Below are 190,995 nucleotides of genomic sequence, written 5' to 3' on the forward strand. Positions count from 1 at the left end.
TCTCCTACAGCCGCGCGGTGAAAATGAACAAATCGCCGGCCTTTATCCTCAACGTGCTCGGCTGGCAGCCGGACAATATCGACGCGCAGCTGAAAAAGATCGACGAGCACAGCCTGCAACTGAGCTGGACGGCTGACGTCAGCCCGGCGGTAGCGCTGAACATTCTCTCTACGCCGATCGCCTCGATCGTCGACAGCAAGGCGGTACAGCCGAACGCCAAAGACGGCGACTACGGCAATGCCTGGCTGAAGATGCACTCCGCCGGTAGCGGGCCGTTTAAAATGCGCGTCTACCAGCCGCATCAGGCGATCGTGCTGGACGCCAATTCAACCTCGCCGGGCAGCAAGCCGCTGCTGCACAGCATCATCATTAAAAGCGTGCCGGACCCGGCCACCCGCCGCCTGCTGATCCAGCAAGGCGACGCCGATGTGGCGCGTGAGCTTGGCCCGGACCAGACCCTGGCGTTAAAAAATCAGCCGGGCGTGAAGGTGTTGGAAATCCCGTCCGCCGAGCAGAACTATTTAGTGTTCAATACCGGCAACGCCGCCAATCCGCTGCTGAAAAACCCGGCCTTCTGGGAGGCAGCGCGTTATCTGATCGATTATCAGGGCATCACCAGGGATCTGCTGAAGGGCCAATATTTTGTGCATCAGAGCTTCCTGCCGATCGGGCTGCCGGGCGCGCTGGAAGACAACCCGTTCGGCTTCGATCCGGCCAAAGCCAGGGCGATCCTGGCCAAGGCCGGCATCACCAACGCAGCCCTGACGCTGGACGTGGAGAACAAGCCGCCGTTTATCACCATCGCCCAGGCGTTGCAGGCCAGTTTTGCCCAAGGCGGCGTGAAGCTGGACCTGTTGCCGGCCGCCGGCAGCCAGGTGTATTCGCGGGTGCGCGCCAAACAGCACCAGGCAGCGATCCGTTTGTGGATCCCGGACTACTTCGACGCTCACTCCAACGCCAGCGCCTTCGCCTATAACGACGGCAAGGCCAGCACGGTAGCGGGCCTCAATGGCTGGCAGATCCCGCAGCTCAGCAAGCAGACGCTGGCGGCGGTGGCCGAAGCCGATCCGGCCAAACGCACTGCGCTGTACACCGCCATGCAGCAGGAGCTGCAACGCAGTTCGCCGTATGTGTTTATCGATCAGGCCAAAACCGAAGTGGTGCTGCGCGATAACGTCAAAGGCTACCAACAGGGTCTGAACGCCGACATGGTCTACTACGATCGCGTCAGCAAATAACCGGCGGGCGGCCATCGCCGGCCAATCGATTGCGAAGCGGCAAAAATCGGCGTTTTAGCGCTTGCAGTGGCGAAAAGCGCGAGTATAATGCGCGACAATTTGCCAGGAGAAAGCATGAAAAACGCCGTGTGTTTTGTTAGCCGCAACCGACAAAACCAACCGCCAATCGGCGGCCAGCTGCCGTTGTTTCTCCTGTTGCTAAACCGATCGTTTCAGGCCCCTCGTTGAGGGGCTTTTTTTTGCCTTAAAAAGCCCCGCGCCACGGGCACGAGTCGAGGAGAGTGAAAAATGGCCAACCCGCTGTATCACAAACATATCATCTCTATTAACGATCTCAGCCGCGAGGATCTGGAGCTGGTGCTGCGCACCGCCGCCAGCCTGAAAGCCACCCCGCAGCCCGAGTTGCTCAAGCACAAGGTGATCGCCAGCTGCTTCTTCGAAGCCTCGACCCGTACCCGCCTGTCGTTTGAAACCTCGATGCACCGCCTCGGTGCCTCGGTGGTCGGCTTTGCCGACGGCAGCAATACGTCGCTGGGCAAGAAAGGCGAAACGCTGGCCGACACCATCTCGGTCATCGGCACCTACGTAGACGCCATCGTGATGCGTCACCCGCAGGAAGGCGCCGCGCGGCTGGCGACGGAGTTTTCCGGCGGCATCCCGGTGCTCAACGCCGGCGACGGTGCCAACCAGCACCCGACCCAAACGCTGCTCGACCTGTTCACCATCCAGGAAACCCAGGGCCGCCTGAACAACATCAATATCGCCATGGTCGGCGACCTGAAATACGGCCGCACCGTACACTCGCTGGCGCAGGCGCTGGCCAAGTTCGAAGGCAACCGCTTCTACTTTATCGCCCCGGATGCGCTGGCGATGCCGGCTTACATCCTGAAAATGCTCGAAGAGAAAGGCATCGAGTACAGCCTGCACAGCAGCATTGAAGAAGTGGTGCCGGAGCTGGATATTCTCTACATGACCCGGGTGCAGAAAGAGCGTCTGGATCCTTCGGAATACGCCAACGTGAAGGCGCAGTTCGTACTGCGCGCGGCGGATCTGGCCGGCGCGCGCGTCAATCTCAAAGTGCTGCACCCGCTGCCGCGCATTGACGAGATCACCACCGACGTGGACACCACGCCGTACGCCTACTACTTCCAGCAGGCCGGTAACGGCATCTTCGCGCGCCAGGCGCTGTTGGCGCTGGTATTAAACGCAGATTTGGCTCTTTAAGGGGGAACCGCCATGACTCAGGATAACAAACTGCAGGTTGAAGCGATCAAGTGCGGTACGGTGATTGACCATATCCCGGCGCAGGTGGGTTTTAAACTGCTGACGCTGTTCAAATTGACCGCCACCGACCAGCGTATCACCATCGGCCTGAACCTGCCCTCCAACGAGCTGGGCCGCAAAGACCTGATCAAAATCGAGAACACCTTCCTGACCGAGCAGCAGGCCAACCAGCTGGCGATGTACGCGCCGAAAGCCACGGTGAACCGCATCGACAACTACGAAGTGGTGCGCAAGCTGACCCTCAGCCTGCCGGACCATATCGACGGCGTGCTGACCTGCCCGAACGGCAACTGCATCAGCCGCAGCGAGCCGGTGGCGTCCAGCTTTGGCGTGAAATCCCGCGACGGCGAAGTGCATTTGAAGTGCCGCTACTGCGAGAAAGAGTTCGACCATCAGGTGGTGCTGCAGGCGGATTGAAATATGCCCATTTGCCGGGAACGACGCTGTTAATCCGCGCGTCACTCCCTATAATGGAATGCCGTAGGGGCGAATTTATTCGCCCCTACGGCGAGCATACGCAGCCGACCACGCTGCGGTTTGAAAGACAAATGGTATGCCCAAAATAATTGGAGTTGCGTCACGGCGGCAAGGGAACTCATCCCGATGAGCTTACTGTAGTAAGTGATTCGGGTGGGTGAGCGCAGCCAACACAGAGGCAGCTTCAAGTATGACGGGTATATATCAGGAGAAAAAATGTCACGTAATATCAGCACTGAACTCGCCCCGGCAGCCATTGGTCCTTACGTGCAGGGCGTTGATCTGGGCAGCATGATCATCACTTCCGGCCAGATCCCGGTGGATCCGAAAACCGGCGAAGTGGCCGACGACGTTTCCGCACAGGCACGCCAGTCGCTGGAAAACGTTAAGGCGATCGTTGAAGCCGCCGGCCTGAAAGTCGCCGACATCGTGAAAACCACGGTCTTCGTGAAAGATCTGAACGATTTCGCCACCGTAAACGCCGCTTACGAAAGCTTCTTCACCGAGCACAACGCGCCGTTCCCGGCCCGTTCCTGCGTCGAAGTGGCCCGTCTGCCGAAAGACGTGAAAATCGAGATCGAAGCCATCGCCGTTCGTCGTTAATTCCACGACCCCGCGCCCAACGGTCAGCCATCGGCTGGCCGTTTTTATTTGCCCTGCCTGAAGCAACGATCCGTTAGGGTGCGCTATCAAGGATCATAGTGCCCCCAACGCCCCCCATTTTCGCCCCATTTTAAGGCAACGCCCGCCGCTCCTGCACCCAAATCGCGCTTTCCCCTGCCTTTTTCCTGCTTTTTACGCCGGTTTTCGCCCCTTTCACATTTTGGCACATTTTATGCTCGATCCTGTTACAGCCTGCAATGTCAACGAGGTGACGATGCTAAATATCGACCTGTCCGCTTCACCGTTTTTTGATGAGATGCTTCTGGCTGAGGGTAAACACCGGGGCCACTACGAAGCTTACTGGCATTGGCTGCAACAGGCCGACCAAAAGGCCATTCAACGCAAAAGAGAAGAGGCTGCACTGCTGTTTCACCGGGTGGGCATTACCTTTAATGTTTACGGTGAGGATGACGGCGCCGAACGGCTGATCCCGTTCGACAGCGTGCCGCGCATCATCCCCGCAAGCGAATGGGCGATGCTCGATCGCGGCATTCGCCAGCGCGTACAGGCGCTCAACGCCTTTCTGCACGATATCTATCATCAACAACATATTCTGAAAGCCGGGATCATTCCGGCGGAACAGGTGCTGGCTAACGATCAGTATCAGCCCTGCATGCAGGGGGTCGATCTGCACCGTAATATTTACGCGCATATCGTCGGCGTGGACATGGTACGCAACGGCGACGGCCAGTATTACGTGCTGGAGGACAATCTTCGCACCCCGTCCGGCGTGTCCTACATGCTGGAAAACCGCAAGATGATGATGCGCCTGTACCCGGAGCTGTTCGCCCAGCAGCGCATCGCCCCGGTGGAGCGCTACCCGTCGCACCTGCTGCAAACCCTGCGCGAAAGCTCGCCGATTAACGATCCTACCGTGGTGGTGCTGACGCCGGGCCGTTTCAACAGCGCCTATTTCGAACACAGCTTCCTGGCGCAGCAGATGGGCGTGGAGCTGGTTGAAAGCGCCGACCTGTTCGTCAAGGACGGCGCGGTGTTTATGCGCACCACCGCCGGGCCGTGCAAGGTGGATGTGATCTACCGCCGGGTGGACGATGCCTTCCTCGATCCGCTGGCGTTCCGCCCGGACTCGATGCTCGGCGTGCCGGGGCTGCTTTCCGTCTACCGCGCCGGCAACGTGGTGCTGGCGAACGCCATAGGTACCGGCGTGGCCGACGACAAGTCGATCTACCCTTACGTGCCGGACATGGTGCGCTTCTACCTGCAGGAAGAGCCGATCCTCAACAACGTGCCCACCTGGCAATGCCGCCACAAGAATGAACTGTCGTACGTGCTGGCGAACCTGGAGCAGATGGTGGTGAAAGAGGTTCACGGCGCCGGCGGTTACGGCATGCTGATTGGGCCGGCGGCGACCAAAGACGAAATCGCCCACTTCCGCACCCTGCTGCTGGCCAAACCGCACAACTACATTGCGCAGAACACGCTGGCGCTGTCGACCTGCCCGACCTTCGTCAACGACGGCCTGGCGCCGCGTCATATCGATCTGCGGCCGTTTGCCCTGAGCGGTGCGGAAATTCGCCTGGTGCCCGGCGGCCTGACGCGCGTAGCGCTGGCGCAAGGCTCACTGGTGGTCAACTCGTCACAGGGCGGGGGAACCAAGGATACCTGGGTGTTGGAGGATGACGCATGCTGAGCCGAACTGCCAGTGAACTCTATTGGATGGCCCGCTATCTGGAGCGGGCGGAAAGCATCGCCCGGGTGCTCGACGTGACCAACAAACTGTCGATGATGCCGATCCGCGACAGCGAGGATCATGATCTGCAGGTGCCGCTCAACCTGACCGGCACCGGGCAACTGTACGCCGCCGCCTATCCCGATCTGACGATGGCCAATCTGGTGAGCTTTTTTGCGCTCGACAGCCGTAACCACAGCAGCATCTACAGTTGTCTGCAAATGGGTTGGAACAACGCCCATGCGGTGCGCGGCAGCCTGTCTTCCGAGGTCTGGGAATGCATTAACGCCACCTGGATCGAAATGAAGCTGATCCGCCGCCAGGGCATAGGTTCGGTGGGCGCCGACGGCTTCTTCGACTGGGTCAAGGAACGCTCGCACCTGTTCCGCGGCGCGATGTTCGGCACCCTGCTGCGCAGCGATGCGATGTGCTTTATCCGCCTCGGCACTCTGCTGGAGCGGGCCGACGGCACCGCGCGCCTGCTCGGAGTCAAAAACGAGTTGCTGGATAACGACAACGATCCGGTGCGCGAGTATTACCGTATGGACACGCTGCTGCGGGCGGTCAGCGCACGCGAAGCTTATCACAGCATTTACAAGCAACAGCTCAGCCGGGAGACCATTGCCGAACTGATGATCCTGCGTAACGAAATCCCGCGATCCCTGCTGGCCTGCGTCGGCGACATGGTGCAACAGCTGGAGCAGATTGGCGGCAACAGTGCCAATGAGCCGCGCCGGCTGGCGCACACGCTGCACGCCGCACTGCGTTTCAGCAGCATGAAGGATCTGAACAAGGTGGGGCTGAATGACTGGCTGGGCTTATTCCTCGGGCAGATCAACGGCATCGCGGAAAGCATCCATCACACTTACCTGGAGGCGCAATGAAACTGAACATTGAGCACAATACCCATTATACCTACGCCCGGCAGGTGCAGCGCAGCACCCAGTATCTGCGTTTGACGCCGCAGGATTCGCAGCACCAGCGCATCATCTCCTGGCAGTTAACACTGCCGGAAGACGCGGTGTGTACCACCGACGCCTTCGGCAATGTGCTGCACGTGCTGACGCTGGATCACCCGCATCAGGCGATCACCATTCAGGCCCACGGCGTGGTGGAGATTGAAGACGGCGTAGAAGACCCGGCGATGGGGCATCTCTCGCCGCTGGTGTTCCTGCGCCACAGCCCGCTGACCCAGCCCGACAGCGCCATCCAGGCCTTCGCGCTGCGCTATTACCAACCCGAAGCGCTGCTTGCCGGGCTGGAAAAACTGATGGGCGATCTGTTGCTGAAAATGCCTTATACGCCGGGCGCCACCGAGGTTACCGACAGCGCCGCCCAGGCGTTCGCTTCCGGCAACGGCGTCTGCCAGGATCATACTCACGTCTTTCTGGCCTGCTGCCGTAGCCTGAACATTCCGGCACGCTACGTCAGCGGCTACCTTTACAGCGAAGATTCCGCCCACGTAGCCACCCACGCCTGGGCGGAAGCCTGGGTGGACGAGCGCTGGCACAGCTTCGACGTCACCAACAACACCCGCCTGCCGAATCAGCACCTTAAGCTGGCGGTGGGGATCGATTATCTGGATGCCTGCCCGGTGCGCGGTATCAGGCTCGGCGGCGGCAGCGAGGATATGCAGACGGTGGCGGCGGTGCAGATGATGCCGGCCGGCCAGGCGCAAGGGCAATAACATCCCCTTGCCGAACGCAGCGGTTTGCGGCACGCTGGTTTTTTCCGGCGTGCCGTCATCGAGCACGGTGTTATTTCGCGTTTGAAGGATTTTGGTATGACCTATTGTGTGGCCATGCGCTTGTCATCCGGATTGGTGTTTGCTTCCGATTCCCGCACCAATGCCGGGGTGGATCATATTTCCACCTTCCGCAAGCTGCACGTGTTCCAGCAGGACGGTGAGCGCACGCTGGTGCTGCAAAGCGCCGGCAACCTGGCGACCACCCAGAGCATCATCAGCCTGCTGCTGCGCCGCAGCAAGGATGCCGATCGTCCCAACCTGCTCAACGTGCCCAACCTGTATGAAGCCGCCACGCTGGTGGGCGAAACGGTGCGCGAAGTGATCCAGCGCGACAGCGAAGCCCAGCAGAGCGGCAGCACCACCGATTTCAGTTGCAGCCTGCTGCTCGGCGGCCAGATTGACGGTGAAGAGATGCGGCTGTTCCATATCTACCCGCAGGGCAACTTTATCGAAGCCACCCGGGATACGCCCTATTTCCAGATTGGCGAAAGCAAATACGGCAAGCCGATTATCGATCGGGTGCTGAATTACGATACCCCGCTGGAGCAGGCGATGCAGTGCGCGCTGATTTCTCTCGACTCCACGCTGCGCAGCAACCTGTCGGTCGGCCTGCCGCTCGACGTGATGATCTACCCGCGCGACAGCTTCAGCAGCCAACAACAGTACCGCATTACCGAAGATCACCCGCACTTCAGCGCCATTCGCAAAGGCTGGGGCGAAGGGCTGGTCAGCATTTTCAAACAGCTGCCGCCGTTGCAACTGTAAGTTGTTTTCGGGCTCAGCATGCTGAGCCCGAAATCCCCCCCTATTCAATCGCGCAGCAGTGCAGAGAGGGCTTGAGAGATTACTGCCAGCCGTAGCGGCGCACGAACCAGCCTTTCACGCACTGGGTCAGCACCATATAACCGGCCAGGATCAGCACCAGCCACGGGAAGTAACCAAGCGGCAACGCCTGCAATTGCAGGAAACCTGCCAACGGCGAGAAGGTCAGGCCGATGCCGGTGGCGATCACCGCCAGCGTCATGATGCACAGCGGCCATGAAGGGCGGCTCTGGATAAACGGAATTTTGCGCGTGCGGATCATATGCACAATCAACGTTTGCGACAGCAGCCCTTCCACGAACCAGCCTGACTGGAACAGCGTCTGCATTTCCGGCGTATTGGCCTTGAATACCCACCACATCAGGCAGAAGGTCAGTACGTCAAAGATCGAGCTTATCGGCCCGAAGAACACCATAAACCGCCCCAGATCGCTGGAGTTCCAGCGCTGCGGTTGGGTAATTTGATCGTCGTCGACGTTGTCGAACGGAATGGCGATCTGAGAAATGTCGTACATCAGGTTCTGGATCAGCAGATGCAGCGGCAACATCGGCAGGAACGGCAAGAAAGCGCTGGCAATCAGCACGCTGAACACGTTACCGAAATTGGAGCTGGCGGTCATCTTGATGTACTTCAGCATGTTGGCAAAGGTGCGACGCCCCTCGATCACGCCCTGCTCCAGCACCATCAGGCTTTTTTCCAGCAGGATGATGTCCGCCGCTTCCTTGGCGATATCCACCGCCGAATCGACGGAAATGCCGATATCCGCCGCACGCAGCGCCGGGGCGTCGTTGATGCCGTCGCCCATAAAGCCGACCACGTGCCCCTGCTGACGCAACAGCTTGACGATGCGCTCCTTGTGCATCGGCGTCAGTTTGGCGAACACCGTGGTGCGCGCGGCCGCCTGCGCCAGTTGTTCATCCGTCATCTGTTCGATTTCACTGCCGCGCAGCACGTGATCTGCCGCCAGCCCGACGTCTTTGCAGACCTTGGCTGCCACCAGCTCGTTATCGCCGGTGAGGATCTTCACCGTCACGCCGCTTTTCTTCAGCGCCGCCAGCGCCGGTGCGGTGCTCTTTTTCGGCGGATCGAGGAAGGCCACGTAGCCTTCGAGGATCAGATCGGATTCATCGGCCACGCCGTATTCATGCGCCTGCGCCGGCAGGATCTTGCTGGCCACCGCCACCACCCGCAGCCCCTGCTGGTTAAGATCGTCGGTAATGCGCCGAATGCGCGCCAGCAATGCATCGCTGAGTGGGATCACTTCATTGTCCTGACGCACGTGGCTGCAAATCGCCAGCATTTCCTCCAACGCGCCCTTGCAGATCAGCTCGTGATAGTGCACGTCGTTGGCGACTACCACCGACATGCGGCGGCGTTCAAAATCAAACGGGATCTCATCCACCTTGCGGTAATGCTGCAGCGCATCCGGCTGCCGGTTCTGCTCCGCGCAGCTCAGCACCGCCACGTCGAGCAGGTTTTTCAGCCCGGTCTGGTAGAAGCTGTTCAGCCAGGCGTAACGCAGCACCCGGTCGCTGTTGGCACCGAACACATCGGTGTGGCGTTCCAGCACGATTTTATCCTGGGTCAGGGTGCCGGTTTTGTCGGTGCACAGAATGTCCATGGCGCCAAAGTTCTGGATCGCGTCCAGGCGTTTGACGATCACTTTCTGTTGCGACAGCTTCACCGCCCCTCTGGCCAGGGTGGTGGTCACGATCATCGGCAGCATTTCCGGCGTCAGCCCCACCGCCACCGACAGCGCGAACAGCGCCGCTTCCCACCAGTCGCCCTTGGTGTAGCCGTTGATCAGCAGCACGATCGGCGTCATCACCAGCATAAAGCGGATCAGCAACCAGCTGACCTTGCTGATGCCGCTCTGGAAGGCGTTCGGTTGTTCATCCTGGCTGGTGACGCGCTGCGCCAACTGGCCGAAGTAGGTGTCGCCGCCGGTGCCGATCACCATCGCCAGCGCGGTGCCGCTCACCACGTTAGTGCCCATAAAACACAGGTTCCGGCACTCCAGCGGATCCTCCTCCACCCCGTGCGGTTCGGCGATCTTCTCCACCGGCAGAGATTCGCCGGTCAGCGCCGCCTGGCTGATAAACAGATCCTTGGCCGACAGTACGCGCAGATCCGCCGGGATCATATCCCCCGCCGCCAGCTTGATGACGTCGCCCGGCACCAACTGGGCAATCGGCAACTCAAGGTGTTCGCTTTTACCGGTGATGGCGTCGCTGCGGATAACCGTGGCGGTATTGCTGACCATCGCTTTCAGCGCATCCGCCGCCTTGTTGGAACGCGCTTCCTGAATGAAATGCAGCAGCGTGGAGATCAGCACCATCAGGCCGATCACCAGTGCGCCGGTCAGGTCTTCGGTGGCGTAGGAGATAAGCCCGAGCACCGTCAGCAGCAGGTTGAACGGGTTGCGATAACAGTGCCACAAATGGTGCCACCAGGACTCCGCCTGCTGGTTATCAATCACATTGGCGCCAAAGCGCTGGCGCAGCTGTTCCGCCTCATGGGCGGTAATGCCTTCCGGGTGGCTGTGGAAACGCTCGTAAAGCTGGGTCACATCGGCGGCGGCGCATTCCAGCCGCTGTTGGGTCAGGCCGGCGGGCAGTTCATGCCCCGCGCCGCTGACGCCTTCCAGCAGGGGATCGCGCCGAATCAGCCGGCGCGGCAAATTGCGGCTGAGCAGGCCCAGCAGCTGACGGGGGATGTTTTTAAGTTTCATTATTCGCACCTCGTCACCCGCAGCCTCATGGCGGCGGGTAAACGCACAATTGCACCCGGGCGAAGCTTTCGGACACGCCAAAAGCCTCTGCCGGGGCAGATTCTTGTATTTTTAAAAGCAGCAGGAGCGAACGACAGAGCGCGCGCGACCGGTTACCGTTGACTTCACCGGTAAAACAGCCGCGCCAAGCGGAGAGGTTTTACCGGAACACCGAATGGGTGTCTGTTGGGGTCGGATCGGGATCCATACGGGTAATAACCTCCGGTAAATAAAAAGATCGAACGACAAGAGCGGCCGTTCAGCGCAGTACGAAGATCCCCGCATTGCGCCAAGATCCATACTGGAAAATAAGCTATGCTGACGGGCATTCATCGCAGGCGGCCAGATTACGCCTTTTAACCTAAACGATAAGTAAACCATGCAAAACCGGCTGACCATCAAGGACATCGCCCGCCTGAGCGGCGTGGGGAAATCCACCGTATCGCGCGTATTGAACAACGAAGGCAGCGTGAGCCCGCAAACCCGTGAACGGGTAGAAGCGGTGATCCGTCAGCAGGGGTTTACGCCGTCCAAATCGGCGCGCGCCATGCGCGGGCAGAGCGACAAAGTGGTGGGAATTATCGTTTCCCGCCTCGATTCGCCGTCGGAAAACCAGGCGGTGCGCACCATGCTGCCGCTGCTGTATCAGCAGGGTTACGACCCGATCGTGATGGAAAGCCAGTTTGAAACCCGCCTGGTAGAAGAGCATCTGCACGTGCTGCAACAGCGCAACGTCGACGGGGTGATCCTGTTCGGTTTCACCGGCCTGACGGCGGCCATGCTCAGCCCCTGGCAGGAAAAAATGGTGGTGCTGGCGCGCGAATACGATGGGTTTTCATCGGTTTGCTACGACGACGATGGCGCAGTCCGGCTGCTGATGGAACGCCTGCAACAGCAGGGCCACCGGCATATCAGCTATCTGGGGGTGCAACTTGCCGATGCCACTACCGGCCTGCGCCGCCATCAGGCCTATCTCGACGCCTGCCGCCAGCAGCGGATCACCCCGAGCGTCGCCTTGGGCGAACTGAGTTACCAGAGCGGTTTTCAACTGGCCGCCGAAGTGATTGGCCCGCAGACCACCGCGCTGGTGTGCGCCTCCGACACCATCGCCCTCGGCGCCATCAAATACCTGCAACAGCAGCATATCGCCCCGCTGCAAGTCTGCGGCATCGGCAATACGCCGCTGCTTAATTTCCTGTTCCCCGAGACGTTTTCGGTCGAGCTGGGCTACGGCAGCGCCGGGTTGCAGGCCGCCCAACAGCTGCTGGGCCAGCTCAGCGGCGAACAGGGCATCCGCCAAATCATCGTGCCCAGCAAACTCGCCTGACGGCGGGGTTTGCCCCCATGAATCCCCCTACCCGCCATCCCCGGTTCTTGCCCACATCAGGTGGGCATAAGTTCTTCGCCATTTTGTACCCGCCACCACACAACAACGGATAGCCTTTCCTGATTGACCTCTGTCGCCCATAGCAACAATATACTGGTCAAACATACAGTTATTTATTGTATGTTCCAGCGGTTTGGCAGCACACGGAACGTGAACACCGATAGCCATTAGCCAGAATGGGCGGAAGGATACCGGATGCTGTTAGCCATCAAATAACAGAGTGTCAAAAAGGAAGATTCATCATGGCTGAAGAAAAGAAAAATGCTCAGGTGCTTAACGGCATTAATGAAGACATCACTGAACTGAAATCACTGTCCACATTGCGCAAACGCGTTGTCAGTGACGGTGAGATTGTCTCCAAATCACCAAACGGTTTTCGTCTGGCAAACGGCAATGCCGGCGTAATCTTGCGTAATGATGGCAAAGATTTTTACGCCCTGAGCACACCGGACGGGCAGGCGCAGGACGGGCAGTGGAATACGCTGCGCCCCTTCTCCTTCAACCTCTCTACCGGCCGCGTGTCGCTGCGTAACGGCGTGGATGTCTCGGGCGGCGCGCTGGTGTCGCATAACGCAGGCATTGGCGCGGTCACCACCGGCCCCGCTTCTCTTATCAGCGGGCAAACGTACGGCGCGCCGCCTGTACATACCGATTTTACCAGCGGCAACGTCACCACCACGATGATGGTGGGGTCACGGGTTACCCCGGGTAAAGAAGATTGCGGCCTGATTTCATATCGCGACAGACAGGGTAACTGGAACGAACTCCAGGTAAGAGCCAACGCGGAGCTTTCGGCAGGGCAACTGGTCAAGCGCAATGTGGAAGGCTGGATTGTGGCTGAAGGCAACAAGAACGTTAATAACAATGCCGACCGAACGACCTACGGATTGCGCCTCCAGGGACAAGGCAACCTGTTTGCCGAGCTTTGTCATTATGAACGTATTGGGAATCACCATCTAATGGCACTTCGCGTTGCCAATGGCGGAGGCGACGGTTGGTATGAGTTCCGGGATAAAGGCAATGCCTATACCAACGGTGCCTGGCACAGCAGCTCAGATGCCCGCATGAAAACGGAAATCGTGAAAATTGATGGCGCACTGGAGAAGCTGGGGAAAATCAGTGGCTATACCTACCTGAAACAAGGCGTTCCGGAGGCTGGCGTAATAGCCCAGGAAGTGGAGAACGTATTACCTCAATCCGTCACCACCACCGAACTGAAATTAAATGACGGCAGCGTTCTGAAAGATGCCCGTGGAATTAATATCAATGGCGTAGTGGCACTTTTGATCGAAGCGTTAAAGGAAGAACGTGAGGCCCGGCTTGAGTTGGAAGCTCGGTTGGCAACGCTGGAAAAAACAGGCTCCGGTGAACACTAAATTCCCAGAAATACAAGAACCACTTATAAAATTAATAAGGAAATTATCATGGCCACTATAGCATACTATAAAAATGGATCGCCTTATGATGCTAATGGGAGCGTTATTATCACCATTTTTGGTAACTCTACTCCACCGAAAAATACAATTCCGGATTCCCCTCCATCAAATGGTGGTTTGTTTGTATCTATGTTACCTCCGAACGTAGCCCCTGTTTATTTGAAGGATCGTTTAAAGGTAGAGTACATCTCTGACAAGTCACCTAAATTTACCCCTTACGGTCAATTATCTCAGTTACAAAAAATGTTTGACGACCAAATTAGCTCTGCCAGAGATCGTGTTGTTGAGCCCGTAAGTCAGATTATTGATCGTGTAAATTCTTTTTTTCGCGAAGTGGTTAATACTCAAACTAATACCGATGATAGGGTATCAAGTACTGAAAAAATTCTTCGCGATGCCGTTAAAGGCTTACAAGACGCCAATAATGAAGTTCAAGCGGCCGAAAGTAATGTTGTTCAGAAATATAATGCGGCAGAGAAAGCCTTGAAAGATGCAATTCCAAAATTGGGTCTTACTAATGTCTCACCTGTTGATTACGATATTATTTTAACAAGAATCCTGGAGCCAGTATCCCGTAGATATTGGGAGGAATACTCTGTAAAGCCTCGAGTAGAAGAATTCAATGCTAAACAGCGTTTGCTCGCAGCATTAGATAACATAGCGCTGGTTATTACAGATGTCCTATCAAAATCACAGTCACTGACTGTAGCTATTAATCAAGTAAAAAATGAAAGAGAAGCAAAAGCCAACGCAGAAGCCAAGGCAAGAGCCGAAGCGGAGGCTAAAGTAAGAGCCGAAGCGGAAGCTAAAGTAAGAGCCGAAGCGGAAGCTAAAGTAAGAGCCGAAGCGGAAGCTAAAGTAAGAGCCGAAGCGGAAGCTAAAGTAAGAGCCGAAGCGGAAGCTAGAGCGAAAACAGCGGAGTTAATGACCAAAGCTGGAGTAAAACCTACTCCGGTTTACACACCGGAAATGGTTAAATCGGCTCAAGCGTCCCTTGCAGCTGTCGGAGCGATGGTGCTAAATCGTGCCCCAGGGATGTTACAGCTATCAACTGCCGCCGAAGGCGTTCTCACCACTACCAGTGAGTTAGCGGGCTCAATAGCCGGGGCTGTGTGGCGAGGAGCTATTGCGTTAGCTGAGGCCGCAACCGTCAGCACCGCAGGGGCAACTGTTAGCGCTTTAGTCATGGGCTTCTGGCCCACAGAAGCAGGGAAAGGCAGCGACAAGCTTTATGGACGCGACATTGTCATGTTTGGCTTTCAGGCTAATCTAATTGCTGCCGGCAAAGTCAGCATTTCGCCGGAAATGCACTCTGTCGACTTACCGGTCCGTGGCTCTTTAGTTATGGAGAATGGTCAGCAACAGGTCAGACTGGTTAAAACGAGTATAGGTGGCGTACCCGCGAGCGTGCCTGTTCTAAAGGCGGTACGTGATGAGAAAACCGGGCTGGATAGGATTACGCTTCCGTCGGTGGGTGGTGCTCCATCGCGAACCATCCTGATTAACCCAGCTCCGGTCGGGCCGACAGCACCTCCCCATACCGGAAACAGTTCGCCTGCCCCCGTCACGCCAGTGCATACTGGCACGACAGTAAAACAGGCTGATAGTATAGTTACCACCAGCTTCCCGGCGGATGACCTTAAAGAGCTGCAGGACTTCATCTACTGGCAACCGGATGCCACGGGCAGTGGCGTCGAGCCGATTTATGTAATGCAGAGTGATCCTCTTGATTCGGGACGATTTACCCGCAAACAGTTGGACAAGAAATTTAAGCACGCCAGTGATTTTGGTATTGCCGATACGAAAAAAAATAGAGTAACGTTGACTCAATATCGTGATGCAGTTGAAGCACACTTGAAGGATAGAGACACTGTGGAAAAAGGAACTTATCGGCGGGAAAAGGGATCTAAGGTGTTCTTTAATACTAAAACAAACAATGTCGTCGTTCTCGATAAGGATGGCGAGTTTGTTTCTGGATGGAATTTAATTCCTGGTTCACCACAATATAACGGATATATTAACACAGGAGTTTTATAATGAGTCTAAAGTTAATTGACTTGGCCCAAAGACTAATATCATCACAATTAACTGCTGATGATTTCGAGTCACAATTTTTTAAATTATGGAGAGAAGAAGGGAAGGCAGGACTGTTAGCCAAAGATAGCAAAGATGTTGGTGAGTGTGCATCTGAGATTTTTATCCTTGCTGACTGCTATACTTCCAATCCAGATCGAAGAGAAAGTGAATTGGACGCTGATGGGTTAAAGAAAGAAGTCAAAGCCACCTTGGAAAAATTCAACCTGCTTTGATCTTTCGTCATTTCTGAAAAACGTTATTTAAACAATGCCCAATAAACTCTCGTTTATTGGGCTTTTTCATTAATAGCGTATTTATCTATGCCACTCAAGGTCGCCCTTCGTAGCCACCCCAATAGGTGGCAACGGCGGAATCCAGCAGGATCTTCCGTTGTTTTTGCGGGTTATCTGCCGAATGTTTGCGGTTGATAAATATCCACTTCTGCCCACTTCACTCAGGAGTTCAGGGCTACGGAAAAAGGGACATACCTACTTATTAAGCATTCAAAGATATTTTTTAACCCTAAAAAATAATGTTATTGTAGACAGTAATGACAACAACCTCGTATCAGGATGGAGTTTGAAAAAGATAGTCAGCAATACCAAAACTACGTTGGAAAAGGAGTTTTAAGATGAGTAGCAGACTTATTTATTTCGCAAAACAATTTGTTGAATCGAAGATCGATGCTGATAAATTTGCAGACCCGTATATTTTAATGAGAAATGAGGAAAGGGATTTCAATAAATTAAAAATCGAAGGGAAAGATGTAGATGAAGCCTCATCCAGCATATTCTGCCTGGCAGATTGTTATAACCATGAACCCGATCGTTATGATTATGAACTGGATGAAGCTGGGTTACGGAAGAAAGTGAAATCTATTCTAGAGAAATTCAACCTGCTTTAATTCCTCGCAATTTTTGAAAAATTTAATTTAAAGAAACGCCCGGTAAACGCATATTTGTTGGGCGTTTTCGCTGGTGGTGTCTGTCTGGTACGTATTATTTATCACCGAGGTGAGTACAGGAAACAGTTCGCCTGCCCCCGTCACGCCAGTGCATACTGGCACGACAGTAAAACAGGCTGATAGTATAGTTACCACCAGCTTCCCGGCGGATGACCTTAAAGAGCTGCAGGACTTCATCTACTGGCAACCGGATGCCACGGGCAGTGGCGTCGAGCCGATTTATGTAATGCAGAGTGATCCTCTTGATTCGGGACGATTTACCCGCAAACAACTGGATAAAAAATTCAAACATGCCATTGATTTTGGCATCAGTGACACAAAGAAAAATCGTGAAACGCTGACAAAATTCCGTGATGAGGTCAATGCGCATTTGGCAGATAAAGAGACCGTTGAGAGGGGAACATACCGACGGGAAAAAGGGTCTAAAGTTTACTTCAATCCCAAGAGCATGAGGGTTGTTATCCTCAAAGCCAACGGCGATTTCCTCTCAGGATGGAAAATAAATCCCGATGCGGATAATGGCAGAATCTATTTAGAAACAGGTGATTTATGAACAAGATGGCGGTAATAGAATTAGCAAGAAATTTTTTGAATTCAAAAGTTAATGCGCTTCAATTTTCTGAAGATATATGCATTGAAAGAAATAATTTGTACGGTATTAAAGATCAAGACAAGAACGTTTTGAATTGTGGTGAAGAATTATTTATGGCAGCTGAAATTTATAATCCAGATTCAGACCGTGTTGATTATGAACTGGATGAAGCTGGGTTAAAGAAGGAAGTGAAAGCGATTCTGGAGAAATTCAATCTGCTTTAATTCCCCGCCCTTCTGATCAGTTGAATTTTAAGCAACGCCCAACAAATTCTCGTTTGTTGGGCGTTTTCATTAATAGCCTCTCACTATGCTATCCACTTATCTATGCCCTTCAAGGCCGCCCTTCGTAACCATCCCAGTAGGTGGCAACGGCAGAATCCAACAGGATCTGCCGTTGTTTTTGCGGGTTATCCGTCGAGTATTTGCGATTGATAAATATCCCTTTTTGCCCTACGTCACTGAGGAATTCAGGGCTGCGGAACTCAGCCTCCCTCTGCTGTGCCTGCTGGCGCGTCATGCCATTAGCCCGATCGGTTTTCCCTATCTGATAGAACTGGTCAAAAAACGGAATGGACGATTTTATCGAGTCCGAAATCTGCGTACGGGTATTGGGATCAAAGTGCGCCTGGGCCAGTTGGTGAATGGCATGCCGGGCGTGACGTTCAGGGCTGGTTTGCTGGCTGGCGCAAGCGCTCAGGAACAGCGCGGTACACAAGATAAGGGTACGGGGGGCTATCAGGGTCATTATTCTTCCTTGAAAAATCTATTGCGATGCCGCCGCCGGCATCACGTTGCAAAAGTCTTGAGTATCGATGTCTTCAATCGACCTTTTTCCCGATAAGGGAAAGCTAACTCTTTGTTATTCCGGTTCAGGATAATACAACCAAACGGAGTCTGCAGGATGTTTTGGCTGCTTCACAAGCTCCCTCCCCCACACTCGTGAGGACTACCCTCTTCCTGAACGCATAATGCGGTCATTTTTTTATCGTTTTGTGATCGTCGCCCCAAACCGGGAACGTTCCCATTCCATAAAAAAAGGGGAATGACTAAGCTTTGATCATTACTCAGCCAACACCTCTGCGCCTTACCCAAAAAAGGTACTTTATAATGAGCAAAGTTAAGCAACAGGATATCGACCGCCTGATTGTACTGGTGGGCGGACGCGATAATATCGCCACCGTCAGCCATTGCATTACCCGGTTACGTTTCGTCCTTAACGACCCCGCCAAAGCCAACCCAAAAGAAATAGAAACCTTGCCGATGGTCAAAGGCTGCTTCACCAACGCCGGTCAGTTCCAGGTGGTGATTGGCCCGGAGGTCGGCGATTACTATCAGGCGTTGATCGCCACCACCGGCGTCAACGAAGCCGACAAGGAGCAGGCCAAGGTAGCGGCGCGCCAGAACATGACCTGGAGCGAGCGGGCTATCTCCCACTTCGCCGAAATCTTCTTCCCGCTGCTGCCGGCGCTGATCAGCGGCGGTCTGATCCTCGGCTTCCGCAACGTGATCGGCGACATCCCGATGTCCGGCGGCCAGACGCTGGCGCAAATGCACCCGGCGTGGAAAACCATCTACGATTTCCTGTGGCTGCTCGGTGAAGCAATCTTCATGTTCCTGCCGGTGGCCATCTGCTGGTCGACGGTGAAAAAAATGGGCGGCACGCCGGTGCTCGGCATCGTGCTGGGCATCACGCTGGTCTCCCCGCAGTTGATGAACTCTTACCAACTCGGGCAGCAAGTGCCGGAAGTGTGGAACTTCGGCTGGTTCGCCATTCAGAAAGTCGGCTATCAGGCGCAGGTGATCCCTTCCATGCTGGCCGGTATGGCGCTGGGCTGGATTGAAACCCGCCTGAAAAAGATCGTGCCCGATTACCTGTATCTGGTGGTGGTGCCGGTCGTTTCACTGCTGCTGGCGGTATTCCTGGCGCACGCGCTGATCGGGCCGTTTGGCCGCATGATCGGCGACGGCGTGGCCTGGGCGGTGAAAGCCGTCATGACCGGCAGCTTCGCCCCGATTGGCGCCGCGCTGTTCGGCTTCCTGTATGCGCCGCTGGTGATTACCGGTGTACATCAGACCACGCTGGCTATCGACATGCAGATGATCCAGAGCATGGGCGGCACCCCGGTTTGGCCGCTGATTGCGCTGTCCAACATTGCGCAGGCTTCTGCGGTATTGGGCATTATCATCGTCAGCCGCAAGGCCAACGAGCGTGAAATTTCGGTACCGGCGGCGATTTCCGCTTACCTCGGCGTCACCGAACCGGCGATGTACGGGATCAACCTGAAGTACCGCTTCCCGATGCTGTGCGCGATGATCGGCTCCGCCTTCGCCGGCCTAATCTGCGGCCTGGACGGCGTGATGGCCAATGGCATCGGCGTCGGCGGTTTGCCGGGTATTCTGTCCATCAAACCGCAGTTCTGGCTGGTTTACTCGGCGGCGATTGTGGTGGCCGTGGTGATCCCAATGCTGCTGACCATCATGGTCTATAAGCGCAAAGCTGCCCGCGGCGAACTGCCGGTCTGATTGAAATGTAGGGGCCCGGTACACCGGGCCCGTTGTCACGATTCAAAGGTATAATTATGAGCAATCCAATCCCCTGGTGGCAGAACGGTGTCATCTACCAAATCTATCCGAAGAGTTTTCAGGACAGCACCGGTAACGGCTACGGCGATCTGGCCGGTGTGACCCAGCGGCTGGACTATCTGCAGGAGCTGGGCGTCGACGCCATCTGGCTGACGCCGGTGTATGTCTCCCCGCAGGTGGACAACGGTTATGACGTGGCAGATTACTGCGCCATCGACCCGGCCTACGGCACCATGGAGGATTTCGACAGTCTGATCGCCGCCGCCCACCAGCGCAGCATCCGTATCGTGATGGATATGGTGTTCAACCATACCTCGACCGAACACCCGTGGTTCCAGGCTTCGCAAGATCCTGACAGCCCGTTCCGCCAGTTCTATGTCTGGCGCGACGGCGAAGGCGATGCGTTGCCGAACAACTGGCGTTCCAAGTTCGGCGGCAATGCCTGGCAGTGGCACGCCGACAGCGGCCAGTATTACCTGCACCTGTTCGCCACCGAACAGGCGGACCTCAACTGGGAACACCCGCCGGTGCGTGAAGAGCTGAAAAAAGTGTGTCAGTTCTGGGCGGACAAGGGCGTCGACGGCCTGCGTCTCGACGTGATCAACCTGGTCTCCAAGCAGCAGGATTTCCCGTCCGATCCCCTGGGCGACGGCCGCCGTTTCTACACCGACGGCCCGCGCATTCACGAATTCCTGCAAGAGATGAGCCGCGACGTGTTCCAGCCGCGCGGCCTGATGACCGTCGGCGAAATGTCTTCCACCACGCTGGAACATTGCCAACAGTATGCGGCGCGCAGCGGCGAAGAGCTGTCGATGACCTTCAACTTCCACCATCTGAAAGTGGACTACGCCGGCGGCGAAAAATGGACGCTGGCGGCGCCGGACTACGTCGAACTGAAGCAGATTTTCCGCCACTGGCAACAGGGGATGCATAACCGCGCCTGGAACGCACTGTTCTGGTGTAACCACGATCAGCCACGCATCGTCTCGCGCTTCGGCGATGAGGGCGAACTGCGGGTGCCGGCCGCCAAGATGCTGGCCATGGTGCTGCACGGCATGCAGGGCACGCCGTATATTTATCAGGGCGAAGAGATTGGCATGACCAACCCGGGCTTTAGCGACATCGGGCAGTATCGCGATGTGGAAAGCCTGAACATGTATGCCGAACTGAGCGCCCAGTGCAAGAGCGACGCCGAGCTGCTGGCGATCCTGGCCAGTAAATCGCGCGATAACGGCCGCACGCCGATGCAGTGGAGCGCCGCGCCGAACGCCGGTTTCACCTGCGGCACGCCGTGGATCGGTTGCGCGGAAAACTACCCGCAAATCAATGCCGAAGCGGCGCTGGCCGATCTGGATTCGGTGTTTTACGCCTACCGCCAGTTGATCACCCTGCGCAAGCAGTATCCGCTGCTGACCCACGGCGACTACCAGGATCTGGCGCCTGCGCACCCGGCGCTGTGGTGCTACCAGCGTAGCTGGAACGGGCAGCGTTTGCTGGTGGCAGCCAACCTGAGCCGCGAACCGCTGGCCTGGGAAGCCGAAGGCGTGGAGCCCTCTAACCAGTGGCGCCCGCTGATGGGCAACTACGCCGATGCGGCGGACCAACCGCAGGCGATGACCCTGCGGCCGTTCGAAGCGGTATGGTGGCTGTTGGAGGACTAAATAACTGCGTTTAATACCGCTACACCCTAAGCTTGAGGTGGGTGGACGTCATGGCAGGTTAGCCGACCGTTGAGCGCAGGGATGTGCGATACGAGCCCCCAGGGACGGGTTCACGGCGTGTCGGCGCTCTGCATGACCCTACCTGTAGCCCTATTCGGCGCAGCTATTTAGCAGCCACTCTGCGGGCACAGTGCGGCAACCCGCTGCGCCCTACAATTTTTGCAGCAACTTCACCACCCCGGCAGCCTCTTGCGCCAGGCGTTCATCGCTCATATCAAACACCCCCTGCACCAAATGCGGCGACAGATAATCCATGCCGGTCAGGTTGGCCATGGCATTGAATGGCCGCAGCAGATCCGCCACCGGATAGCGGTTGTAGCCTTCCGGCGTATAAGCCTGCGGATTGCCACCGGTGGTCACCACCAGTTGCAGCGGTTTGCCGTGCAGTTTGGTGCCTTCGCTGCCGTAGGCGAAACCGTAGGTTAATACCGCATCCTGCCATTCGCTGAGGATCGCCGGCGAGCTATACCAGTAAAACGGGAACAGCATCACCACCGCGTCGTGGCTTTGCAGCAGTTCCTGTTCGCGGGCCACGTCGATACGGTAATCCGGATAAGTGCGCATCAGTTCATGCACGGTAACCTTGGGCTGCGTGTTCAGCGCTTCGATCAGCGCCTTGTTGACGCGTGAATCATCGGGAAAGCGGTGAGCGGTTAACGCTAAAATACGTGACATACGAGATCCTCGGTTGAAAATTGATATCGCATTTTTCCATTTCCTTCGCCCAGGGTGTAGGCTGTTCTTTGTCACTTCAATTTCAACTGAAAGTATCAACCACTATGTCGCTGCCCTTTGACGTGCATCGCCTGCTGCCGGCTTTTCTCAGCGCCGCCCAGGCGCAAAACTTTTCCGCCGCCGCCCGTCAGTTAGGCGTTACCCCGGCGGCGGTCAGCAAAAATATCCGCGTACTGGAAGAAAAGCTGGCGCTGCGTCTGTTCCAGCGCAACACCCACAACGTGGTGCTGACAGACGAAGGCAAAGCGCTGCTGGCGCAGGTGGCACCGCTGTGGCAGGCGCTGTCCGCCACGCTGGAAAACGCCGGCGGCACGCAGCAAGATCCCTCAGGCACCGTGCGCGTCAGCATGATCCCCGGCTTCGGCCGCCAGATGCTGATGCCGTTGATCCCGCAGTTCCTTGAGCGTTATCCGCAGATCGATCTCGATCTTTCGCTGGATGCGCGAGTCGTCAATCTGGTGGGCGAAGGCTTTGACGTGGGTATCGGCAGCCGGGTCGATCCCGACAGCCGGCTGGTGGCGCGACCGCTGTATCAGATGCAGATGGTGTTGGCGGCGTCACCCGGTTATCTGGCGCAGCACGGCACGCCGCAGGATCCGGACGATCTGTTGCGGCATAACTGCCTGCTGCACCGCAATCCGGCCAACGGCCGCAGCGTAAAATGGCCGCTGCGCCGGCACGGCGAAACCAAACCCCTGGAGTTGCACGGCCGCCTGGTCGCCAGCCGGCCGGAGATGCTGCTGGACGCCGCGTTGGCCGGGCTGGGTATCGTCTGCCTGGCGCGCTGGTACACAGAGCCCCATTTTGCGCAGGGTACTCTGCAACCGGTACTGCCGGATTGCTGGCCGCAACCGACGCAGCTGTGGCTGTACTACGCCTCTGCGGATCTGCCGCCACGGGTGCGCGCCTGGGTCGACTTCCTGCTGGCGCATTTTCGCGATCGCCCGTGAGCAGATTGACGTCTGTACAGCTTGCGCACGCTCTTCCGCTTTCCTTGTCCTACATCAAAAGAACCCCGCCAATATCTATATATAGTGTTTAAAGAAAACAAATCAACTATATATGGTAGTTATCCACAAAGTCATCCACACGCTGCCGTAGCCCTTGTGCGCTGCGGCGTTGCCCTGTGGATAACCTATCCTTCGGGGAACAAGGAGTCGCAACGTGAAACCAATAGTGATTAAACGGGACGGTTGTCAGGTCTCTTTTGACGAGGCACGTATTGGGCAGGCTATCGAACGGGCCGCACTGGCCGTCGGGATTGTCGATGCCGATTACTGCGCAACCGTGGCCCGGGTGGTCGCTCAACGGATGGCGCAACAGCCGCGCGTGGATATCCATGACATTCAGCAGGCGGTGGAAAATCAGCTGATGGCCGGCGAATACAAGCAGCTGGCGCGCGCCTATATCGAATACCGCCACGATCGCGACGTGGCGCGCGAATTGCGCGGGCGGCTGAACCAGGAGATCCGCGGCCTGGTCGAGCAAAGCAATATGGCGTTGCTGAACGAGAACGCCAATAAAGACAGCAAGGTAATCCCCACCCAGCGCGATCTGCTGGCCGGGATCGTCGCCAAACACTACGCCAAGCAGCACATTCTGCCGCGTGACGTGGTGCTGGCGCATGAACGCGGCGAGATCCACTACCACGACCTCGACTATTCGCCGTTCTTCCCGATGTTCAACTGCATGTTGATCGATCTGAAAGGCATGCTGACCAACGGCTTCAAGATGGGCAATGCCGAGATCGAACCGCCGAAATCGATCTCCACCGCCACCGCCGTGACCGCCCAAATTATCGCGCAGGTGGCCAGCCATATTTATGGCGGCACCACCATTAACCGCATCGACGAGATCCTCGCTCCCTTCGTCAGCGAAAGCTTCGAAAAACACCGCCAGGTGGCCGGGCAGTGGCAGATCCCGGACGCACAGGGCTATGCGATGGCGCGCACCGAGAAAGAGTGTTACGACGCCTTCCAGTCGCTGGAATACGAGGTCAACACCCTGCACACCGCCAACGGCCAAACGCCGTTCGTCACCTTCGGCTTCGGCCTGGGCACCTGCTGGGAATCGCGGCTGATCCAGCGTTCAATCCTGAAAAACCGTATCGCCGGGCTGGGCAAGAACCGCAAGACGGCGGTATTTCCCAAACTGGTGTTCGCCATCCGCGACGGCCTGAACCACCAGTACGGCGACCCGAACTACGACATCAAACAGCTGGCGCTGGAATGCGCCAGCAAGCGCATGTACCCGGACATTCTCAATTACGATCAGGTGGTTAAAGTCACAGGTTCCTTTAAAACGCCCATGGGCTGCCGCAGTTTCCTCGGCACCTACGAGGAAGATGGCGAACTGGTGCACGACGGCCGCAATAATATCGGCGTGATCAGCCTGAACCTGCCGCGTATCGCGCTGGAAGCGGTCGGCGACGAGGCGCATTTCTGGCGTCTGCTGGACCGGCGGCTGCTGCTGGCGAAAAAGGCGCTGATGACGCGTATCGCCCGGCTGGAAGGCATCAAGGCGCGAGTCGCCCCGATCCTGTATATGGAAGGTGCCTGCGGCGTACGGCTGAAGGCGGACGACAATATCGCCGATATTTTCAAAAATGGCCGCGCGTCGATTTCGTTGGGCTATATCGGCCTGCATGAAACCATCAACGCGCTGTTCGGCAACGAGCAACACGTTTACGACAATGCCGCGCTGCGCGCCAAAGCGGTCGCTATCGTCGAACGCCTGCGCGACGCCACCGACAGCTGGAAAGCAGAGACCGGCTACGGTTTTAGCCTCTACAGCACGCCCAGCGAGAACCTGTGCGACCGTTTCTGCCGGCTGGATACCGCCGATTTCGGCGTGGTGCCGGGCGTTACCGACAAGGGCTATTACACCAACAGTTTCCATCTCGACGTGGAAAAAAAGGTCAACCCGTACGACAAACTGGACTTTGAGGCGCCTTATCCACCCTTGGCCAACGGCGGTTTCATCTGTTACGGCGAATACCCCAACCTGCAACACAATTTGAAAGCGCTGGAAGACGTGTGGGATTACAGCTACAGCCGCGTGCCTTATTACGGCACCAACACACCGATCGATGAGTGCTACGAGTGCGGCTTTACCGGCGAATTCGCCTGTACCAGCAAGGGCTTTACCTGCCCGAAATGCGGCAACCACGAGCCGTCCAAGGTGTCGGTCACCCGCCGGGTGTGCGGCTACCTCGGCAGCCCAGATGCCAGGCCGTTCAACGCCGGCAAGCAGGAAGAGGTAAAACGCCGGGTGAAACACCTCGGCAATGGGCAGCTCGGCTGAAAAATGCCGTTAAACCTATGCATAAGCCTGTTCATCAGGCGTTATTGTCGCCGCCAGTTTGTCTTCGGCCAGCGCGTAAAAACCGGAGCGTACACGCAGTACGTGAGGATTTGCAGCACTGCCCGGAGGCAAAATGGCCAGTAAAATAGCCTGATGGGCAGGCCTCAGATGAATTATCACCAGTACTACCCTATCGATGTGGTCAACGGCCCCGGCACCCGCTGCACGCTGTTTGTCGCCGGCTGCGTGCACCAATGCGTCGGCTGTTACAACAAAAGTACCTGGCGACTGAATTCCGGCCAGCCTTTTACTCAGGAAATGGAAGACCGGCTGATTGCCGATCTCAACGACGCACGCATTCCGCGCCAGGGGCTGTCGCTGTCCGGTGGCGATCCGCTGCACCCGGCCAACGTCCCGTCGATTTTGCAACTGGTGAAACGGGTACGCGCCGAGTGCCCCGGCAAGGATATCTGGCTATGGACCGGCTACCGGCTGGCGGAGCTGGACGCGCAGCAGATGCAGGTGGTGGACAGGATTAACGTATTGATTGACGGCAAGTTTGTGCAGGATCTGAAAGACCCGGCGCTGATCTGGCGCGGCAGCGCTAACCAGGTGGTGCATAAGCTGCGTTGACCCAACAAAACACGGCTCAACCTGTATTAGCCCAGACTCGACCTGACACAGCTACAACATAGAGCCAATCTGACGGCAAGCTCTGTGCCAGAGCGGGCATAGACAAGGGCAATGGTGCCTTAAAATGTAGTTGCTGACTCTCTCTATCTTCTTCATAGTCAACTTCATAGAAATAACAATTTTAAGTTTATGCAAACTGTACGAGGTATTTATGAGTAAAGTTGTTATTTTTTATTTGGATAAGACTCTCTTGTCTGGAGATTCTACCAAAGCCTGGATGTTGATGAGGTTTAAGTCCGGGAAGTTAAGGTTCTTGTGTGCGGCCATCTTGGCACCCATAGCTCTGGTTTTTCTGAAGTCCAAGAAATTCAAATTCATTGGTGCATACATGCTATTATTTGTCGCATCTTTCAGGATGGATGAAAGAGAAATGATAGACAGTTTCTCTTCGTTTTCGTCTAAAATTAGAGATGGGGAAATAAATGGTGTCAGGTGGTTTTATGATGGATTTGAGGAGATTTTAAAACATTTAAACGAAGGCCGTCGAGTTATAATTGCCACTGCTGCACCTGAGTTGCTAGCATATAAAATTCTAGATGCTGTAAATCTTGACATTGAAGTCATAGGAACTCCGTTATCCAAATATTTATTTGGTGGTTGGATTGGAAGCACCCACTGCAGGAATGAAGAGAAAGTGAAAACAATAAAGAGCATAGGTGTGTCAACAAAATAGCATGCATCCTATACTGATGATTTTATTGATGATTACCCTATCCTTTTGAATAGCGAAAATCCTTATTTGATTAACTCTACATGCGAAAAAAAATACGTTTTGAAAAATCTTAAGCGACTTAGTTGGTCATAAAGTGTTTATAATTGGGTGTAAGTGATATTCTAAATATCTCGTTAATCGCGAGATTCTTCCTACATGTAAGTTGAACTATTTCAAAGTAGATTTCCACTCTTAGCGAAATGAGAGCTCCGTGCTTGTCTGTTTTGTATCGGATGCGGTTATTCTGAAAATCAGAAGCTGTACGACTATTCAACTTCAAATATTTCATATTCACGAGCGATAGTGCTGGTTTCATTTCCCCACACTGAAGCTTTGGTTCTATTTTGATGAGCATCGAAGGTAGCCTGATCTTTGAATAGCTCTTCAACTTTCCAGATCAGAGGATCCGTTGTTTCAGTGACTTCAAAAGAAATACACCCAAACTCCTCTTTTGTAAGTCTCTTATGCTCTGGAAGATATTGGCGGACAAGATCTGCCTCATAGACGCTTGTGCATACTAAACGACCGGTCAATTTAATCATTCGAATCTCTTTCTTAAGTTGAGGTTTTATCTGTTTTCCTGTCGATAAAATTTATACCAAACAGCTAAAAGTAAAGTAAATAGGAATATTCGCTCCTCGCTCAAAGCCCGACTGCCAGATAAGATTGTGCTCTACTCGTAGAAACTGTCAGTTCAGGTCTGAGCGAGCACAGCTCAACCTTATCAACGATAACGAGCCCGGATTTTCGCTTTGAATATAGCCATTCTTTTTTCTACATCGGAATGGCTTATATAAACCGCTTGACCGGTTCTTAAACGTTCAAAGGCGGCATCCACTCTCTCGCGCAACTCTTCCTCTTGGGGCATAAACTTCGCGTCCATTTCAGGTTTATTCCTCTGTTCCATTTTCATCTCCTCCTTTGAGATAGCATCGGGCCACCAATAACCAGCAATAGACTACATCAACCCCATTCCCACCAGACCCGTCGCGATCCCGCACAACACCACCAGCAATGCGGTCAGACACAGCGCTTTGGCGGAGAAGACTTTGTTCAGCATCAGCAATGAAGGCAGGCTGACCGCCGGCAGGGTCATCAGCAGCGCCAGCGCCGGGCCGGTGCCCATGCCCGCCAGCATCATGGTCTGCACAATCGGGATTTCCGCTGCGGTGGGGATCACGAACAGGCAACCGGCGATCGCCAGGGCGATAATCCACAGCAGGCTATTGTCTATCGCCCCATCGGCATGCGGGAACAGCCACACGCGCGCCGCACCCAGCGCCAGCACCGCCACAATGTAAACGGGAATGGTCGCCCAAAACAGCGCCCACAGCGCTTTCAACCAGCGACCGAGGAACGGCCGCTCCTCGGTTTTCACCAGCGGCACCGCCGGCGCTTGCAACGCGGCCGGCTGCGGATCCCTGGCGGTGACCCGTTGCACCAGCCAGGCGACGCCCAGCACCATAATCACACCGGCCACCAGCCGGATAGCGGCAAACGGCCAGCCGAGCACAAAACCCATAAAAATCAACGTTGCCGGATTCAGCACCGGGTTACTCAACCAGAACGCCATCGCCGCGCCGCTGGAGACCGACTGGCGCCGCAACCCGGCGGCCACCGGTGCAGCACAACAGGTACACATCATGCCCGGCAGTGCGATCGCCGCGCCCAGCAGGGTGCCGGAGAAACGCGGGTGGCCCAGGGTGCGCACCAGCCAGTCGCGTGGGATCAGCACTTGCACCAACGAGCCCAGCAACACGCCGAGCACCGCCGCCTTCCACACCGCAGTGAAATACACCAGCGCATAGTGCCAGGCCGCCTGCCATGGGCTGCTGTCGGCATTGGCCAGAATCGATTTGCCGATGGAGTGCGTGTCCGCCGCCAGAAAAGCCTTGCCGTAATAAGGCTGCCATTTGACGTAGTAGAGGCCGATAGCCACCACCAGCAGGAACAGAATCGGTTTCCACAGCGGCCAGGCGCGAGCGGTATTTTCAGGAGCGGTCAAAGGTTGCGGCATAGGGTTGGCTCAGGTCAGTGCATCAATAGCGCTAGCTTAGCGCGCCGTCGGCCCCTGCGCATCATCGGCCTGTCCAAAATAGTTCATCTGTTCGCCACCGACGCGTAACGCGATTGTCATCTGGCGGCGGCAACATAATGCCAACTTGAAAGCCACAGGACATACCCGTCGCCTTTCAAGCCGTAGCGTTGTTAGCTGCACTCACTCACCCCGGTTACTTGACTTTAGTAAGCGCCTGGCGATGAGCGGGCTGGCCGCCTGGCTACAATTTGAAAGTCATAGGGTAAGCACCAGTACTGTAAGAAATCCTGATAAATCATAAAGTTTAATAGGTATCCGGCACGCCGAGGTTTTTATTATGATGAACTTATCTAGACATCCGACCAGCTTCCCCACCCGTTACCAGCAGATCGCCGCGCAGCTGGAGCAAGAGTTGCGCACCCAATACCGCTGTGGCGACTATCTGCCTTCCGAGCAACAGTTGGCGGACCGCTATCAGGTCAATCGTCATACCCTACGCCGCGCAGTGGATCAGTTGGTGGATCGCGGTTGGCTGCAGCGCCGGCCCGGCATCGGCATATTGGTGCTGATGCGCCCGTATGACTATCCGCTGCATGCCAATACCCGCTTCAGCCAGAACCTGCTCGAGCAGGGAAGTCACCCCACCAGTGAGCGCTTACTCGCTGTATTACGCCCGTGCAATGGGCATATCGCCAGCGCACTGTCGCGTGAAGAAGGCGAAACGGTGATCCACCTGCGCACCCTGCGCCGGGTCAATGGCGTGCCGATGAGCCTGATCGACCATTATCTGCCCGATCTGGACTGGTGGCCGGCCCTGCAACAGTTCCACAACGGCTCGCTGCACGAATTTATCGAACAGCATATTCACCAGCCGCTGACCCGCAGCCAGACGCGTATCAGCGCCCGCCGGGCGCAGGCCAAAGAGAGCCGGCTGCTGGAGATCGCCACCCACGCGCCGCTGCTGTGCGTGCGCACCCTGAACGTCTGCACCGGCAGCGCCAACGTGGCGGAATACTCCGTCAGCCTGGCGCGCGCCGACATGATTGAACTGACGATGGAGCACTAAATGCAAGCCTTACAGCCGAGACAACGCTGGATGTCGGTACTGGCGCACAGCCAGCCGGCCCAGTTGCGCAGCCACTGGCAGGCGCTGAACCTCAGCCCGCGCTACCAAAGCATTCGCGCGCCGGAGATTGGCCTGGCGCAGCTGCAAGGGCGCATGGGCGCCACCGGCCGCCGCTTTGTGCTGGGCGACATGACCGTCACCCGTGCGGTAGTGCAGCTGGAAAACGGCGGTTATGGCTACAGCTATATCGCCGGGCGCGACAAGGCCCACGCCGAACTCTGCGCGCTGGCGGACGCCCTGCTGCAACAGCCTGATCAGGCCGAATTGCTGCAACAGCAGCTGATTGAACCGCTGGCCGCGCTGCTGCACGAACAACGCCAGTTGCGCGCCCGCTCGGTCGCCTCCAGCCGGGTCGACTTCTTTACGCTGGTGCGGGGGGATTAACCGATGAGCCTGTTAACCGGATTTGAACAGCCGATAGAACAATCACAGCACGCTTTCCGCTTAATCCTCAAGGCGTTAAGCGAACCCGGCCATACCGTCACGCTGCAAGGCGGCCCGGCCTGGGGCGCATTGAACGCCGCCAGTACCGCCGCGTTGCTGACGCTGGCGGATCAAGAAACCCCGATCCAGCTGTGTGAAGCCTTTAAAAGTGAGCAAGTGCTAACAAACATACGTTTCCACAGCGGTGCGCCATTGGCGGCACAGCCTGAAGAAGTCTGTTTTGCCCTGTTCGATACGCAGTTGCAGGCCGCCGATTTACTGGCGCTGCCGCACGGCAGTGAAATCTCGCCGGAATTCGGCGCCACGGTCATCGTGCAGCTCAATGGGCTGGAACAAGGCACCCCGCTGCGCCTGACCGGCCCTGGCATTGAGCGCCAACGCAAGGTTTCACCGCCGTTGCCGCCGGCACTGCTGGATTTTCTCGTTAACCGCCCGCTGCGCTTCCCGCTGGGGCTGGATATTTTGCTGACCTGCGGCGATCGCCTGCTGGCGCTGCCGCGGACCACCCGCGTGGAGGTGTACTGATGTACGTAGCCGTTAAAGGGGGCGAAAAAGCCATTGAGGCCGCCCATCAGTTACAGGAACAGCTGCGGCGCGGCGACGAGAGCGTGCCGGCGCTCGGCATCCGGCAGATTGAACAGCAACTGGGGCTGGCGGTGGATCGGGTGATGACCGAAGGCGGTATTTACGATCCCGAACTGGCCGCGCTGGCCATCAAGCAGGCGAGCGGAGATCTGGTCGAGGCGATTTTCCTGCTGCGCGCCTACCGCACCACCTTGCCGCGCCTGGCGGTCAGCGAACCGCTGGCAACCGAAAACATGCGGCTGGAACGCCGTATCTCGGCGGTTTACAAGGACTTGCCCGGCGGGCAGGTGCTGGGCCCAACCTACGATTACACCCACCGGCTGCTGGATTTTGCCCTGCTGGCGGAAGGTGAAACACCGCACGCGCCGCAGGCCGACGAACCGCTGCCGGAAAATTGCGCCCACGTGTTTGATTTGCTTAGCCAACAACAATTGGCGCTGGCGGAACGGGACGACGGCAGCGTGCCGGACGACATCACCCGCAACCCGCCGGTTTACCCTTGTTCACGCTCGGCGCGGCTGCAACAGCTGGTGCGCGGTGACGAAGGTTTCCTGCTGGCGCTGAGCTACTCCACCCAGCGCGGCTATGGCCGCACCCACCCGTTCGCCGGCGAGATCCGGACAGGCTACGTTTCGCTGGAGATCGTGCCTGAAGAGCTGGGTTTCGCGGTAGATATCGGCGAAATCCTGCTGACCGAATGTGAAATGGTCAACGGCTTTGTCGACCCGGAAGACCGGCCGCCGCACTTCACCCGCGGTTATGGCCTGGTGTTTGGCCGCGCCGAGCGCAAAGCGATGAGCATGGCGCTGGTGGACCGCGCACTGCAAAGCCCCGAGTACCAGGAAGGCGTCGCCAGCCCGGCGCAGGATGAAGAGTTCGTGCTGGCCCATGCCGACAACGTCGAAGCCGCCGGTTTCGTTTCCCACCTCAAACTGCCGCACTACGTTGACTTCCAGGCCGAGCTGGAGCTGCTCAAGCGCCTGCGGCGGGAGTTCAGCGAGCGTCAGGAGGCCCGCAATGAGTGAAGTATTGACCGGCTATAACCTTGGCTATCTCGACGAGCAAACCAAACGCATGATCCGTCGCGCCATCCTCAAGGCCGTGGCGATCCCCGGCTATCAGGTGCCGTTCGGCGGCCGCGAGATGCCGATGCCTTACGGCTGGGGCACCGGCGGCATTCAGCTGACCGCCAGCGTGATTGGCCGCGCCGACGTGCTGAAGGTGATCGACCAGGGCGCCGACGACACCACCAACGCGGTGTCTATTCGCCGCTTCTTCCAGCGCGTTGCCGGGGTAGCCACCACCGAACGCACGCCGGAAGCCACGCTGATCCAGACCCGGCACCGCATTCCGGAAACCGCGCTGCACGAAGACCAGATCCTGATTTATCAGGTGCCGATCCCGGAACCGCTGCGCTTTATCGAACCGCGCGAAACCGAGACCCGCAAAATGCACGCGCTGGAAGAGTACGGCGTGATGCAGGTGAAGTTGTACGAGGACATTGCGCGCTACGGTCATATCGCCACCACCTACGCCTATCCGGTGAAGGTCAACGACCGTTATGTGATGGACCCTTCGCCGATCCCGAAATTCGATAACCCGAAAATGCACATGATGCCGGCGCTGCAACTGTTTGGCGCCGGGCGCGAGAAGCGCATCTACGCCCTGCCGCCGTTCACCAAGGTGGAAAGCCTGGACTTCGACGACCATCCGTTCAGCGTGCAAAAGTGGGATGAACCCTGCGCGCTGTGCGGCTCGCGCCACAGCTATCTGGATGAGGTGGTGCTCGACGACCAGGGTAACCGCATGTTCGTCTGCTCTGACACCGACTACTGCCGGCAGCAGCTGGCACAACCTTCGCAAGAGGCGCAGCACTGATGATTTCCCAACCCCTGAGCACCACGCCGCTGTTGTCGGTGGCCAACCTCACCCATTTGTACGCGCCGGGCAAAGGTTTTAGCGACGTCTCTTTCGATATCTACCCCGGCGAAGTGCTGGGCATCGTCGGCGAGTCCGGTTCCGGTAAAACCACGCTGCTGAAATCCATCTCCGCACGGCTGGCGCCGCAGCACGGGCAGATCCTCTATCGCCCGCAGGCCGGGCAACAGCACGACCTGTACGCGATGGCAGAGAGCGATCGCCGCCGCCTGTTGCGCACCGACTGGGGCGTGGTGCATCAGCATCCGCTCGACGGGCTGCGGCCCAAGGTGTCCGCCGGCGGCAATATCGGCGAACGGCTGATGGCCATCGGCCAGCGTCACTACGGCGATATCCGCCGCCAGGCTGCCCAGTGGCTGGAAGACGTCGAGATCCCGGTGTCGCGCCTTGACGATCTGCCGACCACCTTCTCCGGCGGCATGCAGCAGCGGCTGCAAATCGCCCGCAATCTGGTGACTCACCCGAAACTGGTGTTTATGGACGAGCCGACCGGCGGGCTGGACGTCTCGGTGCAGGCGCGGTTGCTCGATCTGCTGCGCAATCTGGTGGTGGAAATGCAGCTGGCGGCGGTGATCGTCACCCACGATCTGGGCGTGGCGCGCCTGCTGGCGCACCGGCTGCTGGTGATGAAAGAGGGCCAGGTGGTGGAAAGCGGCCTGACCGACCGGGTGCTGGACGATCCGCATCATCCTTATACCCAGTTGCTGGTTTCTTCGGTGCTGTCGTAACGCAAGGGGATAATTAATAATGACGATTCAAATCCGGGTTGAACACCTGAGCAAAACCTTCGTGCTCCACCAGCAGCACGGCACGCGCCTGCCGGTGTTGCACGACGCCAACATGACGGTCAGCAGCGGCGAATGCGTGGTGCTGCACGGCCACTCCGGCAGCGGTAAATCCACCCTGCTGCGCTCGCTGTACGCCAACTACCTGCCCGACAGCGGCCATATCTGGGTCAATCATCAGGGCGAATGGCTGGATATGGTGCAGGCCGAAGCGCGCCAGATCCTGGCGGTCCGTCGCCACACCCTCGGCTGGGTCAGCCAGTTTCTGCGGGTGATCCCACGCATCAGCGCGCTGGACGTGGTGATGCAACCGCTGTTGGAACAGGGCGTCGACCGCGCCGAATGCCGCGAACGCGCCGAGACGCTGCTCAACCAGCTCAACGTGCCGCAGCGCCTGTGGCAGTTGGCGCCCTCGACGTTCTCCGGCGGGGAGCAGCAGCGGGTGAATATTGCACGCGGGTTTATTGTCGACTACCCGATTTTGCTGCTGGACGAACCGACCGCCTCGCTCGACAGCCGCAACAGCGCGGCGGTGGTCGGCCTGATAGAACAGGCCAAACGGCGCGGGGCGGCGATCGTCGGCATTTTCCATGACGAAGGCGTTCGCCAACAGGTCGCCGACCGGTTATACGACATGCAAGCGCCCCAGGCGCTGGAGATCTTCTGATGATCATCAATAACGTGAAACTGGTGCTGGCAGACCAGATTGTCGAAGGTTCGCTGGAGATTAACGACGGCGTGATCCGCAGCTTCGCCGATACGCCGAGCCAGTTGCCGCAGGCGCTGAACGGTGAAGGCGGCTGGCTGCTGCCGGGGCTGATTGAGCTGCACACCGACAATCTGGACAAGTTTTTCACCCCGCGGCCGAACGTCGACTGGCCGGCGCATTCGGCGATGAGCAGCCATGATGCGCTGATGGTCGCCAACGGCATCACCACGGTGCTGGACGCGGTGGCGATCGGCGACGTGCGCGACGGCGGCCACCGGCTGGAGAACCTGCAAAAAATGATCGACGCGGTGATCCACAGCCAGCGCGCCGGGGTCAACCGCGCCGAGCACCGGCTGCACCTGCGCTGCGAGCTGCCGAACGAGAGCACCCTGCCGCTGTTCGAGCAGTTGATGGACAAACCGGGGGTATCGCTGGTGTCGCTGATGGACCATTCGCCGGGCCAGCGCCAGTTCGCCTCGCGTGAAAAATACCGTGAGTATTATCAAGGCAAATATCATCTCAATGACCAACAGATGAGCGAGTACGAAGAGCAGCAGATCGGGCTTTCCGCCCGCTGGGCCACGCCGAACCGCGAGGCGATCGCCGCCCACTGCCGGGCGCGTAAAATCTCCCTCGCCAGCCACGACGACGCTACCGCCGAACACGTGGCCGAGTCCTGCGCGCTGGGCAGCGCGATTGCCGAGTTCCCGACCACCGAGGATGCCGCCCGCGCCTCGCACCGGCAGGGGTTGCAGGTCCTGATGGGCGCACCGAACATCGTGCGCGGCGGATCCCATTCCGGCAACGTGGCGGCGCACCATCTGGCGGCACTGGGGGTGTTGGATATTCTGTCTTCCGACTATTACCCCGCCAGCCTGCTGGATGCGGCATTCCGTATCGCGGCCGACGAACGTAACGGTTACGACCTGCCGCAGGCGGTGCGGATGATCACCGGTAACCCGGCGAAGGCGCTGGATCTGCACGATCGCGGCACCATCGCCGAGGGGCTGCGGGCGGATCTGGTGTTGGCGCGGCCGCACGGCGAGCACATCTACGTGCAGAACGTGTGGCGCCAGGGCAAGCAGGTGTTCTGATGGCACAGCTTATCTATTTGATGGGGCCGTCCGGTTCGGGCAAAGACAGCCTGCTTGCGCAGCTTAGGGCCGATGCCGACAGCGCGCCGCTGGTGGCGCACCGTTATATCACCCGGCCGGCGGATGCCGGCTGCGAAAACCATATTGCGCTCAGCGAACCCGAGTTTCTGCGCCGCCGTGCCAAGGGCTTGTTCGCTCTCGACTGGCAGGCGCACCAGCAGCATTACGCGTTTGGGATCGAAGTGGATCTTTGGCTGTTGCAAGGGATCGACGTGGTAGTCAACGGCTCACGCGCCCATCTGCCGCAGGCGCAACAACGCTACGGTGCGCAGCTGTTACCGGTCTGCCTGCAGGTCAGCGGCGAGGTGCTGCGCCAACGCCTGCAAAACCGCGGGCGTGAAGACGCCGCGCAAATCGAACAACGGCTGGCGCGGGCGGCGGAATACCAGCAAAAACTGCCCGCCGGTTGCCGCCTGCTGGCTAACGATGGCGACCTGCAAGACACCCTGACGGCGCTGCTGGCGCTGTTACCGGCTTCATCCAAACACCCCCAGGACGCCACGCAATGAACGATTTTGCCCAGCCGAGAATCGGCGACAACGTGATCCTTAACCGCACCCGGCTCGGCCAGTACGTGCATCTGGCCGACGATGCGATCCTCGAAGAAGTGGAAATGGGCGACTATTCCTATACCGCCGGGCACAACCAGATTTTTTACGCCACCCTCGGTAAGTTCGTGTCGATCGCCTCTTACGCGCGCATCAATCCCGGCAACCACCCGACCTACCAGCGCATCGCCCAGCACCACTTCACCTACCGCGCTTCCGAGTACGGTCTGGGGGAAGATGATGAGGCCTTCTTCGACTGGCGGCGCGAGCACCACGTCACCGTCGGCCACGATGTGTGGATCGGCCATAACGCCATCCTGATGCCCGGCGTGAGCATCGGCAACGGCGCGGTGATCGGCAGCGCGGCGGTAGTGACCAAAAACGTCGAGCCTTATGCGATCGTCGCCGGGGTAGCAGCTAAAAAGATCGGCATGCGCTTTGACGATGCCTTGATAGAACGCATCGAACGCAGCCAGTGGTGGCACTGGGATCATCAGACATTGCAGGAACGATTGGCGGATTTCAGTGATATCAACGCCTTTGCGGAGAAGTATCTTTAAGCGGGAGGATATATGCAATTGACGTTTCTCGGCACCGGCGGTGCCCAGCAGATCCCGGTTTTCGGTTGCGATTGCCTGGTCTGCCAGCGGGCGCGGCGCGAACCGGCATTCCGGCGGCGGCCATGCAGCGCGATGCTCAAATTTCAGGGGGAAACGACCTTGCTGGATGCGGGATTGCCGTCGCTGGAACGGCGTTTTTCGGCGGGGGAAATTCAACGTTTTTTACTGACACATTACCACATGGATCACGTTCAGGGGCTATTTCCTTTGCGCTGGGGGTGCGGAAATTTCATTCCGGTGTACGGCCCGGCGGATGATCAAGGCTGCGACGATCTGTTCAAACACCCCGGTATTCTGGCGTTTCAACCGCCGTTAACCCCTTTCGAAAGGGTTGAACTGGGTGGGCTGCATATCACCCCGCTACCGTTGCAACATTCCAAACCGACGTTGGGTTATTTGGTCCAGGCAGAAGGCTACGCGCTGGCCTATCTGACCGATACCGTCGGCCTGCCGCCTGACACCGAGGCTTTCCTGCGCAAAATAACGCTGGATCTGCTGGTGCTCGATTGCAGCCTGCCGCCACAACCCCAGGTGCCGCGCAATCATAACGATCTGACCCGCGCGCAGGAGACACAACAACGTTTGCAGCCCGGCCGCACGCTGCTGACGCATATCAGCCATCATCTCGATTTATGGCTGATGGACAACGAACTGCCAACGGGAATGGAACTGGCTTTCGATAATCTCAGTGTACATTGCCATAGCGATGCAGTTGGTCGGACTCCAGCACCCTAACGCCGCTGCCGGGACTGAAAGCCTGTTCCAGCAGGGTTTGCGCCACGTCTTTGGCGGCAACCGAGCGCCACTTGCCCGGTAACAGTTTGAATAGCGGTGCGGTGAGCCGCTCCATCAAGCGCGGCGATGGGCGATTGCCCAACAGCATCGATGGACGCACCAGCGTCAGGCGTGGCCAGTTCTGCTCACGCAGCGCCTGCTCCATTTCGCCTTTGGTACGGTTATAGAGGAATGACGAACGCGGGTTAGCCCCCACGGCGCTGACGACCAGACAATGCTGTGCCCCCAGCCGCCGCCCGGTCAGCGCGCTTTCGACGACTAACTGATAATCGACATAGCGGAAATTGGCATCGCTGCCGGCCACCTTCCGGGTAGTGCCCAGGCAGCAGAAAATAATATCGACGGGTTGCTGCAAGCCGCTCAGCAACTCGAACAGATCCTCGCCCACCGGGTTATCTGTCTTTTCGTTTGCGGGCAGCGGTTGACGCGTCGGTGCCACAATCGCCGTCACCTGCGGATCGCCCTGCAACAGTTGCAACAGCTCGTTGCCCACCAGCCCGGTGGCCCCTACGATTAATATCCGTGCCATATACTCTCCCACCGTTTGATTACTCTGAAAAAGTATAGTTTGTTGTGCTCAGGCCCGCGTCCAATGCAGTTTTTTACCAAATCCCAGGGTATTGTCGGTCATCTTCACTTCCTGCAAATTCAGCTGCCACACCGGCGCTTTCATCACTTTGGCTATCGGGAACCGCTTGCAGTAACGGGCACGCGCCTGCGCCTCTTCATCGCCACTCAGCATCACCGCCTCGGCGCGGTACTGCACGCCGCGGATCAGCGCGATAGTCTTTGGCTTCGGCGCAATGGTGCCTACTACACTGGCATTTTGCAGCATCAGCTCGCCGTGGCGGGTATGGGTTTCGGTCATCAACCACAGCGCCATCTGCTCGGCGTCAAACACGTAAAAACAATTGGCGCACCACATGTCCATGCCGTTGCCGGCGCACAGCGTCAGCACATGCTGCTTGCCAAGGAAATGGCGGATGTGTTCCAGATCGTCTGGCTGGTGCATTGAGATCTCTCTGTCGACGGGTTCAGCGGATAATAAGTGATATGGTAATGTAATCTGCCCGCCACAACATAACCCGACTTATAAATGACTGATAATTTCTGGCACCTCTACATGCTGCGTTTGCCGAACGGCATGCTGTATACCGGCATCACCACCGACGTAGTACGGCGGCTGGCGCAGCATCAGGCGGGCAAAGGCGCCAAGGCGTTACGGGGAAAGGGGGAACTGACGCTGGCGTTTCACTGCCGGGTGGGCGATCGTTCGACGGCGCTGAGGCTGGAATATCGGGTAAAGCAGCTGAGCAAAATACAAAAAGAGCGGCTGGTGAGTCACCCGCCGCCCTCATTGGATTATTTACTGCCGAGCGCTGAGGTTAAAACCGGTTAAACGGCTCGGAGTATTCAACCGCACCGCTCGCGTCGCTCAGGGCGTCTTCCGCCAGCGGATAGACCTGGAACGCAGTTTCGGCGCCCGGCCAGCGGCAACGCAGGCCATAGGCGGCGGCCGGTTTAAAGCCGAAACGGCCGTAGTAAGCCGGATCGCCCAACACCACCACGGCGGCGTAACTGAACTCGTTCAGGGAATCCAGCCCTTCGTAAATCAGCTTTTCGCCCAACCCCTGGCGACGCAGGCTTTCATCCACCGCCAGCGGTGCCAGACCGACCCACTGCCGGTCTTCTCCGGCGACATCGACCGGGCTGAACGCGGCATACCCCACCACGCCGCCTTCGTCGTCGGTGGCGACAATGCCCAGGGTCAGCAGGCCATCTTCGCGCAGCTGTTGCACCAGATCGGCCTCGTCATCGCGCCCGAAGGCGCGGCGCAGCAAGGCATCGATCCCCGCCGCGTCTACCGGAATTTCTACGCGGATCAGCATGCTACCGGCACACGGGAAGTCTGCGCCGTGCCCTCCTGCAATCCTGCTTCCACAAATTCGGCCAGTTGCAGTAGGCCAATGCGCAACGGCGCAGGCATGGCTTCCAGCTCAATGGCGTCCATCAGATTTTTTACATACAGGCCCAATTCGGTGTCCCCTTCAATCTGCAGCCGACGCTGAAAGAACAGCGTATCGGGATCTTGCTTGCGCGCAGCGATCAAAATCAGATCGTTGGCGTCGCCGCTGAAGCTGACATCAGCTTCGGCGTGGTGGCTGACAACCAGTTTGTCGTTTTCTACCGTCATAAACCAGTGTAGCGCCAGATCGCGAACTTCGATCTTCAACCAGTGCGATTCGAGAAAAGCCAAATCGCCATCCGCCAACGCCTGGCGGAATTGCCAGCCCAGCACCTGTTCCAGAAGTTGCCGCTGCAAAGCAAACGGCGTGAATTTTAGCGGTACGCGCAGCAGCGACGGCCCTTGGCGCACAATGCGTGCTCGTAGTTGTTCCAACACTGTCGTTCACTCCTTTCAACACAGACTAGCGCTATTTTGCCACATCGGCGCGCACCTGAAGCGGTCTATATCAACAAATAGTGCATTTCGCCGCCAGCTTTATCAATACGCCAGAAGCTGCCCCAAATCAAAACCTGTTCGCCCCGCTTTCACTAAAATTGCTTCCCCGATGGGCGCTTGCCGGTTGAATACCACCGCCGACAGCCCTTGTTAACCAGGATAAATCTATGGAGCTGCTTTGTCCCGCCGGTAACCTTCCGGCCCTGAAAGCCGCAGTGGATAACGGCGCAGACGCCGTATACATCGGCCTGAAAGACGATACCAACGCGCGCCACTTTGCCGGCCTCAACTTCACCGAGAAAAAGCTGCAGGAAGCGGTCGAGTACGTGCACCGGCACCGCCGCAAACTGCATATCGCCATCAACACCTTCGCCCACCCGGACGGCTATGGCCGCTGGCAACGGGCGGTGGACATGGCGGCGCAATTGGGTGCGGACGTGTTGATCCTGGCCGATTTGGCGATGCTGGAATACGCTGCCGAGCGTTACCCGCAGTTGGAACGCCATGTCTCTGTGCAGGCTTCCGCCACCAACGAAGAGGCGATCCGTTTCTATCAGCGCCATTTCGACGTCAGCCGGGTCGTGCTGCCGCGTGTGCTGTCGATGCATCAGGTCAAACAACTGGCGCGCACCAGCCCGGTGCCGCTGGAGGTGTTCGCGTTCGGCAGCCTGTGCATCATGGCCGAAGGGCGCTGTTATCTCTCTTCCTATCTGACCGGCGAATCGCCGAATACCGTCGGTGCCTGCTCCCCGGCGCGCTTCGTTCGCTGGCAGCAAACCGCACAAGGCATGGAATCGCGCCTGAACGACGTGCTGATCGACCGTTATCGGGACGATGAAAACGCCAGTTATCCGACGCTGTGCAAAGGGCGTTATCGGGTGGACGACGTGCGCTATCACGCGCTGGAAGAGCCCACCAGCCTGAACACGCTGGAGCTGTTGCCGGAATTGCTGGCCGCCAATATCGCCTCGGTGAAGATTGAAGGACGCCAGCGCAGCCCGGCGTATGTCAGCCAGGTAGCGCGCATCTGGCGCCAGGCGATAGACCGCTGCCAGGCCGACCCGGCCACCTACCGGGCCGAAGCAAGCTGGATGGAGGCTCTCGGCGCGATGTCCGAAGGCACGCAGACCACGCTCGGCGCCTATCACCGCAAATGGCAGTAGCAGGAGAGACCATGAAATACGCATTAGGCTCAGTGCTGTACTACTGGCCGAAAACCGAGATTGAGGAGTTCTACCGGCAGGCGGTGAACAGCAGCGCGGAGATTATTTACCTCGGCGAAAGCGTCTGCACCAAGCGGCGCGAGATGAAGGTGGGCGACTGGCTGACGCTGGCGCAGGAGATTGCCCGCAGCGGCAAGCAGGTGGTGATTTCCACTCTGGCGTTGCTGCAAGCGCCGTCTGAGCTGAACGAACTGAAACGCTATGTGGAGAACGGCGAGTTTCTGATTGAAGCCAACGATCTGGGTACGGTGAACATGGCGGCGGAACGCGGCCTGCCGTTCGTCGCCGGGCATGCGTTGAACTGCTACAACGCCTACACCCTGCGCCTGCTGCACCGCCAGGGCATGGTCCGCTGGTGCATGCCGGTCGAGCTTTCGCGCGACTGGCTGGCCAATTTGCTGACGCAATGCGACGAGTTGGGTTTCCGCCATCAGTTCGAGGTGGAAGTCTTGAGTTACGGCCACCTGCCGCTGGCCTATTCGGCGCGCTGCTTCACCGCTCGCTCGGAGAACCGTGGCAAAGACGAATGCGAAACCTGCTGCATCCACTACCCACAGGGGCGGATGATGCGTTCGCAGGAAGAACAGCAGGTGTTTGTGCTCAACGGCATCCAGACGATGAGCGGCTATTGCTATAACCTCGGCAATGAATTGCAAAGCATGCAGGGGCTGGTGGATATCGTGCGCCTTTCGCCGCAGAGCGCAGAAACGCTGGCGCTGATCGACAGCTTCCGCGCCAACGAACAAGGGGCGCAACCGCTGGTTTTGGCCGATAAAGCCGACTGCAACGGCTACTGGCGCCGGGTTGCGGGGTTGGAGCTGGTGCAGTAGCGGGATAAACCAAAGGGATGCCGGTAACTTTTCCGCTGCCGGCATCTTATTTGTTCTCGTTAAACCGCATTACTTTCCGTTGAACCAATGATAAAAACTCAGGCACATCAGGCCAAAGCTTCTGACACCCAACCCCATAAAAACAGCAATAGCCGCATTCGCTAAATGTTCTTTTGGGGAACCCGCGATTAATACCGGGTGATAAAGCAATTGCATGATTGTCATCAGCCCGATAAAGGTAGAAAAATACTTGGCGAACTTACCTGGTCCCATAGTCAGTACCTATTTTAAAACTTGAAAAGCAATATAAATGAACGATTACCAGCGGCACTGACCATTTACGCTATTAGCATTTCTATTACCACCCAATGCGCCTTTATTATCACTATTATTCTTTGACTGACTATTTCTATCACAACCAACAACCCCAGTTAAGGCGCCAGCGAAAGCCATACCAAGCATCCCTGGCGGGCCGCCAGGCATACCCGTAAATGCCCCAATAATCATGTAGGCACCTGTTTTGTTTGCGCAGATGTCAGGCGCGCCGCGGCTGGTTCTGTCGCGGTCACCGCCGTTATTTCCATCCCCGCAACCGCCAATCAACTTCATCTCGTCTAACGTCAATTCCCTTATCGTTGACATAGTAATATTCCCTTTAATAGAGTGTTTTATTTATTCGACTAATACGACCGTAGATCAACTAGTCATAAAAACCATCAGCCGGCCAATAAAACAATATCTACCGGTAAATAAGAAAAAAATCAATAATAATAAAAAACAAAAACATCCAGAAAAAATAATAATAACGTGTTTATTTTAATTATTTATTTAAAAATAACGACTAATAAAAAATAAAGGCGCCATATGCGGCACCTCGCTCAATCAGGACTCCTGTCGCTTACGGAACAGGCTGCACAGAAAACCCACGTCAACGCCCAACAGGATAATAACACTGCCCCACACTTCGTTAAGTAACGGCCCAGCGATCTCCGTGGTGGCCAAGTGGAGAGAAATACTATCGGTTTCTTTGAGCCTAGGGTCTATCTCCGCTAGCGCGGGGAACACTTCAAGCCACCGCCTGAACTCGCTCTGCTTCACGGTTTATCCCCGCTGGCGCGGGGAACACTTAACTCCCGGCACGAAAATGGGGCTTGGATTCGGTTTATCCCCGCTGACGCGGGGAACGCATGGAACCATGCGCCTGATCGTTGTCCTTATCCGGTTTATCCCCGCTGGCGCGGGGAACACAGCCTCATTAGTAAACAACCTGGATACGTCAGCGGTTTATCCCCGCTGGCGCGGGGAACACTTGAGAGCACCGCTTAACTCAAAAATAATCCCCGGTTTATCCCCGCTGGCGCGGGGAACACTCATCAGTAGCGCAAACGTTGCTAAATACTGGCGGTTTATCCCCGCTGGCGCGGGGAACACGGGCTGTAAAGGCGTGGAGATACAGACCGTTTCGGTTTATCCCCGCTGACGCGGGGAACACGCCATGCATACCTACACACTGGTCCGCAAAATCGGTTTATCCCCGCTGGCGCGGGGAACACCCAACGAGAGCCAAGAGAGATCTGGATAACTACGGTTTATCCCCGCTGGCGCGGGGAACACTGTTGATAACGATGCAGTAACTGATTCTACCCCGGTTTATCCCCGCTGGCGCGGGGAACACGCACTGATTCAGACGGTGGGTGGAACCTCATTCGGTTTATCCCCGCTGGCGCGGGGAACACGTAAAAGCGCCATCGAGCATGTAGTAATAGGACGGTTTATCCCCGCTGGCGCGGGGAACACCACGGCGATGCCGCCTACGCGATTTTCCTGGCCGGTTTATCCCCGCTGGCGCGGGGAACACTCCTTCCACACGTCGCGATAATCAAAGCCGGGCGGTTTATCCCCGCTGGCGCGGGGAACACTGTACATTGACCAAAAAGCCTATGGCATTTTACGGTTTATCCCCGCTGGCGCGGGGAACACACGATGGATCAGTTGTGAGCGGCAGACACATCCGGTTTATCCCCGCTGGCGCGGGGAACACTGTGCTGAACGATGTGCGCGGCCGGTATGAAACGGTTTATCCCCGCTGGCGCGGGGAACACGTCACCAGAAAAAGCAGCTCAATTTTTGCACGCGGTTTATCCCCGCTGGCGCGGGGAACACATCGCCAACAATGTTCCCGTTACTGATATGCGCGGTTTATCCCCGCTGGCGCGGGGAACACTGTTTTCCCCAATTGGCATTTCCCATGCTGCACGGTTTATCCCCGCTGGCGCGGGGAACACTAATTCAATGTGTAGATCCGCTCTCCAACTGTCGGTTTATCCCCGCTGGCGCGGGGAACACTTTGGTGCCGGCGCGACCGGCGGCAACGTTAACGGTTTATCCCCGCTGGCGCGGGGAACACGTGATGGAGGCGATGACCCGTATGCTGGATTACGGTTTATCCCCGCTGGCGCGGGGAACACATCATCACCCCAGGCGCGATTGCCTTTCGTACCGGTTTATCCCCGCTGGCGCGGGGAACACTCGGTGGTGCCGTCCCAGTGGTTCGCCGCTATCGGTTTATCCCCGCTGGCGCGGGGAACACATGTATCGAAAATCGACAACTGCACCGGAACACGGTTTATCCCCGCTGGCGCGGGGAACACAAATAAGCACAAACTCCGCTAAGATAAATATTCGGTTTATCCCCGCTGGCGCGGGGAACACTTCCAAGGCTATGTGTCCGATTTTCCTTTCGACGGTTTATCCCCGCTGGCGCGGGGAACACTACTACGTTAACGCCCGGGATAACGACCATCACGGTTTATCCCCGCTAGCGCGGGGAACACAGTACCCCATCAGCTGTAAATTCGTTATGTGCCGGTTTATCCCCGCTGGCGCGGGGAACACGGTAACAGGTGAGACTGTTGCCGGTAGCCCATCGGTTTATCCCCGCTGGCGCGGGGAACACTCCGTTTGCGACTATTTCGCCGCCCTGCAGTGCGGTTTATCCCCGCTGGCGCGGGGAACACTCTGCATGGCTCTCTTCTGAGTTATAACGGTCCGGTTTATCCCCGCTGGCGCGGGGAACACAATGCGGGTAACGACCCGCATGATTGATTTCACGGTTTATCCCCGCTGGCGCGGGGAACACATTCGTGCCATCCAGCCCACCGGCAAACTCCCCGGTTTATCCCCGCTGGCGCGGGGAACACTCCGTATTTCGGGCAGACCAACTATATTCGCTCGGTTTATCCCCGCTGGCGCGGGGAACACACAATAAGCGTGTGGCCAACTCGTTGGCTCCACGGTTTATCCCCGCTGGCGCGGGGAACACAGTTAATGGGAAATTAGCTGGTTTCCAGAACTCGGTTTATCCCCGCTGGCGCGGGGAACACCGACGGCGCGTCCTTGGCCAACAACAAATCACCGGTTTATCCCCGCTGGCGCGGGGAACACTGCTGCTGTCACAGGACTCGTGACCGCATCGTCGGTTTATCCCCGCTGGCGCGGGGAACACTGGCTACTGCCGCCGGTCATGAGGTGAAACGCCGGTTTATCCCCGCTGGCGCGGGGAACACCCGGTATGGCCGTCGCCAACGTTTTGATCCCACGGTTTATCCCCGCTGGCGCGGGGAACACGTTGATGTAATCCGCGATAGCTACCCGGATTTCGGTTTATCCCCGCTGGCGCGGGGAACACCCTTGGAAAAAAAAGGAAAGAACATGCGCGCTCGGTTTATCCCCGCTGGCGCGGGGAACACGAAGCGATCGGTAGTGCCCGGCGTAACGATATCGGTTTATCCCCGCTGGCGCGGGGAACACGCGTTTTCAGTGCCGGCTACCGGGTCCAACTCCGGTTTATCCCCGCTGGCGCGGGGAACACTCTAAAACTAACTAACTGTTATAATAGAAGTTTTTATACCCCTAGAATTCCACCAAATTTTCCGTGTTTTTAAAGATCTATAACCTACTGATTTTACAAGGGTAAGAAAGAGACCAACCTTAGTCCATCAAGATCCACCGGCTCACGCCGGTTTTCTCCCCAGGTTTGGAAATCAAAACCTGACTCATTATTCGTCGCCCAGGCCATAACAACGTTCCCTTCGTCTGCCAGTACCGTGATCTGTTGCCAAATCATCTCTCGGACTTTGCGCGAGCTATCACCGACATAAACCCCAGCTCGAATCTCCAGCAACCAGACTGCCAGCCTACCGCGCAGCCTTGGGGGAACCTGTTCCGTCACCACCACAAGCATTCCCATTAGTTACGGCTCCTGTGACCAACGTCGCCGGGACCAACAGGCTCCGGAATTGCTGGCGGCTGTGCATCATCAAAAGGCTTGGGCACCGCGATTTCCCCAGCTGCTAAAACTTCCTCGATCAAGGGGATCAATCGGGCCAACGTTTTTTGACTACGGAAAATATCCCGGCAGGCTATACGCACCGTTTTATCCGGCGATAACGGCGTACTCGCGGCAATTTCGAAGGCTTTTGGAACCACACCCTCAAACTTGATAATGTCCGCAATATCATAAACAAAAGATAAAGGCTTCCCTGTGTGCACAAAACCGATCGCAGGCGCATAACCCGCCGCTAATACTGCTGCTTCTGTAATGCCATATAGGCAAGACGTCGCGGCACTAATGCACTGGTTTACCACGTCACCTTTTGCCCAATCCTTAGGATCATAGCGCCGTCCATGCCACGTTATGCCGTAGCGCTGAGCCAACAAAGAATAAGTCTGCCTCACTCTCGCGCCTTCAATACCACGCAACTGTTCTACGGAACGCCTGCTCGGCGCAGGCTCCCCGAAGCGCAACTCAAACATTTTACGAACCACTTTCAGACGCAGGTCTTCATCCAAAGCCAACTTGGCCTGATAAAGCAAACGATCCGAACGCGCGCCACCCGGCTGGCCGCTGGCGTACAGCCGCACCCCTGCCTCGCCGACCCAAACCAACAATGTGCCCGCCGTTGCGGCCAACCTCACCGCCGCATGTGACACTCGGGTTCCCGGTTCCAACATAATGCAAGCCACCGATCCCAACGGAATATGTGTCCGTATTCCCGTTTTATCCACCAAGACGAACGCACCATCAATTACGTCAATCTGGCCATATTGCAGGAATACCATTGAGGTTCGATCTTTCAAGGGAATAGGGTTAAGGGGAATAAAGCTCATCGATTACCCCCTTTTGATCATCAATAACCCGCAACCCAATGCTCTGCTTTTGCCAAGACCCGAATGTAAAGCCTGTAAAAAAAGCTTCGGTTCAGTAACCGTCAGATAGCCGGCGTAATCTACGGTACTGAAAGTAATCGGCTTTTCCCCATCGCGACGTGACAGCCGTTGCGTCTGGAAAGAGACGACATGAGTGAAGTTTTCCGCCAACGGCACTAACCGGAAACCATGGCGATCTCCCTGCCCCTGCAACCAATGCTGAGCCGCCTGTTCTTGCAATGTTCGCCACTCGTCGGGAGGTATTCCCTGCCGCTTCGCGTGAAATTTTGCGTCCATCATTACATCGCTGCGTTTGTTATTTCGGGTAACAACCGGGTTCGCTCGCAGGCTAAAGAACAAGCGCATCCCTTTCACCAACTGCGGTTCAAACGGCTTAGTCTGGATCTGGAACAAATTGTGTTGCTGTTGCGGCCGATCCTCCGACAGAAGATAAAATAGACCTTGAGAAACCGAAGGTTCCTGACGGAATAGATAGCGCCTTTCCTGCTCGTCGGGAAACAGTTGCCATAACCATTGGTGGCTGGCGTAAGCCCGTTGTTCACTGAGCCATTTGTCCAACATAACCGGCGGCAACCTGGCCAAATCCAGGGTGATACGAGAAAGAAACATTACGCATCCCTCCGATACTTGCCGCTATGTTGCCAGCGCGTACCAAATTGCCAACGCTGCCGGCTAATCGGCCGATCGTTGCGCTGCCGTGACTCCATCAACTCCACGCCTTCGGCCATTCCCTCCCAATAGCAAAGCACCACCGGTCGCGCAGGCAAATACAGCAAGGCCAGATCCTGTTCCAACTGCTTTTCCCCCGCGCGAAAAACGTCCGCCAAATGCCCTTCCAAAATCCTGGGCGCCAGAGGTAATGCCAATGGGCACGCTTTGCGCCCCAGATACAGGGGAAATACAGGTTTTCTCAGCGCCTGGGCCAAGGTTTCCAGATCTTCCGGAGCGTCAGATTCAGCGCTAACGGCGACCAGATAATAGGCATCGCAACGGTATTCACGCGAGGACAGCATCGTGCCCACCTCTTGCGGCGCCTGCGTCAGTTCCTCCCGCCGTGTGAAGTAACGGCGTTTTTTATTCTCTCTCGGGACCTGAGTGGTGTGGTAATCGCGTAACCATTGCTCACGAGATGACAGTGGCAAGACAGCAAAGCGATAATGTTGATTAAATTGATTCAGGTATTCTTCGCGCTCCCGGGAAATGCCTAATGCTGCGGCTAATAGCCCCAACAAAGCCGAGCGTGTCGGGATCGCATCCGTATGACGCACCTCCCCCACAGCAGCCGTGCCCCAGGAAACCAAAGGCGCATAAAGTTGAAATAGCAGATAGCGGGACATGAGGCCTCCTTATTATTTGGCGACAAAGTCCAGCAAACCTGCCAACGTTCCCTCGCCATTTTCCACATTCAGCTGATAAAGTTCGGAATGCATGTCATACGCACGCGCAAACTTTTGGTACTGCTGTTGCAGATTTGTCATGGCTTGCATAAGTTGATCTTCTCCGCGAACCGGATTGAAGAAAGCGACCGAGAGAGAACGCGGCTGACATTCGCCTTTCTCCGCAAGTACATAAGAAGCGTAAGCGCGTGAAGCAAAGCTATTTTGTTTCCCCGTTGGCGAAACCGTGATTGCCGTCTCCGTTAATGCCCGCAAGGTGCGTTCAAGCAAGGCTTCATCGCCATTCAAGTTTTGCAGCAACAGGTCACGACTGATGCAGATATAGCTATACAGCAGGGCCGAAGCGAAGCCCTGTTCTCCCATATGGGCAGAACCGGCATCTTCATCTTTGCGATTGAGATCGTCGACCGCAGTGAAAAAGTCCTCTTCTACCGCCACTGCACTAACCCCCAGAGCATGAGCAACCTGACAGGCGGCCTCAACGTTAAACTCCGGGTTAGATGCCAACATGCGGCCAAACAGGGCGATATCTACACCTTGTGCCTGCTCACCTAACAGCTGCTTGATGTTCAGTTCATCTTCTTTGGGTTCGCGCTGCGTCGCGATTAATTCATTCACCAGTTGATTGATTCTGCCCCGCTCTTCCGGGCTGATATGTACCAACTGCTCTATATCCAGATTCTGAATAGGCGTCGCATTTTTATCTTTCTTAATCGCGCCAAGTTTGCCGGCGATATTGCCGGCGATCGACAATGCAGCATCCTCCGCCACACCTCCGCTCAGCAATTGTTGATAAATTTCACGGCCCAAGCGCCGTGTACGTGCGCCAATATGCCCGTTCAATAATGCAGAGAAAGTTTCTGAAGTGCGCCAGGCGCGTTTTAAGCTTTGTGAAGATACCCGCAGGCGTTCGACGCCGCCCATGATGGCGGTCTTAGGGCGCCCGGTATCATCACGGTTCAAGTTTGACGGCGCATATGCGGTTAATAAATGCAGTTGAATAAACGTAGTCATGACTAATTCCTTATTAATAATTTATTTTCCAGACGCCATCAGGTATTCACTGGCCCAACGCACACTGTTCCGACGGAATGGATTGGTTTCGACGCTACGGTGTTCCTCACGCGCCAACCATTCACGCATCCATAGAAAAATCCCATCTGCCAGTGAGACCACATTTACCCCTTCTTCACCGCGCAACTTCACGGCTTTAATCAGTTGGCTATGCAGTTCTTCCGGTTGTCTTACTTGCTGTAAACGTTCAAAACGCAGCCGCGACAAACAGGGACGACTTTTTAACTCCTTACCCAATTGAGCCGCGAAGCTGTCTTGCCCATTCGCCCGGCGGGCATGCGCCGCAACACTGGCAAACAATGCCAATGCCAGCATATCGCCAGGCTGGAAGGTCATGGTTTTTTCCAACCGCTGGCACAACGCGCGAAACCCCTCACAGGTTAGCGCCTCATAAGGACCTTTCGTCCGCCGCAACTCCGCCCGCCATAAACGACCGTTAAAAGACTTGCTGTGATCCCGCTGTTGCAAGTCATCAAACCAGCGCTTTAACACCGTTTGCGCATCACTTTGCGTAAAAACCAATTCATTGCTGGTATTACTGTTCAGCACTCTGAACCTCCTTGCGTTCTGTCATCAACGTTTGCAATTCTTTCAGTACTTTCTGCTTGGTATAATTTTTATCCAACAGGCGCCGTGCGGTCAGAATGCGCAGTAATACCTGATGATCATCCGGGTTGTTCAACGCCAGACGATCGAAAGTCACAAACAGATATTGATGCAGGGCAAGTTCCCATTGGCCCAGTGCAGTGCGAGCCGTCATTGATTCGTCGGACAGTTCCTGCATCAGGCAGGCCAGCAGCGTGCGGAAATCGGCTTCGGTCTCCTGCCAATAGGCGATATCCAGTGCGCTAAAGTCGCCTTTTGCTTCCTTCGGCGTCGCAAACCAGGCTTCTTTCAGCGCCAATTTCAGCAATGACAGGCTGCCTGTCGCCAGGGCAATAACCCGTTCGATGATGTCGGTGAACTGCGGCCGCGCCGTTTTGTCGATGATCAGGCTCGGTAAACGGTGTTCATACCAACACCGCGCTTTGGCGTTATCCATGTCGAAACCGAAACACCAAAGATAGAGCGGTTCTGCTGGATTTAGCCGACGATAGCTTTGCTCTCGCACCACTTCTGCCGGCAAGGCGCGATTGAACTTATCCTCCCCCCCCAAGGCCAAGCCCAGCCAATCCTTATAGGCCAGGCCGCCCGGCTGCCCCTTGAGCGATAGCAGCGGCGAACCCGCTTTAACCGCTTGGCGATATGGCGACAGCGGATGCAGCCAACCTTCATACTGCACGCCATAGTTTTTATTGCGTATTTGCGTTAACAAGGCGGGATGATGTTCGCCGCAGAGATCACAGCAACCGGCTTCAGTCTGAGCAAAATCAATCTCGATACGCCGCGGCATCCCCCAGTAAGCTTGTAAAGGATGAGCATTTTCTGGCGTAACACTATTGCCCGCCTTCTCGCTAGTGCGCGTAGGTACCAACCAAGGGAAAATCAGCGGAAGTTCAGCCAATGATGGTGGCTGTTCCAGCGGTAACACATTCAGCCAAAGTTTTTTCCACAACGGCAGATCGTTGTTTTTCGGCATCATCAACGTCGTCATCGGCCCACCGCCGCGCATACTGGTGCGAAAGCCAGCCCCCGCCGCCGGTGAATTGGTCTGTACGGCGAATAACGCCATAGCGGTGCAATGCGGACAAAAGCGCCGGTAGCTGTCGCGCTTAACGAAATGGTCTTTATTCAGCTTCAGCGTGTTACCGCCGGGCGAATCGACCAATAAGCCGGAAATGGAGCTGTTTTCGCTTTCCAGCGCAGAGAAATCTTGCAGAAAAGCAGGTTTTTGCGGACCAAACTGCATTGCGTCGGCAATGCTCAGCAGAGCCTGCTCCCAGGTGGGGCGATCTATCCCCCCTTGCCAAATCTCGTCCCAATCATCCTCATCCTCAGGGGCATAAGCCGTTTGCAACAGGCCTATCAGAAACTGGTAGGCTGCCCCCTGAAAATCGGGTCTCGGATAGGCCAGTTCGATAATGTCGTCGTCAGACAATTGCTGCGGAGAAATCTTTTTACTCTGGCCCGTGCGGGTAATAACCGGTAGCCAGGGTTCGGTAAGTAGTGAAAAAGACTCCATTTTCTCTCCTTGGTTATGATGCATTTCCTAACAACCCCAGCGATTGATGGTAATAATCGCAGCCCGGCTCCAACAGCAGCACCACACCGCCAGGCCGATGTTGCCGCTGCCGAAACTCTTCCAGCTCTTGTGCCGAAAGTTGGGGCAGGTCTGAACAATTCTTCCGCCACCAGTTTTCCCTCACTTGTACCCGGCTTTTTTCCCATGGGAATTCGTCTCCCCCGGCATAAGGTTCAATACCTTCCTCTGTGCGGTAGGCTAGGTAAATATCCAGGGTTTCTTCGCCGAGCCGGGTGGTTAGCTCCGCTGCGGGACTCCACAATGTGCTGCTGGCGCGGCGATCGTATCCCTTGTCGCGAGACAATACGTTTTGCCCTGCGGCCATTCGTTCGCCAAGCCTGGCGCCATAAACTTTATCTTCTACCGCCGACAATGCCGGCGGGGCTTCGATGCGGCCTTCATAGACACTTTCCACCAGAGTTCTGGCCTGTTCGGGCATAGTGATGCCTTTCAATTCGCGCAATATCGCCTGCGTACGCCACAGGCAGGCATGATCAGGGTACACATAGCCGGTATTGCGCAGTGCCTCCCCGAGCCAATCCGGCTGGGCATTCGGCTGCCATTCGGGCGCAAAGATTGATAATACCGGCGAAGAGCGCGCATCTTGCGCCATATCGCCGGTATTGCCGTTTTCGTCACGAATATGCCGTTGCAAACGCCCGGCTCGTTGAATTAATAGATCGATGGGCGCCAGATCGCTGATCATCATATCCAGGTCGATATCCAGGCTCTGCTCAATTACCTGAGTGGCAATCAACACTTTTCCTCGTCGAGCCTGTGGATCGGCATGTTTACCAAACCAATCCAACGTCTTTTGCTCCACACGCAAGCGATCGACAAAGGCAAAACGGCTGTGGAACAGTAATAAGTCTTCTGAGGAAACCTTGCCGCGCTGCTGCAATTGGCGGTAAACCAGCATGGCGTCATCAACGCTATTGCGAATCCAACAAATGCAGCGTTGTTCAGCGACGGCCTGCTCAATCATAGTGAGGGCGTCTTCAAGATGCGTTAGCCAACCCACGCTGACGCTGCGTTGCACTTCTGCACGCGTCGCCAGCTGTTTTTCTATTAAACTCTGACCATGCAGATGGGATACCCATGGATAACCGGCGTCCTGCACAGGCATAGGTACAGGCCATTCCGCGCCGCGAGCAAAAGCGGTCAGCAATTTGCAACGCAATGAATAAGGCAAAGTAGCACTTAAGATAATTGCGCTGCCTCCTTGCGCAGCATGGAAATACAAAAGCCCTTCCAACAAGCGCACCATATAACTGTCATAAGCGTGTACTTCATCCAGAATGAGCACCTTATGATTAATGCCTAGCAACCGCAGCGACTGATGGCGATATGGCATGGCCGCCATTAATAATTGGTCCAAGGTGCCGACGCCGACTTCGGCCAATAACGCTTTCTTACGCGAGTCTGCAAACCAACTATTGCATTCGCTGCTGGCGCTGGATTCAGACATGTCATAACGTGGCTGCCCTGCGTTATCCCCTTGCCATACCGACTGGCTGAACGCCTTGGACATTTTACTGGCACCGTGCGCCAGCACTAAAGAGGGGCGAGAAGAAGGCTGAAATAAAGCGTGGTAAGCATCCGCCAGACGCTGATACATAGCGTTCGCCGTCGCCATGGTGGGTAAACCCACATACAAACCGTCCGCTTTTCCCTGTGCCATCAGACGGTTAACGAGAATCAACGCCGCTTCCGTTTTCCCTGCGCCAGTCACATCTTCCAGAATAAACAATTGCCCGCCATCGGCGCCTATATCCACATCGTCAGCATAGCGCTGCAACGGGGTTAACGTTTTGATAAACGGGAAAATGCTTTGATATTCATGCCGAGTATTAACTGCCGATATCGGAGGTAAGGAGGCAATGGCGCCTTGCGCCTGTCGCTGTGCTTGTTCCCAATAAGTAGCCAATGGTATTGGCGACGCTACAAAAGGAAAATACTGCTGGTTAGAGCCTAACCAATCGGCTAATACCGCCAGCCCGGCCAGCAGCCAGCTTTGTTTTTTTAAGTTGTGGCGCCAGGCTTTATCGGCAAATTGCGGTGGGAAGCACGTTTCAGGAAATATTTTCTGAATGGCAAGCAGATACGCTTCTGCCGCTAACATATCTTCACGTGTAAAAGCTAACGCGCCGCTGGCAGTATCTGGCGGCTCGCCATGATGCCCAGTGACTACCTGCAGCCAAATGTCTACACTTTTTGTCCACTGCCTCTTATTTTCATTGCCCGGCAGCAGGGAGATATCCTCTTCCAGCCAACGAGGCAATATATAATTATTCAATAACCAGTAGCCTAGAGAGTCATGACGTAGGGGATAAATTCTCCCCGCATCAGGCACCAATGCCGGGTTATTGTGCGGATAAAGTCTTTGAAAACCGCGCGCAAACTTACCGATATCATGCATCACTAAAAAAAATGCAAACCAGTAAGCGCCTTCAGCACGAGAGAATCCCAGCTTTGCCAAAATATCTGAGGCGTGGAAACGGTTATCGATAACCAGTTGGTATCCACATGCCGCCACATCCAGGCAATGGTAGGCTAATAAGTGATAATCATCGCCTTCTGAAAGGTCTGTTTTTTTCGCCTTTCCCCAATAGCGCATATAATTAACAGGAATGTCGCTTCCCATAAAAAATCTCTGTTAGATAAAATAACGATATATTGTATGTTGTAACATTCGGCACAAGTTAATGGTAACTATAAGTTATTATAAAATACAAAAAATCACTTAATCTCAAACCAAACCGGAAAAGCTTCACAGAGTCAATTAAAATTCCATATAACTGTAATCAGGAAATTCATGGGAAACACTAGAAAATAAAATAATTAACAATGCAACTAACCTACCATGTCTAACAGGTTTTAAATCACATCCAATCAGCAGATCGATATCAGTTCCACTCTTTCTGAAAGATACCCACCTCCAGATATACATGGTTTCGTAAGTAGTAAGTTCATTAGTGACATCTGCCCGTTGGGAATTACGGAGTACCGATTTATCCCCGCTGACGCGGGGAACACGTCGTCGGCAAGGGTGATTTCCAACATATCCGCGGTTTATCCCCGCTGACGCGGGGAACACAGCGTAAACGCGGTTGTCCTGTTCTGCCAGTTCGGTTTATCCCCGCTGACGCGGGGAACACAGCGTAAACGCGGTTGTCCTGTTCTGCCAGTTCGGTTTATCCCCGCTGACGCGGGGAACACCTAGCTTCGGACGCACCGACTTCCTAACCATTCGGTTTATCCCCGCTGACGCGGGGAACACCTCGGCCATTCACAGCGTTAGTAATGTAGTTGCGGTTTATCCCCGCTGACGCGGGGAACACGATGGCGTGGATTCTTATGCCGTGCGTATTAATGGTTTATCCCCGCTGACGCGGGGAACACTTCGATTACCGGCGTTATCTCGACCAGCAGGGCGGTTTATCCCCGCTGACGCGGGGAACACCTGTATGCTACTGCCCCATATTTGGAAACCGACGGTTTATCCCCGCTGACGCGGGGAACACTCCTTCCCCCACACCCCATCCCGATCACCCCCCGGTTTATCCCCGCTGACGCGGGGAACACAATGTCACCGGACTGGTATTGTTTCTGCAGGTCGGTTTATCCCCGCTGACGCGGGGAACACACTAAAACTATCTAACTGAATTAATTGTATTTTTTAAGACTATAAAATTCCACCAACAATTAGGCCATTTTGAAAAAACCTAACCACTTGATATTTAATAAATAAAAAACCACGTATGTGCAAAAATACAAATTCACCGAAAACTCTACTATCGCGACGATACTACAACCGCCCCACGCTATGCACTCCGCTTGCGAAACAGGCTGCGCAACGCCACGCTGTTGCGTATAAAACCTACGCCTACGCCCAGCAAGGTGTAAATAATCCCCAGAACCAGCAGCATCACCACATCGCCCCACACTTCGTTAAGCGACAAGCCCATCTGGTTAACCCCGGCGATCGCCTTGGTGGCCCAGGTGGAGGGGATGCAATAGGAAATGGTCCGCACCCAGCCCGGCATCGCCTGCAGCGGCCAGATGGTGCCGGAGAGGTAGAATATCGGCGTGGTGATAAACGCCAGCGTCAGGTAGATCATCTCGACGCTGCGCAGGCATTCGGTGACCAGCTTGCCTAGCCCCAGCACCGCCAGCAGGAACGGGAAGGTCAGCAACAGAATTTCCGGGATGCCCGCCGTCTGGCGGTAACCCAGCACCCACGGCCACAGCACAAACAGCACGATCGACAAGAATAACCAGATCGGCAGCAATGCCGTCAGCCCGCCCAGATGCGCCGCCAACGGTGCTTTACCGCCCGGCGTACTCTTCATGGCGATGCTGACGCGTATGCAGGCGATCAACAACGAGTGCTGCAACAGCATGACCAGCAGGCCGGGGAAGATGATTGCCGCAAAGCTGATGCCGGGGTTGAACACGTCCAGCGTCTGCCCGACGATCGGCGTCAGGATCACCTGCGCCTGGCGTTCGCTGAAACCGCTGCGCAGTAGCAGTCCGGTGTTGTACTGCCCCAACAGCTGTTGGTAAGCCGCCACGACATCCTGCTGGATCTGGCCGTTGGCCAGGCGATTGGTCGCGTCGCCGTACACCGGCACCACGATATTCTGCCCGCTCAGGATCTTCTTCTCCAGATCCACCGGCATGATGATCACCGCAAACAACTTGCGCCAACCAAGGTCACGCTGGGCCTGCTCCTGGCTGTCGTAGGTCTGGATCGCGATTTTCGAGGTGGCGTCCAGTTGGCGGATCAACTGGCGGCTGGCGGTGCTGTGATCCTGATCGACCACGCCCACCGGCAGATCCCACACCGTGCGGTTGGCATACACCATACTCATGATACACAGCGACAGGATCAGCATCAGCCACATCGGCCGTTCCAGCATGCCAAGCAGCACCCGGACAAAGGTTTGCCAATAGATCTTCATCCCGCTCCCCCTTCCTTCAGCAACCGCTGCAGCAGCCGATTACGCACCAGCAGCGCGGTAACCAGCGGATAGACCGCCAGCAGCGCACAGACGCTGAAGATGGCACTGGCCGGCACCTGGCGCAGGAACACGTCGAACATGGCGTACAGCGCGTGGGTCAGCGGCTCGATATTGGAGATAATACGCGCCGGCAGCGGCATCGACAGCTCCGGCACCGCCATGCCCGAGAAGGTCAACGCGATACTCACCAGAATGCCGATCAGGCTGTAGGCGGTGATAGTGCTGCCGGTAAAGGTAAACAGCAGCAGGCCGACGCTCTGCGCCGCCATCACGTAGAAAAAGCCGATCATCAGCATAAACAAGGGATTGCCGCTGACGCGGGCGTCAAAAATACCCACCAGCGCCGCGATCTCCACCATCAGCAGGCTGGTGAAACACAGGGTGTAAGGCGCCAGTTTTCCAAGCAGCGCCAGGCTGAACGGCCTGGCCTTCAACAGCGACTTGCTGCGCGCCAGCACGTAGATCATGCAGGTCACCACAAACAGCTGCAACAGGTGGATGGTGGCCGCGAACTGCTGATAGTAAATATAGCTGCCGCTGGCGTTGAACAAACTGCCGTACGACAGCGTGACGTCCGCCAACGGCGGCAACGTTTTACCCATCTCGCCGGCGATGATGCTGCGGGTGCCGGCGTTGATTTCGGTCATCAGGCCGCTGAAATCCTGAGTGGAATACAGCCCGGCGCCGTAAAACAGCGCGTTGTAATACATCACCACGCTCGGCTGTTTGCCCGCCAGCGCGTTGGCTTCGAAATCCGGCGGCACGTACAGCAGCGCATAATCCTGCGCGCTGCGCAGGCGGTGCAGCGATTCATCCAGCCCGCCATCGTAGGCTTCTACGTGGGCGTGGGAGCCGGCATCCAGCCTGCGGATCAGCGATTTGGACAACGAGCTGTGATCGCTGTCCACCACCGAGACCGGCAGATCGAGCAAGGTGCCTTCCGAAAAGTTGCTGCTGATCAGGCCAAACAGCATCAGCGGGAAGATCCAACTCAGCCAGTGCACCACCGGGCTGCGAAAGGCGATGCGACATTCGTTGTCAAACGCGTGGCTGAAGCAACGCCAACCGGCCTTTACTCTTTCCATAGCCATAGGCTGCTCATCCCCGGACGCAAACCGTCCACCGGCTGTGACGGATACAGGCGCACTTCAAAGGTTTTCAGATCAAAGTCGCCGGTGGCGCGGGTGGCACGTTTGGTGGCGTAATCGCCCAGCGGCGCGATGTAACGTACTTCGGCCTCAATCATTTTGTTCTGCAGCGCCGGCACCCGCATTTGGATCTTATCGCCTTTGCGCACATGGGCCAGAATGTCCTCGCGCAGGTTAAACACGAAGTAGGCGTCCGGTACGCGGATCAGCGTCACCAGCGGGCTACCGGCATTCAGCAGTTCACCCACTTCCGCCGGGATCGGCCCCACTTCGCCGTCCACCGGCGCTAAAACCCGCAGATCGTCGGTCTGGGCTTTCACTTCCAGCAGATTCTCTTCCGCCGCCCGCAGCGCCGCAGCGTATTGCTGCCGCAGTTCGATCCGGTCGCCGTTGACGCCTTCGTCCAGATTGGCCTTGGCGGCCTGTACCTGTTGGAAAGCGGTATCGCGCGAACGGCGCGAGCTGTCCAGTTCGGACTTCGAGATATAGCCTTTGCCGGCGACGCTCAGGTTGCGATTGTAATCATTCTGCGCATTGCGGTATTCCGCCTCGGCCTGCGCCAGGCTGGCGCGCAGATTGCGGATGCTCTCTTCACGCGTGCCATGCAGCGACTGATCAAGCTGCGCTTTGGCCTCATCGCGCGTCGCCTGCGCGGAACGCAGCTGCGCCATCAGTTCCGGGCTGTCGAGCTGGATCATCGCCTGCCCGCCCTTTACGTCGTCGCCGCGCTCCACCAGGCGCTCGATCATCCGCCCCTTGGCTTTGGAGGCCACAATAACTTCCGGTGCATCCACCTCGCCCTGCAACAGCAGATCCTGATTATGCGCGCGGAACAATATCGCCAGAGCGATCGCCACCACCATCAACAACAGGGTAAACAGCGTCTTTTTTTTCATTATTCAGGCTCCCTGAACGGTAAGCGGCAGGTGGGGATCATCACGTCCATATTTTAATACACTCTAAAAAGACCATTTTTCTAATAAGGATATCACAAGCACATATATCCTCTTTTATAACCCTAAATTGGATTATGCTTTTAACGCTAAAGCACATTCGACTTTGTAGTTTGCAGACTCCTGCAATCGCCCTTTAAGCGATCACTCCTCTGATGGACGATGTCATGACTGAAAAAACCGCAGTACCGCTTTCGGTACTGGATTTATCCCCCATTCCGCAAGGGGCCAAACCGCGCGATGCGTTTCACGCCTCTTTAGATTTAGCACAGCATGCCGAAAAGTGGGGCTATCAGCGCTATTGGTTGGCGGAACATCACAATATGACCGGGATCGGCAGTGCGGCCACCTCGGTGCTGTTGGGCTTTCTGGCCGCCGGCACCCAGAGTATTCGCCTCGGCTCCGGCGGCGTAATGCTGCCCAACCATGCACCGCTGGTGATTGCCGAACAGTTCGGTACCCTGGAATCGCTGTATCCGGGGCGTATCGATCTGGGCCTTGGCCGTGCGCCCGGTACCGATCAGCGCACCATGATGGCGCTGCGCCGCCACCTGTCCGGCGAAGTGGATAACTTCCCGCGTGACGTGCAGGAGCTGCAGCATTATTTCTGCGATGCACAACCGGGCCAACCGGTGCAGGCCGTGCCGGGCCAGGGTTTGCATGTGCCGATCTGGCTGCTGGGTTCGAGCCTGTACAGCGCCCAGCTGGCGGCGCAGCTCGGCCTGCCGTTCGCCTTCGCCTCCCACTTTGCACCGGAAATGCTGTTCCAGGCACTGAAGCTGTATCGTGATAACTTCAAACCTTCCGAACAATGTGCACAGCCGCATGCCATGGTGTGCGTCAACGTGGTGGCCGCCGACAGCGACGAAGACGCCCGCCGGCTGTTTACCTCAATGCAGCAGCAATTCATTAACCTGCGCCGCGGTTCGCCGGGCCCGCTGCCGCCGCCGGTGGACAATATCCACGCACTGTGGAGCGCCGGGGAGCAATACGGTGTCGATCAGGCGTTGCGCATGTCGATAGTCGGTAATGAAAGTACCGTTCGCCACGGGTTGCAGGCGCTGCAGCGTGAAACCGGCGCGGATGAAATCATGATCAATGGCCAGATCTTCGATCATCAGGCGCGGCTGCATTCGTTTGAGATTGTCGCCGGAGTGAAAGGTGATGTGGTGAAAGGCTAAATGAAGGGTGGGGGAAAGGGCTTCCCCCACGTTTAACCGGGCCGTCAGGCCTGTCTTGCCGCGTCCCGTGTCTGCCGGCGGCGATCGGCCCGCAGAAACAGCAGCGTGCGGCTCAGCAATACCAGCATCAGGCAAAATTCGGCGGCCACCGCCACCAGCACCGCATTCAGGTAATTACCGGGCGCCAAATGCAGCATCTGTACCAGCAGCGTGCCCAGCAGGATCGGCCCCAGCCCCAACGCCGTCTGTTGTACCGTAGCCAGCATGGCACTGCCGGAGCCGGCGTGCTCTGTCGGCACGTCAGACAGGCCGATACGGAAGAAACTGCTGACGATAAACGCCTGCCCGAAGCCAATCAACACCGTCGCCGGGATCAAATTCCACACCCCCGGATGCGGCCAAACCAGTTTCAGCGTCAACATCAGCGCCAGCAGACCCACCATCTGGATCAGGCAGCCAAACATCAGCGTCCGCACCTTGCCGAAGTGTTCCACCACCGTGCTGCTCAGCAGCGACGAAATGAAATAGGCCGCCCCCAGCGCGATAAACGCATTGCCTGACTGGAATGAGCTCAGCCCCGCGCCGGACTGCAGCGTCAGCGCCATCACAAACATAAAACCGCTCCAGCAGGAGAAGAACAGGATGGCGATCACCAGCCCGAAGCGCACGCTCGCCAAGCGCAGCAGCGCGGGTGGCAACAACGGGAAATTACGCCGTTGCTCCTGCCGCCGTTCGACCCGCCACAATAGCCACAACAGCGGCATGCTGGCCGCCAACAGCACCAGACAAGGCCACGGCCAGTGCCATACCGGCCCCAATGCCAGCGGGAACAGCAGGCAGGCGATGGTCAATCCAAGCAACAACGTGCCCGGGAGATCGACAGTCACCCGCTTCTCCCCGCGGGTATTCGGTACCCAGCGATGGGCGCAGGCCAGCACCAACAGGCATACCGGAATATTAATCAGGAATACGCTGCGCCAGCCGCTGCCGGCAATATCCAGGGTGATCAACAGCCCGCCCAGCACTTGGCCGACGATAAACGCCAGCCCACCGATAGCGCCGTACATTCCCAATGCCTTGGTATGTTCGCGGCCCCGCAAGCACACGTGTATGGTGGCCAGGATTTGCGGCACGATAAACGCCGCGCCAACCCCCTGCAGCACCCGAGCCACCAGTAACAACCAGACGGAGTTCGCCAACCCGCACATCAATGAAGCCACGGCAAATATTCGCACGCCCCACAGGAACAGGTTGCGCCGCCCCAGGTTATCCCCCAGGCGGCCGCCCATCGCCAGGCAGACGGCGAACGCCACGCCATAGACCGCCACGATCAGTTCCAGCTGTGCCGGGCTGGCCCCCAGCGACTGTGCTATCGCATCCAGCCCGACATTGACGATGGAAAAATCGATCATCGGCAGCAACTGCCCCGCCAACAAAATAATCAACCCCGCGCGGCCCAGCCTGGCCGCAGTTGATGGTGCGCTCATTGTTCTCATCCATTGTGTTAACCCAGGAATGTGATTAGCATCACCTTTAAAGTAAACGGGTACCAGTTCTTGATTATCATGGTATAAAAACTACCGGTCTCGTTGCAGGAGGAAATTATTCATGCCCGTAACTACCCGCATTACCGCTACCGTTCACGCCGATAACCGCAAGCTGCTGGGCGCTTTTCTGCGCACGCGCCGCGAGAGTCTGGACCCCAACCGGCTGGGGCTTGCGCGCATGCGTCAACGGCGCACACCCGGCTTGCGCCGTGAAGAAGTCGCGCAGTTGGCCGACGTCGGCATCACCTGGTACACCTGGCTGGAACAGGGGCGGCCGATTCAAGCCTCACCAAAAACGCTGACCGCTATCGCCAATGCGCTGCAATGCAACGAAGCGGAAACTCATCACCTGTTCAGGCTGGCGGGGCAAAGCTTGCCGGCGGCCACGCAAAGCGGCGGCTGCGAGCAGTTATCGGTGTACGGGCAAAAAATTCTTGATCAGCTCGACCCGCTGCCGGCGATCATTTCCAACGCACGCTTCGATATTCTGGGGTTCAACCGGGCCTATTGCCTGCTGATGGGCGTCGAACTGGCCGAACTGCCGCCGGAAGATCGCAACTGCATCTATTTGGCGTTCACCCACGAACACTGGCGTGCCAGCCAGCTGGACTGGGATGAGGTCATGCCGAAAATGGTGGCGCTGTTCCGCGCTCAGATGGCAGAGCACTTGGGCGAACCGATCTGGGAGGCGCAACTGGCGCGCTATATGGCGGTTTCCGAGGATTTCCGCACTATCTGGGAACGGCATGAAGTGCGCAGCATCGACAACAACGTCAAACGCTTTCGTCACCCTTTGGTGGGAGTGATGAGTCTGCGGCAAAATAACTGGTGGTCGGCGCCGCGCAACGGCGACCGGATGCTGGTGTACGTGCCGGCAGATGAGCAGAGTGAACGCCGCCTGCATCAGTTGACCGGCGGCGCGGAGTAACCTTGGGCGGCACAAGCCGCCCTGGCGTTAGCGTTGGATAAGATAGCGGATGGTCGGGCCGTCCTGCTGGATATCCAGCACCTTGTAGCCGTGGTTACGCGCGTCGAGCGGGATGTTATTGATCGACTGCGGGCAATCGCTGATCACCTCCAGAATTTCCCCCGGTTTCAGCTGCGGCATCGCTTCCAGCGTCGCCACCGCCGGGTAGGGACAAGGCTCGCCGAGCATGTCCAGCCGGTAATCCGGCACTATCGCCGCCTGTTTCATGACACTCTCCTTAAATTAACCACCTGCGCGTCCGGCCTGGCACGGAAAAAGCGTTTCTCCCACCACAGCATGGCGACAAACGCCAGCGCCAGCAGCAGGTAAGTGACCAGCAGGCCACCGGTCGGCCCGAAGGTATCCAGCAGGTTGACCTTGTCGTAATCGGTGGCCAGCGCCGGGGCCAAATCGTCCCAGTAGTAAGCCAGCAGCGTGGCACCGATGATATTGCCCAGCCCGACCCACCAATAATGCACCTGCCCTTCTACCGCACGGTACATCCAGCCGGTCTCGCAGCCGCCGGCCAGTACGATGCCGAAACCGAACAACAGCCCGCCAATCACCGCATTGGGGCCGGCCCACATGATTTTAGGTGCGACGCCGAGCTGCACGTAACTGAAAATACCGATGGCGCTGACCGCCATGCCGATAATGATCGCTTTCGCCATGTGGGTGCGGCCGGTGATCCACAAATCGCGGAACGCCGAGGTGAAGCAGATCTGCGCGCGTTCAATCAGCAGGCCAAAGCCGATGCCAAACAGCATGGCGATACCCAGCTTCGGTGCATCAAACAGCGTCCATAGCGACCAGGCAAGCGACAGGCAGAAAATCACCATGCCCAGCCGGAAACGGCGGCGCGCCTGGTCTGGTTTTTGCGTCAGCGGCGCGGCAGCCTGCACTTTTTGCAATTTCACCGGGATACGGAACAGCGGCAGCAGGGTAAATTTGGCGCCAAAGTAAGAGCCGGCTGCGGTCGCCAGCGCGAAGAACCAGGCGTGCAGCGAGAACTGCGGAATGCCGGTAAAAAACGCCGCCAGGTTACACCCCATTGCCAGCCGTGCGCCAAAGCCGGCGATAATGCCGCCCAGCAGTGCCTGCACAATGCGAATGCGATGCTGCGGCCGGCGTAGCTTGATGTTGTTGGCCCACAGCGCGGCGGCGATGCAGCCGGCGAACATACCGATGATCATCCGGCCATCGATGCGTTGCAGCGGCGTACCCTCAAGGCCGATAACCTTAAAGTAACCCCATTGCTCAGGATGCAGGCCGAACGCCTGCAACAGGTGGCCGCCCCAGCGGGTAAATTCGCCGGTTACCGCCCAGAAAGTGCCGGTCATGCCGAAGTAGTAAGTCGAGAGTATCCCGGCGGCAATCACCGCCGGCAGTGGCGCCCAAAAGCGCACCAGGTATTGAGATTTAAATTGCTGCCAACTCATGGCATCTCCTGTGCGTAGTATCCATAAGAAAAAACCTTATAAAGGATACGCCATTTAACCGCGCTTAACGGCAAATTTCAGGCATAAAAAAACCAGCCCGAAGGCTGGTTTTTCAGTGTGATTAACCGCGAACGGCTAAATCAGACGTTATGCATCACCGAAACGGCGACGTGGTGCAGCCGGAGCGGCATCATCACGGCGCGGTGCGCGCTGGCCGTCACGGTTGAAGTTACCGCCACGACGTTCGCCACCGGCGTTGGCGTTACCGCCTTCGCGACGCTCATTGAAAGAACGACGTGGAGCACCGGCGCCGGCACCTTCACGACGTTCGCCGTTGAACGGACGAGCACCGCCACGACGCTCGCCACCGGCACCAGGAGCCCCGCCTTCGCGACGCTCACGACGTTCATGCGGCTGTGCATCGCCCAGCAATTGCATGTTCATCGGCTTGTTCAGGATGCGGGTACGAGTGAAGTGAGACAAGATCTCGCCCGGCATGCCTTTTGGCAGTTCGATGGTGGAGTGGCCGGCAAACAGCTTGATGTTACCGATATAACGGCTGCTGATGTCGCCTTCGTTGGCGATCGCGCCAACGATATGACGAACTTCCACACCGTCATCACGGCCCACTTCAATGCGGTACAGCTGCATTTCGCCAACGTCACGACGTTCGCGACGCGGACGCTCAGCGCCACCGTCACGGCTGTCTGGACGCGCTTCACGACGACGGTCGTTGCCACGATCGGAGCCACGCTCGTCACGGTCGTTGAACTCACGACGTTGACGCGGCTTGAACACCGGATCCGGTGGCAGAATCAGAGGACGTTCGCCCTGCGCCATTTTCAGCAGTGCTGCGGCCAGGGTTTCCATTTCCAGCTCTTCTTCCGGCTGCAGTTTAGCCAGCAGTGCGCGGTACATGTCCAGATCGCTGCTTTCCAGCTGTTGCTGTACTTTAGCGGCAAACTTGGCCAGACGACGCTCACCCAGCAGCTCTGCATTTGGCAGTTCAACTTCTGGAATGGTCAGCTTCATGGTGCGTTCGATGTTGCGCAGCAGGCGGCGTTCGCGGTTTTCCACGAACAGCAGCGCGCGGCCGGCGCGACCAGCACGACCGGTACGGCCGATACGGTGAACGTAAGACTCGGAATCCATAGGGATGTCGTAGTTCACAACCAGGCTGATACGTTCAACGTCCAGACCACGAGCGGCAACGTCGGTCGCGATCAGGATATCCAGACGACCGTCTTTCAGACGCTCCAGGGTCTGCTCACGCAGTGCCTGGTTCATGTCACCGTTCAATGCGGCGCTGCTGTAACCGCTGCGCTCCAGCGCTTCAGCCACTTCCAGGGTCGCGTTTTTGGTACGTACGAAGATGATCGCCGCATCAAAGTCTTCAGCTTCCAGGAAACGCACCAGCGCTTCGTTCTTGCGCATGCCTTGCGCAGTCCAGTAGCTCTGGCTGATGTCCGGACGGGTAGTGATGCTGGACTGAATGCGCACTTCCTGCGGATCTTTCATGAAGCGACGGGTAATGCGACGGATCGCTTCCGGCATGGTTGCAGAGAACAACGCGGTCTGATGTTCAGCCGGGATCTCCGCCATGATGGTTTCTACGTCTTCGATAAAGCCCATGCGCAGCATTTCGTCGGCTTCATCCAGCACCAGACCGCTCAGGTTAGAGAGGTTCAGCGTGCCGCGTTTCAGGTGGTCCAGCAGGCGGCCTGGGGTACCCACTACGATTTGTGGGCCCTGACGCAAGGCGCGCAGCTGTACGTCGTAACGTTGGCCGCCGTACAGGGCAACAACGTTAACGCCAGTCATATGTTTAGAGAAATCAGTCATCGCTTCAGCAACCTGAACCGCCAGTTCGCGGGTCGGTGCCAGCACCAGAATCTGTGGTGCCTTCAGGGAAGCGTCAAGGTTGTGCAGCAGTGGCAGCGAGAACGCTGCAGTTTTACCGCTACCGGTCTGTGCCATGCCCAGCACATCACGGCCGTTCAACAGGTGAGGAATACACTCAGCCTGGATCGGTGACGGTTTTTCGTAGCCCAGATCGGTCAGGGCAGAAATGATAGGAGCGGACAGCCCCAGGTCAGCAAAAGAGGTTTCAAGCTCAGTAGTCATGTACACGTGCCTCATTAATAATGGCAGCCAGTCTACATAACTCGTCGAGAAAATTTTCAGTCATTTTCATTGAAAAGTGTGAACCGGCTCAAATTAGATTATAAAACGAACAAAAAAGCCCTCGCCCGCTAAGGCGATAACTTTGGCAAAAAACCAATGTATATCAGGCTGATAGTTGTTCGTCAGCTATTGCTGGTCCGATTCCGATAGGTCGTCTTGTTCTTGGCCCAACAGCGCCAATTCCAACAATGCATAGCGGTGCTCAACGAAATTATGAACGTTGTTAGCAACCGTCAGTTTGAACAGCGCCGAAGCGGTGTCCTTGTCCCCCAGACTCAGGTAGTGTTTACCCAAATAGAAGTCAGTTTCACTGAGATGCTCAGCGAGCGAAGTGTTATCCGTTGCCTCTGCCTTGAGCCTTTCCATCAGCGTTTTTTCACTGATGTTGCCCAGGTAGAATTCGACAATATTCCATCCCCATTGCCCTCGGTTCGCTTTGTCATAACGCTGCTGGAGCGCTACGTCAGCCTTCTTGGGATCGATTTCTCTTTCCACAAGATACAGCCACAACGAACGGAAGGGATCGTTTGGGTCGTCTTGATAAAACGCCTGCAGATCATCCTGCGCCAACGGGAAGCGGCCGCCATAATACAGTGCGATGCCCCGGTTTAAACGCGCGTAATTGTAAGTTGGATCAAGCTCTAGTACAGAATCAAACGCTTCATAGGCAGCATCAAAATTGCCTGCCTGCGTTAAGTAAATGCCCAGGTAGTTGAAAACTTCTGGCATATCAGGACGTATCGCCAGCGCTTGCGAGAAATCATTGCGCGCCAGTGCACGTAGCCCGAGGCTATCATACAGCACACCGCGCTCATATAAAAGCTGCGCACGCTCATCGTCCGTCAGTGCCCGGCTGGCAAGTATTTGTTCCATGCGCGCCAGGATCACTTCCTGCTGCAGAGTTGGCTGCAACGGGATCGCCAAAACTTCGTCTTTACGCCAATCATGGTTGCTGCATCCTGCCAGCATGAGTGCTGTCGCAACGTAACACCAGCGCAAGAAAGGCTTCATTTCCCACTCCCGAAGACAAACATTGGATGAACGTCCTGTCATCCGTTTGCTAATACGCAGGCATCCTACCCGCGCGATACGAACAGCTCCCAACCCCATGGCAGGGAGCTGTAAATCTATCTATACAGTTATTCTGCTTCAGGCGCAGGTGCAGACGAGTCTGCTTCTGGCGCTGTAGCTTCTTTGATGCTCAGACGCACACGGCCCTGACGGTCAACTTCCAGTACCTTAACCGGTACTTCCTGACCCATCTGCAGATAGTCGGTCACTTTCTCAACGCGCTTGTCAGCGATTTGAGAGATGTGCACCAGACCTTCTTTACCGCCGCCGATCGCCACGAATGCGCCGAAATCAACGATACGGGTAACTTTACCCTGGTAAATACGGCCCACTTCGATCTCTGCGGTGATCTCTTCGATGCGGCGGATAGCGAACTTGGCTTTCTCACCGTCGGTAGCAGCAATTTTAACCGTACCATCATCTTCGATTTCGATGGTAGTGCCGGTCTCTTCAGTCAGCGCACGGATGACTGAGCCGCCTTTACCGATCACGTCTTTGATCTTGTCCGGGTTGATTCGGATTGTGTGGATACGTGGTGCGAACTGAGAGATATCGCCACGCGGAGTGCTGATAGCCTGTTCCATTACGCCCAGGATGTGCAGACGCGCGCCCTTGGCCTGGTTCAGTGCCACCTGCATGATTTCGCGGGTGATGCCTTCAATTTTAATGTCCATCTGCAGCGCGGTAATACCGTCACGGCTACCGGCTACTTTGAAGTCCATGTCGCCCAGGTGATCTTCGTCACCCAGAATGTCGGACAGAACGACAAAGTTATCTTGTTCTTTAACCAGGCCCATTGCGATACCCGCAACAGCTGCCTTGATTGGCACGCCTGCGTCCATCAGCGCCAAAGAGGCACCACAGACAGAAGCCATTGAAGAAGAACCGTTGGATTCGGTGATTTCAGAAACCACACGCACCGTGTACGGGAAATCTTCCGGTTTAGGCATCATAGCCAATACACCGCGTTTCGCCAGGCGACCGTGACCAATTTCACGACGTTTAGGCGAACCCACCATACCGGTCTCACCTACGGAGTACGGAGGGAAGTTATAGTGGAACAGGAAGCTGTCGGTCTTCTCGCCCATCAGCTCGTCCAGATTCTGCGCGTCACGGGCGGTGCCCAGCGTTGCGGTAACCAGAGCCTGAGTCTCGCCACGGGTGAAGAGTGCGGAACCGTGGGTACGCGGCAGCACGCCGGTGCGCACGTCCAGGCCACGGATCATGTCTTTTTCGCGGCCGTCGATACGCGGCTCGCCACGCAGCACGCGGCTACGTACAACGTTTTTCTCAACGCTGCCCAGGATGTCCTGAATTTCAGACGCGTCCAGGGTTTCGTCCTGCGCCAGCAGGGCTTCAACTACGCTGCTCTTGATCGCATCTACCTGAGCGTAACGCTCTTGTTTCTCGGTGATGTGATAAGCGTCGCCCAGACGGCTTTCCGCCAGTTCCGCAACGCGCGCGTGCAGCGCTTCGTTGATGGCAGGCGCCTGCCAGTCCCACTTGGGCTTGCCGGCTTCGGCAACCAGGGAGTTGATGTTTTCGATAACAATCTGCTGTTGCTCATGGCCAAAGACCACCGCGCCCAGCATCTGATCTTCGCTCAGAACGTCAGCTTCGGATTCAACCATCAGCACTGCGCCAGCGGTACCGGCAACCACCAAGTCCAGGCTGCTTTCTTTCAGCTCGTCGGTAGTTGGGTTCAGCACGTACTGATTGTTGATGTAACCCACGCGTGCAGAGCCGATTGGGCCGTTGAACGGAATACCGGACAGGCTCAGGGCAGCAGAGGCGCCGATCATCGCAACGATGTCCGGGTTTACCTGCGGGTTAACGGAAACTACGGTCGCGATCACCTGAACTTCATTCAGGAAGCTGTCCGGGAACAGTGGACGGATCGGACGGTCAATCAGGCGCGAGGTCAGGGTTTCGCCTTCGCTCGGACGGCCTTCACGACGGAAGAAGCTGCCCGGGATACGACCAGCAGCGTAAGTACGCTCCTGATAGTTAACGGTCAGCGGGAAGAAGCTTTGGCCTGGCTTGGCTTTTTTCTGGCCAACTACGGTAACGAATACTGCGGTGTCATCCATGCTCACCATAACGGCGGCGGTGGCCTGACGAGCCATCATACCGGTCTCGATGGTGACGGTATGCTGGCCATACTGGAATTTGCGAATGATCGGTGTCAGCAAAATTATATCCTTGATTAACGGCGCGCAATCGTATTGACGACTCGACACGCCAGTGACTCGATTTGCCTTCTCACTACATCCTCGCGACTAATGACAATCCTTATCTCAAGCCTGAGACAAAGCCTCTCATTAGCCGCGCGAACCTCTGTAACGGAAGAACCTGTTTGGAAACATCAGTAATACATTAACCTGATTTGCTTATGCTTCCTAGAAGAAAGGGGCCAAAATAGGCCCCTTTCCGCTGAAACTTGCTAGATTAGCGACGCAGACCCAGACGCTCGATCAGGCTGGTGTAACGTGCTACATCTTTACGCTTCAGGTAATCCAGCAGCTTACGACGCTGAGAAACCATACGCAGCAGACCACGACGGCTGTGGTGATCTTTTTTGTGCTCTGAGAAGTGGCCTTGCAGATGGTTGATCTGCGCAGTCAACAGGGCAACCTGAACTTCGGTAGAACCGCTGTCGTTAGTACCACGACCAAAATCAGCTACGATTTGAGCTTTAGCTTCAACACTTAGAGACATTGTCATACTCCAGATTATAGATAATAAATACAGGCGCCGATCTCTAATTCAGCAACCCAATGCATAAGCTGCGCCATTCTACTCTTAGCGCAGAGCGATCGCAAGGCAGTGCGTTTTCCAGCCTCAGTCGAAATGTTCGACTACCAGGCGGCGCGGCGCTACGCGACCGTCATCGGCAATGTCACCGACGCCGATAAATTTACGCTCTTCACCTTCGGTCATTCGCACCATGCCCGAGGCCGGCGCGCCGGCAACTTGTACCGGTTGCCCCTGCTTGACGTAACCCGCAACCACCGGCAGCAAATTCACTTCCGGGTAGTTTTCTACCGGGCTGTCCATCGGCATCAGCAACGGATCGAGCAACTCGCCAGGCGCGATATCCTGTGCCTGGGCCTGCTCCAGCAGCGAATTCAACTGTTCAAGCGTGACCATGCGTTCGATTGGATAAGTCGCTACCTGCAGGCGACGCAGATAGATCACGTGCGCGCCGCAGCCCAGCAATTCGCCGAGATCATCGGTGATGGTGCGGATGTAGGTGCCTTTCGAACAATGGATTTCCAACTCCAGCTCATCCCCTTCCCAGCGAATGAACTGCAGTTCATATACCTTGATGCTGCGCGCTTCACGCGGTACTTCGATACCCTGGCGTGCATACTCATAGAGTTTCTTGCCCTGGTACTTCAGCGCCGAGTACATCGACGGCACCTGCTTGATATCGCCACGGAAACTGTCCAGTGCCGCATCAAGTTGCGCCTGGGTGAAATTCACTGGACGCTCTTGCACAATCTGGCCGTCCGCATCCGAGGTGTCGGTACGCTGACCCAGCCTGGCAATGACACGATAGCGTTTATCGGAATCGAGCAGGAATTGCGAGAACTTGGTCGCCTCGCCCAGGCAGATCGGCAGCATGCCGGTCGCCAGCGGATCGAGCGCGCCGGTGTGGCCCGCGCGATTGGCGTTATAAAGGCGTTTCACTTTTTGCAAAGCGTCGTTGGACGACAGACCCTGCGGTTTGTCCAGCAACAGTACGCCGTGAATATCACGGCCGCGGCGACGAGGGCGACTCATTAAGCCTCCTCGTCATCGCCTGATGCGGAACGGCGTTCGGCGTCGTTTTTCACCACGTTAGTCACCAGGTTGGACATGCGCATGCCTTCTACCAGTGAGTTGTCGTATGCGAAGGTCAGTTCAGGCACCACGCGCAAGCGCATGGCTTTACCCAGCAGCGTACGGATGTAGCCGGAAGCGTCTTCCAGCGCTTTAATGCCTTTAGACACCAGATCCGGATCGGCGTTTTCAGTCAGCACGTTCAGGAAGGTGACGTAAACCTTGGCGTACGCCAAGTCGCGAGAAACTTCTACACCAGAAACGGTAGCCATGCCGATACGCGGATCTTTGACTTCACGCTGCAGAATGATAGCAATCTCTTTTTGCATCTCTTGTGCCACGCGCTGACCGCGGCTGAATTCTTTTGCCATTATGGATTCTCCAGACAAATCGGGGGGCACAAGGCCCCCCGGAACAGACTTAAGCAGATGTGCAAGCGTTAAGCGATGGTGCGTTGAATCTCAATGATTTCGAACACTTCGATCATGTCGCCGACGCGCACGTCGTTGTAGTTCTTAACGCCGATACCACATTCCATGCCGTTACGGACTTCGTTAACGTCATCTTTAAAGCGGCGCAGGGATTCCAGCTCGCCTTCATAGATAACCACGTTGTCGCGCAGAACGCGGATTGGGTTGTGACGCTTGATTGTCCCTTCGGTAACCATACAACCTGCGATGGCACCGAATTTCGGTGATTTGAACACGTCGCGCACTGCGGCCAGACCGATAATCTGCTGCTTGTACTCAGGCGCCAGCATACCGCTCATCGCCTGCTTCACTTCGTCGATCAGGTTATAGATCACGGAGTAGTAACGCAGATCCAGGCTTTCTGCATCGATCACGCGGCGCGCAGAAGCGTCGGCACGGACGTTGAAGCCCAGGATGATGGCATTGGAAGCCGCTGCCAACGTAGCGTCGGTTTCGGTGATGCCCCCTACGCCGGAGCCAACAATCTTCACTTTCACTTCGTCGGTAGAGAGTTTCAGCAGTGATTCGCAAATCGCTTCACAGGAACCCTGTACGTCGGACTTCAGTACGATGTTCAGCTCGGAAACTTCACCGTCGGTCATGTTGGCGAACATGTTTTCCAGTTTAGATTTCTGCTGACGTGCCAGCTTGACTTCGCGGAACTTGCCTTGACGGTACAGCGCAACTTCACGCGCTTTCTTCTCGTCACGCACCACGGTCGCTTCATCACCGGCGGCAGGAACGCTGGACAGGCCCAGGATCTCAACCGGAATAGAAGGACCAGCAGAGGTCACTTCGCGACCCAGCTCGTCACGCATCGCACGTACGCGGCCGTATTCGAAGCCACACAGAACGATATCGCCTTTGTTCAGCGTACCTTCCTGTACCAGCACGGTAGCAACCGGACCACGACCTTTATCCAGGAAGGATTCGATAACCACGCCGCTGGCCATGCCGCTGCGTACGGCTTTCAGTTCGAGAACTTCAGCCTGCAGCAGGATAGCGTTCAGCAGTTCGTCGATACCGGTACCGGCTTTCGCAGATACGTGAACGAACTGTGCTTCGCCGCCCCACTCTTCCGGCATAACGCCGTACTGGGACAGTTCCTGCTTAACGCGGTCCGGATCGGCTTCCGGCTTGTCAATTTTGTTCACTGCAACGACCAACGGCACCTTCGCTGCTTTCGCATGCTGGATAGCTTCGATGGTTTGCGGCATCACGCCGTCGTCGGCAGCAACAACCAGAACAACGATGTCGGTCGCCTGAGCACCGCGGGCACGCATTGAGGTAAAGGCTGCGTGGCCTGGGGTATCCAGGAAGGTGATCATGCCGTTGTCGGTTTCTACGTGGTAAGCACCGATATGCTGGGTAATACCACCGGCCTCGCCTGCTGCCACCTTGGTGGAGCGGATGTAGTCCAGCAGAGAAGTTTTACCGTGGTCAACGTGGCCCATGATGGTCACGACAGGTGCGCGTGACTCAGCAGCAGCACCGGTATCACGGTCGCTCATCAGCGCTTCTTCCAGCTCGTTCTCACGACGCAGGATAACTTTGTGGCCCATCTCTTCGGCAACCAGTTGCGCGGTTTCCTGGTCGATGACCTGGTTAATGGTGGCCATTGCGCCCAGTTTCATCATCGCTTTGATGACCTGAGAACCTTTAACCGCCATTTTGTTAGCCAATTCGGCTACGGTGATGGTTTCGCCGATCACAACGTCACGGTTAACCACCTGAGCCGGCTTGTTGAAGCCCTGCTGAAGGGTGCTTGGCTTACGCTTGCCTTTACCGCCACGGGTAACGGCGCGCGCTTCTTCACGGTCTGCTTTAGACTCGGAAAGCTTGTTGCCTTTCTTCTGCTTGGTCGCTTTGCCGCCACGAGTGCGGGCGCGGCGCTCGCCTTCAACTTTGGCGTCGTTTTCGTCTTCGGCTGCACGGGCGTGCTGAGAGGTGGTCACGTGGTAATCGGCTGTTTCAACTGCAGCGCTTGCCGCTTCAGCTTCAGCCCACTTCTCGCCGTTCTCTTCGGCCATGCGGCGCGCTTCTTCCGCTACGCGTTTGGCGTCTTCTTCAACCTTGCGGCGCACTTCCTCTTCCGCTTTACGTTTCAGTTCTGCGGCTTCGGCTTCACGGCGTGCTTTTTCTGCCTGAGCTGGCTTGGTCATTTCGTCGGTATGTTGATTGGTCACTTTTTCTTTTTCCGCTGAATTACGCTTAGCAATCTCCGCGGCCTCACGTTTGGCTTGGTCTTCGGCTGCGCGCTTTGCTTCTGCTTCGCGTTTCGCCAGCTCTTCCGCTGCGCGCTGTGCCTGCTCTTCCGCTTCACGCTGTGCCTGCTCTGCCGCTTCAGCCTGTTGGGCTTCTGGCGTATCGCGATTTACATAAGTGCGTTTCTTGCGGACTTCGATTTGCACCGATTTACTTTTACCGCCGGTGCTCGGAATATTCAAGGTGCTTCGCGTTTTGCGCTGCAACGTGAGCTTACCCGGCGCACTACCGTGTTCACGGTTAAGGTGCGCCAGTAAGGCTTCTTTCTCGTGCTGGGTTACAGAGTCTGTCTCAGACTTGTTAATCCCTGCATCAGCAAACTGCTGTACCAGGCGATCAACTGGAGTCTGAATCTCTGCTGCCAGCGATTTTACGGTTACATCTGTCGTCATGCTGTTCCTTCCTGCTACAGTTTATTACGCGTTGTCGCCAAACCAACAGATATTACGTGCGGCCATAATCAGCTCGCCGGCTTGCTCATCGCTAAGCCCTTCAATATCAGCCAGATCGTCAACACCCTGCTCGGCAAGATCTTCCAGCGTACAAACCCCACGCGCGGCCAGTTTAAAGGCCATGCTGCGCTCAAGACCCGGAAGGTTGAGCAAATCGTCAGCAGGTTTTTGGTCACCCAGGCTCTCTTCTTGGGCCAGGGCAAGCGTGGTCAATGCAGCTTTGGCGCGATCGCGCAACGCTTCAACCATATCTTCATCCAGACCGTCAATTTCCAGCAGCTCTTTGATTGGCACATAAGCCAACTCTTCCAGAGTAGAGAAGCCTTCTTCGACCAGTACGGTGGCGAAATCTTCGTCGATATCAAGATACTTGGTGAAGGTATCAATGGCGGCATGAGCTTCGGCCTGGTGCTTGGCCTGCAGATCGTCCGCCGTCATCACGTTCAGTTCCCAACGGTCATCGTCACGATGCTGTTTTAACAATTGGGAAGCCAAACGCACGTTTTGGCCATTACGGCCGATCGCCTGTGCCAGATTGCTGGCTTCAACGGCGATATCCATGGTGCAATTATCTTCATCAACCACGATAGAGGCAACGTCTGCCGGTGCCATGGCGTTGATGACGAACTGCGCAGGGTTATCATCCCACAGGATGATATCGATACGTTCGCCGCCGAGTTCACTCGAAACGGCCTGAACGCGCGCACCGCGCATACCTACGCAAGCGCCGACCGGGTCGATGCGCTTGTCGTTGGTTTTCACAGCAATTTTTGCACGGGAGCCAGGATCACGGGCTGCCGCTTTAATCTCAATCACTTCTTCGCCGATTTCTGGCACTTCGATGCGGAACAGTTCTTTCAGCATCTCGGCGCTGGAGCGGCTGACGAACAGCTGTGCGCCACGAGCTTCAGGACGGACGGCGTACAATATGCCGCGAATGCGGTCGCCCGGACGGAAGTTTTCGCGCGGCAGCATGTCTTCACGGCCAATAACCGCCTCGGCGTTGCTGCCCAGGTCCAGCGCAATGCTGTCACGGTTAACTTTCTTCACCACACCGGTGACGATTTCACCTTCGTGCTGGCGGAAAGCGTCAACGACCATGGCGCGTTCGGCTTCACGTACTTTCTGTACGATAACCTGTTTCGCGGTTTGGGTGGTGATACGGTCAAAGGTTACAGATTCGATCTGATCTTCAATGTACCCGCCCAACTCGATGCCTGGCTCTTCGTACTGAGCGGCTTCCAGCGTGATTTCACGCGTTGGCTGAGTCACTTCATCTACAGCGACCCAACGACGGAAGGTATCGAAATCGCCGGTTTTGCGGTCAATGCTGACGCGAACCTCAATTTCCTGCTCGTATTTTTTCTTGGTTGCGGTGGCTAATGCAGTTTCCAACGCTTCGAAAATCTTCTCACGCGGAAGGGATTTTTCGTTGGAAACAGCTTCAACAACAGCCAGAATCTCTTTATTCATCCTAGTTGCCTCATCCAAACTTTAAAAGTGGGGTACCAGGTTCGCTTTCTGGATGTTGCTCAGCGCGAACACTTCATCTTTCCCTTCCACAGTAACCGTGATCATCTCGCCATCGACAGACTTAATAATGCCCTGCCATTTGCGACGGTTCTGTACGGCCATACGCAGGACCAGGCTGACTTCTTCACCGAGGAAACGAGTATAGTGCTCAGCGGTGAACATCGGGCGATCAAGGCCAGGAGAGGAGACTTCCAAGTTGTAAGCGACTGTGATTGGCTCTTCGACGTCCAATACAGCGCTGACCTGGTGGCTGACATCAGCACAATCGTCAACATTGATGCCATTTTCACTATCAATATAGATACGGAGCGTCGATTGGCGCGCACGAATAAATTCGATGCCTACAAGCTCAAAGCCCAACGCTTCTACCGGTGCCGAAAGCATCTCTGTTAATTTTTGCTCTAATGTGGACAAGCCCACCCCCAAGACATAAAAAAAGGGCCTATAGCCCAGTGATTCTGTTGCCAAATAACAAAAAACCCCGAAAATTCGGGGCTTTATGCAACTGGACCCTGTTTGCCGCAAAGCGGCTTCGGTGCAACTTTCTAACAAGTGCCATTTTCAAATGTTGTTCGAGAAAAGCGGATTTCAATCGAAAAGTGTATTTGAAAATAAACACTTAAAGGAAAGTGGTTGCGGGGGCCGGATTTGAACCGACGACCTTCGGGTTATGAGCCCGACGAGCTACCAGGCTGCTCCACCCCGCGTCCGAAAACGTGGCAAATACTACGCCGATAATCGCAAAATTGCAAGTTATCTCTGGGATTTGGTACCGAGGATGGGACTCGAACCCACAAGCCCGTTAGGGCACTACCACCTCAAGGTAGCGTGTCTACCAATTCCACCACCTCGGTACTGATTCTTGCTGCTAACGGCTGTTATTTTATTGAGGTAACAACAACCGTTTTCAAACTCTGTTACTGCTTGCCGCTTACTGTGGGATATCGCTGCTCGGCTTGGTTGGTGCTGCCGGCGCGGTAGTCTGCTCAGATTTCACTGGCTGACCGAGGTTTTCCCACTCGCTGCCTTTCTTGCTCTGGTTGGTGCTCAGGTTGCCCAGGATCAAACTGATGACGAAGAACAGCGCCGCCAGAACAGCCGTCATGCGGGTCATGAAGTTACCGGAACCACTCGAACCGAACAATGTGCCAGACGCACCTGCTCCGAATGAGGCTCCCATATCAGCGCCTTTACCTTGCTGCAGCATAATCAGAGCAACCAGCCCGATTGAGATCAGCAGGAAAATTACCAGAAGAGCTTCGTACATAGTTGTACCCGTATCCTTGCGGCTTCACCGCGTGCCAAATGCTTCACACCCCAAAGGCTTCTTTTCTATTAAGAAGTCGCAGGCATTGTATCAAACTGCCCACTGAAGCGGGTGTGAATACTAACCAAAGCCGCTAACCCACGCAAGGGCAATTTGCAGCCGCCGGCGCGTTTGCGGAAAAAAGCACCAACAAAATTCGCAGGCTGTGTTTTCCGGGGGCAGCAAACCGCCCCCGGCTTGTCAGCGATCCGTTAACCGGCAGACTTCACTGCATCGGCAATACGGTGCGCCAACGCGGTAACCTGCTGTTCATCCTCACCTTCCACCATCACGCGGATCAAAGGTTCGGTACCTGATTTACGCAAAAGAACGCGGCCACGGCCAGCCAACTCGATTTCAACCTGCTCGGCGACTTTACGCACCTCTTCAGACTCCAACGGGTTGTGCTCGCCGACAAAACGTACGTTAACCAGGATCTGCGGCAGCAGTTTCATGCCGCTGCACAGGTCGTGCAAACTCATGCTGTTACGGACTATCGCAGTCAACACCTGCAGGCCGGCAATGATGCCATCGCCCGTCGTGGTTTTGTCCAGCAGGATCACGTGGCCGGAGTTTTCCGCACCAATGCGCCAGCCCAGCTCCTGCAGCTTCTCCAGAACGTAACGGTCACCCACTTTCGCACGGGCAAACGGGATACCAAGCTGCTTGAGCGCCAGCTCCAGGCCCATATTGCTCATCAACGTACCGACGGCGCCACCGCGCAACTGGCCCTGACGCAGCCCCTCACGGGCGATGATATACAGAATCTGGTCGCCATCTACCTTGTTGCCAAGGTGATCAACCATCATCACGCGGTCGCCGTCTCCGTCAAACGCCAGGCCGACATGCGCTTTTTCCAGCAGTACGCGTTCTTGCAGTTGGCGAACATCGGTCGCACCGCATTTCTCATTGATATTCATGCCGTCCGGCTCAACGCCGATAGCAATCACCGTAGCGCCCAACTCACGCAACACGCTCGGTGCTATGTGGTAGGTCGCGCCGTTGGCGCAGTCCACCACAATTTTCAGGCCCTTCAGGCTCAGTTCGCTCGGGAAGGTACCTTTGCAGAATTCGATGTAACGACCGGCGGCATCGATAATCCGGCTGGCCTTGCCCAATTCGGCAGATTCCACGCAGGTCAGCGGTTTTTCCATTTCGGCTTCAATGGCTTCTTCGACATGATCCGGCAGCTTCGCCCCGTCAATGGAGAAGAACTTAATGCCGTTGTCGTAGAACGGGTTATGTGATGCAGAGATCACGATCCCGGCTTCGGCACGGAAGGTGCGCGTCAGATAAGCCACCGCCGGCGTCGGCATTGGGCCGGTGAACGAGGCGGATAGCCCCGCAGCGGCCAGACCTGCCTCCAGTGCCGATTCCAGCATGTAGCCTGAAATGCGGGTATCTTTGCCGATAATGATTTTGCGGGAACCGTGACGTGCCAGCACCTTACCCGCCGCCCAGCCAAGTTTCAGCACGAAATCCGGGGTAATAGGGCTATCGCCGACTTTGCCACGAATGCCGTCGGTACCAAAATATTTGCGCTCACTCATGTCTCTGTCATCCCTTAGCTGAAAGTGTTGCCTCGACGACACGCATCGCCTCGACGGTTTCTTTAACGTCATGCACTCTGACAATCTGTGCGCCCTGCATAGCGGCGATTACCGCACAGGCCACGCTGCCGATAACCCGCTGTTCCGGGGGTACATTCAGCAGTTGTCCAATCATCGACTTACGCGACATCCCTACCAATAGCGGCAGACCAAAGTGATGAAACTCTGACAATCTGGCCAGCAGTTGATAATTGTGAGCCAAATTCTTACCGAAACCGAATCCTGGGTCGAGCAGCAATTTCTGATTTGTAATGCCGGCGGCATTGCAGCGTTCAATATGCCGTTGGAAAAATGTGTTCACATCAGCAATAAGATCGTCATAGTGCGGGGCCTGCTGCATGGTACGCGGTTGCCCCTGCATATGCATCAGGCACACCGGTAGCCCGCTTTCGGCCGCCGCAGCCAATGCGCCGGGCTCCTGCAGCGAGCGAATGTCGTTTATCAGATGCGCCCCTGCCTGCGCCGATTCGCGGATCACGCCCGCTTTAGAGGTATCCACAGAGATAAAAACTTCAAAACGCTGGGCAATCGCTTCGACTACCGGCACTACGCGTGCAATCTCTTCCTCTTCACTGACCTCCGCGGCTCCCGGCCTGGTCGACTCGCCCCCCACATCAATCATGGTCGCACCGGCCGAAATCAGCGCATGCGCATGCAACAGCGCCTGATTCAGAGTGTTGTGACGGCCGCCGTCAGAGAAAGAATCCGGGGTTACGTTGAGGATCCCCATCACTCGCGGGTGGGAAAGATCGAGAGTCATGTCTCGCACGGTTAACTGCATCGCTAATTCACCTTACTGTTGCCTGGGTCACTGCCCGCCGGGCAATAAAAAACCCCGGCATGCCGGGGTTCGATGTTATTACACAGCCAAAGTTACTTGTCTAGCTGTTCAGACATGGTATTGCCCGGGTTTGGCGTGCGTGGCTCATCTACCGGCGTCGGGGCTTTTGGAGTGCCGCCGTTGTCGGAATTGCTGCCCTTGTTCACATCGTCCCAACCCGCTGGCGGACGCACATCTTTACGGTTCATCAGATCGTCGATCTGTGGCGCATCGATGGTTTCATACTTCATCAAGGCATCCTTCATTGAATGCAGGATGTCCATGTTTTCCATCAACAATGCACGTGCACGGATGTAGTTGCGTTCGATCAGGGATTTCACTTCCTGGTCGATGATGCGAGCTGTTTCATCCGACATGTGTTTCGCTTTGGCCACTGAACGGCCCAGGAACACTTCGCCCTCTTCTTCCGCATACAGCAGCGGCCCCAGCTTCTCGGAGAAGCCCCATTGGGTCACCATGTTGCGGGCAATCGAGGTCGCCACTTTAATGTCGTTCGACGCGCCGGTAGAGACTTTCTCTGGCCCGTAAATGATCTCTTCAGCCAGACGACCGCCGTACAGAGTAGAGATTTGGCTCTCCAGCTTCTGACGGCTGGCGCTGATAGCATCGCCTTCCGGCAGGAAGAAGGTGACGCCCAACGCACGGCCACGCGGAATAATAGTGACCTTGTGCACCGGATCGTGCTCAGGAACCAGACGGCCGATAATGGCGTGGCCTGCTTCGTGATACGCGGTCGACTCTTTCTGCGCTTCGGTCATCACCATGGAGCGACGTTCCGCACCCATCATGATCTTGTCTTTGGCTTTTTCGAACTCAACCATCGACACTACGCGTTTGTTGCCGCGAGCGGCAAACAGCGCCGCTTCGTTGACCAGGTTGGCCAGGTCCGCACCGGAGAAGCCCGGGGTACCACGTGCAAGCACAGAGGCATCAACATCTGGGGCCAACGGCACGCGACGTGAATGCACCTTCAGGATTTGTTCACGGCCACGCACGTCCGGCAGACCCACCACGACCTGACGGTCGAAACGGCCTGGACGCAGCAACGCCGGGTCAAGCACGTCCGGACGGTTGGTCGCAGCGATGACGATAATGCCTTCATTGCCTTCAAAACCGTCCATCTCAACCAGCATTTGGTTCAGCGTTTGCTCACGTTCATCATGACCGCCACCCAGACCGGCGCCACGCTGGCGACCGACGGCGTCGATTTCATCGATGAAGATGATGCACGGTGCCGCTTTCTTGGCCTGCTCGAACATGTCGCGCACACGGGAAGCACCCACACCCACAAACATTTCCACGAAGTCGGAGCCGGAAATGGTGAAGAACGGCACTTTTGCCTCACCCGCGATGGCTTTCGCCAACAGCGTTTTACCGGTCCCCGGCGGGCCAACCATCAGCACGCCTTTCGGGATCTTGCCGCCTAATTTCTGGAAACGGCTCGGCTCGCGCAGGTATTCCACCAGTTCGCTCACTTCCTCTTTTGCTTCATCGCAACCGGCAACGTCAGCAAAAGTGGTTTTGATCTGGTCTTCCGTCAGCATACGGGCCTTGCTCTTGCCGAAGGACATCGCGCCCTTGCCGCCGCCGCCCTGCATCTGCCGCATGAAGAAGATCCAGACCCCGATCAGCAACAGCATCGGGAACCATGAAATAAAGATAGAAGCCAGCAAACTCGGCTCTTCAGGCGGTTCACCAACAACTTTCACATTTTTCGTCAACAACGTATCCAGCAACTTAGGATCGTTGACAGGGATGTAGGTCGTGTATTTGTTACTGTCTTTCTTGGTAACGTTAATTTCACGTCCGTTGATTCGCGCTTCGCGAACCTGGTCCTGGGTCAGTTCGGACATGAAGGTAGAGTAATCCACCCTACGGCCATTCGACTCGCTGGGCCCAAAGCTCTGGAATACAGACATCAACACTACCGCGATGACTAACCAGAGTATTAGGTTTTTCGCCATGTCACTCAAGGGATTAACCTCATATTACAACTGTGTTAACAAACAGCGTTAGGGTACTACAGCTTGCGCCCTGTCGCTACAATGTACACTTCGCGCGAACGTGCGCGGGAAGCGTCTGGCTTACGAATCTTAACCTTCGTAAACAGGGAGCGAATTTCCCGTAGGTACTCGTCAAAGCCATCTCCCTGGAACACCTTCACCAGGAAACTTCCGCCTGGTGCGAGGACATCACGACACATTCCCAGTGCTAATTCCACCAGATACATCGATCTCGGAATATCGACGGCCGGAGTGCCACTCATATTCGGGGCCATGTCAGACATAACCACCTGAACCTTACTTTCACCTACACGTTCCAACAGAGCTTTAAGGACCAGTTCATCACGAAAATCGCCCTGAAGGAAATCGACGCCAACGATAGGATCCATTGGCAAAATATCACAGGCGATGATGCGACCGTTACCGCCGATCTGCGTCACTACATATTGCGACCAACCGCCCGGCGCTGCGCCTAAATCCACTACGGTCATGCCGGGTTTAAACAGCTTGTCACTCTGCTGTATTTCATCAAGTTTAAACCAGGCGCGCGAACGCAGCCCTTTTTTCTGCGCCTGTTGCACATATTTATCGCTAAAGTGTTCTTGTAACCAGCGACTGGAGCTAGCAGAACGCTTTTTATTAGCCATCTCGTTTTCCAACTATCATAAAAGAGTCTTATGTCAGGTTCGCTGCTCACGTAGACTCACACCGGTGAAGACCGATTTGGTGATATACATGAGATGGCGGTAGAATGTACCGTTTTCAATCCCAACTTAAGCAAAAAAGACAATGAATCTGAATAATAAACAAAAACAGCACCTGAAAGGCTTGGCGCATCCGTTAAAACCGGTTGTCATGCTGGGTAATAACGGTCTCACCGAAGGGGTGCTGGCTGAAATTGAACAGGCTCTGGAGCATCATGAGCTGATCAAGGTAAAAATCGCTGCTGAAGATCGCGAAACCAAAACCCTGATCGCCGACGCTATCGTACGTGAAACGGGTGCCTGCAACGTGCAAGTCATCGGCAGTACGCTTATTCTTTACCGCCCTTCGAAAGAGCGCAAGATCAGTCTACCGCGTTAATAAGCATTGAGTTAACGAAAAGGTGCCATGCACCAGACTCAGATAAAAGGCCGCGTGCGGCCTTTTTCCTTTCTTTACAAAACCCTGGCGAATTTCTGAACGATCGGGCGTATATCAGAGATATTCAACCTTCAGGATTTCGTAATCTACATCGCCGCCCGGGGTTTTAATGACGACCACATCATCCTGCTCTTTACCGATCAAGCCGCGTGCCATGGGCGAATTTACCGAAATCAGATTTTTCTTGAAGTCGGCCTCATCGTCACCCACGATTCGGTAAGTCACTTCTTCTTCGCTATCCAGGTTCATCACCGAAACGGTGGAGCCAAAAATCACGCGGCCATTGTTTGGCATCTTGGTGATGTCGATTATCTGCGCGTTCGACAGTTTGGCTTCAATTTCCTGAATGCGTCCTTCGCAAAAACCCTGCTGTTCACGGGCAGCATGGTACTCTGCGTTTTCTTTCAAATCGCCGTGTTCACGGGCGTCAGCAATGTCCGCAATGATTTTCGGACGACGCACGCCCTTCAGATATTCAAGCTCTTCGCGCAGTTTTTCAGCGCCAAACAAGGTCATCGGAATCTGTTTCATATAGTGAATACCTCTAAATCTTTCCTGTTCAAATAGCCGTCATCCTGACGTCTTCGAATGAAAAAACGGTGGGTGTATATCCCCCCGCCTCCAGGCGACAAACAAAAGAAGCCTGACTCGGAACATTCGCCCAAGTCAGGATCGATTTTGCATTTTGATACGCATTTTAGCGTAGAGTTCCTTGAGGGTCATCGTTTACTTTCTCCCTGAATGCACCGTAGTATGACGGCACGTTATCCAGCTGTTATCCCGAGATTATGCGTTTTTCACGAATTGTCAGTGCATTGGCTTGCGCATTTGTTCTGAATGCAAATGCGGCCCCGGTGGAAGATTACACACAATATTTGCCTGATGGGGCCAACCTTGCCCTGGTAGTTCAGAAGATCGGCGCCGATGCGCCGACCATCGATTATCATTCACAGCAAATGGCGTTACCGGCCAGTACCCAAAAGGTGCTGACGGCGCTGGCTGCCTTGTTGCAGCTAGGCCCCGATTATCGTTTCACCACCACGCTGGAAAGCCAGGGCGATATCAGCGACGGCGTACTGCGGGGCAATCTGATCGCCCGCTTCAGCGGCGACCCGACCTTTAAACGCCAGAGCCTGCGCAATATGGTGGCGATCCTGAAAAAACAGGGCGTGCGCCAGATTACCGGCGACGTGCTGGTCGACACGTCGGTATTCGCCAGCCACGACAAAGCCCCTGGCTGGCCGTGGAACGATCTGACGCAGTGCTTCAGCGCACCGCCGGCAGCGGCGATTGTCGATCGCAACTGCTTCTCGGTATCGCTGTACAGTGCGCCAAACCCGGGCGACATGGCCTTTATACGCGTGGCCTCTTATTACCCGGTCAATATGTTCAGCCAGGTGCGAACGCTGGCGAGAGGCTCTGCGGACGCCCAATACTGTGAGCTGGACGTGGTGCCGGGCGAATTGAACCGCTTTACCCTGACTGGCTGTCTGACCCAACGCAGCGATCCGCTGCCGCTGGCCTTCGCCATTCAGGATGGCGCCAGCTATGCCGGCGCTATCTTGAAAGATGAACTGACGCAAGCCGGCATCCAGATAGATGGCCACCTGAAACGCCAGACTCAGCCTGGCCTGGCCGGCACGGTGATTGCGCAAACGCAATCGGCGCCGCTGCACGAGCTGCTGAAGATCATGCTGAAGAAATCGGACAACATGATCGCCGATACCGTGTTTCGCACCATCGGCCATGAACGTTTCGGCGTTCCGGGCACCTGGCGCGCCGGCGCAGATGCCGTACGTCAGGTACTGCGTCAGAAGGCCGGGGTTGATCTGGGCAACAGCATAGTGGTGGACGGCTCTGGCCTCTCCCGCCATAACCTGCTGGCCCCGGCGACCATGATGCAGGCGTTGCAGTACATTGCGCAGCATGACAGCGAACTGAACTTTATTTCGATGCTGCCGCTGTCCGGCTACGACGGCACCCTGCGCTACCGTGGCGGGCTGCACGAAGCCGGCGTCGACGGCAAGGTTTCCGCCAAAACCGGCGCACTGCAGGGCGTGTATAACCTGGCGGGCTTTATCACCACCGCCAGCGGCCAACGTTTTGCGTTCGTACAATACCTGTCGGGTTATGCCGTACCACCGGAAGATCAGAAACAGCGTCGCGCTCCGCTGGTGCGTTTCGAAAGCCGCTTGTACCGGGATATTTATCAAAATAACTGAGGGTCGGGATGAAACTGCTGATTGTTGAAGACGATGAGCTGTTGCAGCAAGGGCTGGCGCTGGCATTGGCCAGCGAAGGCTATGCCTGCGACTGCGCCACCACGGCGGCGCAAGCCAATGCGCTGCTCATTACCAGCCAGTACAGCATGATCATCCTCGATCTCGGTCTACCCGACCAGGACGGTGCCAGCCTGCTGCGGCAGTGGCGCCGCCAGCAGGTCGATTTGCCGGTGCTGATCCTCACTGCCCGCGATGCACTTGAAGACCGTGTCGACGGGCTGGACGCCGGCGCTGACGATTATCTGGTGAAACCCTTCGCGCTGGTTGAGCTGCAGGCGCGGGTGCGCGCCCTAATCCGCCGTTATCAGGGGCACAGCGACAACCTGATGCAGTTGGACGATCTCCAGCTCAATCTCTCCAGCCAGCAGGTATACGTTCACCAACAGCCGGTTGAAGTCACGCCAAAAGAATTCGCCATCCTGTCTCGCCTGATGATGCGCGCCGGGCAAACGGTCAATCGTGAACTGCTGCAGCAGGATCTTTACACCTGGCAGGACGATTTAGGCTCCAACACGCTGGAAGTGCATATCCATAACCTGCGCCGCAAGTTGGGCAAGGATCGCATCCGCACCGTCCGCGGTATCGGTTACCGCCTGGAATCCACATCATGATCAGCATGCGCCGTCGTCTGTTATTGATGCTGGCGCTGATCCTCCTGGTCACCCAGCTTATCAGCGCCTTTTGGTTGTGGCATGAAAGCCAGGAGCAAATCAGTTTCCTGGTGGATGAAACGCTGTCGGCCAAGATTCGCACCGAACGTGTCGACACCGAGATCGCCGAAGCGATAGCCTCGCTGCTCGCCCCTTCGCTGATCATGATGATTGTCACGCTGCTCGCCTCTTTCTGGGCCATTAGCTGGATTATCCGCCCGCTCAATCAACTGCAACAACGGCTGGAGAAACGTTCCGCCGATAACCTGACCCCACTCCCCCTTAACAGTGACAGCCTGGAAATGAAAGCGGTCACCACCGCACTCAATCAGCTTTTCTCACGCCTGGACAACACCATCCAGCAGGAGCGGCTGTTCACCGCCGACGCTGCACATGAGCTGCGCACGCCGTTAGCGGGGATCCGTCTGCATCTGGAACTCATGGAAAAACAGGGTATTGAGCAAAGCAAGCCGCTGATTACCCGCATCGACCAGTTGATGCACACCGTCGAACAACTGCTGATGCTGTCGCGCACCGGGCAGGACTTTGCCAGCGGACACTATCAACGTTTTGATTGGGTGAACGATGTGATTCAGCCACTGCGGGAGGAGCTTGACGAACTGGCCGCTCAACGCGATCAAAAGCTGCAATGGCAACTCCCTGCGGAGGCAAAAATTCATGGCGACCCGGTACTGCTGCGTCTGTTGTTGCGTAACCTGGTGGAAAATGCGCACCGCTACAGCCCCGAAGGCAGCCTCATTCAGGTCAGGCTTGCACCGCAGGAGCACGGACACCTGCTGCAGGTGATCGATGAAGGGCCTGGCGTGAAGGAGAAGATGGCAGGCGAGCTCACCCAGGCGTTCCGGCGTATGGATCAACGTTATGGCGGCAGCGGGCTGGGGCTGAATATCGTGGCCCGTATCGTGCAGCTGCATCAGGGCCGCCTGACGCTGGGGAATCGCCAGGATGCCAGCGGGCTGAATGCCCAATGCTGGCTGCCTGAAAACGTGCTGAACAAATAACGCCGATAAAAAAAGGGCCCAGCGTTGTGTGAACTGAGCCCTTCTCTTTGCAAGATTATTTCTGGTAAATGATTTCGACGCCTTCGTCGTCATCTTCGTCCCAGTCGTCATCCCAATCGTCATCCGCTTCGGCTTCCACTTCCGCGATCTGTTCACGGTGGTAATCGTCCCACATGAACTCGACTTTCTCAGGTGCGCTTTCTTCGATCGCCATGGCTTTCGGTTGGGTGTTGATAAAGTTCATCACGTCCCAGCACAGCGCATTGACACCTTCGCGGTTAGCGGCGGAGATCATGTAATACTTGCCTTCCCAGCCCATGCCCTCTGCGATTGCCTTGGCACGTTCGGCCGCTTCTTCCGCACCTACCAAGTCAACTTTGTTGAACACCAGCCAGCGTGGCTTCTGCGCCAGATTTTCGCTGTATTGGTTCAGCTCGTTGATGATGATGTTGGCATTTTCTATCGGATTGGATTCGTCGATCGGGGCGATATCCACCAGGTGCAACAGCACGCGGCAACGCTCCAGATGCTTCAGGAAACGGATACCCAGGCCAGCGCCGTCGGATGCACCTTCAATCAGCCCCGGAATATCGGCCACCACAAAGCTCTGCTCGTGATCCATTCGCACCACGCCCAGGCTAGGCACCAGGGTGGTAAACGGATAGTCGGCAACCTTTGGTTTGGCTGCGGATACCGCGCGGATGAAGGTCGACTTGCCGGCATTCGGCAGGCCAAGCATGCCGACATCGGCCAGCAGCAGCAACTCCAGCAAGATGTCACGGGCCTCACCGGCAGTACCCAACGTCTTCTGACGCGGTGCGCGGTTAACCGAAGATTTGAAACGGGTGTTGCCCAGACCGTGCCAACCGCCCTTAGCGACCATCAGTTGTTGGCCGTGGCGAGTCATGTCACCGAGGATCTCGCCGGTGCCCTGATCCTGCACGCGAGTACCGACCGGTACCTTGACGATAATGTCTTTGCCACGTTTACCGGTACAGTCACGGCTTTGGCCGTTCTGGCCGCGTTCGGCGCGGAAAGATTTCTCAAAGCGGTAGTCAATCAAGGTATTGAGGTTTTCGTCCGCCAGCAGATAGACGTCTCCGCCATCGCCGCCATCGCCGCCATCCGGCCCACCGTTCGGGATATACTTTTCGCGGCGGAAACTGACACAACCATTACCACCGTCACCTGCAACGACCAAAATCGCTGCTTCATCTACAAACTTCATTTACCGTCTCCGTAAATCATTCACCGGGCTGCTTTAAAGGAGCAACCAGGTTGGTTTCTGCCCGTCGCGGCCACCACCGGTGACCAATTGCGGAAAACATGGCGCCCGCTACCACCACGAAAGCACCGATATACCCGACGACATTCAATGCCGGGGCGGCGAATATCTGTGGCCAGGCCAGCGCCAATAAATCTGAAAACAGCAGGGTAAACAGCGGTGTCAGCGTGACTAACGCACTCACCTGCGCTGCCTGCCAGCGCGCCATGGCTTCCGCCAGTGCACCATAGCCAATCAACGTGTTAGCGCCACAAAACAGCAGACAAGCCAATTGCCAGCCACTGAGTTGGGAAATCATCTCTGGCCGGGCCAGAGGGAACAGCGCCACTGCACATAAAGTGTACAACATTACCAGGATCTGCGGTGAAGCCAATCGGCGCAACAACACTTTCTGCGCAACGCCATAAGTCACCCAAACCGCCGCCGCACAGACGCCCAGCAGCACCCCAAGGGTGTAATCCGTCAGGCGGGTGAAGATCTCAATCAGGCTGACATTGAAAAACAGCATTAGCCCACAGATCAACATCAGTGCGCCAATCACCTGAGTGATGCGCATGCGTTCTTTTAAAATCAGCACGCTGGCAAACATCATACCGACCGGCGACAGTTGGCCGATCACCTGCGATGCCGTAGGGCTGAGGTACTGCAACGAAGAGCTGAAGAAGATAAAGTTCCCCAGCAGGCCCGCAGTGGCAATTGCCAAAATTAACAGCCAGCGCGGCTGACGGAACATTTTCACCGGAGGCAGTCTGCCGCGTATCGCCAGAATGCTCCCCAGGCCGAGTGCAGCAAGGGTAAATCGATACCAAACGATGGTAAACGGATCCATCACGACCAGCACTTCTTTCATCGCAATCGGCAACGCCCCCCAGCAAATCGCCGTGGTCACCGCCAGAGAAATGCCAATTCCGACCTGCTGTTTCGTTTCCATCTTACCTTTGCCAGCGCTGATGGGCCGATACATAAGCAGCCCATAAATGTAAAAAGCCCCGCAACGAATTGCGGGGCTTACATCTATTTAGTAAGGCTCGAAAAATTATTCAGCTTCGATGCTGATGAATTTACGATTGCTCGGGCCTTTAACTTCGAACTTGACTTTACCGTCTTTCAAAGCAAACAGAGTGTGGTCTTTGCCGCAACCCACGTTGGTACCAGCGTGGAATTTGGTGCCGCGCTGACGAACGATGATGCTGCCTGCCAGTACTGCTTCGCCGCCAAAGCGTTTTACGCCCAGACGTTTAGCTTCTGAATCGCGACCGTTACGAGTCGAGCCGCCAGCCTTTTTGTGTGCCATTAATCCGCTCTCCTAACTTAAGCGCTGATGCCGGTGATTTTAACGTCAGTGAACCACTGACGGTGGCCCTGCTGCTTACGGTGGTGCTTACGACGACGAAACTTAACAATCTTAATTTTCTCGCCACGACCGTGAGCAACTACTTCAGCTTTGATCTTACCGCCATCGACGAAAGGAACGCCGATTTTGATATCTTCGCCATTAGCAATCATCAGAATCTGGTCAAACTCAACCGCTTCACCAGTTGCGATGTCCAGCTTTTCCAAGCGAACGGTCTGACCTTCGCTTACTCGGTGTTGTTTACCACCACTTTGGAAAACCGCGTACATATAAAACTCCGCTTTCCGCGTGCCCAACTATTTAGTACAGAGCGCGCTATAAATATTCACAATAGGGCGCGAATTCTACGCAATAATCCCGCGTATGACAAGAGCAGAATAAGACCGGAAGCAGAAAAAAGAAGAAAAAAAGCACAGTTTCTTTCATGGCGTTTATCTGAGCCGTTTTTCAAGTACAATCAGGGGGACAGTTACCGCCATGTACCGATGTGAGCAGCGATCTCAACGCGGTGAAGAGAAACACAGCTGAAAAAAATACAATGAACCTAGAGCAAATTACCGAGTTAACCGCGCAAGATATGGCGGCCGTGAACGCAACAATTCTCGAACAGCTGAATTCAGATGTCACACTCATCAATCAGCTTGGCTATTACATTATCAGCGGTGGCGGTAAGCGCATCCGTCCGATGATCGCCGTTCTGGCGGCGCGGGCGTTGCATTATCGGGGTGACAAGCACATTACCGTCGCTGCGCTGATCGAATTCATTCATACCGCTACCCTGTTGCATGATGACGTGGTGGATGAGTCCGACATGCGCCGCGGCAAGGCCACCGCCAACGCCGCGTTCGGCAATGCCGCCAGCGTGCTGGTGGGTGACTTCATTTATACCCGCGCTTTCCAGATGATGACCAGCCTGGAGTCACTCCGCGTGCTGGCGCTGATGTCCGAAGCCGTCAACGTCATTGCCGAAGGTGAAGTGCTGCAGTTAATGAACGTGAACGATCCGGACATCACCGAAGAAAGCTATATGCGGGTGATCTACAGCAAAACCGCTCGTCTTTTTGAAGCGGCGGCGCAATCGTCAGCGATCCTTTCCGAGGCCAGCGAAGCAGAAGAAAAAGCGCTGCAGGATTATGGCCGCTATCTCGGCACCGCATTCCAGCTGATCGACGATCTGCTCGATTACAGCGCCGACGGCAGCACACTGGGTAAAAATACCGGTGACGATCTGAACGAAGGGAAGCCCACGCTGCCCTTGCTGCACGCCATGCGTAACGGCAACAGCGCGCAAACGGCCATGATCCGCGAAGCCATTGAGCAAGGCAGCGGCCGTCATCTGTTAGAGCCGGTTTTACAGGCCATGCAACAGTGCGGCTCACTTGAATATACCCGCCAGCGCGCCGAAGAAGAGGCCGATAAGGCGATTGCCGCGCTGCAGGTTCTGCCGGAATCCCCTCATCGCTCCGCGCTGGAAGGATTAGCGCACCTTGCGGTTCAGCGAGATTTTTGAGAAACAAAAAACCCTTGCCAGTTTCTACAGACCTGCGGCCGCAGGTCTGTTTATTTCCCCTCAGAGATACGCGCCAGCAGGCTGCCTATGCCTTCACGCATCAGGAACGCCAACACCTTCTCGCGCTCGGTTTCCGTCAGGTGATAGTAATATTCAATCCACACCGCCAGAGGATCCTTGCGTTCACTGTCATAAATTGCCGGATCTTCTTTTAGTATCAGCAAATTGCGCGTACCTGAAGGTAAGCTGTCAATATGATATTCCAGCGCCTTTCCCTGTACACCTTTACGCCTGCGACTGATCCAGCCATCGCGACGCGCCATCAAATTTATTCCCTGTGGTGAAGCGGGTAATCCAGCAATGCCTGTAAGTTCCTTGGCGGCAAACCACTCTTTTTTCATAGCCATGATCTCTGAGGAAAATGTGCAAAGACGTTTTTTAGAAATTAATGAGATAATTTTTTAGAAATTTAGTGGTATTCTAATTTCCGTATAAGCGTTTCATGTTGTTCAAACGATTAATCTTGACCTGTTAGTTATACCACTAACAGAACTTTCGCTAATCAAAAAAGGGAATGCAAACATGAATTCTAGGAACAAGGACTGGCATCCGGCGGATATCATTGCGGCTTTACGTAAGAAGGGAACGACGCTGGCGGCGGTATCGCGCAAGGCGGGACTTAGCTCATCCACACTGGCAAACGCGCTATCTCGGCCCTGGCCAAAAGGGGAATGGCTGATTGCCGAAGCCCTGGATGTCCATCCTGCAGAGATCTGGCCAAGCCGCTATTTCGATCCGCAAACCAACGACCTGCTAAATCGCAAAGCCCGTATCAGGTCATGATTCGGGCATAAAAAAAACCGCCGGTGCGATGTCCGGCGGCTTGTGCATACTCATGCGTTCTGGGTTGATCAGTTATTGATAAACTTTTCACCCAGCTCGATATCTTTATGCAGAACATCCAGCATATCTTCCAACGCTTTCTGCTCGAACGCGCTCAGAGTACCGATGTCCTTACGTTCTTCTACGCCGTTTTTGCCCAGCACCAGCGGTTGTGCGAAGAAGCGAGCATATTTGCCGTCACCTTCCACGTAAGCACATTCCACCACGCCTTTTTCACCTTGCAGCGCACGGACCAGAGACAGGCCGAAACGCGCCGCCGCCTGACCCATTGACAGAGTTGCGGACCCGCCACCGGCTTTGGCTTCAACCACTTCAGTACCCGCATTTTGGATACGCTTGGTCAGATCCGCCACTTCCTGCTCGGTAAAGCTCACACCAGGGATCTGTGACAACAGTGGCAGAATGGTCACACCAGAGTGCCCGCCGATAACCGGCACGTTCAACTCTTCCGGCTGTTTGCCTTTCAGCTCAGCCACGAAGGTGTTGGAACGGATGATATCCAGCGAGGTTACGCCGAACAGTTTGTTTTTGTCATAAACACCGGCTTTCTTCAGCACTTCAGCGGCAATTGCCACGGTGGTATTTACCGGGTTGGTGATAATGCCGATGCAGGCTTTCGGGCAGGTTGTTGCCACTTGCTGGATCAGATTACGCACGATACCTGCGTTGACATTGAACAGATCTGAACGATCCATGCCAGGTTTACGCGCAACGCCGGCCGAAATCAGCACTACGTCTGCGCCGTGCAAAGCTGGGGTAGCGTCTTCGCCGCTGAAGCCTTTGATTTTAACTGCGGTAGGGATGTGGCTTAAGTCGACGGCAACGCCTGGGGTAACGGGGGCAATGTCGTAGAGAGAGAGTTCAGAACCTGAAGGAAGCTGGGTTTTGAGTAGAAGGGCGAGGGCCTGGCCGATACCGCCAGCAGCACCGAGAACTGCAACTTTCATCCTATACTCCTTTATTATCTTAAATATATAAAGCGCCGTGAATACGTTAGTTACGGACCTTAAATTATTACACCTTTAAAAACAATCTCTTAACAGTCTGTTTGAGAGCTGGCGCAATAAAACTGCCGATGCCGCGCTCATTTTAGATTAAATGGCTTACACATTAAGGGCATAGCGCACATTAATCAAAAATAGTGCGAGGTTATTCACAAGCAAGTTAACCGGCGGTTACATTACACCCTTACATAACATCAGAACAACATCATTTTAATAACATTTTCTTTACCGCCGTGGGCCGCTTTTTCGGTCACTGAAAGGACATATTCATGGGGTACGGATTTTGTTAAAATGCCGCCCTTTCCTCATTGTCCGGGCATTATTGTTTTCTTCTGGCGTCCTTTTATTGCATAAAAATTCATTTATATGCATAATAATCACTTCTATTGTCAACATTCCACGGTGCAAAATGCGTAATCCCGCAAAGCAGGAAGATCTGATCAAAGCGTTTAAGGCGTTATTGAAAGAAGAAAAATTCAGTTCTCAAGGCGAGATCGTTTTGGCGCTGCAAGAAGAAGGCTTCGAAAACATCAACCAATCCAAAGTATCGCGCATGCTGACCAAGTTCGGCGCGGTGCGTACCCGCAATGCCAAAATGGAAATGGTGTATTGCCTTCCGGCCGAACTCGGCGTACCGACCACCACCAGCCCGCTGAAGAATCTGGTGCTGGATGTCGATCACAACGATGCCGTAGTGGTGATTCATACCAGCCCCGGTGCAGCGCAACTGATTGCCCGCCTGCTGGATTCACTGGGAAAATCCGAGGGCATTCTCGGCACCATCGCCGGTGACGACACCATTTTTGTTACCCCAGCCAGCAGCTTTACCGCTCGCCAGTTGTACGAAGCCATCCTGTCGCTATTCGAACAAGAGTTATGATGCACAACGCTAACAAAATGCGGCTGACGGTCGCGTTTTGTTAGCGCTTCTTTAACTAACTCAGCCCTACCTTTTCCTCTCACCCAGCCACGTTTAAAACCCGATTTCCGCCTTGCTACGACACATTCCAATGACATTTATACTTAACCAGTGATAGCTACTGCATTCTTCCGCACGTTTGGTCAAAAACACTTACCTGATTGAAATTACATAAATTTAACATCGAAAGATCGTTTTATGAGCGATTTTTATTCCATAAGGTTATTAAAGATAAGAGCCACCATAATAAAGTTTCACAAGAAACTGTTAGCTAACTATTAATTTTTAGAGTTACTAGATGTATACTCATTTCCGTGACGTAAATCACAGTTCATTGGAACTGATAAAAGAATACGATAAGGTGAGATCATGAAAATTAAAGCTACCGTTGCAACACTAAGCCTCCTGTCTGTGCTTTCCTTTGGCGCATTTGCAGCACAATCCGTTGATGCAGATCAGGCGGCAAAACTGCAGTCCGCAGGCACCATTACCGTCAGCGGCGTAGCCGGTGCCCCTTCAGACATCCGTCAGGCGCTGTCTGAAAAAGCCGATGCCCGTGGCGCGACCGCTTACCGTGTGATCGAAGCGCGCAATGAAGGCAACTACCACGCCACGGCTGAAATTTATAAATAAGACCCCGGCATTACCCGGCAACGGGCAAGACATCTCTGGAAACCAGCATTGCCGATAACAGCTTTCAAGAATAATAAACGCTGTAAAGCCCTTCCTGGCTGTTATCGCTACAGGACACACGACCATGAACATGAAAGCTACCCTCGCGGCAATTAGCCTGATGTCAGCCCTTTCGTTCGGCGCTTCAGCCGCTACCCTGATCACCAATGACCAGGCCGCTGATCTTCAGTCTGTCGGCACCATTACCGCCAGTGGCGTCACAGGTGCACCTTCGGATATTCGTCAGGCGCTGTCCGACAAAGCCGATAAACAAGGCGCTAAAGCGTACCGAGTGATCGAAGCCTACGAAAACGGCAACTGGCACGCGACTGCCGAAATCTACAAATAACCATTCAGAGAACGCGATTGCCGAACTGATTACCCTCGTCACTGCCACTGCCGAGTTCTGTCGTAAACGCGAATTCTCTGAAGATTATCGTCGTCCTATCCGACGAACCCCGTTGCCCTCGCTCGCGAGGGCTTTTTTATGGGCGAAAAAAAGGGCCGCTAACGGCCCTTTATCGAATTGTTCCTGTCGATCAGTAGATTACTTTCGGTTCTGGCTTATTGGCCAATGCCTCCAGCAGCCGATCGTGGATCCCACCAAATCCGCCGTTACTCATCACCAGGATATGGTCACCCGGCTGAGCGGTTTTCACTATCATATCCACCAAGGTGCCGAGATCGGCACTCCAGTGGGCCGGCTGCACGCAAGCCTCTGCCACTTCCGCCACCTGCCAGGGGATATGGTGTGGCTGGAACAGGAAGACCTCATCGGCGCGGCCAAGCGATGGCGCCAAGTCGTTCTTGCTGATGCCCATTTTCATGGTGTTGGAACGCGGCTCAAGCACTGCCAGAATGCGGGCGGTCCCCCCCACTTTGCCGCGCAGAGCGGCCAGGGTCGCCAGGATCGCCGTTGGGTGATGCGCAAAATCGTCGTACACCGTGACGCCGTTGGCTTCGCCGCGCAGCTCCAGGCGGCGGCGGGCATTGATGAAATCGCCCAGCGCGGTGCAGGCGTCTGCAGGCTGCACGCCAACGTGACGCGTTGCGGCAATGGCCATCAGGCCATTATGCATGTTGTGCTCGCCCACCAGCGCCCATTTCACCTCGCCAACCTTGTCGCCGTTGAGGAACACTTCATAGTGGCTGGCGTCCGGGGTCAGCTTGTGCGCCCGCCATGCCCCCTCTTCCCCAACCAGTTCCTGCTCGCTCCAGCACCCCATCGCCATCACCTGTTTCAGGTGGTTGTCGTTGTCAGGCAAAATGATCTTGCCCTTGCCCGGCACCAGGCGCACCAGATGATGGAACTGCTTCTGGATCGCTTTCAGATCGTCAAAGATATCGGCATGATCAAACTCCAGATTGTTCATGATCAGCGTACGCGGGCTGTAGTGAACAAACTTGGAGCGCTTGTCGAAGAATGCACAGTCGTATTCATCGGCTTCGATCACAAAGAACGGGCTGCCGCCCAAGCGCGCGGAAACGTCGAAGTTCCCCGGTACGCCGCCGATGACAAAGCCGGGCTGATAACCGCAGGCTTCCAGGATCCAGGTCGCCATGCCGGCCGTAGTGGTTTTACCGTGGGTCCCGGCAACCGCCAGCACCCAGCGATCGCGCAGTACATAGTCATGCAGCCACTGCGGGCCGGAAACGTAAGGGATGCCTTGCTCCAGCACCGCTTCCACGCACGGGTTACCGCGCGTCATGGCGTTGCCGATGATCACCAGATCCGGTGCGGGATCCAACTGAGCAGGATCGTAGCCCTGGATCAGATCGATCCCCTCTTTCTCCAACAGCGTGCTCATCGGCGGATAGACATTAGCGTCAGAGCCGGTCACCTCATGTCCCAACGAACGAGCCAGTACCGCCAGCCCCCCCATAAAGGTGCCACAGATCCCAAGAATGTGAATGCGCATAGTTTTCTCAATTGAGTACGTCGAATGTTGCCTTATTCTACCGCTCAGAATCGTCCAGAAGAAATGGATTTGCCTATGAATAGCGTTCATCTTTGGGCTACACTGCTCGCGAATACGTTGGCGGTTTGTTAACAGACCGCTACCCATCCGTAGATTCAGGGATTGTGTCATGAAAACGTTAGGCGAATTTATCGTCGAGAAACAGCACGACTTCTCTCACGCCACCGGCGAGCTGACAGCGTTACTTTCTGCAATTAAACTGGGCGCCAAAATCATCCACCGCGACATCAACAAAGCGGGTCTGGTTGATATCCTCGGTACCAGCGGCATTTCCAACGTACAGGGTGAAGTCCAGATGAAACTGGACCTGTTCGCCAACGAAAAGCTGAAAGCTGCGTTGAAAGCGCGCGGTGAAGTTGCGGGCATCGCTTCTGAAGAAGAAGATGAAATCGTGATTTTCGATGGCGAGCGGGCTGAAAATGGCAAGTACGTGGTGTTGATGGATCCGTTGGACGGTTCGTCCAACATTGATGTCAACGTCTCGGTCGGTACTATTTTCTCTATCTATCGTCGCATCACCCCGGTCGGCACTCCCGTGACCGAAGAAGATTTCCTGCAACCGGGCAGCGCCCAGGTTGCAGCCGGCTACGTAGTTTATGGTTCCTCGACCATGCTGGTGTACACCACCGGTTATGGCGTGCATGCCTTTACTTACGATCCGTCTCTGGGCGTGTTCTGCCTCTCCCACGAGAAAGTGCGTTACCCGGCCACCGGCAACATGTATTCCATCAACGAAGGCAACTACATCAAGTTCCCTCGCGGCGTGAAGAAATACATCAAGTATTGCCAGGAGCAGGACGAAGCAACGCAACGCCCTTACACCTCACGCTACATTGGTTCACTGGTTGCCGATTTTCACCGCAACCTGCTGAAAGGCGGCATCTACATTTACCCAAGCACCGCCAGCCACCCGCAAGGCAAGCTGCGTCTGCTGTATGAATGCAACCCGATGGCGTTTCTGGCGGAACAGGCAGGCGGTAAAGCCAGCGACGGTAAAAACCGTATTCTGGACATTACCCCGGTGAAACTGCACCAGCGTGCCCCCTTCTTCGTCGGTACCAAATCCATGGTTGAAGACGCCGAGCGCTTTATCGCCGAAAACCCGGACGAATAAAGCCTCTCTACAGGAGGCGGCATGCCGCCTCCTGTCACCCATCATAATTTGAACGCCGCCATGCTCTGTGCCAGCAGCTGAGCCTGCTCCTCCAGCGAACGCGTCGCCGCCGCAGACTCCTCGACCAACGCAGCATTTTGTTGCGCGACCTGATCCATCTGGGCCACCGCCAGGTTCACCTGCTCAATACCGCTGCTTTGTTCCCGGGTAGCCGCCGAAATTTCCCGCATCAGCGCCGTCACGCGGCCCACTTCACCGGTAATGCCGTTCATGGTTTTCGCCGCAGATTCCGCCATCTGCTCACCTTCCTGCACCCGATTCTGCGACGCCTCGATCAACCCTTTGATCTCTTTCGCCGACTGCGCACTGCGCTGTGCCAGGCTGCGCACCTCACCGGCCACCACGGCGAAACCGCGTCCTTGTTCACCGGCTCGGGCCGCTTCGACCGCCGCATTCAACGCCAGAATATTGGTCTGAAAGGCAATGCCGTCCATCACGCTGATGATATCGGCGATGCGCCGTGAACTGTCGGTAATCGCCTGCATCTTGTCCATCACCTGGCTGACCACCTCACTGCCTTGGTTGGCGATATCGGATACGCTCAGCGCCAGCTGGTTGGCCTGCTCGCAATTCTCGGCGTTCATTTTCACCGTCGAGGTCAGTTGTTCCATGCTGGCTGCGGTTTCTTCCAGCGAGGCGGCAGACTCTTCGGTGCGCTGCGCCAGATGCAGGTTACCGGCCGCCAGCTCGCGTGAGCCGGTATCAATCTGGCTGCTGGCATCGCGCACCTTGCTGACCGAGCCGACCAGCGCCTGTTGCATCCGTTGCATGGCGCGGATCAAACGGCCCATCTCGGTATCCCCTTCGCCGGTAATTCGGTGCGTCAGGTCGCCGCCGGCGATATATTCCAGTTGGGCGATAGACTCATCGAGAGGGCGCAGGATAATCACCCGCAGCGCAAACCAGGCCAGTATCGCCAACAGCACGCTGAGCAAGCCGGCAACCAGGATCAGGGTGATTTTGGTGCTGGCGTTATTTTCCGCCTCATCCACCCGCTGCTGCCCCACCTTCATGGCAAAGCTGCGGAAATCGCTGAGGTCTTTTTCGAAGGCGATACTCAGGGCCGAAATCCGGGTTTCCTGAATGTCGTAATAATCATCGACCTTGCCGGCCTTGATGGCGTCGGCCATTGGCCTGACGCCCTGTTCGAGATAGGCCCGGTAGCTGTTCTGCAAGTGGGTAGAGAGTTCACGGCCACGTTCGGTGACGGTACCGACGCTGACAAAGCGCGCCATTTCGTGCTTCGACTGCTCGAGGTAATCATAGATACGGCCTACCGTGGCATCGGAAACCTCAATCTGGCCGATTTCTCGCTGGCGCACCGCCAGCGAAGCGGCGGTTCTGGCACGCAACGTCAGGTTGGAACTGCTGGCCAGCGATCCCAGTTCCTCCCCCAGGATCTGGTTCAAAGTGTGTAGCGAGCGCGACCCTTCATTAATCGCGTTGACGCCGATCGTGCTGACCATAATCAGCAACAGCGTCGTCAGGCTAAGCAGGGCAATCAGCCCGGCCTTCACCGTAATTTTTTTTAGCATGAGTTCTTCCCGGCTTCAGAAATAGTGAGATCAAACGTAGGGGGAGGTAAAACGCGGAGCCAGGTTTCGCCGGCTCATTATTATTTGATGAAGTTATCGGCAACGGCGGGAAAAACTTGACCTCGTTGGAGGATTAATCTGGAAATGCGGCGGATGACTCCCTGGTGGGGAGTCGGTGATGAAAAGGGCAGGAAATCGCAAAAGAGTCCGCTATAATAGCCGCCACTCCATTTCTGGTTTGATTAAAGGAAACCGACATGAGCTTGAATCTGGTCCCAGCTGGCAAAGACCTGCCGGAAGACATCTACGTTGTTATCGAAATCCCGGCTAACGCCGATCCGATCAAATATGAAATCGACAAGGACACCGGAGCGCTGTTCGTTGACCGTTTCATGTCTACCGCGATGTTCTATCCGTGCAACTACGGTTACATCAACCACACCCTGTCTCTGGACGGTGACCCGGTTGACGTGCTGGTGCCGACCCCGTATCCGCTGCAGCCGGGTTCTGTGATCCGTTGCCGTCCGGTGGGCGTACTGAAGATGTCCGACGAAGCCGGTGAAGATGCGAAACTGGTTGCCGTTCCGCACAGCAAGCTGACCAAAGAGTACGATCACATCAAAGATGTGAACGACCTGCCAGAACTGCTGCGTGCCCAGATCGCTCACTTCTTCGAGCATTACAAAGATCTGGAAAAAGGCAAATGGGTGAAAGTGGAAGGCTGGGCAGACGCTGCCGCTGCCAAAGCTGAAATCGTTGCTTCTTTCGAACGCGCTGCCAAGAAGTAATTCTTGCCGCCGTCCGATGAAAAAACACCGCTCACTGAGCGGTGTTTTTTTTATTACTTTTCGTCGAGACGCTTCAACCAGTCGCCGCTGTTAATCCGCGGGTAACCGTCCACACTGTGTTTATACAGGTAGATCCACGCACTCCCATAAGGCGTCTGAATCAGCTCGCGCTTATAGTCCTTGGTGTTGCTTTTCAGTTCGTCCAGCTCTGCCAGAATCGATGAGTTAATACGGTACACCTCACAATGTACCGTGCCCTCTCCAGGGATCGCCGCCGGGTAATGGCCCAGATTATAAATCTGATAGCCTTCGAGCTCATGCTCGCCTAACCATTGGGCGTTGGTCATCCAATGGCTGTTTCCCTGTTTGCGTCGTAAACTGCCGTAGACAATTATTCGCATCGCTAAAACTCAAACTGATAGAGCAAATCTAATGCCTGGTCGATACCAGACACCGCTTCAAGATACAACTTAGGCATCAGGCGGTAACGCAACGTCAGCGTGGCCAGCGAGTCGAAAATGCCCACCCCATATTTTACTTGTAAGCCAGGGAGAACATAGCCGCTCACGACAACCTGGGAGCTGTCGCCAACCCCCTGAGTGTCCAGGGCCAAATTACTTACGCCAAACGCCTCGCCGATTTTACCCACAAGTTGACCACTTTGTGCAACCCCCATCCCAATTAACATTGAGGTCATTGCGTTGCCGTCGGCGCCGGAACTGCCCAAACCTTGCCCACGCAGCAGATAAGACAAGGCTTCCTGCTGCGATTTAGTCGGATCCGAGAACACTTCCAGCTTAGGTGCATCCGCCAGCCCGGTGACGCGAACCCCGGCGGTGACGCCGTCTTCGGTCGAGTCCGGATTACGGATCGCCTCAAGGTTAAGCAACGGCTGATCCGGCGGCCCAGAGAAGAGCAACTGGCCCTTGCGGACAATCAGATCCTGACCATAAGCATGGAAGCGACCGGAAGGGATGTCAATCTGGCCGTTCAGGCCCAGACCGTTCTTGTCCTGCACCACTTTCAAGTCGCCCTTCAGCCTGGCCTTCAGACCAAAGGCATCCAGACGTACGTCGTTGCCGACGTGGATCATCAGGTTACTGTTGATTGGGATCCCGGCGGTTTTCGGCTGTATGGGTTTCAGCTGATTATCCAGCATCACTTCGTCGGAAGAAACGCCCACCGCGCTTTCCGGCAGTTCCTGCACCGTTATGCGCGCCCAGGGGATATTGACTGAGCCGTTGAGCGAGAACAGCTGCGGTGTCGCTTCAAAGACCAGATCGGGCGAAACGTCGATGCGGATCATCGGCGGTACCGTCACCCGCAGCTTGTCGCCCTTGGCGGCGATACGGGCGCGCCAGGCGTTGATATCGCGCCAGTCGGCGTCACCGGACAGGTTCAACTGCCCGCGGGTCGTGCCGATCAGCCCCTCCAGCGTCGAGGTCATGCCATCGAAGTTGACCACCAACCGGCCGTCAGTCATGTCAAACGGCATCCAGTGGCCATCAATATCCACTTTATCCAGCGCTAACCGGCCATAAACCAGAGGTTTTTGCGCGCTGCCGCCCAGACGCAGGTTGGCGTTCAACATGCCCGCCGCTTTTTCCCCCTGCATCAGCGCCGGGTTAATCATCGCCAGCGAGATATTGGTGATATTGACATTACCGCTGATAGTGCGGCGCACCTGCGGGTCGGTGACCTGAATGTTGCCGTTAAACTGGCCATTATTGTTCAGCTTGATCAACCAGTCCGCCTGAGCGCGGCCGTTGGTCAGCCCGGCGTTGAGATTCAGCGTATCGAAGGCAATCGGCAGCGCATTACCCTGCACCTGCTGCACCACTTTCACCCCGTTGCCCACCAGCGAGACTTTCGCATCAGGCAACGCGCCCCCCGGTTTCCAGCTAACATCAGCCCGGCCGGAGAACACGCCGCTCAGGGCCGTTTCCGGCCCCAGGAAAGGTTTCACCATCGCCAGATCAAAACGGTTAAGCACTACGCTGGCCTGGCCGCTCTGGCCGGCCTCAATGGTTTTCGGCACGCACAGTTCGGCGTTCGGGTTCTGCCAGCAGTGCGGCCCGATACTGATTTTCTGTGCGGTATTCAGGTAGTCCAGCGCAATGGCACGCGTTAACCGCCATTCGCCCACTGGGGTATCGAAACGGGTATTGTTCAGGTTGCCGCGCCAGCGCTGCTGCTGGCGATCGAAACTGCCCTGCAGCGCCAGTTGGCCGGATACCGGCTTGCCGTCAATTTTCAGTTGCAGCTGATGCTGTTTTTCGCTGCCTTTGGCATCCAGCGTCAGCAGGTTGATTTCCAGAGCATCCTGCTTCAGTTGTTCAACCCGTACCGCCAGTTGGCCCTGAATCTGATCGCTGGAGCGCACGTCGCCGTCAATTTTAACCCGGTTAATGCGCAGCGCCTGCCACTGCAGGCCGGAAGCGGTCAAATCGGCCAGCAACTGAGGTGCCTGCAGGTTGCCGCGCAGTTTAAGCAGACCTTTCGCCGTTCCCCCCAACCCCGGCAGCGCGCCGTCCAGGCGCGGCGCGTCGATGTTCGCATCCAGATTCCAACTTTTCTCGTCCAGTTGGCCTTTGACGTTCAGTTGGTTACGCCCCAGCGTCAGATCGATACCGGGGATTTTCCACTGCCCGGCAGCGTTGCCGCTGAGCGAGCCGCGCGCAGTGACCTTATTTTGCTTCACGTTGCCGTCGAGCTGCAGCACCGGCACCTGCAATTGCCAACTGCCGCCGTGCAGGCTGCCACGAGTGGTGATCTTGCCGGCAAGCGTAGCCGGCCATTCCGGCCACTGTTTAGCGGTGTTAATACCGCTTAACATCAGCTGTGAATTCCAGCTGATGGCCTTGCTCCAGTCCACCAGCGCGGTCAAATCGGCGTTGCCCTGCAAGGCGGCCAGCCGCAGGCGATCCAGTTTGAACTGTTCGACGTTGCCTTTGCCATCCAGCGTCAGCACCGCCGGCGGCAGATCCTGGCCTTTGATGTTGGCGCGTGTCGACAGCGCATAATCGGTCGCCTTACCGTTGAAGCGCAGGCGGAAATCATTGACCTGGTATTGCGCCTCGCCGCTCAGTGGCCATTTCAGCTGTTTGCTTTGCAACGTCAGTGCCAACGGTAAACCGACCTCAGCCAGTTGAGTTTGCATATCCAACTGCGCGCCGACCGGCCCGGACAAATTGAGCGCCACTTTCAGCTCTTCACGCAGCCCGCCGCCAACGTTCAGCTTGACCTTCTCGCCCTTCAACGGCTCAATATTCAGCGTGCTGTTCGCCACCATCTCCACCGGCCAGTTGCCGGTCAGCGTCGCCTGCCCCTGGGCAGACAGCGTGCCCTGCGGCGATTTCACATCAAAATTGTCCAGTTGGATATGCTGGTCTTTGGTGCTGGCCTGCAGCAGCAGGCTGGTGATCAATACCTCGGTGTCGCCCGTCAGCCGCAGCTGTTCACCGCTGATTTCCTTGACGGTGATATCCAGCGGCAGGCGAATGTCCGGCAGGTCCGGCAGCAGCGGTTTGGCGAACAGTTCTTTCAAGGTTTCGCCCAGTGGCTTCTCTTCCGGCCGAGGCGCAGGCTTGGCAGCCTCATCGACTTTTTCCCCGACCTTTTTCGCCACCTCGACGACCGGTTGCACGGCCTCCGGCAATGGGTTTTGCGGCGTTTTCGGCAGGGCTATCAGCAGCGAGCTGATTTTGGTTGGCGACAAGGTCAGTGCGCGCTCCTGCCACTGTGCGCCGGTGCGGAACTCGCCCAGTGAAATCGCCGTGTCGTCGACGCTGACTTTGACGTTGTTCAGCGCCAGCATGCGCAGGGTGATCGGGTATGGCGTGCTCAGATTCGTGGTCGGCTCGCTGGTCTCTTCCACCGGCGCCGACGGCGTCATCTCTTTGGTTTTCACCACTACGTCCACGTCCTGAGCGGTCAGGGCGTTAACGCACAGCGAACTGCGTTTAAAACAGGATAAATCCAGCGACAGGTGGAACTGCCCGGCATTCACCGTCACGCCAGGCATCTGGTATTTCACGCCCTTTAGCGTCAAATCGCGCCAACCGCCACTGACACCGGCAATCTCCAGCCCCGGAACCCAACGCGCAGCCCCGTTGATAACCATATGCAGGCCGCTTGTGGTGCCGAGCAGATAAGCCAATCCGCCAATCAGCAGCAACAGAACGATCAGGGATCCCAGACAAATCTTTTTAATCAGGCTCATAATTCAGGCCCCAAACCGATATAGAACTGCACCCCGTGGGTCTCTTTATCCCCAACCGGAGCGGCGATATCCAGCTTCACCGGGCCGACCGGCGACTGCCAGCGCACGCCGAAGCCGGCGCCGGTTTTGACGTTGCTTTGCTTGATATCGTTCACCGCTTCGCCGGAATCCACAAACACTGCACCCCACCATTTTCCGGTCACGTTGTATTGGTATTCCAGCGAGCCGGTCAGCATTTTGGAGGCACCGGTCAGCTTGCCGTCATCGTCACGGGGTGAAATGCCTTTGTATTTGTAGCCGCGAATGCTGCGATCGCCACCGGCGAAGAAACGCAGATCCGGCGGCACTTTTTCAAAGTTATTGGTTTCGATCCAGCCAACCTGTCCGCGCGCAACAAAGCGGTGTTTGTCGGCCAGGGTACGTATCCAGACGTTCTGCGCCTGTATCAGCGCAAAGTCGACGCCGGAACCCCAGGTGGTGTCGGAGACGTCGAGCGAATAACGCTGGCTGTCGCCCCAGGTCGGCATCAGACCGCCGCGCGAGCGGGTACGGTTAACGCTGACGCCGGGATACAGCAGCATGGTGGTGTCGGTGACCGTACCCTGGGTAAAGTGGTCCAGACGCCAGGTCAGGTTCAATGCCCGTTGCCAGCCGCTGGAGAGATCCCAATTGCGAGAAACCACCGCTTTTGACGTAACGGACTTGGTATCGTTGAGATCGACGTTCTTGAAGCCCCCCTGCAACAGGTAATACTGCTCCAATGGGTTCTTCAACAGCGGGATTTTATAGGTCAGATCAAGCTGCTGTTCCGGTGCGGAAATACTGGCGCTGGTTTCCAGGCTATGGCCGCGATCGTTGAGCCACGGTTTTTTCCAGGTGCCTTTTACCCTAGGGCCGACGTCGGTGGAATAACCGACCCCGGTTTCGATGGTATTGCGGGTGCGCGGCGTAACCAGCGCATCTAACGGCAAAATCTTGTTCTCTTTGGCGTCTTGGAAATCAGGGGACACCACCACCGAGTTAAACCAGTTGGTGGCGGACAAACGACGGTTCAATTCGGCCAACTCTTCCGAACTGTAATAATCCCCCTGATGAAAGGGCACCAGATTTTGCAGATAGTCTTCGCGGATTTGCGAACCTTCGAACTTCACCTTGCCGAAGCGGTAGCGCTGCCCGCTGTTGAAGTCGATGTCCCAATAAGCCTTATGCAGTTCCTCCGCCACGCCCAGTTGGCTCTTGGTCATATCGGCATCGAAATAACCTTTGCGCAGCGCCATACCGGTCAAAGAACCTTTGAAGCCATCGTATTTGCCGTGATTAAGGATCTCGCCTATCGTCGGCCGGCCCTTTTTGACCAGTTCCAGATAGTCTTCGTCGGTTTTCGCGCCGCCTTCCAGTTGAATATTGGCACCGGCAATGCGCACCGGCTCGCCCGGATCCACTTTGGCATGCAGCACGGGACGCGCCAGCCCTGGGCGGTCATCCAGCGTAAAATCGATGGTGGGCTGATAATAACCCAGCGCGCGCAGCCCCTCGCGGACGGCGTCATCCACACGTGCGCGGAACCGCCCATCGGTGCCGACTTCTTCCGGCGTGATGGAAGACAAGCGCACACGCACGTTTTTTTCAAGTTCCCCGCTAAGTCCTTCAACCTGCAGCCGCACATTCGCAGAAAACGCCGCAGGCGTCGCGAGCAGCGCACAAAAAAAGCACAGGGCACGGTATCGTGGCACGCGTTCTCCTTAATTTATTTTACTTTCCTGTTATAACATCGCTCTCTGGTGCCAGGGCAGACTCCGCGCTATCAGGACGGCAGCCCTCTTCAGCGTTATTCCAGACGCCGCGTGTTACCGTTTTACTGTCGCCGTAAACAGGCGCATTCTTCGCTTTTGGCGCTCAAAATACTGCGTTAAGCTGACACTTAATCTCAATATGCAGCTTATTGTGGGCAAAGTTTCGGTTAGATACAACCGAACCGCTGCGTCTTGGGCCAATTCTTACTGTGACAACAGGAGTCAACCGTGGTGCCATTTTTTGATAAAACCCAAACCGTCGACAAGGCGAACGCACTGCCTGGCCGCACGACGCCGATGCCGGTTGCGACGCTCAATGTGGTCACCGATCATTCGATGACCCACGTCCCGGACGGCATGGAGGTAGCGATCTTCGCCATGGGCTGTTTCTGGGGTGTTGAGCGCCTGTTCTGGCAACAACCGGGCGTCTACAGCACCGCAGCTGGCTACAGCGGCGGCTACACGCCAAACCCGACCTACCGCGAAGTGTGCAGCGGCCAGACCGGCCACACCGAAGTGGTGCGCGTAGTGTTTGACCCGAAAATCGTCAGCTATAAGCAACTGCTGCAGGTGTTCTGGGAAAACCACGATCCGGCGCAGGGCATGCGCCAGGGCGGTGACGTCGGTACCCAGTACCGTTCGGCGATTTACACGCTGACGCCGGAACAGCAGAGCGAAGCCGAAAGTAGCAGGCAACGTTTCCAACAGGCGATGGATGAAGCCGGTGACAAACGCACCATCACCACAGAAGTGACGCCTGCACTGCCGTTCTACTATGCCGAAGACGACCATCAGCAATATCTGTATAAAAATCCTGAAGGCTATTGCGGCCTGGGCGGGATCGGCGTTTGTCTGCCGCCGCAGGGCTAAGCTACTATTTTTTAACCGCTGGCGGCCCCTGTGGGGCTACTGCTATACTGTGCGGGGTCGCATTTGCGGCCCTGCTTTTTGATAAAGCTCTGGCGGGCGCGATATGCGACCCCCGACAATTCTTTTTTTACAATGTACTACCCTTCCTCAAGAGCGCCGTCATCTCGTCGGCACGTATGGATAGATTATGTTAAACAGTATTTTACTGATTCTTTTTCTGATCGCCGTGAGTGCGTTTTTCTCACTGTCGGAAATATCTCTGGCCGCATCACGCAAGATTAAACTGAAAATGATGGCTGACGAAGGTAACGTCAATGCCGCCAAAGTGCTCAAACTGCAGGAAACGCCAGGCCTGTATTTTACCGTAGTGCAAATTGGTCTGAACGCCGTGGCCATTCTCGGCGGTATCGTTGGCGATGCAGCCTTTTCTCCCACTTTCAAACTGCTGTTCGACCGCTTTTTGTCACCTGAACTGGCGGAGCAGGTTAGCTTCATCTGTTCGTTCGTATTGGTAACCAGCCTGTTTATTCTGTTCGCGGATTTGACCCCGAAGCGCATCGGTATGATTGCACCAGAGACGTTCGCCGTCCGGATCATCAACCCGATGCGTTTCTCAATCATGCTGTTCCGGCCGCTGGTATGGTTCTTCAACGGCATGGCAAACCTGATCTTCCGCCTGTTCAAGCTGCCGATGGTGCGTAAAGACGACATCACCTCCGACGACATTTATGCGGTGGTGGAAGCCGGCGCCCTGGCGGGCGTGCTGCGTAAACAGGAACATGAGCTGATCGAAAACGTATTCGAGCTGGAATCACGCACCGTGCCCTCTTCGATGACCTCGCGTGAAAGCGTGGTTTACTTCGATCTGCGCGAGAGCGAAGAAAGCATCATCGAGAAGGTGTCTACCCACCCGCACTCCAAGTTCCTGGTGTGCGACGGCAATATCGATCAGGTGGTCGGCTACGTCGACTCCAAAGATCTGCTGAACCGCGTGCTGGGCAACCAGAGCCTGGTGCTGAGCAGCGGCGTACAGATCCGTGCGGCGCTGATCGTGCCGGACACTCTGACGTTGTCCGAAGCGCTGGAAAGCTTTAAAACCGCCGGCGAGGACTTTGCCGTTATTCTTAATGAGTATGCGTTGGTGGTAGGCATCATTACGCTGAATGACGTAATGACCACGCTGATGGGCGATCTGGTGGGCCAGGGCCAGGAAGAGCAGATCGTGGCGCGTGACGAAAGCTCATGGCTGATTGAGGGCGGCACGCCGATCGAAGATGTAATGCGTGTTCTGCACATTGATGAGTTCCCGCAGGCGGGTAACTACGAAACCATTGGCGGCTTTATGATGTACATGCTGCGCAAGATCCCGAAACGCACCGACTTCGTTAAGTACGCCGGCTATAAATTTGAAGTCGTGGACATCGACAGCTACAAGATTGATCAGTTGCTGGTGACCCGATTGAGCGACAAACCTGCGGCGGTACCGCCAAAAGCGCCGGGGGACAACTCCCCGGCCTGACACCTGCCGGCAAAACGTCAGCGGCCCCATCGGGGCCGCGATTATTGGAGCTTTTGCAGGTACACAAAATTTACCCTATGCATTTCAAATTGCAGATAACAACGCTGCGGCTTGAAATAAGGCGGGTATAGCGCATTAACCCATCTCTGATTGCAGCAACAACACCTGCCGGTTCACCTCTGACATCACACTGAAGTGGCGCCTGTCACGAATTTTCGGTATCAGGATTTTCCCTTCGTCGAACTCGAACGCGCCTACATCTTTGATATACAGCCGGCCACGAAACAGGGTCTTTACGTACTTCGCCACTTTCAATGGGTTATAACGCTGGAAGATTCTCATTCTTTTGCTCTCCTCCGTTTGGTCCATGCGCTCAGCGAGCCGCCAAGGTGGCAGCCTCTAAAGTAAGAACGCAACTTGATTGCCATGTAGTAGACCTAGTAAAGACCATATCGTTCACTTCCGCCTGGTCATCTTCACTGGATTTACACTTTTTGACAGAATTGTATATGATAATATATAACTTTTTCAGTATATCCATTCAAAATAAAGGTATTAACGCTGAGAAGGAAAAACTGCGATCCGGCTAACAGGACAGACCTCCGATCACCACCTATGCTTTAGGCTGTTGGGTGCTGTCGGCACCGTCCCCTTCCAAGGAGAAGGCATGAAAAAAAGTAGCATGCTCATTGTATCCCTGCTGTTTGCTCCCCTTTTGGCCTCCGCACACAATTTCCAGCTCCAGCAGCGCGTCGCGCCAGTCGGCGTCAGCGATAAAGGAGAGTTAAATTACGCTAATGATAAGTTTAGCTATAAAAACTGGAATAGCGCGCAGCTCAATGGGAAAGTGCGAGTGATCCAGCATATTGCCGGCCGCAGCTCCGCCAAGGAAATGAACGGCCCACTGATAGAAGCGATTAAAAAAGCCAAGCTACCGCACGAACGTTACCAAACGACGACAATCGTAAATACCGACGATGCCCTGCTCGGTACCGCGATGTTTGTTCGCAACAGTATTGAGGACAGCAAGAAAGAGTTTCCGTGGTCGCAATTTGTCGTCGACAGCAACGGTAACGTTCGCAAAGCCTGGGATCTGCAGCCGAAAGGCTCGGCCATTGTGGTGCTGGATAAACAGGGCAAGATCCAATTCGCCAAAGATGGCGCTTTGACGCCCGAAGAGGTGCAGCAGGTCATGACCCAACTGCACCAGCTCCTGAACTGATTCAGAACAGCGAAACCCGGAAACCGGGGTTGAGGAAGGATTCACGCGGCGTATAAAGCAACGGCTGCCCCCGCCAGTCGTGGATCTGCGCCCCGGCAGCCACCGCGACGGCATGGCCGGCGGCGGTATCCCAGATATTGGTCGGCCCGAAACGCGGATAGAGCTGCGCCTTACCTTCCGCCACCAGACAGAACTTCAGCGATGATCCGACAGAAATAGTCTGATGCTCACCCAGTTGGCTCAGGTAATCCTTCAATTCTTCATCGCTGTGGGAGCGGCTCACCACCACCAGCGGCGGATGGGCATTGCTGACGCCAATCGCCTGGCGCTGCCCCTTCTCTTCTTTCCAGGCTTTACCGCGCTCGGCCAGATACAACACGTCGATCGCCGGGGCATAAACCACGCCCATTACCGCCTGGCCGTCTTCAATCAGCGCGATATTCACCGTAAACTCGCCGTTGCGATTGAGGAATTCCTTGGTTCCATCCAACGGATCGACCAGCCAATAACGCGTCCAGTTCTGACGCACCTCCCAGGCCGGCGGATCTTCCTCCGACAGCAGCGGCACGTCCGGCGTTAACGCCGCCAGCCCGCGTTTGATAATATGATGCGCCGCCAGATCGGCCGCCGTCACCGGTGAATCATCTTTTTTCTGCGCCACATCAAGCGGTTGTTCACCATCATATACCGCCATGATTGCCGCTCCCGCTTCGCGGGACAGTTGGCAAATTTGCTCTAACATCATTCACCTCAGATATGCAGTTCCGTGGGTAATTTCCCCTTCCTCATTGCTAGCAGCCTAGTTTTTTTTGCATGGAATATCCATCACAACGATTTAACCATCGGTATTTACTCAAGTCTTTGCCGTCACAACTGTGACATTTCCTGCCTAACCTCGGCCAATTTTCTGCCACACTTCACAGTTTGGTGAGACAACCAATGTTAATTACATGTCCCTCTGCGATAAAACTCGAAAAATGGAATGGAGAAAACCAAAAATGATGAAGCGTCCGCTGACGTTGTCCGCCCTGGCTATGCTGGTTTGCGCCTCGACGCAGGCGGCAACGGTCGATCTGCGCGTACTGGAAACCACCGACCTGCACAGCAACATGATGGACTTCGATTACTACAAGGATAAACCGACTGATAAATTCGGTCTGGTGCGTACCGCAAGCCTGATCCAACAGGCTCGCCAGCAGGCCACCAATGCGGTGCTGGTGGACAACGGCGATATTATTCAGGGCAGCCCGCTGGGCGACTATATGGCAGCCAAGGGGCTAAAACCCGGCGACGTACACCCGGTATACAAAGCGATGAATACGCTGAATTACGTGGTCGGCAATATCGGCAACCATGAATTCAATTACGGCCTGGACTACCTGAAAAACGCCATTGCCGGCGCCAAATTCCCGTATATCAACGCCAACGTGATCGACGCTAAAACTAAAAAACCGCTATTCACGCCTTATATTATCGTCGATACGCCGGTAAAAGACCGTGACGGCAAGGAACATACTTTACGCATCGGCTATATCGGCTTCGTCCCCCCGCAAATTCTGGTGTGGGATAAGGCCAATCTGCAGGGCAAGGTGACGGTTAACGATATTACCGAAACCGCCAAAGGCTACGTGCCTGAAATGCGCAAACAGGGCGCCGACCTGGTGGTGGCAATCCCGCACTCCGGCCTTTCCAGCGAACCCTATAAGGCCATGGCGGAGAACTCGGTGTACTACCTCAGCCAAGTGCCGGGCATTGACGCCATCATGTTCGGCCATGCCCACGCGGTATTCCCGAGCAAGGACTTCGCCGCTATCAAAGGCGCAGATATTGAAAAAGGCCTGCTGAATGGCGTACCGGCGGTCATGCCGGGCCAATGGGGCGATCACCTCGGCGTGGTGGATCTGCAACTGAGCAACGACTCCGGCAGTTGGAAAGTGGCCTCCGCCAAAGCGGAGGCGCGGCCGATCTACGACAAAGAGCACAAGAAATCGCTGGCGGCGGAAGACGCGGCGCTGGTGAAGGTGCTGGCAGAGGATCATAAAGGCACGCGAGACTTCGTCAGCCAGCCGGTCGGCAAGTCTGACGACAACATGTACAGCTACCTGGCGCTGGTGCAGGACGATCCGACAGTGCAGATCGTCAACAATGCGCAGAAGGCCTATGTTGAGCACTACATTCAAGGCGATCCGGATCTGGCGGACCTGCCGGTGCTGTCAGCCGCAGCGCCGTTCAAGGTCGGCGGGCGCAAAAACGACCCGGCCAGCTTCGTTGAAGTGGAAAAAGGCCAGCTGACCTTCCGCAACGCTTCCGATCTCTATCTCTACCCCAATACGCTGGTAGTGGTGAAAGCCAGTGGTAAAGAGGTGAAGGAATGGCTGGAATGCTCGGCCGGGCAGTTCAATCAGATCGACGTCGCCAGCAGCAAGCCGCAAGGCCTGATTAACTGGGATGGCTTCCGCACTTATAACTTCGATGTCATTGACGGTGTGAATTATCAGATCGACGTCAGCCAGCCGGCGCGCTACGACGGCGAATGCCAGTTGATCAACGACAAGGCAGAACGCATCAAGCACCTGACGTTCAAGGGTAAGCCGATCGATCCGAACGCCACTTTCCTGGTTGCCACCAATAACTACCGCGCTTACGGCGGCAAGTTTGCCGGCACCGGCGATAAACACATCGCCTTCGCGTCGCCGGACGAGAACCGTTCGGTACTGGCGGCGTATATCGGTGCCGAGACTAAAAAACACGGTGCGGTACGGCCGCAGGTGGATAATAACTGGCGCCTGGCGGCATTCCGCAGTACACAGCCGCTGGATATCCGCTTCGAAACCTCACCCAGTGAGAAAGCCACCGCGTTTATCAACACGCATGCGCAGTACCCGATGAAGGCTGAGGGCACGGACAGCATTGGTTTTGCGGTTTATCAGATCGATTTGAGCAGTAAATAAGTGTCAGGCCGGGGGGAAATGACGCCTCCCGGCCGCCTACCTCTTTTTCTCTCTGGCGCGCCCTTTAAATTGCATTTAAAATACATGTTATAAGATTCCTTCATTTTTTAAAGAGGCACTACCATGGATTACCGCAACCAGTCCCTCGGCGCTCTCGCTATCGCCATTCCCCGGGCATCCCGCCTGTTCCGTTTGAACGATCTGGACTATTGCTGCGGCGGCAAGCAAACGTTGCAGCGCGCGGCCGAACGCAGAGGGCTGGATATCGACCGGCTGGAAACCGAGCTGGCCACCCTCGCCGCCAAACCGGAACAAAGCCGCGACTGGCGTACTGCGCCGCTCGGCGAAGTCATTGACTATATTCTGCCGCGCTTCCATCAAAGACACCGTGAGCAGTTGGCCGAACTGGTGCTGATGGCGGAAAAGGTTGAGCGGGTACACTCAGACAAACCCGCCTGTCCGCGCGGCCTGGCTAAACAGCTGAACCTGATCCGGCTGGATCTGGAAAACCATATGATGAAAGAAGAGCAGATCCTGTTCCCGATGATCAAACAAGGTATGGGGCGCCAGGCCGCCGGGCCGATCTCGGTGATGGAGCATGAACATGACGAAGCGGGAGAACAGCTGGAGGTGGTGAAATTCCTTACCAATAACATGACGCCGCCGGAAGGGGCATGCAATACCTGGCAGGCGCTGTATGGCGGCATCGACGAATTCATCGACGACCTGATGGAGCATATCAATCTGGAGAACAACCTGCTGTTCCCACGCGCACTGAGCGCTGCATAAAACAAGGGCGCCATTAAGGCGCCCAGGGAAACCTGTTATTGAATTACAGAATTTCCAGCAGCTCGACGTCAAACACCAGCGCACTGAATGGCGGGATGGATGCGCCGGCACCGCGCTCGCCATAGGCCAGATCGTGCGGGATATACAGCTGCCATTTGGAGCCGACCGGCATCAGGGTCAGCGCTTCGATCCAGCCTGGGATCACACCGCTAACCGGGAATTCTGCCGGCTGGCCGCGCTCTACGGAGCTGTCGAACACGTCGCCGTTAATCAGACGACCGGTGTAATGCACGCGCACGCGATCCTGACGGGACGGGATTGGGCCATTGCCCTGCTCCAGCACGGAGAACTGCAGACCGGATTCGGTCAACGTCACTTCGTCACGCTTGGCATTTTCTTCCAGGAATTGCTGACCTTCAACGGCCATTGCCTGCTGGCGCTCACGACGCACGGCATCCGCACGCTCGTGAATTTCACGCAGTGCACGATGTACCACGTCTACCGGAACCGCCGGGGCATTCCCTTCCAGCGCGTCACGCAAACCTGCCAGCAAAGCTTCCGGTTGTAAACCTTCCAGACCGGACTCTTGCAACTGCTGGCCGACCTGTAAACCAATCCCGTAACTTGCTTGCGCTTCAACGCTGTCAAAAGAAGGGGTTGTCATGGGGTTTTCCTTTAGTCTGTAAAAAGTCGAAAGCGCAGCATAACAGCGCCGGAAAGCCGGGTAAAATCTTGTGTGGAGAATGATGACTTTTGTCGTAGAAAAAGAAACAATAACCTCCTGTTAACGCCCGCTCCCGCGATCCCAGGCATATCGCCTGCCGCGACAACCATTGAATTGCTGCTGCCTTTCACTTCAAACAGTTAGCGGACTATACTGAAAGCAGGAAATCGGACCGGCGGTACACCATGTGTACTGTGGCATTTTTACGCAGTTGAAGAGAGGTCACCATGGGCAGAATCTCGCCCAGGAGAAGGAACACCACCCGTATCTACCAGCCGTTGCTGCGCACCTGGCTGAACTTCAGCCAGCGCCTGAAACCTGGCTCCGCGCCAGAGGCGGCAGAAGATCCGGATTCAGAGCAACCGCCGGTAAACGGCAAAGGACAGGGAATCAAAGCGTTACTGCTGAAGATTTGGCACCTGCCGGACAGTTTCGGCTGGATGGAACCCTTGCCCTATTTTCATCGTCGTTGGACTCTTATCTTCGGCGCGATCCTGCTGTTGGCGCTGTTATGGCCCTATTCGTCAGACAAACAGCCATTCCCGGTCACCCAGCAAGGCAACGGCATACCGCTGCAGGCCGATCAGCAAGATAACGGCCAGCAGCAACAAGCTGCCGAACCGGAACCGGCTGGCAATTGGCAACGCTACCAGATCCAGCCAGGCCAAACACTGGCGCAGCTATTTCGTGACAACAGCCTGCCGGTGAACGAAGTCTTTGCCATGGCTCAGGTGGAAGGTAACGACAAACCGCTCAGTAATATGAAGGTGGGTCAGGAAGTGCGTATCGAACGTGATGCCAACGGTGTGATTACCGCGCTGTCGGTCACTACCGCAGACAATACCCAAGCCCTGTTCCGCCGTCAGGCCGACGGTGGTTATCGCCGCGAGCGCTAATCCGCCAATTGAGCCAACAGGAAGTCACGCAGCACCACGCCCTGGTTGTGCTGTGTGTCTTTACTGCCGTACAGCAAGGTCAGGGCCTGCCCTTGCCGCAATAACGCCACCAGCGGCTGCCAGGCTTCGTTTTCCGCCAGTTGCCGGCGGTAGCGGCGGTCAAACTCTTCCCACTGATCGACGTGTTGATGAAACCACTGCCGCAGTGCGTTATCCGGCGCAATCTGTTTCAGCCACTGCACGCCCTGTAACCGTTCCTTGCTTATCCCCCGCGGCCACAGCCGATCAATCAAATAGCAGTTCTCCGGAGCCGGGCCGGTAAAGTCATAGACGCGCTGTAAGTTAATGTCTGCCATTCGCTGACTCTTCTCACCAAGGGTAATCGCAGGGTAGCGCGTTTTACCGGGCGCAGAAAAGCAAAACGCCAGCACGAGGCTGGCGTTTTAACTTGGCTGGCAGGAGCGATTAAGCTTCTGCAACCACAACTACATTCAGCTTAGCGAACACGTCGCTGTGTACCTGGAACTCAACTTCATGTTCACCAGTGGTACGCAGAACGCCGTTCGGCAGACGAACTTCGCTCTTGGCAACTTCAACGCCTGCCGCAGTAACTGCGTCAGCGATGTCGCGGGTGCCGATAGAGCCGAACAGTTTGCCTTCGTCGCCTGATTTAGACGCGATGGTTACTGAACCCAGTTCGTTGATCTTGGTTGCGCGAGCTTCAGCAGCAGCCAGAACGTCAGCCAGTTTGGCTTCCAGCTCTGCACGACGTGCTTCGAAGAACTCTACGTTTTTCTTGGTAGCAGGAACAGCTTTGCCCTGTGGTACCAAGAAGTTACGGGCGTAGCCCGCTTTAACGTTAACCTGATCACCCAGGCTGCCCAGGTTTGCTACTTTATCAAGCAGAATAACTTGCATTACCTTATCCTCTTAAAGTCGTTAATAGACAGCGGCCGATTACTGATGACGATCAGTGTATGGCAGCAGGGACAGGTAGCGAGCACGCTTGATGCAGCGAGCCAGCTGACGCTGGTATTTTGCACGAGTACCGGTGATACGGCTCGGGACAATTTTACCACTTTCGGTAATGTAGTTTTTCAACGTTGCGATATCTTTGTAATCAATCTCAACAACGCCTTCCGCGGTGAAACGGCAGAACTTGCGACGACGGAAATAACGTGCCATTAGGCTAGTCTCCAGAATCTATCAATTCAATCTGCTCGGCATGCAGAACCAGTTTGTTCAGCCCGTTGCGCCCTTGATGGCAGCTTACGAAGCCTTGCACGGTTATCTGACTGCCGACCGTTAATCTTTGAGTTAGTGCTTGTGACTGTTGTCCGCTGACAACCACGGGCATTCGGCACCATGCTTGCCTGCTGAATCCGGCTTCCATTTGCTGCGAACGGTGCTCTAGCACAAATTGGCAGTGGGGGATCCCGGAAGGACTCACCTTTCGAACCGGCGCCTTGCACACAGTGCCCGACAAAACCAGACGATTAGACGTCACAGCAGCAATTACTCTTCAGAATCCCCAGCATCTGCATCATCTGCGGTTTCGTTAGCGAAGTCTTCGCGGCGATCGCCACGACGTTCGTCTTTCGCTTTAACCATCGGAGATGCTTCAGTTACCGCGTGCTTAACGCGCATAACCATGCTGCGGATAACGGCGTCGTTGAAGCGGAAGTTTGTTTCCAGCTCATCGATCGCTTCCTGCGGAGCTTCAACGTTCAGCAGAACGTAGTGAGCTTTGTGCAGTTTGTTGATCGGGTAAGCCAGTTGACGGCGGCCCCAGTCTTCCAGACGGTGAATCTGACCGGCAGCGTTAGTGATGGTAGCACTGTAACGCTCGATCATGCCCGGAACCTGTTCGCTTTGGTCAGGGTGGACCATAAAAACGATTTCGTAATGACGCATCGAATTGCTCCTTACGGATTATTCAGCCTCCTGTCAGGGTCAACCGTGGCCCATGGAAGCAAGGAACGTGTATGTGTGTACGGCTGAAAAAATGACGCGTAATCATACTTGCGGAGGTTGAAAAACTCAAGGACAGCGTGGGGTTTATTATCGGTAATGCGAGGCCAATTCAAAAATAGCACGATTTGCTCTCTGCAGAACCTATGTATGCAGATCCATCAGTTCCAAAAATCTTTCAATAAAATCATCATCGATGCGCAAATTTTATTCATTTTTTTTGAAGGAGGCTATCAAAACCACGCACTTTTTAATCCCGCAGGAAGGTCTAAAATTGTACTTATCCGCCGCAGACAGCGCGACGAAAAAGTTTTGAAGTCATTCAATGCATATAAATAACTTTTTGCTGCACTGGCACCTGCTGTCAGGCCGTTGAGGCAAACGGTTAAGAGAGGCAAATATGAAACGCATTACCATCGCTACTGCCATTGCTTTACTGTTTTCCGCCAACGTCATGGCCGCCACCGAAATCACTTCGCATGAGGCCGACCAGCGCCAGAGCGTCGGTTTCGTGACACTAAACCAGAACGTGGTATCGCCGGATGACGCCACCAGCCAGGTGAGCAAAATAGCCGACCAGCGGGGTGCCACCGCCTACCGCATCATTGCCCTGCATGAGCCGGACAGCAACAGCACCATTCACGTCAGCGCCGAGCTGTATCGCTAAGCGAAAATGCAGCACCAGGGAACGAAGCCGCGCCAACAAGCGGCAAATGAGAACAGGCGATGCTCTCGCTGAACGCCAATACCTGGCCCCCTATTATTCAGGGGGCTTTTTTTACAGCTCGCGGCGGAAAAAGTCTGCGGTCGCGGACAATGCCAACGGCGTAATGCGGTGCTTGACGCCCGGTTCGGTAATAAACGTCAGTTGGCGATCCCAGCCGCTCTGGCGCAGTTCGGTAGCCAACCGCAGGCTTTCCGCCGCCGGCACCACATCGTCCGCATCACCGTGCCACAGCAGCAGCGGACGATCGGCCACCTTTTCCAACTGATGCTCCAGACCGTAATCCGCCAGCACGACGATGCGCGCCTCAAAACCGGCGACCGTCAACAGATTGCCCTGTTCATCCAGCGGCGGAAACAGCGTCTGGGCCAACGAGGTGTAATAACCGCTCCCCATCAGGCTGGCGGCCGCTTTAATCCACGGATAGCGCGCAAAGCTGCCCAAAGCTGTCATGCCGCCCATTGAGGCGCCGGCCACGCCGATCCGCCCGTCGGCAATCAGGCCACGCTTTACAAACTGCGTTTTGAGTGCCGGTAGCTCGTCAATGTTGCGTTTGAGGATCTCCCAAAAGCTGGCCAAGCGCCGCTGTTCATCACCGTCAAAGCGCTCGCCGTGCAGATCGGCATCCGGCAGCACCACGCGAAAACCCGCCCTGGCCAACGCATAGGCAAAGTAGGCGTACACTTCTTTCGACGAGGTGTAACCATGGTAGAAAAACACTGTCGGCAGCGGCTGATGGTACTGCCCCGCCGGCACAGCATGGATCACCGCAACATCGCCCACCCGTTCGTCATGTATTTCAATCATCCGTTTTTCCCTCTGCGTACCTGTTGCCTTCATAATGGCAAACTTGAGCTAAAAGCATTAGCTCAATCTGTTCCACTTTATATTGGGTTACACTGAAGCCATGATAGCGGTTTCCCCGAGGTATCCATGAAACTTTCCCGCCTGCTGTTCCCCCTGACGCTGGCTGCATCGCTTTCCGCCTGCGGCATCATGACCACGACACCCAAAGCCCCGCCGCCGCCAACCGATCGGGCACAGGAGATCACCCGGGCGCAAACTTCTGAGTTGGTAAAGATAGGCACCACCAGCGCCCTGGTTTACGGCAGCCCGATGGATGTGGAAGCGGAGATTAACAGGAAGGCCAACGCCAGCGGCGCACGCTATTACATGATCATCATGAACAGCGAAACCGTCGTTCCCGGCCAATGGTATTCGCAGGCGATCCTGTATCGGTAAGCTGCGGCGTTTTAACCATATTTACAATGGCTTTGCACAGACTGAAGTTGGATATTGCACACTGGCGGTCAACCTGCCGCAACCAGCGGTCGTTCGACGAAGGGGAACGCCATGAAACGCTCCGCCGCACTCACCGCCCTCCTGCTCTCCGTGGGGCTGCTCAACGTCAGCGCCAAATCTGCCGAACTGGCGCCCGCCGACCGCGTTACGCCACTCAGTGAAATTGCGCAGATCACCCTGGATAATCTTTCCGGCTCGCCTCAGGACGTCGAACAGGTCATAGCCCGCAAGGCTGATGAGCATGGAGCAAGCTATTACCGCATTTTGCGGATGGAGGAACAGGCGCACCAGCCCGGCTGGCGTGCCTCGGCGATTCTTTATCTTTAATAACTCATGCAGGCCGCATTTAACACGCCGCCGCTGATCGAAACGCCCCCCAGGAAAATACCGGCGGCCAGGTGATTGGACTCAATCTTGTCGCTGATGCGCGGCATGTAGATTTTAACCGCCGCGAACAGCAACAGTTGCACCACCAACGCCACCACGCCCCACAGCAAGTAGTCCAGCAGGCTGATCGAGTTGATCGCCGCGCTGGCCAGCGGGATCACATACCCCAGGCAGGCACCGACGAACCCGAAGGCGGCAGACTGGTTGTCGGCCTTGATCAATGCCCATTCGTCATGCGGCGTAATGCGGGTATAAATAAACAAGAACACCAGTACCATGGCAAAGCCACTAAAGAAGTAAGAGGCGAATGCCGCCAACGCGCTGAGAATATCCATGTCATGTTTCCTGGTCAGAGGTCAGTATCCCTTACGGGCCAAGTGCTGAATTAAAAAGCTTTTTCTGTTGCGACGCCACTGTTTCCCTAACCGCCCATCGCTCGGGCAAACAGCATATCGCACAACCGGTCAGGCAGTATCCTTTCGCCACGGGCATCGAGCGTCATTTGGCACCAGGCTTCCGCCAGCGGTGGTGAACTGTAGCGCAGAAGCTGCGCCGCCGCGAACAGATTGAATAACATGCTGGTGACTGCGCGTCCCTGCTCCTCCTGGGGTTTACGCATCAGTTGGCTCAACCGTCGCCACTGGTGGTCAAAATGTCGATTCTGCCCTTTAACTTCGCCAAGTTCACGTTCCAGAGCTTCCTGTACTGCCGGCAATCTTCCCCAGGTCCGCATCACGTCCAGGCACATAATGTTGCCGGAACCTTCCCAGATGCTGTTCACCGGCATTTCACGATACAGCCGCGGCAGTTCGCTCTCTTCGCAGTAACCCAGGCCACCCAGCACCTCCATGGCTTCGCCCACAAAAGGGATCCCTTGTCGGCAAACTTCAAACTTCGCCGCCGGGGTCAGCACCCGACACAATGCCTGCTCAAGAGGGTCGCCGGCGCCGTCATAAGCACGCGCCAGGCGCATCAGCGCCGCCGTCTGCCCCTCCAGCCGTAACGCCATCCGCCCCAAGACCTGACGCATCATCGGTTGTTCGATAAGCGTTTTGCCAAATGCCTGCCGCTGCAGGGTATGGTACAAGGCCACCGATAACGCACGCCGCATCAAGCCGTGGCTGCCCAACGCGCAGTCAAAGCGCGTCAGGCTCCCCATCTTAAGGATTTGCCGCACGCCATCCCCTTCCTCGCCCAACAACCAGGCGGTGGCATCCTGGAACTCCACCTCACTGCTGGCGTTGGAGCGGTTGCCCAACTTATCTTTCAGCCGCTCCAACCGTATCGCATTGCGCGTGCCGTCAGGCAAAATACGCGGCAGGAAGAAGCAGGACAGGCCGCCTTCGGTCTGCGCCAGCACCATATGCGCATCGCTCTGCGGCACCGAGAAGAACCATTTGTGCCCCACCAACCGGTACGCCTCCCCAGAACCACGCGCCGTTAACGGGGTGGCGGTCGTCGTATTGCTCAACACGTCGGATCCACCCTGCTTTTCGGTCATTCCCATGCCAATCAGCAAACCGCGCTTTTGCCCGCCAGGGGATAAATGTGCATCGTATCGATCGGAAAACAGCGGTGGTAGCCAGGATTGAAATTCTAAAGGCAGTGAGCGCTGCAGCAGAGGAATGGCACCAAAGGTCATAGTCACCGGGCATAAGGTGCCGGCTTCTACTTGCGCATGCAGCACAAAGCGAGCGGCGCGCGCCACGAACGCACCGATACGGGCATCCTCCTGCCACGGCAGGTTATGCACCCGGTTGGCAATCAGCCCCTGCATCAAAATATGCCAGGCAGGATGGAAACGAACGTCGTCCAGCCGCTGCCCGGTAGCGTCATAACGCAGCAGTTCCGGTGGGTTGGCATTGGCCAGTCGCCCCAGCTCCAGCGATTCCTGGGTGCCCAACTGTTGGCCCAGCGAAGCGAGTACGTCTGCGTCCCAACCAGCCTGCTCGCGCTGTATCGCTTCACGCAGCGGCATATCGGACAGGAACAGATTGCTGTTGCCCAGCGGTTTGGGTTGGTTAAAAACGGTGTGCGTAGTCCAGACCATCGGCTTGCTCCCTGATTAAAGCGTCAGGAGTAATTATGGTCGGTAAGGAAATTTCTGCCGAAGGTGGGATCACAAGGTGAGCGATTGGCAGGGGCGCAAGCGCCCCTGTGGGTAAATCAGCTGCGCTGGCGCACAGCTTCGAACAAACAGATGCCGGTGGCGACCGAGACGTTCAGCGAAGAAACTGTCCCTGCCATCGGAATGCTGATCAACTCATCGCAATGTTCGCGGGTCAGGCGGCGCATGCCTTCGCCTTCAGCGCCCATGACCAACGCCATCGGGCCGGTCATTTTGCTCTGGAACAGCGTATGATCGGCTTCGCCGGCGGTGCCGACGACCCAGACGTTCATTTCCTGCAGCAAACGCAGGGTACGCGCCAGGTTGGTGACGCGGATCAACGGAACATTTTCCGCCGCGCCGCAGGCCACTTTCTTGGCGGTCGCGTTCAACTGGGCGGAACGATCGCGCGGGACGATAACCGCATGCACGCCGGCCGCATCCGCGCTGCGCAAGCAGGCACCGAGATTGTGCGGGTCGGTCACGCCGTCCAGCACCAGCAGGAATGGCGTGTCTATGCTTTCGAGCAGGCCCGGCAAATCGTTTTCCTGATACTGACGCCCTTCGCGCACCCGGGCGATAATTCCCTGATGCACTGCGCCCTCGACTTTCTCATCCAACCACTGGCGGTTCGCCACCTGGATAACAATGCCGGTCGCTTCCAGCTCGGCGATCAGCGGTTGCAGCCGGCGATCGTCGCGCCCTTTTAGAATAAACACTTCCAGGAAGCGTTGCGGATCGTTATCTAACAGGGCCTTGACGGCATGGATGCCGTAAATAATTTCGCTCATGATGCTCTTTTAACTGTGCGGCTGGCGTTTGCCAGCCGGTGATAATGACGTGCGGCAGATCAAGCCTGCTCAGCACCTTTCTTCTTGCCGGCGCGTTTGGCCTTGGTCGCCGCCGCTATTTTCCGGGTTTTGTCAGACGCTTTCTTGGCTTTCGCCTTTTTGTCTTTCTTCACCTGGTCAGCCGGTTTGGCGTCGTCTTTTTTGCGGAAGGCGCTGTCCGGCTCAAAGTTGGCCGGTGGCTTGCCACCACGACGCTTGTTGCGCTGCGATGCCGGAGCGCGGCCTGCGCCGGCACCGTCACGCAAGGTACGTTGGCCGCCGTTCTTGGCGCGGTCACGTTCGGTTTTACCTTCGCCACGCGGTTTGCGGGTGCTGGAGACCAAAGCAAAATCAATCTTGCGCTCGTCCATATGCACCGCTTCAACGCGGATCTCCACCGTATCGCCCAGGCGATAAACCATGCCCGAGGATTCGCCGATCAGACGCTGACCAATATTATCGTAGCGATAATAATCGTTATCCAGCGTTGATACGTGCACCAGGCCGTCGATAAACAGATCGTTCAAGCGCACGAAGAAACCGAAGCCGGTCACGCTGGCGATAATGCCGCTAAACACTTCACCGACGTGGTCCTGCATAAAGTCGCATTTCAGCCAGTCAGCTACGTTACGCGTCGCTTCATCGGCACGGCGTTCGGCCATTGAACAGTGTTCGCCGAGCTGCAGCATTTCTTCGAACTCGCTGTGCCAGCCGCCAGTCGGCGTCCAGCGCTCTTTCGGCTGGCCGTGCTCTTTAGCCAGCAGATACTTGATCGCACGATGCAACGCCAGGTCCGGATAACGGCGGATCGGTGAAGTAAAGTGACCGTAAGAAGCCAGCGCCAGGCCAAAGTGCCCGCGGTTTTCCGGATCGTAGATCGCCTGTTTCATCGAACGCAGCAGCATGGTTTGCAGCATTTCGCGATCAGGGCGTTCGGCCACTTCATCCATCAGGGTGGCGTAGTCCTTCGGCTGCGGTTTGTTACCGCCGCCCAGCGTCAGGCCCAGCTCACCCAGCACGCTGCGCAGGGCGGTAATGTGATCGTCGCTTGGACGATCGTGCACGCGGAACAGCGCCGGTTCGTTATGTTTCTCGACAAAGCGCGCTGCGGCGACGTTCGCCATGATCATGCACTCTTCGATCAGCTTATGGGCGTCGTTGCGCACCGTTGGCTCAACGCGCTCAATACGGCGTTCGGCATTAAAGATAAACTTGGCTTCTTCGGTTTCGAAAGCGATGCCACCACGTTCGGCGCGCGCCTGATCCAACACCTTGTACATGGTGTGCAGTTCCTGCAAGTGCTTGACCAGCGGGTGATAATGCTCACGCAGCTCCTGATCGCCCTGCAGAATATGCCAGACTTTATTGTAGGTTAAGCGAGCGTGTGAACTCATCACCGCTTCATAGAACTTGGATGTCGACAGGCGCCCTTGGGCGGAGATGGTCATCTCGCACACCATACACAGGCGATCGACCTGCGGGTTCAGCGAACACAAGCCGTTGGACAGCACTTCCGGCAGCATCGGGATAACCTGCGACGGGAAGTACACCGACGTCCCGCGGTTGCGCGCTTCGTCATCCAATGCGGTGCGAGGGCGTACGTAATAGCTGACGTCGGCAATCGCTACCCACAGGCGCCAGCCGCCGCCGCGTTTTTTCTCGCAGTAGACGGCATCATCGAAATCGCGCGCGTCTTCGCCGTCAATCGTCACCAGCGGCAGTTGACGCAGGTCAACGCGGCCTTTCTTGGCGGCCTCCGGTACTTGTTCGCTGAGATCGGCAACCTGCTTTTCCACCTGTGGCGGCCAGACATGCGGGATCTCATGGGTACGCAGTGCGATGTCCACCGCCATGCTGGTGCCCATTTTATCGCCGAGGATCTCAACAATCTTGCCTACCGCCTTGGTGCGGCGGGTCGGGCGTTGGGTCAGCTCAACCACCACCATAAAGCCCATGCGCGCACCGCTGACGGCCTCGGCGGGGATCAGGATATCAAAGCTGAGACGGCTGTCGTCCGGCACCACAAAGCCGGTTCCCGCGTCCATAAAAAAGCGGCCGACGATTTGACTGGTTTTCGGTACCAATACGCGCACGATGCGCGCTTCACGACGGCCCTTACGGTCGGCAGCCATCGCCTGCGCCAGCACCACATCACCGTGGATCGCCATTTTCATCTGCTCAGCAGACAAATACAGGTCGTCTTTGCTGCCTTCAATGCGCAGGAAACCAAAACCGTCGCGGTGACCGATAACGGTGCCGCGCAGCAGATCCAGACGTTCCGGCAGCGCATAACACTGGCGGCGAGTAAATATCAATTGGCCGTCACGCTCCATCGCACGCAAGCGACGGCGTAACGCTTCAAGCGCCTCTTCACCGGTTAAATCCAGCTCTTTGGCCAGCTCTTCGCGGCTGGCCGGCGTTTCTCTTTTCGCCAGATGGGCCAGAATGAATTCACGGCTCGGGATTGGGGATTCATATTTTTCTGCTTCTCGTTCCAGGAATGGATCTTGTGACATTGCGGTTCCTCCGTTGTCATCAGCAGGGTGCCGCTGAGCCTTGTCTTCTCAGCGACGCTTTATTCGACAAGCAATAGCTTGTAGAGCGGTGGATTGTCTTCGACCATATCGGCCAGCGTGTGGCTATCCAGCTCTTCAAGGAAATTCTGTACGCCCTGGTGGAGCACCTGCTTCAGGCGGCAGGCAGGGGTTATGTGGCAAAAATCACTGTTGCAGTTAACCAACGAGAGCGGCTCCAGCGCCCTTACCACGTCGCCGAGGCGAATGGTCTCGGCAGGTTTGCCCAAACGGATGCCACCGTTCTTTCCGCGCACGGCGGTCACAAACCCAACCCGGCTTAACTGATTGATGATCTTCACCATATGGTTACGGGACACGCCATAGACTTCGGTAACTTCCGAAATGCTGGTCATTTTGTCCGGTGGCAGCGAGGCCATGTAGATCAACGCCCGCAGGCCATAATCAGTAAAACTTGTTAACTGCACATCTACCTCTGGGTCTCTTTTTACCCGTCTGACAAGCCGATTTTCGGCATTATTCAAAAGATTACTTATTGGATAATAAACCAGCCGGAGAGTTCGCCGCTAATTATTTAGCGCATCCCAGGCTCTGGAGCGGGTTAAAGAAAGGATTTTTTGACGTGAAACCGCAATCGGGGAGAATAATGATAAAAACAAACCGGGACATGCCCGGTTCGTTTATTGCAGCAAAGCAGGATTATGCGTCGAACGGGTCGCGCAGGATCATGGTCTCGCTACGATCTGGGCCAGTAGAGATAATATCTACCGGTACGCCAGTCAATTCTTCAATACGCTTGATGTAGTCCAGCGCTGCCTGTGGCAGTTTGCTGTGTTCCTTCACGCCAAAGGTGGTGTCGCTCCAGCCCGGCATGCTTTCGTAGATTGGCTCGATACCTTCCCAACCTTCTGCAGCCAGCGGCGTGGTGTCCATTTCGCGGCCGTCAGGCATACGGTAACCCACGCAGATTTTCACTTCTTTCAAGCCATCCAGCACGTCCAGCTTGGTCAGGCAGAAGCCGGACAAGGAGTTGATCTGCACTGCGCGGCGAACCGCTACGGCGTCCAGCCAACCGGTACGACGACGACGGCCAGTGGTAGCGCCGAACTCGTTACCCTGTTTGCACAGGTATTCACCGGTTTCATCGAACAGCTCGGTAGGGAATGGGCCTGCACCCACGCGGGTAGAGTAAGCTTTAACGATACCCAGCACGTAATCCACGTAACGCGGACCAATACCTGAACCGGTAGCAACGCCGCCGGCAGTGGTATTGGAAGAGGTTACGTACGGATAAGTACCGTGGTCGATATCCAGCAAAGTACCCTGAGCGCCTTCGAACATGATCAGATCGCCACGCTTGCGCGCGCCGTCCAGCAGTTCGGAAACGTCAACAACCATCGCGGTCAGGATATCGGCGATGGACAGTACGTAATCCAGAGTGGCCTGATAATCAACGGCTTCAACTTTGTAGTAGTTAACCAGCTGGAAGTTATGGTAATCGATGATTTCTTTCAGCTTAACGGCGAAGGTTTCTTTGTTGAACAGATCGCCAACGCGCAGGCCGCGGCGGGCAACTTTATCTTCGTAAGCCGGGCCGATACCGCGACCAGTGGTGCCGATAGCTTTCGCACCGCGCGCTTTCTCACGCGCGTTATCCAGCGCAACGTGATAAGGCAGGATCAGCGGGCAGGCTTCGGACAGTAACAGACGTTCGCGTACCGGGATGCCGCGCGCTTCAAGTTCACCCATTTCTTTCATCAATGCGTCTGGCGCCAGAACTACACCGTTGCCGATGATGCTGGTCACGTTATCACGCAGAATGCCTGAAGGAATTAAATGAAGGACGGTTTTCTCACCGTTAATAACCAGAGTGTGGCCAGCGTTATGGCCACCTTGGTAGCGCACAACATATTGAGCCCGTTCAGTCAGCAGGTCTACGACCTTGCCCTTACCTTCGTCACCCCATTGGGTGCCCAGTACGACGACGTTCTTACCCATTTTCAAAATCACCGGTTGCTTAAAAATGGATTCTACCACCGTAATTTTCGATTTTCAGCACTTTCAGCATACGATTGCGTCTTTTTTAGGCTAAACTTTAAACCCCCGTGCGGCTACGCAACATGTAGTAGATCACACAGCCCGCAACCACTATTCCACCGCCAAATCGCCGCAGCGTAGCGTCAGGCAACTGGGTCATCGCCAGTACCATTTTACGCCAGGCCTGTGGAAACAGCATCGGCCCCAGCCCTTCAAGCACCAAAACCAGCCCAAGCGCCAGCCAGATCGTTGAATTCATGCCTCACCCCAAAAAAGAAAGGGCCCGCGGTTAAACGGGCCCCAAAGATTTACCTGTCGCGGTTACTTGCGCGTGGAATCAGGCGACTTCATGTAGCGGAAGAAATCGCTGTCCGGGCTCAGTACCATCACGTCCTGGTTGTTGCTGCTGAAACTGGTTTCATAGGCACGCAGGCTACGGATAAAGGCATAGAAGTCCGGATCCTGGCTGAATGCGGCAGCAAACAGTTTGGCGGCTTCCGCATCGCCATCACCACGGGTGATACGCGCCGTACGTTCGGCTTCCGCCAACGTACGAGTCACTTCGTAGTCCGCAGTCGCGCGTAGCTTCTCAGCTTCTTCCTGACCTTGTGAACGGTGACGACGGGCTACCGCTTCACGCTCGGCGCGCATACGCTGGTAGATTGCGTCAGACACTTCCGCCGGCAGGTTGATCTGCTTGATACGCACATCGATCACTTCAATACCCAGTGCCGCCATGCTGTTCGGGTTAACCTTCGGCAGTTTGCCGGTGGTTTCCTTCTCAACGCGGGCCGCAGCAGAAGCAATGGCATCATCAGCTTCGGTGGTTGCCACTTCTTCGCCATCACCAACGGTACCCGTGTTCAGCGCGTCACGTACGTCAGACATCAGCTTGCCGCGCGAGTCGGTCACGATGTCTTTCACATCCAGACGACCAATCTCGGAACGCAGACGGTCACTGAATTTACGTTTCAACAACACTTCGGCTTGCGAAACGTCACCGCCGCCGGTGGCCAGATAGTAACGGCTGAAATCACTGATGCGCCATTTCAGGTAAGAATCGACGATCAGGTCTTTCTTCTCGCTGGTCACGAAACGGTCAGCCTGGTTGTCCATGGTCTGGATACGCGCGTCCAGCGTTTTCACTGATTCGATAAACGGGATCTTGAAGTGCAGACCCGGCGCATACACCAACGGTTTGTTGTCGCTGTCACGCAGTACCTTGCCGAAACGCAGCACGATGCCACGCTGGCCTTCTTGCACCACGAACAGGGAGGCGTACAGCGCCACCAGCACCGCGAGGACGATAACTACAAAAGACTTACGCATTGATTACTCTCTCCCTACGCGAGTGGTGTCGTCACGCTGCGCATTCGCCCGGCGTTGGTCCATGACCGAGCCGCTGTTGCTACGCTGGCTGTTCGAGCTGGCGCCACTGTTGGCAGACGGAGCGGGGTTGAGACGAATCAGGCTGGTGTCTTTACTGCCGTCACCCGCCGCGCCGGCAGGGCCACGCAGCATTTGCTCAAGCGGTAACACCATCAAGTTGTTGCCTTTGTCATTCACCAGCACCTTGCGGGTGTGGCTCAGGACTTTTTCCATGGTTTCGATATACAGACGCTCACGGGTAATTTCCGGGGCGGATTTGTATTCCGGCAACAGTTTGGCAAAGCGCGCTACCTCACCCTGAGCTTCCAGGACGGTACGGTCTTTATACGCTTTCGCATCTTCCAGCAGACGCTGCGCCTGACCGTTAGCACGTGGCTGAACTTCGTTGGCGTAAGCTTCTGCCTCACGGATGTACTGCTGCTCGTTCTCACGCGCGGCAATCGCATCGTCAAATGCGGCTTTCACCTCTTCCGGCGGACGGGCAGCCTGGAAGTTGACGTCCAGCAGCGTGATCCCCATGTTGTACGGACGAATGGTCTCTTCCAGTACGCGTTGGGTATCGCTACGCACGATAGTACGGCCTTCTGTCAGGATCTTGTCCATGGTGTATTTGCCGATAACGCCACGCAGGGCACTGTCGGTGGCCTGGCTCAAGCTGTCGTCGGCACTGGTCACGCTGAACAGATAGGCTTCCGGATTGGTCACGCGGTACTGCACGTTCATTTCCACGCGCACCACGTTCTCATCGGAGGTCAGCATCACGCCGGAAGCCGCCAGTTCACGCACGGACTCCACGTTGACCGGACGAACTTCGTCGATGAAGGTCGGTTTCCAGTTCAGACCCGGTTGCACCAGGTGGCTGAACTTGCCGAAACGAGTGACTACACCGCGTTCAGCTTCTTTAATGGTGTAGAAGCCGCTGGCGGCCCAAATCACCACCACCGCAACCGCAGCAATGCCGACAATACGGCTGCTGAAACCCGGACCTGAGGTACCGGTGCCGCCGCTGTTATTGCTGTTGGAACCTTTGCCTCCGCCCAAGCCGCTCAGTTTCTTGCTCAGCTTGCGGAAGATATCGTCCAAATCAGGAGGTCCTTGCTCGCGACCGCCTTTGTTGTTACCGCCAGAGTTGCCGCCATTATTATTGCTGCTCCCCCACGGGTCGCGGTCCTGTCCGTTATTACCGGGCTGATTCCACGCCATGTTTTAGCTCCATATTCTGTGATTGGGTACTTCAGGCTTACGCGAAGCTCAAATGTAACAGGATATGATCATACTATAAAGTTAATCAGGTCCTGTTCCTGTTTACAGAGGCGACGCCATTCGACAATTGGCATACGAATCACCATGCCGATGCTGCCGTCTTCTTCGTTCCACTCTTTCTCAATTGCCTGAAGCTGGTAAAAACGGCTACGAAGACGGCCTGCCTGTGGCGGTAAGCGCAGCTCATATTGCGCGATTTCCCCCGATAAGCGCTCCGTCAACGCCTGATACAGCAACGGGATACCTTCACCGCTGGCGGCGGACAGCCACACCCGGATCGGTAAGTTTTCATCGTTGCGGTCGATACGCGGGACAAAATCATCCAGCATATCTATTTTGTTCATCACTAACAGTGTAGGGATCTCATCCGATTCAATCTCTGCCAGCACGGTGTTTACCGCTTCAATGTTTTCATCAACGCGGGTATCCGCGGCGTCGATTACATGTAACAGCAGAGACGCCTGACGCGTTTCCTGCAGCGTCGCCTTGAAGGCGGCTACCAGATCGTGCGGCAGGTGCCGGATAAAGCCTACGGTATCCGCCAACACGGTATCGCCCACATCTGCCACGTCAATACGGCGCAGAGTGGGATCCAGGGTGGCAAATAGCTGGTCCGCCGCATACACATCGGCAGACGTTATTCGGTTAAACAGAGTAGATTTACCGGCGTTGGTGTAGCCCACCAGAGATACGGTCGGCACTTCAGCACGGGTACGCGCACGTCGGCCCTGTTCACGTTGCTTGGCTACCCGCTCCAGGCGGCGTAAAATCAAGCTAATACGATCACGCAACAGACGACGGTCGGTTTCTAATTGGGTTTCCCCCGGCCCGCGCAGGCCAATCCCCCCTTTTTGACGTTCAAGGTGCGTCCAGCCACGAACCAGACGCGTGGCGATATGACGCAATTGCGCCAGCTCTACCTGCAGCTTACCTTCATGAGTACGGGCACGCTGGGCAAAGATGTCTAGAATCAACCCGGTGCGATCGATCACACGGCATTCACACAGGCGTTCGAGATTTCTCTCCTGCGCCGGGGAAAGGGAATGATCAAACAGGACAACAGATGCGCCACTGGCTTTTACCGCATCTGCAATTTCTTCGGCCTTTCCTTCGCCTACAAAGTACTTGGGATGTGGGGCTTTGCGGCTGCCAGTAACCACTTGCAAAGCTTCAACACCCGCTGAGGACACCAGGGATTCGAACTCACTGAGATCTTCCGTATCTTTGTCTTGCGAGAAATAGATATGAACCAGGACGGCCTGCTCACCGGCTTCATAACGGTCAAACAAGCGTGCAACCTCTCAAACGGACATATACCGCGAGTTTGGGGGACATAAACAGCCCGCGGCTGCTTATGCTCCCCGTCATGGTTGACTCGCAACGCGCTTTATTCAGCGTCATCGCTTTCCTGCTGCGGCTGTTGCGGCGCAGACGGGTTGTTACCATGGTGATAGTTACTGGTGCCGGCGCTCGGATTGTTGCTATGGTGCGAAACCGGGCGTGACGGAACAACGGTAGAGATAGCGTGCTTATAAACCATCTGGCTCACCGTGTTTTTCAACAGGATGACAAACTGGTCAAAAGACTCAATCTGGCCTTGCAGCTTAATACCATTCACCAAATAAATAGAAACCGGAACACGTTCACGACGCAATGCGTTCAGGAACGGATCTTGCAAAGATTGCCCCTTAGCCATTCTATCTTTTCCTTATTTGCTTGTTGTTTGTAACTAAGAACCTGTCGGCTCTAAAATAAACGACCTAAAAAATTTGCGCGCTGAATACTCATCAATTGTACACAATCACTCAACCTATGCACTAACAACCTGTATTACCGAGTCCAAAGCCTCTCCCGGCTTCTCGCTGTCCAGCCAATGTACCGAGTTCCAGCCCCGTAACCAGGTCATTTGGCGCTTGGCCAACTGACGCGTTGCGCAAATACCACGATAAACCATCTCATCGTAACTAATTTCGCCAGACAAATATGACCACATCTGGCGATAACCGACACAGCGAATGGAAGGCAAATCCGTATGCAAATCACCCCGTGCAAAAAGTGCACGCGCTTCCGTCTCAAAACCTGCCGCCAACATTTGATGGTACCGCAGCTCGATGCGTTGATGGATCAACTCACGGCTGGTCGGTGCTATCGCAAACTGGTGAACATGATACGGCAACGATTCACCCGAAATTTTAGTCAGTTCCGTTAAAGTTTTACCCGAAATAAAAAAAACTTCCAGTGCTCTGGACAGTCTCTGCGGATCATTCGGATGAATTCTCATTGCCGCAACCGGGTCAATCTCTTGTAACTGACGGTGCAAAACGTCCCAACCCTGCTCTGCCGCCTGCTGTTCGATGCGTTCTCGCACCGCCGGATCGGCGGACGGCAGCGGCGATAATCCTTCCAGCAGCGCCTTGAAGTAGAGCATGGTGCCCCCCACCAGCAGCGGGATGCGGCCTGCGGCGGTAATGGCAGCCATCTCTTTCAACGCATCGGCGCGAAAATCCGCTGCTGAGTAGGCTTCAACGGGATCGCGGATATCAATCAGCCTGTGCGGAGCCTGCGCCAACTCTTCGGCGCTCGGCTTGGCGGTGCCGATATCCATACCACGATAAATCAGTGCGGAATCCACGCTGATCAGTTCCACAGGCAGGCGCTCACGCAGCGCGATCGCCAAAGCGGTTTTGCCGGAGGCGGTCGGCCCCATGATAAAAATAGCCGGGGGACGTGATGTCATTTCAGTTTCAATCATGCTTAAGGGCTGTCAGTGCAGCCTGTAAATCAACAGGTTGTAAAAGTCCGCTCGGAGGTGATTTGACCAACTGCGGGCAAAGTCGTTCAACGTCGGTCAGCAATTGTATCGCTTGCGAGGCGTTCCACTGTTCGTGCTCGCTGCCTAAATGGCGGGCGATCCAGGTGGCTAACACCGCGGGCGACATCTCCTGATGCTCGGCCAGATAGCCTAACAGTTCGGGTATCAGTTTTTGTAAATTTTGTTGGCGTAATGGTAAAGGTACTGCGCGCAGCGTCACACGCCCATGATCTGACTGCAGATCCAGCCCCATAGTGACCAGCAGCGGCTGATGGCGCACGCAGGCAGCCGCCTCGTTTTTATTCAATGTCAGTTTAATGGGAATCAGCAGCGGCTGTGGCCGCAGGCCATCTTCCGACGGGCTGAGCTGAGCCTGACGCAGCCAGCGTTCGGCTACCGGCAGGTTCAGCAACATCAGCCGTTGGCGACTTTCTATCAGCGCATAGCACGGCGGATGAATCATCAGTACCCGACCAAAGCTGTGCTGGCTGCCCGCCAGTGGCGTTTCCTGCTCGATTTTCACCGGTGGGAACAGCGGCTGTTTCGGCGTTTCCTGGCGCGGCTCGGCGGCGGGAGCGGCCTGCAACAACTTGCCATACAGCTCCCCTTCACGCTTTTGATAACCGCTGCCCGCGTGATAAGCCGGCTGTGGCGCTGGTTCACGCGCAACCGCAGGTTCAGCCGGTTGAGGCTCGCGACGTGGCGCAGGCTGCGAGAAATGGTTGCCGCCGGCGGCGACGCGGTTTTCCGGCTGCCAGGCCGGGGCTTGTTCCTGGGCCTGCTCATCCGCCAGCGGCAGCGGGACATTGCCAACCTGCTGCAGTACGGTGGTGACCGCCTGATAGATAAAATCATGTACCAGCCGCGCCTGATGAAAACGCACCTCATGCTTGGCCGGATGAACATTCACGTCAACCTGATGGGGATCTACCTCGAGATACAGCACATAAGCGGGCTGCTGATCGTCTTTTAATTGATCCTGATAAGCCTGGCGGATGGCGTGGTTGATCAGGCGATCGCGCATCATGCGGCTGTTGACGTAGCAATACTGCATTTCGCCCAGTTGGCGGGCGCCGGCGGGATCGGCCACCCAACCGCGAATGGTCAGGTCCCCATGTTGCCAGGAGATGTTCAACGCATGCTGCAAAAAAGCCGGCCCACAAATGCTGCCCAGACGGCGTTCATGCTGGCTCTCGTCTTTCGCGGCGCGGTATTGGCGGATCAGTTTGCCATTGTGGCTGAGGTTTATCGCCACATCGAAACGCGCCAGCGCAATGCGCCGCACGACTTCATCAATATGACCGAATTCGGTTTTTTCGGTGCGCATAAACTTGCGGCGCGCCGGGGTGTTGTAGAACAAGTCCAGCACTTCCAACGTGCTGCCTGTCGGGTGCGCCGCCGGCTTGACCGTCACCGCCTGATCGCGGCCTTCGGCATAGGCCTGCCAGGCTTCGCTTTGTTCTGCGGTGCGCGAGGTGAGCGTCAAACGTGAAACCGAACTGATACTGGCCAGCGCTTCGCCGCGAAAACCGAGGCTGACAATCGCTTCCAAATCGTCGAGGGTACTGATTTTACTGGTGGCATGACGAGCCAGCGCCAGGGCAAGATCTTCCTTGCCAATGCCGCAACCGTTATCGCGAATGCGGATCAGCTTGGCGCCGCCGCGTTCAATATCGATATCGATGCGCGTCGCCCCGGCATCCAGACTGTTCTCCACCAGCTCTTTCACCACCGACGCGGGCCGCTCGACCACTTCGCCGGCGGCAATCTGGTTGGCGAGCTGTGGCGGTAACACCTGGATGGGCATACTGGCTCCTGTCATGTTGGCGCTAGGCCTGCGGGATGGTCAGCGTCCGATCCAGCGGCGCGACGTCCGACTTCAGTTTATTCACGCGCTTCAGGTCACCGACGCTGACACCATAACGGGAAGCAATGGATGACAACGTATCACCGCGCGTCACTTTATGTTTTGACGCTTTTTTCACGCTGGGTTTCGCTTTGGCGACTGAGCGAGTTGGGGCTGGAGTTTTAACCGCCGCTGCGACGTCCAGCGGGCGGTTTTCCACCTTTGGGTCGGCTTGTAGCGGATGCGCCAGGAAATAACTGCGCAGGCCATTGTGGATCGCCCTGGCAATTTTATCCTGATACGCGCTACTGCCCAGCAGCCGCTCCTCCGTGCTATTACTGATAAACCCTGTTTCCACCAGCAGCGATGGGATGTCCGGCGAACGCAGCACGCCAAGGCTGGCGTGTTCCGGTCGGCGTTTATGCAATGAACCCACGCTCTGCAACTGCTGCAATACTTTTACCGCAACATCGTAGCCCACTCGCTGCGAGTGGCCGAACTGCAGATCCAGCACCGCCTGGCTCAGGTAAGGATCGGCCTGGCTGTTAGCCAGCAAATCACCCGCACCGCCAAGCAGCTCAGACTGTTTCTCATGCTGTTCCAGCCAGCCTGCCATCTCGCTGTTGGCGCGGCGGTTGGACAGCACCCAAACCGAGGCCCCGTTGGCGCTGCGGTTTGGCGCGGCGTCAGCATGAATGGAGACCAGCACATTGGCACCCTGTTTACGCGCCACGTCAGAACGCCCCATCACCGAGATGAAGTAATCGCCTGTACGCGTCAGCACCGGTTTGAACTGCGGATCGGCATCTAACATGGCCTGCAAACGGCGGGCTATGCCGATGGTGACATTTTTTTCTTTCAGGCCGTTCGGGCCGATAGCACCCGGATCCTGCCCACCATGGCCGGCATCAATCGCCACCACGACCCGATCGCCGGAACCTACGGAAACGCGGCTGCTGCGCGGCGTAATTTCCGATGCGGTACCCGATACGACGCTGGGTTTATTGGTGAAAGGATTGGAGCCGCTCGGCGCTCTGCGCACCGGTTCAGGCTCGGCCTCAGGCTCGCTCATTACCGGCGTTTTACGTACCGGCTCGCGGACCACTACAGGGGCCGGAGCAGGTGTAGCCACCGGGGTTCTGCGCACCACATTGGTGTTGGCGCTGCCCTCAGCGGCAATGGTAAATACGACGGTATAAATGCCGCCATTCTGGCGCGTAGCGACGCGGGTCTTCGAACGCTGGGTCAGATCAAAGACCAACCGCACGCTCTGAGCATCTTTCGGCGTACTGGAGCGGATACTCTTTACCAGGTTCTGCCCGCTGAAATTCAGCGGAAGGCCGCCAACCTTGCCTTTTTGGTTAACATCCAGAACCACGCGGTCCGGGCCGTGCAGCGGGAAGAAGGCATAATCCGGCGGGCCATTGAAGCTCACCGATACCGTGGCTTCTCGCTGAGCATTGGATACTTTGATGTCAGACAGCGACGATGCAGCCAGCGCATTGGCCGCACCAAACGGCCCCAATACGGCGATCAAGGTAATTATGAGTAATTTTTTCAACGCATACGTCATTGCGGCGTCATTCCTGTGGCCCGTGGATACGGTCTAAAAGCTGGCTACCGTAGGCGGAAACCGCCTGAATTTTTGCCTCACGCCCCTGATCCTGATAGCTGAGGTGCAGCTCCAGGTCCGGATCCGGCAACACGCCGGTACCCTGCTGTGGCCATTCAACCAGGCAAATGGCATCCTGCGCAAAATAATCGCGAATCCCCATAAACTCGAGTTCTTCCGGATCGGCTAGCCGATACAGATCAAAATGGTATACCGCCAGTGGCTGCAGAGCATAGGGCTCGACCAGCGTATAAGTTGGGCTTTTAACATTGCCCTGATGCCCCAAAGCCTGCAGAAAACCACGGCTGAAGGTGGTTTTACCGGCACCCAGGTCACCGTAAAGATAAATTACGCTGGCGCGATCGCACGCCTTGGCCAAGGCGGCACCCAATGCGACAGTCGCTGCCTCATCCGGCAGAGGTAAAACGAGTTCTTTCATTCGATAGTTTCTATTATGCCAACTCAGGATTAACGTAATAAGGGATTTCAGGCAATAAATCGCTCGCCAGCATCCCTCTTGTTCCTTGTCTTGCCGCCACGCGATCGGCAGCTGCGCCGTGCACTACACACCCCGCGCAGGCTGCATCATACAGCGAGAGCTTTTGCCCCAGCAAACCGCCAATAATGCCCGACAGCACATCCCCCATACCGCCGGAGGCCATGCCCGCATTGCCAACGTCCGCTATCGCCATCTCGCCCCGGTCATCGGCAATCAGCGTACCGGCACCTTTCAATACCGCCACGCCACCGTAATGCGCCACCAGCTTGCGCACTGCAAGTAAGCGATCACTCTCAATATCAGCGGTACTGCACCCCAACAGGCGCGCAGCCTCCCCAGGATGCGGGGTAATCACGCGATTCTGACGCTTCTCGGGATTTAATGCCAGCAAGTTCAGCGCATCGGCATCCCATAACGCCGGTTTATCACTGGCTTGCAGCACTTTCAGTGCATTCCGACCCCATTCGCCCTGGCCCAGCCCCGGCCCCACCACCACAACATCTGCCCAATTGAGCGCCTGTTGCAGCGTATCGTCGCTCAGACGTTGCACCATCAGCTCAGGGCGGGCGGTAAGCAGTGGCCCGATATGCTCAATGTGAGTGAGTACTCGCACCAACCCTGCACCGCTGCGCAGCGCGGCCTCTGCCGCCATGCGTATGGCCCCGCCAAAACCGTGATCGCCGCCCACCAGCAGCAAACGCCCTTGCTCACCTTTATGCGAACAAGGCCGGCGCGGCTTCAGCCACTGGGGTAATGAATTTGCGGTAACCCGATGAATCTGCGCCGGTTGCTTTGCCAACCAGCCCGATAATCCTAGCCTACTCTGATGAAGTTGCCCGACCCAATCACGTGCCTGGCCGGTTAACAGACCCGGTTTGAGGGCGATAAAGGTGAGGGTATGCATCGCACGGATGACCGCGCCGGGCGCAGCGCCGCTTTCCGCCAACAGCCCGGAGGGGATATCAAGCGCGATAACCGGCGCTGAGCTGCGATTAGCAGCCTCAATCAGGGCATTGTAAGGTGAGCGCGGTGCGGTATTCAGCCCGGTGCCGAGCAGGCCATCGATAATAAGATCGATACTTTCAGGCCAGCGGCTGTCAGCCGGATGAATTTCACCCCCGGCGTTCAGCCAGGCCTGCCGGGCGGCGGCGGCCTCAGCGGGCAAGGGCCGCGAGCCCTCGCAGGCAATCAAAGTAATCTTTACGCCGGCGGCGGCTGCAAGTTTGGCGACCACATAACCGTCACCGCCGTTGTTACCGTGACCACACAGCACCAACCAGTGACTGCCGGCCGGGTATTGGTCGCACGCCAGGGCGTAAGCCGCCTCACCGGCACGCTGCATCAAATCGTAGAGTGAAATGCCGAGCGAAGCGGCGGCGACAGGTTCTGCCTGTCGGATCCAGTCCGCAGACCAGACAGAGTGTGATAAACTGTCGGTGTATTGTTTTTCACTGTGGCCCGTCATGACACACCCCCTCGATCTCAATCAACTCGCCCAACATATCAAGCAATGGGGGCAATCGCTAGGATTCCAGCAGGTAGGCATTTGCGATACCGATCTGAGCGGCGAAGAACCCAGGTTGCAGGCATGGCTGGACAAGCAATATCACGGCGAAATGGAGTGGATGGCGCGCCATGGCATGCTGCGCGCACGGCCGCATGAGCTACTGCCCGGTACGCTGCGGGTGATCAGCGTGCGCATGAATTACCTGCCGGCGAAAGCGGCCTTTGCCAGCACCCTGAATAATCCGAAATTGGGTTATGTCAGCCGCTATGCGCTGGGGCGGGACTACCATAAATTGCTGCGCCAGCGGCTGAAAAAGCTCGGTGATCAGATCCAGGCCTACTGCGGCGAGCTGAACTTTCGTCCCTTTGTCGATTCTGCCCCGGTGATGGAGCGTGCGTTGGCCTCCAAGGCCGGCATTGGCTGGGTTGGTAAACACTCACTTATTCTCAATCGCGAAGCCGGTTCCTGGTTCTTTCTCGGAGAACTGCTGATCGATCTGCCGCTACCGGTGGATAAACCGCAGCCGGAACAGTGTGGCCGCTGCGTCGCCTGCATCACCACCTGCCCAACCGGCGCGATTGTCGCTCCTTACACCGTGGACGCTCGCCGCTGCATCTCTTATCTGACCATCGAGCTTGAGGGTGCCATCCCGGAAGAATTTCGCCCGCTGCTGGGTAACCGCATTTACGGCTGTGATGACTGCCAGCTGATCTGCCCGTGGAATCGCTTTTCCCAGCTCACCGACGAAGATGATTTCAGCCCGCGCGCTGCGCTGCATGCGCCGCAGTTGATTGAACTGTTCGGCTGGACGGAAGAGAAATTCCTGCGCATCACCGAAGGCTCCGCTATCCGGCGTATCGGCCATTTGCGCTGGTTGCGCAATATTGCCGTGGCGCTGGGCAATGCCCCTTATCAGGATGCCGTAGTGATAGCGCTGCGCTCCCGGTGTCACCAAGACCCCATGCTGGACGAACATATTGACTGGGCGCTTGATCAACAGTTGGCGCGACGCGCAGCGCAGGGCATAGAAGTGCAAACGACGCAGAAAAAACGATTGATACGGGCTGTGGAAAAAGGATTACCGAGGGATGCGTAAAACCACGTCGGATCCGTCGTTCCGTCCCCGATAGTCGCCCTGTGGATTTGTGCATAAAAATAAAAATGCTTTGTCTTTCAAGTGCAACAAAAAGAGCAAGTGATCGGCATAACGTTTTCCGATAAAAAAATATAGCCAAAAATCAATTGGATATATATTTCATTTCTATGGCGTTGATTTTTTGAACTGCGGGTATTATGAGCGTTACCTGTGGATAACTCTGTTCACAACATTTCGACAGGGTGTGTACGGGGAGGCAAAAAACCGCGCCGCTGAAGGCGTTGGGTTGAGATAAATCGAAGATAAAATTGGAGCGGGAAACGAGACTCGAACTCGCGACCCCGACCTTGGCAAGGTCGTGCTCTACCAACTGAGCTATTCCCGCATTGAGATGCTTTGAGCATCCGGCCATCAAACAACAACATGGCCTTTGAATTTTTTGGAGCGGGAAACGAGACTCGAACTCGCGACCCCGACCTTGGCAAGGTCGTGCTCTACCAACTGAGCTATTCCCGCGTCGCATGGGTACTTCTTAAAACTTTTTTATTCATCATGCCGCATAAGCAACATTGTTGAATTTGGAGCGGGAAACGAGACTCGAACTCGCGACCCCGACCTTGGCAAGGTCGTGCTCTACCAACTGAGCTATTCCCGCCCGGCGTAGCGATGTCGGAACTAAACGAAATTCTTCATCGGTACGGGGTGCGCATTATACGAGAAATCCTTTTTGCCGCAAGCCCCTGAAAGCAAAAAAACGCGATTTTTGTTTGATTGCCGATTAAAGCGTCAAACTGGCTAATTAAGCGGCGAAATCGAAAGCTTTTCACGGTACAGGGCCCCCAAAGGGGCCCGAGCGACCATCACAACTGGATGAAATGCTCGCGGTAATAGGCCAGTTCGGCCACAGACTCGCGGATATCATCCATGGCCTGATGGGTACCCTGCTTTTTAAAGCCGCTGAGAATTTGCGGTTTCCAGCGGCGCGCCAGCTCTTTCAGCGTACTGACGTCCAGATAGCGGTAATGGAAGTAGGCTTCAAGTTCAGGCATATAGCGGAACAGGAAACGGCGATCCTGACCGATGCTATTGCCGCAGATTGGCGACTTGCCCGCCGGCACCCATTGCTGGAGGAAAGCGATGGTTTCCAGTTCGGCGGCGCGATCGTCGAAACGGCTGGCCTTCACCCGTTCCACCAGCCCGCTGCCGGTATGGGTACGCACGTTCCAGTCATCCATCAGGCCGAGCTGTTCGTCGGATTGATGGACGGCGATTGTCGGTCCTTCAGCGAGAATGTTCAGATTGGCGTCGGTAACCAGCGTGGCGATCTCGATAATGCGATCGCGCTCCGGATCCAACCCGGTCATCTCCAGATCGATCCAAATCAGGTTGTTTTCGTTTCCTGTCATGATATTTCCTGCGTAAAAGCCGAAAGATAAACAAAGCGTGGGCAAGGCAGCGACCGGTGCCGGCTGTTTGCCGGCGGCGATACGCGGTGCGTAGCGGCTAACAACGGTTATTTAATATAAAATAGCGTGTATCATAGCCTTTTTGGTCGCCACGAGCGATAAAAGCCGATTCAAGTGAGGCGCAGTGACTAAGAACAAACTGTCCAAAGGTCAACAACGCCGCGTACAGGCGAACCATCAGCGTCGCCTGAAGCGCACTGATAACAAACCGGAACTGGATGACTCCCAACTGGGGGAGCCGCAAGACGGCATCGTCATCAGCCGTTTCGGCATGCACGCAGATGTTGAAGCCGCGGATGGCACCCAGCATCGCTGCAACATTCGCCGCACGTTGCGTTCGCTGGTAACCGGCGATCGCGTAGTGTGGCGTCCCGGCGTAGGTGCTCATGAAGGGGTCAAGGGCATCGTCGAGGCGGTGCACGAGCGCACCTCGGTGCTGAACCGCCCCGATTTCTACGACGGCGTGAAGCCGATCGCCGCCAATATCAATCAGATCGTTATCGTTTCGGCGATCCTGCCGGAGCTTTCGCTGAATATGATCGATCGCTACCTGGTGGCGTGCGAAACGCTCGAGGTCGAACCGCTGATCGTGCTGAACAAAATCGATCTGCTGGATCCGCCGGCGCGCAAGGTCGTCGACGGCATGATGGCGATTTACCGCCATATCGGTTACCGGGTGCTGGAAGTCTCCAGCCAGACGCGCGAAGGCATGGAGGCGTTTGAACAGGCTCTGGCCGATCGTATCAGTATCTTCGCCGGCCAGTCCGGTGTGGGCAAATCCAGCCTGCTGAACGCCCTGCTGCCGCCAAGCGATAAGCAAATTCTGGTAAATCAGGTTTCCGATGTCTCCGGCCTGGGGCAACATACCACCACCGCCGCGCGGCTGTACCATTTCCAGCACGGCGGTGATGTGATCGACTCGCCGGGAGTACGTGAATTTGGTCTGTGGCATCTGGATCCGGAACAAATCACCCAAGCCTATGTCGAATTCCGTGACTATTTAGGCGGATGTAAATTCCGCGACTGTCGCCATGACACCGACCCAGGCTGCGCCATCCGCGCGGCGGTGGAAAAAGGCGATATCGCCAAAGAGCGTTTCGACAACTACCACCGCATTCTGGAAAGCATGGCGCAGGTGAAGGTTCGCAAAAACCTCACGGACGCCGCAGACTGATCGTTGCGGGCGGGCGTTGACAGTGGCAGCGCCACCGTTACAATGCGCGCCCTTTACCCTGATTCAAGAGGTTAATGTGCTGGATAGCATCAAGATAAAATTGCAGTATTGGTTACCGAAGCTGGCACTGACCCGTCTGGCCGGCTGGGGCGCAGACAAACAAGCCGGCTGGCTTACCCAGCTTGTACTTAAGGGTTTCGCTCGCTACTACCGCGTGAATATGCAGGAAGCGCAACAGCCAGAGCTGACCTCCTACGCCACCTTTAACGAATTCTTCGTGCGCCCGCTGCGTGATGGCGCGCGTCCCATCATCGGCGAAGCCAACTGGCTGGCACTGCCTGCCGACGGCGCTATCAGCCAGCTCGGCCCGATCCGCGAAGATCAAATCTTCCAGGCCAAGGGCCATCACTACAGCCTGGAAGCGCTGCTGGCCGGCAACTACTTGCTGGCAGAGCCGTTCCGCAATGGCCTGTTCGCCACCACTTACCTGGCCCCACGTGATTATCACCGCGTCCATATGCCGTGCGCCGGCGCGCTGCGTGAAATGATTTATGTGCCGGGCGATCTGTTCTCGGTAAATCCGCTGACTGCCGCCAACGTGCCGAACCTGTTCGCGCGCAATGAGCGCGTGATCTGCGTATTTGATACCGCTATCGGGCCAATGGTGCAGATCCTGGTGGGGGCCACCATTGTCGGCAGCATTGAAACCGTTTGGGCCGGCACCGTAACGCCGCCGCGCGAAGGCATCATCAAACGCTGGACCTATCCGGCAGAAGGCACTGAAGGCGCAATCGTACTGGAAAAAGGCGCTGAGATGGGCCGCTTCAAGCTCGGTTCCACGGTCATCAACCTGTTTACCCCAGGCAGCGTGCAGTTCGCTCCGCAGCTGAATAACGGCACCGTCACCCGCATGGGTGAAGCCTTTGCCGAAATCCCGGCTGCACCAGCCGCTGAAACGCCGCAGATCTAAAGGAATTGACGCCGTGCGCCTGATTATCACGCTACTGCTCGGTTGTTTACTGTCTCAACCGGTGCTGGCCGCCACGGTGCCTACAGAGGCTCAGCTCAAGCAGGAGCTGAAGCAGGCAGAGAGCAACAAAAACGCGCCTAATCAGGCGGAAACCACCGAGGCGCTGCAAAGCGCCCTCAACTGGCTGTCGGAGCGCCAGGAGTCAATGACGCGCTCCGAACAGTATCAACGGGTGATCGACGATTTCCCGAAGATGACGCAGGAACTGCGCCATCAGCTGACGCTGGAAGACAACAAAATCCTGCCGAATGGCGATGACCTGCCGGCCAGCGATCTGGAGCAACAGATCCTCCAGGCCAGCAGCCTGTTGCTGGAACAGGCGCGTCTGCTGCAACAAGAACAGGAGCGCACAAGGGAGATCAGCGATTCACTCGGCCAATTGCCGCAGCAGCAGACCGATGCACGCCGCTCGTTGACCGAAGTGCAGCGTCGTCTGCAAGCTCAGCCCGCCAATCCTACCACCCCGCACGCACAGTCGGCTCTGGCACTGTTGCAGACGGAAGCCGCGGCGCGCAAAGCCAAGGTGGATGAGCTGGAACTGGCGCAGCTGTCGGCCAACAACCGCCAGGAGTTGGCGCGAATGCGCGCCGAGGTGTACAAGAAACGCCACGAGAAGATCGACGTCCAGCTGCAGGCCCTGCGCAACAACCTTAACGCCCAGCGCCAACGTGAAGCCGAACTGGCATTGGAAAAAACCGAGCAGTTGGCGGAGCAAAACGGCGATCTGCCGAAAAGCATCAGCCAACAGCTGCAAATCAACCGTGAACTGTCCGCCGCCCTGAACAATCAGGCGCAGCGTATGGATCTGATCTCATCTCAACAACGCCAGGCCGCCGCGCAAACGCTGCAGGTGCGTCAGGCGCTGAGCACCATTATCGAACAGGCCCAGTGGCTCGGCTCGTCGTCGGCGCTGGGGGAAACCCTGCGAGCCCAGGTGGCAACGCTGCCGGAAATGCCAAAACCGCAGCAGCTGGATGGCGATATGGCCCAGTTGCGCGTACAACGCCTGCAGTTTGAAAGCCAACTGGAGAAGCTTTCCCAGCGTGAGTTCAAACGTGACGACGGCAGCGAACTGACCAGCGCGGAGCGGCGCATCGTTGAAGCCCAGCTGCGCACCCAGCGTGAGTTGCTGAATTCGCTGCTTTCCGGTTGCGATACCCAGATCCTCGAACTGACCAAACTGAAGGTAGCCAACACCCAACTGATTGAGGCGTTGAACGAGATCAAGGACGCCACCCACCGCTATCTGTTCTGGGTACCGGACGTCAACCCGATCACCCTGTCTTATCCGATTAACGTGGCGCACGATCTGACACGCCTGCTGTCGCTGGATACGCTGGCGCAGCTGGGTGGTGCCTTCATGATGATGGTGACCAGCAAAGAAACGTTGATCCCGATCTTCGGTGCCCTGCTGCTGGTGATTTTCAGCATCAGCTCACGCAGGCACTATCACGCCTTCCTGGCGCGCGCCAACAGCCGGGTCGGCAAGGTGACGCAGGACGAGTTCTTCCTGACGATGCGCACCGTATTCTGGTCGATTCTGGTGGCAATGCCGCTGCCGGTGTTGTGGGCAGCGCTCGGGTTTGGCCTGCAAAGCGCCTGGAACTATCCGGTAGCCGAGGCGATTGGCAAGGGGGTCACCGCAACGCTGCCGATCCTGTGGATCTGTATGATCTGCGCCGCCTTCGCTCATCCGCAGGGGCTGTTTATCGTGCACTTCCGCTGGCCGGTGAAGCAGGTTTCACGCGCCATGCGTTACTACAAGATGTCGATCTGGCTGATCGTGCCGTTGATCATGGCGTTGATCACTTTCGACAGCCTGAAAGAGCGCGAGTTTGCCAACACGCTGGGGCGGCTGTGCTTTATCCTGCTGTGCCTGGCGCTGGCCATCGTGACCAACAGCCTCAAGCGCGCCGGTATCCCGCTTTATCTGGACAAGAAAGGCTCCGGCGAGAACATGGTCAATACCGCGCTGTGGGGGTTGCTGCTGTCGGCGCCGGTGCTTGCCGCACTGGCCTCCGCCGTCGGTTACCTGACCACCTCGCAGGCGCTGCTGGCACGGTTGGAAACCTCGGTGGCGATCTGGTTCTTCCTGTTGGTGATTTACCATATTATTCGCCGCTGGATGTTAATCCAACGGCGGCGCATCGCCTTTGACCGCGCCAAACAGCGCCGCGCCGATATTCTGGCCCAGCGTGCGCGCGGCGAAGAAGAAACGCCGCATACGCCAAACAGCACCGAAGGATCGATGGATGTGGATGACTCTGAGATCGATCTGGACACCATCAGCGCCCAGTCTCTGCGGCTGGTACGTTCGATCCTGACGATGATCGCGCTGGTATCGGTGATCGTGCTGTGGTCGGAGATCCATTCCGCCTTCGCCTTCCTTGAAAACATCTCCCTGTGGGACGTAACCTCGACGGTCAACGGGGTGGAAACGGCGCATCCGATCACTTTGGGCGCAGTATTGATCGCCATTTTGGTGCTGATCGTCACCATGCAGTTGGTCCGTAACCTGCCGGCGCTACTGGAACTGGCGGTGTTGCAGCACCTTGATCTGACACCGGGCACCGGCTACGCCATCACCACCATTACCAAGTATCTGCTGTTGCTGTTCGGCGCCATCCTCAGTTTTTCCTGGATCGGCATCGAATGGTCGAAACTGCAGTGGGTGGTCACCGCGCTCAGCGTGGGGTTGGGCTTCGGCATGCAGGAGATTTTCTCCAACTTCATCTCCGGCTTGATCATTTTGTTCGAGAAGCCGATCCGCATTGGCGATACGGTGACGATCCGAAACCTGACCGGCACCGTCACCAAGATCAACACTCGCGCCACCACCATTTCTGACTGGGATCGCAAAGAGATCATCGTGCCGAACAAGGCGTTCATCACCGAGCAGTTCGTCAACTGGTCGCTGTCGGACAACCTGACCCGTGTGGTGTTGACGGTGCCGGCACCGGGCGATGCCAACAGCGAAGAGGTGACCAAGATCCTGCTCAACGCCGCCGAGCGCTGCTCGCTGGTGCTGGACACCCCGGCGCCGGAGGTTTATTTGGTCGACCTGCAACAGGGCATTCAGATCTTCGAGATGCGCATCTATGCGGCCGAGATGGGCCATCGCATGCCATTGCGCCACGAGATCCATCAGTTGATTCTGGCCGGCTACCGCGAACACGGCATTACCCTGCCGTACCCGCCATTCCAGGTGCGCAGCGAAACGCTGTCACGCTTGACCAGCAATGGCCGTACTCCGCCGTCCACACCGCCACCCAATACCAAACGCGAATCAGGCAGCCTGTAAGCGCACAATGCAAAAAGGGTTCGGCGTGCCATGCAACGCCGAACCCTTTTATCACCACAATATATCCCTCAGTCTTTCAAGTTGCAGCCAACAACGCGGCGGCTTGAAAGGCGACGGGTAAAACGGTTATGCGCGCCCTACCGGGAAGGCAAGCACTTCGCTCAGGCTCTCGGCGCCCAATGCCAGCATGACCAGCCGATCAACCCCTAACGCCACGCCGGAACATTCCGGCATACCGTGCTGCAAAGCGTCCAGCAGGTTGTTATCGATAGGGTGCTGCGGCAAACCGCGTTCAGCACGTTTACGGTTATCCTGATCAAAACGCTGACGCTGTTCGCGGCTGTCGGTCAGTTCACGGAAGCCATTCGCCAGTTCGATCCCCTTGAAATACACCTCAAAACGCTCCGCCACGCGGTGATCTTCGGTACTGATCTCCGCCAATGCTGCCTGGCTGGCCGGGAAGTGATAAACGAACGCCGGTTTGTCACGGCCGATATACGGCTCAACGCCGACGGTGAACAGCAGTTGCAACAGTGTATCGCGGTCTTCTTCAGTATCGGCAATGTTGCTCAGATCGAGCTTGGCCGCCGCTTCACGCAGTTGCGCTTTTTCTGCCGACAGCGGATCGATATCCAGATGACGCAGGAAAGCCTGCTGATAGGACAAGGTTTCCGCACTGCCGCAATCCAGCACCTGCTGGAGTAAATCATCCACCTCATTCATCAGCCGGTACATGTCGTAATGTGGGCGGTACCACTCCAGCATGGTGAATTCCGGGTTGTGATGGCGACCGGCCTCTTCATTACGGAAACTGCGCCCCATCTGATAGATCGGGCCGCTACCCGCCGCCAGCAACCGCTTCATGTGATATTCCGGGCTGGTCATCATGTACAGCGTCAGGCCATCCGCCGCCCCCGGGCCGACAAAACGCGTCTGAAACGGGAACAAGTGGATATCGGTAACCGTCGCCTGGCTCATGGTTGGCGTCTCAACTTCCAATACGCCACGATCGGCGAAGAAACGCCGGATCTCAGTCAGGATCGCTGCGCGTTTCAACAAATTGGCGATGGGTGCACTTGGCTGCCAGCTTGCCGTTTCGCTCATGGTAATTACTCCGAAATCAAACAGGGGATGCAGTCTACTCGTATCCAGGCATGCAAACAAATTCTTAACAGCCGGGCACCTTTCACGACGGTAATTCCTCACAAACGAGTAGCAATAAGGTTAATAAAAGGTGAATAAACGTTAAATATCCCTTGAAGGCAATAATTCTTCCAGCCAATAGCTAAAAGACAAAACAATCGATCACATCAAATTTCTTCTACTTAACATTAGGTATAGTTAATTCCACATAATTGGTGGGAGATATCTACACTCAGTCTTTATGCAACATCAATCGGCTCAATTAGTTAGTGTCCGAAGCATTTTTATAAATATTAAGCATAGATATTTAATTTGCCTTTCTTAACAAGAATATTGGAGGAATGCAGTGCAAACCTTTAACGCCGATCTTGCCATTATTGGGGCCGGGGGTGCTGGTTTACGTGCAGCAATAGCCGCAGCGGAAGCCAACCCTCAATTGAAAATCGCCCTGATTTCCAAAGTCTACCCGATGCGCAGCCATACGGTGGCCGCCGAAGGGGGCTCCGCCGCCGTCACTCAGGATCACGATAGTTTCGATTACCACTTCCACGACACCGTTGCCGGTGGCGACTGGTTGTGCGAGCAGGACGTGGTCGATCATTTCGTCCACAACTGCCCGCGTGAGATGGCTCAGCTTGAACAGTGGGGCTGCCCGTGGAGCCGTAAACCGGACGGCTCGGTCAACGTGCGCCGCTTTGGCGGCATGAAGATTGAACGCACCTGGTTCGCCGCCGACAAGACCGGCTTCCATATGCTGCACACCCTGTTCCAGACCTCGCTCAAATACCCGCAAATCCAGCGTTTCGACGAACACTTCGTGCTGGACATTCTGGTGGATGATGGCCAGGTCCGTGGCCTGGTGGCGATGAACATGATGGAAGGCACCCGCGTGCAGATCCGCGCCAATGCGGTGGTCATGGCTACCGGCGGTGCCGGGCGCGTATACCGCTACAACACCAACGGCGGCATCGTCACCGGTGATGGCATGGGCATGGCGTTCCACCACGGCATTCCACTGCGTGATATGGAGTTCGTTCAGTATCACCCTACCGGCCTGCCGGGCTCCGGTATCCTGATGACCGAAGGTTGCCGTGGCGAAGGCGGCATTCTGGTGAACAAGGACGGCTATCGTTATCTGCAAGATTACGGCATGGGCCCGGAAACGCCGCTGGGCGAACCGAAAAACAAATATATGGAGCTCGGTCCGCGCGACAAGGTTTCACAGGCCTTCTGGCACGAATGGCGCGCCGGCCGCACCATCGCCACCCCGCGCGGCGACGTGGTCTATCTGGATCTGCGCCACCTGGGAGAAAAGAAACTGCTGGAACGTCTGCCGTTCATCTGTGAGCTGGCGAAGGCCTACGTCGGCGTCGATCCGGTGAAAGAGCCGATCCCGGTGCGCCCGACCGCGCACTACACCATGGGCGGCATTGAAACCGACCAGAACTGCGAAACCCGCATTAAAGGGCTGTTCGCCGTCGGCGAATGCTCTTCCGTCGGTCTGCACGGCGCCAACCGCCTCGGCTCTAACTCGCTGGCGGAACTGGTGGTGTTCGGCCGCGTAGCCGGGGAGAACGCCGCTCGCCGCGCGCTGGAAAGCAGCCCGGCTAATGGGAGCGCGTTGGATGCTCAGGGCCGTGATGTCGAAACCCGGTTGAGCAACCTGATGAAGCAGGAAGGCAACGAAAACTGGTCAAAAATCCGCGATGAAATGGGCCTGTCGATGGAAGAAGGCTGCGGCATCTACCGCACGCCGGAGCTGATGCAAAAGACTATCGATAAGCTGGCAGAGCTGAAAGAGCGCTTCAAGCGCGTCAAAATCACCGACAGATCCAGCGTGTTCAATACCGATCTGTTGTACACCATCGAATTGGGTTACGGGCTGGACGTGGCGGAATGTATGGCGCACTCCGCCTTCAACCGCAAAGAATCGCGCGGCGCACACCAACGCCTGGACGAAGGCTGTACCGAGCGCGACGACGTCAATTTCCTGAAACATACGCTGGCGTTCCATAACCCGAATGGCGCACCGCGACTGGAATACAGCGACGTGAAGATCACCAAACTGCCACCGGCCAAACGTGTGTACGGCGCTGAAGCCGACGCGCAGGATAAAAAGGATAAGGAGCAGGCAAATGGCTGAGATGAACACCCTGAAAATCGAGGTCATGCGCTATAACCCGGAACGCGACGCCGAGCCGCATTTCGAAACCTTTGCGGTGCCTTATGACGAGCAAACCTCACTGCTCGATGCGCTGGGCTACATCAAGGATAACCTGGCGCCCGACCTTTCCTACCGCTGGTCATGCCGCATGGCGATCTGTGGTTCGTGCGGCATGATGGTTAATCGGGTGCCAAAACTGGCCTGCAAAACCTTCCTGCGCGAATACACCGGCGGCATGAAGGTGGAAGCATTGGGCAACTTCCCGATCGAGCGCGATTTGGTGGTCGATATGACCCACTTTATCGAAAGTCTGGAGGCGATTAAGCCCTATATCATCGGCAACAACCGCAAACCGGAAGATGGCCCTAACGTGCAGACCCCGGCGCAAATGGCCAAATATCACCAGTTTTCCGGCTGCATCAACTGCGGTCTGTGCTATGCCGCCTGCCCGCAGTTCGGTCTGAACCCGGAATTTATCGGCCCGGCGGCGATCACCCTGGCGCACCGCTATAACCTGGATAACCGCGATCACGGTCAGAAGCAGCGCATGGCGCAACTCAACGGCCAGAATGGCGTCTGGAGCTGTACCTTTGTCGGTTACTGCTCCGAAGTGTGTCCAAAGCACGTTGACCCGGCCGCTGCCATCCAGCAGGGCAAGGTGGAAAGCGCCAAAGACTTCATGATCGCCATGCTGAAGCCGCAATAAGGGAGAGAACCGCAATGACAACACAACGTAAGCCTTATGTGCGCACCATGACGCCGACCTGGTGGCAAAAGCTCGGCTTCTACCGTTTTTATATGCTGCGTGAAAGCACCTCGGTGCCGGCGGTGTGGTTCAGCATCGTGCTGATTTACGGCGTTTTTGCGCTGAAAGGCGGTGTGGATAGCTGGGCCGGGTTCATCGGTTTTCTGCAAAACCCGCTGGTGTTGCTGATTAACGTTATCGCCCTGCTGGCGGCACTGCTGCATACCAAAACCTGGTTCGATCTGGCGCCGAAAGCCGCCAATATCGTGGTCAACAACGAGAAAATGGGCCCAGGGCCGATAGTGAAAGCACTGTGGGCGGTGACGCTGGTCGCCAGCGCGATCATTCTGGCCGTAGCCTTGGCGTGACCCGGAGGAAATATGATAAATCAAACACCTAAACGCTCCGACGAGCCGGTTTTCTGGGGGTTATTCGGTGCAGGCGGCATGTGGGGAGCCATTGTCGCGCCCGCCATCGTGCTACTGGTCGGCATTTTGCTGCCGCTGGGCCTGTTCCCCGGCGACGCGCTGGGCTATGACCGCGTGCTGGCGTTTTGCCAAAGCCTGATCGGCCGCCTGTTCCTGCTGCTGATGATTATCCTGCCGCTGTGGTGCGGTTTGCACCGGATCCACCATGCGATGCACGACTTGAAAATTCACGTGCCGGCCGGTAAATGGGTGTTCTATGGCCTGGCGGCCATCCTCAGCGTGGTAACCCTGATTGGGGTCGTGACCTTGTAAACCTCTTTGGCGGCCAATGTTCGTTGGCCGCCTTTCTATGGGTCTATTAGTTCGATCAAATCGAGATACCCTATGGATTTCAAGTTGTAGCCAGGCGCCCAGCTCACTCATCCCCAGGAGCTTACTAAGGTAAGTGACTGGGGTTAGTGACAAATCTGTCGGGAACAGATTTGAACGCTGCTTGCAGCAGCCCCGGAGGGGCAAAACAACGCTACAGCTTGAAAGACGACGGGTATCAGTGACTGCTGAATTTCAGCCCGAGTATGCCGACAACAATCAGGCACAGGCTGAGAATACGCGCGATATTGGTCGATTCGCCAAGCAGCACCATCCCCATAATTGCCGCCCCTACCGCGCCGATGCCGGTCCAGACAGCATAAGCCGTGCCGGCAGGCAGCGTTTTCATGGCATGCGCCAACAACAGCATGCTGACCACCATGGCGGCGACAGTGATAATGCTGGGCGTCAAGCGGGTAAAACCCTGGGTGTATTTCAGGCCGATAGCCCATACCACTTCGAGCAAACCGGCAATAAGCAGAATAATCCAAGCCATGAACAGGCTCCGTTACGATGGGGTCGTCCCCGGAAGCTGATGCGTAAACAGGTCGTCCCGTTTAGCGTTGTGAAAAATGCCTGGGAATTATAACTGCGGCTGGACAGGATAGCAGCACAAAGGTGGTGTCTGCCAAGGTTCAGGGGTGAAGCGGTATCCCACGGTGGGACTGTTTACGTGGAATACCACAAAAAAAGCAGGTTATTCTGCACTGCGCTGGATGGCTTCCCCGCCGGCCTGCACGTCTTTACCTACGCCTTTGGTGGTGTTGCATGCGGTCAATGAGGCCAGGATCATCAAAGAGAAAATCGCGATAATACTTTTCTTCAGCATATGGAAGTCCTTACTTGTCAGTGATGAAAAAGTACGGCTTCCTAAGTTTAGTAAATATTAACGAGAGTTGCTGTTTAAAACGCGTTTATTTTGCACAATTACATTACTTAAATTAATGTTTTCTAGCTAGCTGTCCGCGAAATAGCGCCGCCGAGGTGCTGAACATCCTCACCGAAACCGCGGAAAGTATTACAACCGCTAAGGGACACAAGTAACAACAGGGAGATCACGGCCAACAGAGTTTTCTTCATCATGCTGAGTCTGCCAACGATATGCGGAAGGGAATAAAGCAAAGGAGCCACTCAGGGCTCCTTTGTTTGGAAACTTATTTTACGCGTGAAACGTATTCGCCAGAGCGGGTATCAACACGGACAACTTCGCCAATCTGTACGAACAATGGCACTTTTACCACGGCGCCAGTGCTCAGGGTCGCAGGCTTGCCGCCGGTACCGGCAGTATCACCTTTCAGACCAGGATCGGTCTCTGTGATTTCTGCTTCGATAAAGTTCGGTGGCTGAACGGCGATTGGGCGACCGTCCCACAGCGTGACGATACATTCCGCGTTATCTTGCAGCCATTTTGCCGCGTCAGAAACGGTTTTTTCTTCAACCCCGTGTTGCTCGAAAGTCTCAGGGTGCATGAAGTGGTAGAACTCACCGTCGTTGTACAGGTAGTTCATGTTGGTATCTACAACGTCTGCGCCTTCGCAAGAGTCGGTAGATTTAAAGGTTTTTTCTACGCGGCTGCCGGTCAGCAGACGGCGCATTTTAACGCGCGCAAACGCCTGGCCTTTGCCCGGTTTAACGAACTCGCTGGATTCGATGGCATAAGGCTCGCCTTCGAACATGATTTTAAGACCCGGACGGAAATCGTTGCTAGAATAAGTCGCCATGATGGCCCCTCTGAATATTTAAACTGGTAGCTTAGCCAAAAAAATGGCACACATTATAACCCAAAATACGGCATATAGAGAAGATTGGTTGCATCAACTCGCCGATGTTATTACCGATCCTGATGAATTGCTGCAGCTTTTATCACTGAATACGCATCCGGACCTGCCGCAGGGCCGCGAAGCCCGTCGATTGTTCGCGCTGCGCGTCCCTCGCGCCTTCGCGGCACGCATGCGCCCCGGCGATGCCAATGACCCGCTGCTGCGCCAGGTGCTGACCGCCAGCGAAGAATTCATCAATGCGCCCGGCTTCACTACCGATCCGCTGGACGAACAGCGCAGCGTGGTGCCGGGCCTGTTGCATAAATACCGTAATCGCGCTCTGCTGCTGGTCAAGGGTGGCTGTGCGGTCAACTGCCGCTACTGCTTCCGCCGCCATTTTCCGTATCAGGACAACCAGGGCAACAAGGCCAACTGGCGTCAGGCGCTCGATTATATCCGTCAACACCCGGAACTGGATGAGATTATTTTCTCCGGCGGCGATCCGCTGATGGCGAAAGACAGCGAACTCGACTGGCTGATCGGCGAATTGGAGGCCATCCCGCACCTGAAACGCCTGCGCATCCACACCCGCCTGCCGGTAGTGATCCCGGCGCGCATTACGCCGGAGCTGTGCCGTAGGCTGTCCGCTTCGCGCCTGCAGGTGCTGATGGTGACGCACATCAACCACGCCAATGAAATTGACCGTGAATTGCAGCTGGGTATGGCGCAACTGCGTCTGGCAGGCGTTACGTTGCTGAATCAGAGCGTGTTGCTGCGCGGTATCAATGACGACGCCGACACGCTGGCGACGCTGAGCAACGCGCTATTTGACGCCGGCATTCTGCCCTATTACATCCACGTACTGGATAAGGTTCAGGGCGCGGCGCACTTTATGGTCAGCGACGACGAAGCGCGCACGATTATGCAGGCGCTGCTAAGCAAGGTTTCAGGCTACATGGTGCCGCGTCTGACACGTGAGGTCGGCGGTAAACCAAGCAAAACCCCCCTCGACTTGCATCTGATGCAAAGCTGATCGACCGCCCGTTCCAGATACAAAAAGAGGCATGCCTGAGCATGCCTCTTTTTTATGTTATACCCTGCTCGTTACTGCGTTATGGGCACTTGTAAACCTGGCCAATCATTTTGCTGTCCAGCGGAGCAAAGCTTGAAAGCAGGTTCTGCGTCGGGCTGGTTGCGCCATAGATGACATTGCCACCCATCGCCGCTGCCTTGTTACGCAGATCGTTTGCCGCGCCGCGCATAGAGCTGCCTTCGCCGCCGTTACCGGACAACCAGTTGCTCTGAGTGCCGGTCACTTCGCCCACCAGCTGACATTCAGCCGCCGGTTTGGTGTCGGTAAATTTGACCTGCTGGCCTGCAGCGGACAGTTCATTGGTGCTGCTGCAACCTGCCAGCAGCATAGCTGCCGAAAGACCCAGTAAGGCTTTAATCCGCATCTTGTTCCCCATATGATATTGAGAATTCTGCACAAGCTTATCAGAAAGCGTTGCTATCTCTTAAGCATCCGTTGCCACGGGTACCGGGTCAACGCCTTGAGCGACAGCTGATGAAATATCAGTTTACCAGCTAAATCACCCCGGACTGCAAAAATATCATCAAATACAGTGCGGCAAAGAGCACGGAATAAAAAAACCCCGGCCAATTGACCGGGGTTCTCAGCACACAGACAGTGTGGGGGATGATTACATCATGCCGCCCATGCCACCCATGCCGCCCATACCGCCAGCGCCGCCTAAATCAGGCGCATCGCTTTTCGGCAGGTCGGTCACCATGCACTCGGTGGTGATCATCAGGCCAGCCACAGAAGCCGCGTACTGCAGAGCAGAACGGGTTACTTTGGTTGGATCCAGGATACCCATCGCGATCATGTCGCCGTATTCTTCAGTTGCTGCGTTGTAACCGTAGTTACCTTCGCCCGCTTTCACGGTGTTGGCAACAACAGATGGCTCTTCGCCGCAGTTCAGAACGATCTGACGCAGTGGTGATTCCATTGCGCGCAGCGCAACTTTGATACCCACGTTCTGATCTTCGTTCACGCCACGCAGTTCGCTCAGTTTGGACGCTGCGCGAATCAGCGCAACACCACCACCAGCAACTACGCCTTCTTCTACCGCAGCACGGGTTGCGTGCAGGGCATCTTCAACGCGAGCTTTCTTCTCTTTCATTTCAACTTCGGTAGCAGCACCGACTTTGATTACCGCAACGCCGCCAGCCAGTTTAGCTACGCGCTCTTGCAGTTTTTCACGGTCGTAATCAGAAGTTGCTTCTTCGATCTGCTGACGAATCTGGGACACACGGCCCTGAATCGCAGGTTCTTCACCATTGCCATCGATGATGATAGTGGTGTCTTTGTTGATAACGATACGTTTAGCAGTACCCAGGTCTTCCAGAGTCGTTTTTTCCAGCTCCAGACCGATCTCTTCAGAGATAACGGTACCGCCAGTCAGGGTAGCGATATCCTGCAGCATGGCTTTACGACGGTCGCCGAAACCAGGTGCTTTAACCGCAGCCACTTTCACGATGCCGCGCATGGTGTTGACCACCAGGGTAGCCAGTGCTTCGCCTTCAACATCTTCAGCGATGATCAGCAATGGCTTGCCGGCTTTCGCCACGGCTTCCAGTACTGGCAGCATTTCACGGATGTTGGAGATTTTCTTGTCAGCCAGCAGGATGAACGGGCTTTCCAGCTCGATAGAACCGGTTTCCGGTTTGTTGATGAAGTAAGGAGACAGGTAACCGCGGTCGAACTGCATACCTTCAACAACGTCCAGCTCGTCTTGCAGGCCAGTGCCTTCTTCAACGGTGATAACGCCTTCTTTGCCCACTTTCTCCATGGCTTCTGCAATCAGTTTACCCACGGTTTCGTCGGAGTTTGCAGAGATGGTGCCTACCTGAGCGATAGCTTTGGAGTCAGAGCAAGGTACGGACAGTTTTTTAAGCTCTTCAACGGCTGCGATAACAGCCTTGTCGATACCGCGCTTCAGATCCATCGGGTTCATGCCGGCGGCAACTGCTTTCAGGCCTTCGGTGATGATGGATTGAGCCAGTACGGTTGCAGTGGTGGTGCCGTCGCCCGCAGCGTCGTTCGCTTTGGAGGCCACTTCTTTCACCATCTGCGCACCCATGTTTTCAAACTTGTCTTCCAGTTCGATTTCACGGGCAACGGATACGCCATCTTTAGTGATGGTAGGAGCGCCGAAGGATTTATCCAGCACTACGTTACGGCCTTTCGGGCCCAGGGTCACTTTTACTGCATCAGCGAGAACATTCACGCCGCGGAGCATTTTCACGCGAGCGTCATTGCCGAATTTTACGTCTTTAGCTGCCATTGGTATTTCCCTTCAACTCGTTCAGTTCAGAAAGATAAAGCGTAATTACGCTTCAACAATTGCCAGAATGTCGCTTTCGGACATGATCAACACTTCTTCATTGTCGATCTTCTCTGCTTTCACGCCGTAGCCGTCGTTGAAAATCACGATATCGCCAATTTTCACATCCAGCGGTTGGATGTTGCCGCTTTCCAGAACACGTCCTTTACCCACTGCCACAACTTCACCACGAGTAGATTTACCCGCTGCAGAGCCAGTCAGAACGATGCCGCCAGCAGATTTTGATTCAACTTCTTTGCGCTTGACGATAACGCGGTCATGCAATGGACGAATACTCATTGAACGCTCTCCTGTAAGAAGGTTTCTATCAGATTTAGGGTTGCCACCGGTTTGTTATTACCGGCCTCGTGGGATTTGAAATGGGGGCATTCCATCCCCCTTCAAGGGCCCGGCCAAAAAAATTTTCGCTTTTGACGGCAATCCAGAGGGGACAAATGTGAAAAACGCGGCCGGGGCCGCGTTTTTTTAACGATCGTTACGCTTGTCATGATCGTCCGGCTGGTTTCCCAACGTATAACGATCGTCGTCCTTACGTTGAAATTCGCCATCGAAGGTGTTGCCGTTGGCGGCATCGCCGCCCTGGCTCCAACCGCCGGGACGGTAGACAGAAAGGTGTGGCATCAGTTTCAGCGTCAGCGATTTCTGCACCGGCGGCAGCAGCAGCAACAGACCAAGGAAATCGGTGAAGAACCCCGGAACCAACAGCAAGAAGCCCGCCAGCACCAGTGATACGCTTTTCACCATTTCTGCCGCCGGGCTTTCACCTGCGGCCAGTTTCTGTTGCATTTGCACGAAGGTTTTCATGCCCTGGTTGCGCACCAGAGAAATGCCGACGCAGGAGGTGAACACCACCAGCAACAGGGTTATCGCCACGCCCAATACGGCGGCGACCTTGATAAAGAGAGATATTTCGATGTAAGCCAACAGAAATATCAGCAGTAACGGTAACCAGCGCACCTGGTTCTCCTATAGTGGCGGCACGTTCCCGCACGGTGGCGGCAACGCGAAAAGGGGGGCCGGTAAACGGCCGACATGATTACAATGGGGTCATCCCGCCGCCATTTCAACCAAAGGCCTTTTTTTATTGCTAAAGTTAACAAACGTGAATGAGATCACAGAATGGGAAAAGCGTGATTCCAGAAGGCTCAGAAGGTGATCTGGATTCAGTCATTTATTACTAACCAGCATATGATCTGGGCTGCTATGGGCGCTATGGTTAATCGTTTCGCGCCTGAAGCCTTCGGCAACATGATTTGGTTATCAGACAAATAATAACTTCGGCAGCAACTAAAGAAGGTTCTCATGTCAAACAACATTCGTATCGAAGAAGACCTGTTAGGAACACGTGAAGTCCCCGCAGAAGCCTATTACGGTGTTCATACCCTGCGTGCGATTGAAAACTTCTATATCAGCAACAGCAAAATCAGCGATGTGCCCGAGTTCGTCCGTGGCATGGTGATGGTAAAAAAAGCCGCAGCGCTGGCAAATAAAGAGCTAAAAACCATTCCGCGCAAAATCGCCGATGTCATCATCCAGGCCTGTGACGAAGTGTTGGATAAAGGCAAATGCATGGACCAGTTCCCGGTCGACGTGTTCCAGGGCGGCGCAGGTACCTCGCTGAACATGAACACCAACGAAGTGCTGGCGAATATCGGTCTGGAACTGATGGGCCATCAGAAAGGTGAATATCAATATCTGAACCCTAACGATCACCTTAATAAATGCCAGTCCACCAACGACGCCTACCCTACCGGTTTCCGCATCGCGGTATACGCCTCCAACCAGAAACTGATCGACGCCATCAACCAGTTGCGTGAAGGTTTTGATCGCAAAGCGAAAGAGTTCGAAACCATTCTGAAAATGGGGCGCACCCAGTTGCAGGATGCCGTACCTATGACCCTGGGTCAGGAATTCCACGCGTTCAGCGTGCTGCTGAAAGAAGAAACCCGTAACCTGCATCGCACAGCAGAACTGCTGCTGGAAGTGAATCTGGGTGCCACGGCGATTGGTACTGCGCTGAACACGCCGGAAGGCTACCAGCACCTGGCTGTGCAAAAACTGGCGGAAGTCAGCAACCTGCCGGTAGTGCCGGCCGAAGACCTGATTGAAGCCACCTCCGACTGCGGCGCGTACGTGATGGTACACAGCGCGTTGAAACGTCTGGCGGTGAAACTGTCCAAGATTTGCAACGACCTGCGCCTGTTATCCTCAGGTCCGCGCGCCGGCCTGAACGAAATCAACCTGCCGGAATTGCAAGCGGGCTCCTCCATCATGCCGGCCAAGGTAAACCCGGTGATACCGGAAGTGGTCAATCAGGTATGTTTCAAGGTGATTGGCAACGACACTTGCGTTACCATGGCCGCCGAAGCGGGCCAGTTGCAGTTGAACGTAATGGAGCCGGTGATTGGCCAGGCGATGTTCGAGTCAATCCAGATCCTGACCAACGCCTGCTATAACCTGCTGGAAAAATGCATCAACGGCATTACCGCGAATAAAGAAGTGTGCGAGCACTACGTGTTCAATTCTATCGGTATCGTCACCTATCTGAACCCGTTCATTGGCCACCACAACGGTGACATCGTCGGGAAGATCTGCGCCGAAACCGGTAAAAGCGTACGCGAAGTGGTGCTGGAACGCGGCCTGCTGACCGAAGCCGAGCTGGATGACATCTTCTCCGTGGAGAACCTGATGCACCCGGCCTATAAAGCCAAACGCTATACGGATGAAAATGAACAATAACAGACACGCCCGGTAGCCCTAAAAGGCACGCTAAATCCTCTGGATAGCGTGCCTTTTTACTTTCTGTCGCCCACAAATTTTTAACTTTTCATTTTCAAATAATCTTATTTTAAGGAGTAGACACTATGTTAGCCGTAGAATTGGTTATCGTTCTGCTGGCCATTTTTTTAGGGGCCAGATTGGGCGGTATCGGTATCGGATTTGCAGGCGGGTTGGGGGTTTTGGCCCTCGCGCTGATTGGCGTTAAGCCGGGCAGTATCCCTTTCGACGTTATTTCCATCATCATGGCGGTGATTGCCGCAATCTCGGCCATGCAGGTGGCCGGCGGGATGGATTATCTGGTCCAGCAAACCGAAAAGCTGCTGCGCAAGAACCCCAAGCACATCACTATTCTGGCGCCGATCGTCACCTATTTCCTGACCATCTTCGCCGGCACCGGCAATATCTCGCTCTCCGCGCTGCCGGTCATCGCCGAAGTGGCGAAAGAACAAGGCATCAAGCCTTGCCGACCGCTGTCCACCGCCGTAGTGGCTGCACAGATTGCCATTACCGCCTCACCGATCTCCGCCGCCGTGGTGTACATGTCTTCGGTGATGGAAGGTCACGGCGTCAGCTATCTGCATATGCTGATGGTAGTGATGCCTTCGACCTTCTGCGCCGTGCTGTTGATGTCGTTGCTGGTATCCTGGCTGTTCGATTCCAGGCTGTCTGACGATCCGGTTTACCTGAAACGTCTGGAAGAAGGCCTGATCACCCTGCGCGGCAACAAGGCGATAGACATTAAACCGCGCGCCAAAGCCTCGGTGCTGCTGTTCCTGCTGGGCGTGGTCTGCGTGGTGGCCTACGCCATCATCAACAGCCCGGGCCTTGGGCTGGTGGCAAAACCCTTGATGAACACCACCAATGCCATTTTGATCATCATGCTGAGCGTCGCTACCCTGACCACTCTGCTGTGCCGGGTCGATACCGATATGGTGCTCAACTCCAGCACCTTTAAGGCCGGCATGAGCGCCTGTATCTGTATTCTGGGCGTGGCCTGGCTGGGCGATACCTTCGTGCAGGCCAACATTGACTGGATCAAAGAAACCGCAGGCGCGGTGATCCAATCTCATCCATGGCTGCTGGCGGTAATTTTCTTCTTCTGTTCGGCGCTGCTGTACTCGCAGGCCGCCACCGCCAAGGCGCTGATGCCGATGGCGCTAGCGCTGAACGTCTCGCCGCTGACCGCCATCGCGTCCTTCGCCGCCGTTTCCGGCCTGTTTATTCTGCCCACTTACCCAACGCTGGTCGCGGCGGTGCAGATGGACGATACCGGCACCACGCGCATCGGGCGTTTCGTGTTTAACCACCCGTTCTTTATCCCCGGCACCATCGGGGTGGTATTGGCGGTGCTGTTTGGCTTCCTGCTGGGCAGCGTGCTGTTGTAACGTTTTTACCGGGGCTGCGGCCCCGGTTTCCCCTGACGTCCCCCCGTTGGCGATAAACTCGCCTTCTAGCCAACTCTCCTTCAAGGTATAGTGCCCCCTGATAATCTGGATGAGAGGGCCGAAAATGTCTGATTGCGAAGCTGTCGTCATACTCTGCACTGCGCCCGATGAGGCCACCGCGCAAGACCTGGCAGCCCGGGTTTTGGGGGAAAAGCTGGCAGCCTGCGCCACATTGCTGCCCGGTGCGACATCGCTCTATTACTGGGAAGGGAAACTGGAACAGGAATACGAAGTGCAGATGTTGTTCAAAAGCGACCGCCGCCATCAAGACGCCCTGCTCAACACCCTGAAACAACATCACCCGTATCAAACGCCCGAGCTGTTGGTGCTGCCGGTGATGGCTGGAGATAAAGACTACCTGTTATGGATCAACGCCTCATTAAAGTAATATTCCTGCTCTGCAGCCTGTTTTTTTTGCCGCAGGCGGCTCAGGCATCCTTGTTCGGCCAAAGCGGCGGCAGCCAGTTCGTGCCTGTCGATCAGGCATTCGCCTTTGACTTTAAGCAACAGGACCACCAACTGGCCCTGAGCTGGCAAATCCGCCCCGGTTACTACCTTTATCGTCAGCAGATCAAGCTGGTACCGCAGCAGGCAACGCTAGGCACCTTTGCGTTGCCCGAAGGACTGAGCCACAAGGATGAGTTCTTCGGTGAAGTCGCTATTTTCAAGCAACAGCTCGCTCTGAACATTCCACTGCAACAGGCGGCCCACGGCGCCAGCCTGAGCGTAACCTATCAGGGCTGCGCGGAAGCCGGTTTCTGCTACCCGCCTGAAACGCGAGTGATCCCACTGGATGCGGTGAGCGCCGCCGCAGCGCCACCCGTTGCCGTGCCAACGGAACCCACGCCAGCCAACCTGCCGTTTTCGCCGCTTTGGGCCCTGTTGATCGGTATTGGCATTGCCTTCACACCCTGCGTGCTGCCGATGTACCCGCTGATTTCTGGCATCATTCTGGGCCGCGAAAAACCGCACGGCAGCGGGCGCATTCTGGCGCTGGCGGTGGTTTACGTACAGGGTATGGCACTCACCTATACCCTGCTCGGCCTGGTCGTCGCGGCCGCCGGGCTGCAGTTCCAGGCGGCGTTGCAGCATCCGTACGTGCTGATCGGCCTGTCGGTGCTGTTTATCGCGCTGGCGCTGTCGATGTTTGGCCTGTATTCGCTGCAGCTGCCCTCTTCGCTGCAAACGCGGCTGGCGGGCTGGAGCAACACCCAAAAGGGCGGCTCGCTGCCTGGCGTGTTCCTGATGGGCGCGCTGGCCGGGTTAATTTGCTCGCCCTGCACCACCGCGCCGCTGAGCGCCATCCTGCTTTACATCGCCCAGAGCGGCAATATGTGGGCCGGCGGCGGCACCTTGTATCTCTACGCGTTGGGAATGGGCATCCCGCTGGTGCTGGTAACCCTGTTCGGCAATCGCCTGCTGCCCCGCAGCGGGCCGTGGATGCAGTATGTAAAAGAAGCCTTCGGCTTTGTGATCCTGGCGCTGCCGGTATTCCTGTTGGAGCGGGTGCTCGGCGACCTGTGGGGGCTGCGGATGTGGAGCCTGCTCGGCCTGACCTTCTTCGGCTGGGCGTTCGCCCTGAGCCTGAAAACTTCACGCGGTTGGACGCGCGTATTGCAAATGTTGCTGCTGGCGGCGGCGGTGATCGCCGCAAGGCCGCTGCAGGATTGGGCCTTTGGCACCGACAATGCGCAGCAGGCTGCAGTGCCGCACCTGAACTTCGCGCGGATTAATAACGTCGAACAACTCAACCTGGCACTGCAGCAGGCACAAGGCAAGCCAGTGATGCTGGATCTGTACGCCGACTGGTGCGTCGCTTGCAAGGAGTTCGAGAAATATACTTTCAGCGACGCGGCGGTTCAGGCTAAGCTGGCTAACGTGGTATTACTACAGGCGGACGTCACCGCCAACAATGCTGAACAGGTGGCGCTGCTCAAGCACCTGCAAGTGCTCGGATTGCCGACCATTCTGTTCTTTAACGGCGCCGGACAAGAGCTGACGACCCAACGAGTAACCGGATTTATGGATGCGCCGACGTTTGGCGCGCATTTGCAGAAAGTAGTGCAGTAAACGACACTGTGGATCAGAACTGAATTTGGAGGGAGCACAAGTGCAACGTGAACATGTTCTTGATACGGCACTGGGGCTGTTGGAACAACAGGGCCTGGCGACCACCACGCTGGAAATGCTGGCGGACAAACTCGAGGTGCAGCCCAGCGATCTCAAACGGTTTTGGCCGGATCGCGAAGCACTGCTGTATGACAGCCTGCGCTACCACGGCCAGCAAATCGACACCTGGCGCCGCCAACTGCTGCTGGATGAAACCCTGAGCCCGCAGCAAAAACTGCTGGCGCGCTATGACATTTTGGCAGAATACGTCCAGCACGATCGTTATCCCGGTTGCCTGTTTATCGCCGCCTGCAGCTTCTTCCCGGAAACGGATCACCCGATACACCAATTGGCGGAGCAGCAGAAGCTGACATCGCTGGAGCTGACCCGCGACCTGTTGCGCCAAATGGACGCCGACGATGCCGATATGGTGGCGCAGCAAATGGAGCTGATTCAGGAAGGTTGCCTGAGCAAACTGCTGGTAAAACGCCAACTCCAGGATGTATCGGTCGCCAAACGGCTGGCGGAAGATATCTTGCAGGTGGCGCAGTGCCGCAGAAACGGCGCTTTAGGCTGATTGAACGGCGAAAGGCTCGGCTGCCGAGGCACTTTCGCAACCAAAACGGGCGTACTTTTGCGCTCCTTGCCTGAAAAGTCAGCAACCGAATGCTTTTTCAGGTATTTCACGCATAAAGCCGTTGACGGCCCCCGGCCAATACGGTTTAATGCTGCGCGTTGCCCGGATAGCTCAGTCGGTAGAGCAGGGGATTGAAAATCCCCGTGTCCTTGGTTCGATTCCGAGTCCGGGCACCATATTTAGAGAACCCAGCCTATGGCTGGGTTTTTGCTTTTCAGGGATAGGACTCTCCATCGAACAAGTTCGATTATTCGGCCGAAGGCCTCACCCTGCGGGCCAACGCTGAAGCGTTGTTCAACTCGGCGCAAGCGCCGGTTGTCCGAGTCCGGGCACCACATTTAGAAGAACCCGCCTATGGCGGGTTTTTTGCTTTTCGGGGTATGGACTCTTCATCGAACCAAATTCGTGCCGAGTATCTTCCCAATGGCAGTGCCATTAAATTTCAGGATGCCGCCAGGCGTGGATTGACGAAAAACAGGCAGACGGCCGCCAACAGCGACGGCAGGGCGAAAGCCATAAAGTTTTGCTGTAGCGTCAACTCCATATCAATCAACAAACCGCCAATGAACGGCCCCAGAATAGCGCCAATGCGGCCAACACCCAGACCCCATCCAAGGCCCGTTGAGGTCATTGCCCGGGGTAAAAACAGGCGACATAAGAGCTCATCGCTATTTGCGTACCAATGATGCTTGTACCGGCAATGGTCCCCAGGTGCAGGGGAAGGCATCGTGCCGGTCCCTCACTGCCTGCACAGCCTGAAGCGCCCGGGCGTGGTCTACAACGCATTGGACGAGCGGCATCGGGTTTATCCCATCATCATGAGCACCCGGCTGCTGGATGAATCTGAAGACATCGGAACACTACAGCGGATGATCTACGCTCTGTATGACGAACAAGGCATTATCTGCATGAGGCCAGGACAGCTGCATTGAAATTACCCCTTCTTAATATATAATTTAAAATGATACTTTAAGTTTGAAAATTAAAATAACGAATGAATTACTTTAATAATAGAGGAAGATAAAAACTTCTCCCCTTCAGCACCATCTATCAATACGCAAAAACAACATCTTTTGCCTAAGGTAATTATCCTGATGGCCTTAGGATAGCTGAAACGCGAAGGTAAATTAACACAACCATCAGGAGAATAAATTATGGGATTACAATATCAAGCAATAAATCGCACTGAATTAGACAAAGCTTACAATAACACCCAGGCGATAGATAACTTCCCTGAGGTTTACGCTAATTTCCAGAAAAGAAGTCAACACACATATTCAACCCTGGCCTGCACGCGCGATATTTTTTATCATGATAAAGAAAGAACTCGCCTGGACTTTTTTGACTGTGGTATCAACGGCGCACCGACATTGATCTTTATTCATGGCGGATATTGGCAGAACTGCACAAAAGAGGACTTTGCCTTTATTGCCGAAGGTCCAATAAAAAACGGCGTTAACGTTATTTTAGTGGAATACACCCTGGCACCAGAGGCATCCATGACGCAGATAGTGGGGGAAATAGGCATAATGCTTGATTTCTTACGCCACAACGCATCGCGCTTTAAACTGAGCGAGGGGAAAGTTTGCCTGTCCGGGCATTCCGCCGGCGGGCATTTGACGGCATTGCACTCCTGGCATCCTTTAATTTCTCATGCCATGCCGATCAGCGCGCTGGTTGATTTACGCCCTATCAGCCTGTGTTGGTTAAATGACAAACTGCAACTGACAGAGCTGGAGATAGAATCATTCAGCCCCGTTCAGCTCACGGCTGGCAACGTGCCCACCCAAGTCTGCGTGGGTGGCGGCGAGTTACCGGAATTGATCGAACACTCCAGACTGTATTACCAACATTTACTGGATAGCCATATCCCTGCGGAATACCTTGCCGTCGAAGGAAAGAACCATTTCTCCCTTCTGGAGCAGCTCAGTTCCGACAACGGGGCGGTAACCCAGGCGCTGCTTCATCTGTTGAGCACGGAATAACCAAATCCCGGCGGATCAGGGTAGTGCCAATATCGCTACGGCGCTACCCTGGAAAGGGCCTGGGGGGACGTCACCCACTTTTCTTAATACTGAGCTGATCTGCACCACGGCCCCCGACGGGCCGGCCTGCAGAGCGATGCCATTCTTGGCAGGTTGTTCATTAAGCAGCAGGTTGGAGTACAAACTGCCATCGCTGCGTAATTGCACCCCGCCATCGCCCTCATTGATATACAGCAGTATGTTGGTCGTATTGGTACAGGTTACCGCCAGCGCGCTGGATACCTTATTATTATTTAGGTTGTCTTCTTCCAGGATGCCATGATCCAGATTAATCTGTGGCATCACAATATTGCAGGTGTTTTGCTCTTCCGGTGGGATGGCGCATATTGATGAAGGCAATCTATTGAAGGTGTTCGGCACCCACCAGGAGCCGGATATATTATAAAAAAGCCCGACACATCCGCTACCGCCAAAAATATTGAAATAATCAAACTTTCCACTTCTCGGTATACCTACGTACTGTTTAAAATTTCCGCCAAGTTCACCAACAGTCACTGAGTTCAACACCCAAGAATATTTATTGGCACTCCAAGTCCCATCAGCATCAGAGGTAAGACCTGCAGTATTATGACTACTGGTAATCAGTATTGCGCAACGTGAGTTTTGATAACATGGATTTGGGGTCATATCATCGACATCCCAACCCAAAAGGTCATAATAGAATTTTCCTATAAAAAATGTCCCCACCCTTTTAGTGACCTGAAAATAAATGCTGGCATTGGAAAACCCTGACCAAAGCATTAAAAAAACAAAAGCTAATGATAATTTCATACCTGATATGACCTATAACTAAAAAACCAGCAACTCATTTGAATATAAAAAACAAATGAAACAGTTTTTACTATGAGAGCATCAACGCCGAAAAATACCCTTTTTATTACAATGAAACCCTAGCATTTTTTTCTTTGACAGCCTAAAGTGCATAAAAAATGAAAAGACACTCATAACGATCAACATTAAAATCACTGCCAGACTCATAAAAGTATACATGGACATATTTCCTCCTGGAGAAACTCATTCCTTGATTGCAATATAATTAAACATTTGGTCCAGACATATCACTCTCTGCGCATCAGCCAATTAATAAAGTCATGTTTTCGGTTCAGATCCATTTTTCGCATCGCCGACTGCTTATGCGTATTCACAGTTTTCACGCTGAGCTGCATGCATTCGGCCGTCTCCGTCTGAGAAATTCCCTCTCGCAGATAATGCAAAACCTCCAGCTCACGCCGGGTTAATTGGCTGCTGGTACATAATGCACAATGGCTCCTGAACCGGATTTTCGGATTTGCCGCCAATGCACGGTCCAACATGCTATAAATAGCAAGCGGCCCTTCGGAACGATAGAATGTTCCAGCTTCTCGCTGGCAGGTCGTGAGATTATTTTGATAACGACTCTTTTTTTTTCTGATAGAAAAAAATAACGTATTACCGGTAGCGGCTGAGGCAACATGGCAATAACGTGCTCTCCTGGACTCGGGCGCATCAGCAAAAACCAGATCGGCCGGGACTGCCGCTGAATGGGATGAGACAAAAATCACGCTCTGCCCTTTTTGATGAAAATAATCCCGCAGAACGTATTTTATACCCTCGGAAAAATAGTTATCCCTATCGCAAATAGCGACAGTCAGGGTGTTTTTCATATTCACTCCTTTGTATTAATCCATGTTAACTTGGCGAACAGTGAATCTTATAATCAACATTTAATCTTTAGCCCAGGCACGAGCTCCCTGCGTAAATAGCAGCACCGTTTTACGCCATCATTATTGCGACAGACATTTCCGATTCCGATGGTGCATATTAATAAAAAGATTACTCATAGCGTAATGTAAAAGTTGCAATAGCCGAGAATGTACCCAACTTGATATTTTTATTGGCAAGTGCGCTCGGCTCACCCTGTATATAAGCCTGCATGGCAAAAATATTGGTGCCACTCGCCAATAGATTGTTCTGGCCCCACGTATTTAGAAGTAAGGGGAGCCCCTGCGGCGTCTCAAAACCTACGGCAACTCCCTGTGCCTGGCTGCCGGCATCCAGCGCCAATAGGCCAGGCAACGCCAGGCTCTCGGTACCGCTAAAAACGATCTGCACCGCTTTACCTATACTGATGTCGCAATCCGCCAGGCGCAGTTGAAATGGCTTGCTGAGCGTGCGCTGGTTTTGGTACAGGTATTTATCTATCACCGTGCCAAAATCCAGCTCCACGTTTTCATCGCCCGGCAACAAGGTGCAAGGCTCCGCTACCAGTGCACCGTGCAACTTCATATTATCCACCGCACTCGCCTGCATGTTGATCGCCCCTGCCAACAGGCCAATAAGCATGATTTTTGTTATGCGCATCGCCTTATCCTATTGGTAGTCCGCCAGCAGCGTCGCCGTCACCGTAAAGGCACCGGCCTTCAGTTCCACACCCTGCTTTTTCACCGGCACCGCCTGTAAGACAGGTGGGTTAGCCGCATCAATATTGATACGCTGGTTTAGTACGAAGGGCTGCCCATTCTGCAACAGACGGATCCCAAGATCGGTGATGTTGGTCTGCAGCGCTGCGCTGTCAAAGCCCGTCGCGTTACCGGTCAATTTCAGCCCCATCGCCATGCCGCTAATGCCCGACTCGCAGGTAATGCGGTAGTTCACCGTCTGTATATAGTTCTGCCCATCGACCTTCCTCACCCCGACCCTATCGCCAAAATCTACGTCAACCAGCTCACCATTATTGATAATGCAGGGTGGGGGTTCATTTAGCGCGCCATAAAAAATCGTATTAATTTCAGCCCGTAACGGCATGCACCCCAGCAGCAACGCAGCGGAGAAACAGCGCGGCGATATCATTTTTCTACTCCCGTTTCCGCTCACTGATAGTCCACCATCAAGGTAGCCCCAGCGCTGAAATCGCCCACCTTAAGCACGCCGCCGTCCCTTTTCACCGGTACTGCCTGCAACAGCGGCTTGTTGGGGTAAGTGAAATTCAACCAATTGTTGATCGGCATCGGCTGACCGTTGGCGCGCAATTCAACCCCCAGATCGGCCTGTTCGGTCTGCAGTGCGCTGTTGTTAAACGCCGTGGCGTTACCCTGGAACTTCATTTTGATCGCATTGGAGGTGTTGTTTTTACAGGTCAGCGTATAGTCCAGCGTTTTCATATAGCGGCTGCCATCCACCCGGGTAGTCACCAGATCGTTGCCAAAGTTAACCTCTATTATCTGATTACCATTAATCACGCAGGATAGGGGGGCAATAACGGTGCCGGAAATATTAATGGTGGTGACTGCATCGCTATCGGTACAGAACGCCGCTACCGCAAGCAGCAACAGGGTAACCAATACCGGTTTCCCCTTTACAGGTCGGTTTTCTACCCGCTTTATGATGCGCATCGCCCGCCCCTTATCAGTCATAACTCAACCGAAAGTCCATCGCAGCCGAATAAGCCCCCGCTATCAGCGGCGCGCGGGTACGTTCCGGCGCAACGTGATATGCCAGCGTGTTCTGCCCTGGCGTCAGCAGCAGCGGTTGCTCACGGCTGCCCAGCCGCACATCCTGCCCCAGCGAGTCGGTCAGGCGCAGCGCCAGCCCAGAGACACCCTGCACCTTCACCAATTGCGGATTGTTAACGTCCGCCGGGGCGCTGAAGCTTACCGTCACCGCCGGCTGATTCGCCGCCCAGGTCAGCGCGCCGGTGCGGCTGTCGCGGCTGCCCGCCGGGCTGCGCAGGCAATCCTGCAACCGCAGCTCAAACCCCACCGGCGTGCCCCGGTCACCGACGTTTTGCAACCGGCCGGTGCCGGTTTCACCCAGTTGGATGTCCTGCCGCGCGCTGCCCATCTCCAGCCGACAGGCGCTCTCGGTCAAGGCACCGCGCACCTGCAGCACACCGTTGTCACCGTCGATATACCCGTTATCCACCGCCTGCCCGCGGGCAGTCGGCAGCAACAGCAGCAGGGTGCCGAGCGTGATGGGGGCCATCAGCGCCAATGCGCCCAGAGTGCCGTAGTACCGCCAGTCGCAGTAACCCGGCAGGTGTTGACTCAATTTCTTGCTTATCCGTTGCATTGTTCTTCCTCCTGCTCACCTGCCCTGATGACGGCGTTATGACTTGTCTTTCTCCGGCGCCACCTGGCAAGTTCCGCCGCTGCAGTTAAAGACCAACGGCGGACGGCCGCCGTAGTCGTTGATGTAGATCAGTACCGGGCTACTACCGAGTGCAGCGGCGCTGACGCCCAATGAGGCAGTGCCCTTCGGCGGCACCATCAGCGGCTCAAAACCTTTCACCCCTTCCGCGCCTTTTTTGCTGCCGGCATCCACAATCGTGATGTAGTACGGCGTCGGGTTATTTACCTGGTACTTGTCGCCCTGCTTGCTCAGTGTCAGCTTCTCCTGCCACGGCGTGGCCATCTCTGCCTGGGTCGGGGTGATTGCCGCCGGGCGGTAGAACAGCTTGATGCGCGTCTGCAGTGCTATCTGCAGGGTGTTCGGCTTGTCGCTCTTCGGCGGGATTTCCCGCAGGTTGAAGTAGTACAGCGTCTCGCGGTCCTGCGGCAGCAGCTTGGCCGCCGGCAGCGCCTGGATTTTCACCTGGCTCGGCTTGCCCGGCTCCACGCGCTGAACCGGCGGCAGGACCACCAGCGGGCTCTGGATTTTGGTACTCTGTTCATCTTCCAGCCAGGCCTGCGCCAGGTACGGCAGTTGCTTGTTCTGGTTGCTGATGTTCAGGCTCACCGAGTTCTGGCCACCGTCAAAAATCACCCGGGTGCGGTCCAGCGCTATCGCCGCCTGCGCCTGCGGGGCCAGCAATGCGCCCAACAGGGCGGCGGTGGTCAGGCAGGAGTTATTGATGACAAAATGCGTTTTCATAAAAAGTCTCTCTTGCTGATTCAAATAGGGTATCTGCACTATTACGCATCGGTCTCGTCCGTCTGCAGCGCCTGGCACGGCAACAACAGGTTGCTCAGCGTGCTGTCCGGCAGCATTTTCGGCAGGCTGATGGTGCACTGCGCCGCGCCGCTCCAGTGCACCGTCATTCGGTCACCGGCCTGGAGGCCGCTCAGATAGACGTTGCCGCCGTCGTTCACTATCCCTGTTTCCTGCTTGTTGGCGTTCATCACCGTGGCACCGAACGGCGGTGTGCTGCCGTCCGCCAGGGTGATCACCGCCATCGCCTTCTCCCCGGCGATCACGTCAAATTTCCGGTAGCCAATCGCCCCTTCGGTCAGAGTGGCCTGCACCACCGACTTGCTGGCCTCGGCATTGTCACCCAGTTTGTTCAGATCAATGCTGGCCTGGTTGCGGTAGTAGCTGCTCACGTCCGCCACCACCGCCTTGCCGAACCTGTTGGTGTTGCTGGTGCTGCCGTAGCCGCGCACCGGTACACCGGCCACACCGCCGGTATCCAGCAACAGACGGGTACTGCCCGGCATGCCGATACGGTGCAGCGCGCCGCCCTGTGGTGTTAATGTGGCACCGCCCTGGGCGGAGAAGCCCAGCGCGCTATAGCTGCCTTCCTGGTAGCCTGCGTTGGCACTCACCTGGGCGATATCCCCCTGGTGGTTGTAATAACCGCTCAGGTTGGTGCCGCCGCGTGAGTGGCCCGCGCTCAGCTGGTAGTTGCTGTGCTCATCCAACCGGTCATAAATCCCCACCCGGTGAGTGGTGTCGTTACGGTTCACCGAGGTGTTGTAACTGACGCTGGCGCCGTTACCCCAGGGCATCGACAGCGACAGGTACATGCCATCGTCATTGCTGCCGTTGTATTTATTGCGGAACCCGGACAGCGACAGGCTCAGGTTCTTGAAGCGGCCGATGTCGAAGTAGCGCGACATCGTCAGGCTGTAACGGTCATTCACCGGCCGATCCCAGTAGGTCTGGTGGTCGTAGTTCAGATACAGACTGACCCCCGCATCCCGGAACTGCTGGTTGAAGGTGATGGTGTACATCTCCTTGCTGCCACCGACCCGGTTGCCGTAATAGCGCGCATCCAGGTACTCGCTCATGCTCATGAAGTCCTGTTCCGAGAAGCGGTAGCCGGCGAAGGTCACCTGGCTGTCCAGCTCATCAAAGCTCTTCGAGTAGCTCAGGCGGTACGAGGCGCCGCTCAGCGTGCCGTCCTGCTGCGATAAACGCACCCGCGACTGGGTGACGTCAAACGACAATGCGCCCAGCGCCATCAGGTCGCGGCCGATACCCAACGACGCCGCGTTGTAATCGCCACCGCCCAGTGCACCGCCGTACAGCGACCAGCCATTGCTCACTCCCCAGGAAAACTCCCCGGTGCCGAACAGTGGGCCGTTGGTACGGTGCTGCCAGTCCGACGGCCGGCCGGCGGCAAACTTGTAGCGCACTGAACCGGGCCGGGTCAGGTACGGAATGCTGGCGGTGTTCATGGTGAACGTCTGCACGCTGCCGTCCTGCTCTTCCACCCGCACGTCCAGCTCGCCGGATACGGCATCGTTGATATCCTGAATGCGGAACGGCCCCGCCGCCACCTGGGTCTCGTAAATCACCCGGCCCTGCTGGCTGACCGTCACCTTGGCGTTGGTCTTCGCCACCCCCACCACTTCCGGTGCATAACCGCGCAGGTTCGGCGGCAACATATTGTCGTCCGACACCAGGCTGGCGCCGGTAAAACGGAAGCTGTCGAACAGGCCGGAATTGAGGTAATCCTCCCCCAGCATCAGCTTTGAGCGCAGCGACGGCAGCGCGCGGTAGAGGTAGTAGCGGCTCCAGTCCAGTTGCTGGTCGGTACCCCACCCACTGCCGGTCTGGCGGTTAAACTGCCCCTGCCAGTCGGCACGCAGCCGCCAGGTCCCCAGATTGGCGCCGGTGGTACCGTTACCGCTCAGGCTGTAGCTCTGCGAGCCGTCACGCTGCTGCCGCTGGGTCTGGCCGTTGAGGTTGTAATCAAACAGCAACCCCGCAATGCCCTCGTCCCAGCGTGACGGCGGGTCCCAATCCGGCGAAGAATATTCCAGATAGGCCTGCGGAATACTCAGGTACAGCGCCGCAGTCGCCAGGTCGCCGCGGGCTTCCATGCCCTTCAGGCTGGCGATGTCCAGGCATTCGTCCTGGTGCCACCAGCGCAGCACTTTCAGTGCGTCGGCCTTCAGCCCCAGTTGCTCCACCAGGGCCGGTGAAAGGCAGGCCTGGCTGCCCTTCGTATCATCGTCCGGCGGATAGAAAGGGACGTTCTGCTCCGGCAGCTCATTTTTATTGATGTGTACCGTCAGGCTGTAGGTGCCCGGCATCATATAACCGCTGCGCGAAAACTGACTCAGGTCGATATTTTTTCGGTCGTTCACATCCAGCACATCGGTATTAAACTGAATACCCTTATCGGCATAACCCGACGGCGCGGCAGAACTTATCGCCAGACAAATACATACCCTCAACAGCCGAATAGGAGATTGCTTCCCGGCAGGAAAAAACACCATAACCCTCTACCCTGTTATTTAATAATTTTTATCCGCATCAGTAATAATCCAGCTTGAAGCGTACGGCGGAGGAATAGGCCCCGGCCCGCAATGACTGGTTATTGCTTACCAGCCGCAGGGCATAATTCAGCTGCATGGCCCTTAATGAAATATCACCGAGCGGTAAAGGCTTCCCTGGTGTGGCAATATTTCCCTGTCCGTCGGCAATTTGCAGGGCAATGCCCTTTGCTTTGCCCTGCACGCCAAATAATTCTCCATCCGCTTCACCGTCGAAGGTCACCTGAAAATGTCGCCAGTCCGGTAATTTATTATTGGACCGAGTTAATACGCAGTTGATTAACTCAATGGAGAAGGGTTTGGTTATCCCCTGGCCATCCCGAATAATATCGGCAATCGGCACAGTCTCCATATCAATAACCTGTTCGCGACTGCCGGCGGTAATGGCACAGGCGGTATCGATAATGGTCCCTTGCATATTGACGCGTCCCCAGCCCTGAGTCTGGCGTGCAGCCTGAGCACTGCTAATAGATAACAACAGAGTCAATATGAAAGGGGGCATTACTTTCCCAGGAAAGTGACTCATTGAATATTCCCTATTCACAAACTTGTCTTCCGGCAATAAAGCATGCGGGCAGCCCGTGCCCCGCATGCTTTATTCATTTCACCACGGCAGGGCTTATTGATAAGCCAGAGTAAAGTCCGCCACGGACTGGAATTCGCCCGGGACCACCACGGCATCTTTATCTATGCTGCCCTTCAGATAAGCGGAGAAGCTCAGAGTGTTGCCACCGTTGCTCAGCGTCTGCGCACTTGACGCTTTACCGAGTTCGATCAGGCTACCGGAACCATCGGTAATAGCGATACCTGCACCTTTAGCGGTACCAGTAATACCCAGTAACGTCGAGTCAGAAACAGACGAGGCACCACTAAAGGTAATGGAGATGGCGTTATTTTTCCCTACCACAGGCGTGCCCGATCCTGCGCTTACTTCACAGTTTTCCAATTTAATCTGGAAGTTTTTCGGCGTGGAGTTGCCGCCGTCTTTCAATACCACATTAGATATCTGGCCCAGATTGACGGTCTGGTCTACAGATTCAGGTGTAATAGAACAAGGGGCTTCCGTAATTGCGCCTTTAAAGGTCACGGTACCGTGACCCTGATCTTTAACTGCGGCGTTAGCCATCATGGAAGTTGCGCTAAAAGCCAGTACTGCTGCCATCATGATTTTGTTCAATTTCATAAAAACCCTTTACATTCCTTTATAAGAAGAGGATATCGATAATAAATTCCAAGCGAGTTAAAAAGCAGAGATAGATTTTTATTTACTAGCCTGTTTGTTGTTTCCGGCCATTCGTTGCCAGCCATACTAATCTACCCTAACCGGACAAAACTCAAAATATTATGTCGATAAAATAATAAAATACAGGATTTATACGAAAAAATTAAATATAAAATAGATTTTTAACCTAATATATATATAATATATATATCAAATTATCAAATGGTAAAGCTCCAGTTAGCTATTATCGGCTAATAAAGCACAAAAATAAGGATAATTCTTATTGCATACCCAGTTGGGGGATTGAAAAAAAATCATCTCGATAGCAAAATCAGTTCTCGACAGGAAAGTTGAAGGGTTAAACAACATGATTTTTATTATTAATGGTAACATCAGTTATAATGAGCAGGCAGGCACACTGCATAATGTTAGCGATCCAGATAATAGCATTCCCTTGCTTAAACCCACCGGCAGGCTGTTATCCCTGTTTGTCAGGAATAACAACATACTAATCACTCGTGAACAGCTACTTAATGACGTATGGGAGGACTATGGTCTTAAGGCTTCAAACAATAACTTAAACAATTATATCTCTGGATTAAGAAAATCATTGGCTCAGCTTGGCGAGGAGGAACTGTTAATCACCTATCCGCGGCAAGGTTTTAAGTTTTTAGCCAAGAGTATTCACTGTAATGAGATCGTTTCGTCATCAGAAAACTCTAACGATATCGTTAAATTTGATGGTTACCACCTACAGAGAGAAAAAAAGAGAAGTGTATTGATCAGAGGTGGCCCTTGGCAAATACTGGCATTGTGCATCATTACATGCCTGGCGTTATTGAGTTTCGGCCTGTTTTATAAAAGCCATGCTCAGATTAGCATTACTAATCTGGGGAGTTATCAAAAATGCAAGATATATTCTATAAAAAATGGGAAGATTACCTCGCAAGAAATGGAAAGCATGATCCAGCATGCCCATTACAATTGCAATGTGGACGCAAATATTTACTACTACAGCAATATGGAGGACAAAAATCTTAACACTAACGCGCCGCTACTTACCTATTGCCCATTGGATAAATTAAAACCCTGCAAGAACACGTATATTACAAGAAAATGATAATAACTTGACCGCAAGGTCCTTAGCAAACTGCCAAAGGAAATCGGTGATTTTACACCTTCGGAAAATAAATTTAGAAGCTGATGCAAGTAATGATAGAGAGCGACTTTTTAACACTGCCCATCTGTCTCTGCCTCTATCTCCTTAACCGCAGACTTACTATTATGCGGTTAAGGAGCAGGATTTTATCGGACTTTGGTGAAAACAAAGAACGGGGAGTTATTCTCAGAAAAAAGATAACTGCCGTCGTTGACCTTCTCGATTTTTATAAAGCTATTTTACCCCCCTCCAGGCATCACCCGATTCGCTTCTTCCCCTGTACATTATCTCTTGGGTGGCGAGTTATCTTCTTGTTCTGGAGGTAGTATTGATCATTTTCATAGACATACTCTACGGTTAATAACCGGGATACCGTATACTTCTCCCCCCTTGTATTACCTGGCCATCCAGAATGGCATTGACTTTATTCCAGCTGAAAGGCACTACGCTTACCATCAACATAGTGTCTATTCACCCTTCCTTCGTATAGTTCACTGTCTTGGTGGCAATAATATCTGTCTCACCGAGGGAAGACAGCATTTTCCGGAGCATCGAAATATAGTTGTTAAGATTATTATTTGAAGTCGTTTATCCGTGAGCGGCCCATACATGGGTCAAAATATAATCACGTGTCAACACTGTGTTATTGTTTCTTACCAAAAGAGGCAACCGCCGATTCAAGGCTCCAGTGAGCCCCACCGGTTCTACATTGTCATTAATAACCTCTAACAACGATATATCATCATGAAAATCATGTCTTTTATTGATTATAGATTTCATTTTTATGACTCTGAAATCCAAAGTGGACTTATCAATTCCTCCCGTCAATCCTACGAGAGTAGCCAGTGGTATATCATTTAATTACAAACACATAGGAATGAGAAAATCTTAACAAGGAGAATAAAATGAACACACCATCAACTTAACATCATGATATGTAAACAAATAATATCAATTTTTGCATCATTGATGTTTGGGAGTGCGGGGAGAATGAGGATACATGCGAGGGGTGTAATGCTGAGTGAGGGATAAAAAATACCCCCCATCAGCCATAAACCAATGAGGGGCCGTGGCAGATAATGTATCCGCCGTTTAAGGCTACTTAATAGAACCTGGGCGGTGGTTTATCCCCGCCAGCGGGAGGTTTTCAGCGGAACCCGAGACTTTATTACCAATCAAGTCCCCCAGGTTCACCCCAACCAGGCTACCGACCTGCTGACCAGCGCTATAAGGCAAGGGAGCCGCTACCCCAGTAAACGCCGAATTAGCAATTTTCCCGGTATTCATACCCGTCAGGCCGCCGATAAACGCCCAACTGCCCCCCATTAAACGACCGGAAGCCGTTGAATCGAAGATACTCGCATCATTTTTGCCCGCGAGGCCGCCAACGCGGCTGTTTCTTCCGCCACTGACATTACCTGAAGCCTTAGCCTGACGGATATCCGCCGCACGGAAATTATGAATGCCCACCAAACCGCCGACATGGCTTTCTACCCCGCCACTGACATTACCAAACGCGCTTACCTGAGATAAGGCACCGTTGTTCTCGCCAACCAGGCCGCCGCCATAGCTTTTGTTACCCGCCTGGACGGTCACGCGTGATTCCGCGTTGCTGATAGTGCCTTGTAAATGCGCCCCGACCAATCCGCCAACCCGGCTATTTTCACCGCCAGTGGCGCTCCCTTGCACAACGGCATTAGTGATATCACCCCCCGCATTCTTACCTATCAGGCCGCCAACCAGGGCACTGTTCCCTCCTTTAACCGTACTATTGGCGGTCACATTGACCACTTTTCCGGCCTCCTGGACACCAATCAGGCCACCAATGGCGCTGCCGTTCCCGGCAGAAACCCCACCCTCGGAGTTAAGACCCGTGACATCGCCTTTATTACGGCCGATTACCCCGCCAACCTGGCTATCAGCCCCACCGACCGTCATTCCCTTAGTGCTCACACCCGCAATAATACCGTTTTCGTTAGCGCCAATCAGGCCGCCAATGGCACCTTTGTTGCCCCCGATGACGCTATTTTCAGCTTGCGCATTCCTGATCTCGCCATCGCTGTTAAAGCCCACTAATCCACCCAATTGAGCAGCGGCCAGATCTTGGACATCGCCACTGGCTTTCACATTTTGTAGTTTGCCTTGCGCATTCCAGCCTACTACACCACCGAGCGCCAGCGCGCCATAACCGTTCACCTTACCCGCAGCAGAGGCATCGACAACGTTACCGTTATTCAACCCAACCAGGCCACCGACATAACCGTCTTTCCCCGTGGTCACATTACCGAGTGCTACAGCATTCTTTATCACAGCCGGTGCGGTATTGAGACCAACCAAACCGCCAACGCTCAGGCCGTTGGCGGTAGCCTTGACATTCCCCTTGCTGATGACATTAACGATCGAACCGCCGTCATTTTTACCCACAAGGCCGCCAACGCCGCCATAATAAGCACTGTCTTGCATAGCCCCTGATACCTCGACATCGGCCTGGCTATTGCTCACATTGGCTCCGCTGCCAAAACTGGTGCCAACCAAGCCGCCAATGGAAGAGGTTTCACGATGGCCAATCACTTTACCCGATGCCGAAACATTGGCCAGCGTGCCATAGTTCCACCCCACCAATCCGCCGACGTCTCTGCCACCACGGACCAGGATATTGCTGGCCTTAACGTTGGAGATTTCACCGAAATTCAACCCGGTTAAACCTCCGACAAAGTCACCACCGCCGCTGCCGATAACGGTCAGCGAATCCAGCTTCAGGTTGCTGATACGCCCGGATGAATAGCTGAATAACCCCACGAAAGGCCCACTGTCAGAAATGGATAATCCCTTGACTGTGTTGCCAAGGCCATCAAAGACGCCGGTAAACATATTGCTGCCGCCAATGGCGTTAATTCTGCTGCCATTGGTAATATCTGTACCCAAGACATAACGACCGTTCATATTGCCGTCAATAGCTTGCAGTTGCTGTAGATTCTGTACTACCTGATAGCCTTCGCCATTGGCGCTGAACGCGGCGTTGGCACCGGACAGCGTCACCGCCGCGTCGTTATTCAGTGCATAACCGGTCTTGTGGTTCAGTTCCAGCCCTGCACCCGCACCTGTGGCCTTCAGCGGAGCGTTGATCTTGACGCTCGCACGTTCGGAGGTCAGTGACAGTTTATTGCCGCTCTGCCAGGCCACCGATCCTGAGACAGCCACATCACCCTGGGTACTGGTCAGCGCCACGTTGTTGTTCGCCAGGCCATTGGCCAGCGTTGCGGCATTCAGGGTGCCGTTGTCGGCAACGTTCACCTCGGCAGCTGCGATTTTCCAACCGCCGGTTTTGCCGCCGGCCGCACGGGTGGTGACCTGCACCGCAGGTTGTACCGTCACGCGTGCGCCTCGGGTTTCGATCATGCCGCCATTGCCCACTGCCGCGCTGGCATCGAGCGTACCCGCCACGTTCACCACGCCGTTGTTGCCACCATCCAGCACAATCCGCCCCGCCTGATTGCTCAGCGTGGTAGCGGTAATGGCTCCCTGGTTATTCACCACGGTCTGCAACACATCGCCTGCCGCTTTGGCGGTCATCAGCACCTGGCCGCCCTCGGCCTTCAGCAAGCCGCCGTTCTGCGCCAGCGCATTCACCGCTGCGCCGTCTACCTGCAGGTTCAACAGTTTGTTGCCGTCGAAATTCAGCGTGATGTCATCGCCCGCGCCCAGTGCGATGCTGCCCATCTGCGCCTGAATCACACCCTGGTTGTTGACGCGGGCGCCAAGCAGCGCCACGCTGCCGGTCTGGGCGGCGGTCAGGGTACCGTCATTACGCACTTCCGCCTGAGATTTGCCGACGAAGCGGTTTTTGCCCGCCAGGAAATCGGCATTGCTGATGTCACGCGTCGAAGCCACCAGCCCCCCCACGTTCACCTGGGCATTCTTACCGAACACCACGCCGTTCGGGTTCACCAGGAACACCTTGCCGTTGGCGTCGATTTTCCCCTGGATATCGCTGCCGTTGACGCCCATCACACGGTTCAGCGCCACCGAATTGCTGCCCGGCTGATGGAAGGTTACGCTTTCGTTGCTGCCGACGTTGAAACCGTCCCACTGCGTGATCAACTTGTCGCTTTGCTGATTGATGGTCATTTGTTGGCCGTTAGTGGAGACAGAGCCCTGACCGGAAACGATATTCTGCCCGGTCGGCAGGGCGTAAGCCGGCTCCAGCGACACCAGGCCCAGCAGCGACAGCGCTACCGCCAGGCGGCGTTTGCTGCTGCGTTTGCCGCGACGGCTGGAGTTTTCGCTGACCACGTTCCAGCATTCCTGTGCAGGATTCCATACTAATGCATAGATTTTATTCATGATTTTATTTCCTTATTGATATCATTTTCTGCTGCTCTCCGGCAGCAAGGGCTTCATCATCAGACGCTCAAAAATACCTGGCCGCCTGAATCCAAATTCGGGGAGATTTTTCGGTGCTGTGGTCTGTACCCGAGCGGGCCAGCGGCAAAGCTGCGGTAAGGGAAACCTGATGGTGCTCGCCCCCCCACGCCAGCGAGCTGCCAGCAGCGGCCATATGTACGGTATTTTTTTCCGTCGTCCACGGCTGTTTATTGATGCGCGCCTGCCCCTGATCGAAAAATGTGCTCAGTTGCCAACCGGCCATAAGGGAATAGCGCAGTTCCAGGCTACTCTGCCACCCCAGGTCGCCGTTGCCGCTGCCTGGCGCGAAAGCACGTACGCCATAAGGACCGCCAATGCTGAACTTCTCTGAGGAATCCAGGTTGCCAGGTGCCCATTGGCCACTCAGTTGGGCATAGAGTTGCAAACGGCTACTCAGATTTTGCAGGCGCAATGCGCTGAACGTCATCTTGCTGAATTTGCCCGCAGTATCCGCCGTCAGACGATCCCAGTGACGAGCATAGGGATCATCGATAGCCAATTTGCCAAATCCGTAGGCCAGAGACGCCGCGCTCTGGCCGCCGCCAAACAGGCGATCCTGAGCGTTGGCGCTAATCTCTGCGGTCCATAAAGCAACGTGTTTGCGGCTGCGGCTGTCAAAAAGATCGATATCATCCCGCAGCCTTTTGTCCTCAAACTGCAGCTGTGCGTTGATATTCGCGGTGCGGCTGCGCAGCAGTGGCTGGGAAATAAATATGCTGTTGATACCGGCATCCCCATGAGCCTGTAATTCGCTGAAATCCTTTCCTAACCGGTAACTCATCTGCGAACGAGCGATGCCCATGCGCGTAGACCAGGGCCCGACCGGCAGTTGATAACCAGCGCGGTAGTAACGCTGATGCTTATCGCTGCTCAACAGCCGCAAATCCAATTGGTCCCCCAGCCGCAATGGGCTGTTGGCGCTAAACGCACCGCTACCCCGGTATTTGCCGGTATAGGTGTCGCCGTAGTTATCGGCCTGCAGCGAACCGCTCAACCACGGCGCCGGCTCCGCATCGACGGTCAGATCGGTCGTACCGGGTTGTGTGCCGGGCGAGAGCGTATTCTTTACCAACGAACCTGGGATATCGCTGAGCAACAACAGGCTTCGTTCGAGCGTATCGCCGTGGACAATAGCTCCACTTTTCAAGCCTGACAGCGGTTGCTGCAATACGGCGCTGCGGACATGCGAATTGTTAGTCAACCGAATTTGCCCGTATCGGCCTTCAACCACCGCGATAAGCACAGAACCGTCAACGATTTCCTGTTTAGGCAGGTAAGCGTGCGCCAGCACATAACCTTGCTGACGGTAATAAGCGGTCACGCGCTGTGCGGCTTCCTGTAATTGCACCAGGCTTGATTCGTGTCCTGCCAGCATGCTCAGTAATGGCGCCAACTGCTCGGAAGAAATAACCTGATTGCCCTCAAACCGAAAACCGGAAACCCACAAACGTGGCGAGGTGTCATCGCTAATGCCAACCTGTGTTTCCTCTGGCAGAGGAGAGGGTAAGGCTGCCGGTGCCGGCAAGCTGGGCTTCGTGGTTTCTACGTCTCTGATAACCTGCCCGGCACTGGGCAATGCAGCTTGGGTGGGCGGCGTAAGCAATATAAATAAATTGAGTACGGACCAACGCCAAAAATAAACACGGCGTATTTTCTTTAACGTAATAGCGCTTAAACATTTATTTATAAATAGTAAGAATACATTCATTAACTGCAGGTCTTCCTTTATATATTTACGAACGGAATATCCATTTCCATTACTATAATCAGCAAGCTATTTTCCCGCAGCCAGCCTGTGCACAGGCAAGAGAGGCACGCAGCAATGTGAATGGCGAGTTTTATGAGATTACTTAAAGGGTATTAAAATTCTGAGATTATTTTATCAAGGGCTAATTTAAGACGTAACGTTAACGCAAGACGTATGGTGACACCACATTAGGTGCAATATATAACACTGTCGCCATTTTAAATATAACCATCCAGATAGTTATTCTTATATTAAATTAAATATAAGCGTTTAATATTGCTTTGGCCGCTACAGCCGGTCGGTGATGTAGCGCTATCGTCATGCCAAACTACGCATATTTCCCCCTCCAGGCGCGCCGGAGGGGGAAATGTGAGCTATACCGGCCAGCGATTCAGTTGGATACCCCGGTCAGCAGCACCGGCGCCGAAGTCCGCCAACATGGCTTTGACATCCGGATCAATATATTCGGCGTTATCATGCTCAGCGATCACCACGCAGTTATCGGGGATCTGCGCCAGCAGGCTTTGCAGACGCGGATTATGCAGAAAAGTCAGGTTCTGGTGAAACCGCACCACATAATGATCGTCGTAACAGCTCAGTTGCAGCGCATTGCGGTGGCTTTTGTAGGTACTGCACAGCAACTGCGCCATCAGCCCGATAGCAATACCCGCCAACATGCCAAAGATAATGATGCCGGAAACGGTGAGAATAAAGGGGATAAACTGCGGCAGCCCCTGGCGCCACTGAGCGGTAAACAATGCAGGAGAGGCCAGTTTATAGCCGGTATACAGCAGTACCGCCGCCAGGCTGGCTAACGGGATGGTATTTAACGCATCGCTGAAGAACAGGCCGCATAACAGCAGCAGCACACCATGCAGCAGAATCGAAATACGGCTACGCGCTCCGGCATTGACGTTCACTGAGCTGCGGACAATCACCGCAGTGATCGGCAGGCCGCCGAGAAAACCGCTCAGCATATTGCCAACGCCCTGAGCACGCATTTCTTTGTCCGGCGAGGGTGCTGGCGTTTGGGATTTCAGCTTTTTCAGCGCTTCCTGACTCAGCAGGGTTTCCAGGCTAGCCACCAGCGCCAACGTCAGTGCGATGAGATAAACCGACGGGTTGCGCCAGGCACCCTGCCAGTCCGGACGACTGAGCTGCTCGCCCAACGCCTCGGCACTGCTGAATTTCGGCAGTGAAATACGCGGCATGGCACCGATGCTTTCCGGCATCCACCGCTCACCAAAGACCACGGCCAGGCTGCCCCAGAGCACCGCAACCAGTGGGCCGGGGAGATAACGGGTCAACGGGATCCGTTTCACCGGTGCGGTGGTCCACAACCACATGATCAACAGAGCCCCCAAGGCAACCAGCGCCGAGGCGGGTGACAACAGCTCGGCACCGTCGGCCAGCAACGCCTTCAGGCTTGCGTCCCCCTGTACGCCCAACGCTACCGGCACCTGCTGCATGATCAGCAAAATACCGATGGCCACCAGCATGCCCTGGATCACCGTACCGGGCACCAGCGTGATCCAGCGACCGGCACGCAGCAGGCCGAAAATAAGCTGCAGCGCCCCCGCCAACATCAGCGCCACCAGCAGCAATGAAAACGAACCCAGCGTTTCCATGGCACCGGTCACAATGGTGACCAAGCCGGCCGCGGGGCCGCTGACAGCGTAGCGTGACGGACTCAGCAGGGTGACCACGATACCGCCGATGACCCCGGTCAGCAGCCCGACGAAAGGAGGTAAACCACTGGCCTGCGCAATGCCAAGGCTAAGTGGCAATGCCACCAGAAACACCACTATTCCGGCAGGAATATCATTACGCAGAGTGCTGAAGTTCATGACCCACCTCCGCAGCGTTCTGATGGACAAGTTCCTTCAAATGCCCTTCTTGCAGATCGTAAACGCAGCCAAAAACGTCCAGCACCTTGCCCTGCTCCCAGCGTCGGCGCACCGGTTCGCTGCTAATTAAATGGGTGAACTGAGTCACCACGTGCGCGTCGATAAGCCGGTTCAGACGTGCAGCGTCGTTCCCCTCTGCCTGCTGATAATCCAGCAAGTTATGTTCCAATGAATGCCGCAAATGCGCCATCCGTCGCGCCAACGCGCTGTCTTCTTGTGCCAGCGACATTGCCGGTAACGCCACTGCAGCCTGTACGCCGCCACAACCGTAATGGCCGCACAACACAATGGCGGAGACTTGCAGGTACTCCAGCGCATATTGCAGTACGCTCATCAGACTATCGTCATCCTCAAGAACCATATTGGCGATATTGCGATGAACGAAAAGCTCACCAGGGTGTGCGCCGGTCAGTACCTCGGCCGGGACACGGCTGTCGGAACAGCCGATCCACAACGCCTGCGGCTGCTGACCGGCGACATGCTTGCGGAAATAATGCGGATTGCGCTGGCGCTGCTGTAGCGCCCAGCTGCGGTTTCTGGCTATCAGGGGTTTAAGTATCGTCACGGCATGCATCTCTCTGTTGGGGGACAAACAGGCTCTCGCCTACCCGCCCAGGAGCCAATTACATGAATCAAAATGATGGTTTTATCCCAAAGCCAAAATTGGCATGAGGCTTTTTTTACACGCACAGTGCCGTTCCTCCATAAGGAAAGGCCCTTATTAACCATAGAAGCAGCGACGAATCTGACAAGGAAAAACAGCCGGGAACTTTTAACAAAAACAAGTAAACACCCTGATTTTTATGATTAATACTCAAAAATACGCATATTAAAAAACTAAAGTAACCCCAAAGAGTACATTCTTTACATTCGCGGCCTGACTCGCCAGAAATCGGGCATAAAAAAACCCGCCATAAGGCGGGCTTTCTAATAATTGCACCAGCAGACTATTAAGACTCGCTTGCCTGTTTGGCATTGCCTGACAAGAACTCTTTCTCATAAGCCAGCGCTTTTTTGCTGTCGAACTGATGTTCCCATTTGGCAATTACCAGTACCGCCAGCGCATTACCCACTACGTTCAAAGCGGTGCGCGCCATATCCAGAATACGGTCAACGCCAGCAATAAACGCCAACCCTTCCAGCGGGATGCCGACGCTGCCCAAAGTTGCCAGCAGCACCACGAAAGAAACGCCGGGTACGCCTGCAATCCCCTTGGAGGTGACCATCAGCGTCACCACCAGAACGATTTCCTGGCCTAAAGACAACTCAATCCCATACAACTGCGCAATAAAGATGGCGGCAATGCTCTGGTACAGCGTGGAACCGTCCAGATTAAAGGAGTAACCGGTAGGCACTACAAAGCTGGTGATCGCCTTCGGGGCACCGTAGGCTTCCATCTTTTCAATGATGCGTGGCAGCACGGTTTCCGAACTGGCGGTGGAATAAGCCAGGATCAGTTCGTCCTTCAGGATACGAATCAGCGTCCAGATACGCAGATTGCACATCCGTGCCACCGCGCCGAACACCACCAGGGCGAAAAAGGCGATGGCGAAGTACACCAATAACACCAGTTTGGCGAGCGGCAACAGCGAAGCGAAACCAAAGTTGGCGACCGTCACGGAGATCAGACCAAATACCCCAATTGGCGCATAACGCATGATCATATGGGTGACTTTGAACATGCTTTCAGAAACGGCTTTAAACACCTTCAGCAGCGGTTCTTTGGTTTCTTTCGGCAATGACGACAGGCCAAGGCCAAACAGCACCGAGAAGAAGATAATCGGCAGCATGTCGCCTTTGGCCATGGAGGCAAAGACGTTCGACGGAATCAACGACAGAATGGTCGCCACCAGACTATGCGAGCCGCTTTGCACTTGCTCGGTGGTTTTTTCATATTGGGAGATATCGACCGCCGTCAGCGTCGACATATCGATGCCGTGACCGGGTTGAAAAACATTAGCCAACGTCAGCCCCACCACGATGGCAACAGTGGTGATCACTTCGAAATAAATAATGGTTTTCAATCCGAGGCGGCCTAACTTTTTCGCATCGCCGACTCCGGCGATGCCTACCACCAACGTAGAAATAACGATCGGCACGACAATCATCTTGATCAAGCGAATAAAGATATCACCGGCCGGGCTAAGAATATTACTGACCAGCCACTCGCGTGACTCCGTCTGATTATGAAGTACCGCACCGACGATAATACCTAACACCAGCGCTATCAGGATTTGCCAAGCAAGGCTAATTTTTACACTTTTCATACCCAAAGAGTCCTCAAAAGACTCCTTTCAACGTATTTAGTTGCAACACGAAGAAAAGAATAATTAATCATTTAATACGGGCTTATGTTCATTACAAGAGGGCGCCCACCTGCCCTTAGTGTGACGCTGCTTAAATCAGTACCATTTGAGCGACCTTGTCTGCAACCCTTGTTTTATCGGGCTTGCGCGCTGAATCGAATCATAAAAATTATTCACATCAGCTTCACATAGCATAATTACTTGTTATTAAAAACATAATTTTATGTGGTGTAAGTCACATATTAATCCGATCGTTTAATTTTTACCCATGATTAAAATGCGTTATTTTTCGCAGAATCTGCATATTTAGTCCGCTAATGATGTTTATATTATGTTGCGCGAAAGTTTTAAAAATGAAAACAAAAAAATTTCACCTGGTAATTACTTTGTTGACATTTTTCGTTAGAAACAAAAATGAGAATTATTCATATCTAATAAGTATTCATAAAAATACTCATCAAACAGGGTAAGCCGCGGACAGGCTTATTAAACCAAGAGTGGTGATAATAACCTTACTATTAATATCGACAGGTATATTAATAGCCAGCATACGTCTAAATGGTTGAACAGAAATTAATACTCAAGGTTTTATATTCGCTATGCTCTATAGGAAGTGCGTGTAGTCTGGGATTGGTTATTCTTTTTGGTTCTTTAGATAGCGTTTTCTGACAAAAACCACCTATTTAACCGATTTTTCCCGCCAAGCGGGTAGATACACAACGCAAATAAGACAGAACTATTACAAATCAATATCTTTGTTGCGTGATCTGCCGCGCAAAAAAGAAACAAAGAATCATAGCAAACTATACTTAACCTTCACTTGACATATCATTAACAACTTCAAGGAGAAAAGCTATGAGCCAAGTGCATAAACACGCTATTCCTTCTGCAATTGCAGAACACGCCCTGATTAGCCCAGAACAATACCAACAATACTATCAACAGTCGGTGCAAGACCCGGAAGCCTTCTGGGGGGAGCAAGGAAAAATTCTGGACTGGATCAAACCTTATAACCGGGTAAAAAATACTTCGTTCGACCCCGGCCATATCAGTATCCGCTGGTTTGAAGACGGCACTCTGAACCTGGCGGCCAACTGCCTCGATCGCCATCTGGCCGAACGCGGTGACCAGACTGCCATTATCTGGGAAGGTGACGATCCCACCCAGTCGAAACAGGTGACCTACAAACAACTGCATCACGATGTCTGCCAGTTCGCCAACGTACTGAAAAAGTTGGGAGTCAAAAAAGGCGACGTCGTGGCTATCTATATGCCCATGGTGCCGGAAGCCGCGGTCGCCATGCTGGCCTGCGCACGTATCGGTGCGGTCCACTCGGTAATTTTTGGCGGTTTCTCTCCAGAGGCAGTCGCCGGCCGTATTATCGACTCCAACTCCAAGCTGGTTATCACTGCTGATGAAGGCCTGCGCGCCGGGCGTGCCGTGCCGCTGAAAAAGAATGTCGACGATGCGCTGAAAAACCCTGGCGTGAAAAGCATTACCAACGTGGTCGTTTTCCAACGTACCGGCAAGCCGGGTTATTGGCAGGAAGGCCGTGATTTATGGTGGCATGAGCTGATCAACGGCGTTTCCGCCGACTGCCCACCGGAAGAGATGAACGCGGAAGACCCGTTGTTTATCCTTTATACCTCCGGCTCGACCGGCAAACCCAAAGGCGTGCTGCACACCACCGGTGGCTATCTGGTGTATGCCGCCATGACGTTCAAGTACGTCTTCGACTACCACGACGGTGACGTGTACTGGTGTACGGCCGACGTCGGCTGGGTTACAGGCCACAGCTATCTGCTGTACGGCCCGCTGGCCTGCGGTGCCATCACCTTGATGTTCGAAGGCGTGCCAAACTATCCTGGTGTCAACCGCCTGTCACAGGTGATTGATAAACATCAGGTCAATATCTTGTATACCGCCCCCACCGCCATTCGTGCGCTGATGGCCGAAGGCGATAAAGCGATCGAGGGCACCAAACGCGATTCACTGCGTATCATGGGTTCGGTCGGGGAGCCGATCAACCCGGAAGCCTGGGAGTGGTATTACAACAAAATCGGTAACGGCAAATGCCCGATCGTCGACACCTGGTGGCAGACCGAAACCGGCGGCTTTATGATCACCCCGCTGCCCGGCGCCACAGAGCTGAAAGCCGGTTCTGCCACGCGGCCGTTCTTCGGCGTGCAGCCTGCGTTGGTCGATAACGTAGGTACACCCCAGGAAGGTGCCTGCGAAGGCAATTTGGTGATCACCGATTCCTGGCCGGGCCAGGCACGCACGCTGTTCGGCGATCATGATCGTTTTGAGCAGACTTACTTCTCCACCTTTAAAGGCATGTACTTCAGCGGGGACGGCGCACGCCGTGATGAAGATGGATATTACTGGATCACCGGCCGTGTCGATGACGTGCTGAACGTTTCCGGGCACCGTCTGGGCACCGCAGAAATCGAATCTGCGCTGGTCTCGCATCCGAAAATCGCCGAAGCGGCGGTAGTCGGCATTCCGCATAATATTAAAGGCCAGGCGATTTACGCCTATATCACGCTGAATCATGGCGAAGAACCTTCTCCCGAACTCTATACCGAAGTTCGTAACTGGGTACGCAAGGAAATAGGGCCAATCGCCACGCCAGACGTGCTGCACTGGACAGATTCTTTGCCCAAAACGCGCTCCGGCAAGATCATGCGCCGCATCCTGCGCAAAATCGCTGCGGGTGACACCAGCAACCTCGGGGACACATCAACCTTGGCGGACCCGGCGGTAGTCGACAAGCTGTTGGAAGAAAAACAATCAATGAAAGTACCGTCGTAATTTCCGCCGTCTCCGGCCGTTCATCAGGAAAACACCCGATGGACGGCTGTCAGCGCGGCGTTCTCGATCAATACCTACTGGAGACGCACTGATGAATGACACCATTTATCAAAGGATTGAGGAAAACCCGCGTTTTAAAGAGCTGGTACGAAAACGCGGCCGTTTCGCGTGGCTGCTTTCGTTGATTACGCTGGTACTTTACGTTGGCTTTATTTTACTGATCGCTTTCGATCCGCAATGGCTTGGTACGCCGATCTCCGCCGGATCAACTATCACACGTGGGATCCCGGTGGGTGTGGGCCTGATCGTTATCTCTTTCGTACTGACCGGGATCTACGTATTCCGCGCTAATGGCGAGTTTGATCGCCTGACTGCAGAAATCCTGCGTGAGGTGAAGAAATGAAGCGTTTACTGTCCGCCGTCCCCCTGCTGGCTCTGCCGGGGTTGGCCTTTGCCGATGCCATTGGCGGTGAAGTACAACGTCAGCCATTGAATATTCAGGCGATCGTCATGTTCGTGTTGTTTGTCGGCGCCACCTTGTATATCACCTATTGGGCTTCCAAACGCACCCGATCCCGCCAGGACTATTACACTGCTGGGGGAAAAATCACCGGCCTGCAGAACGGTCTGGCTATCGCCGGTGACTTTATGTCGGCGGCCTCTTTCCTCGGCATTTCCGCGCTGGTGTATACCTCTGGTTATGACGGGCTGATTTACTCTATCGGCTTTTTGATCGGCTGGCCTATCATTCTGTTCCTGATTGCCGAACGCCTGCGTAACCTTGGCCGCTATACTTTCGCTGACGTAGCCTCTTACCGTCTGAAACAAAAACCGATCCGCACGCTTTCCGCCTGCGGCTCCCTGGTGGTGGTCGCGCTGTATCTGATTGCTCAGATGGTCGGGGCCGGCAAGTTGATCCAATTACTTTTCGGGCTGAACTATCACGTTGCAGTAATTTTGGTCGGTATTTTGATGGTGTTATACGTTTTGTTCGGCGGCATGCTGGCAACGACCTGGGTACAGATTATCAAAGCGGTGCTGCTGTTGGCTGGTGCCAGCTTTATGGCGCTGATGGTAATGAAATCGGTTAATTTTGACTTCAACACCCTGTTTGCCGAAGCCGTGAAAGTGCATCCGAAGGGCATCGCCATTATGAGCCCGGGTGGGCTGGTCTCGGATCCTGTTTCCGCGCTTTCCCTGGGGCTGGCACTGATGTTCGGTACTGCCGGTTTGCCGCATATTCTGATGCGCTTCTTCACCGTCAGCGATGCCAAAGAGGCCCGCAAAAGCGTGTTCTATGCCACCGGCTTTATCGGTTACTTCTATATCCTGACCTTTATTATCGGCTTCGGCGCAATTTTGTTAGTTGGCCCTAACCCGGCGTTCAAAGACGCTACCGGGGCGCTGTTGGGCGGCACCAATATGGCTGCGGTGCATTTAGCCAACGCGGTTGGCGGTAACTTCTTCCTCGGCTTTATCTCTGCAGTCGCCTTCGCCACCATCCTTGCGGTGGTTGCCGGCCTGACGCTGGCAGGGGCATCTGCGGTATCTCACGACTTGTATGCTAGCGTGGTTAAAGATGGCAAAGCGACCGAGCGTGATGAACTGCGGGTTTCCAAGATCACCGTGGTGATCCTGGGGATCGTGGCTATTGCACTGGGAATTTTGTTTGAGAAGCAAAATATCGCCTTTATGGTGGGGCTGGCCTTCTCTATCGCCGCCAGCTGTAACTTCCCGATCATTATTCTTTCGATGTATTGGTCACGCCTGACAACCCGTGGCGCAATGATCGGTGGCTGGCTGGGCTTGCTGACCGCTGTGATCCTGATGATCCTGGGCCCGACGATTTGGGTGCAGATCCTTGGCCATGAAAAACCGATCTACCCTTATGAATACCCAGCGCTATTCTCGATGCTGGTGGCATTTATAGGGACTTGGCTGTTCTCCGTCACCGACAGTTCGCTGGCCGGGCAGCAAGAACGCGAGCGCTTCCGCTCTCAGTTTGTACGTTCGCAAACCGGGCTGGGCATCTCTCAGGGTAGCTCACATTAACTGAATAATAAGTGAAAAAAGCAAACACCCCCTAATCAAAGGCCCTTCGGGGCCTTTTCTCTTTCTGTCAGTTGTAAATATTCTTTAAAGGTTCATCGCTTCTATCGGGGTTTTTCATTCGGCTAACAGGAATCAAGATAAGTGCTCTGAACAATACAAGAGACAAAATCATGAAACAGCCTACGGCCTTGCTATTGTTGGCCTTTGCCGGCAATACACTGGCAGCCCCGCTCATAGAGCCATTGCGACTGATTAGCGACCACACCCTTCCGGTTGCACAGCTGCAGGCGCAAATACTTGCCGCCAAGCGCTACGACAGCTTCTGGAATACAGGCGATAAGATGCTGGCAAAACAGGCGCTGGCCCGTGACTTTACCGATATGACCTTGCCTGCAGGCAGAATGCAGGGTATTCGCGGAGCGTTGGAGGCCTCGACAACCTTCCGCCAGGCCGTCCCGGATTTACGTTGCGAGGTGACGCAAATGATTGTCTCCGGTGATCGCGTCGTGGCGCATTTGCACTTTAGCGGGCATTTCACCGGCCGTTTTCAGGGTAAACAGGGAAAGGGACAACTCATTGATTTTATTGCAACTGATATCTATCAGATCAAGCAAGGAGCGATAACCGCCAATTGGCATATTGAGGATAATCTGACGTTATTACGGCAGTTGGGGATCGTGAAAATGTAGCAACTGGGGCGCAGCGTAGCTGCGTCCGTTATTTCCTGACCCCAAAACAAAAAGCCCTACGCTTTCACGTAGGGCTTGTTGCTTTATTTGATGCCTGGCAGTGTCCTACTCTCGCATGGGGAGACCCCACACTACCATCGGCGCTACGGCGTTTCACTTCTGAGTTCGGCATGGGGTCAGGTGGGACCACCGCGCTATTGCCGCCAGGCAAA

The 190,995-nt window shown here is 55.5% G+C and carries 182 protein-coding genes, 6 tRNA genes, 1 rRNA gene and 2 CRISPR repeat arrays (1 of these 191 cut by a window edge); of the genes, 79 read left to right on the forward strand and 110 right to left on the reverse strand.

Annotated features, from left to right (window positions below; genetic code table 11):
* The 8 genes from D4100_RS13600 to D4100_RS13640 all read left to right on the forward strand — a co-directional run.
* Positions 1-1,238, forward strand: the 3' portion of a protein-coding gene (locus D4100_RS13600) for an ABC transporter substrate-binding protein (RefSeq protein ID WP_119804581.1). It extends 331 nt beyond the left edge of the window; the window shows 1,238 of its 1,569 coding nt (coding positions 332-1,569); its start codon lies off the left edge, out of view; it ends in the stop codon at positions 1,236-1,238.
* Positions 1,239-1,526: 288 nt separating this feature from the next.
* Positions 1,527-2,462, forward strand: a complete 936-nt coding sequence (gene pyrB, locus D4100_RS13605; RefSeq protein ID WP_065505826.1) for an aspartate carbamoyltransferase — start codon at positions 1,527-1,529, stop codon at positions 2,460-2,462.
* A 12-nt stretch (positions 2,463-2,474) separates the two neighbouring features.
* The gene (gene pyrI, locus D4100_RS13610) at positions 2,475-2,939 is read left to right on the forward strand and encodes an aspartate carbamoyltransferase regulatory subunit (protein ID WP_013811322.1); all 465 of its coding nucleotides are present in this window, start codon (positions 2,475-2,477) and stop codon (positions 2,937-2,939) included.
* 276 nt (positions 2,940-3,215) lie between these two features.
* Positions 3,216-3,602, forward strand: a complete 387-nt coding sequence (gene ridA, locus D4100_RS13620; RefSeq protein WP_006323354.1) for a 2-iminobutanoate/2-iminopropanoate deaminase — start codon at positions 3,216-3,218, stop codon at positions 3,600-3,602.
* A 274-nt stretch (positions 3,603-3,876) separates the two neighbouring features.
* Positions 3,877-5,313, forward strand: a complete 1,437-nt coding sequence (locus D4100_RS13625) for a circularly permuted type 2 ATP-grasp protein (protein WP_065505825.1) — start codon at positions 3,877-3,879, stop codon at positions 5,311-5,313.
* Positions 5,307-6,236, forward strand: coding sequence for an alpha-E domain-containing protein (locus D4100_RS13630; RefSeq protein WP_065505824.1), 930 nt, complete (start codon positions 5,307-5,309; stop codon positions 6,234-6,236). Before D4100_RS13625 ends, D4100_RS13630 begins: the two co-directional genes overlap by 7 nt.
* On the forward strand, positions 6,233-7,039 hold the full coding sequence (locus D4100_RS13635; RefSeq protein WP_119804583.1) for a transglutaminase family protein: 807 nt from the start codon (positions 6,233-6,235) through the stop codon (positions 7,037-7,039). The genes D4100_RS13630 and D4100_RS13635 overlap by 4 nt, the downstream gene beginning before the upstream one ends.
* A 96-nt stretch (positions 7,040-7,135) precedes the next feature.
* Positions 7,136-7,864: a proteasome-type protease gene (locus D4100_RS13640; protein WP_013811319.1), complete on the forward strand. Its 729-nt coding sequence runs from the start codon at positions 7,136-7,138 to the stop codon at positions 7,862-7,864.
* A 79-nt stretch (positions 7,865-7,943) separates the two neighbouring features.
* On the opposite strand, the gene mgtA is transcribed toward D4100_RS13640, so the two are convergent.
* Complete coding sequence (gene mgtA, locus D4100_RS13645) at positions 7,944-10,652, reverse strand: magnesium-translocating P-type ATPase (protein WP_119804584.1); 2,709 nt, start codon at positions 10,650-10,652, stop codon at positions 7,944-7,946.
* A 418-nt stretch (positions 10,653-11,070) separates the two neighbouring features.
* Between mgtA and treR the strand changes: the two genes are divergently transcribed.
* From treR to D4100_RS13690, 7 genes are all read left to right on the forward strand, one after another.
* Positions 11,071-12,018 carry a trehalose operon repressor TreR gene (gene treR / locus D4100_RS13650; protein WP_013811316.1) on the forward strand — a complete coding sequence of 316 codons (948 nt, stop codon included), beginning with the start codon at positions 11,071-11,073 and terminating at the stop codon, positions 12,016-12,018.
* Positions 12,019-12,320: 302 nt separating this feature from the next.
* On the forward strand, positions 12,321-13,454 hold the full coding sequence (locus tag D4100_RS13655; protein ID WP_119804585.1) for a tail fiber domain-containing protein: 1,134 nt from the start codon (positions 12,321-12,323) through the stop codon (positions 13,452-13,454).
* Between the two features lie 48 nt (positions 13,455-13,502).
* Positions 13,503-15,551: an S-type pyocin domain-containing protein gene (locus D4100_RS25910; protein WP_244941668.1), complete on the forward strand. Its 2,049-nt coding sequence runs from the start codon at positions 13,503-13,505 to the stop codon at positions 15,549-15,551.
* Entirely contained in the window at positions 15,551-15,823 is a 273-nt protein-coding gene (locus D4100_RS13670) for a colicin immunity domain-containing protein (protein ID WP_119804586.1), read from the forward strand. Before D4100_RS25910 ends, D4100_RS13670 begins: the two co-directional genes overlap by 1 nt.
* Positions 15,824-16,221: 398 nt before the next feature.
* The gene (locus tag D4100_RS13680) at positions 16,222-16,494 is read left to right on the forward strand and encodes a colicin immunity domain-containing protein (RefSeq protein ID WP_119804587.1); all 273 of its coding nucleotides are present in this window, start codon (positions 16,222-16,224) and stop codon (positions 16,492-16,494) included.
* A gap of 73 nt (positions 16,495-16,567) precedes the next feature.
* Positions 16,568-17,107: an S-type pyocin domain-containing protein gene (locus tag D4100_RS13685; RefSeq protein WP_119804588.1), complete on the forward strand. Its 540-nt coding sequence runs from the start codon at positions 16,568-16,570 to the stop codon at positions 17,105-17,107.
* Entirely contained in the window at positions 17,104-17,370 is a 267-nt protein-coding gene (locus D4100_RS13690) for a colicin immunity domain-containing protein (RefSeq protein WP_119804589.1), read from the forward strand. The genes D4100_RS13685 and D4100_RS13690 overlap by 4 nt, the downstream gene beginning before the upstream one ends.
* A gap of 109 nt (positions 17,371-17,479) precedes the next feature.
* On the opposite strand, the gene D4100_RS13695 is transcribed toward D4100_RS13690, so the two are convergent.
* Positions 17,480-17,893 (reverse strand): Exc2 family lipoprotein, encoded by a 414-nt coding sequence (locus D4100_RS13695; protein WP_119804590.1) that lies wholly within the window; start codon positions 17,891-17,893, stop codon positions 17,480-17,482.
* Between the two features lie 362 nt (positions 17,894-18,255).
* Here D4100_RS13695 and treB point away from each other — a divergent pair, with 362 nt between their 5' ends.
* Both treB and treC read left to right on the forward strand, forming a co-directional pair.
* On the forward strand, positions 18,256-19,671 hold the full coding sequence (gene treB / locus D4100_RS13700; protein WP_020438342.1) for a PTS trehalose transporter subunit IIBC: 1,416 nt from the start codon (positions 18,256-18,258) through the stop codon (positions 19,669-19,671).
* A 56-nt stretch (positions 19,672-19,727) separates the two neighbouring features.
* Entirely contained in the window at positions 19,728-21,392 is a 1,665-nt protein-coding gene (treC, locus tag D4100_RS13705; protein WP_119804591.1) for an alpha,alpha-phosphotrehalase, read from the forward strand.
* A 210-nt stretch (positions 21,393-21,602) separates the two neighbouring features.
* Here the strand turns inward: treC and D4100_RS13710 are convergent, their stop codons facing one another.
* Positions 21,603-22,127 carry an NAD(P)H-dependent oxidoreductase gene (locus tag D4100_RS13710; RefSeq protein ID WP_119804592.1) on the reverse strand — a complete coding sequence of 175 codons (525 nt, stop codon included), beginning with the start codon at positions 22,125-22,127 and terminating at the stop codon, positions 21,603-21,605.
* A 104-nt stretch (positions 22,128-22,231) separates the two neighbouring features.
* Here D4100_RS13710 and D4100_RS13715 point away from each other — a divergent pair, with 104 nt between their 5' ends.
* The 4 genes from D4100_RS13715 (at position 22,232) to D4100_RS13730 (ending at position 26,856) form a co-directional block, all read left to right on the forward strand.
* Positions 22,232-23,137 (forward strand): LysR family transcriptional regulator, encoded by a 906-nt coding sequence (locus D4100_RS13715; protein WP_037432094.1) that lies wholly within the window; start codon positions 22,232-22,234, stop codon positions 23,135-23,137.
* A gap of 214 nt (positions 23,138-23,351) precedes the next feature.
* A complete protein-coding gene (nrdD, locus tag D4100_RS13720) occupies positions 23,352-25,490 on the forward strand; it encodes an anaerobic ribonucleoside-triphosphate reductase (RefSeq protein WP_119804593.1) in 2,139 nt (712 codons plus the stop codon).
* A gap of 168 nt (positions 25,491-25,658) precedes the next feature.
* Complete coding sequence (gene nrdG / locus D4100_RS13725; RefSeq protein WP_119804645.1) at positions 25,659-26,123, forward strand: anaerobic ribonucleoside-triphosphate reductase-activating protein; 465 nt, start codon at positions 25,659-25,661, stop codon at positions 26,121-26,123.
* A gap of 211 nt (positions 26,124-26,334) precedes the next feature.
* A complete protein-coding gene (locus D4100_RS13730; RefSeq protein ID WP_244941669.1) occupies positions 26,335-26,856 on the forward strand; it encodes an HAD family hydrolase in 522 nt (173 codons plus the stop codon).
* A 305-nt stretch (positions 26,857-27,161) separates the two neighbouring features.
* Here D4100_RS13730 and D4100_RS13735 read toward each other — a convergent pair whose 3' ends face one another.
* The 3 genes from D4100_RS13735 to D4100_RS13745 form a co-directional block, all read right to left on the reverse strand.
* The gene (locus D4100_RS13735) at positions 27,162-27,437 is read right to left on the reverse strand and encodes a putative quinol monooxygenase (RefSeq protein ID WP_065505816.1); all 276 of its coding nucleotides are present in this window, start codon (positions 27,435-27,437) and stop codon (positions 27,162-27,164) included.
* A gap of 182 nt (positions 27,438-27,619) precedes the next feature.
* The gene (locus D4100_RS13740) at positions 27,620-27,808 is read right to left on the reverse strand and encodes a hypothetical protein (RefSeq protein WP_244941670.1); all 189 of its coding nucleotides are present in this window, start codon (positions 27,806-27,808) and stop codon (positions 27,620-27,622) included.
* A 45-nt stretch (positions 27,809-27,853) separates the two neighbouring features.
* Positions 27,854-28,912, reverse strand: a complete 1,059-nt coding sequence (locus tag D4100_RS13745) for a permease (protein ID WP_119804594.1) — start codon at positions 28,910-28,912, stop codon at positions 27,854-27,856.
* 361 nt (positions 28,913-29,273) lie between these two features.
* Between D4100_RS13745 and phnF the strand changes: the two genes are divergently transcribed.
* The 11 genes from phnF to phnP are packed head-to-tail and all read left to right on the forward strand — an operon-like array spanning position 29,274 to position 37,577.
* Complete coding sequence (gene phnF, locus D4100_RS13750) at positions 29,274-29,999, forward strand: phosphonate metabolism transcriptional regulator PhnF (protein WP_193395148.1); 726 nt, start codon at positions 29,274-29,276, stop codon at positions 29,997-29,999.
* A complete protein-coding gene (phnG, locus tag D4100_RS13755; protein WP_065505813.1) occupies positions 30,000-30,443 on the forward strand; it encodes a phosphonate C-P lyase system protein PhnG in 444 nt (147 codons plus the stop codon).
* A 3-nt stretch (positions 30,444-30,446) separates the two neighbouring features.
* A complete protein-coding gene (gene phnH / locus D4100_RS13760; protein WP_119804595.1) occupies positions 30,447-31,028 on the forward strand; it encodes a phosphonate C-P lyase system protein PhnH in 582 nt (193 codons plus the stop codon).
* Positions 31,028-32,113, forward strand: a complete 1,086-nt coding sequence (locus D4100_RS13765; RefSeq protein ID WP_119804596.1) for a carbon-phosphorus lyase complex subunit — start codon at positions 31,028-31,030, stop codon at positions 32,111-32,113. The genes phnH and D4100_RS13765 overlap by 1 nt, the downstream gene beginning before the upstream one ends.
* Positions 32,106-32,966: an alpha-D-ribose 1-methylphosphonate 5-phosphate C-P-lyase PhnJ gene (locus D4100_RS13770; protein WP_004952938.1), complete on the forward strand. Its 861-nt coding sequence runs from the start codon at positions 32,106-32,108 to the stop codon at positions 32,964-32,966. Before D4100_RS13765 ends, D4100_RS13770 begins: the two co-directional genes overlap by 8 nt.
* Positions 32,966-33,754, forward strand: coding sequence for a phosphonate C-P lyase system protein PhnK (phnK, locus tag D4100_RS13775; RefSeq protein WP_004952936.1), 789 nt, complete (start codon positions 32,966-32,968; stop codon positions 33,752-33,754). The genes D4100_RS13770 and phnK overlap by 1 nt, the downstream gene beginning before the upstream one ends.
* A 19-nt stretch (positions 33,755-33,773) precedes the next feature.
* A complete protein-coding gene (gene phnL, locus D4100_RS13780) occupies positions 33,774-34,478 on the forward strand; it encodes a phosphonate C-P lyase system protein PhnL (protein WP_065505810.1) in 705 nt (234 codons plus the stop codon).
* Positions 34,478-35,614, forward strand: coding sequence for an alpha-D-ribose 1-methylphosphonate 5-triphosphate diphosphatase (phnM, locus tag D4100_RS13785; RefSeq protein WP_065505809.1), 1,137 nt, complete (start codon positions 34,478-34,480; stop codon positions 35,612-35,614). Before phnL ends, phnM begins: the two co-directional genes overlap by 1 nt.
* A complete protein-coding gene (phnN, locus tag D4100_RS13790) occupies positions 35,614-36,183 on the forward strand; it encodes a ribose 1,5-bisphosphokinase (RefSeq protein ID WP_119804597.1) in 570 nt (189 codons plus the stop codon). The genes phnM and phnN overlap by 1 nt, the downstream gene beginning before the upstream one ends.
* On the forward strand, positions 36,180-36,782 hold the full coding sequence (locus D4100_RS13795) for a DapH/DapD/GlmU-related protein (RefSeq protein ID WP_065505807.1): 603 nt from the start codon (positions 36,180-36,182) through the stop codon (positions 36,780-36,782). The genes phnN and D4100_RS13795 overlap by 4 nt, the downstream gene beginning before the upstream one ends.
* A gap of 12 nt (positions 36,783-36,794) precedes the next feature.
* Positions 36,795-37,577: a phosphonate metabolism protein PhnP gene (gene phnP / locus D4100_RS13800; RefSeq protein WP_119804598.1), complete on the forward strand. Its 783-nt coding sequence runs from the start codon at positions 36,795-36,797 to the stop codon at positions 37,575-37,577.
* Here phnP and D4100_RS13805 read toward each other — a convergent pair.
* On the reverse strand, positions 37,528-38,166 hold the full coding sequence (locus D4100_RS13805) for an NAD(P)H-binding protein (RefSeq protein ID WP_119804599.1): 639 nt from the start codon (positions 38,164-38,166) through the stop codon (positions 37,528-37,530). The two genes, phnP and D4100_RS13805, sit on opposite strands and share 50 nt — an antisense overlap.
* Positions 38,167-38,214: 48 nt before the next feature.
* Positions 38,215-38,649, reverse strand: a complete 435-nt coding sequence (locus D4100_RS13810) for a YhbP family protein (protein WP_119804600.1) — start codon at positions 38,647-38,649, stop codon at positions 38,215-38,217.
* An 84-nt stretch (positions 38,650-38,733) separates the two neighbouring features.
* Here D4100_RS13810 and D4100_RS13815 point away from each other — a divergent pair, with 84 nt between their 5' ends.
* Positions 38,734-39,036 (forward strand): GIY-YIG nuclease family protein, encoded by a 303-nt coding sequence (locus D4100_RS13815; protein ID WP_119804601.1) that lies wholly within the window; start codon positions 38,734-38,736, stop codon positions 39,034-39,036.
* Here D4100_RS13815 and D4100_RS13820 read toward each other — a convergent pair.
* Together D4100_RS13820 and ubiT are read right to left on the reverse strand one after the other, a co-directional pair.
* Positions 39,023-39,526 (reverse strand): GNAT family N-acetyltransferase, encoded by a 504-nt coding sequence (locus tag D4100_RS13820; RefSeq protein ID WP_119804602.1) that lies wholly within the window; start codon positions 39,524-39,526, stop codon positions 39,023-39,025. The genes D4100_RS13815 and D4100_RS13820 overlap by 14 nt on opposite strands.
* A complete protein-coding gene (gene ubiT / locus D4100_RS13825) occupies positions 39,520-40,041 on the reverse strand; it encodes a ubiquinone anaerobic biosynthesis accessory factor UbiT (RefSeq protein ID WP_119804603.1) in 522 nt (173 codons plus the stop codon). Before ubiT ends, D4100_RS13820 begins: the two co-directional genes overlap by 7 nt.
* 227 nt (positions 40,042-40,268) lie before the next feature.
* On the opposite strand from ubiT, the gene ubiU reads away from it, so the two are divergent.
* Both ubiU and D4100_RS13835 read left to right on the forward strand, forming a co-directional pair.
* On the forward strand, positions 40,269-41,264 hold the full coding sequence (gene ubiU, locus D4100_RS13830) for a ubiquinone anaerobic biosynthesis protein UbiU (RefSeq protein WP_119804604.1): 996 nt from the start codon (positions 40,269-40,271) through the stop codon (positions 41,262-41,264).
* A gap of 11 nt (positions 41,265-41,275) precedes the next feature.
* Entirely contained in the window at positions 41,276-42,154 is an 879-nt protein-coding gene (locus tag D4100_RS13835) for a U32 family peptidase (RefSeq protein WP_119804605.1), read from the forward strand.
* A gap of 69 nt (positions 42,155-42,223) precedes the next feature.
* Here D4100_RS13835 and D4100_RS13840 read toward each other — a convergent pair whose 3' ends face one another.
* From D4100_RS13840 to D4100_RS13900, 13 genes are all read right to left on the reverse strand, one after another.
* Positions 42,224-42,427 carry a hypothetical protein gene (locus tag D4100_RS13840; protein WP_119804606.1) on the reverse strand — a complete coding sequence of 68 codons (204 nt, stop codon included), beginning with the start codon at positions 42,425-42,427 and terminating at the stop codon, positions 42,224-42,226.
* 45 nt (positions 42,428-42,472) lie between these two features.
* Positions 42,473-42,796, reverse strand: coding sequence for a hypothetical protein (locus D4100_RS13845; protein ID WP_119804607.1), 324 nt, complete (start codon positions 42,794-42,796; stop codon positions 42,473-42,475).
* A gap of 394 nt (positions 42,797-43,190) precedes the next feature.
* Positions 43,191-46,025: direct repeats of the CRISPR family, unit length 29 nt; unit sequence CGGTTTATCCCCGCTGGCGCGGGGAACAC.
* A 93-nt stretch (positions 46,026-46,118) separates the two neighbouring features.
* Positions 46,119-46,403, reverse strand: a complete 285-nt coding sequence (gene cas2e, locus D4100_RS13850) for a type I-E CRISPR-associated endoribonuclease Cas2e (protein WP_119804608.1) — start codon at positions 46,401-46,403, stop codon at positions 46,119-46,121.
* Positions 46,403-47,323, reverse strand: a complete 921-nt coding sequence (gene cas1e / locus D4100_RS13855) for a type I-E CRISPR-associated endonuclease Cas1e (protein WP_119804609.1) — start codon at positions 47,321-47,323, stop codon at positions 46,403-46,405. The genes cas2e and cas1e overlap by 1 nt, the downstream gene beginning before the upstream one ends.
* Positions 47,324-47,326: 3 nt before the next feature.
* Complete coding sequence (gene cas6e / locus D4100_RS13860; protein WP_119804610.1) at positions 47,327-47,992, reverse strand: type I-E CRISPR-associated protein Cas6/Cse3/CasE; 666 nt, start codon at positions 47,990-47,992, stop codon at positions 47,327-47,329.
* Positions 47,992-48,720 carry a type I-E CRISPR-associated protein Cas5/CasD gene (gene cas5e, locus D4100_RS13865; protein WP_119804611.1) on the reverse strand — a complete coding sequence of 243 codons (729 nt, stop codon included), beginning with the start codon at positions 48,718-48,720 and terminating at the stop codon, positions 47,992-47,994. The genes cas6e and cas5e overlap by 1 nt, the downstream gene beginning before the upstream one ends.
* 12 nt (positions 48,721-48,732) lie before the next feature.
* Positions 48,733-49,794 carry a type I-E CRISPR-associated protein Cas7/Cse4/CasC gene (cas7e, locus tag D4100_RS13870; RefSeq protein ID WP_119804612.1) on the reverse strand — a complete coding sequence of 354 codons (1,062 nt, stop codon included), beginning with the start codon at positions 49,792-49,794 and terminating at the stop codon, positions 48,733-48,735.
* A gap of 21 nt (positions 49,795-49,815) precedes the next feature.
* On the reverse strand, positions 49,816-50,403 hold the full coding sequence (casB, locus tag D4100_RS13875; protein ID WP_119804613.1) for a type I-E CRISPR-associated protein Cse2/CasB: 588 nt from the start codon (positions 50,401-50,403) through the stop codon (positions 49,816-49,818).
* Entirely contained in the window at positions 50,390-51,976 is a 1,587-nt protein-coding gene (gene casA / locus D4100_RS13880) for a type I-E CRISPR-associated protein Cse1/CasA (RefSeq protein ID WP_119804614.1), read from the reverse strand. The genes casB and casA overlap by 14 nt, the downstream gene beginning before the upstream one ends.
* A gap of 13 nt (positions 51,977-51,989) precedes the next feature.
* Positions 51,990-54,680: a CRISPR-associated helicase Cas3' gene (gene cas3 / locus D4100_RS13885; RefSeq protein ID WP_119804615.1), complete on the reverse strand. Its 2,691-nt coding sequence runs from the start codon at positions 54,678-54,680 to the stop codon at positions 51,990-51,992.
* A gap of 363 nt (positions 54,681-55,043) precedes the next feature.
* Positions 55,044-55,682: a CRISPR direct-repeat array (repeat unit 29 nt; unit sequence CGGTTTATCCCCGCTGACGCGGGGAACAC).
* Between the two features lie 178 nt (positions 55,683-55,860).
* Entirely contained in the window at positions 55,861-57,000 is a 1,140-nt protein-coding gene (locus D4100_RS13890) for an ABC transporter permease (RefSeq protein ID WP_119804616.1), read from the reverse strand.
* The gene (locus tag D4100_RS13895; RefSeq protein WP_119804617.1) at positions 56,997-58,151 is read right to left on the reverse strand and encodes an ABC transporter permease; all 1,155 of its coding nucleotides are present in this window, start codon (positions 58,149-58,151) and stop codon (positions 56,997-56,999) included. Before D4100_RS13895 ends, D4100_RS13890 begins: the two co-directional genes overlap by 4 nt.
* Positions 58,133-59,104: an HlyD family secretion protein gene (locus tag D4100_RS13900; protein ID WP_119804618.1), complete on the reverse strand. Its 972-nt coding sequence runs from the start codon at positions 59,102-59,104 to the stop codon at positions 58,133-58,135. The genes D4100_RS13895 and D4100_RS13900 overlap by 19 nt, the downstream gene beginning before the upstream one ends.
* Positions 59,105-59,328: 224 nt before the next feature.
* Here D4100_RS13900 and D4100_RS13905 point away from each other — a divergent pair, with 224 nt between their 5' ends.
* Complete coding sequence (locus D4100_RS13905; RefSeq protein ID WP_193395138.1) at positions 59,329-60,342, forward strand: luciferase-like monooxygenase; 1,014 nt, start codon at positions 59,329-59,331, stop codon at positions 60,340-60,342.
* A gap of 44 nt (positions 60,343-60,386) precedes the next feature.
* Here the strand turns inward: D4100_RS13905 and D4100_RS13910 are convergent, their stop codons facing one another.
* Positions 60,387-61,829 carry an MFS transporter gene (locus D4100_RS13910; protein WP_119804619.1) on the reverse strand — a complete coding sequence of 481 codons (1,443 nt, stop codon included), beginning with the start codon at positions 61,827-61,829 and terminating at the stop codon, positions 60,387-60,389.
* A gap of 121 nt (positions 61,830-61,950) precedes the next feature.
* Here D4100_RS13910 and D4100_RS13915 point away from each other — a divergent pair, with 121 nt between their 5' ends.
* A complete protein-coding gene (locus D4100_RS13915; protein WP_065505785.1) occupies positions 61,951-62,817 on the forward strand; it encodes a helix-turn-helix transcriptional regulator in 867 nt (288 codons plus the stop codon).
* A 27-nt stretch (positions 62,818-62,844) separates the two neighbouring features.
* Here D4100_RS13915 and yedF read toward each other — a convergent pair whose 3' ends face one another.
* The 19 genes from yedF to rlmE all read right to left on the reverse strand — a co-directional run bounded on the left by yedF (position 62,845) and on the right by rlmE (position 82,502).
* A complete protein-coding gene (yedF, locus tag D4100_RS13920; RefSeq protein ID WP_004952879.1) occupies positions 62,845-63,084 on the reverse strand; it encodes a sulfurtransferase-like selenium metabolism protein YedF in 240 nt (79 codons plus the stop codon).
* Positions 63,081-64,295, reverse strand: coding sequence for a selenium metabolism membrane protein YedE/FdhT (gene yedE / locus D4100_RS13925; protein WP_065505784.1), 1,215 nt, complete (start codon positions 64,293-64,295; stop codon positions 63,081-63,083). The genes yedF and yedE overlap by 4 nt, the downstream gene beginning before the upstream one ends.
* Before the next feature lie 147 nt (positions 64,296-64,442).
* Positions 64,443-66,419, reverse strand: coding sequence for a DEAD/DEAH family ATP-dependent RNA helicase (locus D4100_RS13930; protein ID WP_065505783.1), 1,977 nt, complete (start codon positions 66,417-66,419; stop codon positions 64,443-64,445).
* Positions 66,409-66,489 carry a protein YrbN gene (gene yrbN, locus D4100_RS26065; RefSeq protein WP_096335046.1) on the reverse strand — a complete coding sequence of 27 codons (81 nt, stop codon included), beginning with the start codon at positions 66,487-66,489 and terminating at the stop codon, positions 66,409-66,411. The genes D4100_RS13930 and yrbN overlap by 11 nt, the downstream gene beginning before the upstream one ends.
* A 116-nt stretch (positions 66,490-66,605) precedes the next feature.
* Positions 66,606-67,490 carry a lipoprotein NlpI gene (nlpI, locus tag D4100_RS13940; RefSeq protein WP_065505782.1) on the reverse strand — a complete coding sequence of 295 codons (885 nt, stop codon included), beginning with the start codon at positions 67,488-67,490 and terminating at the stop codon, positions 66,606-66,608.
* Positions 67,491-67,618: 128 nt separating this feature from the next.
* Positions 67,619-69,742 carry a polyribonucleotide nucleotidyltransferase gene (gene pnp, locus D4100_RS13945; RefSeq protein WP_065505781.1) on the reverse strand — a complete coding sequence of 708 codons (2,124 nt, stop codon included), beginning with the start codon at positions 69,740-69,742 and terminating at the stop codon, positions 67,619-67,621.
* Between the two features lie 256 nt (positions 69,743-69,998).
* Positions 69,999-70,268: a 30S ribosomal protein S15 gene (gene rpsO / locus D4100_RS13955; protein WP_004933502.1), complete on the reverse strand. Its 270-nt coding sequence runs from the start codon at positions 70,266-70,268 to the stop codon at positions 69,999-70,001.
* A 123-nt stretch (positions 70,269-70,391) separates the two neighbouring features.
* Complete coding sequence (truB, locus tag D4100_RS13960; protein WP_065505780.1) at positions 70,392-71,336, reverse strand: tRNA pseudouridine(55) synthase TruB; 945 nt, start codon at positions 71,334-71,336, stop codon at positions 70,392-70,394.
* The gene (rbfA, locus tag D4100_RS13965) at positions 71,336-71,746 is read right to left on the reverse strand and encodes a 30S ribosome-binding factor RbfA (protein WP_065505779.1); all 411 of its coding nucleotides are present in this window, start codon (positions 71,744-71,746) and stop codon (positions 71,336-71,338) included. Before rbfA ends, truB begins: the two co-directional genes overlap by 1 nt.
* Before the next feature lie 68 nt (positions 71,747-71,814).
* Positions 71,815-74,502, reverse strand: coding sequence for a translation initiation factor IF-2 (gene infB, locus D4100_RS13970; RefSeq protein WP_065505778.1), 2,688 nt, complete (start codon positions 74,500-74,502; stop codon positions 71,815-71,817).
* A 24-nt stretch (positions 74,503-74,526) separates the two neighbouring features.
* Positions 74,527-76,035 (reverse strand): transcription termination factor NusA, encoded by a 1,509-nt coding sequence (gene nusA, locus D4100_RS13975; protein ID WP_004952855.1) that lies wholly within the window; start codon positions 76,033-76,035, stop codon positions 74,527-74,529.
* Between the two features lie 21 nt (positions 76,036-76,056).
* A complete protein-coding gene (rimP, locus tag D4100_RS13980; RefSeq protein WP_004952852.1) occupies positions 76,057-76,509 on the reverse strand; it encodes a ribosome maturation factor RimP in 453 nt (150 codons plus the stop codon).
* Between the two features lie 216 nt (positions 76,510-76,725).
* A tRNA-Met gene (locus D4100_RS13985) sits at positions 76,726-76,802 on the reverse strand.
* Between the two features lie 60 nt (positions 76,803-76,862).
* Positions 76,863-76,949: transfer RNA gene (locus D4100_RS13990), tRNA-Leu, on the reverse strand.
* 77 nt (positions 76,950-77,026) lie between these two features.
* Positions 77,027-77,362, reverse strand: coding sequence for a preprotein translocase subunit SecG (secG, locus tag D4100_RS13995; RefSeq protein ID WP_006317502.1), 336 nt, complete (start codon positions 77,360-77,362; stop codon positions 77,027-77,029).
* A gap of 251 nt (positions 77,363-77,613) precedes the next feature.
* On the reverse strand, positions 77,614-78,951 hold the full coding sequence (gene glmM, locus D4100_RS14000) for a phosphoglucosamine mutase (protein ID WP_006317501.1): 1,338 nt from the start codon (positions 78,949-78,951) through the stop codon (positions 77,614-77,616).
* Positions 78,952-78,958: 7 nt separating this feature from the next.
* Positions 78,959-79,792, reverse strand: a complete 834-nt coding sequence (folP, locus tag D4100_RS14005; protein ID WP_006317500.1) for a dihydropteroate synthase — start codon at positions 79,790-79,792, stop codon at positions 78,959-78,961.
* Between the two features lie 92 nt (positions 79,793-79,884).
* Entirely contained in the window at positions 79,885-81,816 is a 1,932-nt protein-coding gene (ftsH, locus tag D4100_RS14010; protein ID WP_006317499.1) for an ATP-dependent zinc metalloprotease FtsH, read from the reverse strand.
* A gap of 56 nt (positions 81,817-81,872) precedes the next feature.
* A complete protein-coding gene (gene rlmE, locus D4100_RS14015; RefSeq protein WP_004952836.1) occupies positions 81,873-82,502 on the reverse strand; it encodes a 23S rRNA (uridine(2552)-2'-O)-methyltransferase RlmE in 630 nt (209 codons plus the stop codon).
* A gap of 142 nt (positions 82,503-82,644) precedes the next feature.
* On the opposite strand from rlmE, the gene yhbY reads away from it, so the two are divergent.
* Positions 82,645-82,938, forward strand: coding sequence for a ribosome assembly RNA-binding protein YhbY (gene yhbY, locus D4100_RS14020; RefSeq protein ID WP_004933536.1), 294 nt, complete (start codon positions 82,645-82,647; stop codon positions 82,936-82,938).
* A 114-nt stretch (positions 82,939-83,052) separates the two neighbouring features.
* Here the strand turns inward: yhbY and greA are convergent, their stop codons facing one another.
* Positions 83,053-83,529, reverse strand: coding sequence for a transcription elongation factor GreA (gene greA / locus D4100_RS14025; protein WP_006317498.1), 477 nt, complete (start codon positions 83,527-83,529; stop codon positions 83,053-83,055).
* Positions 83,530-83,786: 257 nt separating this feature from the next.
* Between greA and dacB the strand changes: the two genes are divergently transcribed.
* Genes dacB through pmrB form a run of 3 tightly spaced genes read left to right on the forward strand, consistent with a single transcriptional unit; the run spans position 83,787 to position 86,952 of the window.
* Positions 83,787-85,220, forward strand: a complete 1,434-nt coding sequence (gene dacB, locus D4100_RS14030) for a serine-type D-Ala-D-Ala carboxypeptidase (RefSeq protein ID WP_004952830.1) — start codon at positions 83,787-83,789, stop codon at positions 85,218-85,220.
* An 8-nt stretch (positions 85,221-85,228) separates the two neighbouring features.
* On the forward strand, positions 85,229-85,891 hold the full coding sequence (gene pmrA, locus D4100_RS14035; protein ID WP_119804620.1) for a two-component system response regulator PmrA: 663 nt from the start codon (positions 85,229-85,231) through the stop codon (positions 85,889-85,891).
* A complete protein-coding gene (gene pmrB, locus D4100_RS14040) occupies positions 85,888-86,952 on the forward strand; it encodes a two-component system sensor histidine kinase PmrB (protein WP_119804621.1) in 1,065 nt (354 codons plus the stop codon). Before pmrA ends, pmrB begins: the two co-directional genes overlap by 4 nt.
* 55 nt (positions 86,953-87,007) lie before the next feature.
* Here pmrB and cgtA read toward each other — a convergent pair whose 3' ends face one another.
* The 4 genes from cgtA to rplU all read right to left on the reverse strand — a co-directional run bounded on the left by cgtA (position 87,008) and on the right by rplU (position 89,860).
* Positions 87,008-88,180, reverse strand: a complete 1,173-nt coding sequence (gene cgtA / locus D4100_RS14045; RefSeq protein ID WP_006317495.1) for an Obg family GTPase CgtA — start codon at positions 88,178-88,180, stop codon at positions 87,008-87,010.
* A gap of 16 nt (positions 88,181-88,196) precedes the next feature.
* Positions 88,197-89,168, reverse strand: a complete 972-nt coding sequence (locus D4100_RS14050) for a DMT family transporter (protein WP_043912060.1) — start codon at positions 89,166-89,168, stop codon at positions 88,197-88,199.
* 105 nt (positions 89,169-89,273) lie between these two features.
* Positions 89,274-89,531 (reverse strand): 50S ribosomal protein L27, encoded by a 258-nt coding sequence (gene rpmA / locus D4100_RS14055; RefSeq protein WP_004933559.1) that lies wholly within the window; start codon positions 89,529-89,531, stop codon positions 89,274-89,276.
* 17 nt (positions 89,532-89,548) lie between these two features.
* Entirely contained in the window at positions 89,549-89,860 is a 312-nt protein-coding gene (rplU, locus tag D4100_RS14060) for a 50S ribosomal protein L21 (protein WP_004933561.1), read from the reverse strand.
* Between the two features lie 269 nt (positions 89,861-90,129).
* Here rplU and ispB point away from each other — a divergent pair, with 269 nt between their 5' ends.
* Positions 90,130-91,101, forward strand: a complete 972-nt coding sequence (ispB, locus tag D4100_RS14065; RefSeq protein WP_119804622.1) for an octaprenyl diphosphate synthase — start codon at positions 90,130-90,132, stop codon at positions 91,099-91,101.
* Between the two features lie 50 nt (positions 91,102-91,151).
* Here the strand turns inward: ispB and D4100_RS14070 are convergent, their stop codons facing one another.
* Positions 91,152-91,502 carry a DNA-binding protein gene (locus D4100_RS14070; RefSeq protein ID WP_006317492.1) on the reverse strand — a complete coding sequence of 117 codons (351 nt, stop codon included), beginning with the start codon at positions 91,500-91,502 and terminating at the stop codon, positions 91,152-91,154.
* Between the two features lie 181 nt (positions 91,503-91,683).
* Here D4100_RS14070 and D4100_RS14075 point away from each other — a divergent pair, with 181 nt between their 5' ends.
* On the forward strand, positions 91,684-91,944 hold the full coding sequence (locus tag D4100_RS14075) for a helix-turn-helix domain-containing protein (protein ID WP_006317491.1): 261 nt from the start codon (positions 91,684-91,686) through the stop codon (positions 91,942-91,944).
* A 68-nt stretch (positions 91,945-92,012) separates the two neighbouring features.
* On the opposite strand, the gene mdh is transcribed toward D4100_RS14075, so the two are convergent.
* Positions 92,013-92,951, reverse strand: coding sequence for a malate dehydrogenase (mdh, locus tag D4100_RS14080; RefSeq protein WP_099064489.1), 939 nt, complete (start codon positions 92,949-92,951; stop codon positions 92,013-92,015).
* Between the two features lie 466 nt (positions 92,952-93,417).
* Between mdh and argR the strand changes: the two genes are divergently transcribed.
* The 3 genes from argR (at position 93,418) to yhcN (D4100_RS14095) (ending at position 94,948) form a co-directional block, all read left to right on the forward strand.
* Positions 93,418-93,888, forward strand: coding sequence for a transcriptional regulator ArgR (argR, locus tag D4100_RS14085; protein ID WP_004952803.1), 471 nt, complete (start codon positions 93,418-93,420; stop codon positions 93,886-93,888).
* A 408-nt stretch (positions 93,889-94,296) separates the two neighbouring features.
* Positions 94,297-94,560 (forward strand): peroxide/acid stress response protein YhcN, encoded by a 264-nt coding sequence (yhcN, locus tag D4100_RS14090; RefSeq protein ID WP_119804623.1) that lies wholly within the window; start codon positions 94,297-94,299, stop codon positions 94,558-94,560.
* Between the two features lie 124 nt (positions 94,561-94,684).
* Complete coding sequence (yhcN, locus tag D4100_RS14095; RefSeq protein ID WP_006317488.1) at positions 94,685-94,948, forward strand: peroxide/acid stress response protein YhcN; 264 nt, start codon at positions 94,685-94,687, stop codon at positions 94,946-94,948.
* 190 nt (positions 94,949-95,138) lie between these two features.
* Here yhcN (D4100_RS14095) and mpl read toward each other — a convergent pair whose 3' ends face one another.
* Positions 95,139-96,518 (reverse strand): UDP-N-acetylmuramate:L-alanyl-gamma-D-glutamyl-meso-diaminopimelate ligase, encoded by a 1,380-nt coding sequence (gene mpl, locus D4100_RS14100; RefSeq protein ID WP_006317487.1) that lies wholly within the window; start codon positions 96,516-96,518, stop codon positions 95,139-95,141.
* Positions 96,519-96,687: 169 nt separating this feature from the next.
* Between mpl and fbp the strand changes: the two genes are divergently transcribed.
* Positions 96,688-97,692 carry a class 1 fructose-bisphosphatase gene (fbp, locus tag D4100_RS14105; RefSeq protein WP_004952791.1) on the forward strand — a complete coding sequence of 335 codons (1,005 nt, stop codon included), beginning with the start codon at positions 96,688-96,690 and terminating at the stop codon, positions 97,690-97,692.
* Positions 97,693-97,733: 41 nt separating this feature from the next.
* Here the strand turns inward: fbp and D4100_RS14110 are convergent, their stop codons facing one another.
* Entirely contained in the window at positions 97,734-99,287 is a 1,554-nt protein-coding gene (locus D4100_RS14110) for a methyl-accepting chemotaxis protein (protein ID WP_006317486.1), read from the reverse strand.
* A gap of 257 nt (positions 99,288-99,544) precedes the next feature.
* On the opposite strand from D4100_RS14110, the gene ppa reads away from it, so the two are divergent.
* The gene (ppa, locus tag D4100_RS14115; protein WP_004952787.1) at positions 99,545-100,075 is read left to right on the forward strand and encodes an inorganic diphosphatase; all 531 of its coding nucleotides are present in this window, start codon (positions 99,545-99,547) and stop codon (positions 100,073-100,075) included.
* Positions 100,076-100,128: 53 nt separating this feature from the next.
* Here ppa and D4100_RS14120 read toward each other — a convergent pair whose 3' ends face one another.
* From D4100_RS14120 to tamA, 3 genes are read right to left on the reverse strand one after another with little or no spacing between them, the layout of a single operon-like run.
* Positions 100,129-100,476 carry a gamma-glutamylcyclotransferase family protein gene (locus tag D4100_RS14120; protein WP_006317485.1) on the reverse strand — a complete coding sequence of 116 codons (348 nt, stop codon included), beginning with the start codon at positions 100,474-100,476 and terminating at the stop codon, positions 100,129-100,131.
* 2 nt (positions 100,477-100,478) lie between these two features.
* Positions 100,479-104,297, reverse strand: coding sequence for an autotransporter assembly complex protein TamB (tamB, locus tag D4100_RS14125; RefSeq protein ID WP_006317484.1), 3,819 nt, complete (start codon positions 104,295-104,297; stop codon positions 100,479-100,481).
* Entirely contained in the window at positions 104,294-106,030 is a 1,737-nt protein-coding gene (tamA, locus tag D4100_RS14130) for an autotransporter assembly complex protein TamA (protein ID WP_006317483.1), read from the reverse strand. Before tamA ends, tamB begins: the two co-directional genes overlap by 4 nt.
* A 288-nt stretch (positions 106,031-106,318) precedes the next feature.
* Here tamA and msrA point away from each other — a divergent pair, with 288 nt between their 5' ends.
* Positions 106,319-106,960 carry a peptide-methionine (S)-S-oxide reductase MsrA gene (gene msrA, locus D4100_RS14135; RefSeq protein ID WP_420876402.1) on the forward strand — a complete coding sequence of 214 codons (642 nt, stop codon included), beginning with the start codon at positions 106,319-106,321 and terminating at the stop codon, positions 106,958-106,960.
* Positions 106,961-107,147: 187 nt separating this feature from the next.
* A complete protein-coding gene (gene paeA / locus D4100_RS14140; protein ID WP_006317481.1) occupies positions 107,148-108,479 on the forward strand; it encodes a polyamine export protein PaeA in 1,332 nt (443 codons plus the stop codon).
* A 135-nt stretch (positions 108,480-108,614) separates the two neighbouring features.
* Here paeA and D4100_RS14145 read toward each other — a convergent pair whose 3' ends face one another.
* Positions 108,615-108,821 carry a DUF1107 domain-containing protein gene (locus tag D4100_RS14145; RefSeq protein WP_004952776.1) on the reverse strand — a complete coding sequence of 69 codons (207 nt, stop codon included), beginning with the start codon at positions 108,819-108,821 and terminating at the stop codon, positions 108,615-108,617.
* Positions 108,822-109,146: 325 nt separating this feature from the next.
* Between D4100_RS14145 and D4100_RS14150 the strand changes: the two genes are divergently transcribed.
* A complete protein-coding gene (locus D4100_RS14150; RefSeq protein WP_006317480.1) occupies positions 109,147-109,701 on the forward strand; it encodes a YtfJ family protein in 555 nt (184 codons plus the stop codon).
* A gap of 1 nt (position 109,702) precedes the next feature.
* On the opposite strand, the gene cysQ is transcribed toward D4100_RS14150, so the two are convergent.
* Positions 109,703-110,443: a 3'(2'),5'-bisphosphate nucleotidase CysQ gene (gene cysQ, locus D4100_RS14155; RefSeq protein ID WP_006317479.1), complete on the reverse strand. Its 741-nt coding sequence runs from the start codon at positions 110,441-110,443 to the stop codon at positions 109,703-109,705.
* A 256-nt stretch (positions 110,444-110,699) separates the two neighbouring features.
* Between cysQ and D4100_RS14160 the strand changes: the two genes are divergently transcribed.
* Entirely contained in the window at positions 110,700-112,652 is a 1,953-nt protein-coding gene (locus D4100_RS14160) for a bifunctional 2',3'-cyclic-nucleotide 2'-phosphodiesterase/3'-nucleotidase (RefSeq protein ID WP_006317478.1), read from the forward strand.
* Positions 112,653-112,775: 123 nt separating this feature from the next.
* A complete protein-coding gene (gene ytfE / locus D4100_RS14165) occupies positions 112,776-113,441 on the forward strand; it encodes an iron-sulfur cluster repair protein YtfE (protein WP_119804625.1) in 666 nt (221 codons plus the stop codon).
* Positions 113,442-113,484: 43 nt separating this feature from the next.
* Here the strand turns inward: ytfE and fklB are convergent, their stop codons facing one another.
* The gene (gene fklB, locus D4100_RS14170; RefSeq protein WP_006317468.1) at positions 113,485-114,105 is read right to left on the reverse strand and encodes a BamJ family beta-barrel-assembly machinery protein; all 621 of its coding nucleotides are present in this window, start codon (positions 114,103-114,105) and stop codon (positions 113,485-113,487) included.
* A 287-nt stretch (positions 114,106-114,392) separates the two neighbouring features.
* On the opposite strand from fklB, the gene D4100_RS14175 reads away from it, so the two are divergent.
* Positions 114,393-115,061, forward strand: coding sequence for an OapA family protein (locus D4100_RS14175; protein WP_006317466.1), 669 nt, complete (start codon positions 114,393-114,395; stop codon positions 115,059-115,061).
* On the opposite strand, the gene D4100_RS14180 is transcribed toward D4100_RS14175, so the two are convergent.
* The 5 genes from D4100_RS14180 to rpsF all read right to left on the reverse strand — a co-directional run bounded on the left by D4100_RS14180 (position 115,058) and on the right by rpsF (position 116,975).
* The gene (locus D4100_RS14180; protein WP_006317464.1) at positions 115,058-115,417 is read right to left on the reverse strand and encodes a DUF488 domain-containing protein; all 360 of its coding nucleotides are present in this window, start codon (positions 115,415-115,417) and stop codon (positions 115,058-115,060) included. The genes D4100_RS14175 and D4100_RS14180 overlap by 4 nt on opposite strands.
* 109 nt (positions 115,418-115,526) lie before the next feature.
* The gene (rplI, locus tag D4100_RS14185; protein ID WP_006317461.1) at positions 115,527-115,979 is read right to left on the reverse strand and encodes a 50S ribosomal protein L9; all 453 of its coding nucleotides are present in this window, start codon (positions 115,977-115,979) and stop codon (positions 115,527-115,529) included.
* Positions 115,980-116,018: 39 nt separating this feature from the next.
* Positions 116,019-116,246, reverse strand: a complete 228-nt coding sequence (gene rpsR, locus D4100_RS14190) for a 30S ribosomal protein S18 (RefSeq protein ID WP_002210155.1) — start codon at positions 116,244-116,246, stop codon at positions 116,019-116,021.
* A 4-nt stretch (positions 116,247-116,250) separates the two neighbouring features.
* The gene (priB, locus tag D4100_RS14195) at positions 116,251-116,568 is read right to left on the reverse strand and encodes a primosomal replication protein N (RefSeq protein WP_006317460.1); all 318 of its coding nucleotides are present in this window, start codon (positions 116,566-116,568) and stop codon (positions 116,251-116,253) included.
* A gap of 8 nt (positions 116,569-116,576) precedes the next feature.
* Positions 116,577-116,975 (reverse strand): 30S ribosomal protein S6, encoded by a 399-nt coding sequence (gene rpsF / locus D4100_RS14200; protein WP_006317459.1) that lies wholly within the window; start codon positions 116,973-116,975, stop codon positions 116,577-116,579.
* A gap of 457 nt (positions 116,976-117,432) precedes the next feature.
* On the opposite strand from rpsF, the gene D4100_RS14210 reads away from it, so the two are divergent.
* On the forward strand, positions 117,433-117,699 hold the full coding sequence (locus D4100_RS14210) for a YdgH/BhsA/McbA family protein (RefSeq protein WP_004952740.1): 267 nt from the start codon (positions 117,433-117,435) through the stop codon (positions 117,697-117,699).
* Between the two features lie 111 nt (positions 117,700-117,810).
* Here D4100_RS14210 and yjfP read toward each other — a convergent pair whose 3' ends face one another.
* Complete coding sequence (gene yjfP, locus D4100_RS14215; protein WP_006317457.1) at positions 117,811-118,563, reverse strand: esterase; 753 nt, start codon at positions 118,561-118,563, stop codon at positions 117,811-117,813.
* 126 nt (positions 118,564-118,689) lie between these two features.
* Here yjfP and bsmA point away from each other — a divergent pair, with 126 nt between their 5' ends.
* Together bsmA and D4100_RS14225 are read left to right on the forward strand one after the other, a co-directional pair.
* Positions 118,690-118,998 carry a biofilm peroxide resistance protein BsmA gene (gene bsmA, locus D4100_RS14220; RefSeq protein ID WP_006317456.1) on the forward strand — a complete coding sequence of 103 codons (309 nt, stop codon included), beginning with the start codon at positions 118,690-118,692 and terminating at the stop codon, positions 118,996-118,998.
* Between the two features lie 111 nt (positions 118,999-119,109).
* The gene (locus D4100_RS14225) at positions 119,110-119,385 is read left to right on the forward strand and encodes a YdgH/BhsA/McbA family protein (protein WP_119804627.1); all 276 of its coding nucleotides are present in this window, start codon (positions 119,110-119,112) and stop codon (positions 119,383-119,385) included.
* Here D4100_RS14225 and D4100_RS14230 read toward each other — a convergent pair.
* The 16 genes from D4100_RS14230 to nnr all read right to left on the reverse strand — a co-directional run bounded on the left by D4100_RS14230 (position 119,382) and on the right by nnr (position 137,839).
* On the reverse strand, positions 119,382-119,780 hold the full coding sequence (locus tag D4100_RS14230; RefSeq protein ID WP_006317453.1) for a DUF350 domain-containing protein: 399 nt from the start codon (positions 119,778-119,780) through the stop codon (positions 119,382-119,384). The two genes, D4100_RS14225 and D4100_RS14230, sit on opposite strands and share 4 nt — an antisense overlap.
* Before the next feature lie 86 nt (positions 119,781-119,866).
* Complete coding sequence (locus tag D4100_RS14235; protein WP_119804628.1) at positions 119,867-121,495, reverse strand: isovaleryl-CoA dehydrogenase; 1,629 nt, start codon at positions 121,493-121,495, stop codon at positions 119,867-119,869.
* A gap of 116 nt (positions 121,496-121,611) precedes the next feature.
* Positions 121,612-122,343 carry a 23S rRNA (guanosine(2251)-2'-O)-methyltransferase RlmB gene (gene rlmB, locus D4100_RS14240; RefSeq protein ID WP_006317451.1) on the reverse strand — a complete coding sequence of 244 codons (732 nt, stop codon included), beginning with the start codon at positions 122,341-122,343 and terminating at the stop codon, positions 121,612-121,614.
* Positions 122,344-122,402: 59 nt separating this feature from the next.
* A complete protein-coding gene (rnr, locus tag D4100_RS14245) occupies positions 122,403-124,898 on the reverse strand; it encodes a ribonuclease R (protein WP_006317450.1) in 2,496 nt (831 codons plus the stop codon).
* A 59-nt stretch (positions 124,899-124,957) separates the two neighbouring features.
* Entirely contained in the window at positions 124,958-125,383 is a 426-nt protein-coding gene (gene nsrR, locus D4100_RS14250; protein ID WP_004952720.1) for a nitric oxide-sensing transcriptional repressor NsrR, read from the reverse strand.
* A gap of 232 nt (positions 125,384-125,615) precedes the next feature.
* Positions 125,616-126,914 carry an adenylosuccinate synthase gene (locus tag D4100_RS14255; RefSeq protein ID WP_006317449.1) on the reverse strand — a complete coding sequence of 433 codons (1,299 nt, stop codon included), beginning with the start codon at positions 126,912-126,914 and terminating at the stop codon, positions 125,616-125,618.
* 97 nt (positions 126,915-127,011) lie between these two features.
* Positions 127,012-127,212: a DUF2065 domain-containing protein gene (locus D4100_RS14260; protein WP_006317448.1), complete on the reverse strand. Its 201-nt coding sequence runs from the start codon at positions 127,210-127,212 to the stop codon at positions 127,012-127,014.
* Between the two features lie 62 nt (positions 127,213-127,274).
* Entirely contained in the window at positions 127,275-128,282 is a 1,008-nt protein-coding gene (hflC, locus tag D4100_RS14265; protein WP_006317447.1) for a protease modulator HflC, read from the reverse strand.
* 3 nt (positions 128,283-128,285) lie between these two features.
* A complete protein-coding gene (hflK, locus tag D4100_RS14270; RefSeq protein WP_006317446.1) occupies positions 128,286-129,545 on the reverse strand; it encodes an FtsH protease activity modulator HflK in 1,260 nt (419 codons plus the stop codon).
* Between the two features lie 68 nt (positions 129,546-129,613).
* Positions 129,614-130,894: a ribosome rescue GTPase HflX gene (gene hflX, locus D4100_RS14275; RefSeq protein ID WP_006317445.1), complete on the reverse strand. Its 1,281-nt coding sequence runs from the start codon at positions 130,892-130,894 to the stop codon at positions 129,614-129,616.
* A 98-nt stretch (positions 130,895-130,992) separates the two neighbouring features.
* The gene (hfq, locus tag D4100_RS14280) at positions 130,993-131,301 is read right to left on the reverse strand and encodes an RNA chaperone Hfq (RefSeq protein ID WP_004952704.1); all 309 of its coding nucleotides are present in this window, start codon (positions 131,299-131,301) and stop codon (positions 130,993-130,995) included.
* A 114-nt stretch (positions 131,302-131,415) separates the two neighbouring features.
* The gene (miaA, locus tag D4100_RS14285; protein ID WP_006317444.1) at positions 131,416-132,357 is read right to left on the reverse strand and encodes a tRNA (adenosine(37)-N6)-dimethylallyltransferase MiaA; all 942 of its coding nucleotides are present in this window, start codon (positions 132,355-132,357) and stop codon (positions 131,416-131,418) included.
* Positions 132,350-134,224: a DNA mismatch repair endonuclease MutL gene (gene mutL / locus D4100_RS14290; protein ID WP_006317443.1), complete on the reverse strand. Its 1,875-nt coding sequence runs from the start codon at positions 134,222-134,224 to the stop codon at positions 132,350-132,352. Before mutL ends, miaA begins: the two co-directional genes overlap by 8 nt.
* A gap of 22 nt (positions 134,225-134,246) precedes the next feature.
* The gene (gene amiB / locus D4100_RS14295) at positions 134,247-135,836 is read right to left on the reverse strand and encodes an N-acetylmuramoyl-L-alanine amidase AmiB (RefSeq protein WP_119804629.1); all 1,590 of its coding nucleotides are present in this window, start codon (positions 135,834-135,836) and stop codon (positions 134,247-134,249) included.
* Between the two features lie 7 nt (positions 135,837-135,843).
* On the reverse strand, positions 135,844-136,314 hold the full coding sequence (gene tsaE / locus D4100_RS14300; RefSeq protein WP_006317431.1) for a tRNA (adenosine(37)-N6)-threonylcarbamoyltransferase complex ATPase subunit type 1 TsaE: 471 nt from the start codon (positions 136,312-136,314) through the stop codon (positions 135,844-135,846).
* Between the two features lie 13 nt (positions 136,315-136,327).
* Positions 136,328-137,839 carry a bifunctional ADP-dependent NAD(P)H-hydrate dehydratase/NAD(P)H-hydrate epimerase gene (gene nnr / locus D4100_RS14305; RefSeq protein ID WP_119804630.1) on the reverse strand — a complete coding sequence of 504 codons (1,512 nt, stop codon included), beginning with the start codon at positions 137,837-137,839 and terminating at the stop codon, positions 136,328-136,330.
* On the opposite strand from nnr, the gene queG reads away from it, so the two are divergent.
* Positions 137,838-138,977, forward strand: a complete 1,140-nt coding sequence (gene queG / locus D4100_RS14310) for a tRNA epoxyqueuosine(34) reductase QueG (protein WP_119804631.1) — start codon at positions 137,838-137,840, stop codon at positions 138,975-138,977. The genes nnr and queG overlap by 2 nt on opposite strands.
* 309 nt (positions 138,978-139,286) lie before the next feature.
* On the opposite strand, the gene D4100_RS14315 is transcribed toward queG, so the two are convergent.
* The 4 genes from D4100_RS14315 to orn all read right to left on the reverse strand — a co-directional run bounded on the left by D4100_RS14315 (position 139,287) and on the right by orn (position 140,383).
* Positions 139,287-139,362, reverse strand: a tRNA-Gly gene (locus tag D4100_RS14315).
* A gap of 55 nt (positions 139,363-139,417) precedes the next feature.
* Positions 139,418-139,493 (reverse strand) — tRNA-Gly (locus D4100_RS14320).
* A gap of 63 nt (positions 139,494-139,556) precedes the next feature.
* A tRNA-Gly gene (locus D4100_RS14325) sits at positions 139,557-139,632 on the reverse strand.
* Between the two features lie 205 nt (positions 139,633-139,837).
* The gene (gene orn / locus D4100_RS14330; protein WP_006322014.1) at positions 139,838-140,383 is read right to left on the reverse strand and encodes an oligoribonuclease; all 546 of its coding nucleotides are present in this window, start codon (positions 140,381-140,383) and stop codon (positions 139,838-139,840) included.
* A gap of 184 nt (positions 140,384-140,567) precedes the next feature.
* Here orn and rsgA point away from each other — a divergent pair, with 184 nt between their 5' ends.
* The 3 genes from rsgA to mscM all read left to right on the forward strand — a co-directional run bounded on the left by rsgA (position 140,568) and on the right by mscM (position 145,948).
* On the forward strand, positions 140,568-141,617 hold the full coding sequence (gene rsgA, locus D4100_RS14335; protein WP_004952676.1) for a small ribosomal subunit biogenesis GTPase RsgA: 1,050 nt from the start codon (positions 140,568-140,570) through the stop codon (positions 141,615-141,617).
* Positions 141,618-141,693: 76 nt separating this feature from the next.
* Positions 141,694-142,587 carry an archaetidylserine decarboxylase gene (gene asd, locus D4100_RS14340; protein ID WP_006322021.1) on the forward strand — a complete coding sequence of 298 codons (894 nt, stop codon included), beginning with the start codon at positions 141,694-141,696 and terminating at the stop codon, positions 142,585-142,587.
* A 13-nt stretch (positions 142,588-142,600) separates the two neighbouring features.
* Positions 142,601-145,948, forward strand: coding sequence for a miniconductance mechanosensitive channel MscM (mscM, locus tag D4100_RS14345; protein WP_006322022.1), 3,348 nt, complete (start codon positions 142,601-142,603; stop codon positions 145,946-145,948).
* A 126-nt stretch (positions 145,949-146,074) separates the two neighbouring features.
* On the opposite strand, the gene epmA is transcribed toward mscM, so the two are convergent.
* Complete coding sequence (gene epmA / locus D4100_RS14350; protein ID WP_006322023.1) at positions 146,075-147,052, reverse strand: elongation factor P--(R)-beta-lysine ligase; 978 nt, start codon at positions 147,050-147,052, stop codon at positions 146,075-146,077.
* 385 nt (positions 147,053-147,437) lie between these two features.
* Here epmA and frdA point away from each other — a divergent pair, with 385 nt between their 5' ends.
* The 4 genes from frdA to frdD are packed head-to-tail and all read left to right on the forward strand — an operon-like array spanning position 147,438 to position 150,740.
* Positions 147,438-149,234, forward strand: coding sequence for a fumarate reductase (quinol) flavoprotein subunit (frdA, locus tag D4100_RS14355; RefSeq protein ID WP_006322024.1), 1,797 nt, complete (start codon positions 147,438-147,440; stop codon positions 149,232-149,234).
* Positions 149,227-149,961 carry a succinate dehydrogenase/fumarate reductase iron-sulfur subunit gene (locus tag D4100_RS14360; protein ID WP_006322025.1) on the forward strand — a complete coding sequence of 245 codons (735 nt, stop codon included), beginning with the start codon at positions 149,227-149,229 and terminating at the stop codon, positions 149,959-149,961. Before frdA ends, D4100_RS14360 begins: the two co-directional genes overlap by 8 nt.
* Before the next feature lie 14 nt (positions 149,962-149,975).
* Complete coding sequence (frdC, locus tag D4100_RS14365; protein ID WP_119804632.1) at positions 149,976-150,368, forward strand: fumarate reductase subunit FrdC; 393 nt, start codon at positions 149,976-149,978, stop codon at positions 150,366-150,368.
* Positions 150,369-150,380: 12 nt separating this feature from the next.
* Entirely contained in the window at positions 150,381-150,740 is a 360-nt protein-coding gene (gene frdD / locus D4100_RS14370) for a fumarate reductase subunit FrdD (protein ID WP_004952659.1), read from the forward strand.
* A gap of 235 nt (positions 150,741-150,975) precedes the next feature.
* Here the strand turns inward: frdD and sugE are convergent, their stop codons facing one another.
* From sugE to efp, 4 genes are all read right to left on the reverse strand, one after another.
* Complete coding sequence (gene sugE / locus D4100_RS14375) at positions 150,976-151,293, reverse strand: quaternary ammonium compound efflux SMR transporter SugE (protein WP_006322027.1); 318 nt, start codon at positions 151,291-151,293, stop codon at positions 150,976-150,978.
* A 201-nt stretch (positions 151,294-151,494) separates the two neighbouring features.
* Positions 151,495-151,626 carry an entericidin A/B family lipoprotein gene (locus D4100_RS14380; RefSeq protein WP_006322030.1) on the reverse strand — a complete coding sequence of 44 codons (132 nt, stop codon included), beginning with the start codon at positions 151,624-151,626 and terminating at the stop codon, positions 151,495-151,497.
* A gap of 122 nt (positions 151,627-151,748) precedes the next feature.
* Positions 151,749-151,880, reverse strand: a complete 132-nt coding sequence (locus D4100_RS14385) for an entericidin A/B family lipoprotein (RefSeq protein WP_006323186.1) — start codon at positions 151,878-151,880, stop codon at positions 151,749-151,751.
* Between the two features lie 71 nt (positions 151,881-151,951).
* Positions 151,952-152,518 (reverse strand): elongation factor P, encoded by a 567-nt coding sequence (gene efp / locus D4100_RS14390; protein WP_006322046.1) that lies wholly within the window; start codon positions 152,516-152,518, stop codon positions 151,952-151,954.
* A gap of 43 nt (positions 152,519-152,561) precedes the next feature.
* Here efp and epmB point away from each other — a divergent pair, with 43 nt between their 5' ends.
* Positions 152,562-153,590 carry an EF-P beta-lysylation protein EpmB gene (gene epmB, locus D4100_RS14395; protein WP_006322048.1) on the forward strand — a complete coding sequence of 343 codons (1,029 nt, stop codon included), beginning with the start codon at positions 152,562-152,564 and terminating at the stop codon, positions 153,588-153,590.
* 79 nt (positions 153,591-153,669) lie between these two features.
* Here epmB and D4100_RS14400 read toward each other — a convergent pair whose 3' ends face one another.
* From D4100_RS14400 to D4100_RS14415, 4 genes are all read right to left on the reverse strand, one after another.
* Positions 153,670-154,014, reverse strand: coding sequence for a DUF4156 domain-containing protein (locus tag D4100_RS14400; RefSeq protein ID WP_006322050.1), 345 nt, complete (start codon positions 154,012-154,014; stop codon positions 153,670-153,672).
* A 246-nt stretch (positions 154,015-154,260) separates the two neighbouring features.
* Positions 154,261-155,907, reverse strand: a complete 1,647-nt coding sequence (gene groL, locus D4100_RS14405; protein WP_006322060.1) for a chaperonin GroEL — start codon at positions 155,905-155,907, stop codon at positions 154,261-154,263.
* 45 nt (positions 155,908-155,952) lie between these two features.
* On the reverse strand, positions 155,953-156,246 hold the full coding sequence (locus D4100_RS14410; RefSeq protein ID WP_006322062.1) for a co-chaperone GroES: 294 nt from the start codon (positions 156,244-156,246) through the stop codon (positions 155,953-155,955).
* A 186-nt stretch (positions 156,247-156,432) separates the two neighbouring features.
* Positions 156,433-156,924 carry an FxsA family protein gene (locus D4100_RS14415; RefSeq protein WP_004952631.1) on the reverse strand — a complete coding sequence of 164 codons (492 nt, stop codon included), beginning with the start codon at positions 156,922-156,924 and terminating at the stop codon, positions 156,433-156,435.
* A gap of 345 nt (positions 156,925-157,269) precedes the next feature.
* Between D4100_RS14415 and aspA the strand changes: the two genes are divergently transcribed.
* The 6 genes from aspA (at position 157,270) to D4100_RS14450 (ending at position 163,115) form a co-directional block, all read left to right on the forward strand.
* Entirely contained in the window at positions 157,270-158,706 is a 1,437-nt protein-coding gene (gene aspA / locus D4100_RS14420; RefSeq protein ID WP_006322067.1) for an aspartate ammonia-lyase, read from the forward strand.
* A gap of 125 nt (positions 158,707-158,831) precedes the next feature.
* Positions 158,832-160,133: an anaerobic C4-dicarboxylate transporter gene (locus D4100_RS14425; RefSeq protein WP_119804633.1), complete on the forward strand. Its 1,302-nt coding sequence runs from the start codon at positions 158,832-158,834 to the stop codon at positions 160,131-160,133.
* 124 nt (positions 160,134-160,257) lie between these two features.
* A complete protein-coding gene (gene cutA / locus D4100_RS14430; RefSeq protein WP_006322071.1) occupies positions 160,258-160,581 on the forward strand; it encodes a divalent cation tolerance protein CutA in 324 nt (107 codons plus the stop codon).
* On the forward strand, positions 160,557-162,263 hold the full coding sequence (locus tag D4100_RS14435; protein WP_119804634.1) for a protein-disulfide reductase DsbD: 1,707 nt from the start codon (positions 160,557-160,559) through the stop codon (positions 162,261-162,263). Before cutA ends, D4100_RS14435 begins: the two co-directional genes overlap by 25 nt.
* 40 nt (positions 162,264-162,303) lie before the next feature.
* Complete coding sequence (gene dicD, locus D4100_RS14440) at positions 162,304-162,879, forward strand: division control transcriptional repressor DicD (RefSeq protein ID WP_006322075.1); 576 nt, start codon at positions 162,304-162,306, stop codon at positions 162,877-162,879.
* Positions 162,880-163,039: 160 nt separating this feature from the next.
* Positions 163,040-163,115: transfer RNA gene (locus D4100_RS14450), tRNA-Phe, on the forward strand.
* A 266-nt stretch (positions 163,116-163,381) separates the two neighbouring features.
* Here the strand turns inward: D4100_RS14450 and D4100_RS14455 are convergent.
* Complete coding sequence (locus D4100_RS14455; RefSeq protein ID WP_065505777.1) at positions 163,382-163,570, reverse strand: hypothetical protein; 189 nt, start codon at positions 163,568-163,570, stop codon at positions 163,382-163,384.
* Between the two features lie 97 nt (positions 163,571-163,667).
* Between D4100_RS14455 and D4100_RS14460 the strand changes: the two genes are divergently transcribed.
* On the forward strand, positions 163,668-163,871 hold the full coding sequence (locus D4100_RS14460) for a type 2 periplasmic-binding domain-containing protein (protein WP_065505776.1): 204 nt from the start codon (positions 163,668-163,670) through the stop codon (positions 163,869-163,871).
* Between the two features lie 222 nt (positions 163,872-164,093).
* Complete coding sequence (locus D4100_RS14465; protein WP_119804635.1) at positions 164,094-164,924, forward strand: alpha/beta hydrolase; 831 nt, start codon at positions 164,094-164,096, stop codon at positions 164,922-164,924.
* A gap of 15 nt (positions 164,925-164,939) precedes the next feature.
* On the opposite strand, the gene D4100_RS14470 is transcribed toward D4100_RS14465, so the two are convergent.
* The 10 genes from D4100_RS14470 to D4100_RS14515 all read right to left on the reverse strand — a co-directional run bounded on the left by D4100_RS14470 (position 164,940) and on the right by D4100_RS14515 (position 173,645).
* Entirely contained in the window at positions 164,940-165,755 is an 816-nt protein-coding gene (locus tag D4100_RS14470; protein ID WP_147417754.1) for an MrpH family fimbial adhesin, read from the reverse strand.
* A 287-nt stretch (positions 165,756-166,042) separates the two neighbouring features.
* Positions 166,043-166,627 (reverse strand): helix-turn-helix transcriptional regulator, encoded by a 585-nt coding sequence (locus D4100_RS14475; protein ID WP_065505774.1) that lies wholly within the window; start codon positions 166,625-166,627, stop codon positions 166,043-166,045.
* A 169-nt stretch (positions 166,628-166,796) separates the two neighbouring features.
* Positions 166,797-167,324, reverse strand: a complete 528-nt coding sequence (locus D4100_RS14480; protein ID WP_119804636.1) for a fimbrial protein — start codon at positions 167,322-167,324, stop codon at positions 166,797-166,799.
* 9 nt (positions 167,325-167,333) lie between these two features.
* The gene (locus D4100_RS14485) at positions 167,334-167,813 is read right to left on the reverse strand and encodes a fimbrial protein (RefSeq protein WP_119804637.1); all 480 of its coding nucleotides are present in this window, start codon (positions 167,811-167,813) and stop codon (positions 167,334-167,336) included.
* 20 nt (positions 167,814-167,833) lie between these two features.
* Complete coding sequence (locus tag D4100_RS14490; RefSeq protein ID WP_065505771.1) at positions 167,834-168,355, reverse strand: fimbrial protein; 522 nt, start codon at positions 168,353-168,355, stop codon at positions 167,834-167,836.
* 13 nt (positions 168,356-168,368) lie between these two features.
* Positions 168,369-169,031, reverse strand: a complete 663-nt coding sequence (locus D4100_RS14495; RefSeq protein ID WP_119804638.1) for a fimbrial protein — start codon at positions 169,029-169,031, stop codon at positions 168,369-168,371.
* A 36-nt stretch (positions 169,032-169,067) separates the two neighbouring features.
* The gene (locus tag D4100_RS14500) at positions 169,068-169,832 is read right to left on the reverse strand and encodes a fimbria/pilus periplasmic chaperone (RefSeq protein ID WP_119804639.1); all 765 of its coding nucleotides are present in this window, start codon (positions 169,830-169,832) and stop codon (positions 169,068-169,070) included.
* Between the two features lie 41 nt (positions 169,833-169,873).
* Positions 169,874-172,405 (reverse strand): outer membrane usher protein, encoded by a 2,532-nt coding sequence (locus tag D4100_RS14505; RefSeq protein WP_119804640.1) that lies wholly within the window; start codon positions 172,403-172,405, stop codon positions 169,874-169,876.
* A gap of 37 nt (positions 172,406-172,442) precedes the next feature.
* Positions 172,443-172,988 (reverse strand): fimbrial protein, encoded by a 546-nt coding sequence (locus tag D4100_RS14510; protein ID WP_119804648.1) that lies wholly within the window; start codon positions 172,986-172,988, stop codon positions 172,443-172,445.
* A 93-nt stretch (positions 172,989-173,081) separates the two neighbouring features.
* The gene (locus D4100_RS14515; RefSeq protein ID WP_065505767.1) at positions 173,082-173,645 is read right to left on the reverse strand and encodes a fimbrial protein; all 564 of its coding nucleotides are present in this window, start codon (positions 173,643-173,645) and stop codon (positions 173,082-173,084) included.
* A gap of 406 nt (positions 173,646-174,051) precedes the next feature.
* Here D4100_RS14515 and D4100_RS14520 point away from each other — a divergent pair, with 406 nt between their 5' ends.
* Positions 174,052-174,804: a transcriptional regulator gene (locus D4100_RS14520; protein WP_065505766.1), complete on the forward strand. Its 753-nt coding sequence runs from the start codon at positions 174,052-174,054 to the stop codon at positions 174,802-174,804.
* Positions 174,805-175,941: 1,137 nt separating this feature from the next.
* On the opposite strand, the gene D4100_RS14525 is transcribed toward D4100_RS14520, so the two are convergent.
* From D4100_RS14525 to gltP, 5 genes are all read right to left on the reverse strand, one after another.
* The gene (locus D4100_RS14525) at positions 175,942-179,187 is read right to left on the reverse strand and encodes a GLUG motif-containing protein (RefSeq protein ID WP_119804641.1); all 3,246 of its coding nucleotides are present in this window, start codon (positions 179,185-179,187) and stop codon (positions 175,942-175,944) included.
* 67 nt (positions 179,188-179,254) lie between these two features.
* Positions 179,255-180,793 (reverse strand): ShlB/FhaC/HecB family hemolysin secretion/activation protein, encoded by a 1,539-nt coding sequence (locus tag D4100_RS14530; protein ID WP_244941671.1) that lies wholly within the window; start codon positions 180,791-180,793, stop codon positions 179,255-179,257.
* 596 nt (positions 180,794-181,389) lie between these two features.
* Complete coding sequence (locus tag D4100_RS14535) at positions 181,390-182,862, reverse strand: SulP family inorganic anion transporter (protein WP_065505764.1); 1,473 nt, start codon at positions 182,860-182,862, stop codon at positions 181,390-181,392.
* Positions 182,840-183,496 carry a carbonic anhydrase gene (locus D4100_RS14540; RefSeq protein WP_065505763.1) on the reverse strand — a complete coding sequence of 219 codons (657 nt, stop codon included), beginning with the start codon at positions 183,494-183,496 and terminating at the stop codon, positions 182,840-182,842. Before D4100_RS14540 ends, D4100_RS14535 begins: the two co-directional genes overlap by 23 nt.
* Positions 183,497-183,872: 376 nt before the next feature.
* Positions 183,873-185,189, reverse strand: coding sequence for a glutamate/aspartate:proton symporter GltP (gene gltP, locus D4100_RS14545; protein WP_065505762.1), 1,317 nt, complete (start codon positions 185,187-185,189; stop codon positions 183,873-183,875).
* 894 nt (positions 185,190-186,083) lie between these two features.
* Here gltP and acs point away from each other — a divergent pair.
* From acs to D4100_RS14565, 4 genes are all read left to right on the forward strand, one after another.
* Positions 186,084-188,042, forward strand: a complete 1,959-nt coding sequence (acs, locus tag D4100_RS14550; RefSeq protein WP_065505761.1) for an acetate--CoA ligase — start codon at positions 186,084-186,086, stop codon at positions 188,040-188,042.
* 91 nt (positions 188,043-188,133) lie between these two features.
* Complete coding sequence (locus tag D4100_RS14555; protein WP_065505760.1) at positions 188,134-188,445, forward strand: DUF485 domain-containing protein; 312 nt, start codon at positions 188,134-188,136, stop codon at positions 188,443-188,445.
* Complete coding sequence (gene actP, locus D4100_RS14560; RefSeq protein ID WP_065505759.1) at positions 188,442-190,094, forward strand: cation/acetate symporter ActP; 1,653 nt, start codon at positions 188,442-188,444, stop codon at positions 190,092-190,094. Before D4100_RS14555 ends, actP begins: the two co-directional genes overlap by 4 nt.
* A gap of 170 nt (positions 190,095-190,264) precedes the next feature.
* The gene (locus D4100_RS14565) at positions 190,265-190,783 is read left to right on the forward strand and encodes an ester cyclase (protein WP_065505758.1); all 519 of its coding nucleotides are present in this window, start codon (positions 190,265-190,267) and stop codon (positions 190,781-190,783) included.
* A gap of 92 nt (positions 190,784-190,875) precedes the next feature.
* Here D4100_RS14565 and rrf read toward each other — a convergent pair.
* Positions 190,876-190,991: ribosomal RNA gene (gene rrf / locus D4100_RS14570) — 5S ribosomal RNA — on the reverse strand.
* Positions 190,992-190,995 lie beyond the last annotated feature (4 nt).

Source organism: Serratia inhibens, from assembly GCF_003591175.1.
GTDB lineage: Bacteria > Pseudomonadota > Gammaproteobacteria > Enterobacterales > Enterobacteriaceae > Serratia > Serratia inhibens.

Excerpts from the sequence above, each read along its gene's own strand:
- yjfP (WP_006317457.1), bottom strand. The coding sequence starts at position 118,563 with ATGATTGAAATACATGACGAACGGGTGGGCGATGTTGCGGTGATCCAT.
- D4100_RS13900 (WP_119804618.1), bottom strand. The coding sequence starts at position 59,104 with ATGAAAAAAAAGACGCTGTTTACCCTGTTGTTGATGGTGGTGGCGATC.
- amiB (WP_119804629.1), bottom strand. The coding sequence starts at position 135,836 with ATGACGTATGCGTTGAAAAAATTACTCATAATTACCTTGATCGCCGTA.
- secG (WP_006317502.1), bottom strand. The coding sequence starts at position 77,362 with ATGTACGAAGCTCTTCTGGTAATTTTCCTGCTGATCTCAATCGGGCTG.
- D4100_RS13835 (WP_119804605.1), top strand. The coding sequence starts at position 41,276 with ATGAAATACGCATTAGGCTCAGTGCTGTACTACTGGCCGAAAACCGAG.
- D4100_RS14380 (WP_006322030.1), bottom strand. The coding sequence starts at position 151,626 with ATGCTGAAGAAAAGTATTATCGCGATTTTCTCTTTGATGATCCTGGCC.
- orn (WP_006322014.1), bottom strand. The coding sequence starts at position 140,383 with ATGACAGGAAACGAAAACAACCTGATTTGGATCGATCTGGAGATGACC.
- yrbN (WP_096335046.1), bottom strand. The coding sequence starts at position 66,489 with ATGAAAATGACTGAAAATTTTCTCGACGAGTTATGTAGACTGGCTGCC.
- aspA (WP_006322067.1), top strand. The coding sequence starts at position 157,270 with ATGTCAAACAACATTCGTATCGAAGAAGACCTGTTAGGAACACGTGAA.
- hfq (WP_004952704.1), bottom strand. The coding sequence starts at position 131,301 with ATGGCTAAGGGGCAATCTTTGCAAGATCCGTTCCTGAACGCATTGCGT.
- mutL (WP_006317443.1), bottom strand. The coding sequence starts at position 134,224 with ATGCCCATCCAGGTGTTACCGCCACAGCTCGCCAACCAGATTGCCGCC.
- yhcN (WP_119804623.1), top strand. The coding sequence starts at position 94,297 with ATGAAAATTAAAGCTACCGTTGCAACACTAAGCCTCCTGTCTGTGCTT.
- rlmE (WP_004952836.1), bottom strand. The coding sequence starts at position 82,502 with ATGGCTAATAAAAAGCGTTCTGCTAGCTCCAGTCGCTGGTTACAAGAA.
- rplI (WP_006317461.1), bottom strand. The coding sequence starts at position 115,979 with ATGCAAGTTATTCTGCTTGATAAAGTAGCAAACCTGGGCAGCCTGGGT.
- yhbY (WP_004933536.1), top strand. The coding sequence starts at position 82,645 with ATGAATCTGAATAATAAACAAAAACAGCACCTGAAAGGCTTGGCGCAT.
- nusA (WP_004952855.1), bottom strand. The coding sequence starts at position 76,035 with ATGAATAAAGAGATTCTGGCTGTTGTTGAAGCTGTTTCCAACGAAAAA.
- fbp (WP_004952791.1), top strand. The coding sequence starts at position 96,688 with ATGAAAACGTTAGGCGAATTTATCGTCGAGAAACAGCACGACTTCTCT.
- D4100_RS13795 (WP_065505807.1), top strand. The coding sequence starts at position 36,180 with ATGAACGATTTTGCCCAGCCGAGAATCGGCGACAACGTGATCCTTAAC.
- cgtA (WP_006317495.1), bottom strand. The coding sequence starts at position 88,180 with ATGAAGTTTGTAGATGAAGCAGCGATTTTGGTCGTTGCAGGTGACGGT.
- phnN (WP_119804597.1), top strand. The coding sequence starts at position 35,614 with ATGGCACAGCTTATCTATTTGATGGGGCCGTCCGGTTCGGGCAAAGAC.
- D4100_RS14120 (WP_006317485.1), bottom strand. The coding sequence starts at position 100,476 with ATGCGAATAATTGTCTACGGCAGTTTACGACGCAAACAGGGAAACAGC.
- rpsO (WP_004933502.1), bottom strand. The coding sequence starts at position 70,268 with ATGTCTCTAAGTGTTGAAGCTAAAGCTCAAATCGTAGCTGATTTTGGT.
- yhcN (WP_006317488.1), top strand. The coding sequence starts at position 94,685 with ATGAACATGAAAGCTACCCTCGCGGCAATTAGCCTGATGTCAGCCCTT.
- yedF (WP_004952879.1), bottom strand. The coding sequence starts at position 63,084 with ATGAAACAGGCGGCGATAGTGCCGGATTACCGGCTGGACATGCTCGGC.
- ubiU (WP_119804604.1), top strand. The coding sequence starts at position 40,269 with ATGGAGCTGCTTTGTCCCGCCGGTAACCTTCCGGCCCTGAAAGCCGCA.
- D4100_RS13910 (WP_119804619.1), bottom strand. The coding sequence starts at position 61,829 with ATGAGCGCACCATCAACTGCGGCCAGGCTGGGCCGCGCGGGGTTGATT.
- D4100_RS13640 (WP_013811319.1), top strand. The coding sequence starts at position 7,136 with ATGACCTATTGTGTGGCCATGCGCTTGTCATCCGGATTGGTGTTTGCT.
- phnF (WP_193395148.1), top strand. The coding sequence starts at position 29,274 with ATGAACTTATCTAGACATCCGACCAGCTTCCCCACCCGTTACCAGCAG.
- D4100_RS13680 (WP_119804587.1), top strand. The coding sequence starts at position 16,222 with ATGAGTAGCAGACTTATTTATTTCGCAAAACAATTTGTTGAATCGAAG.
- D4100_RS14510 (WP_119804648.1), bottom strand. The coding sequence starts at position 172,988 with ATGAGTCACTTTCCTGGGAAAGTAATGCCCCCTTTCATATTGACTCTG.
- frdC (WP_119804632.1), top strand. The coding sequence starts at position 149,976 with ATGACAACACAACGTAAGCCTTATGTGCGCACCATGACGCCGACCTGG.
- pyrB (WP_065505826.1), top strand. The coding sequence starts at position 1,527 with ATGGCCAACCCGCTGTATCACAAACATATCATCTCTATTAACGATCTC.
- nrdG (WP_119804645.1), top strand. The coding sequence starts at position 25,659 with ATGAATTATCACCAGTACTACCCTATCGATGTGGTCAACGGCCCCGGC.
- D4100_RS14145 (WP_004952776.1), bottom strand. The coding sequence starts at position 108,821 with ATGAGAATCTTCCAGCGTTATAACCCATTGAAAGTGGCGAAGTACGTA.
- ppa (WP_004952787.1), top strand. The coding sequence starts at position 99,545 with ATGAGCTTGAATCTGGTCCCAGCTGGCAAAGACCTGCCGGAAGACATC.
- D4100_RS14255 (WP_006317449.1), bottom strand. The coding sequence starts at position 126,914 with ATGGGTAAGAACGTCGTCGTACTGGGCACCCAATGGGGTGACGAAGGT.
- pmrA (WP_119804620.1), top strand. The coding sequence starts at position 85,229 with ATGAAACTGCTGATTGTTGAAGACGATGAGCTGTTGCAGCAAGGGCTG.
- mgtA (WP_119804584.1), bottom strand. The coding sequence starts at position 10,652 with ATGAAACTTAAAAACATCCCCCGTCAGCTGCTGGGCCTGCTCAGCCGC.
- D4100_RS13630 (WP_065505824.1), top strand. The coding sequence starts at position 5,307 with ATGCTGAGCCGAACTGCCAGTGAACTCTATTGGATGGCCCGCTATCTG.
- rnr (WP_006317450.1), bottom strand. The coding sequence starts at position 124,898 with ATGTCACAAGATCCATTCCTGGAACGAGAAGCAGAAAAATATGAATCC.
- nnr (WP_119804630.1), bottom strand. The coding sequence starts at position 137,839 with ATGACGGGCCACAGTGAAAAACAATACACCGACAGTTTATCACACTCT.
- D4100_RS14050 (WP_043912060.1), bottom strand. The coding sequence starts at position 89,168 with ATGGAAACGAAACAGCAGGTCGGAATTGGCATTTCTCTGGCGGTGACC.
- groL (WP_006322060.1), bottom strand. The coding sequence starts at position 155,907 with ATGGCAGCTAAAGACGTAAAATTCGGCAATGACGCTCGCGTGAAAATG.
- D4100_RS14260 (WP_006317448.1), bottom strand. The coding sequence starts at position 127,212 with ATGAATTCAACGATCTGGCTGGCGCTTGGGCTGGTTTTGGTGCTTGAA.
- paeA (WP_006317481.1), top strand. The coding sequence starts at position 107,148 with ATGTTAAACAGTATTTTACTGATTCTTTTTCTGATCGCCGTGAGTGCG.
- dacB (WP_004952830.1), top strand. The coding sequence starts at position 83,787 with ATGCGTTTTTCACGAATTGTCAGTGCATTGGCTTGCGCATTTGTTCTG.
- D4100_RS14465 (WP_119804635.1), top strand. The coding sequence starts at position 164,094 with ATGGGATTACAATATCAAGCAATAAATCGCACTGAATTAGACAAAGCT.
- D4100_RS13815 (WP_119804601.1), top strand. The coding sequence starts at position 38,734 with ATGACTGATAATTTCTGGCACCTCTACATGCTGCGTTTGCCGAACGGC.
- mdh (WP_099064489.1), bottom strand. The coding sequence starts at position 92,951 with ATGAAAGTTGCAGTTCTCGGTGCTGCTGGCGGTATCGGCCAGGCCCTC.
- epmA (WP_006322023.1), bottom strand. The coding sequence starts at position 147,052 with ATGAGCGAAACGGCAAGCTGGCAGCCAAGTGCACCCATCGCCAATTTG.
- D4100_RS13845 (WP_119804607.1), bottom strand. The coding sequence starts at position 42,796 with ATGTCAACGATAAGGGAATTGACGTTAGACGAGATGAAGTTGATTGGC.
- D4100_RS14520 (WP_065505766.1), top strand. The coding sequence starts at position 174,052 with ATGATTTTTATTATTAATGGTAACATCAGTTATAATGAGCAGGCAGGC.
- casA (WP_119804614.1), bottom strand. The coding sequence starts at position 51,976 with ATGGAGTCTTTTTCACTACTTACCGAACCCTGGCTACCGGTTATTACC.
- D4100_RS14515 (WP_065505767.1), bottom strand. The coding sequence starts at position 173,645 with ATGAAATTGAACAAAATCATGATGGCAGCAGTACTGGCTTTTAGCGCA.
- D4100_RS14425 (WP_119804633.1), top strand. The coding sequence starts at position 158,832 with ATGTTAGCCGTAGAATTGGTTATCGTTCTGCTGGCCATTTTTTTAGGG.
- D4100_RS25910 (WP_244941668.1), top strand. The coding sequence starts at position 13,503 with ATGGCCACTATAGCATACTATAAAAATGGATCGCCTTATGATGCTAAT.
- D4100_RS13890 (WP_119804616.1), bottom strand. The coding sequence starts at position 57,000 with ATGAAGATCTATTGGCAAACCTTTGTCCGGGTGCTGCTTGGCATGCTG.
- D4100_RS14455 (WP_065505777.1), bottom strand. The coding sequence starts at position 163,570 with ATGACCTCAACGGGCCTTGGATGGGGTCTGGGTGTTGGCCGCATTGGC.
- D4100_RS14225 (WP_119804627.1), top strand. The coding sequence starts at position 119,110 with ATGAAACGCTCCGCCGCACTCACCGCCCTCCTGCTCTCCGTGGGGCTG.
- phnL (WP_065505810.1), top strand. The coding sequence starts at position 33,774 with ATGACGATTCAAATCCGGGTTGAACACCTGAGCAAAACCTTCGTGCTC.
- phnK (WP_004952936.1), top strand. The coding sequence starts at position 32,966 with ATGATTTCCCAACCCCTGAGCACCACGCCGCTGTTGTCGGTGGCCAAC.
- D4100_RS13735 (WP_065505816.1), bottom strand. The coding sequence starts at position 27,437 with ATGATTAAATTGACCGGTCGTTTAGTATGCACAAGCGTCTATGAGGCA.
- cas5e (WP_119804611.1), bottom strand. The coding sequence starts at position 48,720 with ATGTCCCGCTATCTGCTATTTCAACTTTATGCGCCTTTGGTTTCCTGG.
- D4100_RS13930 (WP_065505783.1), bottom strand. The coding sequence starts at position 66,419 with ATGACTACTGAGCTTGAAACCTCTTTTGCTGACCTGGGGCTGTCCGCT.
- glmM (WP_006317501.1), bottom strand. The coding sequence starts at position 78,951 with ATGAGTGAGCGCAAATATTTTGGTACCGACGGCATTCGTGGCAAAGTC.
- D4100_RS14505 (WP_119804640.1), bottom strand. The coding sequence starts at position 172,405 with ATGGTGTTTTTTCCTGCCGGGAAGCAATCTCCTATTCGGCTGTTGAGG.
- D4100_RS14490 (WP_065505771.1), bottom strand. The coding sequence starts at position 168,355 with ATGCGCATCATAAAGCGGGTAGAAAACCGACCTGTAAAGGGGAAACCG.
- ispB (WP_119804622.1), top strand. The coding sequence starts at position 90,130 with ATGAACCTAGAGCAAATTACCGAGTTAACCGCGCAAGATATGGCGGCC.
- D4100_RS13745 (WP_119804594.1), bottom strand. The coding sequence starts at position 28,912 with ATGCCGCAACCTTTGACCGCTCCTGAAAATACCGCTCGCGCCTGGCCG.
- cas6e (WP_119804610.1), bottom strand. The coding sequence starts at position 47,992 with ATGTTTCTTTCTCGTATCACCCTGGATTTGGCCAGGTTGCCGCCGGTT.
- rpsF (WP_006317459.1), bottom strand. The coding sequence starts at position 116,975 with ATGCGTCATTACGAAATCGTTTTTATGGTCCACCCTGACCAAAGCGAA.
- hflC (WP_006317447.1), bottom strand. The coding sequence starts at position 128,282 with ATGCGTAAGTCTTTTGTAGTTATCGTCCTCGCGGTGCTGGTGGCGCTG.
- tsaE (WP_006317431.1), bottom strand. The coding sequence starts at position 136,314 with ATGAAAGAACTCGTTTTACCTCTGCCGGATGAGGCAGCGACTGTCGCA.
- D4100_RS13770 (WP_004952938.1), top strand. The coding sequence starts at position 32,106 with ATGAGTGAAGTATTGACCGGCTATAACCTTGGCTATCTCGACGAGCAA.
- D4100_RS14555 (WP_065505760.1), top strand. The coding sequence starts at position 188,134 with ATGAATGACACCATTTATCAAAGGATTGAGGAAAACCCGCGTTTTAAA.
- fklB (WP_006317468.1), bottom strand. The coding sequence starts at position 114,105 with ATGACAACCCCTTCTTTTGACAGCGTTGAAGCGCAAGCAAGTTACGGG.
- hflK (WP_006317446.1), bottom strand. The coding sequence starts at position 129,545 with ATGGCGTGGAATCAGCCCGGTAATAACGGACAGGACCGCGACCCGTGG.
- cas1e (WP_119804609.1), bottom strand. The coding sequence starts at position 47,323 with ATGAGCTTTATTCCCCTTAACCCTATTCCCTTGAAAGATCGAACCTCA.
- D4100_RS14400 (WP_006322050.1), bottom strand. The coding sequence starts at position 154,014 with ATGCGGATTAAAGCCTTACTGGGTCTTTCGGCAGCTATGCTGCTGGCA.
- D4100_RS14410 (WP_006322062.1), bottom strand. The coding sequence starts at position 156,246 with ATGAGTATTCGTCCATTGCATGACCGCGTTATCGTCAAGCGCAAAGAA.
- D4100_RS14175 (WP_006317466.1), top strand. The coding sequence starts at position 114,393 with ATGGGCAGAATCTCGCCCAGGAGAAGGAACACCACCCGTATCTACCAG.
- D4100_RS13740 (WP_244941670.1), bottom strand. The coding sequence starts at position 27,808 with ATGAAAATGGAACAGAGGAATAAACCTGAAATGGACGCGAAGTTTATG.
- pyrI (WP_013811322.1), top strand. The coding sequence starts at position 2,475 with ATGACTCAGGATAACAAACTGCAGGTTGAAGCGATCAAGTGCGGTACG.
- D4100_RS13635 (WP_119804583.1), top strand. The coding sequence starts at position 6,233 with ATGAAACTGAACATTGAGCACAATACCCATTATACCTACGCCCGGCAG.
- mpl (WP_006317487.1), bottom strand. The coding sequence starts at position 96,518 with ATGCGCATTCACATTCTTGGGATCTGTGGCACCTTTATGGGGGGGCTG.
- queG (WP_119804631.1), top strand. The coding sequence starts at position 137,838 with ATGACACACCCCCTCGATCTCAATCAACTCGCCCAACATATCAAGCAA.
- D4100_RS13710 (WP_119804592.1), bottom strand. The coding sequence starts at position 22,127 with ATGTCACGTATTTTAGCGTTAACCGCTCACCGCTTTCCCGATGATTCA.
- cas7e (WP_119804612.1), bottom strand. The coding sequence starts at position 49,794 with ATGACTACGTTTATTCAACTGCATTTATTAACCGCATATGCGCCGTCA.
- truB (WP_065505780.1), bottom strand. The coding sequence starts at position 71,336 with ATGAGTCGCCCTCGTCGCCGCGGCCGTGATATTCACGGCGTACTGTTG.
- sugE (WP_006322027.1), bottom strand. The coding sequence starts at position 151,293 with ATGGCTTGGATTATTCTGCTTATTGCCGGTTTGCTCGAAGTGGTATGG.
- cas2e (WP_119804608.1), bottom strand. The coding sequence starts at position 46,403 with ATGGGAATGCTTGTGGTGGTGACGGAACAGGTTCCCCCAAGGCTGCGC.
- D4100_RS13840 (WP_119804606.1), bottom strand. The coding sequence starts at position 42,427 with ATGGGACCAGGTAAGTTCGCCAAGTATTTTTCTACCTTTATCGGGCTG.
- acs (WP_065505761.1), top strand. The coding sequence starts at position 186,084 with ATGAGCCAAGTGCATAAACACGCTATTCCTTCTGCAATTGCAGAACAC.
- D4100_RS13625 (WP_065505825.1), top strand. The coding sequence starts at position 3,877 with ATGCTAAATATCGACCTGTCCGCTTCACCGTTTTTTGATGAGATGCTT.
- ftsH (WP_006317499.1), bottom strand. The coding sequence starts at position 81,816 with ATGGCGAAAAACCTAATACTCTGGTTAGTCATCGCGGTAGTGTTGATG.
- D4100_RS14075 (WP_006317491.1), top strand. The coding sequence starts at position 91,684 with ATGAATTCTAGGAACAAGGACTGGCATCCGGCGGATATCATTGCGGCT.
- miaA (WP_006317444.1), bottom strand. The coding sequence starts at position 132,357 with ATGATTGAAACTGAAATGACATCACGTCCCCCGGCTATTTTTATCATG.
- D4100_RS13690 (WP_119804589.1), top strand. The coding sequence starts at position 17,104 with ATGAACAAGATGGCGGTAATAGAATTAGCAAGAAATTTTTTGAATTCA.
- cysQ (WP_006317479.1), bottom strand. The coding sequence starts at position 110,443 with ATGTTAGAGCAAATTTGCCAACTGTCCCGCGAAGCGGGAGCGGCAATC.
- treR (WP_013811316.1), top strand. The coding sequence starts at position 11,071 with ATGCAAAACCGGCTGACCATCAAGGACATCGCCCGCCTGAGCGGCGTG.
- rpsR (WP_002210155.1), bottom strand. The coding sequence starts at position 116,246 with ATGGCACGTTATTTCCGTCGTCGCAAGTTCTGCCGTTTCACCGCGGAA.
- D4100_RS14525 (WP_119804641.1), bottom strand. The coding sequence starts at position 179,187 with ATGAATAAAATCTATGCATTAGTATGGAATCCTGCACAGGAATGCTGG.
- D4100_RS13670 (WP_119804586.1), top strand. The coding sequence starts at position 15,551 with ATGAGTCTAAAGTTAATTGACTTGGCCCAAAGACTAATATCATCACAA.
- D4100_RS14385 (WP_006323186.1), bottom strand. The coding sequence starts at position 151,880 with ATGATGAAGAAAACTCTGTTGGCCGTGATCTCCCTGTTGTTACTTGTG.
- efp (WP_006322046.1), bottom strand. The coding sequence starts at position 152,518 with ATGGCGACTTATTCTAGCAACGATTTCCGTCCGGGTCTTAAAATCATG.
- rpmA (WP_004933559.1), bottom strand. The coding sequence starts at position 89,531 with ATGGCACACAAAAAGGCTGGCGGCTCGACTCGTAACGGTCGCGATTCA.
- D4100_RS14110 (WP_006317486.1), bottom strand. The coding sequence starts at position 99,287 with ATGCTAAAAAAAATTACGGTGAAGGCCGGGCTGATTGCCCTGCTTAGC.
- D4100_RS14565 (WP_065505758.1), top strand. The coding sequence starts at position 190,265 with ATGAAACAGCCTACGGCCTTGCTATTGTTGGCCTTTGCCGGCAATACA.
- folP (WP_006317500.1), bottom strand. The coding sequence starts at position 79,792 with ATGCAGTTAACCGTGCGAGACATGACTCTCGATCTTTCCCACCCGCGA.
- actP (WP_065505759.1), top strand. The coding sequence starts at position 188,442 with ATGAAGCGTTTACTGTCCGCCGTCCCCCTGCTGGCTCTGCCGGGGTTG.
- yedE (WP_065505784.1), bottom strand. The coding sequence starts at position 64,295 with ATGAGTTGGCAGCAATTTAAATCTCAATACCTGGTGCGCTTTTGGGCG.
- greA (WP_006317498.1), bottom strand. The coding sequence starts at position 83,529 with ATGAAACAGATTCCGATGACCTTGTTTGGCGCTGAAAAACTGCGCGAA.
- phnM (WP_065505809.1), top strand. The coding sequence starts at position 34,478 with ATGATCATCAATAACGTGAAACTGGTGCTGGCAGACCAGATTGTCGAA.
- D4100_RS13715 (WP_037432094.1), top strand. The coding sequence starts at position 22,232 with ATGTCGCTGCCCTTTGACGTGCATCGCCTGCTGCCGGCTTTTCTCAGC.
- D4100_RS14535 (WP_065505764.1), bottom strand. The coding sequence starts at position 182,862 with ATGAACTTCAGCACTCTGCGTAATGATATTCCTGCCGGAATAGTGGTG.
- D4100_RS14150 (WP_006317480.1), top strand. The coding sequence starts at position 109,147 with ATGAAAAAAAGTAGCATGCTCATTGTATCCCTGCTGTTTGCTCCCCTT.
- rlmB (WP_006317451.1), bottom strand. The coding sequence starts at position 122,343 with ATGAGCGAAATTATTTACGGCATCCATGCCGTCAAGGCCCTGTTAGAT.
- D4100_RS14540 (WP_065505763.1), bottom strand. The coding sequence starts at position 183,496 with ATGCATGCCGTGACGATACTTAAACCCCTGATAGCCAGAAACCGCAGC.
- nlpI (WP_065505782.1), bottom strand. The coding sequence starts at position 67,490 with ATGAAGCCTTTCTTGCGCTGGTGTTACGTTGCGACAGCACTCATGCTG.
- D4100_RS14160 (WP_006317478.1), top strand. The coding sequence starts at position 110,700 with ATGATGAAGCGTCCGCTGACGTTGTCCGCCCTGGCTATGCTGGTTTGC.
- gltP (WP_065505762.1), bottom strand. The coding sequence starts at position 185,189 with ATGAAAAGTGTAAAAATTAGCCTTGCTTGGCAAATCCTGATAGCGCTG.
- D4100_RS14180 (WP_006317464.1), bottom strand. The coding sequence starts at position 115,417 with ATGGCAGACATTAACTTACAGCGCGTCTATGACTTTACCGGCCCGGCT.
- D4100_RS13820 (WP_119804602.1), bottom strand. The coding sequence starts at position 39,526 with ATGCTGATCCGCGTAGAAATTCCGGTAGACGCGGCGGGGATCGATGCC.
- D4100_RS13810 (WP_119804600.1), bottom strand. The coding sequence starts at position 38,649 with ATGCACCAGCCAGACGATCTGGAACACATCCGCCATTTCCTTGGCAAG.
- argR (WP_004952803.1), top strand. The coding sequence starts at position 93,418 with ATGCGTAATCCCGCAAAGCAGGAAGATCTGATCAAAGCGTTTAAGGCG.
- D4100_RS14470 (WP_147417754.1), bottom strand. The coding sequence starts at position 165,755 with ATGAAATTATCATTAGCTTTTGTTTTTTTAATGCTTTGGTCAGGGTTT.
- D4100_RS13905 (WP_193395138.1), top strand. The coding sequence starts at position 59,329 with ATGACTGAAAAAACCGCAGTACCGCTTTCGGTACTGGATTTATCCCCC.
- D4100_RS14475 (WP_065505774.1), bottom strand. The coding sequence starts at position 166,627 with ATGAAAAACACCCTGACTGTCGCTATTTGCGATAGGGATAACTATTTT.
- treC (WP_119804591.1), top strand. The coding sequence starts at position 19,728 with ATGAGCAATCCAATCCCCTGGTGGCAGAACGGTGTCATCTACCAAATC.
- cas3 (WP_119804615.1), bottom strand. The coding sequence starts at position 54,680 with ATGGGAAGCGACATTCCTGTTAATTATATGCGCTATTGGGGAAAGGCG.
- D4100_RS14480 (WP_119804636.1), bottom strand. The coding sequence starts at position 167,324 with ATGCGCATAACAAAAATCATGCTTATTGGCCTGTTGGCAGGGGCGATC.
- frdD (WP_004952659.1), top strand. The coding sequence starts at position 150,381 with ATGATAAATCAAACACCTAAACGCTCCGACGAGCCGGTTTTCTGGGGG.
- epmB (WP_006322048.1), top strand. The coding sequence starts at position 152,562 with ATGGCACACATTATAACCCAAAATACGGCATATAGAGAAGATTGGTTG.
- D4100_RS14070 (WP_006317492.1), bottom strand. The coding sequence starts at position 91,502 with ATGAAAAAAGAGTGGTTTGCCGCCAAGGAACTTACAGGCATTGCTGGA.
- D4100_RS14235 (WP_119804628.1), bottom strand. The coding sequence starts at position 121,495 with ATGGTCTGGACTACGCACACCGTTTTTAACCAACCCAAACCGCTGGGC.
- infB (WP_065505778.1), bottom strand. The coding sequence starts at position 74,502 with ATGACGACAGATGTAACCGTAAAATCGCTGGCAGCAGAGATTCAGACT.
- D4100_RS13915 (WP_065505785.1), top strand. The coding sequence starts at position 61,951 with ATGCCCGTAACTACCCGCATTACCGCTACCGTTCACGCCGATAACCGC.
- ytfE (WP_119804625.1), top strand. The coding sequence starts at position 112,776 with ATGGATTACCGCAACCAGTCCCTCGGCGCTCTCGCTATCGCCATTCCC.
- phnG (WP_065505813.1), top strand. The coding sequence starts at position 30,000 with ATGCAAGCCTTACAGCCGAGACAACGCTGGATGTCGGTACTGGCGCAC.
- bsmA (WP_006317456.1), top strand. The coding sequence starts at position 118,690 with ATGAAACTTTCCCGCCTGCTGTTCCCCCTGACGCTGGCTGCATCGCTT.
- D4100_RS13895 (WP_119804617.1), bottom strand. The coding sequence starts at position 58,151 with ATGGCTATGGAAAGAGTAAAGGCCGGTTGGCGTTGCTTCAGCCACGCG.
- D4100_RS14435 (WP_119804634.1), top strand. The coding sequence starts at position 160,557 with ATGGATCAACGCCTCATTAAAGTAATATTCCTGCTCTGCAGCCTGTTT.
- ridA (WP_006323354.1), top strand. The coding sequence starts at position 3,216 with ATGTCACGTAATATCAGCACTGAACTCGCCCCGGCAGCCATTGGTCCT.
- D4100_RS14230 (WP_006317453.1), bottom strand. The coding sequence starts at position 119,780 with ATGGATATTCTCAGCGCGTTGGCGGCATTCGCCTCTTACTTCTTTAGT.
- D4100_RS14500 (WP_119804639.1), bottom strand. The coding sequence starts at position 169,832 with ATGAAAACGCATTTTGTCATCAATAACTCCTGCCTGACCACCGCCGCC.
- D4100_RS13730 (WP_244941669.1), top strand. The coding sequence starts at position 26,335 with ATGAGTAAAGTTGTTATTTTTTATTTGGATAAGACTCTCTTGTCTGGA.
- rbfA (WP_065505779.1), bottom strand. The coding sequence starts at position 71,746 with ATGGCAAAAGAATTCAGCCGCGGTCAGCGCGTGGCACAAGAGATGCAA.
- phnH (WP_119804595.1), top strand. The coding sequence starts at position 30,447 with ATGAGCCTGTTAACCGGATTTGAACAGCCGATAGAACAATCACAGCAC.
- tamB (WP_006317484.1), bottom strand. The coding sequence starts at position 104,297 with ATGAGCCTGATTAAAAAGATTTGTCTGGGATCCCTGATCGTTCTGTTG.
- pmrB (WP_119804621.1), top strand. The coding sequence starts at position 85,888 with ATGATCAGCATGCGCCGTCGTCTGTTATTGATGCTGGCGCTGATCCTC.
- D4100_RS13805 (WP_119804599.1), bottom strand. The coding sequence starts at position 38,166 with ATGGCACGGATATTAATCGTAGGGGCCACCGGGCTGGTGGGCAACGAG.
- D4100_RS13765 (WP_119804596.1), top strand. The coding sequence starts at position 31,028 with ATGTACGTAGCCGTTAAAGGGGGCGAAAAAGCCATTGAGGCCGCCCAT.
- D4100_RS14485 (WP_119804637.1), bottom strand. The coding sequence starts at position 167,813 with ATGATATCGCCGCGCTGTTTCTCCGCTGCGTTGCTGCTGGGGTGCATG.
- D4100_RS13655 (WP_119804585.1), top strand. The coding sequence starts at position 12,321 with ATGGCTGAAGAAAAGAAAAATGCTCAGGTGCTTAACGGCATTAATGAA.
- D4100_RS13695 (WP_119804590.1), bottom strand. The coding sequence starts at position 17,893 with ATGACCCTGATAGCCCCCCGTACCCTTATCTTGTGTACCGCGCTGTTC.
- D4100_RS14210 (WP_004952740.1), top strand. The coding sequence starts at position 117,433 with ATGAAACGCATTACCATCGCTACTGCCATTGCTTTACTGTTTTCCGCC.
- D4100_RS14360 (WP_006322025.1), top strand. The coding sequence starts at position 149,227 with ATGGCTGAGATGAACACCCTGAAAATCGAGGTCATGCGCTATAACCCG.
- phnP (WP_119804598.1), top strand. The coding sequence starts at position 36,795 with ATGCAATTGACGTTTCTCGGCACCGGCGGTGCCCAGCAGATCCCGGTT.
- treB (WP_020438342.1), top strand. The coding sequence starts at position 18,256 with ATGAGCAAAGTTAAGCAACAGGATATCGACCGCCTGATTGTACTGGTG.
- D4100_RS14495 (WP_119804638.1), bottom strand. The coding sequence starts at position 169,031 with ATGCAACGGATAAGCAAGAAATTGAGTCAACACCTGCCGGGTTACTGC.
- rplU (WP_004933561.1), bottom strand. The coding sequence starts at position 89,860 with ATGTACGCGGTTTTCCAAAGTGGTGGTAAACAACACCGAGTAAGCGAA.
- cutA (WP_006322071.1), top strand. The coding sequence starts at position 160,258 with ATGTCTGATTGCGAAGCTGTCGTCATACTCTGCACTGCGCCCGATGAG.